Below are 230,686 nucleotides of genomic sequence, written 5' to 3'. Positions count from 1 at the left end.
TGGAGCTGATTAAAGCCGGCAAGGCATATGTGGATGATCTGGATGCGGAGGAAATGCGCCAGTATCGTGGCACGCTGACGGAGCCAGGTAAAAATAGCCCATATCGTGAGCGTACGATTGAGGAAAATCTGGATTTGTTTGCACGTATGCGTGATGGTGAGTTTCCGGATGGCAGTAAAACGCTGCGGCTGAAAATTGATATGGCTGCGGGCAATATTAATCTACGCGATCCGGTGATTTACCGTATTCGTCGTGTACATCATCATCGTACCGGCGATAAATGGGTTATTTATCCGATGTATGATTATACGCATGCAATTTCAGATGCGATTGAAAATATTACCCATTCACTGTGTACGCTGGAATTTGAATCACACCGGCCTTTATACGACTGGGTAGTGGAAAATATCGAAATTGCGCATCAGCCACATCAGTATGAATTTTCCCGGCTGGAATTGTTGTATTCGATTACGTCGAAACGCAAGCTCAATCAGCTGGTGGTGCAGGATCATGTGTCTGGCTGGGACGACCCGCGTATGCCTACGATTTCTGGTATGCGTCGCCGGGGCTATACGCCGGAGGGGCTGCGCCTGTTTGCTAAACGGGTAGGTATTTCCAAAAGTGAAAATGTGGTGGACATGAGTGTGCTGGAAGGCGCAATTCGTGAAGATCTGGAAAGTGTTGCACCACGGATGATTGCGGTGCTCAATCCGATTAAGGTGGAGCTGATTAATTTTGATGAGGCGTTAACGCAAAGCCGAGAAGCACCGTTTCATCCGCATCACCCGGAAATGGGCGAACGCCTGATGCCGCTGACTAAAACGATTTATATTGAAGCCGACGATTTTGCACTGGATCCGCCTAAAGGCTGGCAGCGCCTGACTCTGGGTGGGGAAGTGCGTCTGCGTTACAGTTATGTGATTAAGTGTGAGGAAGTGGTACAGGATGCATCTGGTCGGGTGGTGTCGCTGAAATGTTCGATAGACCACGACACACTTGCTTCTAAGCCACAAGGGCGCAAGGTGAAAGGGGTGATTCACTGGTTGTCTACTGAACATGCTGTATCGGCTACAGTACGTTTGTATGACCGCCTGTTTACGGTTGAACGCCCGGATGCGGTGCGCGGTGACGATGGACAGTATCGTGATTTTATTGAATTTCTGAATCCGGCATCGGTAACGGAAATTGATGCATTGGTGGAGCCGGTGGCGAATACGCTGGCACCGGAAACACGTTATCAGTTTGAACGTCTGGGCTATTTTGTAACTGATCGCTATGATCACAGTGCAGAAAATCCGGTATTTAACCGTACGGTAACTTTGCGGGATACGTGGCAGGCACAGGCTGAGAACAAGTAAAGGTACTTGTGTTTGTGCAGCAAGCCGGCCTGTTGTGGCCGGCTTTTTTGGTATGCTAAATCATCTGGCTGAACTGCCAGCTTGTTAAAATGAATTAAATGGTATTTTTTTAGTAAATAGAGGCGGTGTGATGCGAGTAATTCCGGTGCGTACGGGTTATCTGACTAATCTACCGATGCTGCTGAGCATGGTGCTGGCAGCATGGTGGGTGTGGTATACGGGTAACACTGCGGAAAGTACGGCACTGTTTCTGGGTATTATTGCTGGCGGGCTGGTGGATCTGGATGATGGCTTTACCGGCCGGTTGCGCAATCTGTTTATTACGTTGGTGCATTTTTCGCTTGCCGCTACGGCAGTGCAGTGGACATTCGGGCATCCGCTGATGTTTTCGTTGCTGCTGATATGGGCGTCATTCAGTATGACGATGATGGGTGCAATTGATGTGCGCTACCGGACAATTGCTTTTGGTACGCTGCTGGTAATGTTGTATACGGTGCTGACTTATTCGCCGCATTTGCCGTGGTATACCAATCCGCTGATGCTGGTTTGTGGCACTAGTCTGTTCAGTGTCTGTACGCTGATGCTGCATCTGTTGTTTCCAAATCGGCCGGTACAGGACAATCTGGCTGGTGCTTTTGCCAGACTGGCGGATTATATGCTGGTGAAAGCACAGTTTTTTGACCCAGATGAGGCGGATTTGCTTGCTGAGAAAGAGCTGGCACTGGCGATGAAGAATACGGCAGTGATTGATGATTTTAACCGGTGCCGCACGGCACTGTTTTACCGCTTGCGTCGGCAGCACCGCCAGCGCGGTATTGGTACGCTGCTGCAATATTATCTCACTGCCCAGAATATTCATGAGCGGATTAGTTCACGCCATGTGGATTATGCTGCATTGGCACACAGGCTGGCGCATTCAGATTTGATTTACCGCATTCAGCGCTTGATTGTGTTACAGGCGCAGGCTTGCCGGCAGATGAGTGAGTGTCTGCATGAGAATAAGCCCTATGTGTTTAATATGATGCTCCAGCGTGCCGGAACAGGAGTGCAGCAGGCGGTGGAGCGTTATTGTGCTGAATATGGTATGGATGAGGACATGCCGGGTTTGCAGCAGCTGATTGCCAATATTCTGACGATTAATGAGCAACTGCTGTGGCTGGAGCAGGTAAAGGTTGCAGGTATCAGTCAGGAGGCTGGCGATATGCAGATTGCAGGGCAGGATGTTGACCGAATACGTGATATTCTGCCTGCATTAAAAACACATTTTACTTTGCAGTCGAATGTGATGCGCCATGCAATCAGACTGGCGATTCTGACGGCCGTGACTTGTGCGGTAGTTGAAGGTGCCCAGTTAAAAATGGGCTACTGGATTTTACTCACTGGTGTGATTGTGTGCCAGCCGAATTATTCGGCAACCACTACCCGCTTGAAGCAGCGCATACTGGGTACGCTGCTTGGGGTAGTAGTGGGCTCGGTGTTACCGTATTTTGTGCCTACACTGGCTGGCCGGCTGATGATTGTGGTGGTGAGTACGGTGTTGTTTTTTGCGTTCAGAGTGCGCCGTTACAGTTTCTCCACGTTTTTTATTACGGTACAGGTACTGGTGGGTTTTGCGATTATTGGTATGGATACGCAATCTGCCATGTTGTCGCGGTTTGTGGATACGATTCTGGGTTCGGCGCTGGCATGGTGTGCAGTAGCTTATCTATGGCCGGACTGGCGTTATCTGACGTTAGGGCGGATTGCCATCCGTGCCTTGTGCTGTGACGCTGCTTATCTGCGGCAGGTAGCACAACAGTTACAGAATGGGCACTGTGATGATGTGGTTTATCGTATTGCACGACGCAATGCGCATGAACTGGCTGTTATGTTAAGTAATACTGTGGCAGATATGTCGATGGAACCAAAGCGCTACGGGCAGCATCTGGGTAAAGGTAAAATTTTGCTGCAACTGAATTATGTGCTGCTTAGCTGTATTTCAGCACTGGGTGCGATTCGTATGCAGGTAGACCGTGTGCGCCCGCTGCTAACGCCAAAGCAGGTACAGCATTGGTGTACGATTGCCATCAGTCTGGCGGAACTGATGACACAAAATTCTGATGACTCTGTGTTTCGGGCGCAGTGGAAAGCTACTGGCGATTTGTTGAAGCTGAGTAAGCCAAAGCCGGCTGATGATATGGTGGAGAAAGTGCTATGGCGGCAGTTACAGCAAATTCATGTGCAGCTGCCATTGTATAGACAGGCGCTACAGGCTGATAGTTGAGTAAGCTGCATCATGGTATGGTGAATCGTTAGTGAAATGGTTTAAAAATTTGGTGGAAATAAAATAATAGTAGCGCAGTAAGCCTTTATTCGATTATGCTGTTAGTAGATTTCTTTAAAATTCAAGCATAAAGCACCTTTTTGGTTGCGTGTTATAATGCTGAGGAATCATTTTAATATTAATAATGAGAGGGTTACCATGACAGCAACTAATGAACAGAATGAGGCTTCTTCTCATGTACCACCATTGATTCCTACCCAGAATGGTACGCTGGAATTACACGACATCACAATTGTTGATCAGACTAAGCTCAGAAAGGCGATTTCTGCCGCAGCACTGGGCAATGCTATGGAGTGGTTTGATTTTGGCGTGTATGGTTTTGTGGCTTATGCGCTGGGGCAGGTATTTTTTCCATCGGCGTCTCCCAGTGTGCAGATGATTGCTGCATTGGGTACGTTTTCTGTGCCGTTTCTGGTGCGCCCGCTGGGTGGTGTGTTTTTTGGAATTCTTGGTGACCGCTTTGGCCGGCAAAAAGTATTGTCGACTACAATTATTATTATGGCGCTCAGTACTTTTTGTATCGGGCTGATACCATCGTATAACAGTATTGGTATCTGGGCGCCACTATTGCTGCTGCTGTGCAAGCTGGCACAGGGATTTTCGGTTGGTGGTGAATATACTGGGGCAGCGATTTTCGTAGCAGAATATTCGCCTGACCGCCAGCGTGGCTTTCTCGGCAGTTTCTTGGATTTTGGATCCATATGTGGTTTTGTGCTGGGCGCCGGGATAGTAGTATTGCTGGAAAATATTATGGGTTCAGCGCATTTTCTCTCATGGGGTTGGCGCATTCCGTTTTTTCTGGCCGCACCTTTGGGTTTGTTAGGTTTATACCTGCGCCATGCTGCTGAGGAAACACCGGCATTCCAGAAACATCTGGATATGATGGAAAAAGAAGAACAGGAAGAAGTGAGCAGTCGTCCGCGGGTTTCGTTTATGGAAATTATGCGGCGTTTCTGGCGTACGCTGCTGGTAAGTGTAGGGCTGGTATTAACCACCAATATTACCTATTACATGTTGCTGACCTATATGCCCAGCTATTTGTCGCACAATCTGCATTATGGTGAAGACCGCGGTGTGCTGATTATTATTGCGATTATGATTGGCATGATGTTTATGCAGCCGATTATCGGTTTTGTTAGTGACAAAATCGGGCGCAAGCCGTTTGTTATCGGTGGTTCTGTTGCGCTGCTGGTTTTGGCCATTCCCTGTTTTCAGCTGATTACCAGTGGCAAGGTAGGACTGATTTTTCTTGGCCTGTTTATTCTGGCACTGATTCTGAATTGCTTTACTGGGGTGATGGCATCCACTTTACCGGCGCTGTTTCCTACGCGTATCCGCTACAGTGCACTGGCGAGTGCTTTTAATATTGCGATTATTGTTGCCGGTTTAACGCCGACTATCGCCGCGGCACTGGTGGATGCCACTGATAATTTGTTTATTCCGGCCTATTATCTGATGGTGGTGGGTGGTATCGGAATTGTTACCGGTATTTATCTGAAAGAAACAGCTAACCGTCCATTGCGTGGCGTCTCTCCTTCGGCTTCGAATAAAAAGGAAGCACGCGAGTTGCTGGCTGAAACGTATGAGCATATTGAGCAGAGTGTGGACGATATTGATGCTGCCATTGCCAACTTGCAGGAGCAGATACAGGAGCTGGAAAAACGCAAACAGCAGTATGTTGATTTGCATCCGAAAATGGAGTGATTAGTTCGTTATTCCTAGCTGAAATTTTAGCCACTAATGTTAGCCTGTTTGGGTTAATATTAGTGGCTTTTTTACATTCTGGTTTGCAATTTTATAAGGGAAGAAAATATGGATAAGTTGGAATCTAATTTAAGAGTTATCAAAAATACTCTTGGGGTATTTGGGATTATAGGTAATGTCATTGGTACAATTATTATAATATTCTATTGTTGTACAATAAGATTTTTTCCTGCTGGATTGTCTGTTGGTGATGTACTATTTTGTTTATGCATATTTGCCATATTTGGGATTTTATATATTGTTTTTATTGGTGTATTACATTTGGCTAGCAAGTTATTTTTAATTTTATTTGAAAAGCAAATATACAAAATTCTTATCAAGAAAAAAATTAATCCTGTTACTTTCTCTAAAGATCGACTTTTTATTCTTTGTTTAAGCGTAATTGCAAACATTCTGATTTTGTTTATCGCTTATAGAATATGGATTCAATCAAGTAGTTTACAAAGAGGTCTGGTTTTTGGGTTCACAGCCTATATGGCAATTTTTTGTGTTGGTTGTATGAATGTTTTTATTTCTCAATGGGAAGAGCTAAAGCTAAAAAATGAATCTGAGCCCAGTGAAGAAAACGATAGAAGGCTATATTTCTATATATGGAATATAAAGATTTCTTCAAAGTTCCTTTTCAGAGTAGGTATATTTATCATGCCACTAATTGCTGTTTCTGGTATCTATGTTGGTCTAACTAATATTACCCTTTCTTTAATTGGCGTAAGACAATCTGATGTTACGATCTATCTGGATAAAAATTATCAAGATATATTTGATAATAATGAAAAAAAAGACCATTTTGATAAGATGAATTGTTCATCTGTATATCAATTAGACCATATAAATATTCTGATGACCAATATTGGTACGAAAACTAAATTCCAAATTCCTGCTAAATCAATTCATAATGCAACTGATAGTCCGATAGAATTTGAAGTGCCTAATGAGGCAATTAAAGGCGTTAGAAGCAAATAGAATTTTTATAATAATCGATTTTAGGTAGCAAATTATAAAATTCATAATCTAAATTAAGGTAGGAAATGAAGCAGGCAGAACTGATGAAACTGTGAAAAGAAGATGCCAGATGGGGGGATTAGCAGGTGCAGCATGGGGTATGCTTTCGGTATTCGGTGGTTATGGTTTGTTTACGGAGCAAGGCCAGCATATTGATTAGATATGCCGATACTATCTATCTGCTAGGGCTGTGATTTGGGTTTGTGCTATATTTCATGCAAAATGTTTAATATTTTGGGAATAAATGAAAACGTTTTATCTGCTGTAATGCTACTTAAACATATGGGTTGTTTTCGGCTTGATAGCTGTTTCTGTATGATGGGTAAATCAGGCATTGCCGGTATGGTTACGATTTTTCCTTGCTGATGTGGATAGGCTGTCTGGTATGGGTATTTTTATCTGAATTTTTAAGAGTTGGTTGGTCTGGACGATGGTAGTGGTTTTATCGGCATCTATTCTGGCTGCATTGCCTCCTTTACCACAGGCGGATGCTGGTTGGGCGGTTTATTTGCTGTATTGTGCTAATGGTGCATTTTATTGCGGGATTACTAACCGGCCGGCACAACGCTGGCAGGCACACTGTTCGGGGAATGGTGCCCGGTATACGCGTATGTATCCGCCACTTCAGATGCGTCTGGTTTGTGTGGGTATAACTAAAGCCGCAGCAGCACGATGTGAATATCGGCTAAAGCGGCTCAAGGCTGCAGACAAGGCTGTTTTATGGCAATTGCTGGGAGATTTTTTACCCAATAGTTAATTTCTTGCAACCATTAAACAGCCTGATGGTATCCGCTTACATCAATGCATCAAATCCTGATTCAGATGAGGCAGGAATAGGCTGTTCAGGTATTGTTTGTTTATTGGCTGGTGTGGAAGCCGGATGCAGGGGAGTGATGTTCTGCTTTGGTGCTTCATCTGCGTCTTCATCAACCTCAATATTATTGCTTTCAGGTACAATTTCCTGTTTTGATTTGTTATCTGGTGCGTTGGTATATTTCAATTCAACGATTTCACCTTTACCGCTAGTCCATTGTAGTGAACTCAGATTACCGCTGACTTTGGTTTTACCGGCACTACAGGTCAGGCAGATTAACGTATTGCTCGGTTTACTCAGAACATTATTTAAACGCTTGTGATTTACTTGTAGCTGGTGTTGCTCTGCCCATGAGTTGATACTTTGGCTCAATAGCTTTTTGTTCAGATTGCGCTTGCTATAGGGGTCTCGGTAAACGGCAATCCAGATGTCGTTTTGTGCATCGGTGTTTACGGAAGCCTGCTGGTAAATTACGGCGGCATCGGCACCGCTTTGTACGGCAGCGGCAAAGTCCAGTGCATTTGGACTGCGTAAACGTACACAGCCGTGACTGCGTACGCCGGGTACGCTACTGGGTACGTTGGTGCCATGGATACCCAAACCCAGACGAGGAGCGCCTAGGCGCACAAATACAGGGCCAAGTGGGTTATTAGGGCCGGGCGGTACCGATTTTTGTACGGTTTTACCGCTTGCGGCCATTTCTTTCTGAATGCTGAGTGGTACGCTCCAAGTTGGATTATTGACTTTGGCTCCAATTTTGTATTCACCCAGCGGAGTTTGTGTACTGGCTTTGCCAACTGTTATCGGATAGGTTTTGATTAATTTTCCGTCCTGAAATAAAAATAACCGCAATTGGGGGATATTCAGGATGACCTGCTGCCCCTGACTAGGTACGGCATAGTCAGGCATAGGAATGGCTGCATAGGCACTTGTAGATATGATGGTGGTGGTTAATGCGCAAAGTATTGGTTTCAACATTATTCTAAAAATCCGGCATGAGAATATGAATATAATCATAACGTAATTCGTCAACAATGTGAGAAAATAAATACAGTTAAGTTTATTTACGACCATTTCTCTGGTTTGAGGGTACAGTTTGGAACAACGGTTTATAGCAAAGATTATTGACTGGAATCAGGAAGGGCGCGGTGTTGCCCGGGTAGATGGCAAGGCTGTTTTTATTGATGATGCTTTACCGGGTGAGGTGGTAGAGTGGCAGCCAGTACGGGTGAAAAAATCCTACACAGAGGGCAGAATCAGCCGGGTATTGATATCGGGTAACGCACGGCTACAACCACCTTGTGAATATTATGAGCGTTGTGGTGGCTGTAATAGCCAGCATATCGAATTTACTACGCAGGTGGCGTTGAAGCAGCGTGCGTGGCTGAATCAGATGCGCCGTTTGGGTAAGGTGCAGCCAGATGAGCTGATGCCACCAATTTATGGTTTGCCTTGGCGTTATCGTGAACGGGTGCGTTTAAGTGCTGTGTATGAGGATGGCCAGTTAAAGTTGGGATTTCAGACCGGACAGTCTCATGCGATTGTAGATGTTGATGGTTGTCTGGTGTTACCGGTGGTGCTGTCTGAGGCTTTGAAGCCAATTAAAACATTATTGCAAAGCTGGCCTGTAGGCAGTGTGGAAGGGTTGATGCTGCATCAGGGAAATGAGGTTATTGCGCTTACTTTGCAGGTTTGTGGCGGCATAAGTCAGAAAATGCGGACGCAGGTTGATTGTTTGCTGACACAGCTGCAACAACAAAGCGGTTGTTTGTGGCAATGGTGGTTGCAAACTGGTGGTACAACAGTTTTGCAATCGGCATCGCAGGATTCGGTACTGGCTTATCGTTTATCTGAATATGAGCTTGAGATTCGTTATCAGCCTGAAGATTTTACGCAGGTTAATCAGGCTACTAATGAGTTGATGGTACGGCGAGCCATGCAGTGGTTGCAGCCACAGGCCGGCGAGCGGATTATTGACTGGTTTTGTGGGCTGGGTAATTTTAGTTTGCCGATTGCACGGATGCAGGCAGAAGTAGTAGGTGTGGAAGGCATGGCGGCGATGTGCCGGCGTGCCGGCAGTAATGCGCAACATAATGGTTTGGCGCAGTTGACCCATTTTCAGCAGGCTGATCTTTTTGCTATGAATGGACAACGTCTGCGCCGGTTCGGTTATGCGCATAAATGGCTGCTTGACCCGCCACGAGCTGGTGCTCAGGCTTTAATACTGGCTTTAAATGAGCTGGAGGATCGGCAGCTTCCACGCAGAATTGTTTATATTTCCTGTGATCCAGCAACGCTGGCACGCGATGCTGGTTTGTTAGTGAAGCGTGGTTATCTTTATCGTGCCGGCGGTATTATGAATCTGTTTGCGCAAACTGCGCATGTCGAATCTATAGCGGTATTTGACTGGCGATAGATAATGACCATCTGTTTGCCACCTCAGGCGAGCTGAATCAGCTAATCATAATATATATAAATATCTGAAATTGTTTCTTTTAAAGAAATAATGCTTTTACTCTGTGGGATTTTACTGCTTAGGTATTCACGTTAATATTATAAATGTGAGGCAAATACTATAAAGGAGTTTACTCATGAACAGATTAGCAGGTATTTTAATGGCAGCTTTGCTGGGCATTGCTGTGTCAGCTGAGGCTGCCAATTATAAAATAGATCCATTACATACTAATGCGCGTTTTACGCTTGATCATTTTGCAACTTCTAGTAACGTGGGCGGTTTTTATAATCTAAATGGCGAGCTGCAATATGATGCAGGTGCGAAAACCGGTGCTGTAGATATTACTATTCCGCTCAGTACTCTGGATACGGGGCGTAGTGAGTTCAATAAACATCTGCAAGGTAAGGCTTTTTTTAATGCTACTCAATATCCGGTTTTGCGTTTTGTATCTCACAATTGGGATTTTGATAAGCAGGGTAAGGTTAAGATCTTGCATGGTCAGTTAACTATGGTTGGGCAAACACATCCGGTTACGTTACGGGCGACTAAATTTAATTGTTATCAAAGCCCGATGAGTCATACTCAGGTTTGTGGTGGTGATTTTGAGACTGTGATTGATCGTTCTCTATGGGGTATTAATGAATATCTGACAGTTATGCCAGCCAGTAGATATGTGAAGTTAAATATTCAGATTGAAGCGGCCAGACAGTAAAATTAGTTATTTCTGTATACGGATTATCTGTTTTGTTGGCAGATAATCTGTTTTTCTTTTTAGTTTGTATCACTTCTAATGGAATTTCAGTATGATACCGGTAGTTGATATACAGATGAGGCAAGCTTTGCCAAGTACCATGTTGTCAATTTAGTGGTTTTGATGCTAATTTGAGTGTTTTGCATTGGTATATTTCGCAGATTGAGATTAGCACGATGAATGTGAGTATTCAGTGTTGTGTTGTTAACAGGGAGTACGGGGGAGTTTATGTGGTGTATCAAGAATTTTAATGAACTTTCGTCTCATGATTTTTACTGCATTGCACGTTTGCGTATTGATACTTTTATGGTAGAGCAGCAGCGGATTTATCATGAGCTGGACGACTGGGACTTACAGGCCAAGCATGTTTATTACCAGCTTGATGGGCAGATACTGGCCTATGCACGTATGTTTCTGGCTGGGGCTCATTTTACGTTCAGCCGGTTTGTGATACATCCGAGTGTTCGTGGCACTGGCTTGGGGGATCAGCTGATTAAGTTAATTATGCATTATGCGCACAATCATTATGTAAAGTATCCAGTTAAAATAGAGGCGCAGCGGCAGGTGCTTAAATTTTATCAGCAGCATGGTTTTCAAATACAAGGAGCGCCCTATATTTCTGACGGGACGCCCTATGTGCAGATGGTACATCAGTCACAAAATTAAGCTATGCAGGATAGGTTAATGCAGGTTGCTTGTTTCATCAGTAGTTTGTTGATGGATTGATTGATGCATAAGTATAAATAAAAAAGCCGGTACATTTGTACCGGCTTTTTTGTACAGCAAATGTTATTCGTTCAGATTAATGCCGTTTTTTTGCAATATCTGATTGATTTGTTCCTGTACTTTTTGTTGCTTGGCCTGCTCACGCAATTGATCTTTAATCTGATCAAATGCGGGAGCATTTGATGCTAAACGCGTACCCGCCAGTTTCAGCAGAATGTAATGTCCGTCAATGGTGATAACATTGGGTGAAATCTGTCCGTTTTTCAATTGTGAAGCTAACTGGGCAAAATCAGGAGGCAACTGCTTCGGGCTCATCCAATTGCTGGCTGGTGCTTCAGGATTAACCTGTTTAAGCAATGTTTCATAAGCCAGACCTTTTTTCAGTTTGGTTAAACCTTCTTCAGCAGCTTCTTTGCTTGGAAAAACAATTGGCAGCAAATTGATTTCCTGACTAATTTGCTCATATTGTCGACGCAAATCACTGTCGTTAATTTCAATGCTATTAGCCAGATGTTCTACATACTGCGCAGCATAAAATTGTGCCTGTACGTTTTGCCATGCAGCCTGCGTATCAGGTTTTTTATCCAATCCAGCTTTAATGGCTTCGGCTTTTAATATTTCAGCCGACTGCAAGCGCAAGGTAATTTCTTTCTGAATCTCGGCTTTATTTGGCTCAGGCGCACCCGGCTGGGCTTGCATTTGATGTTCAAGCTGCTTGAGCATGACGTTAATGCGCTGGGTGTCAATTTTGGGAGCATCGGCAAAAGCGAGCCCGGCGGCCATGATGCTTAGACCAGCTAGCCGGGTAATGCTTTTTTTCATATTAGTATTCCTTATTTCTGTCCTGATTAATCATTGTCAGAATAAAGTTGTTATTTAATGCTGGCACTCTTGTAAAGCTGCTCAATAGCATTGGCCATTAAGGCGCTTTGTAGTCGACGTGACAGAATCGGTTCCATTTCTTTCTGGGTTGGTAGCTTAACATTACGCTTGTCGTTTACGTAAAATACTGCGTAAATATTGCCGTTGCCTTGTACCGGTGTGGTGGTGTACTGACCTTTTTTCAGGTCTTTAATGGCATTGAAAACCGGAGTAGCACTCGCTTGTAAGTCTTTGATGGCAACATAGCCTTTTGGAATGCCACCGTTGTCACGGCCAGCCGGATCAATGGTGTATTCTTTGGCTACTGTAGTAAAGCTTTTTTTCGCCTGTAATTGGGCAATGGCTTTATTGGCTGTATCTGCGTCGCGGGTGAGAATTTCACCTAATTGTACTTCCTGAGTACCGCTGTAGTAATTTACCAGATCATTATAGGCATTGCGTACATCTTCAGGTTTTACCGGATTGTTTTTAACTACGCTGGCCAGATAAGCCTGTGTCAGCAGATTGTCTTTAAAGAAAGCCCATTCTTCCTTGAATCCGGGTTTTTTATCATCACCAAGACGTTTGGCTTCTGCTTCTGCCTGACTCAATGCGCTCAGGTATTCAGGGTCTTTGTCCAGATTCTGTTTTTTAGCTGCCTGAATTAACAGGGTGCGGGTTACTAGGCGGTCGGTAATGTTTTTGCGTAACTCGGGTGAGTCCTGAATCTGATTCTGGCTTTCCTGAACCAGTATGGCTACCCGATTATCAATTTCTTTACTGTCAATTTTGGTTCCATTAACAGTAACTACAGTTTGAGCGGCGGCAATGCCGGTTAATCCGAGCATAATGGCAGCAGCAATTAATTGTTTTTTCATGGTTAACTCTCTTTAAGTGGATAAAATGAATTATTGCCTATTAAATATTCGCTGTTAGTAAACGCCTTAATGCTTAAGGCGTGAATGTTATTTGCCCTGAATAAATCTTCGAGTAACTGATAAACTTTCTGATGTCGAGCCAGACGCGATAAACCAGTAAAGGCATCACTGACAACCAGCAGGCGATAATGCCCGCCACCACGATGACCTTTATGTCCAATATGCAAATTGCTGTCATCAGTGAGTTCCAGTTGCTGTGGTACCAGCGGTTGTAAGCGTGTACGAATGGCAGTCTGAATATCAGTCATTGGGCAAGACTTTTTTAAAAGGACGAATCAGAATTTCTTCATAAACACCAGCATCAACATAGGGATCCTGTTCAGCCCATGCCTGTGCTTCGTCCAGTGAGTTGAAGTCAGCAACCACCAGACTGCCGGAGAAATGACTGTCATCATCCGGCAGCGGATTGGGGCCAGCCAGAACCAAACGGTTTTGTGCCTGTAATTCTTGTAAACGAGCCAAATGTTTTGGCCGAGCCTTGATACGTGCTTCATGACTGTTATCGGCATCGGTAGCCATTAACATAAACAGCATTACAACTCATCCTTTTTAATATTGGTTTTAATATACGGGCTAATGTAAATAGATTGTCCTATACTAAAAAGAACAATTATTGTAATACTGCCAAAGAGCTTGTAGTTCACCCAAATTTGTTCAGAAAAGTTTAAGAATACCCACAAATTAAGTGCACCCATACACAGCAGACAGATAACCCAAGCATAGGTAAGTTTACGCCAAATAGTTTCCGGTAGCGTAATTTCTTTGCCGATAGTGCTTTTCAGTACATTTTTATTACATATTTGCGATCCTAGCAGGCCAATAGCCATTAGCCAGAATAGGATCGTAGGTTTCCATTTAATAAAGCGCGGATCTTTAAAAATAATAGTTGCACCACCCATTACCACAACCAGTAACAGGCTTACCCACTGCATGGTTTGCAGGCGACGATATTTAAACAGGCACCATGCGGCCTGTATAATGCCGGCAATAATGGCTACTTCGGTCGCAAGGATAATATTTTTGGTTAAGGCGTAGGTAGCAAAGAAAAGAATAACTACCAAGAATTCGAATACTGCTTTCATTATTAGGATTTAAGATCTTTATTTCTGGTCTAGGTTAATAAGGAGGTAGGATATTCGCCATAATACCCTGAGTTTTTACACTTGGCATCTGTTAAAGCAAGATATTAAACAAAATTTTACTGTTGTTGTATACTGGTTTCAGGTCTTTTTTTTAAAAATACGTCTGAAAATGTCCACAAACAAGCACTCTTTCAACGAAAATATGTAAAGGTAACTTGGCATTAAAGTGTCGCAAAAGCTATTATAGCGTGAGATAATATAAAAACAGGTTTGGTGAACGTTAAATACCAGATGCATTGCAGTATTTGTAGAAATTATCATATTTGAATGGGCACGCGCCTGATGGCAATGGTGCTTTACCGGTGAGGGTACGGGATTGAAGAAAGCAAATAATTTAAAAATCATCGCACTGTCTTTATGTATGTTAGCCAGTGCACCTGCATGGGCAGGGCTGGGTAGCTTGCAAGTTAATTCGGCATTGGGAGAACCATTTTCAGGAAGTGTGGTTGTAACTGGTGATGAAGCCAGAGCTGCATTACGGGGTCGACCAGCAGTTTCAGGGGCTCCATTACAGGTACGTGTAACGGCACAGGGAAAGAATGCTGTGATTCATTTGCGTTCTAGTAAACCTGTTCGTGATCCCATGCTGTCTTTCAGTCTTACTGCCGGCAGTCAGGGGCGGCAATATACAGCCCTACTTGATCCGCCGGCATACCGTTATGATTCAGCAGATTCAGGTAAAGGAAAAGACTCAGGAAAGGCAACAGGTAAGCAACGCAAACTGGATAAGTCTGCGAAAAGCAAATCTGCTGCTCGGGCTACTACCGCACTGCAAAACGGGCTGGCATCTGAAAATGCAGTAGTGAAATATCATGTAGACAACAATGAGACATTGATGGATGTGGCACGCAAGGTACGGCCACAGGGATTGAGTGTGGAACAAACCATGCATGCTCTGATTGTTGCCAATCCGCATGCTTTCCGCAATGATAATCCGGATTTTATGTACCGTGATATCAGTTTGAATATTCCATCTACGTCACAGCTGCATAAATTATCCAAAATAAAAATTAAAACAGTTCAAAAAACTGCTGATACAGCACAGAATACTGCGGCACAAAAACCGGGTAAGGCAAATGCTGATGCGGGTAAGCCGGTAAATACTATGGCTTCTGTGGCTGGTGATGCAGCTCAAGCCAAGGTTGGAGAAGTTAAAGCAGATACTATCTCGGCATCTGCGCCAGTTCAGGCATCTGCGCCAGCTCAGGCATCTGCGCCAGTTCAGGCATCTGCGCCAGTTCAGGCATCTGCACCAGTTCAAGCATCTGCGCCTGCCGCATCAGCTGCATCAGTGGTTAAGGCCGCTCCAGTACAACCTAAAGTCAATCATGCGGAGCCATCAGTACAGCCTGTAGAAGAGTCTATGCTACCTGCATGGTGGCCATATGCATTGGCTGGTGTGGCAGGTATTCTGTTAATTGCTGCTTTACTTTGGCAGCGGCGTAAAAAACGTCATGACGCAGAAGAATATGAATATGAAGACGATTATTCTTCTGATGATGAAGATGATGATGTGGTATTTAATGCAGAACCGCCTAAACCTAAAGTAGAGCAATCTGTATCTGTTCCGGCTACACCGGCTAAAACTGTTGCGCCAACTGTAGCAGCAGCTACAGCAGCTGCTACTAGTACAGCAGCAGACGATGACGACTGGTCATGGTTAAATGGAGTGGCATCAGACGCTCCAGCAGAAACTGATGCACCGGCCGGCGGTAAGGTGAATCAAGCAGCCGCAGTATCACAGCTTTCTGATGCAGAAGCAGTTGCGGACAAGCAGAAAGAAGACGATACCGATTGGCTGAATTTTAATTTTGAGGATGATACTCCTGCTGCGCCGGCAGATACGGTAGTGCCTACAACTACAGAGCTGGATAATAATAATGACGATTTATCTTGGCTGGATCAGATTGATGAAACCGAGCAACCGGAAGTTTTAACTGCACACGAATCAACTGATATTGCACCTCAGGAGGAAGTAGATAATACAGATCTTGAGTGGGTGGTGGCTGATGAGCCTCAAATAAAAGCCCATCATGAGGGTGCTACAGCGGGACAGCAGTCTAATTCAGCTGCTTCAGAAATTGAGATGCTAAATGAGCTGGCTAATTTAGAGTGGGATGAAGACTTTAAGTTGGATGATGAAGCCAAACAGGATATTACACCTGCGGCTGAAGAAGTGCTTTCAACTTTAGAGCCGGCTCCGGTTTCGTCTGAGCAGCATGTACTTGCGACAGAAGATGATGCACTTTCAACAGATATTGACTGGGAAGCGTTGGATATAAGTGATGACGATTCAATGGTTCAATCTGCTTCTCCAGTTACTGATTCTACACCGGCAGCGAAAGTGGATACGCAGGATGTTTCGTCTATGGACTTTACATTGGATGATGATAAGTCTGAATCTTCTGCTACAGATAATGTTGCTACAGCCACCACTACTACTCCGGTCTCTTCATTTGCCACCGGAAATGGTGCGCAAGATTGGTTGGAACAAACTGCTGAATCTGAACCTGTTGATCAACCTCTGACGCCCGAGCAGCAGGCTGTGCCACTACAGGCTAAACTGGAACTGGCAAAAATGTATCTGGAAATGGATGATGCAGTTACTGCGCGCCAGACTCTGCGTGAGCTGGTTGATGAAGCAAATGGTTCAATACTGGCTGAAGCTCAGAATCTATTGCAGCAGTTGGGTGGCTAATTTGTATTGATTGCGTTTTAGTTACTAGGAGTAGTATTTTCTGCGCCTGATTAAGACTGAATCCTGTGTCTGGATTCAGTCTTTTTATTTGACCTAAGTGTGTATGTCTTATTGAAATTTAATTATCTGGTAAAACTGTTTGGTTTAATGTTTCTGTGACCATGACTAATTTTGATTTTGTGAACTCTATCAGGGTATGAATCAGTCTGATGAGCTTCGCTAATAGATTTTAATAGTTGGTCGCAACTGCAATAATCATTATAAATTGAATAAAGGAGTTGATAAAAACAGGATGACAGGAATTTTGTTGCAGCTATTTTGTGGTGACAGGCAAAACTGTTTGGTAATTTTAGCTTATTAGGATATTGTATATAACATAAATTTAATTCTGAATATTTAATTAATGTTCAGTTAACCTGTTGATTTTAATAAATCATTATACTATTTTGATTTGGTATTTAATCAGGCTTGGAACTTTCTTGTGTTATAATTATTCATATAAATTATAACTGTATGACATATTTACATTTAGTATTGAATATGGGTAAGGTGTATGCAAATGGCAATTGGTGAAAAAATGATGTGGCTGGCAATAGCTATGCTGCTGTCAGCCTGTAGTACCGTGAGTAATAAAGCGCCGGATGAACTGGTTAGGCAGGGAATACAGCGTAATTTGTTGCGCGATAATCAGTTTAATTTTAATGGTCAGATTCGATTGTTGGTTGATCGGGATAAGGTGGAAACTTCTTCGAATCAGGTAGCAAACGAAACTTTAGATGATAAGACAGAAGAAGTGGCTGCTTCTGCATTTTCATCTGAGCCTGTTCGAAAAAAACACGAAGTTGAAATGAGTACTAAAGCAAATGCACAATCACATTATGCGGATGGTACTCTTTCAGAAGATTGTGACGAATGCGAAGAATTATCGAATAAGACTTTAAGCCTTATTGTAGATCAAGTGTCTATTCCATTTAGCGGTGCGGTAGATATACCGCATGGAAAATTTGAATTAATTCCTGAAGTACGTTATGAGGCATCAAATATATTATTTTCGATTAAGATGCCTATGCAGGTAGATTTTCAAAAAAAAGTGCTGATTATGGATATAAGAGCAATTAGACCTTTTGTTAATGTTATCGGCAGTATATTAATAGGCAAACCGGTCGGAATTTTTGAAGAATCATATGTTGAAAAAACATTACCTGAATGGACAAATAGGTTGCCATTGAAGGAATTAATACATGCTATTCCAAAGGCAATTGACGATGGTTATGCCAGTTATGATAAAAAAGCTTTTGTTTATTTATCATTAGATGAGGCTGGTAAGAAATTAGGAGCTCGTTATCGAATTCGACTTAACTCTACTAGAGAGCAAGATCAGATAGCGGCTGTTGCTGCTTTTGATAGCCTAAATAAGCAGTTAAAACAATCAGAAAAACGTGATGCAGGTTTGAATGGTCAAGCTGATAAATCAGAGAACGAAGATTATGCTGTTTTGCAAGAATTATTGGATGAAATTCGTGAGGAAGTGCAAAGTGGTAAACTGGATAAAGTTAAATATGATTCTGCTATAACGGATTTTTACTTCGATGATCATGGTCGTTTACTTGCAATGCATGGAATAAATGGATTCATCATGGATGATCTGAAAATTCGTCGACTACTTGGGAATAAGAAAATGAATAATTCATTCTGGATTTATTTTGATTATAGGTCTCACCCTAAATTTACGATGGAATCCAGCAGAAAAAATGTTCTATTTCAAAAATAAATAATATCAATTTATTAAAATTTGGTTTTTGTTTATTTCTCAATTGAATAGATTCTTATTCTGGAAATGCCAGTGCTGCTATGTGCTGGCATTTTTTGATTGATATGGCTTTTAGCTTTACGGATGATTTTGTGGTATCACTTGCTTGTAGGCATGGGTTAGCAATATGAATATAAATTGAGATTATGCATTACAGGTGCGATTTTTAAGTAGATCTGGGCTGGATTAGTTGCCGTAATACTGCAACGAACCTATGGATTCTTCATCAATGGGTATTATTTTGTATGTTGTGCCCTTACCGATGATGCTTAGTGAGCTGCTTGGTAGGTCAAGTTATTTAAATAGTGCGGGTTTACCATATCGCTGATATGTAAGCCAGTTGCATGTATTACTTCAAATAGTGTTTTGTTACGTCATTTAGAATGATATTAATATCTGGAATACCAGTAGGCTATTTATTTGAATTTCGGAGTTGATGTCAGGCGGCGGAATGAGCCTTTTTGAGGTATTTGGAGTTGTTGTTCGGTATATCTGTGCTGCGATAGTATTTTTGCAGTCCGTGGAATGGTTTTTTACAAGCGGGAAATGCGCAGGCTTGCGAGAAGTTTTTTTGTATTCAATACAGTGCAAGTTAGGGTGAAGGGGCGACATTAAATCGGTATGGTGTCAGTTTAAGTTACAGACTGGTTGGTTATGGGTGTGAAAGCAGTTGATGGCTATGCGATAATAATGCATTTTGTTGGTGTGAATTAGTGTGGGTTAGGAAGAATAATGGCTGCTAATGTTGTAGAACACTCGGCGAACAAAGCTGATGGAAATCGACCTGTGCAGCGTTGGGCATTAACACTGGCGTATGATGGTGGTGCATTTCATGGTTGGCAAAAGCAGCCGGACGGTTTGTATACTATTCAGTCGGTACTGGAAGCAGCCTTAAGCGCTATTGCGGCAGAGCCGATTAATGTTGTGGTAGCTGGCCGCACGGATGCCGGCGTTCATGCCACAGGGCAAATTGTGCATTTTGATACCCATGCACCGCGCAGTGCTGAAGCTTGGCTGCGTGGGACAAATACGGCAATGGATAAGAATATCCGTATTGTGAAAGCGCAGCCAGTAGCTGCTGAATTTCATGCACGCTTTGATGCGTATGGACGTCGCTACCGCTATATGCTGGAGTCCAGTCGGGTACGTATGCCGCAGTTACGTGGCCGGATAGGCTGGACTCATTATCCTTTGAACATGGCATTGATGCGTGAAGCTGCGGCGATGCTGATTGGCGAACACGATTTTTCCAGTTTCCGTTCCAGTGACTGTCAGGCTAAATCACCGGTGAAAACCTTATATGGGCTAAGCCTTGCTGGTAGCCCTGAGTTGATGGCGATTGATTTTCATGGCAGTGCCTTTGTGCACAATATGGTACGTAATATTGTGGGGGCACTGGTGTATGTGGGCGCCGGTAAGCTGAGTGTGGCTGGGTTTGCACAATTGGTGGCGGCGAAAAGCCGGCGTCTGGCACCACCAACATTTATGCCGGATGGGCTGTACCTTACTGGCGTTGATTATCCACCACAATGGGGGGTGGCTACGGCAACGTTACCGGTATGGTTGTGGCCGCATCTGAATTAATACGGTTTGTGGTTGGTTGATTTAGAAAAAGGCTGGATATGAAAATTCGGAGCAAGATTTGCGGGATGACGCGAGTGGAAGATGCGCTGCTGGCCGCACAGCTGGGTGTGGATGCCATCGGGTTGATTTTTTTTGCCGGCAGCAAACGATATGTCAATCTGGAGCAGGCTCAGGCAATTGCGCGTGCTGTACCGCCGTTTGTCACGGTAGTCGGTTTGTTTGTTAATGCCAGTGCAGCCGAGGTGAAGGAAGTATTAGCGCAGGTGCCATTGAATGTATTGCAATTTCATGGCGATGAGGATGCTGAATTCTGTCGTCAGTTTCAACGTCCGTATATTAAGGCAATAAGGGTGCGCAATACGGTTGATATTGAAGCAGCCGCTGCGACATATACGGATGCATGTGCGTTGTTGTTTGACGCTGCTGTTGCTGGTCAGTATGGTGGTACGGGGCAGACATTTGACTGGCGGTTGTTGCCGCGGCAGCTAAATCAGCCATGGATTCTTTCTGGCGGGCTGAACCCGGAAAATATTGCTTCTGCGATTAGACAAAGTCATGCACAGGCTGTGGATGTGGCCAGTGGTGTGGAAATCACAGCCGGAATTAAGGATGGGGAAAAGATGCAGGCATTGATGGCTGCAATTAATGGTTTTGGGCTGTCTGTGGACTAATATTTATACTGTTGCTCCAGAAAATATTTATTATCTTATTGGGATTATTTATGCTGTTTCTTAACGCTCTTGTTCAGAATAAATTTAATTAATCGATTTAAAATGCACACCGATTTTATATTTTCTTGTTGGTAAATATTTTAATTATGCTGCTTGTTTTATCCTCTGCTCAGCTTGTTGCTGTACTGATATGAGTGTTATGCTATAAGAGTTATGTATTAATAACAGTTGTGTACATTTTAATTGTTAGTTAGTTAAATTTCACGGTTTTGTTATGGGTAGAATGTCAAAAAATAAGGGGAAGAATGAAGCTTTCAGAGCATAAAGTTTTTTTACAGATGAAAGCAGATGTGCAGTCAGAAAAGCCGATAATTGAGTGGCAATCTTGTCCGGTAAGATTTTCTAAATTATTTAAATGGACAGGCCAGTATTTTAGTATTTGGAATGTAATTATATTTAGTTTGTATTTTATCGCTGAGCTACTTTTTATTTATAGTCTTTCGATTGTAGTATTGTTTATTTCAATCATTATTTATGCGATATGGATGCATAATAATAAGAAAACCTGTGCTATAAAGGAATCACATTTAATCCGCTTAGATCGTGAAAATAGAACGATTACCGTAAGCAATGAGCAATATGAGATCAGGCAACACCAGCTTACCGATAATTATTTTATCCGTGTTGAGTGTGCTTTACCTTATGGGCGTAAAGTTTCATCATATAAACCACCACTTTGGCGCAGAGGCAGGCTAGTAATCAAGGATGAAAATCTGAAAACTGCTGAGATCCTGTTTGAATATTTCTTCTGTGACGTTGACGCTTTGAAGCAATTGATTGAGGTGGCAGATATTCTTGCTAAAGAATTGAATATTATCCGTGCACGGGATTATGTGATCAATAAAATATATTGAGTATTAGTGGTATTTGGCTACGCAGGCTTCGGACAAGGGAGATGATAATAATACGCAGAATACAACAAGTACTCAGAACTATCAGGGAAGAGCCGGAGCATGGACAAATAATACTGCAATGGCAAGGATACGCTGATTTACAAGGAAAAGATAATCTGTTTGAGGAGAATTAGGGTACGGCTGTTTGTTGGCTGCAATGCTTGTTATAGATTACCGTATTTAAGCAACTATTCTAAATTCAGTTTTTGTATTGTTTACCATTTTATTGATAAATTTCAATGTTTATCTAGCTTATTCGATGCGTAAAACGTAGCTGTTCAAAGTAATATTTTAACCTGAGAATCAGTTAATTTGCTGCTATCTGCAACTAGAATGCGAAAAAAGGTAGTGCGGTAGGTGTATTTGGGGATTTAGCGTCATGTTCCGGTAGCGCAAATGCAAGCTTTGGCTGGCGATTTGGGCATCAGGTGTGGCAAAATTATCAGCTAGGCTACTTATGCTGTTGCAACAATAGTTTTATATAAATAGTATAAGTAATTTATGTCTTTATTTTATGGAAATATCCAAATTCTAGTGTTCTTTTGAATTGTGGTAAATGTTATCCCAGTTAAAATAAGAAGATTTCAATAATCTTAATAGTATATTCTATTGGGATATTGATTAAAGGCGAATAATAGTTAGATTGCTTTGATACAGAAATTCAATTGTTTAAATTAATTAGTTTCAATACCAGTTAAAGGGAGTTTATTGGTGGATTGGAGTAATGTAAAGATAGGGCAGAACCGACAAAGGTTAAATTCGCGACAGATTCTTAAACAAATTCGGGAGGAGCTGGAAAATGATAAATCAATTCTACAATGGCCAGTATATCCTAAACTGAAAGGAAAAAAGGATGATCGGCATCTCAGGTATCAGTCATATATATGTTATTTGTTTATGATATTATTTGCTGGTTTTGGGCTTTTTTTAAATATGTTTCTGAAAAAGATTTCAGAAAGTGGGTTGACTGCTACAGATTGGATTTCTTGTTGGCTTGTTATTATTAGCTTGGGGTTTTATATATATCTGATGTTGTTAAGCATAAGGAATGAGCCAATTAAGCCAGCACAATATGTTGTTCTGGATCGGCATCGGAAATTGCTGACGATAGTCACTATCAATGGACATAAAGAACAATATCTGCTGCGAAGCAACTGGAATCTATATGCTTCACGGAATAATATGGATCTTAGATGTCCTCGGGCAATCAATCTGTTTTTATCCATACCAGAACGAAATAAACATATTCTTTTATTGGAGTACTACGGCTCCAATTCAAAAGACTTACAACAGAAGATGAATGCTGTAGCGGCGTTATTGGCAAAAGATTTAGGTATTCGATATTTTGACTGTAATGCTAAAGAGATTTTTAATACAATCAATAATGGTTTGAAGCATAATAAGAATATTATTGAGTGGTCTGTCTATCCTTTTTTAAAATATAGAATTACTGACAAAGTATTAAAAAGTGATAAAGAAAATTATATTTACTGGGGATCAGGTTGCGTAGCAGTTTGTGCAGGCAGTTATTTCAGAAACCATAATTCTATTGGAGATTTGATTTTTTTTCTGATTATTCTGGTATTTTCGCTATTATTTCTTTTCCATTGGTATCAATGTAATCAAAGTCAAGGCAGAGTAGCAAAATATATTATTCTTAACAGAGCAGAGAAAAACATAACTATCAGCGATGCTATCAAAGGTGAAACTCGCTATTGTTTATCATCCGATAGTATGCTGACGACAATTAAGAAAGGTAATATTTTAACGGGCAGGTCGGTTAATCTGGTTTTAACTGCAACAAAAGAAAGACAAAAAATTTTGTTGTTTGAGTATTTTTCAATATATGGCAATACCAAAGCTAAGAAGATGGATGATCTGGCCAAAACGCTGGCCAGAGATTTGGGTATCAAATATCGCAAAACCAGTAACTAAATTTTTTTTATTAAGCATGTTTACTATAGTGCGTGTATTCAGACTGGATAAATATTGTTTCAACTGTTGCTAATCTGAATTATTCGTTCATCTGAAGCAGATATGGATAAATCCCCGTTGTCAGTCAACTGTTAGGTTGGCGGTAACTGGGATTTTGTTGTTATTTGGCTGGGGGAAATGGTTTTATTTATTCGGAATTAAGTATGGATAACAGGATAATGTATTTAAAAAATGTTAATATGACTGGATAGTTTACTATGCGGGTAAGTTATCGCTCAATGGAAGGAAATATGGAAAATTATCACTATCCAGATGAACAGGGGTTTTTTGGTGAGCACGGTGGGTTGTTTGTGTCGGAGACGCTGATTACCGCTTTAACTGAATTAAAACAGGCTTATTATGCGGCAAAGGCTGATCCATCGTTCTGGGCGCAGTACCATGAGGATTTGAAATATTATGTGGGTCGTCCCAGCCCGGTTTACCATGCCCGCCGCCTGTCTGCCTATCTGGGAGGGGCGCAGATTTATCTGAAACGGGAAGATTTGAATCATACCGGTGCACATAAGATTAATAATACGATTGGTCAGGCCTTGCTGGCGCAGCGAATGGGTAAAAAGCGGGTAATTGCTGAAACCGGTGCCGGCCAGCATGGTGTGGCTTCGGCTACGGTAGCAGCGCGCTTTGGTATGGAATGCACGGTGTTTATGGGCACAGAGGATATTGAGCGTCAGGCACCGAATGTGTACCGGATGAAGCTGCTGGGTGCACAGGTGGTTGGGGTGGATTCCGGTTCGTGTACTCTGAAAGACGCTATGAATGAGGCTTTGCGTGAGTGGGTGGCGCGGGTAGATGATACCTATTATATTATTGGTACATCGGCAGGGCCGATGCCATACCCGGAAATGGTGCGCGATTTTCAGTGTGTTATTGGCAATGAAGCGAAAGAGCAGATGCAGGAAGCCATTGGTCGTCAGCCGGATGTGGCTGTGGCTTGTGTCGGTGGCGGTTCTAATGCCATAGGTCTGTTTTATCCTTATATTAATGTGTCCGAGACCCGTCTGGTTGGGGTTGAGGCTGGTGGTTTGGGCTTATCTGGACATCAGCATGCGGCTCCTATCAGTTCACACAGCCCTGTTGGGGTATTACATGGTTTTCGCAGTTATCTGATGCAGGATGAGTATGGACAGGTTGTTTCCACTCATTCTGTATCTGCTGGTCTGGACTATCCGGGCATCGGCCCAGAACATAGTTTGTTGCATGATATTGGCCGAGTTCAGTATGAGGCAATGGGTGATGAGGCAGCAATGGAAGCTTTTCATTTGCTATGTCATCAAGAGGGTATTATTCCGGCACTGGAATCCAGCCATGCGCTGGCCTGGGCGGTGGAAAATGCGCCGAAGATGAGCAAGGATGAGGTGATTCTGGTGAATCTGTCTGGACGCGGCGATAAGGATATCAATACGGTAGCCCGGCTAGATGGAATTAATGTGTGATTATTTGGATTACTGCGCTATGCTGGAAGCCGGATAATAATTATTTGTTGTGTGTATGAATAAGAGTATTAAGCTGTCTTCTGTGCAGATTTTTTTGATGGCTCTGGCCATTGGTCTGGCGGTGGCCAGTAATTATTTTGTGTTTCCGCTGATTGAGGTAATGGCACGCTATTTTGGTCTGGATGTGGCCAGTAGTGGGATGCTGATTACGCTGACGCAATTGGCCTATGCACTCGGGTTGATTTTTCTGGTGCCACTGGGTGATTTGCTGGATAACAAAAAGCTGATTGTGTCGCTGTATGCGGTGGTGAGTATCAGTGCTCTGCTGATTGCGCTGGCACCGAGCCTGTGGCTGTTTGTTGGTGGTTTGCTGCTGGTGGGCGCTTTTTGTACGGTGGCGCAGATACTGATGCCGCTGGCTGCCAGTCTGACGGCTCCGGAGCAGCGAGGTCGGGTGATTGGTACGCTAATGAGTGGGCTGCTGCTTGGCATTCTGCTGTCTCGTACTTTTTCTGGGCTGGTTGCTCATTGGTGGGGCTGGCGCATGGTATATGTGCTAGGTGCGGCGATGCTGTTGCTAATGACTTTGATTTTGCAATGGAAGTTGCCTCATGTGCAGCGCGAGCGCAGTGCGCTGGGCTACTGGCAGACGCTGGTATCGGTATGGTCGTTGCTGTGGCGTACGCCGTTACTGCGTCAGCGCGGTATGCTGGGCGCGCTGGATTTCTGCCTGTTTTCGGTATTGTGGACGCCGCTTACGCTGTTGCTAAGCCATGCTCCTTATTATTTCAGTTTAAGTACGATTGGCTTGTTTGGTTTGTTTGGTGCGCTAGGAATATTTGGTTCGAATGTGGGTGGCTGGGCAGCCGATAAAGGTCATACTTATGCAATGACGGTGGTGTGTGCACTGTTGTTTCTGCTTAGCTGGGCACTGTTGTATGCAGGAGGAATGTATTTGTGGGCGCTGATTGGTGGTGTGATACTGCTGGATTTTGCCATTCAGGCTTTGCATATTTGTAATCAGTCGCTGATTTATCGCTCAGATCCGGCACTGAAAGGCCGGATTGCTTCTGGCTATATGAGTATGTATTTTATTGGCGGGGTACTCGGTTCGCTTGCGTCTGCTATGGCTTATGCGCATTATGGCTGGGGTGGTGTGGCATTGCTTGGTGGCGCGATTGCGCTGCTGATTTTGCTGTGTGCGCTGCTGTTTAAATGTGAACATATGGCTTAGATCTGTACGACCATTTTATCTGCTGGATAAGTGGTTGGTGTGGTCTATTCTGGTTTGTAATTGTGATTGTAATTGTGAATGGGATTGTTTATGTCTAATCGTGCTGTGATGACAGTGATTGGTAAGGATCGTATTGGTATTGTTGCTGAGGTGGCCACACTGCTGGCGGATCATCAGGTGAGTATTATGAATATCAGCCAGCAGCTAATGGATGATTATTTTACGATGATTATTTTGCTGGATACGGAACGCTGTACTTTGCCGCGTTTGCAGTTCAGTGAGTTTCTGGATAGTGAGGGTGAAAAACGGGGTTTGCACATCCGTGTGCAGGATGAGGCTTTATTTAATGCTATGCACCGGATTTAGGAGTCGCTTATGTCATTTTCTATTCAGAATAATGAAATTCTGGAGACTGTACGTATGGTCTCTGACCAGCATTTTGATGTCCGTACGATAACTATCGGTATTGATTTACATGATTGTATTGATACGGATATTGATCGTCTGAATGAGAAGATTTTTGCCAAGATTACTCGGGTTGGTAAAAATCTGGTGCAGACAGCAACGGAGTTGTCTGCCAAATATGGTGTGCCGATTGTGAATCAGCGCATTGCGGTAACGCCGATTGCGCAGATTGGTGCGGCTACTGGTGCAGATTCTTATGTTTCGATTGCGCAGACGCTGGATAAGGCAGCAAAGGCTATTGGTATTTCGTTTATCGGTGGTTTTTCTGCATTGGTACATAAAGGTATGAGTGCAGCGGATGAGGTGTTAATTCGTTCGATTCCTGAGGCTATGGCCTGTACTGATGTGGTATGCAGCTCGGTGAATATCGGTTCTACCCGTGCTGGTATCAATATGGATGCAGTCCGGCTGATGGGTGAAACCATCCGGCAGACGGCAGCAATAACGCCGGAAGGCTTTGGCTGTGCCAAGCTGGTGGTGTTTTGTAATGCTGTAGAAGATAATCCGTTTATGGCCGGTGCTTTTCATGGTGCAGGTGAGGCAGATTGTGTGATTAATGTCGGGGTATCTGGTCCGGGTGTGGTGTGTGCTGCGTTGCAGAATACGCAAGGCCTGTCTTTGACTGAAGTTGCCGAGCTGGTGAAGAAAACTGCTTTCAAGATTACTCGTGTGGGTGAACTGATTGGGCATGAGGCCAGTAAGATGCTGGGTATCCCGTTTGGTATTCTGGATTTGTCATTGGCGCCAACTCCGGCTGTGGGTGACAGCGTTGCCCGAATTCTGGAGGCGATGGGGTTGAGTGTTTGCGGAACTCATGGAACAACTGCGGCACTGGCACTGCTGAACGATGCGGTAAAAAAAGGTGGCATGATGGCTTCCAGCGCAGTAGGAGGATTGAGTGGCGCATTTATTCCGGTATCGGAAGATGAAGGTATGATAGCAGCGGTAGAAGCCGGTGTGTTGACGCTGGACAAGCTGGAAGCGATGACTGCGGTGTGCTCGGTGGGACTGGATATGATTGCCGTGCCGGGGGATACTCCGGCCAGTACGTTGGCGGGCATTATTGCTGATGAAGCAGCTATTGGTCTGATTAATAGTAAAACCACGGCAGTACGGGTTATTCCGGTTACCGGTAAGGATGTAGGTGATCATGTTGAGTTTGGTGGTCTGCTTGGACGGGCTCCTGTTATGCCGGTGAAGTCTGGTTCCTGTGAGGTGTTTATTAATCGTGGCGGGCGTGTGCCTGCACCGGTGCAGGCAATGAAAAATTAAGGGTTGTAATGGTAGTGCATGTTATGATGCACGCTATGACAATCAGCACGGGTGGTGTTGCAGGCTATCAATATTCGGCCGCTCACAAAGGGAGACAGCATGGTAGTTGTCTAGCTACACCACTGATGTGTTCGGGAATAAGTAGAGAACGAAAATGAGTAGAATTCAACAGACGTTTGAGCAGTTGCATGGTCGCACTGCTCTGGTGTCATACATCACTTGTGGTGATCCGGATCTGGCGACAACACTGCAATTGATGCAGACGCTGGTTGCCAATGGTACAGATATTATTGAGCTGGGTGTGCCTTTTTCTGACCCGATGGCAGATGGGTCTGTTATTCAGGCTGCAACTGAACGTGCTTTGCGCCACCATGTGTCTTTAGCAGATGTATTGCAGGTGGTGGCTCAGTTCAGGCAGGAAAATCAGACTACGCCGGTGGTACTCATGGGTTATCTGAATCCAGTTTATCATATGGGCTATGAGCGTTTTGCACAGGCTGCTGTACAGGCTGGTGTGGATGGGGTGTTGACGGTAGATTGCCCGGCAGAGGCGATTGATGATTTGTATGTCCAGTTACAGAAGAATGGGCTGGACTGTATTTTTCTGATTGCACCAACCACCACAGATGAGCGGATTAAGCTGATTGGCAGCAGAGCCAGTGGTTTTGTTTATTATGTGTCCCTCAAGGGGGTAACTGGTTCATCACAGTTGGATACGACTGAAGTTTCGCGTAAAATTGATCATTTACGCCAGTTTATTCAGGTGCCTGTTGGTGTGGGTTTTGGTATTCGTGATGCCGACAGTGCCCGTCGTATCGGGGCGATAGCAGATGCGGTGATCGTTGGCAGTCGCTTTGTGCAGACGATAGCCGAGCATGCTGGTCGTGAGGCTGAGGCTCTGGCACCTGTTGTTGCCGAGCTCAAGCAGGCACTGGAATAATCTGTGCAGCGTCCTAATTCTGCATGGTAGCCTGTTACAGGCTGCTGGCAATAACCGGGAATGAAAACATGAGTTGGTTAGATAAAATCCTGCCACCGAAGATTAAAAAAGATCCTGTGGCTAAATCCGCAGGTATCCCTGAAGGATTATGGCAGAAATGCCCGTCGTGTGCGGCAACTTTATATGCCACTGATTTAAAGAAAAATATGGGAGTGTGTCCGAAATGTGGGCACCATAATCCGGTGTCTGCGCGTGAACGTATTCAGATGATGCTGGATGAAACTAAGCAGTATGAAATCGGTGCTGACATTAAGCCAATTGATATTCTGAAGTTCCGTGACAGTAAGAAATATACGGATCGCCTGAGTGCTGCGCGTAAGCTGACACAGGAAAATGATGCACTGGTGGTGGTACGTGGTACTATGAATGGTGTGCCGGTAGTTGTGGCGGCGTTTGAATTCAACTTTATTGGTGGTTCTATGGGTTCAGTTGTGGGTGAACGTTTTGTGCGCGGGGTGCGCGAGGCGGTGAAGCATAACTGTACCTTTATCTGTGTGGCTGCTTCTGGTGGTGCACGAATGCAGGAAGGTGTGAATTCGTTGATGCAAATGGCAAAAACCTGTGCTGCTTTACATCTGCTTACTGAAAAATCGCTGCCATTTATTTCTGTATTAACTAATCCGACCATGGGTGGGGTATCAGCTAGCTTTGCTTTTATTGGTGATGTGGTGCTGGCTGAACCGAATGCGTTGATTGGTTTTGCTGGTCCGCGAGTGATTGAGCAGACGGTACGTGAGACTTTGCCTGAGGGTTTCCAGCGTGCGGAATTTTTGCAGGATAAAGGTGCAGTCGATCAAATTGTTGACCGGCGTGAATTAAAAGAACGTATTGTACGTCTGATTGGTTTGTTACGCTCGCAAGCTGGTGCCGATGCAGCCTGATATGAGTACTTTCGTTTGTTGAACTGAACGATTAACCCTAGTTGCCCTGAAATATTGTTTCAGGGCACTTTTATTTGTCTGGCCGAAATGAAATCTGTGCACAGATGGCGAAACTGTAAACTCAGATGTGTTCGTCTGGGTTAATGTTGTCAGACATTTTTGAGCGAACGGCGGTAACTGGCTTTTTGTGGATTGGTCAGTGTAGTATTACTTTCCGATTTAAGTTTGTAATTGTGCCAGTAATACAGGTACATGGCTGTGGGCAATGTCTTTAGCCGCGGTTAGCAGACATAACTGCTGGTGTCGCTGATGCAGTTGCTGTAGTGTTTGCAATGCCTGCTGTTGTTGCGGCTGATATAACTCCTGCTGATAGAGCTGGCAGAATTCGTTGTAGCGGCTGGCCGGACTTTGATGCAGCCATTGTCGCAACTGGCTGGAGGGGGCAACAGTTTTGATCCAGTCTACACCGTTTAATCTGGCTTTACTAATTCCACGTGGCCACAGGCGGTCAATTAATACGGCTGGTTGCTGGTGCTGGTAGATATAAACACGTTGAACGCTATACATGGTTTTTGAGCTGAATTTTAGTAATGATTAATAATAATTTCTGAAATTTTTGGCAGCAACTGTATCGCGCCAATGGCAGTTGAAAATATGTTCGGATGCTGTGAACGCAGTGGTTGATGCCGGTTTCTATAAATGTTATCGCTGAAAGTATTGTGCTGGCCGTACTGGATTGTGGGCAGAATAAAAAAAGCAGCCACAACTGGCTGCTTTTAACTATGGATGCTGGTTATTTCTGGTTTTTGCCCAGTTCCTGCTCTAAATCGTTTTTACGCATCAGGCCGGAAATAGTTTTACCATTCGGGAATATTATGGTGGGAGTACCATTAAAGCCGAATTTTTCACCCAGTTTCATGGTTTCAGCTACTGGATTGTCACAATTGGCTACGCTGGCGGGTGCTTTGTTGTGACGCATCCATGCGGTCCAGGCTGCGGTGCGTTCTTTCTGACACCATATCTGTACCGCTTTTTTCTGTGCTGTGGGGTGCAGTTCAGGTACAGGCATTAGGAAAGTATAGACGGTAATGTTATCAATCTGAGCGATTTCTTCTTCAAGTTTTTTACAGAACGGGCAATCGGGATCAGAGAATATGGCTATGATACGCTGTCCGTTACCGCGAACTTCTTTGATGGCTTTATCCAGTGGCAGTTGGTTAAAGTCTACTCTGGTCACTTCGCTTAAACGCTGTTCGGTTAGGTTCTGATGGTGTTGCAGGTCAATGAGATTGCCCAACATGATGTAATCAGCATTTTCGTCAGTATAGATAATCTGATTACCGGTAATTACCACTTCATAAATGCCTTTAAACGGAGTGGTATAGATACTCTGTATGTTTAATTTCGACCCCTTGAATGCTTTCTGCATTTTTTTTATCAGATTTTCGCTAACTTTTTTACTGATACCGGCATCGACATTCTGGCTGAGTTCAGCTGCGCTATTACTGGATGCAGCTGCATTAACGCCGGAAGCGGCACTGGCTGCGGAACCGGTATTGTGTACTGGTGTACCGTCACAGGATGTGATTAAAGATATGGTGAGCAGGGGGGCAAGCCAATGCCATAAGCAGGATTTTTTCATATTGAAATGCTTTTACTCTAGTTAATGGTTAATGAATGATTTGAAATTATATGCTGCTATTATGCACAAGCTATCGGGCGCATGAAAGGATTTGTGTGCAAATGTCGTTATTTTATTGCCGTCCAGTCTTGAAACCAGACGGGCTGCAATCTGTTTCGCTATAGCTGCACTGAATCCAAGTTATGTATGGCCTGCTTGTCAGTTGTTTAGTATAAAGCAATCGTGATGGATATGTAATGGTATTTTGCTTGTGAAACGGCTGGCGTGGCTATCAGCTTCATGCCACAATACTTGTTCGATAATTGATGTGAACATATGTTATGAATCCGATTTTGGCTTTTGATATTGAAACCATTCCGGACGTGGCTGGTATTCGTGTGCTGAACCATTTGCCGGCAGATGTAGGTGATGCAGAGGTAGTGGAATTTGCTTTGCAGCAGCGACGTGCCAAAACTGGTGGTCATGATTTTATGCAGCTGCATTTACAACAGGTGGTCGCCATATCGTGCTGTATGCGCTGGGGTGCAGATAAAATCCATGTTGGCAGTATCGGGACACCTGAAGACAGTGAAGAAACACTGATTGCGCGTTTTTTTGAGCTGATAGAAACTCATACACCACAACTGGTAAGCTGGAATGGCGGTGGGTTTGATCTGCCGGTATTGCATTATCGTGCCCTGATTTATGGTATCAGTGCTGCGCGTTATTGGGATATGGGGGAAGGAGATTTTGGCGATAGCCGTGATTTTAAGTGGAATAATTATATCAGTCGCTATCATGCGCGCCATTGTGATTTGATGGATTTATTATCCTTATATCAGGCACGTGCCTGTGTACCGCTGGATGATATGGCCAAATTATGTGGTTTCCCGGGAAAACTGGGTATGGATGGTAGTAAGGTATGGGCGGCCTATCATCAGGGTGAACTGACACAAATTCGGCATTATTGTGAAACAGATGCAGCCAATACTTATTTAATGTATCTGCGCTTTAGTCTGTTGCGTGGATCCCTCAATGCTGATGAGTATGAGCAGGAAATCCGTTGTCTGAAAGCTTATCTGAATGGGATACAGGCACCACATTGGCAGGAATTTCTGGCTGCGTGGGGACGCTCAAGTTGATTATGAAGACAAATAGACAGGGTGTCGGGATGATGGTTTGTGTGGGGTATTTCCTGTTATGAGAATGCACAGGCTGGTGCTGATTGGGGTAGGTCTGATTGGCGGTTCGCTGGCACTGGATTTGAAACGTGCCGGATTGGTAGACAAGGTGGCTGGCATTGATATTGATGCAGATAACCTAACTCGGGCACTGGAGCGGCGTGTCATTGATTATGCCTATACTCAGATTGATGCACTGAGTGTGGCTGATGCTGATATGGTACTGATTGCTACACCGGTTAATACATTGCCGTTAATCTGTCGCCAGCTGGCGCCATACCTGCCTGAACGGTGTATTGTTACTGATGTGGGCAGCACCAAGCAGCTGGCATTACAGGCTTTTGCGTCTGAGCTGCCAAATCACTATCTGCGCTGTGTTGCCTCTCATCCGATTGCCGGTTCAGATCGGCATGGTGCACTGGCGGCGCAGTTTGGCTTGTTTGCACAAAAAAAATGTATCATCTGTGCACATGAACATCAGGATGAAACTGCATTGCAGGCAGTGGTGACGATGTGGCAGGCAGTGCAGGCACAAATATATTATCTGGATGCAGTCAGGCACGATGCGATATTTGCGGCAGTGAGTCATTTGCCACATATGCTGGCTTATGCGTATGTTCACCAGTTAGCAGAAGCAGCGAATGCAGATGAGTTGTTGCAGTTTGCCGGTAGTGGTTTCCGAGATTTCACGCGGATTGCTGCCAGTCATCCGCAGATATGGACAGATATTTGTCTGGCTAACCGCAAGGTGCTGGCTGATTTGCTACAGCAGCAACAGCAGGAGCTGGTATATTTGCAGCAATGTTTGCAACAGGGTGATGCCCAAAAGTTGACTGCTTTTTTTGTCAAAGCACAGAAAATACGCGAAGGCTGGCAGAATTAGAAAAAAAGTACTGCAAGAGGTGATTCGGGCAGATAAAGAGCATTACTCTGGCTAAGTTGTGGCTGAATAAAGTATTTTTTAGCGTTTTTGACTGCGCCAGATAAGTGCTGTTAATCAATTTTGCGGCATTTTTAATTAAAATAACTCTATTTTGTCGAATTAATACAAAATATGACTTGCCATGCGAGCGTATTTGATGCATAATTCGCTTCGTTAAATCAGCTCCTAGCTGGTTTAACAGTTTCTCCTCTATTTCTCCTTTGTAGACTTGGCGCACACTTAACCGTGTGCGCATTTTTTTATCTGTTTTTCTTTATGCTTATGGTATTTTTGTTTGGTCATGCATGATTGTAGTATTTCTAGGGTAAATACCCTATACAAGATTCAAGTAGAAAATTAGGCTGCTTGTTTTTGGGTTTTATATTCAATCGGCGTCATATTATTTAATGCTTCATGTGTAACTATCCTTAAAGAGTACAGTGGTCTTAAAGTAGAAAATTTTCGCCATTAACCCACGGTGGTTTTAAAGATGAAATGGATCACAGTGTATCAATTTGTATCTATTTTAAAACAAGCCGAAGCCGGTATCCTTGCCAACAAGCCTTGCTGTAAATAAGACATGGGGAACTCAATTTTTATAAACGGCGAGAAAAATACGGTGGTTTGGAATCCTCAGATAGATTACTGTAGCTGAAAATAGGGCAGTTATTATTGATGACTCTGCTGTTGAGACAGTTAGTCGGCGGGCAGGCTTACAGCTGGCTGCCCGGGGAGTAAATTCAGGTTTTGCTCTCAATACTTAATATAGCCGGTATTTATTCCAGATGTAACATCTGTTCTTCTTTTACTTCTTCCATAACAACATAACTGCGGCTTTCGGCTGCTGCTGGCAATTGCAACAGGATATTGCCGAGCAGGTTGCGGTATGCATGCATATTTGGCAGGCGTACTTTAATCAGGTAATCATATTCGCCGGAAATAAGATGACATTCCAGTACTTGCGGAATAGTCAGTACTTCACGCCGGAAATCTTCAAAAATATTGCCAGATTTGGAACGCAGTTTGATTTCCACAAATACCAGCAGACTCTGGTTTAAGGCACGCGGATTCAGGCGTGCATGATAACCGGTAATGATGTTTTCGCGCTCCAGTCGCCGTACCCTTTCGGTGACAGGGGTAGTGGATAATCCTACTTTGTCGGCCAGTTCGGTCATGGTGGTACGGGCGTTTTTTTGTAGTAAGGACAGTATTTTCATGTCCACTTTGTCAAGATGGTGCATGGTTTATCCGTTATATGAATGTGATTATTTGTCAAAATACTCCTTTTTTTTATTTAAATAAAGTGAAATTCACTATCATTCTTTGTTTACACTAGAAAAAGTAACTAAATGAACTGTTTGAGGATTTTGCAACTAAAACGGCTGATGTTATTTCATCTGATTGCTTGGGAGAGAAGGGAATGAAAGTACTGATTATGGGGGCAGGTATTGTCGGCGTGAGTACTGCCTGGTATCTGGCTAAGGCCGGACACGAGGTGACTGTGCTGGAACGTGCTGATCAGGCTGCAATGGAAACCAGTTTTGCCAATGCCGGCCAGTTATCCTATGGCTATACTACGCCGTGGGCTGCACCGAATATTCCGGCGAAAGTATGGAAATGGCTGTTCAAGGAGCACTCGCCTTTACTGATTCGTCCTGATGGTAGTCTTTCTCAGCTGCGATGGCTGTGGCAGATGTATCGCAATTGTAATGCACAGAGCTACGCCACTAATAAAGAACGCATGGTACGTATTTCTGAGTATAGTCGCGAGATGTTACAGCAGCTAGAAGCAGCAGAAAATATTCGCTATGAGGGGCGTAAGCGAGGTACTTTACAAATTTTCCGCACGGAAAAAGAGGTAATTGACTCGCGTTCTGATATAGCTGTTTTACAGGAATTCGGGGTGCCGTTACAGGTGCTCAATAGTGTTGCTGAATGTACGCAGTATGAGCCGGCACTGGCACATATGGCCGGGAAACTGGCCGGTGCTTTGTATCTGCCTCAGGATGGTACGGGTGACTGTCATTTATTCACTACTCAGCTGGCAGAAAAATGTGCGGCTTTGGGTGTGAAGTTTTTATACCAGCATGCTATTTCGGATATCCATCAGGATAAATGTTCGATTAAGGGTGTGCAGGCTAATGGCCAGTGGTTTACTGCTGATCATTATGTCTGTGCGCTAGGCAGTTTCAGTCGCAGTATGCTGGGCAAGCTGGGAATTGATCTGCCAGTTTATCCGGTGAAGGGATATTCACTCACTATCCCGATAATTGATGACGATAAAGCACCTGTTTCTACGGTTATTGATGAAACTTATAAGGTGGCGGTAACGCGTTTTGATGAGCGGATCCGTGCCGGTGGCATGGCAGAATTGTCAGGTTATCGTATTCAGCTGAATCCCAAACGCAAGGTTACGCTGGAGTTGGTGGTTAATGATCTGTTTCCGGGCAGTTGCCATACTTCTGAGGCATTTTTCTGGAGTGGTTTGCGCCCGATGACGCCGGACAGTACGCCGATTATTGGTGCCAGCCGTTTTGTGAACCTGTCGTTGAATACCGGCCATGGTACGCTGGGCTGGACGATGGGGTTGGGTTCGGGAAAGATTCTGGCTGATTTGATTAGTGGAGTTAAGCCGGAAATTGAAACCAGTGATTTATCGCTGGCGCGTTATGTTTAATTTAATGATATCGTTTGATTAAATGTATTCGCCTGTGTGGTGCGGTGCCAGAATATGTAGTTTGTAAGGACATACAGGAGCTGTAAAAGTTTTATTATGGTTAATGTTATTATTAATTTATCCTGTTTAGGGGTAAGGTCTGTATAGTGCTAATGATAAAATTCTGTTACTGGAAGTTGCTTCTGCCTGCTGGATTACAGAATCTGACCCGTAAATGGCTACACACTGGATATTGGTGGATGAGTTGCATGATTTTCCTGCTGGTGTTGCTATTGACTAGTAATACCAGTAGCTGTTTTATTCGGGTATGGGGCAGATAAAGAAATCGGAGACACTTGAATTTTTTCAGGCTGATGGCATGATTGCACAAGTTTGGCTGGATGCGCATCATTGACATGAGGTAGTAAACGGTAGAATAGAAGTACTGGCAACCGGTTTGCAGGAAAGGACTGGACTGGTAGATTTTGCTGATTTAGTTATCTATATGACAGATATGGGCGGTAATCGGTGGTGGTAAGATATACAGTAGCGCAGGTTATTGCGTAAACGGGCATAATTTGGTTTGCTTACAGGGATTGCTTTGCTTAAACAATAAAATTTGGTAACCATGATAACAGGGGAGTCATTATGCGTCCGTTAGTTGCGCATATTCGTTTAAATCACTTACGTGATAATTTTCTGGCTTTAAAACAGATGCATGGTGGTGGCAAAATGCTGGCCGTGGTGAAGGCTAATGCCTACGGACATGGTGCAGTGCGTTGTGCTCAGGCATTGGCTGATATAGCCGATGGATTTGCAGTTGCGTGTATCAATGAGGCAGTACAGCTGCGGGAAGCGGGTATACAGTTGCCGATTGTGATGCTGGAAGGCGTTTTTGCTGCTGAGGAGTATGCGCTGGCAGATCGTTACCAGTTGTGGCCGGTAGTAGGTAATTTGTGGCAGTTAGAAACGCTACTTGCTCATGACTGGCAAAAACCGGTAACAGTATGGCTGAAAATGGATTCGGGTATGCATCGTACTGGCTTTTTTCCACATGATTATGCACCAGCCTATCAGGCGCTGGCACAAAGTGATAAGGTCGCCGATGTGGTAAAAATAACTCATTTTGCCTGTGCCGATGAACCGATGAAAACGATGACGGCTGAACAGATTCACGCTTTTGAGATGGTGTGTGCCAATTTGCCCGGAGAAGTGAGTCTGGCCAATTCAGCAGCGATGATGGCCTATCCGCAAACTCAGTGTGGCTGGGGGCGAGCCGGACTGGCGCTGTATGGAATTTCACCCATGGGCGGTACAGATAGCCGCTTTAAGCCGGTGATGCGGCTGGTAAGCAAGGTATTTGGTGAGCGGGTATTGCAGATGGGGGAGCCGATTGGCTACGGTGCTAGTTTTGTTACCAACCGTTCAACTCGGGTAGGGCTGGTGGCCTGCGGCTATGCTGATGGCTATCCGCGCCGTGCTGCAACAGGTACGCCGGTAGCCATTAACGGGGTACGCAGTAATGTGCTGGGACGGGTTTCTATGGACATGATGACAGTACAGTTGGATGACCACCGGCAGTTACTGGGTAGTGAGGTGGAATTGTGGGGCGATGTTGTTAATGTGAATGAGGTGGCTGCGGCGGCCGGCACTATTGCCTATGAATTATTGTGTAATGTCAAACGGGCAGAAATGGTATATGAATAAGTTGCCATGGATTATTAATTGTAGGGTAAATATTTGGCAAGACAGAAAAATTGGTTTATAAAGATGTAATATGTTCTCAGGCAGCTTCTCAAGCTGCCTGAAGTTATTTTTTTTGAGTTTATGATAATGGAAATAGAAACACTGAAATTGGCCAAAGCTTTGATTGCACAGCCGTCTGTCACGCCAGATGATCATGGTTGCCAGTCATTGCTGATAAGTCGGCTAACAGCATTGGGTTTTCGCATTGAGTCCCTGCGGTTTGGGGAGACTGATAATTTTTATGCAGTTTATGGCGAAAAGGGGCCATTGGTATGCTTTGCCGGCCATACTGATGTGGTGCCAGCCGGAGATGAAAGTTGCTGGACTTCTCCACCATTTACGCCTACAGAGCGTGATGGTCGGCTATATGGTCGTGGTGCTGCCGATATGAAAAGCAGTATTGCTGCTTTTGTTACTGCATGTGAGCGCTTGCTGGTACTACAGCCGGATTTACCACTGCGTCTGGCTCTGCTGATTACTTCAGATGAAGAGGGCGACGGACACAATGGCACCAAACGCGTGGTCGAGCTTCTGCAACAACGTGGTGAACAAATTGATTATTGTATTGTAGGCGAGCCTACTGCTGTTGATACGCTGGGAGATATGATAAAAAATGGACGGCGTGGTTCGTTATCCGGCACGTTGCGGGTACACGGCCGTCAGGGACATGTGGCTTATCCGCATCTGGCTGCTAATCCTGTTCATTTAGCCACAGCGGCACTGGCTGAGCTAACCGCCACGCATTGGGATGACGGCAATGCTTATTTTCCGTCTACTGGATTCCAGATTTCTAATATTCATGCCGGTACTGGTGCAACTAATGTGATTCCAGCCGAGTTAACGGTGCAATTTAATTTCCGTTTTTCGACAGAATCCAGTGCGGAGAGTTTGCGCCAGCGTGTACATGCCATTCTGGATAAGCATGGTTTACGCTATGATTTGGACTGGGCATTGTCGGGACAACCATTTCTGACCGCAGCAGGGCGTTTAACCACTGTCGCCCAGACTGCCATTGACCGTGTATGTAAGGTGGCTGCACAGCTATCTACTACTGGTGGTACTTCTGATGGTCGCTTTATTAAAGCCATTGCCAGTGAGTTGATTGAATTGGGGCCAGTGAATGCAACTATCCATCAGATAGATGAATGTGTGGATATTGCTGCCATAGCACAGTTATCGGCGATTTATGAAGATATGCTGCAACAGCTTGCCCAGCCTGATTCCTGCCAATCTGCATGAGGAGATAATAATGAGTCTTGTAAGCCAGAAACATTTTTTAAAGCTGCTGGACTATACACCAACAGAAATTCAGGCATTGCTGGATTTAGCTGCCAGATTGAAAGTTGAGAAGCAAACCGGTACAGAGCAGCCGTGTCTGACCGGTAAGAATATTGCTCTTATTTTTGAAAAAACTTCCACCCGTACCCGTTGTGCCTTTGAAGTAGCTGCACATGATCAGGGTGCGCATGTGACCTATCTGGATAGCAGTGGCAGCCAGATTGGCCATAAGGAGAGTATTCGTGATAGTGCACGGGTTCTCGGACGCATGTATGATGCCATTGAGTATCGTGGTTATGCTCAGGAGACTGTTGAGCAGCTGGCTGAATATGCGGGGGTGCCAGTGATTAATGGTTTAACCAATGAATACCATCCTACGCAGATGCTGGCTGATTTGCTTACCATGAAAGAAAACAGCAAAAAACCTTTAAGCCGGATTGCCTATGCGTATGTGGGCGATGCCCGTTATAACATGGGCAATTCTTTGCTGGTAGCCGGTACCAAAATGGGTATGGATGTGCGCATTGGTGCTCCGCGTGCTTTCTGGCCGGATGACTGTTTGGTGGCACAATGTCGCGAGATCGCCGCGCAGACTGGTGCACGGATTACGTTAACTGAAGACGCCGCAGCAGCGGTTAATGAAGTTGATTTTATCCATACCGATGTGTGGGTATCAATGGGTGAGGCGACAGAAGTCTGGAGAGAACGCATTGAACAGCTTAAGCCATATCGGGTTGATGCTGGGATGCTTGCAGCCAGTCACAATCCTGCAGTGAAATTCATGCACTGTCTGCCGGCAATTCACAATCGTGATACTCAGCTTGGGCGGTGGCTGTTCGATGAATTTGCTCTGAATGGTGCTGAAGTGAGTGAAGATGTGTTTGAAAGTAGCGCTTCTATAGTATTTGAACAGGCAGAAAACCGGATGCATACCATTAAAGCTATACTGGTCGCATTACTGAATACTTGAACGCATTTAATCTGCTGTTAATGGAGAAAATGGTTATGCAAGCTTCCCAAAATCAGTTACTGATTAATCCGCGCTATCTGGCATTGCTGTTGGCGGTGATGGTGGCCATTATGCCATTTTCTACGGATATTTATCTGTCTTCTGTGCCAGAAATGGCTACTTCTTTACATGCGCCGATTTATCAGGTTGAACGCAGTCTGTCCAGTTTTATGTTTGGTGTGGCACTGGGACAATTGCTTGGGGGGGCGATATCCGATATTAAGGGGCGAAAAGTCATTGCCATGATTGGCTTGAGCGTTTATCTGCTCTCAGCGATTGCCATTGTCTTTATCAATTCTGCCAGTGAATTGCTTTTCTGGCGCTGGATTCAGGCTCTGGGTGGCGGCATGGCAACCGTTACTGTTGGTGCTACAGTACGTGATTTTTTTCAAGGTAATGAAGCTGCCAAAATGTTTGCCACTATAGGCATTATTACTCTGGCAGCACCGCTGGCAGCGCCGATGCTGGGTACGGCACTGGCTGCACTAGGTGGCTGGCGTATTATCTTTATTTTTCTGTTTGTGTACGCTTTAATGGTGTTGATGTGTGTGTGGCGGTTTATGCCACAGGTTAAAATAGATTTTCAGCCATTAGACAGTCGGGTTTTTCACAAGATAAAACAGAATTTTTCTGTGGTTTTTCATGAGCCCGAAGCGCTTGGCTTTATGTTTTTGCAGACTGCTGCTTTTGCGGCTATGTTTGTCTTTTTGACTGAATCATCATTTGTTTATATGAATATCTATGGTCTGAGCGCACATCAGTATTCTTGGGCTTTTGCCGCTAATATAATTACCATGATGCTGTTTAATCGGATAACGGCCTATCGTCTACGTACTACACCCGCGCGAAATATTTTACTCAGTGGTGTGTTCTTGCAGCTGAGCTGTAATTTATTATTAACTATGGTGGTGTGGAGTATGAACCGACCACCGTTTTTCCTGCTATTGACGTTAATTATGTTTTCTATTGGTTCACAGGGGCTGATTGGTTCCAATACGCAGGCGTGTTTCATGAGCTATTTTCGTAAAATAGGCGGCAGTGCCAACGCTGTGCTGGGTACTATGCAGTTTCTGATTGCCGCTATGGTGGGCTGGCTGACTACGCTGCTGCACAATGGTTCGTTACATGTGATGCCAACGATGATGCTGATTTCTACCAGTTGTGGTGCCATTCTGCTTTGGACTTTGTCACGCACTGCATGGCTGGAAAAGTATAGATAATTCCGGGCAGCCGCAGCAGGCTGCCTTTTTCATGTTTTTTTGAACAAATTATTAATAACACTACTGATTATGTCTGATAACGATAAACTTAAACCGCATCGCGATGCCATAGACCAGATTGATAGCGAAATTTTGCGTTTATTAAATCAGCGTGCCGGCCATGCTCAGGCCATTGGTACGTTAAAAGGAGAAGGAATAATATACCGTCCAGAACGTGAAGCGGCAGTTTTACGCCGAGTACAGGAACAGAATCCGGGGCCATTATCCGGACAGGCGGTTGCCCGTCTACAACGGGCGATTATGAGTGAATGTCTGGCATTAGAACGACCATTAACTGTGGCTTATCTTGGTCCGCAGGGCACGTTTACTGAGCAGGCTGTCATCAAGCACTTTGGTCAGGCAGCACAGACACATCCGTGTGCTTCAATAGAAGAAGGCTTTCGCCTGGTAGAGGCACAGCAGGCAGATTACGTGGTAGCACCCATTGAAAATTCTACTGAGGGTTCAGTGGGGCGCACGCTTGATTTGCTGGTAACCACACCATTAAAAGCCTGTGGTGAAGTTAATTTGCGCATTCATCATCAATTACTGCGTACCGTTGCTTCTGAACAAGGCATCAATAAAGTTTACGCCCATGCTCAGGCACTGGCACAGTGCCGTAACTGGCTGGATAAAAACCTGTCTGAGCAGGTGGCACGGATTGCTGTGGCCAGCAATGCTGAAGCAGCACGGCTGGCGACTGCTGACAGTGGTGCCGCAGCTATTGCCTCACTGATGGCAGCCGACCATTACCAACTCCAGATACTGGCACAGAATATTGAAGATGAACCCAATAATACTACCCGTTTTCTGGTGCTGGGACGTAATATCACCACTAGCAGCGGGCGGGATAAAACTTCGCTGATTGTGGCTGCACCCAATAAGGCTGGTGCTGTACATGATTTACTCCAGCCTTTTGCAGACTATCATGTTTCTATGACTAAACTCGAAAGTCGCCCTAGTCGTGGTGGTTTGTGGGAGTATGTATTTTTTATCGATATTGAAGGCCATCAACAGGATGCAGCAGTGGCCGCAGCACTGACTGCTTTACAGCAGCGGTCGGCATTCCTGAAATTGATTGGTTCTTATCCGCAGGCTGTGATTTAAACGTAAAACAAATATTGACCTGAAACTGGTACAAATTACCTCAGGCATGGAGACAAAATGAGTATGAAAAATATTGTTGTATATTGTGGTTCTAATTTGGGACAGAACAAAGCTTATTTCGATGCTGCACAGCAGTTGGGACAGGAAATGGCACAACAGGGATACCGTCTGGTTTATGGCGGTGGCAATATTGGTCTGATGGGTACAATTGCCACAGCCGTACTGCAACATGGCGGTGAGGCCATTGGTGTGATTCCGAGCTTTCTCAAAAATATGGAAGGCGCGCATCCGGGGCTGACTAAACTGTATGAAACGGCTAATATGACCGAGCGCAAAAACAAAATGATTGAACTGGCTGATGGTTTTATTGCCATGCCCGGTGGTCTGGGCACTTATGAAGAATTGTTTGAAGTGCTATCACAAGCACAGTTAAAGCTGCATCCCCATCCGGTAGGGATTTTGAATGTGGCCGGCTTTTTTGATCCGCTAATCCAGATGTTGCAAAATACTGTGACAGCCGGCTTCATGCCACCAGAAAACATGGATTTACTCTGCTGCGCCACCATTCCGGCAGAACTGTTAGAACAGATGCGTCACTGGCAGCCACGGGATGCTGTGAAATGGGTTACCCCGCAATGGGCACAGCAGATCAGAGAAACGCAATGTTAACTCTGGCACTGCTTAATCATCTTATTCAGCAGAATGTAGAGCTTAAAACACGCTGGCAGCAGCATCAGCAGCGAGTTATTGCACTGGTATTACCTATGCTGACGCTTAAAGGCCGGATTGATGCACAGGGTTTCTGGCAGGAGGATTGTGCCGAAGCTGACACCACAATTACGATTGCATCAAGCGCGCTGAGTAAAATGCTTAGTGGTATACAGCCAGGAGTTGGCGATGTGCACATTAGCGGAGATCATGCACTGGGTATGGCCATTCTGCCACTTATACAAGCATTACAATATGACTGGCGCAATGATCTTACTAGGCTGCTTGGTGATACTGTGGGCGGAAAAGTGGCACAGGAACTGGAAAATCTCTATCAGCATGGCCGTGCAATCAGTCATGGTGTTGCCGCACAGGTGGCTGACTATGCGCGGGAAAGCGATGCTGCGGTGGTGGGACAGCAGCAATTACAGCAGTTTACGGCACAAGTGGAAACATTACGTGACGACAGTGCACGTCTGGCTGCCCGCATTGCCCGCTTGCAGCAGAAGCTTAACTAAATTCCATTCTGCCGGAATAGCACACGAGCCGTTACTGTAGCAAAGAAACGGCTCTGGTATAATTTCAAGAATTTTTACTGAATATCAACGATACATCAATCATGACACAACAACGCAAAATACTGGTTACCTCTGCCTTGCCCTATGCAAATGGAAATATTCATCTGGGGCATATGGTTGAACATATTCAGACTGATATCTGGGTGCGTTTTCAGAAGTCCCGCGGCCATGAATGCTACTACGTCTGCGCGGATGACACGCATGGTACGCCGGTGATGCTGGCGGCACAAAAACAGGGTGTCACACCAGAAGAAATGATTACCAAAATACGGCAGGAGCATCTGGCAGATTTTACTGGTTTTGGTATCGGCTATGATAACTATTACAGTACTCATTCCCCTGAAAATGAAACCTTGTCCCGTAGTATTTATCTGGCTTTGAAAGCAAATGGCAAAATTGAAAGTCGTACCATCGAACAGTTATTTGATCCGGAAAAAAAACTGTTTCTGCCAGACCGTTTTGTTAAAGGTGAATGTCCGAAATGCCATGCGCAGGATCAGTATGGGGACAATTGTGAGGCATGTGGTACTACCTATAGCCCAACCGAACTGATTAATCCGTATTCTGCAATTTCCGGCGCTACTCCAGTGCTGAAAGAATCAGAACATTTCTTCTTCAAGCTCGGGGAATGTGCTGATTATTTGAAACAGTGGACTGCCGGCAGTACTCGGCTAGTTGATGGCCGCCAGCAACCGCATTTGCAGACAGAGGCGCTGAATAAAATGAATGAGTGGCTTCAGGATGGCAACCTGAGCGACTGGGACATTAGCCGCGATGCGCCATATTTCGGTTTTGAAATTCCGGATGCGCCCGGTAAATATTTTTATGTCTGGCTGGATGCACCTATCGGTTACATGGCTTCATTTAAAAATCTATGTGAGCGTATCGGCGTAGATTTTGACCAATGGTTCCGTGCAGATACCGATACCGAAATGTATCATTTTATTGGCAAAGATATTCTGTATTTTCATGCACTGTTCTGGCCGGCAACCCTGCAATATGCCAATCTGCGTGCCCCGACAGGTATATTTGCCCACGGTTTTCTCACCGTAGACGGACAGAAAATGTCCAAATCACGTGGTACTTTCATCACAGCACGCTCCTATCTGGAACAGCGTCTGAATCCGGAATGGTTGCGGTATTATTTTGCAGCCAAACTCAATAGCAAGATTGAAGATCTGGATTTAAATCTGAATGATTTCATCGCCCGCGTTAATAGTGATCTGGTTGGCAAATACGTGAATATTGCTGCCCGTGCTGCTGGGTTTATCAGCAAGCGTTTTCAGGGTAAATTAACCGATGTCAGCAATAGTGAGCTATTGCCACAGTTACAGGCACAAAGTGAAGCCATTGCAGCCAGCTTTGAAGCACGGGAATATGCGCGTGCTTTACGTGAAATCATGGCACTGGCCGATGTAGTGAATGAATATGTGGATGCCAACAAACCGTGGGAGCTGGCACGGCAGGAATGTCAGGAAGTACGTTTGCAACAAGTGTGCAGTGAGCTGATTAATGCTTTCCGTATTCTTACTGTTTATCTGTCGCCAGTATTACCGCAGCTGGCTACTAAAGTAGCCGCTTTTTTGAATGTGGCACCGCTAAGCTGGAATGACAGTATGACTTTACTGCCAGCGGATCACAGCATCAATACCTATCAACATCTGATGCAGCGGGTGGAACAAAAACAAATTGATGATTTGGTAGCAGCTAATCGCCAGAATATTCAGCCAGCGTCAACAGCCGCTACTGCTGCATATGAAGCTGTGGCTGCCACAGCCTCATTTGATGACTTCATGAAAATTGATATGCGTGTAGCCAGAGTGCTGACGTGTGAAAAAGTTGAAGGTAGCAGCAAGCTGCTTAAATTTCAGGTTGATCTTGGTTTTGAGCAGCGTACGATATTTTCTGGTATTGCAGCCAGCTACCCTGAGCCTGAAAAACTGGTTGGGCGCATGGTAATCGTAGTAGCCAATTTTGCGCCACGTAAAATGGCCAAATTTGGTATGTCTGAAGGTATGATAACTTCGGCTGCTGGTAATGGTAAACTGTTTTTGCTGGATGTGGATAGTGGAGCTGAACCGGGTATGAAAGTCGGCTGATTATTCATTCGAAAAAAACAGACCAGTTAATATTAACTGGTCTGTTTTTTTATTTTAAAAGTGATGAGATTGTTAATCTCAGCATCTGTGATATGGTCGCTAAATTTCTGTAATCAGAATCTTATACCTGAATGAAATGATTATTTCAATGCTTCATGCAGGCGCTCTGAATCCAGACCTTTTTCCCAGCGTGCGACAACAATAGTGGCGCAGGCATTGCCAACCAGATTGGTGAGGGCACGGCATTCAGACATAAAGCGGTCAATACCGAGGATCAATGCCATCCCTTCTACCGGTACAGACGGTACAACGGATAATGTGGCAGCTAGTGTGATAAAGCCGGCACCAGTTACCCCTGCTGCACCTTTTGAGCTGAGCATCGCGACCAGCAGCAACAATACCTGCTGTTGCAGTGTCAGATCAATGTTACAAGCCTGCGCAATAAACAGCGCGGCCAAGGTCATATAAATATTCGTACCATCCAGATTGAAAGAATAACCGGTGGGTACCACCAATCCAACAATTGATTTTTTGCAACCGGCATTTTCCATTTTCTGCATCAGCGTCGGCAGCGCAGCTTCAGATGAGCTTGTGCCCAGTACCAATAACAGCTCTTCCTTAATATACTTCACCAACTTGATGATAGAAAAGCCGTTATAACGGGCTACCGCACCCAGAACAATCAGAATAAACAGTACTGAGGATATATAGAAGGTTAAAATTAGATAAAGCAGATTGCCAATAGAGTCAATACCGTACTTACCAATAGTAAAGGCCATGGCGCCAAATGCCCCTACCGGTGCTGCGCGCATCAGAATGGATACCATTTTGAAAACCGGTGCAGACAAATCATGAAAGATATTGATCAGCGGACGGGCTTTTTCACCAATCATTGCCAGAGAAACGCCAAACAAAATAGCAATAAACAGGGTTTGCAGGATATTGCCATTGGTAAGCGGGCTCATTACAGTGGTTGGAATGATATCCATCAGAAAACCAGTTAGACTGGATTCATGCGATTTTTGCACATATTCATGAACTTTAGTACTTTGCAGGGTTGTCGGGTCAATATTCAGACCATGTCCCGGTTGGGCAATATTAGCCACAAGCAACCCTATCGCCAGAGCCAGAGTAGAAAAAGTCAGAAAATAAACCATAGCCTTGCCAGCGACGCGCCCCATGGTTTTCATATTATTCATCTCGGCGATACCAGTTACCACTGTGAGGAAAATAACCGGAGAGATGATCATTTTGACTAATTTGATGAAGGCATCGCCTAAAGGCTTCATGCTTTCGCCAATACTGGGGAAAAAATTACCAAGTAAAATGCCAATAATAATGGCGATAATTACCTGTATATACAGAATCTGATACCACCGCTGTTTCTTTGGTGGTGGATTCATTTCCTCAATTTCGAGTGGTAACATGTTAATCTTTCAAAAACTTGTGTTTAAAGACTACCGCGTTTCAAAGTTATTATGAATAATGTAAGACATTATTCGCAGATTATAAAGCCTACATAACTTTACGGAAAAGCATTATTAATAACTAAATAATAAACAGGCGGTCAAAAAGTGCATACTATAAAGGATTTTTTCATAAAAACATCAGTTTGGCAAAGATTTAATTCCATTTACAATAATTTGTTTTTATATGCAAAGAATCAATATTATCCTTTAGATTGTAACAAAATTTATTTGGCATAATTCGGTTTGATTGTAGAAAAACCGTCTGCTCATAATTGAACAAACGGTTTTAAAAATATGGTCGGAGTGAAAGGATTCGAACCTTCGACCCCCTCGTCCCGAACGAGGTGCGCTACCGGGCTGCGCTACACTCCGAAATAAGCTGTGCATTATAGGCAGTGATGTGCACCTTGACAAGAGTGAGGTACAAGTTATTTCTAAAAAATGTCAATCAGGTATCAACCAGCATACAGCACAAACAGGCATGGTCTTTTTTTTAGTTGCGGCAGTACTTTCATGCTTTTCCATGTTGCAATACTCTGACTAATAATGGTTTGAGTGGGCATAGTTAAATCAGCTGCAATACACAAACAGGTTTGCGGATGCAAGCTGGCAATGGCATCTGCCAGTAAAGCATCATTGCGGTAAGGCGTTTCAATGAAAAGCTGGGTTTCATTTTCCTGCCGTGAACGGTTTTCCAGCGCGCGCAGGCGTTCAATGCGCGCATTCTTCTCCGCAGGCAGATAGCCCTTAAAGGCAAAACACTGTCCGTTGGTGCCAGAGGCCATCAGTGCCAGCATAATGCTGGAAGGGCCAACCAGCGGCATAACAGTAAAACCAGCCTGATGTGCCAGTGCCACCAGTTGTGCACCAGGATCAGCTACTGCCGGGCAACCGGCTTCACTGAGTAAGCCCATACTGCGCCCAGCATGTAACGGTTGTAATAATGCAGCAATATCGCGCTCTGCCGTGTGTTCATTCAGCGTACGCAGATTCAGTTCGCGAATCGGCGTGTGTACACCAAATGCCTTTAAGTGGGCACGTGCCGTTTTTTCGGCTTCAACAACAAAATCGGTCAGCCTAACAATATTTTCCTGTTCATGCGCAAGTAGACAGGGCGTATCAGCCATTCCTAGCGGGGTAGGAATCAGATAGAGTATGGGACTGTTCATAAAATATTTATTCCTTCAGCCAGCAGAAAGTCCACCAGACGAAAAACCGGTAAACCAATCAGCGCATTCGGGTCTGAGCTTTCAATGCGTTCAATCAGCAGAGCACCCAGTCCTTCACTTTTGGCTGCACCAGCACAGTGCACCGCATCAGGCTCCAACGTCAGATAACAATTGATCTGCGCATCTGTTAACGTACGCATCACAACGCGCGTTTCATCAATATGCTGATGCAGACGGTTTTTAGCAGTATTCAGTACCGTTAGTGCACTGTAAAACCTCACCTCCTGACCACTCAAATAGTGTAACATCTGTTGTGCTTTTGCTACGGTGAGTGGTTTGCCCAGTTGCTGTTCGCGACACCAGGCAACCTGATCGCAGCCGATAATCAGTGCATCCGGATAAAGACTGGCCAGAGATTGAGCTTTACCGCTGGCTAGACGTAAGGCTGTCTGTGGAGCGGTTTCAGCAGGTAGAGGCGTTTCCTCAAAATCTGGCCTAACTGCGTCAAAAGGGATACGTAATTGCTGAAGTTGCTGCTGGCGAAAACGTGAACTGGAAGCCAGAATCAGCTTTTTATCACTCGGCATAGATGCGAACTCATTGACATTATAAAGCTTAAATTATATCATCCGCCGTTTATGTTAGACCCTATTTTGATTGATACGGCCACGTTCACACATGAACAGCAGCAACGCTGTGGTCAATTGCAGCTTCAGGCGCTTGACCGGCGAGTTTGGTCACATGAACTTTTGGCGCAACGCGACGGCAATATCCAGTATAAAATCAGCGGTGGAATTGATCGCTGGCAGCGTCCTTTTATTGATATCAGCATAGAAGGTGAGTTGCAGCTGGTGTGTCAGCGCTGTTTACAGGCAGTTTCCTGGGCGCTGAATGACCAGTCGCATATAGTGCTTTTTGCCAGCGAACAGTTGCTGGACGAGGCTATGGCCGCTGATGGATCACTTGAAGGCGCGGTATGGAGTGCAGAATATGATTTGGCTGCACTGGTGGAAGACCAAATTTTAATGGCGATTCCAGTTGCACCGCGACATGAAGATTGTGATCACACTCTGGCAATACAAACCAATCAAGACTCTGGCAATCCTTTTGCCAGACTGGCAGGACTGAAAAGCGGCCACTAACGAATTAACTTAAATTTCCCAGGAGCTTTAACATGGCAGTACAGCAAAACAAAAAATCCCCTTCAAAACGCGGTATGCACCGCTCACACGATGGTCTAACCGCCGTACAGGTTTCTACTGACACCACAACTGGTGAAGTACATCTGCGTCATCATATTTCTCCAAACGGTATGTACCGTGGACGCAAAGTAATCAAAGCCAAAGGTGAATAAATCACTTCTGTGATTATTCAATGCGTATGAAAGCCAGACATTGCAGTAGCAATCACTGGCTTTTTTGTATCCATTATTAGCAGGTAATTCAACCTGTTTAAGATAAAATACTTTCACTTTCCCAGCAGCCATCAGTGGCCTGCTCTTTATATTGACCCGGGTTTCCCATGAAAAAAATCTGGTATAACTACGAAGACATACATCGTGCCATCCAACAGCTGGCTGAAAAGATACAGAAATCAGGACATTCATTTGATGCAATGATTGCTATCGGTGGCGGTGGATTTATTCCGGCACGTATACTGCGTAGCTTTCTGAATATTCCTGTATACACCGTTACTTTATCTTATTATGATATCAACGATTGTCCGACCGATTGTCCGCAGAAAATTCAATGGACAAATGGTTTTGACGAGAAAATGAAAGACAAGAAACTACTGATTGTCGACGAAGTGGATGACAGTCGAGCCACGCTCGAATATTGCATTCGTGAATTACAGCATGAAGGTTTTCAGCAGCTGGGCGTTGCCGTACTGCACGAAAAACGTAAACCCAAAAAAGGGGTATTGCCAGCAGATTTACCTTTCTATAGTGCAATACAGGTAGATGACTGGTGGATTAATTATCCTTGGGATGCACTTGATATTGATGAGCACTATGAGAACGTTGCAGCCCAAACCACACCTGAGGCATAACATATGACCTTAAAAACCATCGCAGTTGATGCAATGGGCGGCGATTTTGGACTGGATGTTACCATTCCGGGAGCGCTGACTTTTTTACAGCAGCAAACAGATGCAGCACTGATTCTTGTTGGTGATGAAACTAAAATCAGAAACGCATTAACCAAAGCCAGCGCTTCTATGGAGCGAATTACCATCTGTCCTGCCAGTGAAGTAGTAGGCATGGATGAAGAACCAACGTCTGCGCTCAAGAATAAAAAAGATTCCTCCATGCGTGTGGCCATTAACCAGATTAAAGAAGGGCAGGCACAGGCTGCCGTCTCGGCCGGTAATACTGGTGCCCTAATGGCAACTGCACGCTTTGTATTGAAAACTATTGCCGGTATTGATCGTCCGGCTATTGCCAAGTTTTTACCCGGGCGCAATAATCACGTTACACTGGTACTTGATCTTGGTGCTAACGTTGATTGCAGTAGTACCCAGCTTTTGCAGTTTGCTATTGCGGGCAGCCAGCAGGTGGCAGCACTGTCGCCTGAAAATATCCGTCCGCGGGTAGGCTTGCTCAATGTTGGTACCGAAGACATCAAAGGTAATGCTGCCGTCAAAGAAACACATCAGCTTTTACAGCGCAGCAATCTGAATTTTGTTGGTAATGTTGAAGGTAATGCTATTTTTACGGCCGAAGTCGATGTACTTGTAGTCGATGGTTTTACCGGCAATGCCATGCTGAAAAGTATTGAAGGTGCAGTTAAGTTCATTGGTACGGTTGTTAAAGAGGAATTTACTCGTAGCTGGTTCAACAAACTGGCCGCTATAATTGCATTGCCGACATTGAAAAGCTTTAAGCGGCGTCTGGATCCGCGGCGCTTCAATGGTGCCATTTTCCTTGGCCTGCGAGGCGTAGTAGTCAAAAGCCATGGTGGCACCGATGCCACAGGCTTCTGTTTCGCACTGCAAGAGGCCTATAAGGCTATCAAGGCAGATTCAATTACGAAAATTCAGGCTGGCGTAGCACAGCAACTGACTGCGCTGGAAGAATAAATCACCCTGTTACAAAGGCAGACAAGTTAAATGACTTTGTTTAAAATGTGGCCTTTGTTGTAAATAAAGACTATGCCATGCTAAATGCTCATATTCTAGGCACAGGCAGTTATCTGCCTGCACGCCGTCTGTCCAATGATGACCTGAGCAAAATCGTTGATACCTCTGATGAGTGGATCGCCACACGCACAGGAATCAGAGCGCGCCATATTGCTGCTGAAAATGAACAGACCAGCGATCTGGCTGTTGCCGCAGCACAGGCCGCACTGGTCGATGCTGCCATAGCTGCAGAAGACATCGATCTGATTATTGTTGCTACATCAACGCCAGATATGACATTTCCGGCTACAGCCTGCATCGTACAGAACAAACTTGGTATTTCCGGTTGTCCGGCATTTGATGTTCAGGCAGTCTGTGCCGGTTTTATGTATGCAATGGCAACCGCCAACGCCTATATCAAAAGCGGTATGGCGAGCAAAGCACTGGTTATTGGCGCTGAAACTTTTAGCCGCCTACTAGACTGGAATGACCGGCGTACCTGTGTCCTGTTTGGGGATGGTGCTGGTGCCGTGGTTCTGGGTGCGTCTGAACAGGAGGGCGGTATCATCAAAACCAGATTGCAGGCAGATGGTGGTTATAGCCATATCTTGCAAACACCCGGAAAAATCGCTGCCGGCAATATTGAAGGATCACCCTATCTTTATATGGATGGGCAGGCTGTATATAAATTTGCAGTTAAGGCACTGGCCAATATTGCCAAAGAAGTTATTGAAGAATCCGGTTTGCAGCCAGCTGATATAGACTGGATTATTCCGCATCAGGCCAATCTGCGTATTATCGAATCCACTGCTCGCCATCTGGGCATACCGATGGACAAAGTCATTGTTACGCTGGCAGAGCAGGGTAATACCTCAGCTGCCTCTATTCCATTGGCACTGGATGAAGGGATTAAAAGCGGCCGCATCCAGCGTGGTCAGACATTATTGCTAGAAGGTATTGGCGGAGGCTTTGCCTGGGGTGCGATTACCCTGAAATACTAATACCGTTTTTATCAGAGTCGCATTATGCTACCACAATCAGCATTAGCCGGTATGTATCCGGTTATCATGTCTCCTAGCCATGATGGCCGTTACTTTGGTAATTATGTGCAGTCGTTGCTGGATTTAGTGGCTGCGCATACTCGTGCTGGGTTCCCGATACAGGTATTCATGCATCAGGGTGAAAGCCTGATTACCCGGGCACGCAATAATTGTGTAGCTAAATTTCTGGCACATCCAGAGTGGACACACCTATGCTGGATTGATACCGACATCGGTTTTTCACCGGAAGCATTTCAGCGACTGTTATTGGCAGATCGCGATATTGTTGCCGGCGTGTACCCGCTCAAGCGAGAATCATGGCCGGCAGATGGTATTGATGCACATATGAACCAGCAGCAGTTCAATGCCACCTATACACGCTATGCCATCAATATCAGCCGGGCAGATGCCAATAATGAAGTGCATGTGCAGATAGATGATGAAGGTTTTATTGAGCTTCCAGAGGCACCAACCGGATTCATGGTGATTAAGCGTGAGGTCTTTACCCGTTTAATGAAAGCTTATCCTGAACTGCAATATCAGCCTGATTGCCCCAGTGTTGATAATCAGGGTTATCATTATCGTTTTTATGACTGTCTGGTTGACCCAGTAACCAAACGTTATTTGTCTGAGGATTTCAGTTTCTGCCGTTTGTGGAATCTGCTGGGCGGTAAAGTTTATATTGATGCACGCTCCAATCTGACTCATATGGGTAATAAAATCTATCAGGGGCCGTTTGCTCAATCACTGGAAGCTAGCCTGAATTATGCAATAGGTGCACCAGCTGGTGCCAAAATGTTTCTGCACCACAATCAACCCTTACAGGCCAACCAGTCTCCATCAAAATAATTGTCTCAATATTAGTTCCATTCAAATCAAGGAAGACCATGAATATTGCTTTTTTCTTTCCCGGTCAGGGGTCACAAAGCCTCAATATGATGGCCGGTTTCAACGACATGGCCATTGTCAAAGAAACATTCCAACAGGCCTCGGCAGCACTTGATCAGGATTTATGGGCACTGATGAATGGTGAAGATAACACTGCCCTGAATGAAACCGTTAATACCCAGCCGCTGATGCTGACTGCTGGTATTGCAAGCTGGCATGTCTATCAACAACTGCACGGACTGAGACCAGTGATGCTGGCAGGCCATAGTCTGGGCGAATACACCGCTCTGGTTGCAGCAGGTAGTCTGGGCTTTAATGATGCTGTCAAACTGGTTCGCCTGCGTGCCCAGCTAATGCAGGAAGCTGTTCCAACTGGTCAAGGTGCAATGGCAGCAATACTGGGGTTAGATGATGATATCGTGCGTCAGGTTTGCTTACAGGCGCAAAATGAATTATCAGGTACCGTTGCCGAAGCAGTAAACTATAATTCGCCCGGTCAGGTGGTAATAGCCGGAAGTACTACGGCTATCTCCCGTGCCTGTGAGCTGGCTAAAGCGGCTGGTGCCAAACGTGCTCTGCCTTTACCAGTATCTGTACCTTCTCACTGTCGTCTGATGAAGCCGGCTGCCGACAAACTGGCTGTGGCTCTGGCACAGATTAAAATTGAGACACCACAGATTCCGGTATTACATAACGTGGATGTTGCCGCACATTCTGAGCCGGAAGCAATTAAACAGGCGCTGGTGCAGCAGTTGTATTCACCTGTGCGCTGGACAGAAACAGTGCGCAAACTGGTGGCAGAAGGTATTACTGAGTTTGCTGAATGTGGTCCGGGTAAAGTACTGGCCGGTCTGGCCAAGCGAATTGATAAAAGTGCCAGCTGTACAGCTTTAACTAGTGTAGAAAATATGGAAAGTTTCATTGCTGCGCATTCTGCCAGCTAAAGGAAAGAATAATGAATCAGGATTTAACAGGTAAAATCGCTCTGGTAACGGGTGCTACCCGAGGAATTGGTTCTGCCATTGCCCGGTCGCTGGCTGAAAAAGGTGCTAAGGTAATTGGCACAGCGACTTCTGCTAGTGGTGTAGACAGTATTAATCAGGCATTGGCTGATGTCGGCGGAGAAGGGCGGGAATTACGCATTGCTGAGGAAAACAGTATTGAAAATCTGATTGCGGATATCGAGAGTAATATTGGCAATATTGCGATACTGGTGAACAATGCTGGTATCACCCGCGATAACCTTCTGATGCGCATGAAAGAAGCAGAGTGGGATGAAATCATGCAAATCAACCTGAAATCAGCCTTTCGTGCCAGCAAAGCTGTAACGCGCAGTATGATGAAAGCACGCTGGGGTCGGATTATCAATGTGACTTCCGTGATTGGCTTTATGGGTAATGCCGGTCAGACAAATTATGCTGCTGCTAAGGCCGGACTGGTTGGATTTAGTAAATCCATGGCGCGCGAAGTTGGTTCGCGTGGTATTACCGTAAACTGTGTTGCACCCGGATTTATCGAAACTGATATGACAAAAGCTTTGCCGCAGGAGCAACGAGATTTTTATGCAGCACAAACTGCGCTGAATTGTTTGGGTACTGTGGAAGATGTGGCCGCAGCCGTATTGTTTCTGGCTAGTGAGGACGCACGCTACATCACAGGACAAACACTACATGTTAACGGCGGAATGCTTATGCCCTAACTGCTACAAAGCCATTTTGTACAATAAGTACAAAATGGCTTTGATGTAAAAAGAATGATTAAATTGAAAAATCTTCTTCGAAAGAAGAATGCAGTGCAGATTCAATTCGGGCACGGGTTAGCCCCGGAGCGAACAAGGCCAGAAATTCATAGCCAAAGCCACGCAGATATACATCCTGTCTGAGTATTATTTGCGAGAATGAAGGCTCAAATAAATGCTCAGCACTGATCAGCTGTAAACCCTGATCCAATCTGCTGTCAAAAGCCATACTGGCCAGTAGTCCAATACCTAAGCCTTGTGCTACATAAGTTTTTATGACATCCGTATCAGCTGAAGCCAGTACTACTCTGGGTAAGTTGCAATCTTCTTGAGCAAAGGCGCGGGCGATTTTGGATTCTTCACTGAAAGCAATATCATAGGTAATGAGCGGATAAGCAGCAATGTCCTCCAGTCTCAATGGCCGTTTCAGACTCAACAGGGGATGATTATCGGGGACAATAATACTACGGTTCCATGCCCCACAACTCAGTTTACGCAATTCAGGGTGTTCAATTTCTATTTCCATGCCAATAGCAAAATCTACCTCTCCATCAAGAACCATGTGGGTGATGATTTTCGGGCTGGCTGTCTGGATATTTAACTGAACCTGAGGATAGCGTTTAACAAAGGCGGATACCACTTCAGGTAAATCATAACGCGCTAGTGTATGAGTAGTGGCAATGGTTAGAGAACCAATATTCTGGTCGGCAAACTCTGTGCCAATTTGCTTAATATTTTGTACTTCACGTAAAATTCGTTCGGCAGTTTCCAGCACAATTTTGCCAGGTGCCGTTACTGCTACCATACGTTTGCCGTGACGGATAAAGAGTGGTACCCCAAGTTCTTCTTCCAACATGCGAATCTGTTTGGAAATACCCGGCTGCGAAGTGAACAGCACTTCAGCTGCCTCTGAGACATTCAGATTCTGACGATAAACTTCAACTGCATAACGTAACTGTTGCAGCTTCATATTGTTTCTGCCCCCTTTAAGTTTAGCGTTGTTTTAATTGTCGCTCAAATACAACAAAAAAGCTTCGTTATCTACATCATAACGCAATTTACCCATTCTGACATGAAACATCTTCACTTGCGACTGGACAAATTTACAAGTTAATCAGCTTGCTGCGAGCGATCAGGCCAATAGAAGCTTGCTTGTTGTTTTAATGCAACTTAATCTGAGTAAAGGCACGAATTTAGTTGTAAATAAGTGACACAAAGCTATTTTTTAGGCATGATGCAAAGTTAGGAAGCGGGTCGTCTAGCAGCTTCGCCTTGGTGGTTTGCGTATTGACAGTTTATGCTGTGGTTTTTATAGTATAGACCTGATTTACCAAGCTACCCGCCCGGTTTGAGCGGCCTGTAAATGGTATTTGTGTTTTGATCAGGCGAATTTAATGCTGAATCAACACATAACAAATTTTTTGATGAGGGAATAACATGACCAAACAGCTAAAATTGAGCGCATTGATCGTTGCTATGGCTGCTTCAACTGCCGCTTTTGCCAATGGTGTTGTACCGGGTGCCAACTGGACCGGTGAACCTGCTGGTACTTATAATGGCTATACTACTAGTTCTGCTCCTGAAAAAGGAACAGGTGAAATTCTTGTCACTCGCGAAAATGGTGCTGATGGTACACCTGAATGTGTGAAAAACCGTTTCAATAACGATAATGAACCTACATTGGGCAACAACTGTGGTCACCCAATGGTGGTTGCTCAGGCTGCACCACAAGCACCTAGATTTGTTGATGAAACTGTATCTTTGTCTGCTAACTTCCTGTTTGGCTTTGATAAAGATACTTTGCGTTCGGAAGCAATTGATACTCTGAATCAATTGGCTAGCCGTCTGGCTGACAGCAGCGTACAGGCTGTACGTGTTGAAGGTCACACCGACTTTAAAGGTTCTGAAGCTTATAATCAGGCTTTGTCTGAGCGTCGTGCTCATGCTGTTGCTCAGTATCTGGTTTCCAAAGGCGTTTCTGCTGAGAAAATCTCTGCAGTTGGCTTAGGTAAATCTGAAGCTCGCATGACCGAATCTTGTCAGGCTGAAGTTGCCAGACTGGGCAAAAAAGTTTCAGCAGCTAAGAAACGTGCTGCTTTGATCGAGTGTATCGCACCTGATCGCCGCGTAGACGTTAAAATCCGTACTATGGTAGCTAAAAAAGTTAGATAACTTTTTACCTTAGTAATAAAAAAACCCTGCTTTAAGCAGGGTTTTTTTATTACTGATAAATTGGATAACTTTAGAATGTTTTTTATTATAACTTAATGATTCTAATAAAAATGTTTAATTATTTCATTAGTTTAACTCTACTATATATACTATTAGATAGTGCTCTTTTTAAATTTTCTTAAAATAAATTATTAATATATGTTATTATGAGAAGATTAGATAACTTAATGTAAATAAAATATTGGTCAGTTTTAATCGTATTCCTGATGTTTCCAATAAATGCTTTAAGTATATGTAATTGTTACTTAGGCAAAACAGGGGAATGCTGATTGATTTGCAATCTATTGTATTCAAAAAAATTAAGCTCTGAATAATGATAAATTTATATAGAACCCAATTTAATATCGCTTCAATTATCAAACATTCGAGATTTCTGTTTTTAATTTTATGTTGTTACCTGTGTGTTGCCTGTACAGCCCAATTTCACCGTGTTCCAAGCACTTCCGGAGAGAAAAAACATATTGTCTTAAAGTTTCAACGGCAAAATACGGCACCACAAACGGGTGTACTATTGATTAATCCAATGGATCTGCAAAGCGGGGATATTTTATTTTCTGCTAATTCCGGCCTGAGATCACGCGCTTTACGTCTGTTTGGTAACACATCAATCAGCCATGCATTCCTGTATTTAGGAGATGGTGAAGTTGCCGAGGCCGTTGGCAGTGGTGTACATATCATGCCTCTGGCTGAGAGTGTTGATGAAAACCCGCTACTGGTGGTTTATCGCCATCCACATTTAAATAATTTACAGGCTGAGAAAATTCGTGAGTTTGCCAAGGCTGAGGCTGGGGGAAAATATAATTATTTCGGTATCATTAAACAGACTCCTTATACTGTTACTCGCAAAGTATGTGAATTACCAGTAATACCTCGCGCCTTTCGCCATCTGTGTCTTAATACCATGGCATTAGTGCAGGTAACACCTTTCTCTTCTGATCGCTATTTTTGTTCGCAGCTGGTAGTTGCTGCCTATAATTATGCTGGAATCCCCTTAACCAAAACACCGGCCGAATGGGTTGCACCGGGTGATTTGCTCCATATGCGTGCTGATGACGTTCCTTCTGTTGTGCCTACTTACCCGTTGCAATATGTTGGCCATTTACGATGTAAAACTTCCTTATGGCAACGTAATTGCACTTTAGCAGATATCTGAGTATATTAAAATTGTTGTATAAATTAGCTGTAGCAAAATGGTTACCAGTTGGCTTATATAGAATCATCAGATTGAAAACAATGCATTAGTCACCGCAGAATCATTATTTAGTCTGAAAATTATTCATTCACAGCATAAGTAATTAACTGTATCCAGTTTATAGATAAAGTCTGCGCGTTGATTAAATAATTAAATATCTTATTTATAGTTGCCAATTAGATTATATTTGCAATAAAAAACCGGGTAGCGCATAAATGCCATCCGGTTTTTTAGTTTTTTAAATTATAAATCTTACAGAATATCTTTTTTATCAGTTAATTGGGGTAGCAATGCATCCTGATTTACTGATAACAGCCCACTGCTGGTATAGATTGCCAGTTTATTACGGGTATCGGCAATATCCAGATTACGCATGGTGAGCTGGCCTATACGATCGGCTGGAGAAAAGGCAGTATTATCGACTTTTTCCATACTTAGCCGTTCCGGCTGGTAGGTCAGATTTGGTGATTCGGTATTAAGAATAGAGTAATCGTTACCACGACGTAATTCCACCGTTACCTCACCTGTAATGGCTTTGGCTACCCAGCGCTGTGCAGTTTCCCTTAGCATCAGTGCCTGCGAATCAAACCAGCGTCCCTGATACAGCAATCTGCCTAGGCGCAAACCATTGATACGATACTGTTCGATAGTATCTTCATTATGAATACCAGTAAGCAGACGCTCATAGGCAATATGCAGTAATGCCATAGCCGGTGCTTCATAAATACCACGTGATTTGGCTTCAATAATGCGATTTTCGATCTGGTCAGTCATACCTAAGCCATGACGGCCACCAATTCGATTAGCTTCCAGAATCAGTGCTACCGGATCATTGTATTCAGTTCCATTTAAAGCTACTGGTACGCCTTCTGCAAAACGTACACGTACTTCTTCTGTTTTAATGGTTACCTGCTCATCCCAGAAAGCAACTCCCATGATTGGCTGCACGATTTTCATGCTGCTATTGAGCATCTCCAGATCTTTGGCTTCATGGGTTGCCCCAAGCATGTTGGAATCGGTTGAGTAGGCTTTTTCTACAGACATTTTGTATTCGAAGCCCTGTGCAATCAGAAATTGCGACATCTCATGTCGTCCGCCCAGTTCATCAATAAACTGTTGATCCAACCATGGTTTGTAAATACGCAAAGCCGGATTGGTTAACAAGCCATAGCGGTAGAAACGTTCAATATCGTTGCCTTTATAGGTTGAACCGTCACCCCAGATATGTACATCGTCTTCTTTCATTGCCGCCACCAGCATCGTACCGGTAACAGCACGGCCTAATGGAGTGGTGTTGAAATACGGCATACCACCGGTATGCACATGAAAGGCGCCGCTTTGAATTGCGGCAATACCTTCACGTGCCAGTTGTGTGCGGCAATCAATCAGTCGCGCCTTTTCTGCACCATATCCCAGTGCTTTTTCTGGAATAGCCTCATAATTATCTTCATCTGGCTGTCCTAGGTTGGCCGTATAGGCGTAGGGTAATGCGCCTTTTAGTTTCATCCAGAGTAGCGCTGTTGAGGTATCCAGCCCGCCGGAAAAAGCAATGCCGACCTTTTCGCCCACGGGCAGGTGTTGCAGAATAGTACTGTGATTACTCATATTGACTCCCTTGAGTTGTGCATTTGTAGAATTTGAAAAAAATTATTGCCATACCAGTAAGGCATGGTTGCGTTTACCGCGACGTACTATGGTATATCGACCAAAACGTTTGTCGCTGTCGCTGAATACATAGTCAGAACTGTCAATTTTCTGCCCGTTAACCATTACTGCACCCTGACTGATAAAGCCGCGTGCTTCATTGTTGGATTTGGCCAGAGCTGCTGTGGTTAATGCCTGTACAATGTTAATGGAATCAGTAATAGAAAAGGCAGGCAGACCGTCCAAAGATAATTGCTGGAAATCGCTTTCAGTAAGCGCACTTTGGTCTTCAGCGAATAAGCTGGCAGAAATACGTTGGGCAGCTGCCAGTGCTTCTTCTCCATGAATCAGCCGGGTCATTTCTTCAGCCAGAATACGCTGCGCCTGCGGTTTGGTGCCACTGGTCTGGTCACGTGCCTCGATTGCGTCTATATCGGCAATGCTGAGGAAGGTAAAGTATTTAAGGAATTTATATACATCGGCATCAGCAACCTTTAACCAGAACTGATAGAACTGGTAAGGGGAAGTCTTTTCTGCACTTAACCAGACTGCGCCACCTTCGGTTTTACCAAATTTAGTACCGTCAGCTTTAGTTACCAGTGGTAGCGTTAAACCATATACGGTAGCCTGATGCAGGCGACGGGAGAGATCAATGCCTCCGGTAATATTGCCCCACTGATCCGAGCCACCAATTTGCAATACGGTACCGTGGCGACGGTATAGCTCAGCAAAATCGTAACCCTGTAGCAAAGCATAGGCGAATTCTGTAAAAGAAATACCTACATCATCACGGCTCAGACGCTGTTTTACAGATTCTTTATTCAGCATGGCGTTCACTGAAAAGTGCTTGCCGATGTCGCGCAAAAAATCAAGACAGTTCATATTGCCGAACCAATCATAATTATTAGCCATAATGGCTGCATTTTCACCGCTAAAGCTGAGAAATGGCTGCAACTGGGCACGAATTTTAGCTACCCATTGCTGTACGGTTTCTGGTGTATTGAGCGAGCGTTCCTGTGCTTTAAAACTGGGGTCGCCAATCATGCCGGTGGCTCCACCAACAAGGGCAATGGGTGTGTGTCCGGCCAGCTGAAAACGTCGCAATACCAGAATAGGTAACAGATGTCCAATATGCAGACTGTCAGCAGTAGGATCGAAACCACAGTAAAGTGTGATTTTCTGTTCGTTTAATAAGGTATCTAGAGCCTGAGCATCGGTAGTCTGGGCAATCAGGCCACGTTGCTGTAAATCGTTAACAACACTGGTCATGGTGAGATTTTATACTTTCAAATTAAATAAAAATGGCTAAAACCGATTTTGGTTTCTGGCTGCATGAAAAAACAAAATAGTAAATATCATAAATCGTTTTCGCTGATTCTGGCCAGTTAGCCTGTTTTTCAGTTAGACAATTAATAATCATGCATTATTTTACACGATTTGCTTATTACTGCATTTGTGCTTGCAATAAATTGATCAATCATTAATTGGACTATGGCAAGAAATGTTTTACCTGCTTTTAACGGTATTCGGGCTGCAAATATGTGTGTTTATATTTTTCAATGCATTAATTGTTATTAAAATCAATACTTAAAATAGTCTGTATAGTCGTTATATACTGATATCTTGTTATGTAGAAACAGAGTAGACCTTGTCGGCTGAATTTGGAATAACTCAAATTTTACTGACTGAAAGATATTCTCCAGTTTATACAATTAAGTGGTATGAATTCAAATATATAAAAAAGCAACAACCCTGATTGGGCTGTTGCTGGCTAATTGTTGTTAGCAGTTAAACATTAAACAAAAAGTGGATAACATCGCCATCATTTACCACATACTCCTTGCCTTCAGCTCGCATTTTGCCAGCTTCTTTAGCTTTGGCTTCACCGCCACAGGCAATAAAATCGGCGTAAGCAATTACCTGTGCACGGATAAATCCACGTTCAAAGTCGGTATGAATTACTCCGGCAGCCTGAGGAGCAGTATCGCCTTTATGAATAGTCCAAGCTCTGACTTCCTGTACACCAGCCGTAAAGTAGGTTTGTAAGCCTAACAGGTCATAACCGGCACGAATCAGCCGATTCAGCCCGGGCTCTTTTAAACCCATTTCTGCTAAAAATTCGGTTTTATCAGCTTCGTCCAGATCTGCAATTTCACTTTCCATGGCAGCGCACAAGGCAACAACAGGTGCGTTTTCCTGTGCGGCTAATTGTTGCAGGCGTTGCAGATGTGGGTTGTTATCAAAGCCATTTTCGGCTACGTTGGCTACATACATAGCCGGTTTTACTGTCAGCAGGCACAGTGGTTTAATCAGCGCCAGCTCATCCTGATCCAGCCCTGCTGCGCGAACCGGTTTACCTTCGAGCAGGTGCTGCTGTAAGCGTTCCAGAATAGTTACCAGTTTTTGTGCTTCCTTGTCACCGGATTTGGCTCGTTTACTTTCACGTACAATGGATTTTTCCACACTGGCTAAATCTGCCAGTGCCAGCTCAGTACCAATGACTTCAATATCGGAAATCGGGTCTACTTTGCCGGCAACATGGACGATATTGTCGTCATCAAAACAGCGTACAACATTAACGATGGCATCTGTTTCACGAATATTGGCGAGAAACTGGTTACCTAGACCTTCACCTTTACTAGCACCAGCTACCAGTCCGGCAATATCGACAAATTCAACGATGGCTGGCTGGGTGCGTTTGGGGTTAACAATTTTGGCCAGTTCAGCCATACGTTCATCAGGCACTTCAACAATGCCGACATTCGGTTCAATAGTGCAAAAGGGGTAGTTGGCCGCTTCAATGCCGGACTGGGTAAGAGCGTTAAACAGGGTAGATTTGCCCACATTAGGTAAACCCACAATACCACATTTCAAACTCATGATATTCCTTGGAAATTGGCTAGATTCAAAAATGGCTGAATTGTATCATAAAGCATAGTCATACTTATGCTTAACCAGCGAAGAATTGCATTGTTTGCTGGATGCATGAATTGATGCTAATTTAACAGCCATTGCTAGGCTAAATTAGGGAGAATAAAAAATAATTATATTTTAAAACAAAAATATAATTATTTTTTGTTTAATTTGTGCTTGCATGTTCGAAAAAATATCGTATAATTGCGTCTCTCTTGAAAACGAGATATGGCGAATTAGCTCAGTCGGTTAGAGCAGAGGAATCATAATCCTTGTGTCCGGGGTTCGAATCCCTGATTCGCCACCACCAATCTTATTGATCGCAAATTCTTATTGGAATTTGCGTTTTTTATTGTCTTTTTATTTTGTATTCTTTAAGTATTAACATCGTTTATCTGGTTTATTTATTAGGCATGATTGACTACATTTGAGCCATTTTGAATGGATTGATTGCATTAATCTGTAGGCAATATTTTGTGTGATTTATAAGATGTGTGCTACGCAGAAGACAGGTTTATACTGGAATTATCCGATAAATATTTAACGGTAGTTGTATTCTTAATGCATCAAGTGTTGAAAAATGCCGAGATATTTCCACCTAATGAATAAGACCATTTTTTAAAACTCTTAAGGTATTGTCTCAGGCAGTTTAACCTTATCCTGAAAACCTATTTTATTGTTCAATAGTGCTCATTTTTACTGGTTGAGATACAAATATTTGTAATTTGGTTTTTTAACACGGTATAAATGATCGGACGGCCAGCCATAGTACATTATGCCAAATCAGTGATGGTTATTTTTAAAGTATAGTCGTCCTATTTCTTACCGATGAATAAGCGTTAGTTTTGTCTCTGGTGCATATTGAATACCGCCGTTTTCAGCTTGCCGAAAATACACAAGTCATACCATACAATATATGGAATAAGTTGTAGCATGGTTCTTTGCATTAGAATCAAAAGATAGGTTTGGTAGATAATATTTTAATGTTACAAAGGCAATGGATGAAAAATTTTAGAACAACTGTAAACCAATTCAAAGCCAGTGATTTTTTAAATTTACGTGAACATGATATAAACCAAAAATTGGGCATAGATTATCCAGATGAGTTCTGGGGTTTTGATTTTGGATATCAGATAATTACATGGGTTGATGATAACAGCAAATTAGAATGCAGTTTTCGTGATTGTGTTTGCACGGATGTCGTAATCTGGTTAAAACAAGCAGATCAACTTACTAAGATTGATAGTGCAACAGTAGAAAAGGAAAAGAACAACTATTAAAAAACAAAATAATATTATTTAAATATATAGCAGGTTTAATTCAATAAAATTAAGATTTAAAGGATTACAATTTAACCTGACACGCTCGTGCAACCGAATATCCTTTTTCCAGAACAATAGAAACGAACTTTTATTAAAATTCTGCTGTGTAGATTTTTTGGAAATGTATATTCTGGGTTGTTTAAAATACCCTTTCTCATCCTCTTTTTGTTTGCTCAGTTTGTCATTATTACTATCCTGTTCAATTTGACTGCAACAGATAAAACATAGCTGCGTTAAACATTCCTGTAATGTATCTGAGCAAACTATACTTTTAAATACGCTGATCCATTTCCTGTGCCGGACTTTCATGTTTATTTGTTTTGCTAATAACCCGTGCAGGTACACCGACTACTGTTGAGTATTCAGGAACATCACTAACGACTACACTGCCGGCGCCTACCTTGGCACAGGTGTGTACCTTAATATTGCCCAGAACAGAGGCATTAGCACCAATCATAACCCCATCACTGATTTTCGGATGCCGGTCACCGCTTTGTTTACCAGAACCGCCCAGTGTAACCCCGTGTAGCAGGGAGATATTATTGCCCAGTACTGCTGTTTCTCCAATGACCACCCCAGTACCATGATCAATCATGATGCCATACCCCATCGAGGCAGCAGGATGAATATCAACACCTAATACTTCTGAAGCACGATGTTGCAGGAAATAGGCTAGAGTAGGGCGATTTTGCTGCCAGAGCCAATGGTTAATCCGATGGGTTTGTATGGCATGAAAACCTTTATAATACAGCAATGGTAAGGAATAGGTATCACAGGCCGGATCACGCTCATAGTAGGCCACAATATCGGCCAGTGCTGCATGAATAATTGCCGGATCCTGCTGGAATGCTTCCAAATAAATCTCAAATAATGCCCGTGCATCCATGACTGCGCTGGACATTTTGGTAGATAAATGAAAGGCAAGCATGCGGGTAAAGCTTTTATGGCGTAAAACGCTCAGATGCAAAAAGCTGGCTAATATAGGTTCGTTGCGTGCTGCATTTTCAGTTTCATGGCGAATGGTTTGCCACAGGCTTTCTGCTTGAGCTGCATCAGGTAAATTCATATGTCCGGTTTCTCTATTGCCGAAAAAATTATATAAGAACAATATCATATTGTTCTTGGTTGTAGGTGGCTTCTACTGTCAAAGCAATTGGTTTGCCAATAAATTGACTTAACATTTGTAGCGAGTTGGCTTCTTCATCCAGAAATAAATCAATCACACTTGGTGAAGCGAGTATGCGAAATTCTTGCGCATTCTTTTGGTGTGCTTCACGCACGATTTCGCGTTGAATTTCATAGCATACGGTTTGTGCGGTTTTCAGCCGTCCCCGTCCCTGACAAGTCGGGCAGGATTCGCACAGAATTTGGGATAGGTTTTCGCGCGTCCGTTTGCGTGTTAACTCAACCAGTCCCAGACTGGTGAAACCGTTAAGGGTCACACGAGTACGATCATAAGCCAGTGCCTGCGCCAGTTCCGTCAGAATTTCTTCTTGGTGCTCTGTGGTGGCCATATCAATAAAATCAATGATAATGATACCGCCCAGATTGCGTAAACGCAGTTCGCGTGCAATAACATGACATGCATCCAGATTGGTCTTAAAGATGGTTTCTTCAAAGTTGCGAGCACCGACGAATCCACCAGTATTGACATCAATAGTGGTCATGGCTTCAGTAGGTTCAATGATGATATAACCGCCGAAGTCAAGATTTACCCGTGGCTGTAGCGATTGGTTAATTCTGGTTTCGATATTGTGTTCTTCAAACAGCGGGCGATCATCATGGAATAATTGCAGTTTATCTAACGCGCCCTGAGAATAATTCATAGCAAATTCACGCATGCTTTCATAATTGGCCGATGAATCTACAATGATGTGATCAATATTGTCACTGTACATGTCGCGCAATACGCGCAGGCTCAAAGGTAAATCTTGATAAAGCAAGGTTTCCGGTGGGCTGATTTTGGATAATTGCTGAATATGTTGCCATCTTTTAGTTAAATAGTTGATATCAGATTGTAATTCTGCATCAGTAGCATTCTCTGCACTGGTACGAATAATATAGCCATGATTTGCATCGGCTGGTAACAGCTTTTGCAGCCGCTCACGTAAATAGTTACGTTCGTTTTCGTCTTCAATACGTTGTGAAATACCGATATGCTGATCCTGTGGCAGGTGTACCAGAAATCGCCCAGCCAGAGATATCTGCGTAGACAGGCGCGCTCCCTTGGTATTGATCGGGTCTTTGATTACCTGTACAACAATTGATTGTCCCTCATGTAACATGTGTTCGATACGCAGTGTTTGTTCTGGTTTCTGGCGTTGTTCCAGAATATCAACAATGTGTAGAAAGGCAGCACGCTCTAGGCCGATGTCAATAAAGGCACTTTGCATGCCGGGCAGTACGCGCCGGACAACACCTAGGTAAATATTCCCTACCAGACCATAACCGCTGTTACGTTCTATGTGAATTTCACACAGCCTGTTCTCTTCCATAACAGCTACTCTGGTTTCTTGCGGAGTAATATTCACCAAAACGGTTTCTGCTGGCCGCTGGATATCCTTTGGCAGCGGTATGTCGCTGTTATGCATGATGTGGCTTTCAATTTAATCAAATAACTTTGTGCAGTTTTTGCCTGTACAGATAAAAACTGCACAAAGTAATCTGAGCTGATATCTATATGAAAGCTGATATCATAGCGCAGGCGTGAGCTTACTGCCAAACACAGTCACGTTAAGTTATACGCCAGAAAATGGAAAGTAGATAGACGGTAGGATTAACTAATAGGTACAGAAAAAGTTGTTATTGGTATAATCTTGATTTAAAGAGTTTTAAATTAATAAATATCTATTTTGCGGAATGGCTTTCTTCTGCCAATTCTTAATTTTTAAATCTACCTTCTTCGAAGGTATCATTATTACTCCATTAAGGATATTTCTTTATAAAGAAAGAGATGTCAAAATAAGACTTTTCTTTAATATTTGTTATTATCACTCAATCCCAAGAAAAGAAAAATATTTATAGTATTAAATAATGAAGAACTTTGAGATATTCTTCATATAATCAATCTCCATTAAAATATATTAATTAATTCATATGATTATATGTTTTTTCAATGATATTATTGTCTTGAGGTATTCACGCTTTTGATAAATTTATTGATCAATCTTGATCACAAATTTTTTTCATCATAGAACCATTATATATTTTTTAGATGCTATTCCAATATCATGGTAGTAAGTTATATCCTTATTTGCAATGAATCCAGATAATATCTCATTAGTCAATATAATGATGATATAAAAGTTATTATAATTTCGGCTATTTGGACAAGACATTACTTTAGTTGATTGCAGGCATGGATACATTCATTAATTAGCTGCGGGCCGCGAAAGATCAGACCTGAATATAACTGAACTGCGGTGGCACCAAGGCGAATTTTTTCAGCTGCATCAGCACTGGAGGTAATTCCGCCAACGCCAATAAGAGGAATTTGCGAATCTAAGAGAGTGGATAGTTGGCGCAGTATATGATTACTTTGTATCTGTACTGGTGAACCAGACAATCCCCCGACTTCCTGTGCAAATTTATGTTGACCCAGAACGGTTTTATCAATAGTGGTATTAGTGGCGATAATACCGTCTATCTGTGTATTCAGGGCAACGTCAGCAATCGCTGCAATCTGTTCTTCGTTCAAATCAGGTGCAATTTTAATAGCAATAGGCACATAACGGTTATGCTGAGTTGCCAACTGTGCTTGTCGGTTTTTTAAATGATTTAATAGTCTGTCCAGTTCACTGGCATTTTGTAGGCTGCGTAAACTGTGCGTATTGGGTGAAGAAATATTGACCGTGATGTAGCTGGCATAAGGGTAGGCTTTTTCCAGACAAATCAGATAGTCATCGACTGCTTTTTCCATGGGTGTGGCTGCATTTTTGCCAATATTAATACCCAGTATCCCGCGATATTGGCTGTTTGCGAGATTGTTAATCATGGTATCGATACCGTAGTTATTAAATCCCATGCGATTAATGATTGCCCGTTGTGCCGGCAATCTGAATAAGCGTGGTTTGGGGTTGCCAGCCTGCGGTAGTGGGGTAACGGTTCCCACCTCTATAAAACCAAAGCCAAGCATGGCCAGTGCATCAATGTATTCACCGTTTTTATCCAGACCTGCCGCTAAACCTATTGGGTTGGGTAAGGTTAGACCCATCAATGTCGTTGTACAGCGATTATTGTTTCCGGATTGGTTATTATTGGCACAATTGTGTTTGCCTTTAAGTAAAAAACCACAATGATAGCGATGCAGAAATCGCAAACATTTTAATGATAGGTGATGAGTAGTTTCCGGATCCAGTTGGAACAGCAGTGGTTTGATAATTGGATACATGATATTGATGCTGGGTAAAGGAGGAAATATTATAACCAACAACGCTATCAAATTGAGTAGAAAAACGATTAAATTCAATATGTGTTGGTGAAATATGTCTTTTGGTTAAAGGTGGAGCGAATCTGATAAATTTGTGCAACTGAATAATAATAACAACAGAAAAGCATATTACATTTTTTGCCAGAAGTGATGTTAGCCTATATAACAATAAACCCATTTCTGTTGTCCAACAAATTGTAGAAACATAAATGGGTTTAATAGTCAGAAAAGTAGATTAGTTATAGTTGTCATTACCAGAAATTACCATGGTTTGTTGGTCATACCCTGAATATTTTGCTGCAATGTACTACCAATGCTTTTTCCTAAGCGTTTACTCCAGCCGGTTTCAGCGGTGTAATCGACCAGCTCCGGTGCCTTGATGACATTGCGTGCAACTGTATAGACATTGCCAAAGTCATCTATTAAACCAACTGCTTTAGCCTCTTCACCTGTATAGGCACGACCGCTAAAGATGTCTGGGTTGTCAGCAATTTTTAAACGGTTACCGCGTCCCTGCTGTACAGCCTGAATAAATTGCTGATGAATGCTGCTTAGCATTTGTTGCCAGATTGCTGCCTGTTCTGGTGTTTCTGGTACAAACGGATCACCCATGTCTTTATTGCTGCCGGCAATTTTAACCCGGCGCTTAATGCCCAATTTGTCTATCAGACCAGTAAAATCAAAGCTACTGCCAATAACCCCGATACTGCCAACAAGACTGGAGGGATCTGCATAAATTTTATCGGCGGCACTGGCAATGTAATAGCAGCCGGAAGCGCACATATCTTCAGTAACAACATATAAGGGTATGCGTGGATGCTCAGCTTTCAGGTGACGGATTTCTTCATAAGCAATACTGGAGATGACCGGTGATCCCCCAGGGCTGTTGGCACGAATAATAATACCCTTGACGTCACTGTTTTTATAAGCCTCTTTCAAGCTCTTACGCAATAAATCTGCCTGATTATTGTCGCTGCTAATCACACCATCCAAGTCTATAACAGCAGTGTGTGCGCCACTTGGTTTTGCGCTTCCTAAAGAAGTAATGACAATGATAATAATGAACAGCCAGAACAACCGCCAAAACCAGCGCCAGATTCGATTGCGCCGTTGTTCACGATAAACTTCAAGTAATAGTTTTTCCAGCATATTGCGTTCCCAGCTACTGTTTTCTTCTGGAATGCCATCTGCTAAGCCCGATCCTTTAATTTTCATCTTCATCTGCTTTATTCTCTGGTTTTAGTATTGATATCTGAGCATTAACGGATTTATCAAACAAATCTGCCAAGTTGCATTTAATCAGTAAATAAGAAATGTTTTCAATTATATCTGAATTTTATATTGATGCAGCTGCTGTTGTCGTGAAATTTTTGGTCAAACTTTATCCACTTTCGTGTCTACATTATAATAGCGTTGCTGCTCCTTGCTAGTACAAGTCAATTAATCTAGCCGGATGTGAACATACAGCTGAAAGTAAAATAACATATTGTTTGCAGGCGAACAATTTATTTTATCTGTGGTGCCGTTTGCATTCTGAGTTGACTATTGAAGAGCAGGCTGCCTGTGTCATGATATTCAGACAGCCTGAAGATTGGATCATTTACTCGGATTGAATACGTACATTATTTTCAGTACTAATTCTGCTCGTCAATTATTAATTATAACTTTGGGAAATTATGTCCAGATTCTTTTTTAATGAACGTAAACAATTGGTTAATGAAGCTGTTGAAGGTTTGGTGATTTCTGCGTGTCAGGGCAATCTTGTTAGGCTGGATACTGATCCGGCAATACGGATCGTTATGCGTAATGACTGGGATAAAAGCCGTGTAGCCGTTATTTCAGGTGGTGGTTCTGGGCATGAGCCTGCACACGTGGGGTTTGTTGGCAAAGGCATGTTAACTGCGGCTGTATGTGGAGATTTGTTTGCTTCTCCCAGCGTTGATGCAATATTTAATGCTATTGTTGCGGTGACTGGTGAGCAAGGCTGTCTGTTAATTGTTAAAAATTATACTGGAGATCGGCTAAATTTCGGGCTGGCAGCAGAAAAGGCAAAAAGCCATGGTCTGAATGTAGAAATGATTATTGTTGCGGACGATATTGCGCTGCCTGATAACAGACAACCGCGTGGTATTGCTGGCACGGTGCTGGTGCACAAAATAGCTGGCTATGCTGCTGAAGAAGGTAAATCATTAATTCAGGTGCGTAATCTGGCACAGCAGGCATGTGACAACCTATGGAGTCTGGGTGTAGCCATGCAAACTTGTAACTTGCCAGACTATTTGGAAGAAAAACGTATTAAGGAAGGGCAAGTAGAGCTGGGGCTGGGTATTCACGGCGAACCCGGAGCCTCTGTAGTGGATACGCAAAATAGCAAAATACTTATTGATACGCTGGTTAATACATTACAACAGTCGGCAGGAACAGGGCGTTTTGCTGTTTTAGTTAATAATCTTGGTGGTGTTTCGGCTCTGGAAATGGCCTTGCTGACTCGTGAATTGGCTCATTCAGCCTTAAGTAAGCAGATTGACTGGTTGATTGGTCCTGCACCGCTGGTAACCTCACTGGATATGAAAGGCTTTTCACTGTCTTTACTCAAACTGAATGATTATTTTGAGCAGGCACTTAATGCTCCGGTTGAAACACAAGGATGGCAGAAACCAGTAGCATTGAAGCCATTGAAAATACTTGCCTGTAAATCTGTATCCAAAGAGCCAGATTATACCCCGTCTGAAAACGCTCAAGTGGCCGCTTATGTTACTGCAATAACGGACACACTTATCGGGCTGGAAAGCCGTCTAAACGCGCTGGATGCTAAAGTCGGTGATGGTGATACAGGAAGCACTTTTGCGCATGGCGCACATGCTGTTGCGCAGCAACTGGCACAACAGCTGTTACCATTGAATGATTTACCGCAGTTGCTGCTGTGTGTTGGTGAACGGCTGGCAACTGTGATGGGTGGTTCAAGCGGTGTATTGATGTCAATTTTCTTTACCGCAGCAGGTCAGAAGTTGCAGACAGGCACTACCTTGGTGGAAGCTTTGTTAAACGGGCTGGCGCAAATGAAGCATTATGGTGGCGCAGAGATGGGAGATCGCACTTTAATTGATGCTTTGCAGCCAGCATTGCATACATGGCAGGAGCAGGGTATTCAGGCTATGGCACTGGCAGCCAGAGAAGGTGCAGAAAAAACAGCTACCATGCATAAGGCCGGAGCCGGGCGCTCATCGTATGTTAATCAACAGAATCTGGCCGGCGTGGCTGATCCGGGAGCGGTAGCTGTAGCAGAGGTATTGGCAGTGCTGGCCGGACTGGAAAATAAGCAGGCAAGTTAAATTTATGTGTTGATGTGAAACAAAAATTTTCATCATCAATAGATACACTGCCAAACGGAGTCTGGCAGTGTATCTATCTGAGTTGAGGCAAGATTTGTTATCGTATTGATATTTAAACCATAATAGTTGCTTGAATAAGCACTTAATCGGAACGGAAAAGAATTAAATGAAAGCAGTTATCCCTGTAGCCGGTTTCGGTACACGTATGTTGCCGGCAACAAAAGCTATTCCTAAAGAAATGCTGACGGTGGCGGATAAACCACTCATTCAGTATATCGTGCAAGAGTGTGCGGCAGCAGGTATTAAAGAAATTGTTCTGGTTAACCATGCTTCTAAAACGGCGATTGAAAACCATTTTGATACCTCATTTGAGCTGGAAACACAGTTGCAAAATAAAGGTAAAACAGCTTTGCTGGCTGAAATTCGTACTGTTTTACCCCCTGAAATGCAAATTATTCAGGTGCGTCAAAGCGAAGCTAAAGGTTTGGGTCATGCCATGCTGTGCGCACGTTCAGTGATTGGTGATGAACCTTTTGCTGTTTTGCTGCCAGATGTATTGATAGATGAAAATGCCTGTAATCTGGCTACGGATAATCTGGCGGCAATGTTGCAGCAGTTCCAGAGAACACACCATAGCCAGATTATGGTTGAACGCGTGCCGATGAGTGAAGTCAATAAATACGGTATTGTAGATTGTCATAATCAGCAGGCTGCTGCCGGAAGCAGTATTGCCATAAGTGCTATTGTTGAAAAACCAGCACTGGAACAGGCACCATCTGATATGGCAGTCGTTGGTCGTTATGTACTTTCAGCCAGTATCTGGCCTTTGCTGGAGAAAACATTGCCGGGTGCAGGTGGTGAGATTCAGCTAACAGATGCCATTGCAGCACTAATGCAACAGGAAGCTGTAGATGCTTTTTTAATTCAGGGCTATTCACATGATTGTGGCGACAAATTAGGCTATATGAAAACCTTTATTGAATATAGTCTGCGTCATGATAAATGTGGCGCGCAACTCAAACAATGGCTACAGCAACAATCATTTTAGGCATAATTAAATTCAGTTTTAACTTTGCTGTGATGATTGGCCAGAAACAACGGGCAGATTATGCAGAAACTGCTGCAATTCATCTGGTAAAGGCGCAGTAAGTTGTAGAATATCGCCACTAACCGGATGTGCCAGTGTTAATTCTGCTGCATGTAAAAACATTCTTTTTAAACCGATTTTATGCAAGCGTCTGTTTATCTGGTAATCACCATACCGTTCATCACCGGCAATCGGGCATAATTGTGATTGCATGTGCACACGTATCTGGTGGGTGCGACCTGTTTTCAGCGTAGTCTCCATCAGAGTTAATGCTTTTATACCTACCGCGTGTAACTGATCACCGGCATAGTGTTGTAATACCCGAAACTGCGTATGTGCTCGCTGCCCTTCCTGAGCATTACTGGCAATGCGTACCATTTTTTCTCCCTGAGCACCTGTGTATTTCAGCAGTGGGTATTTAACTTGACGTACTTTTTCTGGCCATGTACCGACAGCCAACGCCAGATATACCTTATGCGGATGATTCTGGCGAATTGACTCATGCAGTTTGACCAAAGCGCTGCGTTTTTTGGCAATCATAAGTAAACCGCTGGTGTCTTTATCCAGCCGGTGAACCAGTTCCAGATAACGTGCTTCAGGACGGGCGCGACGTAACTGTTCAATGACCCCAAAACTAATACCACTGCCGCCATGAACTGCGATACCAGATGGCTTGTTAATCACCAGTAATACATCATCTTCATACACAATAGCAAATTCATGCGCAGGAATGGCTAAGGTAGGCACAGATGTATGACTAGAGGCAACACGAATAGGTGGTAAACGAATCTGGTCATTGGCAGCAATACGGTCTGTTCCTTTACAGCGTTTTTTGTTCAGGCGCACTTCTCCACTACGGATGATGCGCTGAATATGACTTTTGGGCACACCTTTCAACTCCCGTATCAGATAATTATCCAGTCGTTGACCGGCACTTTCTGCGCAAACAGATAAAAACTGCACTGAATCTTTGCTTAAAACCGTCATATTGCTTATAATCCGTAAGCTTTTATAAATAAATAGAAGTCATCAGTTGTCTTGGCCAAAAGCAATAGTGGCAGACAATACTGAACTGAAAAGGGTGTATTTTGCCCAGAGCCGAAAAAAGCGCCTGAAAGCGCATTTTGGCTGCAAATAATGAAATGTTAACGTATTTACTGGAAAAACGCACTGTTGCAGGCGTATTTCCCCATGTTGTTGACCAGCCGTCAATAACAAGGGTTAGTGATTAAGTTTGACTCCATCAGGTGGCAAGCCACGGCTTCAGACGTGATCTGGCAAGACAAAACCAGATTACGCAGCCGCAATTGTGCCCAAGCACCTGACAGAATAACAGAAGAATGGCTACCCCAATTAAGTGCTGTGACCGTTTTTAGCGGCTATCGGGCACACGCTGTTTAGCATGCATTGTGATGCTGGATAGTGCAAATGATCTTTATACCTTCTTTATGATGAAAGCCTGCTTAATTTGCCGTGAACAATTCAATCTGGCAAGGCTGCGGGTGTCAAATACTAATTACAACGCCTCGTCAGTGCGCATAACGAGGTTTTCATGAAACGAATGTTATTCAATGCCACGCAGGCAGAAGAATTGCGCGTGGCAATTGTGGATGGACAAAGTCTGCTTGACTTGGACATCGAAACGCTGGGTAAAGAACAGCGTAAAGGCAATATCTACAAAGGTATTATTACCCGCATCGAACCTTCACTGGAAGCGTGTTTTGTTGACTATGGCACAGATCGCCATGGTTTTTTGCCATTTAAAGAAATATCACGCAGCTATTTTCAGAATTACGAAGGTGGTCGTGTCCGCATTCAGGATGTGCTGTCAGAAGGCGTAGAAGTCATCGTACAGGTAGAAAAGGATGAGCGTGGTAATAAGGGGGCAGCACTAACCACCTTTATCAGTCTGGCTGGGCGCTATTTGGTACTGATGCCAAACAATCCACGTGGTGGTGGTGTTTCCCGCCGTATTGAAGGCGAAGACCGGCAGGAACTCAAACAGGCAATGAGTGAGCTTGATACCCCGCGCGGCATGAGCTTGATTGCACGTACTGCGGGTATTGGACGCAGTACAGAAGAATTGCAATGGGATCTGAATTATCTGGTGCAGCTATGGCGTGCAATTGAGCAGGCAGCACAGCAGCATAATGAACCATATCTGCTGTTTATGGAAAGCTCACTGCTAATCCGGGCTATCCGTGACTATTTCCAGCCGGATATCGGAGAAATTCTGATCGATTCGCAGGAAGTTTATGATCAGATTCGAGAATTTATGTCTTATGTTATGCCGGCCTATCTCAATCGCTTACGGCATTATACTGACCATACCCCTCTTTTTTCCCGTTTTCAGATAGAGCAGCAGATTGAATCTGCCTTTTCTCGTGAAGTTGCCTTGCCATCTGGTGGTGCTATTGTTATCGATCATACCGAAGCACTGGTATCTATTGATGTTAACTCAGCTCGGGCAACACGCGGAGCAGATATCGAAGATACAGCGTTCAAAACCAACATGGAGGCTGCTGAAGAGGTCGCACGGCAGATGCGTGTACGAGATCTGGGTGGACTGGTGGTTATTGACTTCATTGATATGGAGAACAGCAAAAACCAGCGTGATGTTGAAACCACTTTGCGTGAGGCATTGAAAAAAGACCGCGCGCGGGTACAAATGGCTAAACTGTCCCGCTTCGGCTTAATGGAATTATCAAGGCAGCGCCTGAAACCATCTCTCGGAGAAAGCAGCCATACTATCTGTCCGCGCTGTGCGGGCACCGGCTTTATTCGCAGCATTGAGTCAACAGCATTACATATCCTGCGCATCATTCAGGAAGAATCGATGAAAGATAATACTGCTGAAGTGCGGGTGCAAGTGCCGGTAGATGTTGCTACTTTTCTACTGAATGAAAAACGTGCTGAGTTGTTTGGACTGGAGGAGCGGCTGGATGTATGTGTATTGCTGATTCCAAATATTCATCTGGAAAATCCACATTACAGCGTTACCCGAGTACGCACAGATAACGTAGAAGAAAAAACCATTCCTAGCTACCATCAGGTGCAGGAACCTGAAAATATGGGTGAGCTGCCATTTTCTATTGGCCAGAACAAGCCTGTCAGACCCGAAGCAGCAGTTAAAGGTATTCATCATACCCAACCAGCTCCTGTGATTGAGAAAACGTCTACAGATAAAACCGAAGCAGTGCCCAGTATGTGGAAAAAACTGTCTGGTTGGCTGGGTAAGCTGTTAAGTGGTAAAACTAACGAATCTGTTGTGCAAAGCAGTGCCATTCCGGAAAAAACAGTGAAAACTGCACAACAGAAAAAAAATCAGAAAAACCAGCCACACGAACGACGCCAGTCACGTACTAACCGCCCAGCTAAAAATACTGATTCTGTTAAAAAAGGCGACATTACTACCGAAAGTAAAACAGTAGCTGATACCACAGTGCCAATTCGGCCGGTAAATGAGCATCGTAACCGACGCGAAGAAAAACATGCCGATAAGTGTACAGCTGCACAAACGAGTACTGCAAACGATACCAGTAAGACACAGAATGACTTTAAGCAGGAGCAAAATACTACACGTCGTCGCCGTCAACGGGTATCAGGCAAAAATGAAGTACCAGCACAACAAGTAAACCTGACTGATTCGATTGATGAAGTTCAGGCTGATGATCCACTGATCATTACTCTGTCTGGTGGTGATGCTAAAAATGAGCGCCATCAAACACGACATGATAAGAACAGCCGTCGCCAGAATGGTAAGAAAAAGCGCAGCTACATCATAGCGGCCAGAAAAATCATTCGTAATATTGATATTCATGCAATCGTAATGCAAGTACAGCAGACTACTGAGCATGTGTTCAATCCTGTACAGCACAACAACAGCATTGATACTGCCCAGTTACATGAAGCTCCTAATGACGACATAGTTCCGCAAGCAGTAGTACAGGCACAGCAGACGATAACCCGTATTCTTGCCCAGTTGGCGTGCCATCAGCAGATATCGACTGATGACAAATCTATTGTTATTGGTGTCGAAACGACAGCACAAACTGAACCTGCGGTTGCCACTCAGCTAGAATCAGTAACGACGAATACAACAGTAGATACTAACTTATGCCATATAGCCGAACAAGGTGGGCTGATATTGGTTGAGACCAGCATGGATAAAGCTGTATCAATCAATGAAGATACAGCAGTTATGCCAAAGCAGCCTAAATTGCGGCGTAAAGATAAAGTATTTAACCAGCCAGATGATGCAATAGTGACACCAGCAGCACTACAACAAGTTGAAACCCGAATATAAATAGATATATTTTATTCAACGAAATGTTAATTCGTCGCCTAATTGCCTGTATGAGTAAAGTTTTTATCGCTGATACAGGCAAACTACTGCACAAACGAGGATATTTACAAATTACGCTGTAGCCTGCAAAATAGTATCGGCTTTGCAATAGGATACATAATTATGCATTGCACCTTGTATAATTGTAGTGTAGCTACCATTTTGCTGCGTAACTACTGAGCAAAATTATTTAATTCAGTTATTGTGTTGAAAAACTACAACACTTTTAAATATGGGAAATATTTTATTTTATTGTGATATTTGTAATATAAGATATTGAATTTATTGTTTAATTTTATATTTTAGCTATTATTTGCTGCAACGTGATTCGTCAAAAGTGTTGTGTGTTTGCAAATGAATTTGTTTTTTTGCAACTAAAGCATTATATTGACAGCCATGAAATCGCTAACGCGGCGATTAATGCAAAACTTTAAAAGCTCTTCATTAGGTTTTTGAAGTTTGTTTTTTCGACATAGAAAAGGAATACAGCAATGAAAAAAACCCTGATTGCTTTGGCTTTGACCACTTTGCCGGTTGCCGCTATGGCTGAGGTTGTTTTATATGGCCAAATGAAAGCAGGCTATGAAGTTAATTCATCAAAAGTTACTGGTGAAGATCGCAATCCATACGTAAACGGTATCGCTGATTACGGTTCTCGTATTGGTTTCAAAGGTTCTGAAGACTTAGGTAATGGTCTGAAAGCTATCTGGCAGGTAGAATCTCGCATTCATTTGGGTCACAGCAATGGTGGATCTGATGGCTGGGCTAACCGTGACTCATTCATCGGTCTGCAGCATGACAAATTTGGTACCGTACGTGCCGGTCGTATCAGCAATGCTATCAATGCTAATATGGACGTTGTTGATGCTTGGGAATATGGCGATGGCAGTGATGCATTGGGTCTGGGCAAATTCACCCGTACTGACGCTCGCTATGTAGGTATTGCTTACGATTCTCCAGAATGGGCTGGCTTCAATTTTAATGTGCTGTACTCTCCACGTGATAACGTAAACGGTGGTGATCGTACAGGTGAATATGATCGCGGTATCGGATCTGGTGACAAATACAGCCTTGGTCTGAACTATAAGAACTCTGGTTTCTATGCTAAATATGGTTTTGACTACCTGAAAAACTCTGGCGTAAAAATTCATGATGACCTCACTGCTGAGTTCAAAGATGGTCAGGTTCATCGTTTAGAAGGTGGTTATGATGCTAATAACTGGTTTGTTGGTTTAGGTTATCAGTTTACTAAAAATACCTCCTCTCACAATAAATTAGTAAATAACACTCGTGTTAGCATTAGTCTGCCTAATGGCAATGAAGTAAGTGCTAATGTTGGTGATCACAACGTGATTATTGATAATCAAAGCCAGGAAGCTGCTCTGACTGTTGGCTACCATTTCGGCAATGTTTTCCCGAAAATCTCCTATGCTCATGGCTGGGATGTAAAAGTTAACGGTACTAAAGAGAAAAACACCAAATACGATCAGATCGTGTTAGGTGCTGACTATGACTTCTCTAAACGCACTACTGCTAACGTACAAGCTGGTTGGTTGCGTGAAGGCTTAGGCGAAGACAATGGTAAAGTAAAAACTACTGCCTTTGGTGTTGGCCTGAAACACACTTTCTAATTAGTATTTAATCCTTACTAATTAGTAGTTGAACTTAATCCCTGATTGAGGAACAGTGTAATCTGTTCTTCATCAGGGATTAACTTATTTTATAAACATCAGTGAACTATATTAATAAAACCTTAATACAGATGAATTGCATATAGCAATATAAGCATAATTATTACTACTGATAAACATATCAGCTATTATAAAAATCAAGGGACAAATCTTACCCATGTGGACAATTATTTTAGTTACAATCATTGAAAAACAGTACCGGAAGTGCTAGGTAAGATAAGCTATCTACTTATCTAATAATTATATCTAATTGATATTGGATAATTAACGTATTATATTGATAGCTGAAAATCATATAGATAGGCAATTTGATAAACTGCATCTGTAATCATAGCCTGAACATGGTTTTAAAGAATACGGATTAATACTTTCACAAAAATTGCATAAAAAATTTTGTTTTCTGTATGCATCGTTGTTCTGGCGGTGTTGTATAAGACCTTTCTAAATAATATTTTGCCAATATATAAAAAAGTATTTCTAATAGTAAGTAATGTGAAAATGCTGTAGCAAAAAGTCAGCTTAACAATAGAACCGGTAGCGTTCATCGTGATTTGAATACATTTCTAATATATATTTAACCTATTCTTTAATCAAAGAAACTACGCCAATCTGATATGCAGAATCCGTAGTTTGCTTTTTTATAATCTCACCAGTATATTCCGCACACTCGTCATGATGGCGATTGATGTAAAACTTCAAAAGCTCTTCATTTGGTTTTTGAAGTTTGTATTTTTGACGTTAAAACTAGGAATACAGTAATGAAAAAAACCCTGATTGCTTTGGCTTTGACTACTTTGCCAGTTGCTGCTATGGCAGAGGTTGTATTGTACGGCCAAATGAAAGCAGGCTATGAAGTATCTTCTACTAAAACCAGTGGCGATAGCCGCGGCCCATACCAGAATGGGATTGCTGACTATGGTTCACGGATTGGCTTTAAAGGTTCTGAAGATTTGGGTAACGGTCTGAAAGCTATCTGGCAGGTAGAATCTGCCATTCATTTAGGTAATAGTAATGGTAAAGCTGATGGCTGGGCTAACCGTGACTCTTTTATCGGTTTACAAACTGATTTTGGTACAGTTCGTGCGGGTCGTATCAGCAATGCCATGAAAGCCAATATGGACGTTGTTGACCCATGGGAATACAACAATGAAGTTTTAGGTCTGGGCAAATTTACCCGCACTGGTGAGCGTTACGTAGGTATTGCCTATGATTCACCAGAATGGGCCGGTTTCAAATTCAATGCGCTGTACTCTCCACGTGATAATGTAAATGGTGGCAATCGTAACAGTGAGTATGATTACGGTATGGGCGCTGGCGATAAGTATAGCGTGGGTCTGAATTACCATAATGCCGGTTATTTTGCAAAATACGGCTTTAACTTCCTGAAAAATTCTGCTGCCATGATTTCTGAATCTGGTCACACCAAACTTAAAGATGGTCAGGTGCATCGTCTTGAAGGTGGCTATGATGCCAATGATCTGTTTGTAGGTGTGGGTTATCAATATAGTAAAAATACCAGCTCCTATTTCCGTGGATTGAAAGGCGTATCAATTCCCGTAGGCGGAGAGGGTAATTTAAACACTATGAATATTGGTGATCATAATGTGACTTGGGATAACCGGGGACAGGAAGCTGTTTTGACCCTTGGCTACCACTTCAATAATGTTTTCCCGAAAATCTCCTATGCTCATGGCTGGGATGTAAAAATTAACGGTAGCAAAGAGAAAAACACCAAATATGATCAGGTTGTATTAGGTGCAGATTACGACTTCTCTAAACATACTACTGCTAATATTCAGGCAGGCTGGCTGCGCGAAGGAAATGGCTACGATGAACTGAATCAAAGCAAAGGTAAAAACAAAACCACTGCCTTTGGTGTTGGTTTGAAACATACTTTCTGATCAGGTAGTGTTAGCTGATTTTAGAAAAACAATAAACCCCGCCACAGCGGGGTTTATTGTTTTTGGTTGGCTGGATAAAACAGATCAGGCTGTGATTAAGTTGTCTGTTTAGTGGAAAATATTTTCCTATTTACTCAAACATTGATATAGATAGGGGCAGTTTACTTATCGCTGATATGAATCAGAATCAGCTTTCTGCTTTATTTATTACGGCGTTGTTTGCTATACCAGTATATGGAAAGAACGATTACAGCGATCAGTAAAATAAGGGCAAAAAGCAATTTTGTATACTGTTGAAATTGTGTAAATAACCATTGTGCTGATTGACCGAACAAATAGCCAAAACTAACGATGATGGTTGCCCAGAATAACGCGCCCAGTGCATTCAGTAAGAGGAAACGGGAAAAGGATACTTTGCTCATACCGATAGCGATGGGGCCAGCAATGCGTAGACCATACATAAAGCGCACGCCAATAATAATAATTGAGCTGTGCTTGCTCAATAAACGATTGGTTTTTTCTACCAGCGGATCCAGTTTGGGAAAGTGTTGCAACAAACGCGTGCCATAATAACGGCCAAGTAAAAAGCACACTTGATCACCAATCATGCCGCCAGCAGTAGCACACAAAATGGAGGGTACAAACAACAGATAGCCTTTGTGTACAAAAAAACCAGCCAGCGTGAGAATGGTTTCGCCCTCCAGAATACTGCCAATAAAGATGGCCAGATAGCCATAATGATTGAGTAACTGTTCAACATTCATCTGGTAGATACGCAGTAAAGATAATCAATTTATAAACATAAGATTACATGAACCGTTAAAGCAATCTTTTTTGCCAGAACCAGACAAACTTTACACACCATATTGTTGGCGATAAGCTGCTACTGGTTGATGGTAGCTGGCCAGTGTGGGATCATTTTCCAGCAAGCGCAGTAAATCCTCCAGTGTGGCAATTGCTGTTACGGGTATATGATACTGCTGTTGTACTTCCTGTACGGCTGATTGTGTTCCCTGACCTTTTTCCATGCGATCAAGTGCAATAGCCACACCAGCAGTAAGTGCACCTTCACGCTGAATAATGGCTACTGATTCGCGTACTGAAGTACCGGCTGAAATGACGTCATCAATAATGAGTACGCGTCCCTGTAATGGCGCACCCACCAGTACACCACCTTCACCATGGTCTTTTGCTTCTTTACGGTTATAGGCATATGGCACATTGCGTCCTTCTTCTGCCAGCATCATTGCAGTGGCGGCGGCCAATATAATGCCTTTGTAGGCAGGTCCGAACAGCATATCAAATTTTATATTGCTAGCCAGAATGGAGCGGGCATAGAAGCGAGCCAGTTGCAGAATGCTGTAGCCATCGTTAAACAAACCGGCATTAAAGAAATAGGGCGACTGTCTGCCGGCCTTAGTGGTGAACTGACCAAACTTTAAAACATTCTGTTGCAGGGCAAAGTGGAGAAAGTCCTGACGGAAATCAGACATAATTATCCTTGGTGATAAAATGACGTATTAAACAAATTAAGCTTTAAATTTTAGCATTAAACGAAAGGACATGCGGATGCGCATTATCTCTGCCAATGTAAACGGTATACGTTCAGCCACCAGTAAGGGTTTTATTGATTATCTGGCACAGGCACAGGCTGATATTGTGTGTGTACAGGAGTTAAAAGCTCAGGAAGCTGATATGACCGAGGAGATGAAGCATCCATTGGGCATGTATGGTGTGTGGCATACCGCAGTTAAACGTGGTTACAGTGGTGTGGCCATATATAGTAAGCGAAAGCCCGATGCTATTCAGATTGGGCTAGGCTGGGAAGATTTTGACCATGAAGGGCGCTATGTACGCGCTGATTTTGGCAAGTTGACGGTTATTTCATTGTATTTGCCATCGGGCAGCAGTTCGGAGGAGCGGCAGCAGGCTAAGTTTAGTTTTCTGGATAAATTTCTACCGGTGCTACGTGAATTACAAGCATTGCAACGCGATATTGTAATTTGTGGTGACTGGAATATTGCGCATCAGAATATTGATTTAAAAAACTGGCGTGGTAATTTGAAAAATTCTGGTTTTCTGCCCGAAGAACGACAGTGGCTTAGTCGAGTAATTGACGAGCTGGGCTGGGTGGATATCTGGCGTACTCTGTATCCAGAAATACCCGGCTATACATGGTGGAGTAATCGTGGACAAGCTTATGCAAAAGATGTGGGCTGGCGTATTGATTACCAGCTGGCAACGCCAAATCTTGCCGCTTGTGCGCAAACCGCAGCTATCTATAAGGATGAAAAATTTTCCGATCATGCACCGTTAATCGTTGATTATGCTTATGAGTCATTTTAAATAAGTTACGAAGTGGTGTTTGTGACCCAGTTATGTTTTTTTAGCTGAATGCGTACATACAATACCAAGTTCGGATTTGGAGGCTTGGAAATTGTATGTGCGTCAACATGGTGAAGCTTGGGTTTATTTCTGGCTGCCGGAATAACTAGGCTGGAATGCTATATCTGTCATCCAGCATCAGATCGTTAAGAATGCCTCCATATCGTTGGTTTTATCACGTTTAATTAATGGTTTCTGCAATCTCGTATTCCTGCATTTTATATAGCAACGTTCTTTTACTAATGCCTAGTGAACGGGCGGTATTTTCCCGATGCCCACGGTTTAGTTTTAATTCATTGATAATGAGTTCCTTTTCATAAATCTTAACTTTTTCCTTTAAGGTGGCACTGGATTGCTCATCTTCACCAAAATCGGGATTAAAATCAGGCGTTTTTTTATGGGCAATAATATGCGCTGGAAGATCTTGCGGATAAATAAACAGACCATTAGACATCACTACCGCATGTTCAATGGCATTGGATAATTCGCGTACATTGCCCGGCCATGGATATTGGTTGAGTACCTCTACTGCACTGATGGTAAAGTCAAGTAATTCCTTATTGTTTTCATGACAAAACTGATTGGCAAAGTAGCGAGCCAGCAGCATGACATCATTTTTTCTGTCGCGTAAAGGTGGTAGGCTTAATTCCATTACATTAAGCCGGTAAAATAAATCTTCGCGGAATTCACCACTGCTGATCATATCCGGTAGGCTACGATTAGTGGCTGCAATTAGTCTAAAGTCAGTTTTGATTAATCTGGTACCACCGATTGGTTCAAATTCTCTTTCCTGAATTACCCGCAGAAGTTTTACCTGTAGGTTAGTCGACATTTCTGCTACTTCATCCAGAAAAAGTGTGCCCTGATGTGCACGTTCAAATAAGCCGATCTGGCGTTGGTAAGCACCTGTAAATGATCCTTTTTCATGTCCAAATAGTGTACTTTCCAGTAAAGTTTCCGGTAATGCACCACAATTGACTTTGATAAAAGGGCCGGTTGAACGCGTACTATAGTAATGAATGGTTTTTGCGACTAATTCCTTACCGGTACCGCTTTCGCCTGTGATTAATACGGTAGTTCTGGTTTGTGATATTTTCGCGATATTGCGGCACAGTTCCATCATATTCGGGCTGTTAGTGAGGATATGCCTTTTAGTATCAGAATTGGATAATTCGATTTTTGGAGATAAATCGATCCCTTGCTTTTTAGCCTTGCTTAATTCTAAGGTACGCTTTACCAATGCTTTAAGCTCATTGAGATCAAAGGGTTTAACAATGTAATCAATTGCTCCCAGTTTTAAAGCTTCAACAGCTGTATCAACACCAGCATAAGCCGTCATCAGTATGATAAATATTTCCGGATGAAGCTCTTTAATTATTTTCAGCGCTTCCAGTCCGGTCATTTGTGGTAAGCGGTTATCCATTAAAACTAAGTCAATAGGCTGCTGCGCTAATATTTTAATAGCATCTTCTGCATTATCAACAGTAATAACATGATACTGTTCCTGTGATAAAAAAATGGACAATAATTTGCGTAGATTCAGTTCATCTTCGACAATTAAGATTTTTTCCGACATAAATTACAGATTATCTTGTATCAGTTAATGGGAAGTGCTACTTCAACAGTAACACCACTGCTGTTCTCATTATTTTTAATGCTGATTTTTCCTTTATGAGAAGAAACTATTTTCTGTACCATAGCCAGCCCAAGGCCTGTACCAGAAATTTTGGTTGTAAAAAACGGCATAAAGATTTTATCCATCAATTCTTTTTTTATACCTTCACCGTTATCTTTTATCCGAATCAATTGATACTTCTGGTTTTCAGACAATAATGTAGATATTTCAATATCACCGTGATCTTTGATTGCCTGAATAGCATTAATTAATAAATTCAATAATGCCTGTTTGATTAATTCTTTATCCAGATACAGCGATGGTAACGGATTGGTTAAAGTAAGAGTTAGGTTGATGTTATTTGATCGGTGTGATGAGTTAATCAATACCAGTACTTCTTCAATCAAAGTATTTAACTGCACAGAAACATAATAGTTTTTAGAGGGCACTGAGAAATCCAGCAGTTGCTGGATGACCAGATTGATGGAATCAACTTCTTTCAGAATAATGTCAATATATTCATTTTGTTCCGTGCGTGAGACATCATTTTGCAGATACTGGACAAAACCGCGTACTGCTGCCAATGGATTGCGGATTTCATGAGCAATGCCTGCCATCAATTCACCCAGCGCAACCAGACGTTCTGTTTGCTGGATTAATTTTTCTACTTCTTTTCTCTCAGTGATATCTTTAAAAATAACCACTGCGCCAATTATTTGACCTTGATGATTTTTTAGGTGGCTGGTACTGGCAGAAATTCTGATGATTCGTCCGGCAACCGGAAAATCTACCTCGACCCCGATATGATCAATACCATTGTATAAGGTATCCAATAACGGGCTTTGAAAATTTTTATCATCGATTATGGTTGTATAAGGTTGCCCCAGTATTTGTTCAAGCTGATAACCGGTTATTTTTTCTGCTGCCGGATTTAACATGGTTATGGAACCATTATTATCTACAGTAATCACGCCATCCAGTGTGTTTTCCAGAATCAATTCGTTCATGGTTTTGGTTTTTCTGAGCTTTTCAGCCAGATTGTTGATTCCATTCACAATTTCATTTAATTCTCCGCGAATAACAGGCAGGCGCAAATCAAGTGAAAAGGGCAGTTTTTCCAAGCCTTGTCTGATTAAATTAACATCAGTATTCAGCTTTCTGGATAAAAAAGATGCAATACAGATACAGCTTAGCATACAAATTAAGCTGATGGTTATAACACTCTTGTCAAATACAAATGTTTGTTTTTCAATATCATCCAATGTTTCATTAGCCCAGATATAACCAAGGATCTGGTTATTGCGCACAATAGGAATCATGGCATTCATGATATTGCCTCTAACCTGTTCACCAATATCAATCATGTGCAGGCCACTTTGCATCACTTTGCGCCCTTTGTGTGTGGCAGCAATAGATTTTCCAACATTTACACCGTACGCAGATTGTGGCGCATAGACTATAATCGCATCCAGCTGTTTGTGATAATAACCGGCCGCAATACTCGGCATATCTTTCAGTAACGGCTCAACTCTGGGAGACAGATACTGATTAAGTTGTGCAATCTGCTGTGCCTTGGGTAAATTCTTATCAATGTGCTGATAGGCATCCCCTAAAAGCAAATCTAATGTTTTTGTAACAGCATAGAGTTTTTGGCTTTTTTCCTGCCTGAGTAGCTCACGTCCTTCTTTATCAATTAATACTGCACAAATAAAAATTGAAAAACAGGACAGAAATGTTACCAGCAAAAAAATACGGGCACTGATTCTGTCTGGATACAGGCGCTGAAGTAAAAAGGCATGCATAAGTGCTCAGATATCCATGATTATCAATAAACTAGTGTTGCAGTATCAGACCAGCTATCAGCTGAAATATTCATCTAAATTAATTTGAATTATCGGGTAAATTATTCAGTTTAACAAGTCAGGCAATATCAGATGAATTCCATATTGCCTGACTGCTTAACTTAATAACATACCCGATAACCAAATATAACCATTAGTATTATCGGGTTATTGTTAACAGCGTTCCAGAATGACTGTTGTACCTTGTCCGCCACCGATACACAATGTTGCCAGTCCCAGCTGTTTATCACGATGGAGCATGGAATAAAGCAGAGTAATCAGAATACGTGCGCCACTGGCGCCAATAGGGTGACCCAGTGCAATGGCACCACCATGTATATTGGTTTTGTCCATATCAAAATTCAGCTCACGTCCCACCCCGAGAAACTGGGCAGCGAAAGCTTCATTTGCCTCAATTAAATCGATGTCAGATAGCTCCAGTGAGGCTTTTTGTAAAGCCAGTCGGGTTGCCGGTACCGGGCCCAGACCCATTACGCTGGGATCTACACCACCAGATGCATAGCTGCGAATATACGCCAGTGGTTTTAATCCCAATTCTTTGGCTTTGGTTTCTGACATCAGAACTATGGCAGCCGCACCATCATTAATGCCTGAGGAATTGCCAGCTGTGACGGTGCCATCTTTTTTAAAGGCAGGTCGAAGTTTAGCCAGACCTTCCAAACTGGTGTCTGCTTTGGGATATTCATCCTGTTTAAAGATAATATCGCCCTTACGCGAACTGATGGTCACAGGCACAATTTCTTCTGCAAATTCACCATTATTAATGGCCTGAGTGGCTAGCTGCTGTGAACGCAATGCCAGTTCATCCTGTTCCTGTCGGCTGATAGCATATTGTTCGGCAATATTTTCCGCCGTAATTCCCATATGATAATGGTTGGTAGCGCAGGTTAAACCATCATTCACCATTGTGTCATACAGTTCCGCATTCCCCATTTTCAGCCCCCAGCGTGCTTTGCTGCCAAGCAGATAGGGAGCCTGAGACATGTTTTCCATTCCACCGGCCACAACAACATCATTGTCGCCTGCTAAAATACTTTGTGTTGCCAGTACGACTGACTTCAGGCCACTGCCACATACCTTATTAATGGTAAATGCTGGTACGGTGCTGGGAATACCTGCGCCCAGTGCGGCCTGTCGGGCAGGATTCTGTCCCAGCCCCGCCTGTAGCACATTACCCATAATAACTTCATTCACCAAACTGGCATCAAGTGCAGCACGTTTCAATGCTTCATCAATAACAGTTTTGCCCAAATCAATCGCATTTACTGTGGCCAGTGAACCATTAAAACTACCAATGGCCGTGCGAGCTGCACTAACTATTACGGTTTTTGTCATCGTAAACTCCTTTTTTATCTAGAAAAAGTACAATCCAATCAGGAATATGGGCGTAGTGAAAATTAATGCCGTCATACAGTAACCCATAATGTCCCGTACTCCGAGACCAGCAATGGCCAGTGCAGGTAATGCCCAGAATGGCTGCAACATATTCATCCATTGTTCACCATAGGCAATTGCCATAGTGGATTTACCTAAATCAGCGCCCAGAGCCTGCGCAGCCGGAATAACGAATGGACCTTGAATAACCCAATGACCGCCACCTGAAGGTACGGCAAAGTTGATAATGCCGGAGCTGAAGAATGTCCAGATAGGGAAAGTATCTTTGCTGGCAATATTGATAAAGAATTCAGTAATTAAGCCACCCAGACCGGAATGTTCCATCATTAACTGAATGCCCGCATAGAACGGAAATTGAATAATAATACCGGCTGTGCTTCTGGCTGCATTGGATACAGCACGCATATAGGCCATAGGCGTACGGTGCAATAACACACCAGCAGTCAGAAAAATCAGATTAACAGTATTAATCGTGATATTAAAACCACTGTGATAAAAATAAATCAGCAGATAACTAATACCCAGTGCCCCCACCAATAAAGAAAGCAATTTACTTTCTTCCAGTTTTTCAGCTATAGTGGCCGTTTCCCGGTCAAGTTTGCGCTGAAAATCAGGTTCTGGTGCCAGTAACTCAGGATTAACCACATTTACCTTACCGTCAGTTCTAACCATAAAACGCACGAGAAGAGGTAAGCAGATGATCAGCATGCCTGTAATAAAAATATTACTGGCGGAAAACATTGTCTGTGAAATCGGAATAATTCCCTGTGGATTGGAATCAGAAACCATCAGGTGTGCAACCGGATTGCCGGGAGTTGCAGCCATTAAAGGCATTGAACCGGACAAACCACCACCCCATGTCATGAAGGCAATATAAGCGCAGGCAATCAGCAATCCATAATCAACATTCTTAACTTGTCTGGCAACTTCCTTGGCCAGCATCGCACCCACAACCAGCCCGAATCCCCAGTTTAGAATACAGGCAATAGAACCCACAAAGGTAACCAGCATCGCTGCCTGAGTAGGAGTCTTGGCTAGTGAGGCAATAGAAACCAGAACAGATTTAACGGGTGGTGAACTGGCTAAAGCATGACCGGTAACCACAATCAGCGCCATTTGCATGCCAAAGGCCAACAAATTCCAGAATCCATCCCCCCACATTTTCACCAGACCTAGCGGTTGTGAATCCGTTAATCCCCAGGCCATAAAAAAAATGATAAAGGTAAGCAATAAGGCAAAAATCAAAGGATCAGGCAGGTATTTACTCACCAGATTAGTAGTATGTCTGGACAAACGTGAAATCATAAAGCCTGTTCTCCTGTAGTAATGGACATAGTTCGCAAATCATCGGCGACAATAAATTCTGCTGTGGTATGCGCTTTTACCGTATCAACATCCACTCCTTCAGCCGTTTCAATCAAATACAGCTGCCCATTTCTGAATTCAAATACTGCCAGCTCAGTAATAACCATACTTACCTTGCCTTTAGCTGTAAGCGGTAAACTACATTCAGGTAAGATCTTAGGTTCACCAGTTTTAGTACAATGTTCCATGGCAATAATCACCTTTTTTGCCCCAGTAACCAGATCCATTGCGCCACCCATACCCGGCACCATTTTGCCCGGTACCATCCAGTTTGCCAGATTGGCATGCTGATCAACTTCCAATCCCCCGAGTACACAAGCATCCACGTGTCCGCCACGAATCAGCGTAAAAGAAAATGCACTATCAAACATCGCTGCACCGGGAACAACACCACAGGGCTGTCCGCCCGCATTGACAATATTTGGTTCGTCAACTGTTTTCGGCCCCAAACCTAGAAAGCCATTTTCTGATTGCAGAGTAATATTGACACCTTCAGGTAAATAGTTAACTACCTGAGTTGGCAAACCAATCCCCAGATTAACAACATCACCATCGCGTAATTCCTGCGCAACACGGCGAGCAATTAATTCTTTTTTATCCATTGTCATTTCCCTTAATCGTTAGTGCTAACCATAAAATCAACTAATGCTGCTGGTGTCATCACAGCATCCGGATGAATCTGACCAACTTCTACCAGCTCATCAACCTGAGCAATCACCGTATCGGCAGCAGTAGCAATCAAAGGATTGAAATTACGCGCAGCATATTGATAAACCAGATTACCGTTATAATCAGCCTGATGAGCATGTATAATGGCCAAATCAGCCCGCAGTGGCAGCTCAAGCAAGTACTCGCGACCATTAACCAATAAGATTTCCTTGCCTTCAGCAACAATCGTACCGACACCAGTAGGTGTTAAAACACCACCTAATCCGGCACCACCGCAACGAATCCGTTCAGCCAGCGTACCCTGAGGCACTAGTTCAACCTCAATCTCGCCCGCAATCATTTTTCTGCCTGTTTCACGATTGGTGCCGATATGGGAAGTAATAACTTTTTTTACTTGATTATTACTAATCAGAGGACCTACGCCAGTATCTACAAAAGCTGTATCATTACCGATAAGCGTTATGTCCTTAATACCCGATTCCAGAATCGTATTAACAATCTTTGACGGCGTACCACACCCCATAAAACCGCCATACATAATCGTCATACCGTCTTTAAGAAAATCCCCGATTTTATCGGTAGTGATTAATTTTTTTTGCATCAACGACTCCTTGTTGCACGTTAAATATTCATCTATGCTTAAGCATAGCTACTTTGCTATTGCAATTCGTATACCATATTTGATTCATAAGAATAAAAATATAATATATTGATTATTAATAATAAATTAATAATGAATTCAATCAATTTATACTGGAGACGGTGCAGAAATTTGCACATGGACGCAAAAAAAATTGCACAAAGAAAATAAGAAATAACTCATCAATCATCTTAGAAAGAAGCACGGTAGCAATTGCTCTCTACCTTAAACAGCAAAACAAAATTTTTATTGTCTAAGTTGTCTTGACTATTACTCATTTTTATAGTTATCAAGAAGTATGCGGTAAGACCGAATAAATCTATACGCTATCCTCTTGATACGCATAAAACGGAGCAACATTACACTAGATTTGAGACAAAATAGAGGGGGGGTGGAATAGAAAATAAAACAAATGAAATATATTTAAAAATGCAATTAATAGAACCAAAGCAATCATTGCAATTAAATATATAAGATTACCAAAGGTTTGCATTATTTATAGCCTATTTTAGAGATAGGGTAGCTGAAAACGCTTGACGAACTGAATAACGGTCTCTATAATGCGCTCTTCCTTTCCCTGATAGCTCAGTCGGTAGAGCGACGGACTGTTAATCCGCAGGTCCCAGGTTCGAGCCCTGGTCGGGGAGCCAAAGGGTCGTTAGCTCAGTCGGTAGAGCAGCGGACTTTTAATCCGTTGGTCGAGCGTTCGAATCGCTCACGACCCACCAAAAATCCTTACTTTATGGTAAGGTGAATTAAACCTCACATTGGTGAGGTTTTTTTATATCTAAATAATCTGGCTGTTTGTTTATTATCATAATTTATGAACTAATCTGAATGATTGGATTATGCCGGTTTCTAAATTATTTTGAAAATGTTTTAAAACCCAGTAGTATCCTGTGGGATCAAAACGGGCAACGACATGTTGATAAATTACTATTTTATAATTAAAGTTATAAGCATCAACGGCTGTATGTAAATACAGATGTCGGTACATACACCTGTTAAATCTATTTCTGTGATGTTTCTTTCATGCAAACGTAAATCTAAATCAGTGCCATTGAGTGTTAGATAGGCTACACTAATTCATACAACTTTTTTAGGGGGTAAGGTAAACTTAACAACTAAAAAGAAAAAACGATGAATCAACTAAAACGCGCACGATGCACTTTTAGTACTGATTTCAAAGCATAAATGATTAAACTTGATTAGCAGAGAAAATCGAGCAGTGAGCTGGTCAGGCAGTACGATTTAATACTTTCCGCTTTAGACCGCTGGATAAGCCAATCTAGTCAAAGCGGTTCTTTTAAGACCAAAGATAATCGCACGCCAGAAGAAAATGAACTAATTGCTTTACGAAAAGAGCTTAAGCAGCTACGGATGGAAAACGATATCCTAAAGCAGGCTGCACTGATAATGGCACGAAAATCAAAATCCTGAAAGCAAACCAGCATCGTTATGCTGTAGCGGCATTATGTCGCTGCTTAGGGATATCCAGACATTATCCCTATTATCAGTGCAAAACCCCTAAACGGAAATTGATTGCCCATTACGCCGATAAAATATTGACTATTTTTAAACGCAGCTATCAATCCTATGGAACCAGACGCATTCGTTTTGCTTTACAACAAGCAGGTATCAGTGTTTCTCGTCGTTACATTGCCCGAGTAATGAAGTCGCTATCATTGGTATCAAAGTATACGATTAAACGTTATCGAGGGTATCAGATAGCAAGCAATAGTGCAGTCACAGCTAATCATTTACAGCGTCAATTTGATGTAGGTACCAAACAGTAGATTATAGCGGCAGACTTAAGCTATATTCGTGTTAACCATTGCTGGAATTATTTATGTGTACTACTGAATTTATCTAACCGACAGATTGCCGGTTATAGTGTAGGACAACATAAAACAGCAGATTTAGTGATGTCTGCACTAAGTTAGATTAAGCAACCGCTGTCATCATTACATCTGTTTCATTCAGATAGAGGAAAGGAGTTTGATAATTAGTTGCTAGATAAATGTTTCAACGCATATAGTATACAATGTGCACTGAGTAAAAAAGGATGTCCGTGTAACAATGCGGCGGCAGTATTTAAAAGCATTAAAACTGAATTTGTTAAAGGGAAAAAATTCATGATAACCGAAGAATGACAACAAGTCCTTATGGCTTATACTTATTGATACAATCATAAACGGTTACATTCATTGTTAGGCTATTTGCCCGAGGTAGAATTTAACAAACGGCTACCCCTTAGTTTTGTTGTTTGAATAGGTGTTGCCATTCCAAAATGATTATTGATTAAGTTGTCCTGTTGATGTTAGTTGGCAAGATAGATGTAGGAAATTCCTTAATCTAAACTATAAGAAAACAATGAAAATATTAGAAAATGAAGGATATTTATAATGGTAAAATCTTATACACAACTGTTATTTTTATATGGATTTTTTCTTTATGGATGTGATCTTTTGGATTCATCAAATGTAACATATTATGAAAAATATACAGATATTTTACCTGACGCTGGTGTGAATAGTTGGTTACCAGAAAACTTTCCAAAGGAGTCTAGAAATATTTATGTTAAAACTGATATTGAAACAAATGAACTTAAAGTTTATTTTACCTTAAATAATAAAATAGAAAACAAAGAACAATTATATCTAAATAGTGCTCAAATGGCACATTTAAAGAAAATGGATAAAAAAATAAATAGAGGATGGTGCATGTATTCAGAATATAATATTTGGAAAGAGCTACGCCAAAATTGGTATATTATAGGTGAATTATCTACAAAAAATAGATATATGCTCGTATATGCACAGAATATAGATCCTAATTTATGCAAAAAGTAAAATAGCATAAAATTTAATTAAACAAAGCCTTTTGTACAATTGATAAAATTATAAAATATGTAATAAATTTTATATGATAATAAATCGATTTTAAAATTATTTGTTTAAATCCTATATTAGATATTATTAAACATATTTAAGATATAGTTTTAAATAAATAGATTAATATTTATCTATAATAGATATTCTATTAAAATAATTAATAGCCAATTGATTATAAAGTTTTTTTGTTAAATTCTTTTCGTTTATAACTAGGGAAATAACTTGACCAAAGAAATCAAAACACTGGGCAATAATGTGGAATACAGCTACAACAATATCAATTAGCTCATAAAGCAGAAACAGACCAATGGAAATCGCGTACAGTATCAATACGATGCCGCTGGCAACATCAGCCAGCAAAACTACATCGTCGCAGAAGAAGACAATGCCGAACAGACAGTCAACTACCAATATAACGCCAACAACTAGCTGATAGACGTACAGCAGAGTGACCACACCAATAGCCACTTCAACTATCAGTGCGATGCATTAGGCCGAGTAGTGCAGGAAACAATCAGCTATGGCCACCCCAAACAAAACCTGAAATACAGCTATGATACCGATGGTAACCTGGCCAGCATCACGTATCCATAGGCAGAACAAACCAACTGCTATGATGCCTTACAGCGGCCAGTACAGATAAAACATTGAATGGCGAGTTAAATATTTATCTATATATTAGGGGAAAGCCTATAAAAAGATAGATCCAACAGGGTTAGACACTACTGGTATAGGTGCTATAGTAGGAGGATCAGTTGGAGAGCCTCTGGATGCTTTAATTGGTGCAATTGTGGGTAACGTTGTCGGGCTTGGTATGGGTGCGTACGGGATGGCTAAATCTGTTGAGTCTGAATGAGAAAACGTTGAACAAAAGGTAAATACTGATGCGGAATGCAAAGTTAAAAAAAGTGTCCTCCATGCAGGACTATATCAGGGAAAAATTCTTGTAGATACAATTTTTTATCAACTTGATATTTTTCCTCCTGCAAAACCACATTATTCTTTTAAGAAAGATCATTATCATCTCTTCAAAACAAATTAAAATCCAAACTGAAAATTCTTTTGGAATAAATATAAAGATATAGATGCTGCTAGTGGATAAATTAAAATAGGCGATAAAGTCACTTTTAGTGAAGGGCTTGAAGGAACTTTTATATGTTGTTTTGATAAAAAAATAATATTTTCTTGATTTTGAATACGAATCATTTGCCGATGTATGTAAAACAGGAATAGTGATAGCAACACACGGAGGTGGGTTAGTTAATTATTCATATCCCGATTGTGACTTAATTTTATTAAGTAGAGCTGATTCTGAGTCATAGGACTAGATAAAAGTAGTATTATATATAATAGTTGGTAGAAAATTCTAATATATGACACTTATCAAATTTAATAATTTGTTATTTTTATGAATTGAAAGGAATAAATCATGTATGAAAATTTAATAGGTCATTGTCACTGGGACATATTAGGATTGTGCCCAGGAAAGAATGAATTCTTTAAATCTTTTATTATTGATGTAGAGGATAGCAATCAAAAAAACAATCTGTATATCACTATTGTAGTTTTTAGGTTGGATACTTTTGAGGCTTATTCATATTTTTATATTGATGCTGTTAATAAAAATAAAAAAGACAAAGAAGAATGGTATATTAAAACACATGAATACCTTAAACAGTTAGGTAGACCAGTTGACTGGCAAAAACCGCATCGCTACTGCATTGCTCGACATGCATTTATAATTTTAAGAAATGAAAAATTTAAAATAGATTTAGAAAAAAATAAGCTAAATAGCAATGATATTTATCGTTATACGCTAATCTCCCAATTTAAAGAGGCTGCATTAATAAAAAAATTAAATAGGTTGTCTGATGAAGAAAAAATTCAATTATTTACTTTGAAAGATTGGGAAATAAAACTAAAAGATAAGGAATTAAATAATTACAGTAGAAAAGATATTTTATTTAATATTCATAGGCGAACATATTTATATAAAAGATTATTGGATAAAGAAAAATTTAAACAATACTATATAGAATACAATAAAAAAATAGATCAGCTTTATGGTGAAAATTAGATATGGTAATGATTTTGTCAGGGGGGGATGGTTATATTAGCTCATACACTTTTTAGTGGGTAGTAAGATTATAATTTGAATTTTGTTTAATTAAGGATATTAAAATTTGGGTATCGGTAATGAAAAAACTGTGGCCATCATTTTTTTAACAGTGATTATATTGGGGACTGTTACAGTTGTAGGTGGGTGATATGAATGATAATGGAACCATAGGGTGTAGTAGCCGGAGGTATTGTCAAAAAATAGATTTATATTGTGCTTATTTAAAGCAATGGTAGAGCCAACGCGAAATATGGATCAAAAAAGGCATCAGAATGCAGCAAAAGCAGCTTATTTCTGGTTAAGCCAAGGTTTAACTTTACGTGGGATATTTGAACCAGCAATAGAAACTGGTCAGTGCAAGTATAATATAAAGATATAATTAACCTTTAAACTTGGATTGTTTTTGCAATCTATGTTTTTTATGGAGATGAAATATGAAGAAAATAATGTATATTTTTTTTGAGAAACTAAAAATTTATACAATAAATTTTGTAATATTTTTTTACTGATAAAGATTTTTTTATATTTAATTTCATATTACGATATGAGATATGCGGATAAAGAAACTCTACATGGTGATTTTACTATAGTTGTATTTGATGATGAGACTTTTTATCCATTAAACTTAATTAAACTTAAGGATTTTCAAAAGGAAGATTTTTCTTTTATTTCTGAAAAGAAAGTTGATCGTAAGGAATGGGATGCTGGTGATGATACGCCGTCAAGCTTTTCATATAGTATAAAGAAAATCGAAAATGGTCATCAAATTGAAACTGAATTTAAAGATCCAGAGAGAACTGTCTGGTCTACTTATCAAGTTGTGAATAATAATATAATACCTATAAAATCCAGACTATATGCTTTTGATTATATACTGCTGGCGATGGTACTGGCTCTTCTGACAATCTATGGATTAAATTACATTTGGAAGTGTTTTAGGATTAAATTAAGAGTTAATTAAGATTTTATTTATGAAATTTAGTTATATGGGCTTTATTTGATTAGTAATATGATTTAATTAATCTTTTTTAATTATAAATAGCAGAACTTGGCGATGTCGTTATTTTGGAAGATTGTGCTTTTCAAAGATGCTGGTACTGGGCTGTTATACAACTGCTTTTGTGATTATGATGAGTAGAAAGGATGATATTTCCAAGGTGTTGGATAGGGTTGAATGACAGGGTGGTTACATACTCTTGCCATTTAGGTCAATATTTGATGGAGATATAGCTAATTAAGGAAAGTATATGAATTATGCTGCTGGTGGAAAAGTTGAATTAGGTGATGTAGTCACTTTTGGTGGAGGACTTGAAGGAATCATTATATGTTGTTTTGATACAAAAGAATATTTTCCTGATTTTAAGTACGAAACATTTACTGATGTATGTAAATCGGGGGTTATGATTAAGACATATGGTGGTGGGTTAGTCCATTATTCATATCCTGATTACGACTTGATTTTATTAAGCAGAGCTGATTCTAAGCCATAGGATTGAATAAGAATGATCGAATAGAAGTGATATATGGCTAGGTTTTATTATTTGATTAGAATGCTAGGTGATTAATATTAATTGAAATTTATTTAAGTATGGAGTTAAAATGAATTATCCAAATGGTGATGAAATAAGGGCGGGAGATAAACTTAGTTTAGAAGGAGGGATGACTGGTATAGTATTATGTTCTTTTGATTCAAAAGATTATCTTCCTGAATTTAATTATGAATCATGGATAGATATATGTAAAACTGGAATAATGGTAGATACTGATGTTGCCGGTTTAATTCATTATTCTGAACCAAAACTGGAGTTTAAATTATTAAAAAGAAAAAACTTTTACTAGATTAAAGAGATGTATATTTTAGTTGAAAATTAAGTATAATTATCTTGTAATTTACTATATTGTGGAATAATTTTTAAATGTTTAATTTAAAGTTGAAACCGTAACTATGACGCCACAGAGCGGCTAAGTAAAGTCAGCAACACCAGCGGAGAAATAGCCAGCTACCAGTACGACTCGTATGGCCGGAAAATCAGTATAACTGTAAACGGGGAGACCATCTACTATATCTATGGCAGCGATGACCTAATAGCTGAGCTGGATCAGTATGGCAAAATGTGGGGAATGTTTGATAGGAGGCCAGACAGTGGCTGAGTCTCCAGCCTCTTGTGGCAAGCTAATCTGGGCAAAAGCCAGATGGAATGGCAACACCTATTCAAACAACAAAATTAAGGGGTAGCCGTTTGTTAAATTCTACCGGAGGCAAATAGCCCAATGACGAATGTAACCGTTTATGATTGTACCAATAAGCATAAGCCGCAAAGGCTTGTTCTAATTCTTCAGTCGTCATGAATTTTTCCCCTTTAACAAATTCAGTTTTAATGCTTTTAAATGTTGCTTCTGCCACTGCATTGTCATACGGACATCCCTTTTTACTTAGTGAACGCTGTATATTAAATGTATTAAAACACTTATCTAGCAATTGATTATCAAATTCCTTTCCTCTATCTGAATGAAACAGATGTAATGATGACAGCGGTTGCTTAATTTGACTTAGTGCAGACATCACTAAATCTGCTGTTTTATGTTGTCCTACACTATAACCGGCAATCTGTCGGTTCGATAAATTAAGTAGTACACACAAATAATTCCAGCAATGGTTAACACGAATATAGGTTAAGTCTGCCACTATAATCTGCTGTTTGGTACCTACATCAAATTGACGCTGTAAATGATTAGCTGTGACTGCACTATTGCTTGCTATCTGATACCCTCGATAACGTTTAATCGTATACTTTGATACCAATGATAGCGACTTCATTACTCGGGCAATGTAACGACGAGAAACACTGATACCTGCTTGTTGTAAAGCAAAACGAATGCGTCTGGTTCCATAGGATTGATAGCTGCGTTTAAAAATAGTCAATATTTTATCGGCGTAATGGGCAACCAATTTCCGTTTAGTGGTTTTGCACTGATAATAGGCATAATGTCTGGATATCCCTAAGCAGCGACGTAATGCCGTTACAGCATAACGATGCTGGTTTGCTTTCAGGATTTTGATTTTCGTGCCATTATCAGTGCAGCCTGCTTTAGGATATCGTTTTCCATCCGCAGTTGCTTAAGCTCTTTTCGTAAAGCAATCAGTTCATTTTCTTCTGGAGTGCGATTATCTTTGGTCTTAAAAGAACCGCTTTTACTAGATTGGCTTATCCAGCGGTCTAAAGCGGAAGGTGTCAAATCGTATTGCTTGACCAATTCACTGCGCGATTTTCCTTGCTGATAAAGTTTAACCATTTGTGCTTTGAAATCAGCACTGAAAGAGTGTTGTACACGTTTTTGTTGATTCATCATTTTTTCCTTTTTAGAGTTAAGTTTATCTTACCCCCTAAAAAAGTTGTATGAATTAGTGTGGCCTATCCACGTGAAATATTTGAACCAGCAATAGAAACTTGTCAGTGCAAGTATAATATAAAGATATAATTAACCTTTAAACTTGGATTGTTTTTGCAATCCAAGTTTCTAATGGAGATGAAATATGAAGAAGATAATGTATATTTTTTTTGAGAAACTAAAAATTTATACAATAAATTTTGTAATATTTTTTTTACTGGTAGAGATTTTTTTATATTTAATTTCATATTACGATATGAGATATGCGGATAAAGAAACTCTACATGGTGATTTTACTATAGTTGTATTTGATGATGAGACTTTTTATCCATTAAACTTAAGTAAACTTAAGGATTTTCAAAAGGAAGATTTTTCTTTTATTTCTGCAAAGAAAGTTGATCGTAAGGAATGGGATGCTGGTGATGATACGCCGTCAAGCTTTTCATATAGTATAAAGAAAATTGAAAATGGTCATCAAATTGAAACTGAATTTAAAGATCCAGAGAGAACTGTCTGGTCTACTTATCAAGTTGTGGATAATAATATAATACCTATAAAATCCAGACTATATGCTTTTGATTATATACTGCTGGCGATGGTGCTGGCTTTTCTGACAACCTATGGATTAAATGATATTAGAAGGTATATTAAATTAAATAAGGATAATTAATATTTTATTTAATACAAATTAATTATATAGGATTAAAATTTACGAGCCGGTATATAGTTTTGATTATGATAAACAGTAATATATGATTAAAGTCTACAACCGCAGCAGGTACCGATTTAGTTATAGCTGTTCAGGTAAACAGCTAACTAAAGTTACCGATGTTATGTGTAATGTTTGAAAGTATGGTTACGATAAAAATGGCCAGTTCAATAGCAAAACCGATCACGATGGCGGCGTTATCAAGATTGATTACGTCCTATCCGTATCAATCCGCATAATGGCCATGCGTAGTGGCTAAATAGGTGGACATAAAACATGGATTGGAGACAAATTAGGCACACTGGTAGACCCTTTTCACCTTATTAGATAGGATATGGTTGATATTTATTTGGTGTGGAAATAGGTTGTAGTATCTCTGTAGCTTGGATAAATGTTCATATACAAAATAGTGCTCATATTATGATAACTTTTTTAATTATATCTTTGATTTTATATATTATAGTTTATGAGTCTATAAACTTAATCCATAAAAATAAATATTTAAATAAATTAAAAGACACAAGAAAGTATTTATCTGACCAAGAGATTTTAGCCTTTTATACAAATAGTAAGCTATCTGAAATAAGTATTTTAGAGTTATGGAATGAAGTTGCAACCAATTTTGATATCCCCTCTGGCTATCTCAGACCAGAAGATCATCTGGCTGAGATGGGAATATTACAAATTAGTGTGGATCACCCAAAACTAGAAGATTTAACAGAAATAGCTATAGAACGAAAAAAATCATTAAATAAACCGATTGATTTGGAAAGCATTTCAACACTTGATGATTATATCAAAGCCTTTGCACTTAAAGCATAAATAAAAATTAAATAATACTTTTATATAACTAATTCGATAAATATTCATTGTTAGCAAAGTTTCTCTAACAGAATTTATTTTATAAATAAAATAATTATCACGACTTTAATTGTAATGATAATTTTGAAAGCGGGGTAATTGCTATAGAGTATGTCGATACTTTAAGATGGATGCCTCTTGTATCATTTTATTATTATGTTTATGGGGTTGTTAACTATATAATCAATGAACATTATCAATGCATAGATTCTTATGATGCAGCCTATTCTTTTTTCGGTTTGATCAAAGAGGAGTTAGAAAAAAATTCTAATTTTTAATACGATTAAAGATAAAGTTTTAACGACAATTAATTTTATGATGATAATCAATCAGCATTTTGCATAGACACATATAATGGCTAAGACGAATTTGCGTTACTATATGGTTATATCCATGAAAATTTGGAAAGAATTTAATCTAAATTGCTTAACTCTGGTACCTGCTCTCCAGATGATGGATCAGATATCATTATTGAGCAGTTATGGCGCATATTTAGGAGCTAAGCCTTTCGGGCTATAGCTTATTTATAAATTCTCATACCATTGAAGCCCGTCTAGAGATATTCACCAGATATTTTAGGTTATACATGAGAACTGACGACACTAGCAGGTTAACTTGCTTTCATATGGGATGGTAATGGCAATAAGATCAGCCAGTGTGTAAATGGAGGTGCAGGCGTTCAATATGGCTATGATGCTATATTGCATTGAATGCATCAAGGCAGTTGTAGGGGGGAGTTACAATTGGTTTTTATAATGATGATTATCTAAAATATGAAATAGGCATTCTGATTGCTGTATTAATTATGGGAACGCTATAAAGTATTTATATAGTTAATATTTCCAGAAACTGGGTGGTATAGCACGGGCTGAGTTGTGCGCGGGTCATGTGCCAGTGGCTGGATTGCAGTTCGCTGCCTAGCTGGATGCTGTTGCGGCCGTAACGGCTGGTGATGCTATCCCATGCGCTCATGAGTTTGGTGCTGTGGTTGTGTTGGCTGGGATAAAGTAAGTCCTGTTGCTGGAATGTCTGTGCTGGTTCAATGCCACTTAGTTCGATGCCGCATTTTTTATATTTGTAGCCGGGGCGGTAGATGTTGCGCAGCAGATTCTGGGCGATATGGTTTAGGGTGAGGGTGTCAGCACTGGGCTGTGGCAGTTTGATAGACTGGTAGCCGTTGTATTGGGATTGGTCGTGGCGAAAGCGGTTGGTGTAGATAAAAATGCTGATGATGTGGGCGTAGCTGTTTTGTTGACGCAGTTTGGCCGCACCAGCACTGATGTGGTGGCTGATGGCTGCTTGCAGTCCGTCGAGGCTGGTAATTATGTTGCCAAAGCTGCGGCTGCGAACGATGTGCTGGCGACTGGCTTCGTTGATGATGAGTTCGCTACAGGGTAAACCCTGCATTTCGCGCTGGGTACGCTCGAGTACGACGCCGAATTGTTTTCTAAGGGTGGGGGTATGGGCGTTGATGAAGTCGAGGGCGGTATGGATGCCTTGAGCTGCGAGTTTCTGGCCGATTCTGCGGCCGATTCCCCAGATTTCGCTAACAGGGGTGCTGGCAAGGGCGCGTTGCTGGATGTTGGGATTCCAGTCTGTCCAGACGATGACGCCGTTGAAATGGTGGCGGTAGCGTTTGGCCAGATGGTTGCAGAATTTGGCCAGAGTGCGGGTGGGTGCGATGCCGACGCAGGTGGGTATGCCTACCCATTGCTGGATGCGGTTGCGGATGTTGTGGCCGAGCTGGTGCAGGTTATTCAGGTTGTGCAGGTCGGCAAAGCATTCGTCGATGGAGTAGATTTCAATCGCTGGCACGAGGGAGGCGATGGTGTTCATCATGCGCCGTGACAGGTCGGCATATAGTTCGTAATTGGAGGAAAAAACGGTGAGTTTTCTCTGCTGAATGAGGTGCTGAATCTGGAAATAGGGGACGCCCATTTTGATGCCGATGTCTTTGGCTTCGCTGGAGCGGGAGATGACGCAGCCATCATTGTTACTCAGGACGATGATGGGCTGTTGTTTGAGTTCAGGGCGATAAACTCTTTCGCAGGAGCAATAGAAGTTATTGCCGTCAATCAGGGCAAACATGAGTGGGATTCAGGGCTTGCAGGCGGTGTTTGTGCTGCTGGATGATTTGATAAATGTCTCGATCGAGCTGGCCTTGTGGCTGGCTGAGGATGGTGTGCAGTTGGTCGTTGTTACTGGCGCTACCCAGATAAATCCATTGATGGAAGATATGGTATTTTTGCTGTTCTTTGATGTAGGCATAGCTGGTAAATGGCCAATCGGCCAGTTTGATTTTTTGTAAGGCCAGTGCCAGTTTGAGGTTGTGGGTGGTGGCAGTAATTTTGTTGATGCAAGCGCCGCTGCATTGGTGTAGTTGGTGGCGGAAGCAGGGGCGGTTGCTGCTGCCTTTTTCGATACCAAGGGTTTGCAGACACAGGTCGGTGTTGCTGATGGTATTTTTGATGGCTTTCTGTGCATCGCTTTTGCTGTGAAACAGGCCGTAGTAGCGCTGTTGCTGGTTGAACTGGACGTGATGCATGGGCACGATGTTCAAGGTGTCGTAGCCGTGTGTGTTGGTACTGAGCTGGAAGCTGAACAGGTCTTTCTGACGGCGCAGGCGACGGTTGAGGATAGGCTGGCGCTGTTTGATTTGTGCAGATTCGGTGAGCAGGGCATCCAGTTCGCCACTGCAAGGGATTACGTCTATTTTTTTGGCCTGCTGTGACAGGCTCATTTCTTTGCTGTTGTGTACATCCTGACCGAAATGGCTCAGCAGGCGGGTTTTAACTTGTTTGCTTTTGCCGATATATAAGGGGAGGTCGTTATCGCCGTATATGAGGTACACGCCGTAATCGTCACTGATGTTTTTCAGGATATCGTTGTTAAGGTGGGCGGGCAGGCTGGGGCGTTGCATGATGGTTTTGCAAGCCTGATGCAGTATGTCGGCTGGAAAGTTGTGTTTGAGCTGCTGCCAGAAGTCGTAGATGGCGCGTGCATCGGCAAAGGCACGGTGGCGGTTGTGCATGTCGATGTTGTGACGGGCAATGATTTTGTCCAGCCCATGATGTTTGTGTTCAGGGTAAAGCTGACGTGACAGTTTGACGGTACATAGTTGTTGTGGGTTGAAGGTTCTGCCCAGACGTTTGAAGGCGGCTTTGATGAAGCCGTAATCAAAGCGTACGTTGTGGGCGGCGAAGATACGCCCTTTGAAAATGGCACTGAGCTGATCGGCAATTTCGTCGTTGAAATGTGGTGCCTGTTCTACCATTTGGTTGCTGATGCCGGTAAGAGCCTGAATGAAAGGTGGAATGCTGGTGTTGGGATTTAGCAGGGTGTGGAAAACCTGTGGCTGTTGCTGACCAGCTTCAGTGTAGACGACGGCGATTTCGGTAATGCGATCGCTGGTAGTACGGCCACCGGTAGTTTCGATATCGACAAAGGCAAGTTGTTGATCTGATAACATGATTTCTGGGTTAACGGGTGTGTTTGATAATGTAGGTGACTACGCCGACGATGGTGAGGGTATCGCCTTCTCTAAAGCTGAAGTTGGGATAGGACTGGCTGCTGTTTTCGGAATGCAGTTCGATGTGGTTGTTACTTAGTTTGTGCAGGCGTTTGATGGTGAATTCGTTACCCAAGTCGGCCATGACGATGTCGCGGTGTCTGGGGGTGAGGGAACGATCGATGATGAGCAGGTCGTTGCGGCTGATGCCGGCATCGTGCATGGAGTCTCCGCCACAGCGTACGGCAATGGTGGCAGCCTGGTTTTTTATTAGGTATTGGTTGAAATCCAGATAATCGCTGATATAAGGTTCTGCCGGGCTGGGAAAGCCGGCAGGAATGGTTTCTGTGGCTAATGGGATGTTTAATTGGCTGAGGTTGTCAGCTATTTTCCAGCAATTGGCAGGCAGATGTTGTGCTGGGCGCAGCGGGGTATCAGCCAGTTGGTTTATCAGGTGTTCTACTGTGGGTATCAGGCTTACAGGTATGCGTTTGACTATTTTGGGCTCAGCAATTTTGGCTTTACGTCCAGCTCCGGCTCTGGTGCCTCCATGTCCATTGGATTTTGTTGCGGTATCAACCATTAAGATGCTCATCTTGATTAAGTTATTTAATCAAGAATGGTAGGGTTTTGATTTTTGTACGTCAATTATGCTTGCTGTAGATGGCCGGTAATGTTTTGTTTTTTATGCTTTATGCTGTTGAATATTACTTGTGTTGATGCAAGTTAACTGATTTTGTAATTGATTGATTATTTTAAATAGTTGTTGTTGATTGCTATTGGATGGGTTGTATATGTTATGGATTTATTATGATTTAATGTTGATAAGTTAATATTCTAGATATTTGATTTATTGGTTTTGTAAGTGGGTGGAGGCAGGTTGTGCTGAATGGTGATGTGAGATTGGTGTGCTGCTGCCCGAAGCTGGTTCATTTGCTATTTGGTCGAGAGTAATGGTGGCTTCCAGATGGGCATTTTGTACATCTGAAGCGGTGATAGCCGCAGTTTCGCTGGCGCTGCGATGGTTTTCGTGGTGTGAACAGGCAGCTATGCAGGTAATGGTGACAATGAGCAGTAATGAAGAGCGTTTCATGATTCTATACTGGTACGGAACTGATTGATTGTGATTGGTTAAGTGGTGTACAGCCGTATTGGCTGAGTAACTGGGTGGTTTCATATACAGGCAAACCCATGATGCCGGTAAAGCTGCCACTGATGTATTCGACTAACATGCCACCTAACCCTTGAATACCATAGGCTCCTGCTTTATCCAGTGGTTCGCCGGTAGCAATGTAGGCAGTAATCTGCTCGTCCTGTAAGGAGGCGAAGTGGACGGTGCTGGTTTGCAGAACGTCGCTGGTGTGGTTGTGCCAGTAAATACAAACTGCGGTGTGAACTTGATGTTGACGTCCTGAAAGTAGTTTGAGTATGCGGAATGCATCGTCGGGGCTGGCTGGTTTGCCCAGAATCAGGTTATTTAAGCTGACGGTGGTATCGGCGCTGATAAGGGGAAATTCGGGTGGCTGTTGCTGGTTTTGTTGCCATGTGGTAAGCGCAGCACTATTTTTCATGCGTGCCATGCGCTGGACGTAATCTGTTGCGTTTTCGCTCGGATAAGGCGTTTCATCAATTTCTGCAGGTAGGCGCAGGACATGGTAGCCAAGGTTAGTGAGGATTTCACGCCGGCGCGGGCTGCCTGAAGCCAGATAGATGGTTGGCGGGTTCATTGTTTTGTGTGGTGCAGGTGGTTATGTACTGTATAGGTTTGCTGTGGTTATTTTAACATTACTTTAAGCTGAATTGTTTTCTATTCATGTTGGGGAGGGTAGGTGTTTTGTTAGTTGTCCGTTTAATGGTTTACGTCGACGATAAATCGCCCTTTGGTTGTACCATTAATGATGTCTTGTGCAATTTTGGGGCATTCATTCAGGGAGATGATTTGTCCGATGTGTTGCAATTGTTTGGTATTCAGATTTTTGGCTAGAAAATCCCATGCGGCAATGCGTTTTGGATAGGGTGCCATAACGCTGTCGATACCAGCCAGTGTAATGCCTCTGAGGATAAAGGGGGCAACTGTTGCTGGAAAATCCATGCTCTGTGCCAAGCCGCAGGCAGTGACGATACCTCCATATTGGATTTGGGCACAGATATTGGCTAAGCTGTGTGAACCCAATACGTCTATGGCTGCTGCCCATTGTTCTTTTTGTAATGGTTTACCAGCGCAGGCTAAGGTTTTGCTGTCGATGAAATGTTGCACGCCTAGTTGTTGTAGGTAATCTGTGTTGTTGATTTTGCTGGTGGCAGCAGTGATGGTGTAGCCCAGTTGGGTGAGCAACATGATGGCGACTGAACCCACGCCGCCAGTTGCGCCGGTGATCAGGATGTTGCCTTGTTCCGGGGTGATGCCATGTTCGATTATGCGTTGGACGCACAAGGCGGCTGTATAGCCGGCAGTGCCGATAATCATGGCCTGTTGGGCACTGATATTTGTGGGCAGAGGGATAAGCCAGTCTGATTTGAGATAAGCATACTGGCTCAGACAGCCCCAATGGGTTTCACCACAGCCCCAGCCATTTAAGATGACGCTGTCTCCTGACTGATATTGTTTGCTGTTGCTGTGAATAATGGTTCCAACGCCGTCTATGCCGGGTATCATCGGCCACTGTCGCACTACTGGGCCGGTATTGGTGATGGCCAGTGCATCTTTATAGTTTAAGCTGGAATACTGTATTTGAAGCAGGGTATCGCCTGTTTGCTGCAATAACGCTTCTTCGGTGATGTTCTGGATGTGACAGGAAAACGTGGTCTGATTTTTTTCTAATAGTATGGCTTTAGCTAACATGGTTGTATTCCTGTTGTTGATAATTAGACGGCTGGTCTAGTTTTTACTATAGACTGTTTGTCTAGTTGAAATCAATTTTGAAGAAGATTAATCGGCTTTCAGGATGAGCTTAGCTAAATTTCAGGAAAAATAAAAGTTTAGTTTTCTATTTCTCTTTAGGCTGTAGCAGGATTTGTTTAATTGAGTCTTATTAAGCTGAAGAATTGCTCGTAAATGTATCAAGTGGTGTTGTATTTTTAAGCAGTTTGGCGCCGCTTACGGCCGTTACCTGCCAAGCTAGATGAAGCAAGCAAGTTTGGTACTGTTTGATTGTGGGTTTATTTTATGCGGTTGTTGTGCCTCTTGCGGGATAATGGCGTGTACTGGATGGTTCTGTCATTACGGTAAGATTTTTTGTTTGCTGTAAAGATAAGAGGGATGGTTGATTCTGTTTTACTTTCCCTGTTTGCTGACGGCAATACGACACAGCCAGTCTAGCCAGCTAATGGGTAAGAGCTTTTTTAAATACCAGAATAGATGTGCCGGTACGGTAACTGGATAGCGTGCTTTGGGTTTGCGGGCATTCAGGGCACGCACGCAGACGCTGGCGCATTGTTCGGCAGTTAATGTAAATGGTGCTACAGCACCAGCAGTTTGCAGGCGGTTGAGCTGCGCCTGATAGGCAGCACGATGTACGCTGTTTTCAACATCTATATACTGTTTGAATTTGACTAGGGCATTGGGACGGAAGCGGGTGGCAATTGGCCCCGGTTCGAGCAGGCTGATATGGATACCGCTGGCATGGGTTTCCTGTCGCAGGGTGTCGCATAATCCTTCCAGTGCGAATTTGCTGCTGATGTAGGCACTGCGCCATGGCATGGCTGCATAACCCAGTATGCTGGAGTTAACCAAAATGCGGCCATGTTGCTGGCGGCGAAAGATTTTGATGGCGGCATTGATGCATTGCCAAGTACCAAATACGTTGGTGTTGAACTGCTCCTGCAGGGCTGCGCGGCTGATGTCTTCGGCAGCACCAGTCTGGCCATAGCCAGCATTGCAGAATAAGGCATCCAATCGGCCGAATTCGGTGATTACGGTTTCGATAGCAGTATGTATTTGTTCGTCACTGGTGATATCCAGTTGCAGACTATGAAAACCTTCGGCACGTAAGCGTTCTACATCTTCTGCGCGACGGCAGCTTGTATAGACGCGCCAGTTGTCCTGACGCAGTAATTGTGCTGTGGCATAGCCAATGCCACTGGAGCAACCGGTGATCAGGATGGTTTTTTGCATGTTTATACTTGGTTGAAATCCGTTTTAACGGTTCTAGTTTAACATGCTGGATGGCATGTGTTTTCTAAGGTTGTATGTTTGGTCTGTTTACATCCATAAATGGTAAAAATGTTGCCTTCTTTATCATAAGGGATACGCAGGCATTCAAGAGTTGCTCTGAATGCAGTGGTTTCATCAATTATTTTATCGGCAATTAATCTGCCTCTGTGCTGGCTTATTGTGGCCGAACTTTGAGCCACTTAATCATAAGGAGTGGTGGCATACTTCATAATAGTAATTATTCCAGTTATCTAGCCAGTTTGGTACTTTATTTAAGTAAGGTATAGCAGGTTTTATCTTTATCTGTGATACAGCGCAATATATAAGGCGGTTCAAAAGCTAAGCTGCTCACAGCATGCTGCAATTTAATCCATTTGAGGTCGTTCATCATGGGAATAAATTGTTTTGCTACTATGATTTCCACTACTTTCTGTTTTAGTTGCTGTATGTCTTTATGCACTGTTATGTAATGTTTATATTCATTATATAAGGAAGTTATACCATTTAAATCATTGAATTCCATTATTGTAGATTAAATATTCTAGTTATTTCGATAAACACCATTGTGGATTATTACTCCTTTTCGGCAGCAGCATCGTAGGCATCAACGATTTTTTGCACCAGAGGATGGCGTACTACATCTTCGCTGGTAAATACATGAAAATAGATGCCGTCAATGTTGTTGAGCTTTTCGCGTGCATCTTTCAGGCCGCTTTTGATGTTTTTGGGCAAGTCAATCTGGCTGGTATCACCGGTAATAACTGCTTTAGCACCAAAACCTATGCGGGTGAGGAACATTTTCATTTGCTCAGGTGTGGTATTTTGGGCTTCGTCCAGTATGATATACGCACCGTTAAGTGTACGTCCGCGCATATAGGCTAAGGGCGCGATTTCAATCAGTCCTTTTTCCAGCAGTTTGGTTACACGGTCAAAACCCATCAGGTCGTAGAGGGCATCATACAGGGGGCGCAGGTATGGGTCGACTTTCTGTGCCAGATCACCGGGCAGAAAGCCCAGTTTTTCACCAGCCTCTACGGCAGGGCGTACTAGTACGATGCGTTCTACCTGATGTTTTTCTATGGCATCTACGGCTGCGGCTACGGCCAGATAGGTCTTGCCGGTACCGGCAGGACCCAGACCGAATACTACATCATGTTTTAATAATGCCTGTATATAGCCATTCTGGCGTGGCGTACGGCCACCGATATTGCCGCGACGGGTACGCAATGTCCAGACTTTAGGTTCGTGATGTTCTGTATCTTGATGAATACTGGTTTTGGCTTCTATTGCAGCCAGCTGGACGTCGCTATCGTTGAGGTCGCGTTCCCGCGCGATGCTGGCCAGATTTTCCAGTGCTTTGATTCCTTGACTGATTTGTTTTCCAGTTAAGGTGAAATGGTCGAAACGGCGGGTAATTTCAAGATTTAAGGCTTTGCCCAGACTGGCAATATGCTGGTCTAATACTCCACACAGGCGTTGCAGAGCTGTGTTGTCTATTTGTTCTAACTGATAATGGCTGGTTTGGCTCATGGTTGTACTGAATAAGATTAGCTAAATATTAATATAATGTAGTCAAACTGGTCGAAAGCAAGGGTAAGTTGCCGGATAATGTTATGTTTAGTAGGGATGCTGCTTTAAGAATATACGATAAGAAATAATAGGGCAGTCTTGTCGGCAGACATGAGTTGGTATAGATTGTGGTTGTAAATAGAGGAATGCTGTTGGCAATTTACGCCAAATAAGCAGGTAAATGATTTTTGAATGGGAAATTGCATGCGGACTGCGAAAATTATACGTAATACCAGCGAAACTAAAATACAGATAAGCATTAATTTAGATGGCACTGGTGTGGGGAATTTTGATACTGGCGTGCCTTTTCTGGAGCATATGCTGGATCAGATTGCACGCCACGGGTTGATTGATTTGGATATCCGCTGTCGCGGAGATGTGCATATTGATGACCACCATACAGTTGAGGATATTGGTATTGCGCTGGGACAGGCATTGAAACAGGCTTGGGGAGATAAGTGCGGAATTACACGTTATGGTCACAGTTATGTGCCGCTGGATGAGTCGTTAAGCCGGGTGGTGCTGGATTTATCAGGTCGACCGGGGCTGGTGTATAACGTTGAGTTTACCCGTGCTTTAATCGGGCGCTTTGATGTTGATCTGTTCAGTGAGTTTTTTCATGGTTTGGTGAATCATGCAATGATTACGTTGCATATTGATAATTTGCGTGGTGTGAATGCGCATCATCAAGCAGAAACGATTTTCAAGGCATTTGGTCGCGCGTTGCGGATGGCTGTGGCTGCGGATGAGCGTATGGCAGGGGTGATGCCGTCAACCAAGGGTACGCTGACTGCTTAATGGTTCTAGATAGATTGATTATATGTTGAGGTGTATACATTTACGGATATTTTTTTCTGTACTGTCTTAAGTGTATTGTTAACACTACTTTTGATGTTTGTCTGTGTGACGATAGCGAATGCTTGACATGCTGCTAGATGGCTGCTTTAAGATTAAAATATATAAATAATTTTTTATTTATATATTTATTTGTTTATTTGTGATAATGTTCGATTGTAAAATCTGGTGGCTATAATGATGGTTTCCTTGCCGAATCCGGAGCCGTTACTAATAGACGGGTTGATGCTAAGTGCTTGGTAGCTATGAATGAACTGTCAGCTGGAAGATAAAACCAGTGTGATGGGATTAGTTCACCGGGATGATTGATGGTAAGAACAAGCTTTTTCACTTCAGAATGATAGCTAGGTATTGGACAAATCTATTTTTGCTGATTCTTAGCGATTCTCATTTCATGTAAGGTAACGGGTTACAATCAGCCCGTATAATGAGAGTCAGATTCTAGGAGAATCTGGTTCGAATATACTCATTTGATTTTAATAAAGATTTGAAGATGAAGGTAGCCATTGTTAATTATGGTATGGGCAACCTGCACTCGGTGCTGCATTCGGTACAGGCTGCAAATCAGTTACAGCAGATGCAGGCCGAAATTATTTTGACGGCAAGACCGGATGAGGTATATGCGGCAGATAAAATTATTTTTCCCGGGCAGGGAGCTATGCCGGACTGTATGGCAGCTTTGCAGCAAAGCGGGTTGGCCGAGGCACTAATGGATGGTTTACGGAGTAAACCCTTTTTTGGTATTTGTGTTGGTGCTCAATTATTGTTTGATTTCAGTGAGGAAGGTAATACTGCCGGGTTGGGCTGGTTTCAAGGAACTGTACAGCGTTTTCAGAATGCTTCAGATGCGGATGGAAGATTGCTGAAAATACCGCATATGGGCTGGAATCGCGTCCATCAGACTCAAAACCACCCTTTGTTTGCCTCGATTGAACAAGATGAATGGTTTTATTTTGTTCATAGTTATTATCTGTTGCCACAAGATTCGTCTATTGTTATGGGTAAGGCAGATTATGGCAGTGATTTTGCCTGTATGGTGGGTAAGGATAATGTTTTTGCTACCCAGTTTCATACTGAAAAAAGCCATGTGGCTGGTTTGCAGCTGCTGGGTAATTTTTTGCGGTGGGATGGTACATGTTAGTTTAATTTAATGGTGGTGGTGTTTAATCTATTGGTATATGCGAATTTGATATGTTATTGATTCCTGCGATTGACTTAAAAGGCGGACAGTGTGTGCGCCTGCAACAAGGCCTAATGGACAGAGCGACGGTATTTTCTGATGAACCGGCAAAGATGGCTTTGCACTGGTGTCAACAGGGAGCACGCCGTTTGCATTTGGTGGATTTGGATGGTGCTTTTGCCGGTAAGCCAGAAAATATGATTTCTATCAAAGCAATACTGGAGCAGGTGGCTGATAATGTACCGGTTCAGCTTGGCGGTGGTGTTCGTGATTTACATACTATTGAGCGATATTTACAGCTGGGACTAAGTTACGTCATTATCGGCACTGCTGCAGTCAATAATCCACAGTTTGTCCGGCAGGCATGCGCTGCTTTCCCCGGGCAGATTATTGTCGGACTGGATGCTAAAGATGGTCTGGTTGCGATTGATGGCTGGGCAAAAGTAACTGATTTGCATGTGACAGAGCTGGCCAAACGGTTTGCAGATGATGGTATTGACAGTATTATCTATACTGATATCGGACGTGATGGAATGATGGGCGGTGTCAATATAAATGCCACAGTGAAATTGGCTCAGGAGGTTGCTGTGCCTGTAATTGCATCCGGTGGTGTGACCAGTATGGCAGATGTAGAGGCACTATGCGCAGTAGCAGAACAAGGCGTTGCCGGTGCTATTGTCGGACGGGCAATTTATGAAGGTTCCCTTGATCTGGCAACTGCCCAGCGCATGGCTGACCAGAATAAATGCTAGATTCTGCTTTCATCTGTCCAGCAAAATATCTGAATTCTGACTAAAAATATTGAAAAATAATGATGTTTGATAACAGGGGTTATCGGGAAACCGGTGTAATTTATTTAACTGTAATGTTGTATGATTAGGGAGACAGTGTGATGGTTAATATATTTGGTTCGCTAATATTGGCGTTATGGCTATTCTTGACAATGAATCGCAAAAGGCAGAGTTTTTTTGAGGCCAGTATGTTTATTATCATAATGATGGGGGTAAACTGCATCATGCAACATGCTTGGCCAGATGTGAACAATGCTTGGTTATTGGGATGGATTGCGCAATGGATTTATGTGTTTATTGCCATATGGTTATTTGATATTGTTTGCCTCAGTAGTCTAAGTGCCGCGATTTATTCAATAATAGTAGGTGTTGTCTATTATTATTTACAGCTGAATATGCCTACTCTTGTTGAGCGCTGGCTGAACTGATTATTGCTATTGCATAGCTGAGAAAGATAGTATCATGGCTTTAGCCAAGCGTATTATTCCTTGTCTGGATGTTGATAACGGGCGTGTAGTCAAAGGTGTTAATTTTGTTTCCTTGCGCGATGCTGGTAATCCCGTGGAAATAGCCCAACGCTATAATGATGAAGGCGCTGATGAGCTTACTTTTCTGGATATCACCGCCAGTTCAGATAATCGTGATACGATTTTACATGTTATCGAGGCGGTAGCCAGCCGAGTGTTTATTCCGCTGACTGTAGGTGGCGGGGTACGCAGTGTTGAAGATATACGCCGGCTGCTTAATGCAGGCGCAGATAAAGTATCGATTAATACAGCTGCAGTCACAAATCCCGGGCTAGTAAACAAAGCTAGTGCATTTTTTGGCAATCAGGCGATTGTTGTGGCTGTAGATGCCAAGGCAATTGACGCTGAAAATACGTGCTGGGAGGTTTTTACTCATGGCGGGCGCAGACAGACGGGGCTGGATGCAGTAGCGTGGGCGCAGGATATGGCGCTGCGTGGAGCAGGTGAGATTCTGTTGACCAGTATGGATCGTGATGGTACCAAAGCCGGTTTCAATTTACCTCTTACTCGGGCTGTAAGTGATGCTGTTAACGTACCGGTAATTGCTTCCGGTGGTGTGGGTAATATTGAGCATCTAATTGAGGGCGTGCAGGTAGGTCATGCTGATGCAGTGCTGGCAGCCAGTATTTTCCATTTCGGCGAAGTACGTATTCAGGATGCTAAAATGGCAATGAAACATGCAGGTATTGAAATGCGTGTATAGTTCAGGTCTGATGGTGGTTGTATATTTACCTGAAAATGAGGACAATTGCTGTGGTGAATACGCTTCTGGATGCAGTAAAGTGGGATGAGCATGGTTTGGTTTGTGCAGTAGTGCAGGACAGACATACTTTGCGTGTGCTGATGGTAGCTTGGATGAATGCACAGGCTTTGCGCCAGACAGTAACAACGGGCTTTGCTCATTATTATAGCCGTTCGCGTCAACAGCAGTGGAAGAAAGGCGAACAGTCTGGCCATATGCAGAAGGTATATGAACTGCGGCTGGATTGTGATGGTGATGCTGTGGTGTTACTGATTGAACAGTATGGCGGTATTGCTTGTCATACTGGGCATACCAGTTGTTTTTTTCGGCTTTACCAGAATGGTAACTGGCAAAGTGTCGAACCGGTTATTAAAGCTGAAAATGAGATATATATGCGTTCTGCTCAGGAGCAGACGCATGATGATTAAAAGGGAACAGAATGACACAAACACCAGAAGCAGCAGATGTGTCCATGGTTTTAACTGAGCTGGCTGATATAATTGATGCCAGGCGACAGGCGTCACCTCAATCTTCTTATGTTTCGCAGTTATTGCATAGCGGTGAAGATAAAATCCTCAAAAAAGTTATTGAAGAGGCTGGTGAAGTGCTGATGGCATCCAAGGATGGTGACAGACAGCATTTGATTAAGGAAGTGGCTGATGTCTGGTTTCATACTATGGTGTTGCTAACGTATCATCAGATACGGGTTGAAGATGTGTTACAGGAATTGCAGCAGCGACAGCATATTTCTGGTTTGACAGAAAAAGCCAGCCGTAAATCACAGTAATTACAACGTATTTTTAAATGTGCGCTGCTGTGAACAAACAGCCGGCGCATGTTTTTTTTAGGCAGTTGAAGTAAAGGATAATATTATGGGTAGTTTTTCAATTTGGCATTGGGCAGTGGTTTTGCTGATTGTTGTGCTGATTTTCGGTACTAAAAAGTTACGCAATATTGGTAAGGATCTGGGTGGTGCGGTACATGACTTTAAGCAGGGACTGAATGAAAGTGATCGAGAGATCGCGAAAAAGGATGCTGTAATCGATCATAATAATGATGACAATAAAGCGTAGAAGACTTTTATGTTTGGCTTGGGCTTTGGTGAAATTTTACTGATTGCCGTTGTGGCACTGGTGGTACTTGGGCCGGAACGGTTGCCCAAGGTGGCGCGTAGCGCTGGTTTGTGGGTAGGTCGCATTCAGAATTTTATTAATAATGTTAAGACCGAATTGAGCCAACAGGCCGGAGTGGCGGAATTCAGACAGGCACGTGACAGTATAGAAGCAACCGCCCGAGCACTTGAGCACGATATCAACTCCAATGTGCGCAGTATCCGAGGCGAAGTAGATGCACTGAAACGCCAGCTGGGCAAAGATGAACCGCATGTGGAGGCAGATAGTATGTCAGTATTATCAGAACCCTTGCCTGATTGTTGCTCACCAGTAGCAGAAGCGCCATTGCTGCATCGGGTTTCATTACGCCGGCAGGCTTTACAACGCCGGCGGGATATGCGACCACGGCGTGGCATAAGCCCAAAATTGCGCGTACGCCGACATTAATGGATAGGTGCTTGTAATGCCGGTTGATGAAAATACTGAATTGACATTGATTGATCACTTGCTGGAATTGCGTCGCCGTCTGATGTGGATTCTGGGTATTATGTTGTTGTGTTTTGCGCTTATGGTGCCTTTTGCGCAGAAAATCTATACTTTTGTAGCCGAGCCGTTAATGGCAAATTTACCGGCCGGTCAGCATATGATTGCTACTGAAGTGATTGCGCCATTTTTTGTACCATTAAAAGTTACGTTGATGGCAGCATTTTTGCTAACGTTGCCACATACGTTATATCAAATCTGGGCTTTCGTTGCACCGGGTTTGTACCGACATGAAAAACGCTTGGTTTTGCCGCTGTTAATTGCCAGCATATTATTGTTTGCTCTGGGTATGGCATTTGCCTACTATCTGGTTTTTCCAGTTATATTCCGTTTTCTTACTGGTATTACGCCTGTCGGAGTCAGTATGGCGACCGATATTGATAAATATTTATCCTTTATTCTAGGTATGTTTGTGGCATTTGGCGTAACATTTGAAGTTCCGGTACTGGTGATTCTGCTAAACAGAATTGGGATGGTATCAGTTACACAGTTAACAAAAGCCCGTGCTTATATCGTAGTAGGGGCTTTTGTTGTGGCAGCAGTGGTAACGCCGCCGGATGTTTTGTCGCAAACCATGCTGGCTATTCCCTTGATTTTGCTTTATGAAGTTGGGATTCTGATATGTCGCTGTCTGGGTGGTGACAGGAAAGAGACAGCTTTATCCGTTCATTCGCGGAGACAATAAATTTTTTATTTTGTATACTGAAATAAACAGGCTGCCTGAAAATTTTCAGGCAGCCTGTTTATAAATACTAAGCCAGTTAACGGCATTGTTCGTTGGAGAATTATATGAATCAGCCACGAATTGATTCGTGTCCGAATATTTATCGTTCATCCCCCCTAATCTGGTGGCTGGGAATGCTAACCTTGTGCATCGTACCATTTATGTCGAGCTGGCGTGTTGGTACATTGTCAAGTTTTTATCTGGAATCAGGAACCTTGTTTTTTGTACTTTGTCTGGCCGGGTTAACCGTGCTGACACGCAAAACACAGTTTTCACTTCCAGCTACCACTATCGGGCTGCTATTGCTTGCTATTCTGTTAGTACTACAGGCACGCATAATGCAACTGCCTTATGCCAGCCAGTCTGACTTGACTGCGTTGGTTTTTATGGTGCTTGCTATACTGGCCTGGGCTGCACGCGACTGGGTGATTCGCATTGGCCAGACTCAGGCAGTGACTATTTTGGCTATGGCGCTGGTGCTGGGGGTATGGTTACAGTCGCTAGTCTGTGTGCTGCAGTTTACTGGTGTGACTGGCTGGTTTCCCGGTATATTGAATGGTCCGGGTAATTATTATATTTATGGGCAGTTGGCACAGCGTAATCATCTTGGGCATTACCTGATGTGGGGTGTGCTGGCTTTATGTTTTTTATGGCAGCAACGGCGTCTGCCTAATTGGCTGGTATGGTCACTATTAATCTGGTTTACCGGAGTAATGGGGCTGATTGGTTCACGTACGATTATTGTGTATGTGCTGGTTATTGGTCTGTCACTATTTTTCTGGCGCTGGCGCGCTGGTGCTGCGGCAAACCGTTTGCTGCTAATGCTAGCCACAGCTATCGGACTGGTATTGCTGTTTCAGTTAATACTAAGCCCTTTATTTGAAATGTTGATGCATATTAATTTTCAGTCTGGTACTGCTCGGCTGGAGCAGGGTGGATTTGCTCAGTCCGGACGCCAAATGGAATGGTATAAAGCATGGCTGATATTCAAAAGTGCTCCTTGGTTTGGTTATGGCTGGGGCAGCTATGCTTATCAGGGTTTTGCCATTACTGATATCTATCCGAGCGGATTTCGCCAGTATGAAAATACAGTGCTGTTTACTCATTGTCATAATCTTGTACTGCAATTACTAGCAGAAACAGGATTGATCGGATTCTTGATTGCTAGTATCTCTTTTATCTGGGCGATATGGCCACATTTACGTAAAGGATTTAACCCGGCATCTATTGTGCTGATGAGCATGATTCTGGTGTCTTTATGCCACAGTATGCTGGAATATCCGTTATGGTATAGCTATTTTCTTGCTGTATTTGTGCTATTCATCGCATTGACACCGTTATCACAGCATCAGCAGACCCAATTGGGTCTGCCAGCCTCTGTTCGGGCAAACCAGTTCTGGGCTATGTTGATATTGATATGTATGGGATTGTTGTTGCAGCAAATGTTGTCCTATCAACGTTTTTTAAAGGTGCGTGCTAATCGTGACATGCCACAGGTGGAACAAGTAAGCCGTATGCATGACTTGCGTAAACAGATGTATTTTCTGCGTTATTATGTTGATATGGCGGTTATTGAAAAACTTAATGTTACTAATTCTTCTTTACCTTTATGGGGTAAACAAGCTGCATTGCTCGCTGGCCAATATCGCCCTTACAGCAACACTTTCATGCGTGGACTTTACTTGCAACAGGAACATCAGAATGAGGCTGCACAGCTGTGGTTTAGTCAGGTAAGTCATTATTATCCGGGATTAGTTCCAATTTTCATAAACGGAATCAGGGAACGACCGCAAGCAGTGGCAGTGATACCACAGTTGCAGCAGGATTGTCTGAAATATCAGCAGCAAAGTGCTCAGAAAATGAATTGTTTATAGGGTTTAAACACATATTTAACATAGTGGTTTTTAATGAAAAAGTGAGCAAAAGCCCTGTTATTGTAAAGATAATTTCAACCCACATGTTAAGATACAAAGTGTAAATAAAGTATATGGGTTTGTAGTAAATACAAACTGTGCACTTCCATTTAGGAGGATGATATGAATCGTGTATTATTAATTGATGACGATAATTTGTTGACTGAACTACTCACTGAGTATCTAACAGCAGAAGGACTGGAAGTAAGTCGTGTCGCTGATGGCGAAGCTGGTGTTAAAGAAATTTTAAGTGGTCAGTATAACGTAGTGGTACTGGATTCCATGATGCCGAAAATGAACGGCCTGGATGTGTTGAAAACTGTACGCGTACAAAGCAAGGTGCCGATCATTATGCTGACAGCCAAAGGTGATGATATTGATCGCATTATTGGTCTGGAAATGGGTGCGGACGATTATGTCCCGAAACCATGTCAGCCACGTGAGTTATTAGCACGCATTAATGCGATTTTACGCCGTACGCACCAGAGTCAAGACAATGACCAAAATGGTATCCCAAACAGTATTGCAGCCAGTGGCGTGGTGCTGTATCCGGCCAAGCGTCAGGTTACTATTGAGGATGAACCTCTTGAGTTGACCAGTACGGAATTTAATTTGCTCGAAGTACTGATGCGTCATGCTGGGCAGGTGGTAAGCAAAGAAACCCTGTCACTTGAAGCATTGGAGCGCAAACTGGCCAAATTCGACCGTAGTATAGACGTTCATATTTCCAGTATCCGGCATAAGCTTGGCAATGCCAGTCTGATTCAGACCGTACGAGGTCTGGGTTATTTGTTTGTTAAAAACTGAACCAGAATACAGGCTGTTGATAAACGGCCTGTTCTACCATATGAAACTGTTTCCCCGTATATTTGCTACGTTTTGTGCAGTGATTGTTTGTGCCATTTTTGTAGCCAGTTCTTCTTTCTGGCTGGTACAAAACACGCTGGCTGAAACCCGGTTCAAACAGCAGCGTAACTTTGAAGAAAACCTGCTCAGCAGTACCATGAATGCATTTCAGGCTCGTGGTGATGCCGGTATACGGGAGCAGTTAAAGGAGTGGGGTAATAGTCCCGGTGGTGAAAATCTGTACGTTATCACTGGTGACAACAAGAACGATATTCTCGGGCGCCCTATTGACCCTGAAGATATTGATAAGGCTCATGAATTTGCCTTGTCACATCCAAATTCAAAACTGGTGCAGATTTCTTATAATTCACTTGGGGAAGAATATCTGTTTATGATTCGTGGTTGGAGTCATGAGCGCACACCTCGTCCGCCAAGTCCATTTTTTATACCCGGTCTGCCTATTGCACCAGTCTGGCATGAGTTTATTATTCTCAGTTTCATTATTGTTGTTGGTCTGCTTACAGCCTATATTCTGGCCAATAATATTACCCAGCCGATCCGTGTTCTGTGGCGAGGTATGGATCGTTTGGCACATGGAAATTTGCAGACTCGGGTATCGCATCAGCTTTCAGAAAGGCGTGATGAACTGTATTCTCTGGCTGTACAGTTCGACAATATGGCCGATAAATTACAAAAGCTGGTTGAAAAAGAACGCCACTTATTGCATCACGTCTCTCATGAAATGCGTTCGCCGCTGGCACGTATGCAGGCCATTATCGGTTTGATTCATGTGCAGCCGCAAAAGCAGGAACAGCACTTGCAGCGTCTAGAAAGTGAGCTTGGGCGCATGGATTTACTGGTAGGTGAACTGCTTACTTTGTCGCGACTGGAAACTTCTGACTTGCCAATTACACTTGAACCGCTACCACTGGTGCCACTAATTAAACAGATTGTCGAAGACAATCAGGCAGTGGCCATGCAACACCAGCAAACCTTATCATGGCAGAGTGATATACCAGAAACTGCAATGGTAAAAGCTAATGAAAGCTATTTGTATCGTGCTTTTGATAATGTGGTACGTAATGCAATTAATTACAGCCCTGAAGGCAGTGAAATCAAAATTCATGTGCATGAAGGAGGTAAATTGCAATGGCAGGTTGATGTCAGCGATGATGGCCCTGGTGTGGCAGAGAATCAGTTACCGCATATTTTTACTGCCTTTTATCGCGCAGACAGCAGTGCCAATAAACCGGGTACTGGTTTGGGACTGGCTTTAACCAAGCATATTATTGATCGCCACCATGGCAAGATTTATGCAGATAATCAGCAGCCCAAAGGTTTAAGTATGCATTTTTTGTTGCCTAAATTTACGCCGAGCAGAAACAGAAGTCGCCAGAAAGATAAAAGCTAAGTAATATTCAGCAGCCGGATAAAGTGATTGTCTTTATCCGGATTACCTGTTTAGGCATAAGATTAATGTATCCGTTATTGATATAAAATTGTCTGATTTAATTTACATCTTATCTGTAAATGATTCAGGCTGGCTATAAAAAAGCCCACTAATATAAACTAACACGAAAATACTACACGGCCAGTTAATCAATTTTATTGGTTTAACTAAAAGTGATCTTGTTAGAGGAACTTAAAACCACAAAATTACCTCTTTATATTTTATTTATGTCATATTTATTTCCTGATGATAATCAGTATGAACCTAGTTAATCTTTTTTAGCGCTAATATTTAAAGTGGGAAATCTATTGACTTAACGCGCCTACCTTGTAAAACCAGCAACAATAACGATAATCTTCCCCCGTTGCGATTAATTGACGCAATATCTATTGACGATTATTGCGAGCATATTCAACCTTATCTTTGGGGTACTAAATAAAATGGTGTAGGTTGCTCTCATCAATATCTTTCAAATGTGCCACCGCAGCGGCTTCAAAGCACCAATAGCCCACAAAAGAACAAGTGTCTTTAGCGTTCTCCTGCTGTTTTAAATGACTATCATCATAATTGTATCCAGTTTTACGCAGACCATCATACCAACGGCGTAAGTATTCATCTAAAAACTTTAACGTATCTTTGTCGGTTTGCGCATGAATAGCTTTATAAAGAAGATTACGAAAGTTTAGTTCTCGTGGTGTTTTTTCTACAGTAATTGGGTAGTTTGCAATTTTCATTGCAATTAGACTATCTAATGCTTTCTCTCGTTTTTCTTGAGCAGAATCGACAGCTTTAACAATGGTTTCAAACCAATCTTGGTGTCTAAATAAAATTGCTAACCACAACAAATTCGATAATGTTTCAGTTTTAAAATATTCCGTTAATATAATAATATTTATCTAATCATCTGAATGGACAAGATTATATTTATCTACATAATCAATAGAGCTATGAATATAGCTTAAAATACATCCTATTCTAGATAATAACCTATTGAATTATAATTATAATGTATAGGTTAAACAAAATTATTGATATTATAATTCTATCATAAATTCTGCATAACCATCTTTTTCCTTTTTCATAACGTTATCGACCATACCAATTAGCTTTGTAAGTCTTTCCTGAAAATAATAGTAAAAATCTTCATCTAATAGTTCTGACGGCATTGTTGTTCAAATCCAGTCATTTTAATTTTCTTAATAAATTTTCTATAGCAGGAAATTTAATTGTTTGCTTTCTGTACTGGTGTATCTGTCTCTGCTACAGGAAGAGAAGCGTGTTGGTTAAACCAATCAGCTACAATCTGATTCACCTCATCTATGCCGTGTTTTTTTAGACTGGAGAATAGTTGTACAGTGACTTGCTGGCGGGCAAAATATGGTTGGAGTGCTTTTTTAACACTGGCCAATGTTTTAATCTGCTCATTTTTAGATAATTTGTCTGCTTTGGATAACAAAATATGAACAGGGCGATTGGTTACCGCAAAAAAATCCAGCATCTGTTTGTCCAACTCTTTAAGTGGATGGCGTGCATCCATAATCAGAATCAGCCCGATTAGCTGCGCCCTTGTTTGCAGATAATCACCTAGTAAAGTTACCCAGTGACGGCGTATTGCTTCCGGTACCTGTGCATAACCATAACCGGGTAAATCAACCATGAACCCGCCATTGGTCAGTTCAAAAAAATTGATATGCTGGGTACGACCGGGCGTTTTGGACACATAGGCCAAACGGGTGTGGTTGGTCAGAGTGTTAATGGCGCTTGATTTACCTGCATTACTGCGACCTACAAAAGCAATTTCAGCGGTTGTTGTAGGCAGATCTTTCAGGTGATTAACGGTAGTATAAAACTGAGCGTGACGAAACAGATTCATGAGTAACTAAAAAAGATAACAAGGTAATAGCATACCATGTTTTTTGAGCATAATCCGAGTTTAGAAAGATAGATTAACAGTGGTTTTGATGTACGGCACTTGATTTTTTATATCATACTGCTAAACTAAACCAAGTTTATTTTAAGGAAACATTCAGATGGAAGACGGGGTCTCGGGCAGTAGTATTGTGCATGTAGACATGTTTTTCTCTGGTTTCAGGCAGCTTTGCTCGTGTAGCAGGCTGCCTGTTTTTGTTTAACGTATAGGAAAAGAAAATGGATTTTAGCTGGTTGGGAGAACCGGCCACATGGGTGGGGCTGATTACCCTAGTGATTCTGGAAATTGTTCTGGGTATAGACAATCTGGTATTTGTGGCGATTCTGGCGAATAAAACCAGTCCGAAGCAGCGCGACCATGCCCGCATAGCCGGCTTAACGTTGGCCGTGCTCATCCGTATTGTGATGCTGGCACTGATGTCTTTTATTATTACTCTAACCAAGCCGTTCGTGCATATTGGTGGTTTTGCCGTTTCGATTAAAGATCTGATTATGTTTGGCGGTGGACTATTTCTGCTTTATAAGGCAACCACTGAATTACATGAACGTCTGGAAGGCCATACGGCCATAGCCTCGATTACCAATGTGGCTGTATATGCCAGTTTCTGGAGTGTGGTATTGCAGATTGTGGTGCTGGATGCGGTATTCTCACTTGATTCGGTGATTACTGCTGTAGCCATGGTGCAACACATTACAGTAGCCATGCTGGCGGTAATTATTGCTATGGCAATCATGATTTGGGCTAGCGGGCCATTAACCGAGTTTGTAAACCGGCATCCTACAGTGGTGATGCTGTGTCTGGGTTTTTTGCTGATGATTGGGTTCAGCCTGATTGCTGAAGGGTTGCACTTTGCAATACCTAAGGGTTACCTATATGCCGCTATCGCCTTTTCTATCCTGATTGAAATTTTTAACCAGATTTCTACACGTAATAGCCGCCGTAATGACATGATTGGTCGTTCATGGCGGTATCGTACCGCAGACAGTGTATTGGGGATGATGGGATTGCGTGAAAAGGAGCTGGCTAAGAATGGCACCCAAGCAGAAGACGATGAGCATTTTGAAGAAAATGAAAAATCCATGATACGTAGTGTGTTGACTCTGGCAGAACGACCGATAATGGGCGTAATGACACCACGCAGCGATATTGAACGACTGGATTTATCGCAACCACGGCAACAACAGCACCAGCAATTACAAGATACGCCCTTTTCCCGACTGGTAGTAGTAGGCAAGGCAGGTATTGATGAACCCTTGGGATTTGTTAATAAAAAGGATTTGTTAAACCAACTTTTAAAGGGTGAATCGTTAAATATTCAGGCCGCTTTGCGGCAGCCACTAGTCTTACCTGATAGCAGTACCGTGCTTGATGCTATGGAGTTATTCCGTTCACGAAGTGCAGATATTGCTTTGGTCGTGGATGAGTTTGGTGCCGTTCTCGGGCTGGTAAGCATGAAAGATTTAATGGAAACCATTGCCGGTGATTTTCCGGAAGAGTATGAACGCGCAGATGCACCTAGTATTCAGCAAAATGCTGATCACAGTGTTACCGTAGATGGCAGTCTGGAATATGCCATTCTGGCTCAGCATCTGTCTTTGCCGACACTACCGGAAGATGCTGAATATCATACTGTAGCAGGGTTGATCATGGAAGAAATGCAGGATATCCCCGATGTCGGCGATACTATTGATTATGCCGGTTATCGTTTTGAAGTATTGAGCAAGGACGGCCATCGTCTGGAACGGGTACGTATCAGCAAAATTGAACTGCCAGAAGCTGAATAACTCGGTACAGACAGGTAGTCATAAAAAAAGCCTACTATTCATAGTAGGCTTTTTACATTTAACAATTTGATTATTTAATCTGGCTGCCAATAACGCCACCCAGTGCAGCGCCACCCAAGGTTGCACCGGTATCTTTTCCCAGCAGATTACCAGCCACACCGCCCACGACAACACCAGCAGCTGTATTGCGCTGAGCTGGTGTCATGTCTGCACAGGCAGAGAGAGATGCAGCTGTGGCGGCTAGTAATACCAATGTTTTCATATTCAGTTTCATGTTAATACCTTTTTCAAGAGTAATAGAATAATTTTGTATCAATTCATATTTGTATTGCTAGAAAACTGTTAATAGCAGACAAAGTATTATTTCCTGATTGATTATATACCTGTAGTGAACCAGTTTAGCAGAAAATTGCATTCAGAACTGCAAAGGTATTCATATCGGTATAATTTTAAGGTAGCTAACAAGTTATTCAGATTCTGTGGCAATATCGGTTATTATCTCGGGTGTCTGATGTGAAGGCTGCTTTTTTTCCTTGTATTTAATGACTGCCCGATCCAGCTTATCCATCAAACAATCAATGGCTGCATACATATCATTATCAACACAATCAATATGGATGTCTTTACCAGAAAGATGTAAGTCAATTTCCGCTTTTTTCTGAACTTTTAATACCGAAAAAGTAACAGTTGCACTGATTACCTGATCCGCATGTCGAATAATACGTTCCAGCTTACTCACGGTGTAATCTTTCAAGGCAGCGGTAACGTCTAGGTTTTGCCCGACAAATTTCAGGTTCATAGCTTAACTCCTTTTTAAGGGTTTTGGGAAAGACAAAATAAATTTTATATAAGCTAACTGAAAATTAATGATTGTTGTATTGTACTTTACGTTGGTGCGCCGGTGGAATTTTCAAGGCCTCACGATATTTTGCTACTGTGCGCCGTGCCAGATTGATGCCCTGTTTCGCCAACTGGCTGACCAGATACGAATCAGAGTAGGGATGTTGCGGGTCTTCTTCGTTAATCATACTTTGCAGTAATGATTTAATAGCTGTCTGGCTGTTACCTGTGCCATCATCTGTGGTGGCTACAGACTGGCTGAAAAAGTAACGCAGAGGAAAAACACCTTGTGAACAAGTCAGGTATTTTTGATTAATCGCGCGTGAAATGGTGCTTTCTGCCAGTTGCAGTGCCTGAGCTGTTTCCTTGATTGTTAATGGAGTTAAGGCCAGTGAGCCAAAATTGAAAAAATCCTGTTGCTGCTGCAAAATCCATTCCCCCAGACGCTGTAAAGTGGTTTTTCGCATTTGCAAACTATTAATACAGGTTTGTGCTTCCTGCCATTTGCTTTTGCACATCGCATCCATTTCCGTGTTTTCTTGCTGTAACCACTCCTCTACACCAGCTTCTATTTTCAATTGTGGAAAAGCATCGCGCAGAATACGGATTTGCCAGCAACCGTTGTTATCGGTATACACTTCCAGATCAGGACGTATAGCCAGAATACCATTGCGATCAGGTAAGCCATAACAAGGAAAAGGATTCAGAGTGCCAATCAGTTTGCAGGCTGCTTCAAGAGTAGTGGCAGAAAACTGTGGCAATTTACGGCACAGTTGCTTGAACTGGTGAGTGCTGAGCCACTGACCAAAGTATTCACTAATCAACAGGTGCGCACAGGTATGAATGGCATCACTATTCACGCTTGGTGCAAGTGACAGATTATCCAGTTGCAGTAGCAGCGATTCCTGTAAATCACGTGCACCAACACCCGTTGGTTCGAACTGTTGCAGGATAGCCAGCGCACGAGCCAGCTCCTTTTCATCCAGTCGCCACTCCAGAGGTGCATTTTCTACCAGATCGGTTAAACTACCGTCCAGATAACCCTGTTCATTTAAATTATCAATCAAAAAATAAACCAGAGCTGCCGTAGCATCGTCCAAGTCGTATTCACACACCTGCCGGCGCAGTAATGCATACATATCAGGCTCATCGGCCAGCGTTTCCCAGATATCGCTTTCGCCTTCCATCATGCCATGTTGTGGCGGCTGAACATACTGAGAAAAAATTGTAGCATCCTCAGGCGTATTTTCAACTTCTTCGAGGAAAGGATTATCGGCCAGCCAGCCAGAAACCAGTTCCTGTAGTTCCAGTGTGGATAGCTGCAATACCTGTAATGATTGTTGCAGCTTGGGACTAAGACGTGTAGTAAGATTGAGTTTAAGATGAGTAGAGGTCTTTTGCATACGCACTTAATACTCGAAATGCTCACCCAGATAAACAGCGCGCACCTGGTCATTATTAACCAGTTCTTCTGGTATACCGGAAGCCAGTACACTACCCTGATTAATAATATAAGCGCGATCACAGATACGCAGGGTTTCACGCACATTATGGTCTGTAATCAGTGTGCCGATACCACGCTGTTTCAGGAATGAAATCAGATTTTGAATGTCAATCAGCGCAATCGGATCAACCCCGGCAAAAGGTTCATCCAGCAGAATAAAGCGCGGATTCATTGCCAGTACCCGCGCAATTTCGGCGCGGCGACGTTCACCACCAGACAGAGAAATCGCAGTATTATTGCGTATATGCTCAATATGCAGATCTGCAAGCAGCAGCTCCAGCTGTTCAGCGCGTTTTTCCGGCGGATAACTGATTTCCAGAATAGCATTGATGTTCTGGGCTACCGTCATTTTGCGGAAAATCGATGCCTCTTGTGGCAGATAGCCCAAACCCAAACGGGCACGTTCATAAATCGGACGATGAGTGATGTCCTGACCATCTAATGTTATACGACCACCATCGGCAGCAATCAGCCCCACAATCATATAGAAGCTAGTGGTTTTACCGGCACCATTCGGGCCAAGTAAACCGATTACCTCACCACTATTTACTTCCAAAGCAACATCATTGACTACCTGACGCTGTTTAAAACTTTTTTGCAGGCCGCTGACACATAGCTGGCTTTGCGGCACAGTAGACGTTACATTCATGAGCCTAGCCTATTTCTTTTTCTGTTGTGGTTGGATAATGACATGTACCCGCCCTTTGGGTGAACTTTTAACCGTATAAACTTCAGTATTGGTGTTGTAAACAATTACAGCGCCGCGCGCCATATCGCCGCCGCGGTTTACCTGAGCATTACCAGTAATGGTAACAATGCCACTCTGGCTTTCATAATGCACATTATCGCCCTGACCAAATACCATGCCGTCTTTTTCCAGTTGCTGGCCAAATGTAGCCGGTTTGCCATCAGCAATAATAGTCTGGTTACCGGTATTATCCTTATGCGCAGTCACACGGGCAGCATTCATATACATAGAACCCTGTCGCATTTTAACATTACCAGTAAACACCGTTGTCTGATTCTGTTTGTCCAGAGAGCCCTGATCAGCCTCAATCTGAATTGGTTGCTGCCGGTCACTTTCCAGTGCCCAGACATCCATGCTGCCTGCGAGTAGCAGCATAGCTGCTAAAACTTTACCACTAGTGCGAATGCGGATCATAAATAATAGCCTTTACACGCGCGGGTAAATTCAGAAAACCGCGCTGTTTGTCATATTCAAAACCTTGCGATGTACCATGCGACATCCCATACTGGTATGTGACCGGCGCATCGGTTTTAATTACCTGAGTTTGTGTATCTACATGTAAAACACTGGTTTGCAGCTGGCCTTCCGGTTCATCGCCTACCGATTTCTTGTGCCACACTACCTGCCCAAGCAAATCCACCTGCCGGCTGTCAGTATAATACTGGCCGGTACTGGCCTTAATACGATACAGTTCAGCGCCGTTTTTATACAAACTCATATCAGGATTATCAATATAAATAACAGTCTGCTGCGGAAACTGCCGTGCAGCAGTTGCATGGATCGTTTCACTTAACTGCCCATGCTCATCAAAGCGTTCGCCGTTAATCGTACTAATCTCATACTTTGGTTCTTTCGGATTCAGCGGAATTTCCACCATTTTCACTTCAGTAATGCGATCAAGCCAGAAGCTGATACCACCAAGTGCCACCGCCAGAATCAGCGGGAAAACCCAGTTACTGCGGCTGCGTAACACACTCATGCCAGATACTCCGCCATTTCAGCAGCCAGAAATCCTTGTGCATCCAGTAACAAATCACATACTTCACGTACCGCACCGGCACCACCTTGCGCCCGAGTAACATAATCAGCATACTGTAATACCAGTGCATGCGCATTCGGTACGGCTATCGCCAGCCCGCAATGTCTCATCACCGGTAAATCCACCACATCATCACCGATATAAGCACATTGCTGTTCACCTAATTCCAGTTGCTGGAGCAGTTGCTGATAACAACTGCGCTTATCCGTAATACCTTTAAAGTAATGCTGAATACCGAGCTGCTGAACACGAATCCCAACAGAGGGCGCATCACGTCCGGTGATAATTGCCGTCTGGATACCGTGCCGGTGTAGCATTTTCAGCCCATGCCCGTCCAGCGTATGGAATGCCTTGATTTCCTCGCCATTATCACGGATAAAAATACGGCCATCAGTCAGCACACCGTCTACATCCATAATAAACAGCTTGATTTGCTGTGCAGCCTGCAAGAGTGCAGTAGCAGACATCATTGCATTCATCAATATACCCTTAAAATAACTTGCCAGACCGCCTAAACAATGCGCGCCTGTAATAAATCATGCATATTCAGCGCACCAACCGGACGGTTATCCTCATCAATAACCACCAGACCATTTACCTTATTGGTTTGCATGGTTTTTAACGCTTCCGTAGCCAGCCGATCTGGCCTAATGGTTTTAGGCGCATGTCCCATCACATCTGCCATTGTCCAGTCTTTCAATTGCTGGTTATTCTGGAACAGACGGCGTAAATCGCCATCTGTAAATAAACCACTTAACTGCCCGTTGCAATCTACCACTATCAGCATACCCAGACCTTTTTCGCTCATAGTCACAATGGCCTGATGCAATAGCGTATCTTCCTGTACCAGCGGCATTTCCTGACCACCATGCATCACATCTGCCACTGTTAACAACAAACGCTTACCCAAACTGCCGGCCGGATGGCTCAGTGCAAAATCTTCCGGCGTAAACTGACGCGCCCGCAATAACGCAACCGTCAGCGCATCGCCCAGTACCAACACCGCAGTGGTACTGGATGTAGGCGCCAGCCCCAGCGGACAAGCCTCATGTGATACATGAGCGCACAAATGAATATCGGCATGTTTCGCCATACTGGAACTGGCTTTGCCGGTAATACAGATTAACTGCACATGTTTGCGCTTGATGGCCGGTATCAGCGCCAGAATTTCTTCACTTTCACCAGAATTGGACAGCGCAATCAACACATCGCCATCCACAATCATACCCAGATCGCCATGTCCTGCTTCAGCCGGATGGACAAAATAAGCTGGCGTACCAGTAGAAGCCATAGAAGCAGCAATTTTGCGCCCGATATGGCCACTTTTACCCATACCGGTAATAATCACCCGCCCGCGACAATCCAGAATAGTAGCCACAGCCGCGGCAAAATGCTCATCCAGACTGGACGCAACTTCCCGTACAGCCTGTTCTTCAATAGCAAAAACTTCCTTGCCCCAGTCCAAATATTTATCCTGAACGTTCATAGCACCATCAGCAGCAATAATAAGCAAACAAAACAAATTTAACCTGATTATAACCTGATAACAGTCATTATGTTTGCTTAAGGAACTTGTCAAAATACCCAAGCCTCGTTAGAGTAAGCCATAACCCATTAACAACCGGTTCAATCAATTGATTAACCTAAACAAATCATATCTAACAGATATTTACCACAAGGAAACAAAATGACCGTATTATCACAAGTCAACACACTGGGACAGCAAATCTGGCTAGACAACCTTTCCAGAAGCCTGATTCAGTCAGGAGAGCTGGTCCAAATGCTGGAGGCGGGCATCAGTGGCGTGACTTCCAATCCGGCCATTTTTCAGAAAGCCTTTGCCGGCGACAGCCTGTACCAAAACGATATTGCCCGCCTCAAACAGCAGGCACTAACCCCGAAACAACGTTACGAACAGCTAGCCGTGGCGGATGTACAGGCTGCTTGTGATATTTGCCTGCCTTTATATGAAAGCAGTCAGGGAAAAGCCGGTTTTGTCAGTCTGGAAGTCGCTCCTGATCTGGCCGATGACGCACAGGCCACCGTTACCGAAGCCGTACGCTTATGGCAGCTGCTCGACCGCTCCAACGTCATGATAAAAATACCTGCTACCGATAGCGGCATACAGGCTTTAACCACACTCGTGGCACAAGGCATCAACGTCAACCTTACCCTGCTGTTTTCCAAAGCTCAGCTGCAAAAATCATGGCAGGCACATGCAGCCGGCATTCGCCAGCGTCTGGCCAACAACCTGCCCGTTAACCGCATACAGGTAGTAGCCAGCTTCTTCCTGTCGCGGATTGACAGCGCACTGGACATCACCCTGCCAGCTTCTTTACAGGGCAAAACCGCCATAGCACTGGCCAAAACCGCCTATGCCGAATGGCAGCAATTTATCCAAAGCCGCGAGTTTACCGATCTGGCTGCACAGCAGGCTGCACCACTGCGTTTGCTCTGGGCCTCTACCGGCACCAAAAATCCGGCTTATTCCGACGTCTGCTACATAGAAAACATCATTGGTGCAGACACCATCAATACCGTACCGGCCAATACCCTCAACGCCTTTATCGACCATGGTAAAGCTGCGGCTACCCTGACTCAGGACGTACAACACGCCAAAAGCGTACTGATTGAAATCGAGCAACTAGGTATCAACCTTGAAATACTGGCCAGCCGCCTGCAACAGGAAGGATTACAACAATTTATAGATGCCTTCGATGCCTTATTGCAACCTTTGAATTAAAGGTTTAAGTTAAAAAATAACAGGTATAAATTATATTATGTTTAATTTATACCTGTTATTTTAATTTTAAATTATAAAATTGTTAAATATAATTGTGCAATAAATTAAATATAAACAAAGATGATAATATTTGCCAAATTACTTTATATAGCTCAAAAACACCATCTATCTAAGCCGTACCAGCATAACCCGCCACAATAGACCGCAAGAAAAAAGCCACAACAGCATACAAACCATCGTGGCCTTTCCTGAGATAATTAACACCTATCCGTATTAATTAAGCTCAAACAACACTAATGCAAGCCGACAATATTGCCCGCAGCATCAACATCAATCTGGCGGTAAGCAGGTAAAGTACCCAGCCCCGGCATCGTCATCACATTACCCGCATACACCCGAATAAAACCGGCACCGGCTGATAGCTGCAAACGTGTAATTTCAACATCAAAATCAGTAGGCACATTTTTCAGATTAGGGTCGGCACTGATAGATAACGGCGTTTTCACCATACACAAAGGCAGATGGTCGAGCTTAAGCCGCTGGATTTCCGCCAGATTCTGCTCAGCCTGTGCCGACAAATTAGCCTGACGCGCGCCATATTTTTTCGCCATCGTCTGAATCTTTTCTGCCAGCGGCATATTGTCCGCATAGGGCAGAGTAACCGCATTATCCTGTGCACACGCAGCCACCACATGCCGCGCCAGCGCTTGCGTACCTGCACCGCCCTGAGTAAACGCATTACTGATTTCACAAGCACAGGCTCCGTGTTCCAAAGCATATTGTTTAACAAAATCCAGTTCTTCATCATGATCGTATGGGAAGCGGTTAATCGCCACAATCACCGGCAAACCATAACTTTTCGCATTCTGAATATGCCAGCCCAGATTGGCACTGCCTTCTGCCAGCAGTTCCACATTACATTGCGTTACCTCCGTCGGTAACGCCTGCCCGGGCTTAATATTGAAGCGGCCACTGTTGGATTTCAAACTGCGCACCGTAGCCACCAGCACCACACACGACGGCGCCACACCAGTCTGGCGATATTTGATATTAAAGAACTTCTCCATACCCATATCCGAACCAAAACCAGCTTCAGTAACCACATAATCAGCGAGCTGCAATCCCACCTTATCTGCCAGCACTGAAGAATTCCCATGCGCAATATTGGCAAACGGACCGGCATGAATCAGCACCGGCGTCTGCTCCGCCGTCTGCATCAGATTGGGATTAATCGCCTCTTTCAGTAATACCGTCATCGCACCGGCTACCTCCAGTTGTTCTGCCGTAACCGGATTACCCTGAGTATCATAAGCCAGAATAATCCGCCCGATACGCTGGCGCATATCCTGTAAATCAGTAGCCAGAGCCAGAATCGCCATCAGCTCCGAAGCTGCCGAAATCTCAAACCCGTCTTCCCGTTCTACCCCATTAACACCACCACCCACGCCCACCTTAATCCGGCGCAGCGCACGGTCGTTATGGTCAATAACCCTTTTCCACACAATCCGGTTTTTATCAATATTCAGCCGTGGCAACTGCGTTTGCGCCGTAAACTCCTCACCCAGATGCTCCTCATGATATAAGCGTGCATCCAGTGCCGCAGAGGCCAGATCATGCGCCGCCGTAATCGCATGAATATCACCGGTTAAATGCAGATTAAGCTTCTCCATCGGCAACACCTGCGCCTTACCGCCTCCGGCAGCACCACCTTTCACCCCAAACACCGGCCCCAGACTGGGCTGGCGGATACAGGCAATCGCTTTCTGCCCGATAAAATTCAGCCCCTGACTCAGCCCGATTGTCGTAACCGTTTTACCTTCACCCAGCGGCGTAGGCGTAATCGCCGACACCAGTACCAGCTTGCCTTGTTTTGCATCTGGCTGAATCATCTGCAAATCCACCTTGGCTACTTCATGACCATAAGGAATAAGATATTGCTCTGGGATGCCACAGTTGTGGGCGATTTCTGTAATGGAAGAAAGGGTAAAGGCCATGTTTATTTAATTCCTGATAGTGAGTTTAATAAAATTCAATAATTAAGCAACATTTACGTAAAAAATAGTAATAATATTAACCTATTTTATATTTTAGAGCTTGTATTAAGTTTTATGTAATAAAAAACAGCCAAATTAATTAACATAAAATTACATTTGTGGTATAAATATGGTGTAATCAGAATAATTTCTAAGACTACAAATGCTAAATATTTCATTTATATTTTAATTTAATAGAAGAGTGTATAAATTTTATTAATAATTTTAGCTTTTTTGCTACAAATAGTCCTTGTATAGAAAATTTATGTAAAATATAAGTAGTACTAGGTTTATCTGTGATTTGTATCTAAATATAATTAAATACTGTTAATTCAAAAGCCTTTATTATGGACCAATTGACAAAACAAGAAGTTAAGCGTTCTGCTGCTGCATCTGTTACAGGATATGATTATCAATTTCTTTACTTTCTTTTTTTAGCATTGGAATTAAGAAAAGGTCAGAAAATTGGTTTTGAAATTAAAGATGATATTCATATAGAAAAAGAAGATGGGTCAATTATTTTACTTCAGTTGAAGCATTCCATTAATAAAGCAAATGGGAAAGTAAAAAATATGGCCACTTTAAATGATGGTTTTTGGGATACATTATCTTCTTGGCTAAATTTAATTTCTTTTGGGCTTAATTTAGAGAAATATTCTTTTGTACTAGTTACAAATATGAATGAAAATGGAAATGAGTTTATTAAGCAGCTTAGTAATTTTCAAAAAACTAAAAATATAGATGTATTTAAAGAATATATTTTAAATATAAAAACTAAAAATCAGACAATCCTAGATTGTATAGATAAAATTAAAAATCTTGATATAATAAAACTGAAATTATTTTTCTTAAATTTGTCAATTGATTTAGGTGTTGATAATCTTATAAAAAAAATTGAAGATCAAATTCTTTACATGTGTAGAAAAGAGAATTTTGTAGAGGCAATTTTCGATAAGTATTACTCTAATATATCTAAAGCTAGATATTTTGATATTAAAAATAGAAAAGAATTCATAATAACCTTTGATGATTTTACGACTAGATTCGGTAATTGCATGGATTATGCATTTAATCCTAATCAGTTACCAATACGAGAACCAGTTTGTGTTATTCCAGATAATTTGGAAAATCAAATATTTATAAGGCAATTACTTGATATAGAGTATATTCAACCACAATCCGAAGAAATTCTTGACTTGACTTTCAAGAAGTTAAAAATGATTGATAATGTTTTTTATTGGGTTAGAAAGGGGATGGTTAGCCAGTCTGATATAGAACAGTATGATAATAATTGTATAGATCTTTGCAATACAAAATCAAAGCGTTTATATCGAGAGATAACTAAAAAGTTAAATCAGGGTATTTCAATTGATGAGTTAGACAATGAAATCAAACACCAAGCTATCACACTTGTCGATGAATTACATGAAGAATATATTGGCATTCCAGGTCATGATAAATTCTATAATTTAGTTATACATCAAGGTCATCTTTATGCATTATCTGACGAATTAAGGATAGGCTGGCATTATGACTGGCAGAATAGGTATAAAAAATCATGAAACCAATATATTATCTTTATAATAACGAAGCTATTGCTACAACTGCTTTATTGTCCATGATAAATAAATTAAAACAGATTGATATTGCATTAGCTCCCTTAATTTTGCCTTTCTTATTTGATAACCGTACAGTTAATCATCTATTAAGAAAAGAAGTTAATTATTTAAATATAGAGCAGTTTGTTCAGGATAAACGTCTATATTTTACTGCATTTAATAACAGATTTCTTTCATTGTTGCCTGTTACTATTAATGCACTGATGATTTTGCGCAAAAGTGGTGTGATAAAAATTACAGATATGATATCTATAAAAAAAGAACTTGAATTTGATATCAATAAACTAGGGATAAGATTTATAAAAATAGAAAAAGTCATACCTATATTTGTAGAATTGATTAAAGATTATTCACTTACTGATTTGTACATCATATTTAAGATACAGTTATGAAATTTATATTACTCGAAATTAAACTTTGGTTTAAAAACGAATCCATATCTCCTAAAAGTTATTTGTTTAAACCCAATAAAATTAATGTTATTACAGGAAGTTCAAGTACTGGTAAAACCACTATCTGGCGTATTGTTGATTATTGTTTACTTTCTGGTAAAACACAAATTGCAGATAAAATTGCTAATGCTGTATCGTGGTTTGGAATCCGTTTAATTCTTGATGGGCAAGAAATCTCCATAGCTCGAAGCTCCCCAGAAAACGGTATTGTATCTCAAGATATATATTTTAGTTTAGGCCCTTTACCTGAAAAACCCGTAAGTAACCAAACTATCTTAAAGACTAAACAACATCTAAATAAATATTTTAACTTTTCTAATGAATTGAAACAGGCTTACAATAATTTATTATCTTATCGACATTTTTTGATTTTCTGTACATTAACAGAAAAAATTATTGCTCAACCTGATATATATTTTGACCAAAAATTTTTTAGCGACGATTTCAAATATAGCGGCACTGGTAAAATGCTCAATCATATATTTGAATTAATTATTGGCGCTAATAATGTTGAAATAAAAGCTACAAATAAAGCTACAAAAGGAATTACTAGAGAAATTAATCAAATTATAGGTAATATTAAAAAAAATGAAAAAATAATCGAAGAATATAAAAATAAAGTAAAATCATTAATTGATGATTCTAAAAAATACAATTTTATTGATTCATCGCAAACATTTAAAAATGAAAACGAAGCAATAACATTGATTGAGCAAATCATTATCATCGCTAAAAGTATGGCAGTAGGTAATTCTGGTCTTGATGAAGATGATGAAAGACTCAATCAAAAAAGAAATGATATTATTCTAGAAATACAGAAGTTAAAAAAATACAAACGAGAATATGAAAATTACAGAGAAAATTTAAGGAAGTTGGCAGATAGCCTACAACCAATTGAATTTTTAAATGAGAATTTGTCAAATCAACTGGCCAACTCTTATGAAACACAATTATTTTTACAGTCGCTGGCAGATTCTTTTTCCAAGATTAAGAAAAGTATTAATCAACAAATTTCACCATTAGATGTTTCTGAAGATTTGAAAGTATTTGAAGAACAACTAAATAATATTAATAGGCAAATTAAAGAAAAAAATAAATCATCAAATAATTTTTTGCACGACAATGCAAGTTTTATCAATATTGGAAATATAGAAGGTAGATTAAAATCTCTTTTGAATGCTGAAGAGATTAATAAAATTGAATGTGATTTAGCGACTAACTTAAAAGAATTACAGCGTTTAAATGACAAAAAAGATGAATTTTCTAAGGAATCTGCTGAATGCCAATATGAGATTATAAAATTACAAAAAATACGCTTATTAAATGAATGTATACAGAAAGTCTATACTCAACTTAACTGGTTCACAGAGTATAGTGAATATAGTGTGGCTTTGAATATAAAAAATTTAACATTAGATATCTGCCCACCAAATATGGCGTCATTCTTTCCTATTAGTGAGATAGGGAGTCAGGCTAATTATGTGTTTTTGCATTTATGCATGTACTTGGCGTTGCATATACATATGTTTAATATGAATATTCATTATGTGCCACAAATTATTTTTATTGACCAGCCTAGCATTCCCTTTTTGCGCTATGAAAAAGATCAAGAAATGCTGCAAACAATTTTTCATGTGCTTAATTCTTTTATTGATACAATGGTTATTAAAAATAAAACCCCGTTTCAAATAATTTTGACAGAACATGCATTACCAAGTGATTGGGAAAAATTGCCAAATTTTATTTTGATTGATGAATTTATTGATGGGAATGCCCTTATACCAAATGAACTTATATAAGAATGTTTGAATTTATGCCGAAATTTGTTCTTGGAAATATTAGTAGATTAATTATACACAGTATTGGTAATAAAAGTACTGCGGATGGTGTACGCCTGTGTGATGAGTTAAGCGATTATACGAATGTGGAAGATACTTTTAATAAGTTAATCACTTCTAATTTCAAATTTGATGAATTGTATCAGTTTCATTTTTTTCCCGATTTGGAGCTTAATCCAGTTTATACCATTATCAATGCCATGTTTGAGAACACTGATATTGATAGTTTTATCAATCAGTCTAAAAATATGGGGCGTTATCTGTATGAGAAAAGTAACCACCCGCAAATCAAAGCTGGTGAGTTAGGGGTATTTTATCTTGCTGATTGTACAGTTGATGATGAATTAGTGGATTGTATTGGTATCTTTAAATCTGAAAATAAGCAGAAAATTCTTAAAGTTGAAGACAAGCAAACTGGTTACGATTTGGCGGATATTGAAGGCTTAAGTATTCAGAAGCTGGATAAAGGTTGCCTAATTTTTAATCTGCATCGGGAACAGGGCTATCTGATTGCCATTGTGGATAACACTAACAGACGTGCAGAAGCCAAGTACTGGACAGAAGATTTTCTAAGTATTAAACCAATCAATAACGAATTTCATCAGACGACATATATTATGGAAACGGCCAAGCAATTTATAGCTCAAACCATGGATGCTGATGATGAAGCCAGTAAGTCGGAAAAAATAGATTTACTTAATCGTTCTGTGGACTATTTTAAAAATAATGAACAGTTTGATTTACAGGAATTTGAGCAGCAGGTGTTTGCAAAAGATGATTTAATTAAGAAATATCAAGATTTTAGTCAGAATTATGCGCAGGAAACGCAATTAGAACCGGTTAAGAACTTTGATATTTCTCCGAAAGCAGTAAAAAAACAGGAGAGGTATTTTAAGAGTGTAGTGAAGCTGGATAAAAATTTTCATATCTATATTCACGGTGGCAAAGATATGATTGAAAAAGGTAGAGATGGTGATGGGCGTAAGTTTTATAAGATTTATTATCAGGAAGAAAACTGATTATTTAGCGTGTAGTAACCGGGTCTGGGGAAATGGTCCCGCCGACAGGAATCGAACCTGTATCACACGCTTAGGAGGCATGTGTTCTATCCGTTGAACTACGGCGAGACTGAAAAACAGGGCTATGGTTGGAATCAGCCATAGCCCGCTATTTTAAGAGATTCGGGCTAAAGATGCCAATGCTAAATCACGCATGGCCTGTGTGGTATCGTTATTTGGTAAATCATTCAGGCAGTTAATGGCGGCATCTACTGCTTTTTTGGCCTGTTCGGTGCAATAGGCCAATGCATCTGAATGAATAACATGATGGTGAATTTTGTCGAAATAGCTGCGGTCGGCATGCTCCAGTGCGTGGCGCACATCAGCAGCGGCGGCAGGGCTGCCCTGATTGAGCAGGTAAATCAGCGGTAGGGTGGGCTTACCTTCGGCCAGATCGTCACCAACGTTTTTACCAATGGTATCTACATCGCCGGCGTAATCCAGCACATCATCGATAATCTGGAATGCTGTGCCCAGATAAGTGCCGTAGTTTTTCAGTGCCAGTTCCTGTTTTTCGGTAGCCTTGGCCAGTATGGCGCCCACCTGTGCTGCGGCCTGAAATAATTTGGCGGTTTTGTATTTGATTACCTGTAGATACTGTTCTTCGGTTATGTCGATATTGCCAATATTCATCAGCTGCATCACTTCACCCTCAGCGATGATATTGGTGGCTTCGGCCATTACTTCCAGAATACGCAGGCTGCCGGAACCTACCATTAGCTGAAAGGCGCGGGTATAGAGGAAGTCACCTACCAGTACGGCTGCGGCATTACCAAACAGGTTGTTTGCGGTTTCACGGCCACGGCGCAGGTCGCTTTCATCTACTACATCATCGTGCAGCAGGGTAGAGGTGTGGATGAATTCCACCATGGCTGCCAGTGAAAACAGTGGATCCTCATTGTAGCCCAGTGCCTTACCGGCAAGAATGGTGATTATCGGGCGCAGACGTTTTCCGCCGGCGCTGATAATGTACTGGCCGATTTGAGAAATCAGGACAACTTCAGATTCGACAGCTCGGTTGATTACTGCATCAACTCGGTTTAGGTCTTCTGGCAGGTGTTTTTGGAAATAAGGCAGGTTTTCAAGCATGTGTTTAAGGTTTCTGCAACTGGTACTGGTGATGTGATTTAATCCATATGTGCTCGTAACTGCTGGGCACTATTGTCTATTATTATACTTGAAATCAATTTAGGAAAGAGAAAAGTTAGATTGGGTTAATTCAGATGGATTCTGTGGCCGCAGTAAGGTGCTGAAGATTGAATGCGCAGTAGGCTTTTATGTCTGTAGATATATGTGAGTCAGTTGGTTGATCAAATTGCAGTTGTTCTAGGTGAGTATGTTGCTTGCTTTGGTAACGTATGGCTGCTGGATTGATGCTAGTTAGGTAGCTGATTTTGTCCGGTACAGACAGTGCGTGTATTTTTGCTAATGGATTAGGGCGTGTGAATAATGTTTTTGGTATCAATATAAGTTTATGGCTACAGATATTGGTTTTTCTAGTATTACGCTGGATATTGTGCTGTTTGCTGTGCTTTTGGCGATGGCTTCAATATTGCTGTAAGGGGATGCAGAGACGAAATCGGTCAAGATTATATTTGGTGTGGTTATTTTTCTGTATGCAATTAATGGCGGCTTTTGTCTACCGGTATATATAAAGATTAATGTATTGGCAGGTGAGGTTGGTAAGGTAAAAATGTTGCTGTGCGCTTACTGTAGCTAAGTTTGTGCGGATAAGTTCACTATCAGATTTGTATGTATATAGCTATGTAAATGTTTTTGGGTAATCAAAGTATGTTGCTGTTTGGTGTTCTTCAATGATTGAGACCAGATAATCTGGCTGGATTGTGCAAATCGGGTGTAGCCAGTCTGAAATGCTACGGTCAATAAAAAACTCCTTACGAATAAGGAGTTTGATATGGGTATTTAAATGCCGTTTAGTTTTTGGGCATGGTGTGTATACAGCTGCCAAGACCAAGATGTGTTTGTTTCTCTATTTTGGTGGTGCCATTAATGTTGATGGTAGCACGCTGCCAAGTACAAATGTACAGAATATGCAAAATGGGTTTTGATTCAACTAATAACCAAGGAGAAGTGATCTCAATCGGTTTGGCAATAGGTAAATTAACATCACCGATAGGGTGAACTATGCCTACATTGGAATTACCGGCAAAGCTGCTGGCGGGAAGGGCTAAAAGCAAAGATGTAAAAAGTACGGCTAATTTTTTCATTTTATTTCCTAAATTGATTTATTAAGGAAAATTTATGTTAACACAAATAAAGTCTAATTTTTTTCAATAGGTTGTGTAAATGACATTAGTTTAGGAGAGGAAATTTTGCTGAACTGGAGATTAAATATTTTCGATTGGCCTTTTTTTATGCTTTTGATTTTAATATTTATGTCGATTGATTGTTATGAAATTAGAGATGAAATTTATTTCAGCCTTGTATCTAGCTGGTTTTCAGCTTGTCTGCTATTGATACTATTTTAAATTTGCTAATCAATGTTAATTCAAGCACTAAGTTATAGTTAGTATTAGTTTATAGATAAATGCTGAATGGGTTTGGTGTGTGTAATTCTTGGTTTTGAATGATTTGTTTGTTATTTTATTGCTTAAATATGTCATAATTAATAATAAAATAGGTTTTTATTGACTTTTTTTGGCATTAAATTGCTTTTTGCAAATTTCTGTGTTCGTAAAGAAATTTTTTGTGGTTTTTTTGTGTATTGGCTGTATTTTAGGATAAGGTTTTCAGATTAATAAAGTTAGTTATTTATAGTGTGGAGCCGGTTGTTGGATGTTCGATTAATCAGCAAGAATTTGTGGCCATGATTTTTGCTTGAACAGTACGCTAAGCTTAGCCAGTGTTGCAGATAGGAAGTCTTATGCAGATGCCTATAGTGCTGAGTGTTATTGATGAAGTCATTGCTACAGGTTTGATTACTGCTTCTTAACTGGCTGTTAGTAAGGCGGTTTACTGGCAGGTGTGATGCTGATAGTGGAAAGATAGATATATTCGGATTGCAGTCTTTATATGTATATATATTGTTTCAGTTCTATACAGACAGAAAGATATTTTATTTACTGTTTTGACAGTAAAATCAGTGATTGTTATAATTGCCAATTCCGTTTTTGTGCGGAAATTTAGTTTTTGTTTTTTTAATTGAATTCCTATTGGAGTTGAGTATGTACGCGGTCGTAAAAACCGGCGGTAAACAGTATAAAGTTACCGTTGGCGAAAAATTAAAAGTAGAACAGATACCAGCAGAACTCGACAGCCAGATCGAACTGAATGAAGTTTTGATGATTGCTGACGGTGAAGCGGTGAAGGTGGGTACGCCTTTTATTGAAGGTGCGAAAGTAACCGCTAAAGTGGTTGCCCATGGCCGTCACGATAAGGTACGCATTTTCAAAATGCGTCGTCGTAAACATTACCAGAAACGTCAAGGTCACCGCCAGAATTTTACCCAGATTGAAATCGTGGCGATTGCCTAATTGAGTGAAGGAATAACAGAATGGCACACAAAAAAGCAGGCGGTAGCTCCCGCAACGGTCGTGATTCAGAAGCCAAACGCTTAGGCGTTAAAGCTTTTGGTAATGAGTTGATTCCGGCTGGTTCAATTATTGTTCGTCAACGCGGTACCCGTTTTCACGCTGGTGAAAATGTAGGTATGGGTAAAGACCACACTTTATTCGCTAAAGTGGATGGTTATGTGGAATTTGCCGTAAAAGGTGCGTTGAACCGTAAAACGGTAAGTGTGCGTCCGTATACTGGCGCAGACGAGTAAGTTTTTACTGATACTAAGCCCTGCCTGTCTGGCAGGGCTTTTTTGTTGTAAAGCCGGTTGTGGTGAATAGTCAGCACTATTGTGCTGTAGTTTAGCTATAATCACGCTATGACGCTTTCACATGGGCAGTACGCTTTTTGTCTGCCCGGGCATAAATATTGCAGACTGAGAATGATATGAAGTTTATTGATGAAGCAAAAATCGAGGTAGTTGCCGGCCGTGGCGGCAATGGTGCGGCCAGCTTCCGCCGCGAAAAATTTGTGCCCAAGGGCGGTCCGGATGGTGGTGATGGTGGCAGAGGTGGCAGTATCTGGGCGGTGGCTGATGAAAACATCAATACTTTGGTGGAATATCGTTTTGTTAAACGTTATCAGGCTAAAAATGGTGAAAAAGGTCACGGTTCTGACCGCTATGGACGTGGTGCTGATGATATTGAGCTGAAGATGCCGGTAGGCACGCTGATTCGTGATGTGGATACGGAGCAGGTGGTAGCCGATTTAACGCATCATGGCCAACGGATATGTCTGGCTAAAGGTGGTAAGGGCGGTTTAGGTAATATTCACTTCAAGTCATCGGTTAATCGCGCGCCAAAACAGGCAACACCCGGTGAAGAGGGTGAGGCACGCTGTTTGCTGCTGGAATTAAAAGTACTGGCTGATGTGGGCTTGCTGGGTATGCCAAATGCCGGTAAGTCTACGCTGATTAGTGCGGTTTCAGCAGCGCGGCCTAAGGTGGCTGATTATCCGTTTACGACTTTGCATCCGAATCTGGGGGTGGTGCGTAGTGATGATAATCATAGTTTTGTGATGGCTGATATTCCCGGATTGATTGAAGGTGCAGCCGAAGGTGCCGGTTTGGGGCATCGTTTTCTGAAACATTTGTCGCGTACGGGATTGTTGTTACATGTGGTGGATTTGGCACCTTTTGATGAGGATGTAAATCCGGCGGCTGAGGCGCTGGCGATTATTGAGGAGCTGCGCCGTTTTGATGAGGCATTACACGATAAGCCACGCTGGCTGGTGTTGAATAAAATAGACATGCTGGCTGAGGATGAGCGCGCTGCCCGTGTGGCTCAGTTTCTGACCGATATCGGCTGGGATTATCCGCAGCCAAATGATGAGTTTGAATTTGATCTGACAACGCCACGTGTTTTTGAAATCAGTGCTTTGGCACATCAGGGTACGCAGGAGCTGATGCAGACTATTCAGCGTTATCTGGATGCACGGCATAAATTACAGGCACAACAGCAGGCAGTAGAGCCAGTTGCAGCAGTGACGTCAACTGCAAACGGATTGATTCAGCCTGAATAATTCAATCAATTGGTATGGTTTGTTTGGCCACCTGTTACAGGTGGCTTTTTTGTGTTTGAATAAGGCAGGAGATATGTGAAAGGAAAAGTTTAATTTGCTTACTGGTGAGAAATGCGACGGCGTAAAAGCCGGTATAAAAACTGTAAGATTAATACGCTGATTAAGGCCAATACTGCAGCTATGGATATCTGTTCTACGGTATAGGCAGTGGATTTGATGGGTGTAACAGTGCTGGCTGTTGCTTGATAGGTGGCAACAGTTATGCTGCGGGATGTCCGCAAGCTGGTTTGGATCAGTTGTTGTTGCGCTGTTTGCTGTACAACTTTGTAGCTAAAGGTATCGTTGTCATTCTTTTGTTTGCTGCCGTCTGGTTTTTTGGCCAGAAAGGTAGTTTTAGCCAGTGAATGCTGCTGGACATAGGAATAGGGTAAGGCCAGAAAGGAGCCATTTGGTTCAAATGCGGCAATGGTGAAATCTGAGTGCCAAGGTTTGCGGTTTTCGGCTGTTCTGCTGTCCAGATTGGCTTGCAGGAAGATAAACAGAATCAGAAAACCGCAGAATAATACCAGTTTGAGCAGTCGCTGCTTAAATGGTCGAGGATGTTTCTGGGGTTGTTTTGTTGTTTGATTATGCTGTTTAGTCATGATGCTGTACCACTGCTGGTTGGTTAAGTCGATTTGAAAGGGTTAGTGGAGGCCGGCTGGTGATTTTACCTAAATTTTGGGTTGTTGATATTTAATATGTTTTTATTGCCGCTGTAAAATGGGCTGACGGATGGCAGATATGTTGATTTAGATCAGTTGTTTATGTTTATAATTGATTCAGAATTATTTTTTTATCTGTATTGTTGGGTATGGATGTTTTTGCGGGCAATGATGGGTGGTGCAGAGTATATAAATGGTGTTTGAGTTTTCAGATGGAAATTATTATCATTAATATTTGATATGGTTAATCCGATTTAGGAATAGATATATGAGCGAGCAACATGATATAGCTGAACTTCAGGCAGCCGTAACACGGCTACAGCAGTTAGATTCTCTGGTTCTGGCTACAGTAGGACAGGATGGGGTGCCACTAGCGAGCTATGCGCCATTTGCCGAGCATGATGGTTGTCTGTATGTGTTGTTGTCGGGATTGTCGTTACATACGCAGAATTTACAGCGGCAGCAGCAGGCGAATGTGATGCTGATTGAAGATGAAGCTTCTGCTCGCAATATATTTGCCCGTGCGCGGCTAAATTACACGGTGTCGGTAACCACTATTGAAAAAGATACTACTGATGGTATTGCGGCTTTGCAGACGATGAAAGCTAAGCTAGGCAAAACGGTAGATGTGCTGGGCGAGTTGCCGGATTTTATGCTGTTTCGCCTGCAACTGGAAAAAGCGCGTCTGGTAACCGGTTTCGGGCGTGCTTATGTGTTTATGCCGGGAGATGTGGCCGGTGCGGTACAGTTAACGGAAAAGAATGCTAAAACAGAGTGATACCGGCAGGTGCGGCTATTGCTCGGTAAAGGGGAATAAAATCCCGTACAATAGTCGTTTTATTTGGATAAACCGGAGCGGCATTCATGTGGTGTTGGCCTAAACGAATTTGGGTAATTATCCAGACGATTTATATATATGGTTTGCTAGATCTGGTGCAAGTGCATATAAGGTCGTTATGGTTACAAAGGCTTGTATCCATGATGCCTCGTGGTCGCAAATACCGGCAGTTATCGGCGGCGGTGCGCTTGCGTCTGGCGCTGGAGAGTCTGGGGCCGATTTTTGTAAAGTTTGGGCAGGTATTATCTACGCGGCCAGATTTGATACCGCCTGATTATGCTCATGAGCTGGCTCTGTTGCAAGACCGTGTGCCACCGTTTGACAGCGATGTGGCAATTAAGGTTATTGAAAGTGAGCTGGGTAAGCCACTGGAGGCGATTTATGCCCGTTTTAATCCGCAGCCGGTAGCCAGTGCTTCTATTGCGCAGGTACATGAAGCTTATCTGTTTAATGCAGATGGTGGTGTTGGTCAGAAGGTAGCAGTTAAGGTGTTGCGTCCGAATATTGCTCCAGTGATTGATCAGGATCTGGCGCTGATGGCTATGGGTGCGCGCTGGGTGGAATGGCTGTTTGCTGATGGCAAGCGGCTGAAGCCGCGCGAGGTGGTGGCTGAATTTAAGAATTATCTGCATGATGAGCTGGATTTAATGAGAGAGGCCGCCAACGCCAGTTTGCTCGGACGCCAGTTCAGTAATAGTTCGATGCTGATTATTCCAGCAGTTTATTATGATTTTTGTGCCCGCCAAGTACTGACTATTGAGTGGATGGATGGTATTCCTGTTACCAGTCTGGGCAGGCTGCGTGAGAAAAATATTGATTTACGCCAGCTGGCTCGCTATGGGGTAGAAATTTTCTTTACTCAGGTGTTTGATAATGGATTTTTCCATGCGGATATGCACCCGGGAAATATTATGGTGGCGGATGACGGTCGTTATATTGCGCTGGACTTTGGTATTGTTGGCACTTTGACTGATTACGATAAACGTTATCTGGCGATTAATTTTCTGGCGTTTTTTAATCGCGATTATCATCGGGTGGCAGTGGCGCATGTGGAATCTGGCTGGGTACCGGCAGACACAAGGGTGGAGGAGCTGGAGGCAGCGGTACGTGCAGTATGTGAACCGGTTTTTAATAAGCCGCTGGCTGAGATTTCCTTTGGTATGGTGCTGATGCGGTTATTTGAAACCAGTCGCCGTTTTAATGTTGAAATTCAGCCGCAGCTGGTGTTATTGCAGAAGACGTTATTGAATATTGAGGGACTGGGGCGACAGCTTGATCCCGAGCTGGATTTATGGGCGACAGCCAAACCGTTTTTAACCCGCTGGATGCATAACCAGATTGGTTTGAAAGCTCTGTGGAAAGCGATACGGCAGGAAGCTCCGGACTGGGCTCAGATGCTGCCAGTTCTGCCACGCAAGCTGAATGCTTTGGTAGATGAAAGGCAGCATCTGCAATGGCGTGATGCCTATGTTCATTTACTGCGTACCCAGCGACAGCAGAATTTCTGGCTGGCGGTAATTGCGCTGGTGATGCTGGCCATTTTTCTGTTTAAATGATAGTTGCTGCCTGCGTAACCCAAAGTTGTGGTGTGTATTCATGACCATATTGCTGGTATTGTGAAATCTGCTTAAAGTTATAGGCAGTATTTCAAAAGACAGATTTCAGGTTATAATTTTGTCATTGTTTCTATGTGGCGGCCTGTCCGCAGTATCTCATCTGTAAAGGAGTAGTCTTGTGTCGCGTGTGTATCCTTACCCTCTGATTGCAAAGGAAGGCTGGCCGTTTATTATCGGCAGTCTGGTGCTGAGCATATTAACGGCTATCTGGTGTGGATGGTGGTCGCTGCCGTTATGGGCACTGACAGTATTTGTGGTGCAGTTTTTCCGTGACCCGGCACGTGATATTCCCACGGGGCCGGAAGATGTATTAAGCCCGGCAGACGGAAGGATTGTTGTGCTGGAAAAAACTACTGACCCATATCGTGGTGTTAATGCGCTGAAAATCAGTGTGTTCATGAATGTGTTTAATGTTCACTCCAATCGCTGTCCAATTGATGGTAAGGTGGAGCGGGTAGATTATTTTAAGGGTAGTTTTCTGAATGCTTCAATGGATAAGGCTAGTGTGCAAAATGAGCGTAATGCGGTGCTGGCGGTAACAAAGACTGGCCGGCCGGTAACTTTTGTACAGGTTGCCGGTCTGGTGGCACGGCGTATCCTGTGTTATGTTAATGCACACGATATATTGCATCGCGGTAATCGTTATGGTCTTATCCGCTTTGGTTCGCGTGTGGATGTTTATCTGCCTGAAGATGCCACTGCGCTGGTAGCAATTGGTGATAAGGTAAGAGCCAGTAGTACAGTTCTGGCTACTTTGCCCTTACATGCGCCGCCGGCTGCCACTTCTGCGCCAGAAAATGGTGCCAATTCTGTGGACAACACAACAGAACAGGCTGATATGGTGAAAGAAGCCACCGACCGGGCAGCGCTAGCTGCACAGCATGTCCTGTCACAGGAATAAATATTATTTATTGTTATACAGGCTGTTTGCTCCTTTTCGGGATCAGGCAGCCTGTTGTTATTTAATCAGATAGCTTATGAGTGAAATTGCTAAAGCCAGTTTGACTGCCCAACAGGCAGCTGAACGGGTGTTGCTGGTAGGTGTCATGCTGGATAAGGATTTTCCGGTTGTGGCTGAGCGCCGTACAACGCTGTTTCAGTCGGCACTGGCTGAAGCACAGGAACTGGTGCGTGCCAGTGGGGCTGAACTGGTGGGCGTGATGACTTGTAAACGCCAGCAGCCGGATAGTGCATTGTTTGTGGGCAAGGGCAAGGCTGAAGAGCTGGCGCAGCAGGTAGCTGAGACTAAGATTGATCTGGTGGTATTCAATCATGCGCTGACGCCAACGCAAGAACGTAATCTGGAACGGTTGCTGCAATGCCGGGTATTGGATCGGGTGGGCTTGATTCTGGCTATTTTTGCACGGCGTGCGCGTAGTCAGGAGGGACGTTTGCAGGTAGAGCTGGCACAGCTGGTGCATTTGTCCAGCCGGCTGATACGGGGTTATGGGCATTTGCAAAGCCAGCGCGGGGGGATAGGGTTACGCGGGCCGGGTGAAACACGTCTGGAAACCGATCGCCGCCTTATCAGGCAGAAAATCACCCGTTTACGCCAGCAGTTGCAGCAAGTACGGCGGCAGCGGGCAACACAACGTAAAAGCCGTAATCAGGGTATGCTGCCTGCTTTTGCACTGGTAGGCTATACTAATGTGGGTAAGTCCAGTTTGTTTAACCGCCTGACTAAGGCACAGGTAGTGGCGGAAGACCAGCTGTTTGCTACGCTGGATAATACGGTGCGTCGCCTGTATCTGAATGATCAGACAAGTGTATTGTTGTCTGATACAGTAGGTTTTGTGCGTGATTTGCCGCATGGTCTAGTGGCTGCTTTTGCAGCTACGCTGGAAGAAACTGCGCTGGCTGATGTGCTGTTACATGTGGTTGATGTTACTCATCCGGAATTTGAACGGCAAATCGATGATGTGAATGCGGTGCTGAAAGAAATTAATGCAGCAAACATACCACAATTGATTATTTATAATAAAATTGACAAACTGGCTGCTGCGCAACGGCCACAGGGTATCGTATGTGATGCACGAGGCCGTCCACAGGCAGTTTATATTTCAGTACAAGATGGTAGTGGACTGGCTGATTTGCGTACGGCCATGATTGAACTGGCTAACTTTAAGCATGTAAGACATGATGAACAGGTTGGTAGTTAATGCTGCCTACCGAGGATTTGATTAAAGATGACACAAGAACAAGCTAATATGATTAAACATAATCGTCCTAATCGTCCGAGCCGGCGCCGGCGGCTACGTGACAACAGTATTTATTTGTTGCCGAATGCATTTACGCTGGCTGCGCTGTTTGCGGCTTTTTATGCGATTACTCAGTCTATGCATGGTCATTATGAAATTGCAGCGATAGCAGTGTTTATTTCTATGCTGCTGGACGGAATGGATGGGCGGGTTGCACGCCTAACCAATAGCCAAAGTGCGTTTGGTGAGCAGCTGGACAGTTTGGCAGATATGGTGAGTTTCGGCGTAGCACCAGCGCTGGTTGCGTATAAGTGGCAGTTATTTCATTTCGGTAAAATTGGCTATTCAGTAGCCTTTATTTACTGTGCCTGTGCGGCTTTGCGGCTGGCACTCTTCAATACTCTGATTGGCAAGGTAAGCAAAAAATGGTTTATCGGGATTCCCAGCCCGACAGCTGCTGCTCTGGTGATTGGTCTGATCTGGGTAAGTCATACGTTTCACGGCTTACCTCATTTAAACTGGCTTTGCCTGATTATTACCCTGTTTGGTGGTTTGTCTATGGTAGTGCAGATACCTTTCTGGTCGTTTAAAGAAATTAATGTTTACCGCAAAGTACCTTTTTTTGTGATGATTTTGGCTGTAATCTTCCTGCTGGTGGTGACATGGGAACCATCGGTGGTGTTGTTTACATTTTTCCTACTCTATAGTTTATCTGGCTATGTGATGTTTATCTGGCGCGTGCTAACCAAACGTAAATTTCAGCCAGAATCGTGATGAGGACTTATTTAGCGTTGTAAAAAAATAAGCTGATGCATTCAATATAAAGGAGAATATTTATGGCAGTTAATTTATCTGTACCGAGTGATAAACAGATTCTGGCTATTGATGGTGTGCAGGTTTTCATTGGTCAGGCTGGAATCAAAAAGCCAAAACACGATGATTTAACTTTGGTGGTACTTAATAGTGTAAACAGCATTGGCGCTGTATTCACACAAAACCGTTTTTGTGCGGCACCTGTGCAGATTGCCAAGCAGCATTTGGCGGCCGGTACAGGAGTACGTGCACTGGTGATTAATACCGGTAATGCCAATGCCGGTACCGGCCAGCAGGGGCTGGCAGATGCAGAGTTTATTTGTGAAAAGGTAGCACAACAGATTGGCTGCCAAGCTTCAGAAGTACTGCCATTCTCTACTGGGGTGATTCTTGAACCATTGCCAGTAGATAAAATTGTAGCAGCATTACCAAAAGTTAAAGTTGGGCACTGGCCGCAGGCTGCGGCCGCAATCATGACTACCGATACTGTGCCCAAAATGGCCAGCCGTACCGTATATATTGATGGGCATAAGGTACACTTTACCGGAATTGCCAAAGGTTCGGGTATGATTCATCCGAATATGGCCACTATGCTCGGATTTGTGTTTACTGATGTATCTATAGCCCAGCCACTGTTACAACAAATGGTAGCAGAGGTGGCGGCCACAACATTTAATGCGATTACTGTGGATGGCGATACATCTACGAATGACAGTTTTGTGGTTGTGGCTACGGGTAAGTCTTCATTAAGTCGAATCGTTTCTATGTCCAGCAAGAATTATGCTGCGGTGAAAATTGTACTGGCTGATCTGGCACTGGAGCTGGCGCAGGCTATCGTGCGCGATGGTGAAGGTGCAACTAAATTTATTACTATTGATGTACGTCATGCGCTGACAGAAGCTGAGGCGCGGCAAGTGGGTTATGCAGTTGCTCGTTCACCACTGGTAAAAACCGCTTTTTATGCCAGTGATCCCAATCTGGGGCGTATTTTGTGTGCTATTGGCTATGCAGGAATCGCTGATCTTGATGTAGCAGCAATTAAAGTATATCTGGGTGATGTTTTGGTGGCAGAAAAAGGTGGGCGTGCCAGCAGCTATACAGAAGAGGCTGGTCAGCAAATAATGGCACAGGATGAAATAACCGTGACAATTGATTTGGCACGAGCTGAAGCGCAGGCGAAAATTTATACCTGTGATTTATCCAAAGAGTATGTGGCGATTAATGCTGATTACCGTAGCTAATTAGTTAGCTTACTCAAAAATAAACCCGCTGTTATGGCGGGTTTATTGTTTCAGCTGGATTATTTCTGTACCGCAGTCAGTTTGATTTCCACTTTCCATTTTGGATTAGCCAGAACAGCCTGAACACAGGCTCTTGCCGGTGCTTTACCAGAAGTAACCCAGTTGTCCCATACCTGATTCATGCCCGCATATTCCTGCATATCGCTCAGGTATATAACTGCTTCGCAGATATGCTGTTTGTCACTGCCACAGGCAGCTAGAATAGTATCTATCTGTGCCAGAACATTGGCAGTTTGTGCGGTGATGTCGGCATCCTCATTAGTGGGTACCTGTCCGGCGAGAAATATCAGACCATTGGCAATGGTGGCTTCTGCAAGGCGGTTACCGCTCTGGTAAAATTCGATACTCATGTACAGGCTCTTATAGTAGTAAAACAATGATGTTAGCACAGTTGTCCTTGCCTGAATTGATGAGGTGAAGTGATGAGTAAAAGTAAATTTCCAGTAACTCCTGCTATCCGTTTTTTGCGTGCGCACCAGATACCGTTTGAACCTCGTGAATATACTTACGTTGAGCATGGAGGAACGGCACAATCGGCGTTAGCACTGGGCGTGGACGAACATGCAGTGATTAAAACCATTGTGCTGCAAAATGAACACAAGCAAGGTTTGATTGTACTGATGCACGGTGACCGGCATATTTCTACACGACAGCTGGCAAGAAAGCTGGGTATGAAGCATATAGAACCGGCCAGCCCGCAGCAGGCCAATAAATGGACGGGTTATCTGGTAGGTGGTACCAGCCCGTTTGGTAATAAGGCCGGGCTGCCGGTATATGTGGAGGAAAGTATTTATGCTTTGCCACTGATTTATATTAATGGCGGTAAGCGCGGTTTTCTGGTACAGATGCAGCCACAGTATCTGTCTTGTTTGCAACCGCAATCCGTGCAGGTGGCAACAGAAATAGAATAATAAAGAGAATTTATTATTACTGAACAGACCGGATAATCTTATTTCATTTGCCCGCGCTGGTAAGAATCATTGAAAGGCTGATAATGATGGTCGTGCAACTGCCGTGCAGCATCAGCTAGCCAGTTGACGTTGCGTAATAATACCCGTCCTTCCAGAATCAGGTCTGCCTGCTTGGTTTGCAGGATATATTCAGCCAGATCCGGACTATCCAGTAAGCCTACTGTCGCTACCGGAATATTCACGGCCTGTTTCATGGCAGTAGCAAACGGTGTCTGATAACCGCCATGTAGTGGCAAATCGGGGGCATAATCCATAACACCACCGGTGGATACATCAATACCATCTCGTTCAAGCCACTGGCATACTTGCTGCCAGTCGGCAATACTGTTTTGCTGACCACTTTGGTCGTAATCGGATAAAGACAGACGTACCCACAATGAACCGGAGAACTGTGCGCGCATATCAGTGGCAATTTCGTGCAGCAAACGATATCGATTCGCTAACGAACCGCCATATTCATCCCCGCGCTGATTACTCAGTGGTGACAGAAATTCATTGATCAGATATCCATGAGCACCATGAATTTCAATAACATCTACACCAGCCTGTTGCGCACGCCTGCTTGCAGCCACAAAATCTGTCCGGATCTGTTTGATTTCATCTAGGCTAAGTTCTTTGGGTGTTATTGAATTGGTATTGAAAGCGATGGCACTCGGTGCTACCGGCTGTTGTGCATCAACTGCCTTACGTCCGGCATGAGCCAGTTGGACACCAACCTTACTGCCCAGATAATGTAATGAATCTACCAGCTGGCTAAATTTTTCTGTCTGCTTATCGTCCCACAGACCTAAATCATACTTAGTAATGCGCCCATCTGGCTGTACAGCAGTCGCTTCAATAATAATCAGACCAACATTGGCAATGGCTCGCGCGCCATAATGAGCAAAATGAAACGGCGTAACTATTCCATCTTCCTTTTTTACTTCATACATACACATCGGCGACATAACTACGCGGTTTTTCAGCGACAGATTGCCAATGGTGACTGGAGATAATAATAATGACATGGCTTTTTCCTTTTTTATGTATTCAGTAACCTCGAAAATTTACTTAATTATCAGCATATTTTAAGGATTAGTCACGCCAAATGGAATGTGTACCGAAGGTAGTATTTGTGCTACTTTTTCTAAATGGTTCATCTGGTCATCGAAAAAAATGTGTGGTCGTATAATTTCTAATACTTTATATTTTTCTACTCCGCCAAGAAAAAAAGCTTCATTAATTTCTATTCCTAGTTCTCTTAAAGTGTTAATAGCTCTTGTATGTGACGGTGCGTTTCTGGCTGTGACGAGCGCTGTTTTAAGAATTGGTTGATATTTAGGATTTTGAGATAGTTCTAAATGCTCGATTTTCTGAATATGCGCTAGTCTGCAAATAAATTCATTTAATGGCCCTGGATTATGAAGAATATTTCGTTTTATGTTCTCATTCTCATGAAAACTTTTTAAATCCCCATTTTGCTGGTAGATTGCTTCAGCTTCATCATCAATAATTACACCATCGAAATCAAAGGCGATTCTTAGCTCATGGTCGTTAATATCGTCTTTTATGTTTCCTTTCATTACCATACCAGCAGGATAACCAGCTACTGTCGCTTGACGCACATCAACTTTGTTAGCTGATAGAAATAACTCAATATCGAAAGCGGGTATGTAAGGCAAAGGTGACTTTCCCTGCAAAAAAACAGCTCTGGTAATGTTTAAATTGTAATACTCTATTGAGTTCATCACTCTCAAGCCAGTATCTGGATCATTCCTTGATAATAATATTACTTCTACAAGAGCTCCATTTTCATCATTTAATGAATTTAATGACAAAAGTCTTTTTATAAAAGGGAATGCAACTCCTTTTTCGAGTGGTTTATTTTCATTTTTTCTCTGGTACTTTCGGTAACTCTGCTCTCCCTCGGTTCTGAAAATCTGATCTGATTCTTCTAAATCAAATAATGCACTTGAAGCCAATCCTATTACTAGTCTTTTGGTTAGATCATAAGCCATTATTTTCTATATGCTCCTGCTGTTAGAATTAATTGTAGTTTGTAGATAATAAGGGTTTATATGCTTGCAAGTAAGATTTTTCTGTAATTGGTTTGTTTATAATTTATGACACAAATCTCCATGTATAAATCCTTGCCAGTCAATATCAATATCTTTGCCAAATGCGATAACTTTAAATAATTCGCCCATTTCATGTGCGTTGAGCAGGGTATGGCAGGCTGAGGCTGCCTGGATGTAGGCTGTATCTTCTGGCTTGCCGGTTTGTGCCAGTAATTCGGTTATGCCCAGATTGAGCAGGAATGTTGCCTGATTGGTGTAACCAATTAAGTCTAGATGGTTATCGATTGCGGCGTCGGCAATGCGGGTGAAGTTGATATGGGCGGTTAGGTCGGTTAGGCCGGGGTAGTAAAAGGGGTTATGAATGGTGTGATGGCGGTAATGTCCGATCAGGGTACCTTGCCGGCGCTGCGGGTGATAATACTGTGCTGCATCAAAGCCATAATCAATCCAGATCATGGCTCCGCGTTGCAGTTTTTGCGCCAGTGTGGCGATGAATGCATATTGTTGTGGATGCAGTTCGGATTGATAGGGTTCTGCTGTTGCGGGGAAGGTTTGCAGTATCTGCTGTTGTGCAGCCGGATTGTTAAGGGGACGGGGTTGCCATTTTAATTGGCCGTCCAGCCAGCTGACGCCCATTTCTGCTATCTGATTTCCATGACGTTGATAAACCGGTACTGGTATGGCATCCAGAACTTCATTACCGAGCAGTATGCCATCAAATTGTGCTGGTAACTGGGTTAAATGGGTAACTTTATCTGCCTGCGCAGGGGCATGGGTATGAATGTATTCACGCTGGCGCTGCGCCAGTTCTGCTGATAGTTCGATGATGTAGTAGTGTTGAAGCTGGCTGTGGTGCAGTGCTGGCAGGATAGATGCGGCCAGCTGGCCGGTGCCGGCACCAAATTCGTAAATGTTACCTGCGGTTTGGGGTAATAGTGCATTCAGTTGTTGTGCCAGTGTGTGGCCGAATAGTGGTGTCAATACTGGTGCGGTAATAAAGTCACCATCCCTGCCAAATTTTTGTGCACCGCCGGTGTAATAACCATACTCGGGTGTGTAAAGCGCCATTTGCATATAGTCTGTAAAAGACAGCCAGTTATTCTGTTGCTGGATTTTTTGCTGAATAAGTGCTGTCAATGTCTGAGAGCTGGCTAGGGCAGATTTTTCAGGGCTGGGTAAGTGATCCATGGGATAGACGGTGAAAATTGTAAAGAGGAAGTCATTATAAACGTTGATTTTAATCTGTGTCTGCCCGGATAAAGTATCGCAAAAGGCACAGATAATCTGGTTTGGATGAATGGTAATTTAATGTGTTGAAATAATTGTGTTTTATGCTTTCAGTTGCTTTTCTATATAGGTAAAGTTTGACTGGATTACGTTGACCCTGTATGCAAAATTGCCTTATAGTGTGAATAAGTGTGTAAAGGTGTGGCAAAGTGGGGGATAATCCCGTTACGGTGAACTGGAGCTGAATGATGTTTGGCGGCGCGTACGAGTTGAGTATAGACAGTAAAGGGCGACTAGCCATTCCGGCTAAATTTCGCGATTTGCTGGCGCGTCATTTCACTCCGGTTCTGGTGGCTACACTGGAAAAGCGCACACATTTGCTGTTGTATCCTGAGTCATCATGGCGCAGTGTGGAAGCGCAGTTATTGCAGCTGCCTGTGGCGGGTAACAGGGTATTGCAGGCTTATCAGAATTTGCTGTTGCATAATGCGGATACGATGGAGCTGGATAGTGCCGGCAGGGTATTGTTGCCGGCGCATTTGCGCCGTTTGGTGAATTTTGAACGTGAGGTTTATGTGGTGGGTCGTGCCAATCGCATTGAGGTATGGGGTAGGGCTCTGTGGGAAGAACAGAATAATGCCGCACTGGATATGGATGAAGACATGCTGGCAGCAGAGTTGGGCAAGACTCAACTGCAATTATGAGTGAACTGATGAGTAATGGCGGCCATGTAACTGTTCTTTTGAATGAGGCAGTTGCTGGTTTACAGGTGCAGCCCGCTGGGGTGTATGTTGATGGAACTTTTGGCCGTGGCGGTCATTCGCGCCTGATTCTGTCGCAGCTGGGCGTTGATGGCCGGCTGGTTGTTTTTGATAAGGATCCGCAGGCGATAGCTGTGGCGAAGCAACTGGCACAGCAAGATGGGCGGGTGCTGGTAGTGCACGAGGGTTTTTGTGCACTGACTCGCTCATTGGCGCAGCTGGGTATCAGGCAGATAAATGGTGCGTTGTTCGATCTGGGTATTTCATCCCCGCAGATTGATGAGGCTGGCCGTGGTTTCAGTTTTCGCTTTGATGCGCCACTGGATATGCGTATGGATACTACGCGTGGACAGTCGGCAGCCCAATGGTTGGCAGTTGCTGAAGAGCAGGCTATACATGAGGTGATTAGAAATTATGGTGAAGAGCGGTTTAGTCGCCAGATTGCACGCGCAATCGTGGAACAGCGGGAAGAAATGCCGATTACCACAACCGGCCAGCTGGCGCGCCTCGTGGCGCAAGTCGTCCGTACTCGTGAGCGCGGCCAGGATCCGGCCACACGTACCTTCCAGGCCATTCGTATCTTTATTAACGGTGAACTGGAAGAAATAACGGCTGTGCTGCCACAGGCGATGGATTGTTTGGTGGCTGGTGGCAGGCTGGCAGTGATTTCGTTTCATTCGCTTGAGGATCGTATTGTTAAACGTTTTATGCAGCAATACAGTCGGCCGGCGCCTTTACCGCGCTGGGCTGTAGTTAAGGAGGCTGATCGTGAGCAGCCGCCGCTGCGTTTGATAGGCAAGGCGCAAAAGCCCACTTCGGCTGAGATTGAAGCCAATCCGCGTGCTCGTTCAGCAGTATTGCGTGTGGCAGAACGCTGTTGTTAGATAAAAATTTATGGTTGGTTGATTATGAATAAAATCAACATTATTTTGCTTTTGTTGGTGCTGGCTTCAGCTTTTGCTGTGGTAACAGTACAGGATCGTTCGCGCCAGTTTTTTATTGCATTGGATAAGGCGCAAAAAGGAGAAAATCTTCTGAATGAGGATTTCAGTCGTTTAAAGTTAGCGCAGGCAAGGTTATCTAATCATCAGTTGATTCTGGATGCTTCAGCACGGCAGGGTTTGCATTCGCCAGCACTGGCCGAAACGCAGATGCTGGCTGCACCGCAGACAGTTAAATGATGATATGCGCGGGCAGAGAATAATGGAATGCTGCTTTTGGGCAGTTATATCCGGCAGTGGAACAAACTACTATGTTAATTAAAAACGATTATAAGCCGCGTATGCTCCCCTGTGAGGTGAAACAGGCTAAGCCTGTGACAAGCAACGGGCGAATTGTGTTGGTGCTGGGTACGCTGGCTATGGCATTTGCTATGTTAATCGGACGTGGTATTTATTTGCAGACTGAAAAGCATGAATTTCTGAAAGAGCAGGGTGATCAGCGCTTTGTTCGTACTCTGCCTCTGGTGGCTACCCGTGGCACGATTACTGACCGTAATGGGGCTGCTCTGGCTATCAGTGCACCAGCAGATTCTTTATATGCAGTGCCTTCGGCTATGGAGCAGATGCCCGCTGATTCTGAGCTGCAACAGTTGTCTGCTTTGATTGATGTACCGGTGTCTACGATTAAAAGCCGTCTCAGTCGCAATAAGGATTTTATTTATCTGAAACGGCAATTGTCGCCAGAGATTGCAGAAAAGGTGGCTGCGCTGAATATTAAAGGTTTGGCCTTTCAACATGAAAGTAAACGTCATTACCCGATGGGATCGGTTTTTTCTCATATTATTGGTTTTACCAATATTGATGGTAAGGGGCAGGAGGGGCTGGAACTGTCGCGTGAAAGTATACTGCATGGGGTTGACGGAGCTAAGGTTGTACTGCGCGATAATAAAGGTAATATTGTTGATAGTCTGGATTCACCGCGTAATCAGGCACCGAAGAATGGTGCCGATATGGTGCTGTCAATAGATCAGCGTATTCAGTCTATTGCCTATGAATCTTTAAATAAGGCAATGCAGTATCACACTGCTTCGGCTGGTTCGGTAGTTGTGCTGGATGGTAAAACCGGTGAGATTCTCGCACTGGTTAATTCACCGGGTTATGATCCTAATAATCCGGGTGCGGCTGAAAGCGATGCACGGCGTAACCGTGCTGTTACTGATATGATTGAGCCGGGTAGTGCAATGAAGCCGTTTACTATTGCTAAGGGGCTGGATAGCGGCAAAATCAGGCCGGGCACGGGTTTCAATACTATGCCGTATAAAATCGGGCCGGCTACGGTGCGGGATACGCATAATTATCCTTATCTGGATGTGCGTGGCATTATTCAGAAGTCGTCTAATGTGGGAACAAGTAAGATTTCTGCGATGTTTACGCCGGAAGAAATGTACAATTTGTATACTTCTATTGGTTTTGGCCACCGGATGCATTCGGGTTTTCCGGGGGAAACACCGGGGGTGGTGCGTGACTGGCATAACTGGCGCCCGATTGAGCAGGCTACTATGTCTTTTGGTTATGGTATTCAGATGAGTTTACTACAGCTGGCGCGGGCATATACTATTTTCACCAATGATGGGGAGTTATTGCCGGTGAGCTTTCTTAAGCTGGACAAGGTACCACAAGGTGAACGCATTATTCAGTCCAAAACAGCGCGGGAAGTGCGCCATATGATGATTGCTGTTACTCAGCCTGGTGGTACTGGTTTGCAGGGTGCTATAGATGGGTATGATGTTGCAGCTAAAACTGGTACGGCAAGAATGCTGGTAAACGGGCGTTATTCTGATTCTAAGCATATGGCTACATTTATTGGTTTTGCACCGGCGGATAATCCGCGTGTGATTGTGGCTGTCAATATTCAGAATCCTACTACTAATGGTTATTATGGTGGTCCGGTTTCTGGCCCGGTATTTCATGATGTTATGGCGGGTACGCTGAATGTACTGGGTGTCTCGCCTACAAAGCCGGTAAAGACTGGTTTGCATTCTGAAAGGCATTAATCTTCTGACAATCTGTGCTTGCACAGATTGTCTGTCTGTTTGTATCTGATAGAAATGTTCGAAACGGCTGTGTTATGTTTTCCCTGAAAAATCCTTTAGCAGAATATCATTTAAGTGCTCAAACTCGTGCACTGGTTGCGGGTCGTACTCTTCGGGTTGACAGCAGACAGGTACAGCCGGGCGATGTATTTGTGGCCTGTCAGGGTGAATACGCTGATGGACGCGATTTTATTCAGGCTGCTATTGATAAGGGTGCTGTATTTGTATTCTGGGATGATGATGGTCGGTTCAGGTGGCAGGCTAGCTGGAAGGTAGCAAATGAGGCTGTAGTGGATTTGCGTCAGCGTGCCGGATTGGTGGCTGCTGCCTGTTATGACTATCCGGGCAGGGATCTATCCATCTGGGGTGTAACTGGAACCAATGGTAAAACTTCGGTGTCACAATGGCTGGCACAGGCTGCTGATATTCTTGGGAAAAAATGTGCCATTATGGGTACGGTAGGCAATGGCTACTGGCAACAGTTACATGACAGTGTTAATACGACTATGGATGCGGTTGCCAATCAGACATGGCTGCGCCGGTTTGTGCAAGAGGATGCGACAGCTGTGGCCATGGAGGTGTCTAGTCATGGCTTGGATCAAAGTCGTGTGGTTGGTGTGCCTTTTGCCAGTGCGGTATTTACTAATCTGACCCGTGATCATTTGGATTATCATCATAGTATGCGGAACTATGGGGCATGTAAAGCTTCATTGTTTTACTGGTCTGGCCTGCAACATGCTGTTATTAATATCGATGATGAATTTGGCTATGAGTTGTGGCAGGATTTGCGCCGTGCTCGTTCACATTTAACTATATTGGCTTATGGCTTTCATGCACAGGCCGATATTCATATATATCAGTTTCAGGCCTCTGCCAATGGTATGCAGATACATTTACGTACACCGTGGGGTGAAGGTGTTGTGCATACGCGTTTGCTCGGGCGCTTCAATGCTCAGAATCTGGCTGCCTGTGTTGGTGTATTGTGTGCCAATGGCTTTGCTTTTGATGATGTGCTTGCTGTCTGGCCGCAGATTCATCCGGCTACCGGACGTATGGATTGTCTGATGGGGGATAAACAGCCATTGGTGGTTGTTGATTATGCCCACACGCCAGATGCGCTGGAAAAGGCGTTGGCTACTTTACAGGAAATCAAACCAGCCGGTGCACATTTGTGGTGTGTTTTTGGTTGTGGCGGGGATCGTGATGCGGGTAAGCGACCATTAATGGGGGCAGCAGCTGATGCCGGAGCCGATTGTGTGGTGGTAACTAGTGATAATCCACGTACGGAGAATCCGCAGGCAATTATTGCTGATATTTTACCGGCAATTAAGGCGCCGGTGCTGGTTGAGGCAGACCGTGGCAGTGCGATTCACTATGCTGTGCAACATGCAGCAATTGGTGACATTGTGCTGATTGCGGGTAAAGGTCATGAAACCTATCAGGATATCGGTGGTCAAAAGCAGCATTTTTCTGATTTTGAAGTGGCTCAGGCTGCTTTGCGTCAACGCACCTGATGTCTATGTAACTGTTGGTAGAACATGCTCAATTTAGATCTGGATTTTATTTATCAAGCTTTTGGACAGGTGTTGTCTGTCGCTAATCAGCAGGTAACGCGGGTGGTTATTGACAGCCGTCAGATTCAGCCGGGCGATGTGTTTGTCGCGATTCAGGGTGAACGCTTTGATGGTCATGATTTCATTGATGAGGTATTGGCTCAAGGTGCTCGGTTATGTATTGTCAGTCGGGATGACTGTCAAAATAAGGCGCATTGTCTGGTAGTAGCAGATACTGAGAAGGCATTAGGGCAGCTGGCTCACGCTTGGCGAATGGCGGTTAATCCGGCATTGCAGGTTTTTGGTATTACTGGTTCGGCCGGTAAAACCACTGTAAAGGAAATGCTGGCGGCTATTTTGCGTCATTATGCCGGCAACGAAGCTGTTCTGGCCACTACAGGCAATTTCAATAATCATATTGGTTTGCCATTAACGTTGTTGCAGCTACAGCCACAACACCGCTATGCGGTAATTGAAATGGGTATGAATCATGCCGGTGAACTGGGTTATTTAACCAGTCTGGCCTGTCCGGACTATGCGCTGGTTAATAATGCTTTGCGTGCTCATATCGGCTGTGGTTTTGCAGATGTGGCTGATATTGCCCGTGCTAAAAGTGAAATTTATGAGGGTTTGGGTGCGGATGGAATTGGCTTTGTTCCTGCTGATGATAGTCAGTCTGCTATTTGCATTGCTGCTTTACGTGATAAGCGTTATATCTGTTTTGGTACGGAGCAGGGTGATGTACATGCTGAAAATATTGTCTTGCAGCCTTTAGGTATCTGTTTTGATTTGCATAGCCCGCAAGGGGTAATTAATTTACAGGTGCCGGTGCCGGGATTGCATATGGTGCACAATGCTGTGGCTGCCTGTGCACTGGCGCTGGCAGCCGGTTTGCCTTTGACGGCTTTGCGCGGACTCAATGAGTTTGAAAATGCTAAGGGTCGATTGCAACAGAAACGCGGTGTTCATGGTGCTCTTGTGATTGATGATACTTATAATGCCAATCCGGATGCGTTCAAGGCTGCTATTGATGTTCTGGCTGCATTTGCGGCGCCAAGGATTATTGTTATGGGTGCTATTGGTGAACTGGGCAGTAATGCTCCTGCTTTACATGCTGAAGTCGGTGCTTATATCAGAAAGCGTGGCATAGAGGCTGCTTTTTTTATCGGTGACAATTGTCAGTATGCGGCAGAAGCTTATGGCGTTGCAGAAGCGTTTTATCAGGACAGAAGCAGGCTGATTGACGATTTACGTGCATGGGATCAGCAGACGGCTACTATTCTGGTGAAAGGTTCGCGTTTTATGCATATGGAAGATGTGGTACAGGCATTGACGCAAGAATAAGCTGTAGATAGTTATCGTCAAGCTGGATTGAACAACTTAGAATACCGTTTTGTGCGGTTCAGGCTGCCTTGAATGACTGTTTTCATTCGGGCAGCAGTGATTATCAGATTAACCGTCATGGCTTTGTCCGTGGCAAGGGAAAACAACCATGCTGTTGTGGTTAGCAGAACTTTTTCATTACTGGATAAATGGTTTTCATTTATTTCAATATACTACTTTTCGTGCTGTGATGGCGGCACTCACTTCTATGGGCTTGAGTCTGGCATTCGGGCCATGGATGATTCGTAAATTAACCCAGCTCAAGGTGGGGCAGGCCGTACGCGATGATGGTCCTAAAACTCATCTGATCAAAACGGGTACGCCGACTATGGGCGGTACGCTGATTTTAATGGCCATTACTGTAACAACTTTATTATGGGGCAATTTGGCTAATCCTTATATCTGGGTACTTTTGCTGGTGATGCTGAGTACTGGTGCTTTGGGCTTTTATGATGACTGGAAAAAAGTAGTCTATAAGGATCCGCACGGTGTTTCGGCTAAATTTAAAATGGTATGGCAGTCCGCGGTGGCGCTGATTGCCGGTCTGGTGCTGTTTTATGCTGCACACTTAAGCTCAACAACTACTTTTATTGTGCCATTTTTCAAGGAAATTACTTATCCGCTGGGTGGTATTGGCTTTGTGGTTCTGACTTATTTTGTGATTGTTGGTACTTCTAATGCAGTCAATCTGACTGATGGTTTGGATGGACTGGCTGCTTTTCCAATAGTGTTGGTGGCTGCCGGTTTATCTATTTTCGCCTATGTTAGCGGCCATGCTGAATTTGCCCATTATTTGCAGCTGCCGCATGTGCCCGGTGCCAATGAAGTGATGATTTTCTGTGCTGCCGTTTGTGGTTCCTGTCTGGGATTTCTATGGTTTAACGCCTATCCGGCGCAAGTATTTATGGGCGATGTCGGTGCGTTGGCACTGGGTGCAGCACTGGGTACAATTGCGGTGATTGTGCGTCAGGAAATTGTGCTGGTGATTATGGGTGGCTTATTTGTGGTTGAAGCTTTGTCTGTCATGTTACAGGTAGGGTCATACAAGTTACGGCGCAAGCGTATTTTTTTGATGGCGCCGATTCACCATCATTTTGAGCAGAAAGGCTGGAAAGAAACGCAAGTTGTTGTACGTTTCTGGATTATTACTATGATTCTGGTATTGGTAGGATTGTCTTCGCTGAAAATTCGTTAGTGGTAACAGGAATATAATAGATAGTATCTTGATTGATATTGTAATTGAAAATGAGTCTAGGACTGAGCCATGATTGACTGGCGTAATAAAAAGGTTTTGGTTGCAGGGCTGGGACGTACAGGCGTTTCAATGCTGGCATTTTTGACACAGGCGGGTGCTGATGTGGCCGCTTATGATGCTCAGCCAGACGAAAAGACACGACAGTCAGTCTCAGGATGCTATCAGGTTGATATTCATACAGGTGAATTGGCTGCTGTGCTCGGGCAGTATCAGTATGATGTTCTGGCCTTAAGTCCCGGAATCAGTCAGCGTGATGAAGCTATCGTTACTTTTAAACGTGCCGGCGGTGTGGTGCTGGGTGATGTGGCGATTCTTGCTGATTTGCTTACTGATAGTGATAGTAAAATTATTGCTATTACTGGTTCTAATGGTAAAACTACTACTACTAGTCTGGTGGGTTTTCTGTGCGCACAGTGTGGGCTGGATACGGTAGTGGCTGGCAATATCGGTACGCCGGTACTTGAAGCCTATATGGAGCGTGCTGGTAAGGCTGCCGATGTCTGGGTGCTGGAGTTATCTAGCTTTCAGCTGGAAACCACGCCCTGTCTGAATGCGTCTGCTGCTACGGTACTGAATGTGTCAGAAGATCATCTGGATCGTTATGATGATTTGCTGGATTATGCCCATAGTAAGGATCGGGTTTTCCGTGGTCAGGCCATTCAGGTATTAAATGCTGATGATGTATTCTGTCGTGCGATGCTGCGACATGATCGTCCGGTGAAGTGGTTTTCTTTACAACAGGTTACTGATTTCTGGCTTAATAAAGGTGTGTTATGTGCGGGTAATGAGCCATTACTGGATTATGATGTATTGTCTTTACAGGGTACGCATAATGCAGCCAATGTATTGGCTGCATTCGCCTTATGCGAAGCTATTGGTTTACCACGGTTGCAATTACTCCAGCATGTACATGCATTTAAGGGTTTGCCGCATCGGGTAGAAAAAGTGGCTGAAGTCAATGGTGTGGTATTTATTGATGATTCCAAGGGGACAAATGTTGGTGCTACGTGTGCCGCTTTGCAGGGGCTGGATAAGCCGATTGTATTGATTGCAGGCGGACAGGGAAAAGGACAGGATTTTACTCCTTTACGGCTTGCATTGCGCGATAAGGCACGTGCTGTTTTGCTGATTGGGGTGGATGCTCATCAACTGGGCACTACTCTGGCAGAGACTACTTATCCAGTAGAATATTGTGATGATTTGCCTCAGGCCACTAAACGAGCTTTTGCGTTGGCGCACCCGGGAGATATTGTTCTGCTGAGCCCTGCCTGTGCCAGTTATGATATGTTTAAGGGTTATGTACACCGCAGTGAAGTATTTATTGCCAGTGTTCAACAGTTGCAGGACGGCGCAGTATGATTACTGAATCACGTCTGCTGGATCGTAATTTGCTGCGGCGCGGCGATACTTTTGACCAGTCACTGCTGTGGATGGTGGTGTTGATGGCGAGTTTTAGCCTGATTATGGTGTACTCGGCTTCAATTGCCTATGCACAGCATGATGGTGGCAGTAGCTATTTTTATCTGATTCGTCAGGCTGTTTTTCTATTGAGTGGGGGTGTCTTCGGCTGTATAGCGGCTCGTATTCCTTTGCGTACTTGGAAAAAATTAACTCCACTGGTGTTGCTATTCAGTATTATGCTGCTGATTGTGGTGCTGGTAATGGGGCGGGAAATTAATGGTGCCAAACGCTGGATTAATATGGGAATGATCAATATTCAGCCCACAGAGGTTTTCAAACTGGCCATTATTTTATATTTATCGAGTTTTTTTACTCGGCGCGCTGAGATACTGAAAGAATTCAAAAAGGTTTGGTTTGCCGGTATTCCAATAGGGCTTGGGCTGGGGTTGATTATGCTGGAACCGGATTTTGGTTCGTTTGTAGTTGTTTCTGTTATTGCTATTGGTTTGCTGTTTTTGGCCGGTTTGCCGTTTCGTTGGTTTATGGCTGTAGTAGGATTTGGTTTACTGGCCATGATTATGTTGGTTTTGTTCGAACCTTACCGTATGGCTCGTATTGCCGGTTTTCTTGATCCATGGGCAGACCCGCTAGGGAAAGGCTATCAGCTGACGCATTCGTTAATGGCAATCGGGCGTGGTGGCTGGTTTGGTGTAGGATTAGGCGCCAGTCTGGAAAAACGTTTTTATTTACCTGAGGCGCATACGGATTTTATTCTGGCGGTTATCGGGGAAGAATTTGGCTTTGTGGGTATTCTGGTATTAATGTTCTGTTACATTTGGCTGATGATTCGTGCTTTTTCTATTGGTAAACAGGCGCGTGATCTGGAACTGTTTTATGGTTCTTTCGTGGCAAAAGGCATTGGTATTTGGATTGGTATACAAAGTTTTTTTAATATTGGTGTGAATATTGGCCTTTTGCCGACTAAGGGCCTTACTCTGCCTTTGTTGTCTTATGGTGGTTCGGCCGTCATGATTGTTTTAATTTGTGTGGGTTTGCTGTTACGGGTTGATTATGAGAATCGGCGCGTCATGCGTGGGTTTAAAGTTTAAATAATCACAGAATATTTTTGGCTTGGCGAAAAAACAATGAGTGTAAAAACCTTTATGGTCATGGCAGGCGGAACAGGCGGGCATATTTTTCCAGCGCTCGCTGTTGCTCAGGCATTGCAGGCGCAGGGGCATCGTATTGTCTGGCTGGGTAGTGCTGGTGCGATGGAAACACGTCTGGTACCACAGTACGACATACCGCTGGAAACGCTGGCCATAAAAGGTATTCGTGGTAATGGGCTGAAACGTAAGTTGCTATTACCGTTTACGCTGCTAAGGACTATTACAGCAGCACGGCAGATCATTCGCAAACATGGTGTAGACGCGGTAATTGGTTTTGGTGGTTTTGTTACTTTCCCGGGGGGGATAGCAGCCAAGTTATGTGGTTTGCCACTGCTTGTGCATGAACAGAATGCTATTGCCGGTTTATCCAATAAGATGCTGTCGCATTTTGCTAATCAGGTAATGTATGCATTCCCACAGGTATTTGCTAATAAGAACGGGCTGGTTGGTAATCCGGTACGGGCTGATATCGCTGCATTGCCACCGCCACAACAACGCTTTGCCGGCAGGCAGGGTGTGTTGAATATTCTGGTGGTTGGTGGCAGTCTGGGTGCGGATGTTTTGAATCAGGTTATACCGCAGGCAGTGGCTTTATTGCCAGTATCACAGCGTCCGCGGCTGATGCATCAGTCTGGACGCAATAAGCTGGCACAATTGCAGCATAATTATGCTGAGTGTGGCGTCAATGCTGAATGTGTTGAATTTATCACGGATATGGTTTCTGCCTATCGTGATGCTGATTTGGTGATTTGCCGTGCCGGAGCTTTGACTATTGCCGAGTTAACAGCGGCCGGAGTAGGGGCAATTCTGGTACCTTATCCCCATGCTGTTGATGATCATCAAACTGCTAATGCGCAGTTTATGGTTAAGGATGGTGCTGCTGTGTTATTGCCGCAAAGTGGTTTGAATGCGCAGGCGTTAATGACTGTACTGAAAGATTTATCGCGCGAACGATGTTTGCAGATGGCGGCTAAGGCACGTGCACTGGCACAGCCAGATAGTGCAGCTAAGGTGGCAGCGGCAGCCGTGGCTAGTATCCATTAAATTATGATTGAGTCGGCTTGCAGGATGTTTGGCCGAGTATCCAGCCGGAAGTCTGGATTAGCAGGAAAAGTTATACAGTATGAAAGAAAATATGAAAGACCGTATCCGCCATATCCATTTTGTGGGTATTGGGGGTACTGGTATGTGTGGTATTGCTGAAGTTTTGCATAATGAGGGTTATCAGATCAGTGGTTCTGATTTGGCTGATAATGCAGCAACCCGGCATTTACAGGCAATCGGTGTACGTATCTGCTCTGGTCACCGTGCAGAAAATGTTACTGGGGCTGATGTTGTAGTTACTTCAACGGCTGTTAAAAAAGATAATCCGGAAGTTGTGGCTGCACTGGCACAGAAAATTCCAGTGATCCCGCGTGCTATGATGCTTGCAGAAGTCATGCGTTTTGGCCGTGGCATTGCGATTGCCGGTACGCACGGGAAAACCACTACTACCAGTTTGACGGCTTCTGTGCTGGCGGCTGCCGGACTGGATCCGACTTTTGTAATCGGTGGCCGGTTAACTGCTGCCGGCACAAATGCCAAGCTGGGCAAAGGTGAATATATTGTTGCTGAAGCAGATGAATCGGATGCGTCATTTCTCTATTTAACGCCTTTATTTACAGTAGTTACCAATATCGATACCGATCACATGGATACTTATGACCACGATGTAGAAAAGCTGCATCAGGCGTTTGTGGATTTTGTGCATCGGATGCCGTTTTATGGCAAGGCTTTTCTGTGCATTGACAGTGAACATGTGCGCCAGATATTACCGCAGATCCAGAAACCTTTTGTGACTTATGGACTTGATGACAGTGCTGATTTGTATGCAACTAATATTGTTGCTTGTGGTGCGCAGATGCATTTTGATGTGTATACCCGCAAAAAGGGCATTGAACCGTTTAATGTAACGGTTAATATGCCGGGACAGCACAATGTGCTCAATGCACTGGCAGTGATTGGTGTGGCGCTGGAAATTGGCGTGCCGGTGCCGGCTATTCAGCTTGGATTGGCAAGTTTTGCTGGTGTAGGACGCCGCTTTCAGCAATGCGGTGATATTTCATTGCCGGAAGGAGGCAAGGCATTGCTGATTGATGACTATGGTCATCATCCGGTAGAGATGTCTGCAACCATAGCAGCAGCACGTGGTGCTTATCCTGAGCGTCGTCTGGTGGTTGCATTCCAACCTCATCGCTATACACGTACACGAGACCTTTTTGAGGATTTTGTGCAGGTATTAAGTAAAGCTGATGGTGTAGTATTAACTGAGGTATATGCTGCTGGTGAAGATCCGATTGTGGCGGCAGACAGTAAAGCATTAATGCGCGCAATTAGAGTATTGGGTAAAGTTGAACCGATTTATGTGGCAAACGTAGATGAAATGGCGTCTACTTTATTAAATGTGTTGCAAGATGGTGATGTTTTGCTCAATATGGGTGCCGGCAGTATTAATAAGGTACCGGCTATGCTTACGGGTATTGCCGCGGTATAGTGCGGACAGCCTATTTTTATCTAGGCTGAAGACGCAAAAAGAAAAACAGGATTAATTACAATAATGAATGATTTTGGTAAAGTCGCTGTGCTGATGGGTGGCTTCTCCAGTGAACGCGAGGTTTCACTGGCAAGTGGAGCGGCAATTCTGACAGCATTGCAAAGTCGCGGTATCGATGCGCAGGCTTTCGATCCATCTGAGCGCCCACTATCTGAGCTGGTCAGTTCTGGGTTTACCCGAGCCTTTAATATCCTGCATGGTTCTTATGGTGAAGATGGAATAGTACAGGGTGCGCTCGAAGCTTTAGGTATTCCTTATACTGGCTGTGGCGTGGCGGCCAGTGCTTTGGGTATGGACAAGTTTCGTAGCCGTCTGGTCTGGCAAGGTGTTGGTTTGCCTTGTGTACCGTTTATCGTATTGCGGGATGACAGTGATTTTGCGGCAGTAGAAAAAGAACTGGGTTTGCCATTGTTTGTCAAACCAGCGGCAGAGGGTAGTAGTGTTGGTGTGATTAAAATCAGACAGACTGGTGAACTGGCACAGGTTTATCAGCAGCTGAAACAGTATCACGGTGAAATTCTGGCTGAGCGGGCAATTGAAGGTGGTGAATATACCTGCGGGATTCTTGGTGAGCAGGTTTTACCGAGTATTCGTATTGTACCGGCAACAGAATTTTATGATTATGAAGCTAAATATCACCGCGATGATACTAAATATTTATGCCCAGCCGATCTGACCGCGCCAGATGAACAGTATATGCGTGATTTAACAGCCCGTGCCTTTAAAGCACTGGGCGGACGTGGCTGGGGGCGGGTAGATTTCTTGCGTGATGTTGATGGCACTATCTATATTCTGGAAGTAAATACTGTGCCCGGTATGACTGCGCACAGTCTGGTGCCCAAAGCTGCTCGTGAAATTGGCTTGAGTTTTGAAGATTTGTGTGTTGAAATTTTAAGTCATGCGACTTTGGGATAATGCGCAAGCCTTAAAACGGCTTTATCGCTGGTTATATGTGTGTGTATTATTCTGCCTGCTGGCAGCAGGTGGAACATGGGTGGTACATTCACCTTATTTTCCGGTGCGACAGATTCAGGTTTTACAACCGCTGAAGCATTTGCAGTCAACTGAAATTGAAAAAATCAGCCGTCAGTATTTGCGGGGTAATATTTTTACGGTGAATGTAAATGCTGCGCAGGCGGAGCTGGCTAAGCTGCCATGGGTTGCCAAGGTTCAGGTAAAACGAATATGGCCGGATACGGTGCAATTGGATATTAAAGAGCGGGTACCGGTAGCGCGCTGGAATACACAGCAACTGGTCGATATGGACGGGCGGATATTTAATGCAGCAGCTCAGGTACAGTTGCCTTTGCTTGTTGGAACCACCGGTTCTGCTCGCTATATGACTGTACATTTGTTAACATTTGAAAATCTATTGCAACCGACCGGTCTGCATGTTCAAGAATTGCAATTAAGTGACCGTTCTGCTTGGCAGCTGATATTAACTAACGGTATTACCCTGCGACTTGGACGGGAAAAAGTAGAGCAGCGTCTGGCTAGCTTTGTTTGGGCGTGGCAGCAGGTTTTGCAGAATCAGGCCAGTAATATTGATTATGTGGATTTGCGTTATCCGGATGGTTTTGCGCTAAGGTACAAAAATAGAACTGTTTCAGAACCAGCTGGTGTTAATATAACAGATGCTGCAGCAGCAATGGATCAGCATGGAGCATAACTGGACTGATACGGACCGACCGATTGATTATTTGAATTTAAAGTGATGACCATGGTTAAAGGTAAAAAATACATCAGTGCATTGGATATCGGCACGTCAAAAGTAATCGCCCTTATTGGTGAAGTACAGGACGACAGCGAAATTCACATTGTTGGTTTGGGACAGGCACCATCGCGTGGCTTGAAAGCTGGTATGGTGACTAATATCGAAACCACGGCACAGGCAATCAAACAGGCTATGGAAGAAGCGCAGATGATGGCCGATGTACCGGTAGACTGTATTACAACTGGTATTGCTGGTAATCATATTCGCAGTTTCAATTCACAGGGTGTGGTGAAAATCAAGGATGGTGAAGTCAGTCAAGCTGATATAGACCGTGCAATTGAAACGGCTAAGGCTGTGAATATTCCGCCTGATCATGATATTCTGCACACGGTGGTGCAGGAATTTATCATTGATAATCAGCCTGGGGTGCGAGAACCAATTGGTATGAGTGGTGTGCGTTTGGATACGCGTATCCACATTATCACTGGTGCAGTAACTGCCATGCAGAACATCCAGAAATGTGTCAATCGTTGCGGTTTGCAAATCAGTAAAATGATTTTACAGCCTCTGGCCAGTGGTCAGGCTGTGTTGACTGAAGATGAAAAAGACCTTGGTGTGTGTGTGATTGACATTGGTGGTGGTACAACAGATATTGCCGTGTATACCAATGGTGCTATCCGGCATACCGCCGTTATTCCGGTGGCCGGTGATTTAATTACTAAAGATTTGGCTCAGGCGTTACGTACACCGCATAGTGCTGCCGAATACATCAAAATCAATCACGGTGTGGCACTGGCTACCATGGATGGTCTGGATGATATGATTGAGGTGCCCAGCGTGGGCGACCGTAATCCGCGCCAAATTTCCCGTCGCACACTGGCCAGTGTGATTGGTCCGCGTGTGGAAGAAATTCTGGAATTGACATTAAATGAATTGCGTCGTTCTGGTTTCCCGGAAGACGTTTTGACTTCCGGTGTGGTTCTAACCGGAGGCGCATCACTATTGCCCGGTATGGTGGAACTGGCTGAGGACGTATTTAATTTGCCGGCACGTATAGGCGTACCGCAGGAAATGGGTGGTGTATCAGAACGGATCCGCAATCCTCGTTATGCCACTGCAATTGGTCTGTTGCAGGCCGCCTACGAAGATGAAAATAAAACAAATATGCCAGTAGCTGCTGCTACCGAGCCGAAAGAGTCATGGATTGGGAAATTACAAGCTTGGTTCAAGAACAATTTTTAACTTAACTCAAATATTAAATGACAGAATTTTTGCGCATTGTGTATAAATGTCTATATAATGATAGTTATACAAAGGTCGATGACGTTTATGCACAGGTTTGTCAGGAGACATGAATGCAATTGGTATATGATGTTGTAGAGACAGTGGTTGGATCTGCTGTTATTAAAGTAATTGGTATTGGTGGCGGTGGCTGTAATGCGATTAACAATATGGTTGATAATGCGGTTGCTGGTATTGAATTTATCAGTGCCAATACTGACGCACAGTCTTTACAAAACAGTAAGGCCTCAAAACGTATTCAGCTGGGTAATAATTTGACCCGTGGTCTCGGCGCTGGTGCGGATCCGGAAATTGGCCGTAATGCCGCGATGGAAGATCGTGAGTCACTGTCGGATGCCATTCGTGGCGCTAATATGCTATTTATCACTACAGGTATGGGTGGTGGTACCGGTACGGGTGCTGCGCCAGTAGTGGCAGAGTTGGCCAAGGAAATGGGTATTCTGACTGTTGCTGTAGTCACCCGTCCTTTTGAATATGAAGGTAAACGTATTCAGGTGGCTAATAACGGGATTGAAATTCTGAAAAATACCGTTGATTCTCTGATTGTTATTCCAAATGACAAGCTGATGTCAGCACTGGGCGAAGACGTGAGTATGCGCGAAGCTTTCCGTGCGGCAGATAATGTATTGCGCAATGCAGTAGCGGGCATCGCCGAAGTCATCACTAATCCGGGTATTATCAATCTGGATTTTGCCGATGTGAAAAACGTGATGAGCATCATGGGCATGGCAATGATGGGTTCAGGTAGTGCACATGGTGTTGACCGTGCTCGTATTGCAACCGAACAGGCTATTGCTAGTCCTCTGCTGGACGATGTGACTTTAGATGGCGCACAAGGTGTACTGGTTAACATTACTACTGCTCCGGGTTGCCTGAAAATGTCTGAATACAAGGAAGTTATGTGCATGATCGATGAGTATGCGCATGATGATGCAGCCTTGAAATACGGCACATCTGAAGATCCAAGTATGGAAGAGGGCGAAATCCGGGTAACCATTATTGCTACTGGTTTACAGGAGCAGAAAGTTTTACATCATCAGCAGTCAAGCAATCTACGTGTATTGCAAACTGTACAGTCTACTGGTACAGACGATGTCTATCCGGATATTGGTAGCGTAGTGCGCTCTGGTCGCAGTGCGCGAAGCATGAATCTGGCTGCTGCAGATTTTTCTAATCAGTCTGTGCTGGATGATTTTGAAATTCCGGCGGTCATCCGTCGACAGGCTGATTAATATTTCAGCAATATCAGAGCTGTCCAGAATAAATTCTGGACAGCTTTTTTCATTGTTTGAATATAAATAGTATTTATTCAGGAAATATACTGTTAAAACAGAAATTGTATTTAACGCCGGAAATTTGTGTCTCTTGTACAAATATACGACAAGTTGTGCGGCAGAATCTGGATAGCAATGAATATTGCCAATCGGTTTAATGTATCAATATCTATTTTTGTGCTGCTGAAGCCATTACCTTGTAAGCAAACCAGAATCTGACAATTTTGGGTATAAGACAGAAATCCTTTACAATACATAGCCTGAGTAATCTGTTTCAGATAAAAATTTAGTGAAGTCAGAATGATATGAGTGAAGTAATCCAACAGCCAGACCGCGGTGACGATTATCTGTTATTGGGACAGTACGCTGAACGTGCTTATCTTGCCTATGCTATGAGTGTGGTAAAAGGGCGAGCTTTGCCTGATGTCGCGGATGGCCAAAAACCAGTACAACGACGCATTTTGTATGCGATGAAAGATATGGGACTGGTACATGGAGCCAAGCCAGTGAAATCAGCACGTGTGGTGGGTGAGATTCTGGGTAAATACCACCCGCATGGTGATGCATCTGCTTATGATGCTATGGTGCGGATGGCTCAGGACTTTACTTTGCGCTACCCTCTGATTGATGGGATTGGTAATTTTGGCTCCCGCGATGGTGACAGTGCTGCGGCAATGCGCTATACCGAAGCACGATTAACTCCGATTGCTGAATTACTGTTGTCAGAAATCGACATGGGTACAGTGGATTTTATTCCCAATTATGATGGTGCCTTTGTTGAACCTACAGTACTGCCGGCGCGGTTACCAATGATATTACTCAATGGTGCTTCTGGTATTGCAGTAGGAATGGCAACTGAAATTCCTTCTCATAATTTGCGTGAAGTCAGTGCTGCTGCTGTGGCACTATTGAAACAGCCAGAATTGGATACAATGGCATTAATGCAATATTTGCCTGGCCCTGACTTTGCCGGTGGTGGACAGATTATTACGGCGCCGGAAGATATTCAGGCAATATATGCACAAGGTAAGGGCAGTATTCGGGTGCGTGCACGTTATGAAATTGAAAGACTGGCACGCGGACACTGGCGTGCTATAGTTACCGAATTGCCGCCAGGTACATCTGCGCAAAAAATTCTGGCAGAAATAGAAGAACAGACTAATCCAAGACCCAAGGCTGGTAAAAAAAATCTGACGCAGGAGCAGCAAAATACGCGTACTCTGATGCTACCACTATTGGAAAAGGTACGTGATGAGTCAGACGGGCAGGATCCTGTGCGCTTAGTGTTTGAGCCTAAATCCAGTCGTCTGAAACCAGAAGAGTTTATGAATACCTTGCTGGCACAAACTAGCCTCGAAGGTAATGTGCCGGTTAATCTGGTTATGATGGGGCAGAATAATAAGCCGGCACAAAAAAATTTATCTCAGATTTTGCGCGAATGGCTAGATTTTCGTATCCTGACTGTAACCCGACGTTTGCAATACCGATTGGAGCAGGTGGAAAAACGCATTCATATATTGCAAGGCAGGCAGACGGTTTTCTTGCACATTGATGAAGTTATTCGTGTTATCCGTGAATCAGATGAACCAAAACATGAACTGATGTCTAGGTTTGGCTTAAGCGAAATACAGGCAGATGATATTCTGGAAATACGTTTGCGCCAGTTGGCCAGACTGGAATGGCTTAAGCTGGCAACTGAACTGAACAAATTGCAACAAGAGCGGGAACAGTTAACTACCTTATTAGAGGATGAAAAAGCTAAAAAACGTCTGATTATTAAGGAAATTGAGGCTGATACCAAAATTTATGGGGATGAGCGTCGCACGCTAATTCAACCTGCTGAACGAGCTACACTTACTAAGAAAACGGCTGATGAGCCGGTAACGTTGATATTGTCCCAGAAAGGCTGGCTGAAAACACGGGTTGGGCATAATCTGGATTTGAGTCAGACTACTTTCAAAGAAGGCGATGGCCTGTTGCAGGCTGTAGAAGGACGTACGGTATGGCCGGTTATATTACTTGACTCACATGGGCGTGCCTATAGTGTGGATGCGGCTAGCATTCCCGGCGGACGCGGTGATGGTGTACCGGCTAGCTCACTGATTGAACTGGATAAAGGCGCAAGAATAGTGGCTATGCTCAGTGCCTTACCTGATCAGCATTATGTGCTTGCCAACAGTGGTGGATATGGTTTTGTGGTTGCCTTCAAGGATTTGGTTAGCCGTACTAAAAACGGTAAGGTAGTAATGACTGTTAATGGCGATGAAACATTGTTGCCACCACAGCCAGTTAAGGCTGATAGTCTGGCTGTGACCAGTAACACTCAGCTTATTGCCGTTTCTAGTGCCAATCGTCTGCTGGCTTTCCCGCTGCATGAACTGAAGATTATGACCAAAGGTCGTGGCCTGCAGATTATGAGTTTGCCGACAGATGAGAATCTACATTATCTTGTTCTATCGGATAGCACAGAATTTATGCTGGAAACACAGGGTAAACGTGGCGGACGTCATCAGGAGGTATTACGCGTGCAGGATATCAGTAACAAACGTGGACATAAAGGCAAAGAATTAAGTGTTACGGGTAATATTGTTGCTGTACATGGTGATTTAAATAACTGAAATTAAGCCGGTATGAAAAATCGTATAAATAGCTGGCCGCAGTATCTGGACAGGCTTTCAGCCTTGCTCAATATTGCCCGCATGAGTCTGCTGTTTTCGATTATGACGTTTTACGTACTGACTCGGAGCATGGACGAGCCGGATCTGACCGGGCCTATATTCAATACAATTGAACTTTATAGCTGGGCGATACTGTATGGATTTCTGATATTGTTTTCTATGCTGGTACCGCGCTGGCAGAATCAGACGGATGCGTTACCGAATGTTAATGCGGCTGTAGACATTACCATGATTGCTTGGCTGATGAGCATGGGTGGGGGTGTGGATAGTGGTTTCGGTATTTTGCTGCTGCCATTTGTTGGTTCAGCTTGTCTGTTTAGCCGTGGTCGCTATCCGATGATTTATGCAGGCTATGTCACCTTACTGATCGTTATCATCGCCGGTTTGCAGATAAGTCACAGTGGTTTTGAAAATATCGGTATGCGGGTTTGTACTATAGCCATTATGCTGATAGCTGCTGCTTATTTCGTGGCCGGGTTGACCTCCTATGCCGCTACTTCACTGGTGCGTTCGCAAAGCTTGCAATATCAGCAATCGCAAATGCTGGATAGTTACCGTCATTTACTTGATCGTGCTTTCAATTATGTACAGGAAGGTGTGGTTGTACTGGATGAGAGTGGTCTGGTGTGGTTAGTTAATCGTAAGGCACAAAGTTATTTTCCGATATTGATGACAGATACACGCACAACAATATTCAGCCGGATAATGCACCATTGGCATACGGAACAGAAAGATATTTTTGAGATGAACTGTACGCTGAATGGTTGGCCGATGCGAGTGCATGCACGACTATTACAGGAGGCCAATATCCCTCTATTGATGCTGTCAATGCGCTCTCGTACCGAAATTGATCAGGAAGCTATGGCAATCAAACTTGCGTCATTAGGACAGTTAACGGCCAATCTGGCGCATGAAATCCGTAACCCGATGTCGGCTGTACGTCAGGCTAATGAGTTATTACAGGAAGAAGAGCACGATTTGGCACGGCTTAGACTGTTTCAAATTGTGGATAAGAATATCAGTCGTATTGATAAAATGCTTGAAGATATCAGTATGCTGAATAAGCGAGATAAAAAAAATAAGCAGGCAATTGATTTGCGCGTTTTCTGGTCTGCATTTATGCAGGAGTTTTTGTTGATTAAGCCGCAGGCAGCAAATTGTATTCAGCTGGAAATCGATATTGATCATTTAATTGTCTGGTGCGATTCAGTACATCTGCAACAGATTTTATGGAATCTGATGAATAATGCATGGCGCCATAGCTTGCAAAATAAGCAGGCAATTCGTGTAATTATCCATAGACAGGCGCAGCAGAAAATTTCGATTACAGTAATAGATAATGGTGCCGGAGTGAGTGCTGAAAACCAGCTACACTTGTTTGAACCATTTTTTACCACTGAAGCCAGCGGGACGGGGCTGGGGCTGTATGTCGCACGTGAACTTGCTCAGGCCAATCATGGCCAGTTAAGCTATTGCCCGCAGTTGAATGGATTTGAACTGACGTTGCCAAGGATGGTTGATGAATAATCAAATAGATTTAAAGAAGCCGGTACTGGTGATAGATGATGAAGCCGATATTCGTGATTTGATGGAATTAACCCTGATTAAAATGGGTTTATCTGTACAAACAGCTGCAGGTGTGGCTGAAGCTAAAAAGGCTTTACGTAACCATACTTTTTCACTGGTGCTCACAGATATGCGGATGCCGGATGGATCCGGTCTGGAGATTGTTGATTATATTACTGCCCATAATCTGGATATTCCGATTGCTGTGATTACAGCTTACGGCAATGCCGTACAGGCTGTAGAGGCGCTGAAAAATGGTGCTTTCGACTATCTGCAAAAACCAATTACCTTAGCACAACTGCGTACTCTGGTTAAGTCTGTGCTAACCATTAATAATACAGTGGAAATCGAACCAATCAGCAAACAAGCATCAGCACCAAAACAATCTGATAAAAAAATGAAAAATGAACCAACTTCTGACAAAGCCAGCGAAACACCTGTATGTGAGCGCTTACTGGGTAGTTCACCGCTAATCGCAGAAGTGCGACAACTTATTGGTAAACTGGCCAAAAGTAATGTACCGGTATATATCGCAGGGGAATCGGGTAGTGGTAAAGAACAGGCAGCACGCAGTATTCATGAGCTATCGGCACGCAGAGATAAAGCGTTTGTCGCTGTAAATTGCGGAGCCATACCAGAAGCACTGATGGAGAGTGAATTTTTTGGTTATAAAAAAGGCAGCTTTACAGGTGCTGATGCCGATCGGGCAGGTTTTTTCCAACATGCGGATGGCGGGACATTATTTCTGGATGAAGTAGCAGATTTGCCATTATCAATGCAGGTTAAACTGTTGCGCGCCATTCAGGAACGTGCTGTACGCCGGATTGGTGAGATGGAAGAAAAACAGGTTGATGTGCGTATTATCTGTGCAACACATAAAGATCTGAATACTTTGGTTGAGTCGGGACAATTTCGTCAGGATTTGTTTTACCGTCTGAATGTGGTATCCATTACCATGCCACCTTTGCGTGAGTTACGTGATGATTTGCCGCAATTGATTCAGGTTTTGTTGCAACGAATTTTGCACGGTGAAACCATGACTTTAACTGTCGCTGCTGAAAAAGCCTTATTGCAATACAGCTACCCGGGCAATTTCCGGGAATTGGAAAATATTTTGGAACGAGCGATTGCTTTATCCAAAAATCAGGTTATAGAGGTTGATGATCTACAGATTCATAGTCACCAACTGGAGGCACAGCATACGGCGTTTTCCGACAGTAGCAGCAACTTATCGTCAGATAGTCATGCATCGCCTCAGGATTTTCAGTTTGGACACACTCAGATACAGGATTATCTGGACGATATAGAACGACACATCTTGCAGCAGGCATTGGTACAAACCCGCTACAACCGCACACAGGCGGCCAAATTACTGGGTATCAGCTTTCGATCGATGCGTTACCGGATGGAACGATTGGGTATTGTCTGATGATGCAACCACTGGTTTTAACTGGTCAGGTAGTAGACATAACGAATCTGCCTATTCACTTAAAGAATTTGTTCACTGTTGAAAAGCTACATTATCAGCCGCAGCCACCTGCGCAAGGGTTGTATTTACTTTACGAAGAAAGTGGTCTTGCTCTGGCTAAAGCAGGGTATAAGGGAGTAGTGCGTGTGGATTTTGTACAGGGTACGGCTCGGCACCGGCGTCTGTTTGGTGGGGGTGAATTACTGTCACGCGCAGTTCAGGCTAAAAATCAGCCACTTGTATGGGATGCTACCGGAGGCTTAGGCCGTGATGCGTTTGTAATGGCATCATTGGGTTTAGATGTGGTGGTGTTTGAACACAATCCCTATGTTCATGCCTTGTTGGCAGATGGTTTGCAGCGTGCACGGGCAGATGAGCAGACTGCACCGATAGCACAGCGGATTAATCTGCATTATGGCAGTATTAATTTGTTGGAACCAACGCAAAAACAGATACCCTTACCAGATGTGGTGTATCTGGATCCAATGTACCCACAAAAGCAGAAATCAGCAGCGGTAAAAAAAGAAATGGCGTATTTTCATGAATTACTGGGTACTGCTGATGCGCATAATGATCAGGCTCTACTGCTGGCCGCACAAAAGTTTGCCCGAAAGCGGGTTGTGGTAAAACGGCCGGCTAATGGTGTGGTTTTGGCAGAAAAAACACCAGCGTTTCAATATTTAGGCAAAACTACGCGATTTGACGGGTATATGCCTTTATAATTTAAGTAAGAAAAGTTTTTATTGATCAGGATTATTTAGCAAACAATATATTTTGTATACTGGAGAATGACGAATGGCTAGAAAAGTCTGGGCATATGCCAAAGATAAAAATCATCAGTTTATCTATGAAAAGCAATCAGAACAATTGAAAATTTTTTATATTTGGGATGTTCTCAGATTAAAAGCACAAAATCCGGACGAATATAAAGAACTCAAGTTTTATTCTACTGAGTTTGATGAAATTAATCGCTTAGAATTAACTGCATCCGAACATGGTTTTTTTAAGTACAAATCTGAGCAAATTGATAAAGAGACAAGAGAATCCATTTATCATTCTACAGCGATGTTGATATTGATGGAAATGTCTGAAATCAATTTCGTCATTGATAATGATAATTATCTTTTCACTTTTTCAAAATTTTTAGTTGAGCCCTGCCTGCGTTTCAAACATTTTGACAAGAATGAAGAGAAATACTATCCAGACCTTGTTGGTTATTTTGATAAGGATTGTGAGCTATATGATAAATGGCATGGGTGTGTAGCTATTGAAGTTGTTTTTACTAATAATTGTTACTTTCAAAAAGTAAATTCATTTGAAAAAAATCATATTCCTATTATTGAAGTAAGTATCTCTAAAAAATTAAAGCTTGGAACAGAATTTTGTGGTGAAATAAAGTTTACCGTGGCCGATGTTGAAAAATATTATTATGCACTGAAAAAAATGTTTGCTAATAAGGTGTTTGGAAAAATCCGTTCTGATCCAGTGTCTAAAAAATTTTATCAAAGTGAAATAGATAAGCTGCAAAATTCACACCGGCAGAATTTAATTGCACTAGAGAATAAAGAACAGTTACATCACGCAGAGAAGCTAACATTAGAAAGAGAGTTCAATCTGTTAAATATTGAACATGAAAAATTGAAAGCTGAAATGTCTGACTTAGCATGTCTAATGGCAAAAATGAAACAAAGAGAATGGAATTTGAATAGCAGACTAAATTACTATACAACAATGGGATTCTGGCAAAAACTTAAACTGTTATTTCAAAGTCCTGTTGATTAGTTTAAAAAAGCTGCTTACAGTTAAAGCAGCTTGGATATTTTTATTTTTCAGATGTGGTTGATTATTTCAGAAAGTGTAACCGGTCTGAACTTCTTCCGCTCCTATCAGCTCGGTGATTAATTGCAGTAATGGGCGCAATTCATGATAACGGCGGCTGGTCTTACGCAAGTATTTCAGGAAACGATGGATTTCACCACGATATTTGTCTTTACCATCACGATAATACAGGCGGGCAAAGATACCGGCTACTTTCAGATGGCGTTGCACGCCCATCCATTCAAAATCACGATAAAACTGATCAAAATCAGTACGTACTGGCAGCCCGGCAGCCCGTGCTTTTTCCCAGTAACGAATGGCAATATCAAGGATAAATTCTTCATCCCATTCAATAAAGGCATCACGTAATAACGATACCAAATCATAAGTAATTGGGCCATATAATGCATCCTGAAAATCCAGAATACCGGGGCGGTTATGGGTGAGCATGATATTGCGTACTATGTAATCGCGATGCACATAAACCTGTGGCTGTGCGAGAATAACAGGTAGAATGGCAGCTAGGCTCTGCTGCCACAGTTGTTGCTGCTTTTCTGTCAAAGACAAACCCAGCTCTTTTTGTACGTACCATTCAGGAAAAAGTTGCATTTCACGCTTTAATACAGCTTCATCATAGACCGGAAGCTGATCAGGAAGACTGGCTGTTTGCAGTTTGATGAGTTCATCAATCGCTTCTAGCAATAATACTTTGTGTACTTCAATACGTTTATCCTGTTGCAGTGCAGCCAGATAGGGCGTATTGCCAAAGTCTTGCAGAGTCATGAATCCCAGTTGTTCATCTGCGTGATAAATTTCTGGAACATTGATGGCTTGAAAAAGCTTCTGTACTTTCATATAAGGCTGGATGCTCATTTTATCTGGAGGCGCGTCCATACAGATTACTGTCTGTCCATCATGAAACTCAGCCCGGAAATAACGCCGGAAATCAGCATCGGCAGCAGCGAAGCTTAAAACAAAATCCTGTTGTGGATAGCAGGTATGTAACCATTTTTTTAGTGCGGATTCTCGTTGCATGACATTTTTCAGGTTAAAATAAACGCTATTTTAACTGGCAAAGCCGTTAAGGTGATACATTGTCCTACTTATTCTCTCCCAAACCATTGGTTTTGGCATTAACTACGGTTTTTTGTACCTTACCCGGGCTAGCTATTGCTGCCTCTCCTCTGTCTATGGGAGAAGGCAATGTCTGTACGGCACCACAGCGTCCGCAACATTTTGTCAAACCAGTGCAGAGCAGTGGTGAAACTAACCTCGGTACCGATGTTACACGGCTTGTGGCTGATGATGTTAACGGGCAGTCACAGGTTCAGGTTCATGCCAAAGGCAATGTCATTATTGAACGTAATGACGTTACTCTGAATTCAGACTGGGCTGATTATGATCAGCAGACCCAGATTATTAAAGCTGGTGATCACTTTACGCTGGATAATGGTCAGGGACGTGTTACCGGTGAACATGTGACCTATGACATGGCTAAAAGTACTGGTGTAGGTGATGCCGGACGTTTTGAGATGGAAAAGGATAACCGGCGCCTACAGGGAGTTGGTGATGAGATACAGATGGGCGGTAAAAATCGCTACCGTCTGCAAAGTGCCAAATTCAATACCTGTAATCCGGGGGACGACAGCTGGTATATCCGTTCCGGCAGTATTGATCTGGATTATGATAAAAATGTTGGTGTAGCGCGTAATGCAACGCTGGTGTTTGGCGGGGTACCACTGTTTTATACTCCATGGATTGATTTCCCGTTAAACGGCAGCCGTAAAAGCGGTTTTCTGGCGCCTACAATCAAGGGAGGGTCTGATGGTTTTGAGTTAATGACTCCTTACTATCTGAATCTGGCGCCCAACTATGATGCGACTATTCGCCCACATTTTATCAGCAGCCGTGGTATACAGCTGGGGGGTGATTTTCGCTATCTTCAACCTAAATATCAGGGACAGCTCAGTGCCGACTGGGTACCTAATGATCAGAAAAGCAGTCACAAGAATCGTGCAGAAATCGATTTTACCCATACCCAGCAACTGGCAAAGGGATTAACGGGAGGTATTGATTACCATCAGGTTTCAGATGATGACTATCGCCGTGATTTCTGGAATGGAGACAGTGGCAGTGTCAACCTTAACCGGCAGGCATGGCTGAATTACCATCAGGATTTATGGGGTGGAACCTTTGATAGTAATTTAATGGTACAGAAGTATCAGACTCTGGCTTCTACCAGCGGCTATAAAGATCAGCCTTATTCACGGTTACCACGCTTGTCTGCTACCTGGAATCGTTATTTTGGTAATCATTATGCGGTTAATGTGTATGCAGAGGCAACCCGCTTTGAAGGTCGACAAACTGGACATAAAGATTGGATGTATAAATATCCTAATGGCACCCGTTTGTTATTATTACCAACCTTTACGGCAGATTATGCCAATAACTGGGGCTATATTCGGCCGAAACTGAGTTTTCATGCCACTCATTATGATATAAGTAAGCAGAATAATCAGAATAGCCGCAATATGGATCGGGTAGTGCCATTATTCAGCGTAGACTCAGGTATCACGTTTGAACGTTTGTGGGAAACTCGCCATTTGCATAAAGGTTTTATCCAGACGCTAGAACCACGCTTGTTTTATACCTACATTCCGAGACGGAACCAGGATGATATACCGCTGTTTGATACCGCAGAAAACAGCTTTACTTACGATCAGCTCTTTCGTGAAAATCGTTATTCCGGTCAGGATAGAATCAATGCAGCCAACTTTCTGACTACTGCACTGCAATCACGCATTTATGATAGTACTAGTGGTATAGAGCGCTTTGCGGCCGGTATTGGCCAGCGTTTTTATTTCCGTGATGATAATGTTAAATTGAATGACAACACCCCAAAAAATAAAGAACGTAAACGCTCAGATATAGTTGCTTTTGGTCGTGCAGCCTTGAGTAATCACATTACTGCTGAATCTAAATGGCATTATAATCAGGATTTGAAGACATCTGAAAGTTATAACTTTGGTATCCGCTACACGCCAAAGCCGGGTAAGACAGTAAGCGTACGCTATAAATATGGCCGTGACGAAAATTTATATGACGATGTTTATGGCAAAATGCGTGCAATTGATGTAGGTGTGCAGTGGCCTCTAACGCGCAATTACTATCTGGTTGCGCGGCAAAATTATGATTTTACGCACAGTACTACACTAAGTCAGACAGTAGGTTTTGAATATCAGAGCCCATGTCACTGCTGGAGCGCTGGTCTAGTAGGAACACGTTATACTGATGACTACAAAAATCGCAAAACTGCCGTATTATTTCAATTACAGCTGCGTGACTTGACTGGAGTAGGTAACGGACCACTCAATCAGCTCAGTTCTCAAATCCCCGGTTACAGCAATACTTATGAGGTAAAACACTAATGAAGCGCACACATTTCTGGCTGACAGCAAGCCTGCTGGCTCTCGCCTTACCTTCAGCACAGGCTCTGGATATTAAACCAGTGGATAACATTGTCGCTGTTGTCAACGATGATGTGATTACACGGCAGGAGCTGGATCTGGTTACTGCCCAGATGCGTTCACAGTTGCCAAAAGGCCAAAACATTAATACTGCAGATTTGCAGCAGCAGGCACTGGCACAGCTGATACGTAAAGATTTACTGATACAAGCGGCCAAACGTGCCAATATCCGTCTGAGTAATGCTGATATAAATGAAGCTATTGAACAGTTTGCAGCACAACGACACATGAGTGTTAAAGAGCTGATTCAGCGCATTGCAAAAGAAGGTATTAACGAAAACCAGTTACGTCGTACTATGACTGAAAACCTGCTGGCACAGAAAATCGAACAAAGTGAAGTCATGGGTAAGAGTCAGGTAAGTGATGCCGAAGTTGACGATGCCATTGCCCGGGCACAGCAGGAAGGCCGGCAATTGCCGCCACCAGTGACAGCCTATTCTTATCATGTACAACATATTCTGTTGAAAAATGATAATGATATCACGCGTAAGCTGATTGAGCAGATTGCCCAGCAGGCGCGTTCCGGTGCTTCATTTGAACAACTGGCACGACAGTATTCACAGGATGGCAGTGCACAAAATGGTGGTGATCTGGGCTGGATTATTGACGGTGAAACCGTACCGCCATTTGAAGCAGCTGTAAAAACATTGCGACCCGGGCAGATATCCTTGCCAGTGCGTACCCAGTTTGGCTGGCATGTAATACGTCTGGTAGACGTGAGAAGCAATGATAGCCCTTCAGAACGTCAGCGTAATGGTATGCGTGCAGTGCTGGTACAGGAAAAACGTGGAATTTTATTACAGAATTTCCTGAAACAGCTGCATGATCAGGCTTATATCAATATTCGTCCTCTGGATTAATATTTCTGATGCAGGCTAATCCACCCAGTTTGCAGCCATCAGCAACTGTCTTTTGACATGCTGGCTGTAAACTCTACTTCTATTGATGCGTCAGTATTTAATGCAATCAGAATGTTAATATGAGTCACATGAATAACCAGCCGGTTATTGCTGTTACCAGTGGTGAACCAGCTGGTATTGGTCCCGATATTTGCTTGGATCTGGCTGCCGGTGATTTACCGGGACGCATAGTCGTACTTGGGGATATGCAGCTATTGCAGCAGCGGGCAGCATTACTGGGAAAGAATATAATCATCCAGCCGTATCGGCCAGATGGTAAATCTGCACCCGGAATACTGGAAGTGTGCCACACTCCGCTGCAGGTACCGGCACAAGCAGGAATATTAAACGTGCACAATGCTGCTTATGTATTGCAACTTCTGGACAGAGCCCACATTGGCATTCAGCAAAATGAGTTTGCAGCTATGGTGACAGCTCCGGTACATAAAGGAATTATCAACGATAGTGGTATCCAGTTTAGTGGTCATACAGAATATCTGGCGGCCAAAAGTGCAACGCCACGGGTAGTGATGATGCTTGCTGGTGGTGGCCTGAAAGTGGCTTTGGCTACTACTCATTTACCGCTGCGAAATGTAGCCGATACTCTGACAGCAGAACTACTAACAGAAATATTAACTATTCTGCATCTTGATTTACAGCAAAAATTTGGCTTGCTACAGCCACGTATTGTGGTTGCGGGACTTAATCCTCATGCTGGTGAGGGTGGCCATCTGGGGCATGAGGAAAACAATATTATTATGCCGGTAATTGGCCAGTTACAGCAGCAAGGTATGAAAATCACCGGGCCATTTCCGGCAGATACGTTATTTCAGCCTTTTATGCTTGAACAGGCTGATGCAGTTCTGGCGATGTATCATGATCAAGGTTTACCAGTATTAAAATATGCAAGTTTTGGTGAGGGAGTAAATATTACTCTCGGACTGCCTTTTATCCGTACTTCAGTGGATCATGGTACGGCACTGGATCTTGCAGCTACAGGCAAAGCTACCAGTAGCAGCCTGTTTGCTGCCATTAATACCGCGGTTGAAATGAGCCAGTACTGGAAGCCTAATTAGTGCATACACCTGTATTTGATAAATACCAGCAGACATCATAAAATCTAAATTGCTATACGGCATGGGAAATCTGAATATGGCTACGCCGTTTATTGAAATGAAAGATGTGGCTTTCGCCTATGGCGATCGCACCATTTTGAAAAACATTAATTTTAAACTGGAACAAGGTAGCTTCACCGCTATTATGGGTAGTTCCGGTAGTGGTAAAACCACACTGTTGCGCTTAATTACTGGCCAGGTTACCGCACAGCAGGGACAAGTGTTGATTAATGGCCGCGATATTGCCAAATTTAATCGTGAAGAACTGTATCACCACCGCCGCAACATGGGCGTGCTGTTTCAGTTTGGTGCTCTATTTACGGATCTGTCTGTTTTCGATAATGTAGCCTATCCGATGCGTGAGCACACCGATTTGCCGGAAACTATGATTCATGATCTGGTGATCATGAAGCTGAATGCAGTAGGCTTGCGCGGAGTAGAACATTTAATGCCATCCGAGCTTTCCGGCGGCATGTCTCGCCGGGTGGCATTGGCGCGCACAATCGCATTGGATCCGGCACTATTGTTATATGATGAACCATTTACAGGGCTGGATCCGATTTCACTTGGCGTAATAGCCAGTTTGGTAAGTAAAATCAATAAGGCTTTGCAAACCACTAGTGTCATGGTGACACACGATATTCAGCAATCACTGGATATTGCCAGTCATGTAGTATTTCTGGCACATGGAGAAATAATTTTTTCAGGTTCTCCGCATGCAATGAGTAAGCTGGATTCACCATGGGTAAATCAGTTTATTCATGGACTGGCTGACGGGCCTGTAGCATTTCGCTATCCGGCAACCACAACCTTACAACAGGATTTAGATATCGCGTGATGAAAGCAATCGAGCAACTGGGTGCAAAAACCCTGAGTTTTGTCCAGCATCTGGGGCGTGCCGTACTGTTCCTGTTTGCCGTCCTGATGCGTAGTGGAACAGTATTACGCCGTCCGAGCCTCATGATTCGGCAAATGTATTTTTCCGGTGTTCTCTCCATCATAATTATTGCCGTATCAGGGTTATTTGTCGGTATGGTACTGGGCTTACAGGCTTATACGCAGCTGGCTAAATTCAAGTCGGCTGATATCCTTGGTTATATGGTGGCAGCAGCCATGCTGCGGGAACTGGGTCCAGTGCTTGCAGCAATCCTGTTTGCCAGTAGTGCCGGTGGTGCAATGACCAGTGAAATTGGTCTGATGAAAACCACAGAGCAGCTGGAAGCAATGAATGTTATGGCTATTGATCCGGTGGCACGGGTAGTGGCACCGCGCTTCTGGGCCGGTGTGCTTTCCATGCCTTTGCTGGCTTCAATATTCAATGTAGCTGGTGTATATGGCGCTTATCAGATTGGCGTAAACTATTTTGGTATGGACAACGGTGTGTTCTGGGGGCAAATGCAGAACAATCTGGATTTTTATTACGATGTAGTGAACGGCCTGATCAAGTCACTTGTGTTTGGTGTAGTTGTCACACTAATCGCGGTTTATCAGGGTTTTTATGCAAAGCCTACTTCAGAAGGTATCTTGCGCGCTAATACACGTACCGTAGTATCCAGTTCTCTGACCATTCTGGCAGTGGATTTTATGCTGACAGCTCTGATGTTTACCAAATAAGATACAGATTAACAGGGTAATGATATGAAAAAAAACAGTCTGGAAATGCTGGTTGGTCTATTCGTTCTAATAGGCATAGTGGCGATCCTATTTTTGTCTTTTCGCGTGGCTGGTGGTAATGGTATCGGTTCTGCACAACCTAGCTATACTGTAACTGCATCATTTAATGATATTGGCGGGCTGAAAGCTCAGGCTCCTGTCAAAATAGCCGGTGTGGTTATAGGAAGAGTGGATAAAATTGTGCTTGATACCAAAGATTATCAGGCAAAAGTTACTTTAAAAATTGATAAGAAATATCAATTAAGCACGGATACTTCTGCACAAATTCTGACTTCTGGATTGTTGGGTGATCAATATATCGGATTGTCTCCGGGCGGTGATCCGGATAATCTTACTGATGGAAGTGAAATTTATCTTACTGGTTCAGCTTTAGTACTGGAACAACTAATCGGTAAATTCATGACTAATTTTGCTGAAGGTAACGCCAAGAGTGATAATAAAACAAATAGTACTGCTGCGAGTAATTAAGCAGTAATATTTAGAGAAAAATAAGTATTCTTAATTTGAAGGATAAAATTATGAAATTAAATAAATCAGCTCTATTAGGAGCATTAAGTATTGGTATTATGAGTATCAGCATTGCATGTGCGACACCACAGCAGGCTGTGACTCAGCTTAAAAATAATGCCGATCAGGTATTGAATATTCTCAGGGCTGCTAATGGCGGTAATGATAACCAAGTGCGCAGACAAGCAGAAAATTATGCAACACCATATTTCGATTTCGAACGTATGACCGCTTTGGCTGTAGGCGCTCCATGGCGGGGAGCAACACCTGCGCAGAAGCAGGCCTTGACACAAGAATTTAAGACATTATTGATTCGAACCTATTCCGGCACAATGCTAAAATTTAAAAATGCACAGGCCAACGTAAACAATAACCCGATAGTGACAAAAAACGGGCGTGAAGTAACTATACGTGTCGATGTTACTGCACCAGGCAGTAAACCAGTACGTATGGATTATGCTACCTATCAATCAGGAAATATTTACCGTATTTATAATGTCACGGTAGAAGGTGCTAGCTTAGTGACTGTTTACCGTAACCAATTCAACCAGACTATTAGCCAAAAAGGGATTGATGGACTGATAGCTGATCTGCATGCGAAAAACGGTAATTAACCGTGCAGACCACTGTGCAGGGTAAAACCCTGATGCTTCATGACAAGATAACCATGAGTACAGTAGGGGAGAGCGATTACAAGCGATTCTGCAATTGTATTCAGAATGAAGGCATTGAAAAAATAGATGTTAGTGGCGTCACTGAAGCTGATTCAGCATGTGTGGCTTTACTAATTGCCGCAAAGCGATTGGCACACAGACAGAAATTTATGTTGCACATCACTGGCGTGCCATCAGGACTGATTACCCTAATGGCACTCTATGGTGTAGAGGAATCTTTACAATGAGTAAGAAAAAGTTGCTGGCAGCCACACTGCTATTATTTCTGAGTCAGGCGGGTTGGGCTGAAGAGCAGGCCTATAAAGACCCCTATGAAGGATATAACCGGGTAATGTTTAATATTAATGATCATTTGGATCGTTACATCATGACACCGGTAGCTCGTGGTTATCGTAAAGTAACACCGTCACCTGTACGTACCGGAGTAAACAACTTTTTCAATAATCTACGCGATGTAGTCAGTTTCGGCAGTAATCTGTTGCGGCTGGATATTGAGAAGGCTAGTACAGATTTTGTACGCGTAGGCATCAATACCACCTTTGGTTTGGGCGGTTTACTGAATATTGCTGATGCGGGCCAGATTCCGAATAATAAAAATACACTTGGTGACACCTTTGCCTCATGGGGCTGGAAAAACAGTCATTACTTTGTTTATCCGATTTTGGGTCCATCAACCGTACGTGACAGTATTGGTAGCACCATCACTGATGCATTTCCAGTAGAAAATGCTATTTTCAAGGATAACACTGTACGCTGGAGTGTTACCGGCTTAAATGGAGTTGCTACTCGTGAGGCTTTGCTGGATGTAACCGATAGCTTGAATGATGCAGCGCTGGATCGCTATACTTATATGCGTGATATGTATATGAGACTGCGTAATCAACAGGTTGGAGGTACATTATTTCCTGCTGAAGATGAGGACGATGACGACGATATCGACAATCTGGTGACACCAGATGGTGGTAATAGCACCCATACACAGCCAGCATCAGCTACAGCAGATAAACCTGCTGATGCAGCAATCAAGACCTCTGTACCATCTACCAACAGCAAGCATGTAAAAACTGAGCCAGTATCTTCTGCTGAATATGTTGCCGGTACTACTACAGCACCTGCTGATACAGCCTCAGTCAACCAGCCTTACTGGAATGTGCACTAAGCACAAATATGGGCATTGCCAGAATTTAAACTTGTAACTGAAAATCTGGTCGTATTACCACAGGGATGCAATTATGTATGAAGTAAACCGCAGTGTATTTTTGCTCGTTCCGCTTGAACCATTCTGGGCATGGTTACAAAACCTGCCAGATATTGATCTGGAAGAGTTATCATTGGAGGTTTTACAGCAGGATGCCAATGCCTATCTGACTTCTGCTCATGAGGATGCTAATGATTTATGGACTGAAGTTGAGCAGCGTTATCAGGATATTTTTGCTGCTGAACTGGCTGACTGGTGCGAGGATGAAAGCTTATGGCCAACTTTAAGCTTTGATAATTTTAAGGATTGGTTTGGGGTACAGATTTCAACAGTAGTAACCGATCTGGCGCAGGAGGAACTGGCACGCGAAACATTCGTACCTATTGCTCTGAATTAAATCAGTATTATTGCTTATGTAAAAAAGCCAATGTTAAACATCGGCTTTTTTATATTAAAAGCTATTCTGTGACATTTATTATTCTGTATTAAAATCACCCTGTTAAACTATAAATTAATTGCAAAATCTTTAATCTTGCTAACCTGATTTAAAATAATCCATTACAATTGTATACAATCAATCAACTTTTAACTTAGTTTATATGTTGTACACAACTGGAATTAACTCATATGCAGTACAGAAGTAAGACTGTATCGCGACGTCGGTTATTATTGGCAGGCAGCGCGGCCATGCTTGGTGTAGCCATGCCACGGATGGCACTGGCTGGAGCACAACGTGAAGAAACGCTTTCTGATGACGTGACTTCCATTATGCGCAATGCTGTCAATAATGCCAATCCACCACGGTTGATTTTTGCTTCACCTGCAGAAGCCAGCCGCTGGTTAAATGCCATGTCAACACGGCTTACGCCATATGTTCCAGATGAGTATGCGCGTAAACGGCTACTTACCAATATCCAGTATGAAGCGATGCGTGCCGGTCTGGATACACAGGTGATACTTGGTTTAATTGAAGTAGAAAGCCGTTTTCGCCAGTATGCTATTTCTGGTGTAGGTGCTCGCGGGCTGATGCAGGTAATGCCTTTCTGGGTAAAGCAGATAGGTCGTCCAGAACATAACTTATTCGATATTCGCACTAACTTACGCTATGGTTGCACCATTCTGCGTTATTATCGAAATCGAGAGAATGGTAATATGGCAAGAGCACTGGCGCGTTATAATGGCAGTTTGGGTCGTACTACTTATTCAAATGCTGTTATTGGTGCCTGGCAGCGGCACTGGCAATGGGCATAACAAGCATTCTGTAACAAAAAATCTTATCAACATGGGTTGTCTGCGAAGATTACCTGTATTCATTATTAGGAAACCACCATGTCTGTTAATAAAGTCATCCTGGTTGGGCGTTTGGGGCGAGATCCGGAAACGCGATATATGCCTAGCGGCGATGCAGTAACCAATTTTTCTATCGCTACTGATGAACAATGGCGTGACCGCAATGGCGAACGCCAGACCCGTACTGAATGGCACAACATTACACTGTTTGGCAAGCTGGGTGAAATAGCCAGCCAGTATCTGCGTAAAGGTAGTCAGGTGTATATTGAAGGCCGTATTCAAAGCCGTAAATACAGTGGCAAAGATGGTATTGAACGAACAGCTTACGACATCATCGGCAATGAAATGAAAATGCTGGGCAGCCGTAATGATGGCGCCAGCGCTGGTGGTGGCTATGATCAGGCCGGTGGCGGTGCTGATTATGCTCAGGGCGGCAATAACTATAGCCAGGGCGGTTATGATGCTGCGCCTGCTGCTTCCAGTCCACCACCGGCAGCACCACGTCGGCAGGCACCACGACCAGCACCAACTCCGGCGCCGGTGGATGATATTGATGACGATATTCCTTTTTAATCATCCAAAATTGATTAAAAACCAATTCATGACTGAATTAGCTGGATAAATTGATTTTTGGTAATTTTCGCCTTTCAGATGTATATTTGAAGGGCGTTTTATTTAATGAGGGAAGACACTAATACTCAAACAACCTATTTAGTGCAGATTGAGTAAACCGAATTGTGATTAATCAGCATAATAGTTGGTTTTAATCTCATTTACTGGTAACTATGCCATATTTTTATACGTTAAAACCTGCATCTTGATTAGGCTAATTGTGTCTAATATGTAACTACTTTCTAAAATAGTACAGCCACCTATAGGAGAAATATTTGATTGCTAAAGTAAACATTAAAACTCAGCATTTTTATCCCAGATTAAATGTTCAACAGGAATCCATTTGTGGTCTTTTTCTTCAAACCAAACAGTGAGGTTTTCTTCATCACTGCTAGCCCAAGTTACTTCCCTAATTTTTATATCTCTGCTCCTTATTTCCTTTTGTGTAAATTGTTTGAATAGTCCTACTCTAAATTCGGTAATAAAACCGTCTTTTTTACCCAGAATAAAAGTTTTATCCCACAAGGGCGGGTATTTTTTTATCAGACTATCTACAGGTGTTTGTTCTATCTGATTAAAGTTCATAAATTTTTTCATAGTATCTCTATCAGATCTATTTAACTCTATTATGTGATTATCCTGATTATTCTCTTCTATTACTTCAATTTTATTGCACGAGGCTAGAAGCAGAATAAATAATATGATAAATACGTTTTTATTCATAACTTTATATTAGATAAAAAGTTGTATTAAGGAGCATGGTATTTAGCTGATTTAGAATATCATCTAAATGACGCTTATGTAATTCATTTCCTATATTCATTACGCTGATTTGAATCGCTTGTCGCCAATATTAACGCAAATAAAAGCGCACGATCGTTGTATGCTGGAACTTTTTGAAAAAGATTCAACAATCAGCTTTATAGAATCGCCTGAACAAAGTGCGCTTTACTGAATGGATATTTAACAATAAGTAGGGTTAATATTGCTTACGTGATAAGAACAATTAAACTGTATTATTTAATCATATTTGATAAGGCAATTCAGTTTGTATACAAAAGGATTAAATTAAAAGGTTATTGCATTACATCGTGCTTAATGGTTTATCGATTTGGGCGATAGAAACTAAAATTTACTTCTGTTTGAGAATGGAATAAAACACAATAATGTGGCAAATGTCAGCATAGCTACCGCGCCCCATACAGCACTCCATCCGTAGCCATCGGCAATACGGGCAATGATAATAGGTGTTAGAAACGAAGTGATAAATACAGTAGTACCAACCATACCTAGGGCTGTTCCTGCCCGTTCAATGCCAGCTTTCACCGCCACCTCGGTATAAGCGATACCATGCCACGCATGACCAAATAAACCAGTTAGTACAACAAATACAACACCCATATATGTATTATTCACCATTACACAGAGCAGCAAAGAGGCAATTCCACCAAGTATGGCGTAATATTTTAGTAAGGAAATGCGATTCTTTTTTTTGTCAGTATAGTAACCGGACCAAATCCTGAGCATTCCGCCGCCAATCTGCACACCAATAAGAATAATGGAGATTGATGCCAAACCTATATGTAGGATGTCGCGCATGTAAATGCTGCCAAATGTAAGTATGGCCATTTGAGGTACTGTTAGAAAACCAGCCGCTATAACAATCTTCCATACTTCAACACTTTTCAGTGGTGAAGGAATAGTGAGCATTGATTTAGATGTATATTCTGATTCGGCGTGTTTGGTATTAATGAACAATACAACTACTAGCCCCACGCTGAAACCTGCGATGGCTAGCACAATAAACATTAGTTCAAAACCATATGAATAGGCCAGCCAAGGCAGTAGCCCTGTACCAATTGCCCCGCCAACCGGAATTGCAGTCTGGCGAACACTCATGGCAAATCCACGCTCATTATCATCAAACCATGACATCACTGTTCTGCCAGATGATGAGTTAATACTGCCACTGAGCGCTCCTGTGACTGCTAGTGCCGCTCCCAAGTGTAAATACTTAACGCCGCCAAGTGAAGCCTCTGGCGTAAGTGATATGGCGATTAAGGCATATACTATGGCTGATGACCATAAGCCGAGAATCAGAACTTTTTTATCACCTAATTTGTCTGTCAGAATCCCCCAAATTATTTCGGAAGCTGCAACTCCTAATCCCATTGAACCTAAAACAAAACTAAGCTCGTATAATGAAAAATGGTAAGCATCTCGCATTAAAATTCCAGTGATGGGAATACCAGCAAAACCCATTGCAAATGTTGCTTGTGCCAGAACACCAATTGCAAGTACAAACCAACGATAATTATTTTTTTTATCCATTTTTGTCTTGCTTTCTTTTAAATATCATACGAAATTGTATGCGTTTTTTGATGCTATGCTGTTTCGGTATGTGAGTAAACAAAATAATTAATATGTAAACATATAATAAATAATCGGTATAATTTTATTATCATATGAATAATGTTTATGTTACTGTATCAGTTTGTCTATTTTTTAATATTATGCGCAATAATAGTGGATGATGCAGCTATTTATGGTTTTAGGTATAGCTTATGCATACATTACAGGAGAACTAGATATATTATTGGCATAATGTAATCATAGACCAAACAATGAGCCGATGTTGTGCTGGAATCTGCAAATGTATCGAATGATGGCAAAAATCATCAGCCAATCTTAAAGCAGGAGCTAAGAACTTATTTCTACACCTGCGAAATAAGCTTTGCTATTTTATACTGGTCTGCTAAAATAGCATCTATGGAACAGCGCAAGCCGCCAGAATCGGGCGGCTTGCTTTTTGTTATTAATGCGAAATACCGTTGGAGCATTCGACTTCGGTATCTTGGAGAAATATGATGCAAAAAATTCCATTGACCGTAAATGGTGCCGATTTGCTGAAGCAGGAACTGCAAGAACTCAAGAGTGTGGCTCGTCCGGCTGTGATTGAGGCTATTGCTGAGGCACGTTCACATGGCGATTTGTCGGAAAATGCAGAATACGAAGCTGCTAAGGAAAAACAGGGCTTTATTGAAGGCCGGATTGCTGAAATTGAGCATAAACTTTCTCTGGCACACATTATTGACCCGAAAGAAACCAATGCTGATGGTAAAGTGGTATTTGGGGCAACAGTGAAAATGCAGGATCTGGAAACTGAAGAAGTGGTTAGTTATCAGATCGTTGGTGAAGATGAGGCCGATATTAAACAGGCAAAGATTTTTGTTGGCTCACCGATAGCGCGCGCGCTGATAGGCAAGGAAGAAGGCGATGTGGCTGAGGTTCAGGCACCCAGTGGTGTGCGTGAATATGAAATTCTTGAGGTTTTTTATATTTAGGCAGGTGGTTTTAATCAGTTGCCTGTTGTCTTGGGTTAAACCACTAGGGGTAAATAACTAAGCGATTCATGGAATGAATCGCTTTTGTTTATTCAGTTGTTTCGGATTTCTGGCGGTATAACACCAGTTGTTTGCCGATATGCTGTATCAGTTCTGCGCCAGTTGCTGTGCACAGTGCTTCAGCAATGGCAATACGCTGTGCACGGTCGTCGCCAGCTACCTGTACTTTTATCAGCTCGTGTGCATCAAGATTGCGGTTAGTTTCGGCGATTACTTCGGTAGTTAGTCCGTGTTGCCCAATTAGTACAACGGCATGAAGTTGATGTGCACGTGCTTTTAATGCCATTTTATTTTTACTGTTTAGTTTATCAGTTGCCATTTTAGTTTCCGTATGGTTAAAACCTGCTTATCTGGTTAGCAGATACGCTGGTTAGATTGAAATTGGGCTATTTTAAATGAGACATATAAATTTTTATAGTTAATATCAATCTTATTTTATTCAATATGCGTAATATTAGGTATTTCGCAGGATAATTGAATCTGAGCTCATATATCGTGTTTATGGGGTAGGTTGTGATGATGGGCGTGAATTGGTTGGCAGAAGTATGCTGATCAGGCATAACTGATTCGTTGTTTGGGATTTCTATTTGATATATCAATCTTTGATAATATGTCGCTTAATTGGTGAATTGATTTCAGGTTGATGGCATTTGCTGGGTTGCTTATTTGGATTTGAGCATTTAAATTTTGCTTGAAGCTATTTAAGATCAATATATTAGCGTGTATGTAGCGGTATTGTGGCGCAGGATATCATATTTTTTAGCATATACTTCTGGTTGTGCTCAGGGATATTATTTATGCGCTTTTTTCTATACAGAAGTTTGGGACAATGTATAAAGAATCATTGTTCTGTTTTGTTGTTTCAGGCTAATGTTTAACTTGTCTCGTATAAATGATTTTTGTATTTTCGGCGAAAGATTACATAATACAAGTATGTTGATGCATTAACATTTATAATAACAGGACAAAAATTATTGTAGCTTTAGTAAAGTGAGCTACTTAGTCAGGAATAAATATCTTCATGAATAGGAATAGCCAGTTTAATCATATCGGTATAGTGACGCGGCCACAAACGCCGATGATGAGTGCAGTATTGAATGAACTTATTGCTTTTTTATGCAATGAAGGTCTTTCGGTATATCTGGATAGTGAGGCGCAAGCAGATAACCAGATTAATCCGCAGCAGCTTCAATATTGTCATGTCATCAGGAAATCTGATATGGGGCGGCGTTGTGATCTGGTTATTGTATTGGGTGGTGATGGTACATTGCTGTCTGTTGCTCGTAAATTGGCGCCATACCGAGTACCGTTGATTGGTATACATCAGGGACATCTGGGCTTTTTGACACAAGTGCCTCGAGCACAAATGATAACTGAGCTGTCCGGTATGCTTACTGGAAAATATTTGCCTGAAGAACGTATTTTGCTGGAAGCCACGGTAGTACGCGCCGGTGAGGACGTTTATCATTCGCTGGCGTTGAACGATGTGGTGCTTAGCCGTGGTGCGCTGGGGCAGATGATTGAATTTGAGGTTTTTATTAATAAAGAATTTGTCTACACTCAGCGTTCGGATGGTTTAATTGTGTCTACGCCGACAGGCTCAACAGCATATGCACTGGCTGCAGGTGGCCCGATTCTGCAACCGACTTTGCGTGCTTTTAGTCTGGTACCTATTTGCCCGCAATCAATGTCAAACCGACCAATTGCTGTTAATGATACCAGTGAAATTGAAGTGCTGGTTACTAAAGGCAGTGACGCACGTGCTCATTTCGATGGTCAGGTATTTTTTGATTTGAAGAGTATGGATAAGGTATGTATCAATCGTTATCGCAATTCTCTCAGAATTCTGCATCCGATTAATTACCAGTATTACAAAACTTTGCGCCAGAAACTGCATTGGGGTGATCAATTGGTATAAGGAGGAAGTAATGGATATAAATCATATTTACTCAATCAGAAATTAATCCTGCTTTGATGAATTTTTGAGGCCAGCTCTAGTTGTAAGGCAAAAGTATCATCTCGACGATAATCAGAAAAATGTGGTAATAATTAATAAAATCGAAATTTATTACAGGTAATTTTAGTTTTTTCTAAAAAAGTGTTTCCTGTTCTTCTAAAAAATACTAAAATCAGGTCTAAATTATTAATGCTTTCTTTCAGAAAGGCTGTTTATGCTTTTGGCGTTATCTTTGCGGGACTTTGTGATTGTTGATGAGCTGAATCTGAGTTTTCAAGGCGGGTTTACTGTTCTGACAGGGGAAACCGGTGCGGGCAAATCGATTACACTGGATGCTTTAGGTCTGTTGCTGGGTGATAAGGCTGATTACGGACAGATTCGCCATGGCGCTAAAGAGGCACAGTTATCTGCGCTATTTGATGTTGGTGATGTACCGCAGGCGTGTGTGCTATTACAGGAACAAGGATTGCTGGCTGAACACGAAACGCAGTTGAGTATCCGTCGCATAATTGACGTGAAAGGAAAAAGCCGCAGCTTTATCAATAATCAGGCAGTAACGCTTGGTCAGTTACGCCAGATTGGCGAATTGCTGATTGATATTCATGGTCAGAATGCCCATCACTCTTTAAATAGTGAAGCCGCACAACGTGTATTATTGGATGCTTTTGCAGGTGCAGATAAGGAAGTTGCGCAGGTACGCGAAGCTTATCAGCGCTGGCATGATGCAGAACGTGAGCTGGAAAAAGCACAAACTCAGGCGGACAGCCTGAATATTGAACGTGAGCGTTTGCAATGGCGCTTTGATGAACTCAATGCATTAAATCTGCAAGAAAATGAATGGGATGCTCTTAGCCAGAGCCATGATGCACTGGTGCATGCAGCTGATATCCTGCATACAGCAGCCAGCGTGGAGGAAATAATTAATGGTGATGATGGCTTGCAAAGCCGTTTATATCACTGCCGACAGCAACTGGCTGTACTGGCCAATGCTGCGCCTGCTTTTGCCGATAGTGTGACATTATTGGAGTCGGTAGAAGCAGAATTGGGAGAAGTCAGTGCTTATCTGCGCGAAGCCAGTGCCAGTGTTGAAACAGATGAAAATCTGCTTGCACAGCAGGGACAGCGAATGCAGGAATTAATGAGTGTGGCGCGTAAATACCGGTTGGAGCCACCGCAGCTGCCTGAAGAACTGGCTAAGGTTGCAGCTGCCTTGAACGAGTTGGAAGCATCCGCAGATATTGAAGCATTACATGCACGGGTAGCTGAGCGCAAAAATGAATATATGCAGGCAGCTCAGCAGTTATCGGCAAAGCGTCATCAGGCAGCCAAAAAGCTGGCGAAGCAAACCACTGCCCACATGCAGAATCTGGCGATGCAGGGCGCACGCTTTAACATTGAACTTCTAAGTGCCTCACCTTCTTTGCATGGTCTGGAGCAGGTACAGTATCAGGTAGCGGCCAATCAGGGCACACCTTTACGTGCCATGAGTAAAGTGGCTTCCGGCGGTGAACTGGCACGTATCAGTTTGGCGTTGCAGATGGTGACAAGTCAATACAATGCTGTACCTACGCTGATTTTTGATGAAGTAGATACCGGTATTGGGGGGGCTGTGGCCGATGTTGTTGGCCATGCTTTGCGCAGTCTGGGACAAAACCGTCAGATACTGGCTGTCACCCATTTACCACAAGTGGCTGCCTGTGGACAGCAGCATTGGCAGGTACGCAAACACAGCAGTAAAGGGCAGACATTCAGCGAAATAAAGGTTTTAACATCTGCTGAACGTGTTGATGAGATTGCGCGTATGCTTGGTGGTGAAACTATTACCGATACTACGCGTAATCATGCCAAGGAGATGCTGGAGCTGGCGCAAGATTGAAGCTGTTATGCTGGTTTTATCGGGTAAAGCTAAGGATTATCTTTGTTGCTAAATTCTGCTCAGTTCTCACGCTTAGTATGCTGTGATTTATAAAGCTGTGTGAAGTGAACTATGGCAAAACTGGTTTAAGAAAAAATTGTATTTTTAGTTAATGTAATATACGAAATAGATAGTAATATGCTGAATCAGTATAAAATACTAAAATCATCAGGAAATTTTTCTAACAAAATTATTAAGTAGGATGATTGGATTCTGATCTTGAATCTCAAAAGTCAATTTTTACTGTTAGATTATGGAAAATTAGATAGAAGTAGAGAAATTTGAAGAAATTATTTGCCCATTGAAAATGATAATTACATTGTTATATTGGTAAGGGCTATGGTATGTGAGAGGGGCTTATTAATTAAGATTAGATTTCTCTAAGGAGGCCAAGACAAATTTTAAATAAAGCTTTAAGCTATAATAAAGCAGCTGATGAGGTTTTAGGAAATACATTTGATAGAACAATCGAATGATTATCGCGGAGTTAAAAAATCGAAAGATTGAGAATTTTAGTGTGTCTGCCTGTGGGTTTTAAGGTCATCTGTCCAACAGGCAAGCTATTCAATCCGAGCGATAGCTATAATAGAACTTAATTCTGCTATGATATGGTACATATCATTGCTGTATTATAACTTTTTGGTTAATCGTTCTGGCAAGTTTTGTTAACAGACAATAATACTTTGGAAAATATGCTGTCCGTCTATAATGCATTGACTACCAGCCTGAATTAGCCAGATTAATGAAAAATAAAGCGGTAACAAGGGGGTAAAATGACGACATATAATTTACTGCAAACGGAACATGCCAGACCAATTAAGATGTGGACCCAAGGGGTGCCGGTAGATGAGAAAGCCAAAGCGCAACTGATTAAAACTGCTCAATTACCGTTTATTTTCCAGCACATCGCGGTTATGCCAGATGTGCATGTGGGGAAAGGTTCTACTATTGGCAGTGTTATACCTACATCTGGTGCAATAATTCCGGCCGCCGTGGGCGTGGATATTGGTTGTGGCATGATGGCGGTGCAGACTTCACTGATGGCGGCTGATTTACCGGATAATCTGCAAGGGTTGCGGCGGGAGATCGAAAAAGCGGTATCATACGGGCTGTCGCCCAGACATCGGGGTCGCGATCAGGGCAGCTGGCAGAGTCCGCCCTCAGTGGTTGACCAGTACTGGCAGCAACTGCTGCCGGGATTTGAACAGCTCACCGCCAAATATCCGCGATTTCTCAATACTAATAACTACCACCATCTGGGTACGCTTGGCACTGGCAATCATTTTATTGAAATCTGTCTGGATGAGGCTGAGCGGGTGTGGATAATGTTGCATAGTGGTTCACGCGGTATTGGCAATGCCATTGGTACTTTTTTTATTGAACTGGCGAAAAAGGATATGCAGGTGCATATTCAGAATCTGCCTGATGAAAATCTGGCTTATTTGCGTGAAGGCACTGAACATTTTGAGGATTATGTTTCAGCCGTACACTGGGCACAGGAATTTGCGCGCTTAAACCGTGAAACGATGATGCACAATGTGATTATGGCGTTGCGTCAGGTAATCAGCAAACCCTTTAATACTCATCTGGCCGCAGTAAACTGTCATCATAATTATGTGCAGAAAGAGCAGCATTTTGGTGCTGAAGTTTATATTACCCGTAAGGGTGCGGTTTCAGCCCGTGCAGGGGAACTGGGCATTATTCCCGGTTCAATGGGGGCGCAGAGTTATATTGTCAAAGGTTTAGGTAATGCAGACAGTTTCTGCTCCTGCTCGCATGGTGCCGGAAGAGTGATGAGCCGTACCGAAGCCAAAAAACGATTCAGTATTGCTGACCAGATTCAGGCTACTGCTCATGTGGAGTGCCGCAAGGATGCCAATGTGATTGATGAAATTCCGATGGCCTACAAGGATATTGATGCTGTGATGACGGCACAGAATGAGTTGGTAGAAATTGTGCATCGCTTACGGCAGGTGGTATGTGTGAAAGGCTGAAGTAATGTTATGCAGCCAGAATGTATCTGGTGGGTGCTGTATTGTAATTAATATTGCTGTGATTGTGGCTGTTTACCGCTGAGAATGTTTGGTCTCTTGCATGCACGTTGTATAATTGTGTTTTACAATAATCTGTGATGGGTTGTTTATGAGCGAACCACATAGTGATGCTATTTTGGATGTTACCGGTCTGAATTGCCCGATGCCGATTCTGCGTGCCAAAAAAGCGCTGGCGGCACTGGATGGTGGGCAGGTATTACAGGTATTGGCAACGGATAAAAGTGCACCAGATGATTTTGCTGCTTTTTGCCGCCAGACCGGACATGAATTGTTGCATCAGCAAAATAGGGATGATGGTGTAATGATCATGTGGATAAAACACCGTTAGAATCAGTCTGGCTATGATTTAATACCCTTATTCTCGGCATTTTTTAGGGGATATGCCAGTACCGGATGCCGGAGCAGCGGCAGAGTAGTACATTAATCAATTGTCTTTTTGAGCAGTGTAACAGCCTGTTAATGAAACGGATGCAGATGCAGACTCTCACCATAACCCGACCCGATGACTGGCATCTTCATGTACGTGATGGTGCAGCTTTAAAAGCGGTGGTGCCATTCAGTGCACGTCAGATGGGGCGCGCTGTGATTATGCCTAATCTGAAACCACCGGTAACCACAGTGGCGGCAGCTATGGCCTATCGTGAGCGTATTCTGGCCGCAGTGCCGGCTGATAGCCATTTTCAGCCACTGATGACCCTATACCTGACCAATCAGACTACGCCGACACTTATCCGCGCAGCCAAAGCCGCCGGTATCATTGCGTGCAAGCTGTATCCGGCTGGTGCTACCACCAATTCTGCTGCTGGTGTCAATGATTTATGGGCTTTATTACCCGTACTGGAAACCATGGCCGAAGTAGGCTTGCCACTACTGATTCATGGGGAAGTAACCAAAAGCGAGATCGATATTTTTGACCGTGAGGCTGTATTTATTGATGAGCTGTTACAACCACTACTACAGCGTTTGCCCAGCCTGAAGCTGGTACTTGAGCATATTACCACCGCAGAAGCAGCACAGCTGGTAGCTGAAGCGGGTGATAATGTGGCAGCCACGGTAACACCACAACACTTACTTTATAACCGCAATGCCTTGCTGGCGGGCGGAATACAACCACATCATTATTGCCTGCCGGTATTGAAGCGTGAAACCCATCGACAGGCATTATTACAGGCTGTCTGTGGTGCACAGGCACATAAATTTTTTCTGGGCACGGATAGTGCTCCTCATGCACAGGCCAGTAAAGAATGTACTTGTGGCTGTGCGGGCATCTTTAGTGCTTTTGCGGCTATTGAGTTGTATGCTGAGGCATTCGAAGAGGTCGCAGCACTGGATAAATTACAGGCTTTCGCCGCTGAAAACGGCCCACGTTTTTATGGTCTGGATCCGAATACGGATACAATCACACTGGTTAAATGTACTCAAACTGTCCCGCCACACTTTCCATATGGTCAGGAGCGCCTGATTCCGCTGCGTGCAAATGGAACCATTGGCTGGACAGTAGTGGAATAATTCAGACGATGCAGGATTTACATACAAAAATGATTCAGTTGCCGCTACCGGGACATCAGACTGAAATTCGGGTGCGCGGCTTTCATCTGGATGTATACCGACATGTTAACAATGCGCGTTATCTTGAATTTCTGGAAGAGGCACGTTGGCACTATTTTGATGAAGCTGGTTTAACGCCGTTATTGACTACTGCTGGCTGTGGTATGGCGGTGATTAATATTGATATCAGTTACCGGCGCAGTGCTGGTTTTGGTGATGATTTGCTGATTACTACGGCTTTTAGTAAAGTTCAGGCGCGTAAAGTGGAAGTTAGTCAGACTATCACACTGAAAAATACAGGCCAGACAGTGGTTCAGGCACAGGTTGTATTTGTGGCTTTTGATGTGGACAGTAATAGGGCTATTTCTTTTCCGGCTGTTATACAGCAGCGTTTTGCTGCTTTGTTGCAAAGTGAAGTAAGCGGAAAATAAAAGGCATGAGTATCTGTGGAGTGATCAGTTACAGAAATAGAGATTATGTCTAATTAGGGCATTAAGGAAAGATATATTTACCCTGAAAAATTGTTGCTAACGCAGCAACTTAAGTTTTGGATGGCAATGGTTTGGCATTAAGCATCGCAGTAGATGCTTGTGTTAAGACCTACTCATGAATCTGCTACCAATTGTAACGCTGAACTTGAACCTGATTGATATATTTCAAGCCAGTAAAAACCCTGCTTTAGGCAGGGTTTTACACATCAGGCTTTGCCATCTGCTTCCCGTAGCATGGCATAAATTTCGTCTTTCAGACGCAACTTCTCCCGTTTTAGCTCATCTAGATTATCCAGACCACTGGTAACAGGATTATTGGTCAGACCGGTAATTTTATCATCCAGCCGGTTGTGTTCTTCAAATAGGTTGGCAAAATGATTATTTTCCGCCTTCAATTTACTAATCAGCTCGCGATATTCTGGGAACATATAAAATCCTTTACAGTTTGGTTAAAATGATTTTTATTATTTTGCATTAATTATAGCTTAAGGTATATAAGATTGCGCTAATTATGGCGTAAAAAGTCACGATAACATGTTAAAATGTAACAATAATACATATGGGAGTTTACAATGTATAAACGGTTGATGGGCTGGCTAAGTGTATTTATTTTGGCCTTGAGCCTCAGTGGCTGCGGCTATAATACTATGCAATCGCAGGATGAAGCCGCTAATGCGGCCTGGTCGGAAGTTCTGAATCAGTACCAGCGTCGTGCTGATCTGGTGCCCAATCTGGTGAATACGGTGAAGGGCTATGCCAAGCATGAACAGCAGGTTCTAACTGATGTTACGAATGCTCGTTCACGTGTTGGCAGTCTGAATATGACTGGCAGCGATGCAGCTGATCCGGCAAAAATGCAGCAGTTCTCGCAAGCTCAGGGTAATCTGAGCAGTGCATTGAGCCGTTTGCTGGTAGTAAGTGAAAATTATCCTGATTTGAAAGCCGACCAAAGTTTCCGCGATTTACAGGCGCAGCTGGAAGGTACGGAAAACCGCATTGCGCTGGCGCGTAACCGTTATATTCAGACGGTGCAGGTTTATAACACTACATTGCGCTCTTTCCCGAATAATCTCACCGCCAAAATTTTTGGTATGCATGTACGACCAAATTTTGTACCGGAAAATGAGGCCGCTGTGAAGCAGGCTCCGCATGTAGAATTCTAGTTTAGTTGCCTGCCTGATTGTTCATTTCAATCCTAAACAGCCAGTTTGTATAAACTGGCTGTTTCTCTGTCAAATCATTACAAAACCGGCTTTTCGGGTGCAGTAAAGCAGACTTGTACCAGCTCGATAGCATCCAATCTTGCATATTCAGGCAAAATTTTGGTTGTTGCTGAATATAATTCAGTTGCGCTGTTAGCTGTCTGAACATGGTGTCATTAATTTTCTGGCTATGCATATGGTGAGGTATTTATAATGATGCCTGCCGGTTTGATAACAGCCAGTTGTTTAAATATTAATCCACATATTTTTAAAATAAATAAAAGTGAAAAACAATGTATATATATAAATTGGATGGATTTTATTTCGACAGGAAACGAAAAGGTTGGTTGGATTTTTTCAGACAAATGGATAAAGTTTATCTCCCCCGAATTGAAAACCCTACTGTGGAGCAGATGCAACAGTACCTTGAAGTTTTGAGAACCAATAATGGCTTTCTGAGTCTGTGGAAGCAGTCGAAAAGTAAACCAACTTCACCTGGTATGCAAATAACTTTGTATTCAGATAATCATGAAACTGATATTCAGACTTATATGGTATTACTGGGTGAAGAAACTGAAGAAGATTATGAAGTCAGAACATTTTACAATCCTGCGGCACCTAGTAACCCTGAGGCACCCCGGGGAATGACTTATATGCTGGGGGAATGTTTTGCAGCCTGCTCGACTGTCCGCAATTTTGCGCTGGTTGTCTATGCATTTACACAGTTTTTAACCACTGGCAATGTGAGTGATGAATTACTCAGCTAAAATTGAGTTTTTCCAGTACACCAGAAATGCCGTTTAGTCAGTATCTGTTGGTTTATCCAGCCAATGCCATCACTGATATATGCTAAACAATCAAAATCGTGCCTGATGGGTTAATTGGGATGCTGTAGCTTAGTCTTAAAAGAAGTAATGGCGGCAGTATTAATGTCTAGATCATAATTAGTATTTGTGCCTATATTATTGTATTGCTAAATGGTTTTTATCCAATAAAGCTGTTTAAAATTGAATTAAATTTTGTATTTTTCATTATTTTGTTGCAAATACCACTATTCTGTTTTTATGGCAAAATTGTTCTGATATTTAAGATATATTAGTTACCTGAGTATAAACCGGCCATGCATGAATGTAAGCAGAAAATTTGAATATTCAGTACGGTTTGCTGATTTTCTGTTTATCTTGTGCTATTGCTGTTTTAGTGGCCACAATATGGCACAGTTATTTGTTACAGCTAGGAGCTGTCTAGCCGGTATGAACTCGGTACGTACAGCAACAAGGTGAAAATCATGAATATAATCCGTTTATCAGCCCGCAATTTATTGTTATTGCTTCTGGGTTGTTGCTTTGCCTTGCTGGCACCAGCTGCTGAAAATCTGGTACCAGTTCCGGCTTTGACTGCTCCGGTAATGGATACGGCTAATATGTTACAGCCAGACACCCGTGATGATTTAAACAAGCAATTGCGGGCATTCAGTCGCGAGCACGGCAGCCAGATTGTGGTATTAACTGTACCTACTATTGCACCGGAAACGCCATTTGATTACGCCACTCGAGTGATGAATGTCTGGAAACCCGGGCGTAAGGGAGTGGATGATGGAGTGTTGCTATTACTGGTGCGTGATGAGCACAAAATATTTCTGGCTCCAGGACGTGGGCTGGAGGGTGCCATTCCTGATATTTATGCTAAAAGAATATTGGATAATGTGTTGCAGCCACAATTGCGTGCAAATAATGCAGATGGTGGTGTGCGACAGGCAGTAGATATGCTGGAAAAACTGATTAAAGGTGAAAATCTACCAGCAGCACAGCAACCAGATCAGCAGCAAACAAACAGTTTTACCGCTATGTTAGTAGAAGCGATGTTTCTAATATTTATAGCAGGTGCATTTTTAAAGAATATATTTGGCAATACGCTGGGCAGTGCAATTGTAGCTTTTCTGGTGTTAACGCTAGGCTGGTACATTGGCTGGAATCTGTTTGTGGCGATAATTATTGCTATTTTGTCATTTATCGTGACCTTTATTTTTGCCGGTAATGTGTTGATCGGTGGCTACAATAGCAACAGAGACGATGACTTTTTTGGCGGGGGAGGATCTGGTGGCGGCTTTAGTGGCGGAGGCGGTGGCTATGGTGGCGGTGGTGCTTCTGGTCGCTGGTAATTTTCGGGCATGTTGAAACAAAGCAGTATGAGGTACAAAGTATAGTTATTTATTTTGTTGCATGGATTATGTGATTTCTTTTCTGGTAGGCATACATGTCTAAAATCGGATTTGGTATTTGTTTTCTGGTGCTGTGGTATTTACCCAAGCGTTTTGGTGTTAGCGGCATGTTGCTTGATATTGTGCTGATAATACTGATTCTGTTTTATCTTTATGCAGTGCACATTGTTAATGATGGTGCTGAAGCGTCTATTGCTACAGACAGAAATCTGTATATTGCGGTGCTGTTTGAGGTGGCAGGGCAAGTTTGCGCTGCTAAGGGGCATGTTTCAGAGGCAGACCGGTCGCGTGTTTATGCAATGACTAAAGCATTGAAGCTGGATGCAGAAACGGAAGTGCTGACACGCTATGCTTTCAATACCGGACAAATGCAAAATTATCCGCTCAGAGCACGGCTTAGCCGGCTGTATGGTGCCTACAGTCATGATAAGCACGTTTTGATGCTGTTTTGCAAACATATACTCGAATTTGCGCTGATAGATGGCCGGCTGCATAACAATGAGCGGCACATTTTGAAAATTATGGCGGATGAATTCCATATTCCCTATGCGCAAATGCTGATTTTTGCCAGCCAGACAGTACATAGGCAGAATAATGAATACCACCACCATTACTGGCAGACAAATGAGCAATGGAAACAGCAGCAACGCCAACAACAGCAGCGTCAACAACAGCAGCAATACCGTCAACAATGGCAGAGTAACACACAGTCGCCACCAGTTGAAGAATCATATGAGGATGCTTATCAGGTACTGGGTATCTCGGCAAATGCCAGTGTGCAGGAAATCAAACAGGCATACCGCCGTCTGATGAATAAATATCATCCGGACAAGCTGGTCAAACAGAAATTATCGGCTGCTGAAACACAGCAAGCAACCGAGCATACTCAGCGTATACAGGCTGCATATGCCTGTATAAAAAAGTTGCGTGGATTTGTTTAGCTGCTTGGGAGCTACTTGATTGGTGCTAAGTTTAATATGCCATAGATAGTTTATAAGGATTTTTAAAGGATTATTCCTTTTCAGACAGGTAAATCTGATAAATACCTATACCTTTTGCATAAAATTCACTCTTTTCATTAATCTGCTCAGTACTAAAAATATTCAAAGCAGTCACAGACAAAACAGTGGAATCAGTCTTGTTGATTGGAAAAAACCGTATCTGTTTAAATATGAGTATAATTTTTATAGTGTTGATTTATAAAATCAAACTCCATACACTCTTAAATTAATCAGTAGTGCTACCAAATTGAATCAATATACAGGAAAGAATGGGCTGTATGAGTACAAATAAACTGAGTATGAGGTTGTGGCCACGGCTCTGGCGCCACTGGACACATCCACGCCAGCGGGTAAGTATGTATTTTCCGATACTGGCGCGGCAACAGCTTACTGAGCAGATTGCGCGCTCGGAACAGCGCCATACCGGGCAACTGCGGTTTGTGATCGAATCCAGTCTTAATACAGCCTGTCTTTGCCATCATGTAACGGCACGCCAGCGTGCTCAGTACTGGTTCGGGCAACTGGGGGTGTGGGATACGGCGGAAAAGAGTGGCATTCTGGTTTATGTGCTGTTTGCTGACCGCGCGGTGGAAATCATTGCAGACCGGGGTATTAATGCCTGTGTTGACATGACGCTGTGGCAACAGATATGCAATCACATCATACAAGCATTTCAGCAGCAGAATTATATGGCTGGTTTAAGTGGTGGACTGGATGAACTGACAGAATTACTGGCGCAGCATTTTCCACGTATACATGCGGGAGTCAATGAACTGGAAGATGAGGTGATTTTGAAATAATGCTGAAGGTATTATATGTCTGGTATTTTCTGATTCAGGTCTGGGTAAGATATAAAATAATATTTTCAGTCTTGTGATTAAACAGCAGAATGGAAATGATCAATATACATATTGATCTTAATTATCAATATATTGTGATGAAATGATATAAATAGTTTTTTTGAATAAATTTTGCTAAATATTATTAAAATACATATATATAGGGTTTACAATCTGCCTGCGGCGTAAATGACAGACTTAAACAAAGAGAAAATATGCACTGGCCGTAAATAGCTTAGCTATTGTGCATTAGTATAAGCCAGAATAATTTGATACTGATTAGTAGGGTTATTCTGGCTTCAGTGTATGAGGCTGTGGAGTAAGGCAGGGCAGGCTGCTGTTCGCTTGTATAAGTGTATGGGATGACAAATGCCAATATATGCTAGCTTAGCGCAGACGCCCGAGAATGATACTTGATGCTTTGATTAACAGTATAATTTCATCGTCGCTATCCAACTGCATATTTTCTACGCTGTTGCGGGTAACGCTAGCAGTCAGGCTAAGCGCTGCACCTAAGTCTACAGTAATAACACTATTAACTGCGCCGGTATCGATATGGCGTATTTTTCCGTTAAGCTGATTGCGTGCAGATATAAGTAAATTGGCTTCAGGACGGGCAAGCATAATGGCTGATGCCTGAATCAGGGCAAGTGCGTCGATGTCAACAGCTAGTTCCATCTGTTCACAGCTGTGACGGGTAAGCATTGCTACCAGTTCCTGCCCACTGCTTAAGCGCAGATGAACTTCATTATTTACTGTCCCCTCAACGATGCGGCTTACAATTCCGGCCAGCTGATTATCGGCACTTAAATCCAGATTCATTTTCTGCCATAAACCATAGTGGTTATAGTCGGCATTGCTTTGCAGTTGCCGGAGTAACTGCTGGTGGCGTTGCTGCATGGTATGGTAATAATTTAAAAAAGCTTCACCAAAGGCGGTTAAAACGCTGTTGCCACCGCCCTGGCCGCCAGTCTGGCGTAATACTAAAGGTTGCGGTGCGAGATTATTCAGCGCGTCTATGGCATCCCATGCTGCTTTATAGCTCATGGGTACAGCTTTGGCTGCCTGAGTAATCGAACCAAAACGCTGAATATTTTCGAGTAGGGCGATCCTTTTGCTGTTACCAATTCGCTGGCCGTTAATGGTAGGAATCAGTTCGGTATCGAGATTGAATTCATTCATAATGGCTGCTATGGGGAGCTGAATATAAATGTCCATTATCCATGTGCCAGATTTGAGCGTCAAAAGCAGCAGCATCTTCAGGGTCATGCGTAATCAGTAGCATAGGTAAATTTAGCTGGTATTGCCAATTGGCCAGTTCTGTACGCATTTGTGCGCGTAGCTGAGTATCGAGTGCGGAAAATGGCTCATCCAGCAGAATAGCACTTGGTCTTGCAATTAGTGCCCGAGCAAGTGCCACGCGCTGGCGCTGGCCACCAGACAGGTGTGCCGGATATTGTTCGGCTACAGCATTAAGCTGCATAGCTGTCAGCCAGTGTTCGACTTCTGGATCACGGCTGGATTTACGCGGATTAAATAAACCATGCTGAATACCACAGGCAATGTTCTGGCGCACATTCAAATGTGGAAAAAGAGCATAATCCTGAAAAACATAGGCCAGTTTGCGTTGCTGCGGGCTGAGATTGAGGTCTGGTGCCTGAAACAGCGGTACTCCGTTAACAATAATATGACCCTGTGTTGGAGTTAACAAGCCTGCAATGGCTTTCAACATCAGGCTTTTACCACTACCAGATGCGCCCATAATTACCGTACGTGGAGCCTGAGTGCACAGGCGAATATCCAGTGTAAACTGGCTGCCATCAGTACGCTGGAGGTTTTTTTGGAAATTAAAATCTAACATAAAACCACTGGCTGAATTAAAAACAAGCACAAACAAGGCAATGCAAAAGCAGTATCGTTATATTCCGGTACTGGCATTGGGTTATTTAAGATTGTGCATGGGTACTTTGCCGGATAAAAGTTTGCTGGTAAACAGTAATATCAGAATACATACCACAGAAATGATCAGTACCAGTGTATTGGCCAGAAAGTCATCACCGGCCTGTACTGCTTCATATACGGCAATTGAAAGTGTTTGTGTTTGCCCGGGAATGCTGCCAGCCACCATCAGCGTAGCACCGAATTCGCCCATACTGCGGGCAAACGCCAGTAATACACCGGCCAGAATACCGCGCCATGCCAGAGGCAGGGTGATGCGCAGGAAAACACCGGCATTACTGATACCCAAAACACGGGCGGCCTGTTCCAGTTGTGGATCCAGACTCTCAAATGCAGCGCGCGCTGGTTTAAATACCAGCGGAAACGATACCACTGTGGCTGCTATTACAGCACCTTGCCAAGTAAAAATCAGATTAATGTTTAGATAATGCTGTAGCCATTGGCCAATAAAACCATTTTTACCAATCAGTACCAGCAGATAATAACCCAGTACCGTTGGCGGCATCACCATTGGCAGGGTGAGGACAGTATCAATCAGTTCCCGCCCCCATACAGCCTTGCGTGCGAGTATATAGCCAGTGCCAATACCGAGAACAAGATTGATAGCTGTTGCCCACAGGGCAATTTTTAGCGATAAGGCAAGGGCAATCCACGCCGCAGCCATTGCTTCTCCTTAAAATGAAAAATTCAGGCAATCAATGGTAATAACTACCAGTAGAAATTATGTTCAGCTGGCGCTCTGAAAACCGTAATTCTTAAGTATCTGCTGACCTTTTGCTGAGCGGATAAAGCCAATGAAACGATATGCCGCCGCTGGTTCCTTACTGGCTACGGTTTTGGCGATAGGATAGCTGACGGGTTTACGGGTGGGAATGGTAATGGCTACACTTACCTTATCCGGCATAATAGCGGCATCCGTACCAAAAACAAAACCAGCTTCCGCAGATTGGTTGGCCACATAATCCAGTGCTTGCCGTACATTATTCACATTAACGATTTTAGGCTGAACCTTATTCCATAGATGCGCCTGCTCCATTGCTGCCTGTGCATAGCGACCCGCTGGTGTGTAAGCAGGATTCCCCAGTGCAATATGCTTAATACCATTTTGTTGCAGATCTTTCAGACTACGTACAGTTACGCCACCTTTCTTGGGTGTAATCAGCACCAGCGTATTATTCACAAAATTAATTCGGTCTTTTGCCTGCACCAGATTTCTGGCTTGTGCCTGATCCATGGTCTGCTGGTCTGCCGACGCAAATACGTCTACCGGCGCACCATTTTGCATCTGCTGTAGCAGGGCTCCGGATGCACCAAAATTGAGCTTAACTTGGTCTTCCGGATATTGCCGCATGTATGCCTTGGCGATGTCTTGGAATGCATTATAAAGACTGGTTGCAGCAGACACAGAGATGCTGGCGGCAAAAGAAGAATTGCTGATAACGCATAGACCTATTGTGGTGATAATGGCATTCAAACGGGTATACATATGACTCATGTTTTGTCCTTGGTTAAAATGTATTGTTATCTTTGGTGAGGTTAAGCTGAGCTGATTATAAAAGAAAATTGTTTCGAAATATACCTTGCTATATAACGAAAGGCAATGAGGCCTGTATCTGAGCCTAATATGTGATTGTGAATAAAAATATTTATAAATCAGAATATATGCAAATATTTATTTGCAGATGAAATAATTTGTTGAATGACTAATATAAATTTCACCAGCAGGTTAAGCATATTATTTAATTAAAAAAATTGTATGTATTAGATAAATCAGGGTTTTAAATGAAACTATATTTATTTATAAATATTAAAATTAGAGATAAAATTGTAATATAAAGAGTCCAAATAAAGTATTATAATGGAGTGTAATGTTAGTATTAATAAAATTACTAGCATATTTAGTAAACTGTAAGAGATTAAATTCTCTGCAATAAATAAAAATAATTTCATTAGGAACCATCAAACATGAACCTGACAAGACGCCAGTTTTTCAAGGTTACCGCAGCTGGTGCCGGCGCGACAGGATTAGCAGTCATGGGCATGGCACCAGCCACTGCTTTTGCTGAAGTCCGCCAGTACAAATTATTACGGGCAACTGAAACACGCAATAATTGCACATATTGTTCAGTGGGTTGTGGTACGTTGTTGTACAGCCTCGGTGACGGCGCGAAAAATGCCAAAAAGAAAATCTTTCATATTGAAGGAGATCCGGATCATCCGGTTAGCCGCGGCAGCCTTTGTCCCAAAGGCGCTTCTCTGATTGACTTTGTGAACAGCCCGAACCGGGTGCTGCATCCGCAGGTGCGTGAAGCAGGCAGCAGTGAATGGAAAGACATTAGCTGGGATGAGGCTCTGGATCGCATTGCCCGTCTGATTAAAGACGAACGGGATGCCAACCTGATTGAAAAAAATGCAGATGGTGTTACCGTAAATCGGCTGGAAAGTCTGGGGATGCTGTGTGCTTCTGCCAGCTCCAATGAAACTGGTATTCTGACGCAGAAATTCATGCGTTCGCTCGGGCTGGTAGGCACCGATTCGCAGGCACGAGTTTGTCATGGTCCAACAGTATCGGCGCTGGCTGCAACATTCGGCCGTGGTGCCATGACCAACACTTGGACGGATATTCAGAATGCAGATTTTATTCTGGTCATGGGCGGTAATGCCGCCGAAGCGCATCCGGTTGGTTTTAAATGGGTTATTGAAGCCAAAAAACAGAAGGGCACCAAGCTGATTGTGTGTGACCCGCGTTTTAACCGTACTGCCTCCGTGGCCGACCATTATCTGCCGATTCGTTCCGGTACAGATATTGCTTTTCTTGGTGCGGTAATTAACTGGCTGATTAAAAACAATAAAGTTCAATGGGATTATGTTAAAAACTATACCAATGCTGCTTTTATTGTGGCCGAGGGTTATGGATTTCATGAAGGTCTGTTTTCAGGGCATGCTGATTACACCACTGAAGACGGCAGCATGGCTCCGGAAGCCGCGCCAAAAGGTGCTAAAGGTGGTGCTGTCTACAATAATGCCAGCTGGACATATGAGCTGGATGAAAACGGCTATGCCAAAGTAGATCCTACTCTGGAAGATCCGCGTTGTGTCTGGCAGGTAATGAAACGACATTATGCTCAGTACACACCGGAAATGATGCATAAAATTACCGGCACACCGATTAAGGATTTTCTGCTGGTATGTGAGGCACTGGGAGCTACTTCAGCAAAAAACAAAGCTGGCACGATTCTGTATGCACTTGGCTGGACACAGCATACCTATGGTTCGCAGAATATCCGTACCATGGCGATGATACAGCTGATTCTTGGCAATATCGGCATGGCCGGAGGTGGTGTCAATGCTCTGCGTGGCCATTCCAATATTCAGGGGCTGTCTGATCTGGGGTTGCTTTCCACCAATTTACCGGGCTATCTGAGCCTGCCCAATGAAAAGAAAAACCCTACTTTTGCCGATTATTTAAACGTACAGACGCCGGCTGCCTTGCGCCCGGGACAGCTTAATTACTGGAACAACACGCCCAAATTTATGGTAAGCCTGCTCAAATGGTTCTTTGGTGATAACGCTACCAAAGAAAATGATTGGGGCTATGATTGGCTGCCAAAGTGGGACAAAATGTACGATGTGCTGCAAATGGCAGAAATGATGTATCAGGGACAGATGCATGGTCTGCTGGTACAGGGCTTTAATGCCATGGGTTCTTTCCCTGATTCTAATCGTATTGTTGAAGCATTCTCACGCCTCAAGTGGATGGTAGTGATGGATCCGCTGAATACAGAAACAGCTACTTTCTGGGAAAATCATGGTGATGCGCATAATGTAGACCCATCTGCTATCCAAACTACTGTATTCCGTCTGCCAGTGCCCTGTTTTGCGGAAGAAAACGGTTCTATTGTCAATTCTTCACGCTGGTTACAATGGCACTATGCCGGCGCCGAAGCACCGGAAGAGGCCAAAGCCGACCTTGAGATTCTGGCTGAGCTGCATTTGCGTATCAAGGCATTGTATGAAAAAGAGGGCGGTAAAGCACCCGAACCGATTCTTAATCTGAGCTGGCCGTATAAAGTACCGCATTCACCTACACCGGAAGAAATGGCACAGGAGTCCAATGGCTGGGCTTTGGCAGATATCAAGGACGAACAGGGCAATATTATCGTGCCCAAAGGCGGCCAACTGGATGGCTTTGCTCAGTTACGCGATGATGGTACTACTGCCTGTGCCTGCTGGATTTTTGCTGGTTCATGGACTAAAAACGGCAATCAGATGGCACGGCGCGATAACAGCAATGCCGGACTGGGCAATACCCCGGGTTGGGCATGGTCATGGCCAGCAAATCGCCGCATTCTCTATAACCGAGCTTCTTGCGACCCGGCAGGTAAAGCCTGGGATCCGGAAAGGATACTGATTCACTGGGATGGCCGTAAATGGATTGGCGCTGATGTTGCCGACTATAAGGCCGATCAGGCACCTGACACCAATATGAATCCGTTTATCATGAACGAGGAGGGCGTTGGTCGTCTGTTCTGTACTAAAAAACTGGTAGATGGTCCATTCCCGACATTTTATGAACCGACAGAATCTCCGGTGGGTAAAAATCTGCTCTACCCGAAAGTGCTGAATACACCCGCAGTGCGTCTGTTTGACAGTGTTAAAGAACGCATCGGTGACAAAAATGAATTTCCTTGCGTCGGCACCACCTATCGCCTGACTGAGCATTTCCAGTTCTGGACTAAATCAGTGAAATTACTGATGATTGCCCAGCCGGAACAATTTGTTGAAATCAGCGAGGAGCTGGCTGCACAAAAAAATATTGCCAAAGGCGATACCGTTAAAATCAGTACCAAGCGCGGCTGGGTGGAAGCCAAAGCCGTAGTCACTAAACGTCTGCGTCCTTTGGATATCAACGGACAGACAGTACATCAGATTGGTATTCCCCTGCATGGTGGCTGGGTAAATGTTGGCGAGAAAAAACAATTTCTCATCAATACACTCACACCATTTGTTGGTGACTGCAATACGCAGACACCAGAATACAAAACCTTTTTGTGTAATATCGAAAAAGCGTGAGGGGAATAAATTATGGCTTTACAATCTTTAGATATCAAACGTCGTTCCGCCACTAATCAGCTCACGCCGCTGCCACAGGCACGCAAGCCGATTGAAATTGCCAAACTGATTGACGTTTCTACCTGTATAGGCTGCAAGGCTTGTCAGGCTGCGTGTTCTGAATGGAATGATATTCGTGACGAAGTCGGTACCAATCATGGCGTATACGATAACCCGATTGACCTGAGTGCTGATAGCTGGACAGTCATGCGCTTTTCCGAGACCGAAGAATACGGCAAACTGGAGTGGCTGATTCGCAAGGATGGCTGTATGCACTGTGCCGATCCTGGCTGTCTGAAAGCCTGTCCATCACCGGGAGCAATTATCCAATATGAAAACGGTATTGTTGATTTCCATCAGGAAAATTGCATTGGTTGCGGCTACTGTGTTTCTGGCTGCCCGTTCAATATCCCGCGCATCTCGAAAAAAGACAACCGTGCCTATAAATGTACCTTATGCTCCGACCGCGTCGCTGTCGGGCAGGAACCGGCCTGTGTGAAAACTTGTCCTACCGGTGCTATCCACTTTGGCAGCAAGGAAGACATGAAAAGTCTGGCGGGTGAACGCATTAAGGATTTGAAACAGCGTGGCTTTGAACAAGCAGGGCTGTACGACCCGCAGGGGGTAGGGGGAACCCATGTCATGTATGTATTACATCATGCCGACAAACCCAGCCTATACCACGGCTTACCAGATAATCCGCGTATCAGCACCACTGTCAAACTGTGGAAAAGTATGCTCAAACCAATAGCTGCTTTTGGTATTGCTACTGCTGCTTTTGCAGGCTGGCTGCACTACATTACCATTGGCCCGAATCGCCCCGATGATGACGAAGAACAGGTTCTTAATCGCGACGGTGAAATCCTTAAGGACAAAGGGGACGCATAATGAAAAAATTGTTACTTCAGCGCTATAAAAAATCCGAACGTTTTAATCACTGGGTAGTGGCAGGCTGTTTTGTACTGCTGGCCATTTCAGGACTGGGATTTTTCTATCCATCTTTCTTCTGGTTAACCGAAGTGTTCGGTTCTCCGCAACTGGCGCGTATACTGCACCCGTTTATCGGTGTCGTGATGTTCCTAGGCTTTTTTATCCAGTTTTTCCGCTACGTTAAATTTAACTTTTTTGAACGTGACGACCTAAAATGGCTATTAGGCATCAGGCATATACTGGTAGGCAGAGAAATTGGCGATACCGGCAAATACAATGCTGGTCAGAAAATCATGTTCTGGGTGATGACGATCAGCATGGCGTTGTTATTACTCAGCGGCCTGATAGCATGGCGGCAATATTTCTCCGGTTATTTCCCTATCTGGGTAGTGCGTATCGCCTTGCTGGTACATTCTGCTTCTGCTATTCTGCTGATTGTTGGCATCATCATTCATGTTTATGCCGCATTGTGGATTAAAGGTACCATTCCGGCTATGGTAGAAGGGGTAGTCACTCAGGAATGGGCGAAAAAACACCATCCGCGCTGGTATCGGGAAATGATGGCCAAAAAAGAAGCCAGAACTCAACAGAATTCTGGTTCACAGACCAACGAGTAATCCTGCCGGTAATATCTGGTAATCCTGTCTGTATGGCTATTGTCGCCATACAGACAGTAAAACTAATATCTTTCTTTTAGTCCTGATTTCTGTTCAGGATTGTCTATCCCCCCGTTACTGCCTGTATACAGGCAAAGAAATCTCATGAATCATACACCCGCACAAAGCCGTACAGTCTGGGTGGCACAAGCCGGACAGTGCAGCAGTACCAGTGACAATATCAGTGCCGAAATCCCAGTAGCTCTCGTTTATAATGGTATATCCCATGTTGTACTCATGGCTACCCCTGCAAATATTACTGAACTGGCGCTGGGTTTTAGCCTGAGTGAGGGTATTATTGAAAATGCAGAGCAGATTTATGCCATTGAAGTCAGTGAACATCAGCATGGCATTATGGTTGAGATTGAACTGGCCAGCGCTGCTTTCAGCCGTCTTAAAAGCCGTCGTCGCCAGATGAGCGGGCGCACCGGCTGCGGTTTGTGTGGCATTGATAGTCTGGCAGCAGTACAACCAGAATTAAAACCAGTATTACGTACAGATCATATAAATTTTAGTATAATCGGGCAAGTTTTGACTGATTTTAACCAATGTCAGCAGTTGCGGGCGCAAACCGGTTCCGTTCACGGTGTGGTGTGGGCAGACATGTTTGGCAGGATTGTAACCGTACGTGAAGACATCGGCCGGCACAATGCTTTAGACAAACTTATTGGCTGGGGATTGCGTACAAAAGTGGATTGGAAGCAGGGTTTTGTGGTATTGTCCAGTCGCGCTAGTTTTGAAATGGTAATGAAATCAGCAATAACCGGTATTGGGTGTATCGTGGCCGTATCTGCGCCTACTACCTATGCCATTGATTTAGCTCACAAGGCTAATATCACGCTGGTGGGTTTTGCGCGCTATAATCGCCAAGTAATTTATACCCATCCTCAATATTTTCATCCTTAACGCATATATAAAACAAGAAATAGTAGGGTATACTCTATTGTTTTTGTTTTGCTTGTTAGCTTGAATAAGAACTAAATTACCAATTAAAGTAAGGACGACTATGTTATCGATAATCAAACGATATAGCCGTAATTTGGCCTGGCAAATTCTCTTTGCATTGATCATGGGTGTAGTAGTAGGATTGTATCTGCATACCTTTGCAGATCCGTCACATCCGTACTACAAAACCTATCAATCATGGGTAGTTAATGTATTACAGCCAATGGGCGATATTTTTATCCGCCTGATTAAAATGATAGTACTGCCTATTATCCTCAGTACCCTGACACTGGGGATTGCTGGGCTGGGCAATTCCAAAAGTCTGGGCAGACTGGGTGGTAAAACCATTCTGTACTTTGAGATTATTACTACCGTTGCCATAGGTGTGGGTCTGCTCTTTGGTAACCTGTTCCATCCCGGTAGCGGCATTGATATTTCCAATCTGCAACACAGCAGCGTTGCCCAGTATGTACAGAAAAGCGAGACACTGGCCGAGAAACCGCATGGTCTGGTTGTGATGATTCTGGATATGATTCCACATAACATCTTTGACTCGCTCAGCTCAGGTGAAATCCTGCCGGTAATCTTTTTCTGTGTATTCTTTGGTCTGGGTTTAACCAAACTGCCTGATAACCAGCGCCTGTTCTTTTCAGATTTTCTGAAAGTCATCTCCGATGTGATGTTTAAAATCACCAATATGATTATGCGCTATGCGCCGATCGGGGTGTTTGGTCTGATGACCGTAACCATCAGCAAATTTGGTTTTGGCTCACTGATTCCGCTGATGAAACTCATACTCATCGTTTATCTGGCGATGGTGGTGTTTACACTGGTGATTCTGGGTGGCGTGGCCTATATCTGCCGCTTCAACATTTTTACCATCATCAAGATTCTCAAAGACGAGCTGATTGTTGCTTTCTCAACTTCCAGTTCTGAAACCGCACTGCCAAAAATGATTGAGAAAATGGAAGCATATGGTGCGCCGAAATCCATTACCAGCTTTGTGATTCCTACTGGCTACTCATTCAATCTGGATGGTTCTACCCTGTATCAGAGTATTGCCGTTATCTTTCTGGCACAGCTATACGGTATTCCCTTGTCTGTTACAGATCAGGTAATGATTGTAATTACCCTGATGGTGGCATCCAAAGGTATTGCCGGCGTGCCCGGAGTATCATTTCTGGTATTGTCTGCTACATTGGCTACCACATCCATCCCGCTGGAAGGCTTGGGCTTTATTCTAGGTATCGACCGTATTCTGGATATGGGACGTACCGTAGTGAATGTAATCGGTAATGCACTGGCTTCACTGGTGATCTCACGCTGGGAACATGATTTTGACGATGAAAAAGCGCGAGAATACGAGAAATCCCTTGGTATCAAATAAATGATTGATGCTGATAAAAAGGTTCAGAAAAATCTGAACCTTTTTTATTGCCCGCAGTTAACTTATTCGTTTGTATAAAGTGCTTGGCTGCAGATATCACCGTCATCTCTTGCAGCAGCACAGCAAAAATAACCGCCAGCAAATCCAGACAGAATGCATAATTTTAGTTAAACTCAGTTATTTTAATCATTGATAATGGTATCAGCACAATCGCATCATCATGAGTAACCACTATCAGATAGCATAGATACATGAAAACACAAGCAACACCAGAAGCCATACAGGCACAGGAATTTTTTCATATCCCATTCTGGCAGCAGCCTCAGACCGATATCTTCAGCCAGCGTGCATTGCGCCTGAGTGAACTGGCCGCAGAAGACAGCAGCGACTGGCAGCCATATTTACAGCTTCTTGCTGCTATATGTCATGCCCAGCAAACCTTGCTGGAGCGCTGTGCACAAGCTGCATGGGTGCTGCCGTCAGACGATACGGCTGAATTTCCGCTTACTCCGGCTTTATTAACAGCTAATCACGATTTAACTGGCCGCCTGTTTACGAATTTACACGCTCTACTGCAACAGCAATTGACACCAACAGCCGCACAGGTATGGAAAGAATTATTGCAGCTTGACAGCGAAGAACGCAGCCAGTTGTGCCAGCAAGCATTAAACCAGCAGCTCGGCGTGGCGCAGCAGGATTATCAGATTTGGGTAAACGCTGTAGTGCAGATTATCTATACCCATGCTGCGCTGAATTTAGCAGCTACAGCAGTAAAACCATTGTCTGAACTCGGATTCTGCCCATGCTGTGGTACTGATGCCGTAGGTGCGGTGATAATCGGACATGGTGAACTTGAAGGGCTGCGCTATCTGTGCTGTGGTGTGTGTAACAGCCGCTGGCATAGCGTACGCGCGCGGTGCAGCTTCTGTGATAACAGCCGCGATTTAGGTGTACATCGCATCGAACAGGCCAGTGATGGCGTCTTGTCTGGTGCCGAAGCTGAATGCTGTCCGAGCTGCCATGCCTATCGCAAGCGCTTTCGTCTGGCCAAACAGCAGTATGCCGACCCGATTGCCGATGATTTAGCCTCTTTATCATTGGATATACTGCTAAGCGAAGACGGTTGGCATCGCGGTGGTGCCAATCCGTTTTTACTCATGGGTAAAGTACCCAGACATTAAAATTAACCGGAAGCTGTTTGGCTTAGATTAAAAATCAGCAGCTAAACAGCTTTAATGCATAAATAACCTTGAGACTGAGTAAATGGGTAGCTGCAATGACAAGGCTGGAGAAATCTTTTTAGCGCAATCAACTCTTTTCCTATTATGCTTGGAATAAAAGTATTGTTAACAGTACCCATAGCAAACAAAAATATTATATCTCCTTGCAGATAAGCCCAAATATCTGTTATCCCTGAATTGTGCTCAAAAGGAGTGTGTTACCGCAGTACAGATAAGATATGCTTATGCAGGAAACGCATACAATCAATTATTTATGATTAATGCCATATATCATTTCCACTACTATTTTCAGGAGGTAGATAAATCCTGTAACAATAAATGATTTACCGGTTTTTAGCGTGGGTGTGGGTCTCAATAAGGGGAAAATGCGCTATGACTGAGTAGTTTTCATCTTGGACTAGGGATATTAAACAACAATTTAGCTCATCAATTTAAAATAAAACGGAACAATCAGAAATAAGGTTAATTCAAAGCGGATTACTATTTATGGCTTACTATACCAACATCTTTTCACCGGAAACATACCAAGCTTTTACCCATTCAGATAAAACGGTAGCCGGTTTCCGCGTGCGGCAAAAATCATTAGCCGAAAAAATCAAAGCCGGCGATATTTTTGTTTGTTATCTTACTCGACTATCTCGCTGGTGTGGTCTGCTTGAGGTGGTTGATGGTCCTTATGAAGATAGTACGCCACTTTTTTTACCTGCGGATGATCCGTTTATGATTCGCTTTCATGTTCGGGTTAAGGTGTGGTTACCATTAACCCAAGCCATTCCTATTTATACTGATCAAATATGGCAACATCTTTCTTTTACCCAAGGCATTGAGAAAAACAGTAAGGGTTGGACTGGATTGCTGCGTAATAGTTTAAATAAAATCAATGAAAAAGATGGCAAGTTATTAATGCACTGTCTATTACAGCAACATGACATCGCCACTGATTATCCCCTAAATGAGCAGGATCAAAAGAAATTAAAAAACCATACGGTAAACCGAACCGATAAAGTAGTTAAGGTATCAGTGCCCACTGATGGCGAGCTGGTCGATGATGATGTGCCAACCCAAAACCCAGAGGTGCGCGAATCGTTCAAAATGCAGGCGTTACTTGCCCAGATTGGTGCCTGTATGGGAATGAAGATCTGGCTACCGAAAGCGGATCGTAGCCGTGTATTAAAAGAGTGGAAAAAAGGCACTGAAGCATTATTAGAAAAATTACCGCTTAATTATGATGAAACCACTTTAAGCACTATTGAACAAATCGATGTGATTTGGTTAAAAGGGCGTGCTATTACGCGCGCGTTTGAAGTCGAACATACTACTTCGGTGTATTCTGGTATTTTACGCATGGCGGATTTACTTGCCTTACAACCCAATATGAATATTAAACTACATATTGTTGCGCCAGATAGCCGGCAGGAAAAGGTGTTTCAAGAAATCCGCCGCCCGGTATTTTCGTTACTGGAAAGCGGGCCATTATCGGAGCGTTGCAGCTATATTCCCTACCGCAATTTAAAAGCACTGAGCAAAGTTAAACATTTAGACCGTATGACCGATGCGGTATTAGAGGATTATACGGAGCATGAAGAATAAAATTTATTTTTAACTGATTTTACTTTTTTATCATCATTAGGCAAATAAATCTAATCAATAATATTTTAAATGGTTAATTTTTATTTGCTTTTATCCTGTAATTTAAAAAGATTTATTAAAATTACATAGTGGACTATAATAATTGATACCAGATAGCCTATGGAGTATCTCTTTTGTTTAATGACAATGAAATACCAATCAAAACGCTAGTTCCTATAAAAATTATTGCAACTGGCGTGGCATTACCACCGGATAAGCTTGAGGCCACAGAATTAGATAAAAAACTGAATAAACCGATAGGTTATTCGCTTAAGCGTTCAGGTATCCTCTATCGTTATCATGCTGATCATCAGTTACAGCAAGCTGATTTGGCCGCCAAAGCGATTGATGATGCGCTGAATCGCTGTGATATTGCTGCACAATCCATTGATTTATTAATTTCAGCGTGCGCACTCCCTGTTCAAGCTTTGCCTTATACGGCAGCGCATATTTTAAAGGCCAGCTCACTGCCCAAAACCATTGCTAGCTTGGATGTGAATGTTAGTTGCGTCAGTTTTATCAGTGCGTTACAGGTGGCTGCCGGGCTATTGAATACCGGAGCTTATCGACGCATTGCCATTGTTTCGGCGGATTTGGCTTCACGGGGTTTAAACTGGCAAGACGAAGAATCCTCATTAATCTTTGGGGATGGCGCCGCTTGTGCGATTGTCGAACAGGGAGATGGACGCAGCGGTATTCTTTCTTGTTTATTAGAAACGCATACTGATGGTATCGATCTGTGCGAAATCCGCGGTGGCGGTAGCCGTCGCAATCTGAGAACTGGCATGGATGAAAGCGATTGTCTTTTCCATATGCAAGGCAAGCCACTATTCAGATTGGCATCGTCATTAATTGAGCCTTATTTAGCCCGTTTATTAAATCAAGCCGGTTTAACGCTTGCTGATATTGCTACGGTTATTCCTCATCAAGCCAGTCATTTATCGCTGGAACATATGCGTAAACGGCTTAATGTGGCAAGTGACGCCTTGATTGATATTTATCGCTTTCGCGGTAATCAAGTGGCGGCTTCGATTCCTAGTGCATTGCATGAAGCGGTAATCACTCAACGCTTTAATCCGGGTAAACCGGTCATGTTAATTGGTACCGCCGCGGGGCTAACCCTAGGTGGAATGATTTTATTGCCATGAGGTTTTTAGTAACTGGTGCGACCAGTGGCCTGGGTCGTAATGCGGTAGAGTGGTTACTGACACAAGGTTATCAGGTACATGCCACAGGTCGCAATGGTGAGGTAGGGCAGCAGCTTATTGCGCTGGGAGCAAGATTTACTGAACTTGATTTAGTCACGGCAACAGATAGCGAATACCGCCAATTACTTAATGATTGTGATGTGGTTTGGCATTGTGCGGCATTATCATCCCCTTGGGGTAAGTATGAATGGTTTTATCAGGCCAATGTTGCGGTGACTTCACGTTTAGCCGATATGGCAGGTCAGCTTGGGATTGAGCGCTTTATCCATGTCTCAACTCCGTCGATCTATTTTGATTTTAAATCCCATCACGATATTCCTGAAGATTACTGCGCTCAACGGTTTGCTAATCATTATGCTGATAGTAAATATCAGGCTGAACAGCGCATTCAGGGATGTGTGACACGCTATCCGGGCACGGTTTACCTGCTATTAAGACCGCGTGGCATTTTTGGGCCACATGATCGGGTGATTATGCCGCGTATGCTGACGTTATTAAAGCGCACTGGTGGCGTGTTATATTTACCGGCAGGGGGTAAAGCCTATCTTGATCTCACTTTTGTGCTAAATGTGGTGTATGCGTTATTTTTGGCCTCAACCAAGCAAACGCTCCAATCGGGCGAGGTCTTTAATATAACTAATCAACAACCGTGCCAGCTTAATCAGTTATTAAAGGCGTTGTTAAGTGATCAGCTGCATATCGATTATAAAGTGCGTGCGCTACCTTATCGCTTGCTTTATGGTATTGCGACCACGCTTGAAAGCGTAGCCACTTTAACTCATCAAGAACCTGCTTTAACCCGTTATAGCGTTGGTAGTTTGTATTTTGATATGACCTTAAGCCAGAAACAAGCGATAGAACGTTTGGGTTACCAACCGCTTTATCATCTCAGTGAAAGCATTGAGCTGACGGCACGCTGGTTACAACAAAATGGGTTAGTCTGAGATGGCGAAAATTATTCCTTTTAAAGCCGGATATTGTACTCATATTGCTTGTATGGCTATGCGCGGTGCCGGATTTCATGTCTGTCAGTTTCCGGCACGGGCATGGCTGATTGAGGTTGATGGCTATCGCTGGCTATGGGATACCGGTTATGCCGAATATTTTCAACGCTATACTCAATCGGGCATCTTTAAACTTTATCAAAAAACCACACCGGTTTATCTGAAACAGGGTGAATCATTAAAAGCGCAATTTGCCGCGTTGGGGATTGAGCTGGCCAGTATACAGCATGTGATTATTTCGCATTTTCATGGGGACCATATTGCTGGATTAAAAGATTTTATCCATAGCCGCTTTATCTGCTCACAGCAAGGTTGGCAAACGGTTAAACCTTTGCGAGGATTTTTTGCCCTTAAGCAAGGTTTTGTGCAGGATCTTATTCCGGTTGATTTTGAACAGCGAGTCAGTTTTTTAGAGCAGTTCGAGCGATGCACGCTGGCACCTGAATTATCGCCTTTTACTCATGGCTATATTTTACCCAATAGCAAGAAACAGGTGATTTTAGTCCCGCTGCCAGGTCATGCTGCCGGTCATATTGGCGCGTTTATTTTGACAGATGAAGGTTGGACGCTGTTAGCCAGTGATGCTGCATGGGTTAAAGATAATTATCAAGAGTTAAAACAACCCTCGCGCTTGACGCAGCTGATTATGGCCGATCCGCGTGCCTATAAGCAAACTCTTATGCAGCTGCACCAACTTTCGTATCAGCCAAACGTTACCATTTATTTAAGCCATGAGGGTGAATAATGAGGTTACTAAAAATACTTTGGTATTATTGGCGTACGAAACGCTTAACATTTAAACAACGCGCTGATCTTGAAGCATATCAGTTGAAACAATTAGAAAAATTTAAACAGCGTGTATTAACCAAAAGCCCGTATTTTAGGCAGTTTATTAATCGGCCATTTGAAACATGGCCTTTAATGAACAAACAGCTAATGATGGCGCATTTTGATCAAATGAATACCGCGCACCTGAATTGCCATTCCTTATTGGCACTCGCCCAACAAAGCGAACAACGGCGCGATTTTAGCGCCAAAATGGGCAAATTTAGTGTGGGGTTATCCTCGGGTACCTCAGGGCAACGCGGGCTATTTGTGGTTAGCCCGAAAGAGCAACAGATATGGGCAGGCGGCATACTGGCGAAAATGTTACCGCGGGGTCTATGGACAAAAGAACGCGTTGCCCTGTTTTTAAGAGCCGATAATCACCTTTATCATAGCACCAATAGTAACAGACTGACCTTTCGTTTTTATGGTTTGTTTGATAATTTTAAGAATCAAATTCAATCACTTAATGAATATCAACCCACCATTATTGTGGCGCCTGCGCAGGTACTGCGCGCCTTGGCCACAGAAAAGCTTAACGGCCAGTTAGCTGCCGATCCGGTTTTAGTGATATCAGCCGCAGAAGTGCTTGAGGAGCAAGATAAAAAGCTGCTGAAACAGGCATTTAAGCAGGTGGCGGAAGTTTATCAAGCCACAGAAGGTTTTCTTGCTGCCACCTGTCCACTGGGAACGCTACATTTAAATGAAGAGTTTATTTATATCGAACCACAGTGGATAGATGAGAATCGATTTACGCCGCTTATTACCGATTTTACCCGTGAAACGCAGCCTATCGTCCGTTATCAATTGGATGATATTTTAGTTCGCCGTTCTACTCCTTGCCAATGTGGGCGGCAAGGGATGGCGATTTCTCATATTGAAGGGCGATGCGATGATCAGCTACTGCTAACCGATCAATATGGCAATCCATTAACTATTTTTGCTGATTATTGCAGTCGGGTGATTGCCAATACTTTGCCATTAACCAGCGATTACCGCCTGATTCAGCATACCGATCATTGCATTGAGCTGGTGGGATGCTGTAGCAAGGCGCAGTTAAGCCAGTGTCAACAAGCATTAAATGATCATTTCATTCAACAAGGTGCAGATGTTGAACAGTTAACATGGAAGCTGACACCTGTTACGGCATTACCAAATGAATTTGCGCAAAAAAGACGGCGAATTATTCGTCAGCGAGGTAGCTAATGCAACCTTTTTTTATGCGATTGTTCTATTTGCTGGTGGGTTGGATCAGTGTAGGGATCTGTTACCGTAGCGCAGCTGAGTTACAAGGTAAACCAACCCTCCTTGCACCTTCGATGATTGACCAGTGGATTGACTTTACTCCTCATGCAATTTGGTTTTATCTATCGTTTTTTTTGATTATTCCAATTTGTTTTTGGGTTGCCCCGTATAGCCGTCTGCGCTGGATGTCTGCCTGTTTTATGCTCAGTGGATTAATGGCTGCGCTATGTTACCTTTTTTTTCCAACCACTATGGATTTTCCTGTTGATACGGGCAACTCAGCCAGCTCTTGGTTACTGGCAAGACTAATTGATATTGATGTACCGGTTAACTGCTTTCCCTCACTCCATGTGACCTTAACTATGCTTGCTATTTGGGGCAGCTTCGATCGCCATCATCCGCTGCGCAATATCATCTTGGTATTGTGGGGCATGGCCATTGCCTTTTCGATTATTCAACTTCGGCGCCATCTTTTTATTGATTTTATGGGAGGCATGGTATTAGCGCTGATGGTTGGATATGGCGTGCGTTACGGGTTTACTCGTTTAGCGCAACAACAGTCAGGTTAGTAGGAATTATTATTATGCTGGAATTAGTTTTACCTTTTGTGGTTATGATAATCTTAATAATAACTGAAGCCATGATTTTACAATATGTAAAAAAAGTGTCCATTAACTGGCCGGATATCATTTTTAATTTAAATTCTGGGCATTTAATGCTGTGGTTATTTCGTGGACTGGAATTAGTTTGCTATCATTTTATTTATACGCATTTTAGTTTTAATCTGTTTGTTCATGTACCGATTATATTAACTTGGTTATTTACCTTGGTAGCTTGGGATTTTGGTTTTTACTGGGAGCATCGGCTGCACCATAAAATACCGCTGTTATGGGCGATTCATATGGTTCATCATCAGGGTGAACATTTTAATTTATCCTTGGCTATTCGTAATTCTTGGTATTCATCGCTCACTTCTATCCCGTTTTTTGGTTTATTAGCTATTGCCGGGGTGCCTACACCAATTTTTATTGCCGTATCTATTTTTCATTATTCAATCCAGTTCTTTAATCATAATGCCATTACACCTAAATTAGGACTATTGGAACAGATATTAGTTACCCCAACTCACCATAAAGTCCATCACCTGAAAGATCAGTATTACGCAAATAGTAATTTTTCAGGTTCATTTATTATCTGGGATAAGCTTTTTGGTACCTTTGAAACAACGCCGACAGACAGAACCATTGCCTATGGCAGTCATGGCATTATGTCGCAAAATCCTTTTTGGGCGAGCATGTTACCGTTTATGAAAATGTTCAACATTCTCTATACACCGAGTTTAGGGCATTATCGTTTACCCAATGCATTATTAGTGAGTGGCGGCTTATTTCTATTTGGGCTAGTACTAAGTTATGTTTACGATTATGGTTATGGCTATCATAATGTTAATGCTACCCAGTATCTGTTATTTAGCAGTTTGGTCTTAGGCAGTATTGCCTTGGGTGGCATGGCGGAAGGTAAACGCTGGGGAATGATCAGTTGGTTTGGGCTTTGCTGGTTGATACCGCTGTTTTTTATTATCTTATTGCAATGGTCTGCCTTTTATTGGCAGCTATTTATGGGATTAATGCTCATCCACGGTACCATCACTTTTGCTATGTGGCTTAGAGGGCAATATTATGTCAACTAAGCCATTAGCTAAATTACATTACGCACATCATGATGAGCAATTTCACCAAATATTAATGGCAGAAGCCAAAGCTTATTTAGCCCAAAAAGGCGATCATCGCTTTGCCAATAGCGCGTTACTGCTCAAAAACCTATTATTATTACTGTTTTGTGCTGTGTGTTATCTCTTGAGCTTACATCAAGTGACTATTGGGTTATTTGCCCTCTGTTATTTTGGTTTTGTCATGTCAGCCATGCTGGCTAATATCAATGCTCAACATGATGCATGTCATAATGTGCTTTTTCGATCACGATTAGCTAACCGTATTTTCGGGCGTTTGGTAACCTTGCCGTTAGGGCTTGATCCGCATTATTGGCAAGTCAGGCATGTCGACTATCATCATATTTATCCCAATATTCAAGGCTATGATCTGGATATGGAGGAAAATGGTGTCTTTCGTCAAACACCGTTTCAAAAATGGTATCCGCATATGCGGTTTCAGCCGTATTATTGGCCTTTTATCGCCGGATTGTCGCTACCTTATATTGCTTGGGTATTTGATTGGTCTGATCAGCTAGGTAAAACACCGCTAGCCGCCGATAAAAAAACCTTAACGGGCATTAAAGGCTGGGCGCTATTTTTAGGTAGTAAAATTTTACACTTTATTATTGCCTTAATTGTGCCAATACTTATTTTATCTTCTGTTGGCATCAGTTGGTATAGTGTGTTATGGGTCTATCTGATTACGCAGATGGTTTCATCTTTTATTGTCGTCTGTTTACTTTTAGGTACGCATTGGGCGGATCCGGCTTTCTACACTGCGCCTGCGGATAATCACATGGAGCACGGTTGGTATCATCAACAATTTACCACCTGTTGTGACTGGTATCCTTCGCCGAAGATATTTAACGAATTATTAGGTGGACTAAATTTACATTTAACCCATCATCTGTTTCCGGGGTGGAGCCATCGTCATTATCCTGCGTTAATGCTGATTATTGAACGATTAGCCCAACAATATCAATTACCTTACCGAAGATTGAGTTATGTTGAACTGCTCGTTCAGCAACAACAATTTATCCGCAGATTGGCGCAAAAACCGGATAAACAATCTTCCGATTAAGGGCTAAATTAATGCCAAGTACGAACAAGTCAATATTACTTTTCAGTAATACACAAGATGCAGCATTACGTGAAGCGTTAAATACCGCGGCTAAAAATTATTTACTTACGGCAAAAGATCACCGTTATGCAGATGGCGGTATGTTTTTTAAGCTAGGCTTACTATCCATATTGTGTCTTGGGTTTTATATCAGTGCGCTTTATCAGCACTCAGCTTATTTATTTTTTTTCTGTTATGTTATATTTATTTCGCTAGGCTTGCTATTAGCCATTAATGTTGTGCATGACGCATCGCATAATGTGTTTTTTAAATCCAGCAAAGCCAACACTTGGCTTAATCGCCTTGTGACTATTCCGCTTGGTATTGATCCGGAATGTTGGCGCATACGCCATGTCGTACAGCACCATCCTTTTACCAATATTGAGAATTACGATCTGGATATTGATTATAATGGTGTACTCCGGCAGACACCTTTCCAAGTGCATCACTGGTTTATGCGTTATCAACATTATTACTGGCCATTGGTTGCTGCCATGACCTTTCCCGCTATTATCTGGTGTTTCGACTGGCAAGACCGGTTGGGACTAAAATTTGATAAAAATAAATTTACCCATCATGGTGTCGTT

Annotated in this window: 212 protein-coding genes and 5 tRNA genes (2 of these 217 running past the window's edge); 147 read left to right on the top strand and 70 right to left on the bottom strand. The window is 43.1% G+C overall.

Annotated features, from left to right (window positions below; all coding sequences use genetic code 11):
* From MJ761_RS01805 to MJ761_RS01785, 5 genes are all read left to right on the top strand, one after another.
* On the top strand, nucleotides 1–1,358 hold the 3' portion of the coding sequence (locus tag MJ761_RS01805) for a glutamine--tRNA ligase/YqeY domain fusion protein (RefSeq protein WP_093092970.1). It extends 334 nt beyond the left edge of the window; only the last 1,358 of its 1,692 coding nucleotides appear in the window; its start codon lies off the left edge, out of view; the stop codon is at nucleotides 1,356–1,358.
* Between the two features lie 130 nt (nucleotides 1,359–1,488).
* The gene (yccS, locus tag MJ761_RS01800) at nucleotides 1,489–3,621 is read left to right on the top strand and encodes a YccS family putative transporter (protein ID WP_093092973.1); all 2,133 of its coding nucleotides are present in this window, start codon (nucleotides 1,489–1,491) and stop codon (nucleotides 3,619–3,621) included.
* A gap of 198 nt (nucleotides 3,622–3,819) precedes the next feature.
* Nucleotides 3,820–5,385: a glycine betaine/L-proline transporter ProP gene (proP, locus tag MJ761_RS01795; protein WP_093092975.1), complete on the top strand. Its 1,566-nt coding sequence runs from the start codon at nucleotides 3,820–3,822 to the stop codon at nucleotides 5,383–5,385.
* A gap of 108 nt (nucleotides 5,386–5,493) precedes the next feature.
* On the top strand, nucleotides 5,494–6,408 hold the full coding sequence (locus MJ761_RS01790) for a hypothetical protein (protein WP_093092977.1): 915 nt from the start codon (nucleotides 5,494–5,496) through the stop codon (nucleotides 6,406–6,408).
* Nucleotides 6,409–6,877: 469 nt separating this feature from the next.
* A complete protein-coding gene (locus MJ761_RS01785) occupies nucleotides 6,878–7,204 on the top strand; it encodes a GIY-YIG nuclease family protein (protein WP_093092978.1) in 327 nt (108 codons plus the stop codon).
* A gap of 36 nt (nucleotides 7,205–7,240) precedes the next feature.
* Here the strand turns inward: MJ761_RS01785 and MJ761_RS01780 are convergent, their stop codons facing one another.
* Entirely contained in the window at nucleotides 7,241–8,239 is a 999-nt protein-coding gene (locus MJ761_RS01780) for a L,D-transpeptidase (protein ID WP_093092980.1), read from the bottom strand.
* A 118-nt stretch (nucleotides 8,240–8,357) separates the two neighbouring features.
* Here MJ761_RS01780 and rlmD point away from each other — a divergent pair, with 118 nt between their 5' ends.
* The 3 genes from rlmD (at nucleotide 8,358) to MJ761_RS01765 (ending at nucleotide 11,133) form a co-directional block, all read left to right on the top strand.
* Nucleotides 8,358–9,677 (top strand): 23S rRNA (uracil(1939)-C(5))-methyltransferase RlmD, encoded by a 1,320-nt coding sequence (gene rlmD / locus MJ761_RS01775; protein WP_239392835.1) that lies wholly within the window; start codon nucleotides 8,358–8,360, stop codon nucleotides 9,675–9,677.
* A 175-nt stretch (nucleotides 9,678–9,852) separates the two neighbouring features.
* Nucleotides 9,853–10,428, top strand: coding sequence for a YceI family protein (locus MJ761_RS01770; protein WP_093092982.1), 576 nt, complete (start codon nucleotides 9,853–9,855; stop codon nucleotides 10,426–10,428).
* A 267-nt stretch (nucleotides 10,429–10,695) separates the two neighbouring features.
* Nucleotides 10,696–11,133, top strand: coding sequence for a GNAT family N-acetyltransferase (locus MJ761_RS01765; RefSeq protein WP_093092984.1), 438 nt, complete (start codon nucleotides 10,696–10,698; stop codon nucleotides 11,131–11,133).
* Between the two features lie 123 nt (nucleotides 11,134–11,256).
* Here the strand turns inward: MJ761_RS01765 and MJ761_RS01760 are convergent, their stop codons facing one another.
* Genes MJ761_RS01760 through MJ761_RS01740 form a run of 5 tightly spaced genes read right to left on the bottom strand, consistent with a single transcriptional unit; the run spans nucleotide 11,257 to nucleotide 14,074 of the window.
* Nucleotides 11,257–12,015, bottom strand: coding sequence for a foldase protein PrsA (locus MJ761_RS01760; RefSeq protein WP_093092986.1), 759 nt, complete (start codon nucleotides 12,013–12,015; stop codon nucleotides 11,257–11,259).
* Nucleotides 12,016–12,065: 50 nt separating this feature from the next.
* Nucleotides 12,066–12,932, bottom strand: coding sequence for a peptidylprolyl isomerase (locus tag MJ761_RS01755; protein WP_093092988.1), 867 nt, complete (start codon nucleotides 12,930–12,932; stop codon nucleotides 12,066–12,068).
* Nucleotides 12,933–12,934: 2 nt separating this feature from the next.
* Nucleotides 12,935–13,240, bottom strand: coding sequence for a BolA family protein (locus tag MJ761_RS01750; RefSeq protein ID WP_093092990.1), 306 nt, complete (start codon nucleotides 13,238–13,240; stop codon nucleotides 12,935–12,937).
* The gene (locus MJ761_RS01745) at nucleotides 13,233–13,526 is read right to left on the bottom strand and encodes a YciI family protein (RefSeq protein WP_093092992.1); all 294 of its coding nucleotides are present in this window, start codon (nucleotides 13,524–13,526) and stop codon (nucleotides 13,233–13,235) included. Before MJ761_RS01745 ends, MJ761_RS01750 begins: the two co-directional genes overlap by 8 nt.
* A complete protein-coding gene (locus tag MJ761_RS01740; protein ID WP_093092994.1) occupies nucleotides 13,526–14,074 on the bottom strand; it encodes a septation protein A in 549 nt (182 codons plus the stop codon). Before MJ761_RS01740 ends, MJ761_RS01745 begins: the two co-directional genes overlap by 1 nt.
* A gap of 376 nt (nucleotides 14,075–14,450) precedes the next feature.
* Here MJ761_RS01740 and MJ761_RS01735 point away from each other — a divergent pair, with 376 nt between their 5' ends.
* The 12 genes from MJ761_RS01735 to accD all read left to right on the top strand — a co-directional run bounded on the left by MJ761_RS01735 (nucleotide 14,451) and on the right by accD (nucleotide 30,130).
* Nucleotides 14,451–16,832, top strand: coding sequence for a motility hub landmark protein FimV (locus MJ761_RS01735; RefSeq protein WP_141683439.1), 2,382 nt, complete (start codon nucleotides 14,451–14,453; stop codon nucleotides 16,830–16,832).
* Between the two features lie 559 nt (nucleotides 16,833–17,391).
* Complete coding sequence (locus MJ761_RS01730) at nucleotides 17,392–18,603, top strand: hypothetical protein (RefSeq protein WP_093092998.1); 1,212 nt, start codon at nucleotides 17,392–17,394, stop codon at nucleotides 18,601–18,603.
* 771 nt (nucleotides 18,604–19,374) lie between these two features.
* Complete coding sequence (gene truA, locus MJ761_RS01725) at nucleotides 19,375–20,226, top strand: tRNA pseudouridine(38-40) synthase TruA (protein WP_093093000.1); 852 nt, start codon at nucleotides 19,375–19,377, stop codon at nucleotides 20,224–20,226.
* A gap of 38 nt (nucleotides 20,227–20,264) precedes the next feature.
* Entirely contained in the window at nucleotides 20,265–20,897 is a 633-nt protein-coding gene (locus MJ761_RS01720) for a phosphoribosylanthranilate isomerase (protein ID WP_093093002.1), read from the top strand.
* A gap of 305 nt (nucleotides 20,898–21,202) precedes the next feature.
* Entirely contained in the window at nucleotides 21,203–21,811 is a 609-nt protein-coding gene (locus MJ761_RS01715; RefSeq protein ID WP_093093004.1) for a hypothetical protein, read from the top strand.
* A gap of 750 nt (nucleotides 21,812–22,561) precedes the next feature.
* On the top strand, nucleotides 22,562–23,785 hold the full coding sequence (locus tag MJ761_RS01710; RefSeq protein ID WP_093093006.1) for a hypothetical protein: 1,224 nt from the start codon (nucleotides 22,562–22,564) through the stop codon (nucleotides 23,783–23,785).
* A 290-nt stretch (nucleotides 23,786–24,075) separates the two neighbouring features.
* Nucleotides 24,076–25,278: a tryptophan synthase subunit beta gene (gene trpB, locus MJ761_RS01705; RefSeq protein WP_093093008.1), complete on the top strand. Its 1,203-nt coding sequence runs from the start codon at nucleotides 24,076–24,078 to the stop codon at nucleotides 25,276–25,278.
* A gap of 55 nt (nucleotides 25,279–25,333) precedes the next feature.
* The gene (locus MJ761_RS01700; RefSeq protein WP_093093010.1) at nucleotides 25,334–26,512 is read left to right on the top strand and encodes an MFS transporter; all 1,179 of its coding nucleotides are present in this window, start codon (nucleotides 25,334–25,336) and stop codon (nucleotides 26,510–26,512) included.
* Between the two features lie 90 nt (nucleotides 26,513–26,602).
* Nucleotides 26,603–26,878, top strand: coding sequence for an ACT domain-containing protein (locus tag MJ761_RS01695; RefSeq protein WP_037491390.1), 276 nt, complete (start codon nucleotides 26,603–26,605; stop codon nucleotides 26,876–26,878).
* 9 nt (nucleotides 26,879–26,887) lie between these two features.
* Nucleotides 26,888–28,249, top strand: a complete 1,362-nt coding sequence (locus MJ761_RS01690; protein WP_093093012.1) for a PFL family protein — start codon at nucleotides 26,888–26,890, stop codon at nucleotides 28,247–28,249.
* Nucleotides 28,250–28,403: 154 nt separating this feature from the next.
* The gene (gene trpA, locus MJ761_RS01685) at nucleotides 28,404–29,189 is read left to right on the top strand and encodes a tryptophan synthase subunit alpha (RefSeq protein WP_093093014.1); all 786 of its coding nucleotides are present in this window, start codon (nucleotides 28,404–28,406) and stop codon (nucleotides 29,187–29,189) included.
* 68 nt (nucleotides 29,190–29,257) lie between these two features.
* A complete protein-coding gene (gene accD, locus MJ761_RS01680) occupies nucleotides 29,258–30,130 on the top strand; it encodes an acetyl-CoA carboxylase, carboxyltransferase subunit beta (RefSeq protein ID WP_093093117.1) in 873 nt (290 codons plus the stop codon).
* A 219-nt stretch (nucleotides 30,131–30,349) separates the two neighbouring features.
* Here accD and MJ761_RS01675 read toward each other — a convergent pair whose 3' ends face one another.
* Both MJ761_RS01675 and MJ761_RS01670 read right to left on the bottom strand, forming a co-directional pair.
* Nucleotides 30,350–30,697 carry a DUF488 domain-containing protein gene (locus MJ761_RS01675; protein WP_093093016.1) on the bottom strand — a complete coding sequence of 116 codons (348 nt, stop codon included), beginning with the start codon at nucleotides 30,695–30,697 and terminating at the stop codon, nucleotides 30,350–30,352.
* Between the two features lie 226 nt (nucleotides 30,698–30,923).
* Nucleotides 30,924–31,772, bottom strand: coding sequence for a DsbC family protein (locus tag MJ761_RS01670; protein WP_093093020.1), 849 nt, complete (start codon nucleotides 31,770–31,772; stop codon nucleotides 30,924–30,926).
* 320 nt (nucleotides 31,773–32,092) lie between these two features.
* Between MJ761_RS01670 and MJ761_RS01665 the strand changes: the two genes are divergently transcribed.
* Together MJ761_RS01665 and MJ761_RS01660 are read left to right on the top strand one after the other, a co-directional pair.
* A complete protein-coding gene (locus MJ761_RS01665) occupies nucleotides 32,093–32,893 on the top strand; it encodes a 3'-5' exonuclease (protein WP_093093022.1) in 801 nt (266 codons plus the stop codon).
* 58 nt (nucleotides 32,894–32,951) lie between these two features.
* A complete protein-coding gene (locus MJ761_RS01660; RefSeq protein WP_093093024.1) occupies nucleotides 32,952–33,815 on the top strand; it encodes a prephenate dehydrogenase in 864 nt (287 codons plus the stop codon).
* Nucleotides 33,816–34,630: 815 nt separating this feature from the next.
* On the opposite strand, the gene MJ761_RS01655 is transcribed toward MJ761_RS01660, so the two are convergent.
* Nucleotides 34,631–35,095 (bottom strand): Lrp/AsnC ligand binding domain-containing protein, encoded by a 465-nt coding sequence (locus MJ761_RS01655; protein ID WP_037491402.1) that lies wholly within the window; start codon nucleotides 35,093–35,095, stop codon nucleotides 34,631–34,633.
* Between the two features lie 179 nt (nucleotides 35,096–35,274).
* Between MJ761_RS01655 and MJ761_RS01650 the strand changes: the two genes are divergently transcribed.
* The 9 genes from MJ761_RS01650 (at nucleotide 35,275) to metG (ending at nucleotide 46,294) form a co-directional block, all read left to right on the top strand.
* Nucleotides 35,275–36,531, top strand: a complete 1,257-nt coding sequence (locus MJ761_RS01650; RefSeq protein WP_093093026.1) for a D-amino acid dehydrogenase — start codon at nucleotides 35,275–35,277, stop codon at nucleotides 36,529–36,531.
* A gap of 627 nt (nucleotides 36,532–37,158) precedes the next feature.
* On the top strand, nucleotides 37,159–38,217 hold the full coding sequence (gene alr / locus MJ761_RS01645; RefSeq protein ID WP_093093028.1) for an alanine racemase: 1,059 nt from the start codon (nucleotides 37,159–37,161) through the stop codon (nucleotides 38,215–38,217).
* A gap of 120 nt (nucleotides 38,218–38,337) precedes the next feature.
* Nucleotides 38,338–39,495, top strand: coding sequence for a succinyl-diaminopimelate desuccinylase (gene dapE / locus MJ761_RS01640; protein WP_093093030.1), 1,158 nt, complete (start codon nucleotides 38,338–38,340; stop codon nucleotides 39,493–39,495).
* Nucleotides 39,496–39,505: 10 nt separating this feature from the next.
* Nucleotides 39,506–40,504: an ornithine carbamoyltransferase gene (argF, locus tag MJ761_RS01635; RefSeq protein ID WP_093093032.1), complete on the top strand. Its 999-nt coding sequence runs from the start codon at nucleotides 39,506–39,508 to the stop codon at nucleotides 40,502–40,504.
* Nucleotides 40,505–40,539: 35 nt separating this feature from the next.
* Nucleotides 40,540–41,763 (top strand): multidrug effflux MFS transporter, encoded by a 1,224-nt coding sequence (locus MJ761_RS01630; protein ID WP_176715089.1) that lies wholly within the window; start codon nucleotides 40,540–40,542, stop codon nucleotides 41,761–41,763.
* Nucleotides 41,764–41,832: 69 nt separating this feature from the next.
* Complete coding sequence (gene pheA, locus MJ761_RS01625) at nucleotides 41,833–42,909, top strand: prephenate dehydratase (protein WP_093093121.1); 1,077 nt, start codon at nucleotides 41,833–41,835, stop codon at nucleotides 42,907–42,909.
* A 57-nt stretch (nucleotides 42,910–42,966) separates the two neighbouring features.
* The gene (locus tag MJ761_RS01620) at nucleotides 42,967–43,578 is read left to right on the top strand and encodes an LOG family protein (protein WP_306807125.1); all 612 of its coding nucleotides are present in this window, start codon (nucleotides 42,967–42,969) and stop codon (nucleotides 43,576–43,578) included.
* Complete coding sequence (locus MJ761_RS01615) at nucleotides 43,572–44,135, top strand: ubiquinone biosynthesis accessory factor UbiJ (protein ID WP_093093034.1); 564 nt, start codon at nucleotides 43,572–43,574, stop codon at nucleotides 44,133–44,135. Before MJ761_RS01620 ends, MJ761_RS01615 begins: the two co-directional genes overlap by 7 nt.
* A 101-nt stretch (nucleotides 44,136–44,236) precedes the next feature.
* A complete protein-coding gene (gene metG / locus MJ761_RS01610; RefSeq protein ID WP_093093036.1) occupies nucleotides 44,237–46,294 on the top strand; it encodes a methionine--tRNA ligase in 2,058 nt (685 codons plus the stop codon).
* Nucleotides 46,295–46,434: 140 nt separating this feature from the next.
* On the opposite strand, the gene MJ761_RS01605 is transcribed toward metG, so the two are convergent.
* The 4 genes from MJ761_RS01605 to MJ761_RS01590 all read right to left on the bottom strand — a co-directional run bounded on the left by MJ761_RS01605 (nucleotide 46,435) and on the right by MJ761_RS01590 (nucleotide 49,519).
* Entirely contained in the window at nucleotides 46,435–47,721 is a 1,287-nt protein-coding gene (locus MJ761_RS01605; protein ID WP_037404778.1) for a dicarboxylate/amino acid:cation symporter, read from the bottom strand.
* A 337-nt stretch (nucleotides 47,722–48,058) separates the two neighbouring features.
* A tRNA-Pro gene (locus MJ761_RS01600) sits at nucleotides 48,059–48,135 on the bottom strand.
* An 83-nt stretch (nucleotides 48,136–48,218) separates the two neighbouring features.
* A complete protein-coding gene (locus MJ761_RS01595; protein WP_093093038.1) occupies nucleotides 48,219–48,932 on the bottom strand; it encodes an SAM-dependent methyltransferase in 714 nt (237 codons plus the stop codon).
* Nucleotides 48,929–49,519 (bottom strand): Maf family protein, encoded by a 591-nt coding sequence (locus tag MJ761_RS01590; RefSeq protein ID WP_093093040.1) that lies wholly within the window; start codon nucleotides 49,517–49,519, stop codon nucleotides 48,929–48,931. The genes MJ761_RS01595 and MJ761_RS01590 overlap by 4 nt, the downstream gene beginning before the upstream one ends.
* A gap of 51 nt (nucleotides 49,520–49,570) precedes the next feature.
* On the opposite strand from MJ761_RS01590, the gene MJ761_RS01585 reads away from it, so the two are divergent.
* The 8 genes from MJ761_RS01585 (at nucleotide 49,571) to fabG (ending at nucleotide 55,676) form a co-directional block, all read left to right on the top strand.
* Nucleotides 49,571–50,074 carry a YceD family protein gene (locus MJ761_RS01585; protein WP_093093042.1) on the top strand — a complete coding sequence of 168 codons (504 nt, stop codon included), beginning with the start codon at nucleotides 49,571–49,573 and terminating at the stop codon, nucleotides 50,072–50,074.
* A 32-nt stretch (nucleotides 50,075–50,106) separates the two neighbouring features.
* Nucleotides 50,107–50,286 (top strand): 50S ribosomal protein L32, encoded by a 180-nt coding sequence (gene rpmF, locus MJ761_RS01580; protein WP_037404788.1) that lies wholly within the window; start codon nucleotides 50,107–50,109, stop codon nucleotides 50,284–50,286.
* 167 nt (nucleotides 50,287–50,453) lie between these two features.
* Entirely contained in the window at nucleotides 50,454–50,981 is a 528-nt protein-coding gene (locus MJ761_RS01575) for a phosphoribosyltransferase (protein ID WP_093093044.1), read from the top strand.
* Nucleotides 50,982–50,984: 3 nt separating this feature from the next.
* The gene (gene plsX / locus MJ761_RS01570) at nucleotides 50,985–52,010 is read left to right on the top strand and encodes a phosphate acyltransferase PlsX (protein ID WP_093093046.1); all 1,026 of its coding nucleotides are present in this window, start codon (nucleotides 50,985–50,987) and stop codon (nucleotides 52,008–52,010) included.
* 77 nt (nucleotides 52,011–52,087) lie between these two features.
* On the top strand, nucleotides 52,088–53,050 hold the full coding sequence (locus MJ761_RS01565; RefSeq protein ID WP_093093123.1) for a beta-ketoacyl-ACP synthase III: 963 nt from the start codon (nucleotides 52,088–52,090) through the stop codon (nucleotides 53,048–53,050).
* A gap of 24 nt (nucleotides 53,051–53,074) precedes the next feature.
* Nucleotides 53,075–53,938, top strand: coding sequence for a hypothetical protein (locus MJ761_RS01560; RefSeq protein ID WP_093093048.1), 864 nt, complete (start codon nucleotides 53,075–53,077; stop codon nucleotides 53,936–53,938).
* Between the two features lie 38 nt (nucleotides 53,939–53,976).
* Nucleotides 53,977–54,921, top strand: a complete 945-nt coding sequence (fabD, locus tag MJ761_RS01555) for an ACP S-malonyltransferase (RefSeq protein WP_093093050.1) — start codon at nucleotides 53,977–53,979, stop codon at nucleotides 54,919–54,921.
* An 8-nt stretch (nucleotides 54,922–54,929) separates the two neighbouring features.
* Nucleotides 54,930–55,676, top strand: coding sequence for a 3-oxoacyl-ACP reductase FabG (gene fabG / locus MJ761_RS01550; protein WP_093093052.1), 747 nt, complete (start codon nucleotides 54,930–54,932; stop codon nucleotides 55,674–55,676).
* 58 nt (nucleotides 55,677–55,734) lie between these two features.
* Here the strand turns inward: fabG and MJ761_RS01545 are convergent, their stop codons facing one another.
* Complete coding sequence (locus tag MJ761_RS01545; protein WP_093093054.1) at nucleotides 55,735–56,685, bottom strand: CysB family HTH-type transcriptional regulator; 951 nt, start codon at nucleotides 56,683–56,685, stop codon at nucleotides 55,735–55,737.
* Nucleotides 56,686–57,152: 467 nt separating this feature from the next.
* On the opposite strand from MJ761_RS01545, the gene MJ761_RS01540 reads away from it, so the two are divergent.
* Together MJ761_RS01540 and MJ761_RS01535 are read left to right on the top strand one after the other, a co-directional pair.
* Entirely contained in the window at nucleotides 57,153–57,887 is a 735-nt protein-coding gene (locus MJ761_RS01540; RefSeq protein WP_093093056.1) for an OmpA family protein, read from the top strand.
* A 583-nt stretch (nucleotides 57,888–58,470) separates the two neighbouring features.
* Nucleotides 58,471–59,100: a C40 family peptidase gene (locus tag MJ761_RS01535; protein WP_093093058.1), complete on the top strand. Its 630-nt coding sequence runs from the start codon at nucleotides 58,471–58,473 to the stop codon at nucleotides 59,098–59,100.
* 291 nt (nucleotides 59,101–59,391) lie between these two features.
* On the opposite strand, the gene argG is transcribed toward MJ761_RS01535, so the two are convergent.
* From argG to ychF, 3 genes are all read right to left on the bottom strand, one after another.
* Complete coding sequence (argG, locus tag MJ761_RS01530; protein ID WP_037404805.1) at nucleotides 59,392–60,744, bottom strand: argininosuccinate synthase; 1,353 nt, start codon at nucleotides 60,742–60,744, stop codon at nucleotides 59,392–59,394.
* 42 nt (nucleotides 60,745–60,786) lie between these two features.
* Entirely contained in the window at nucleotides 60,787–62,052 is a 1,266-nt protein-coding gene (gene tyrS / locus MJ761_RS01525) for a tyrosine--tRNA ligase (protein ID WP_093093060.1), read from the bottom strand.
* Between the two features lie 519 nt (nucleotides 62,053–62,571).
* The gene (gene ychF / locus MJ761_RS01520; RefSeq protein ID WP_093093062.1) at nucleotides 62,572–63,663 is read right to left on the bottom strand and encodes a redox-regulated ATPase YchF; all 1,092 of its coding nucleotides are present in this window, start codon (nucleotides 63,661–63,663) and stop codon (nucleotides 62,572–62,574) included.
* A 263-nt stretch (nucleotides 63,664–63,926) separates the two neighbouring features.
* On the opposite strand from ychF, the gene MJ761_RS01515 reads away from it, so the two are divergent.
* Nucleotides 63,927–64,003: transfer RNA gene (locus MJ761_RS01515), tRNA-Met, on the top strand.
* A 694-nt stretch (nucleotides 64,004–64,697) separates the two neighbouring features.
* Nucleotides 64,698–64,976 carry a hypothetical protein gene (locus tag MJ761_RS01510; protein ID WP_093093063.1) on the top strand — a complete coding sequence of 93 codons (279 nt, stop codon included), beginning with the start codon at nucleotides 64,698–64,700 and terminating at the stop codon, nucleotides 64,974–64,976.
* Between the two features lie 313 nt (nucleotides 64,977–65,289).
* Here MJ761_RS01510 and cysE read toward each other — a convergent pair whose 3' ends face one another.
* The 4 genes from cysE to MJ761_RS01490 all read right to left on the bottom strand — a co-directional run bounded on the left by cysE (nucleotide 65,290) and on the right by MJ761_RS01490 (nucleotide 70,668).
* Entirely contained in the window at nucleotides 65,290–66,084 is a 795-nt protein-coding gene (gene cysE, locus MJ761_RS01505) for a serine O-acetyltransferase (RefSeq protein ID WP_093093125.1), read from the bottom strand.
* A 28-nt stretch (nucleotides 66,085–66,112) separates the two neighbouring features.
* Nucleotides 66,113–67,609, bottom strand: coding sequence for a ribonuclease G (rng, locus tag MJ761_RS01500; protein WP_093093065.1), 1,497 nt, complete (start codon nucleotides 67,607–67,609; stop codon nucleotides 66,113–66,115).
* A gap of 746 nt (nucleotides 67,610–68,355) precedes the next feature.
* Nucleotides 68,356–69,408 (bottom strand): quinone-dependent dihydroorotate dehydrogenase, encoded by a 1,053-nt coding sequence (locus tag MJ761_RS01495; protein ID WP_093093067.1) that lies wholly within the window; start codon nucleotides 69,406–69,408, stop codon nucleotides 68,356–68,358.
* 300 nt (nucleotides 69,409–69,708) lie between these two features.
* Nucleotides 69,709–70,668, bottom strand: a complete 960-nt coding sequence (locus tag MJ761_RS01490; protein ID WP_093093069.1) for a S49 family peptidase — start codon at nucleotides 70,666–70,668, stop codon at nucleotides 69,709–69,711.
* Nucleotides 70,669–71,123: 455 nt separating this feature from the next.
* On the opposite strand from MJ761_RS01490, the gene MJ761_RS01485 reads away from it, so the two are divergent.
* Both MJ761_RS01485 and galU read left to right on the top strand, forming a co-directional pair.
* Nucleotides 71,124–72,779 carry a dihydroxyacetone kinase subunit DhaK gene (locus MJ761_RS01485; protein ID WP_093093071.1) on the top strand — a complete coding sequence of 552 codons (1,656 nt, stop codon included), beginning with the start codon at nucleotides 71,124–71,126 and terminating at the stop codon, nucleotides 72,777–72,779.
* Between the two features lie 166 nt (nucleotides 72,780–72,945).
* Nucleotides 72,946–73,827 (top strand): UTP--glucose-1-phosphate uridylyltransferase GalU, encoded by an 882-nt coding sequence (gene galU, locus MJ761_RS01480; protein ID WP_093093073.1) that lies wholly within the window; start codon nucleotides 72,946–72,948, stop codon nucleotides 73,825–73,827.
* 18 nt (nucleotides 73,828–73,845) lie between these two features.
* On the opposite strand, the gene MJ761_RS01475 is transcribed toward galU, so the two are convergent.
* Complete coding sequence (locus tag MJ761_RS01475; protein WP_093093075.1) at nucleotides 73,846–74,853, bottom strand: RluA family pseudouridine synthase; 1,008 nt, start codon at nucleotides 74,851–74,853, stop codon at nucleotides 73,846–73,848.
* A 565-nt stretch (nucleotides 74,854–75,418) separates the two neighbouring features.
* On the opposite strand from MJ761_RS01475, the gene MJ761_RS01470 reads away from it, so the two are divergent.
* From MJ761_RS01470 to MJ761_RS01460, 3 genes are all read left to right on the top strand, one after another.
* Nucleotides 75,419–78,172: an Rne/Rng family ribonuclease gene (locus MJ761_RS01470; RefSeq protein ID WP_176715090.1), complete on the top strand. Its 2,754-nt coding sequence runs from the start codon at nucleotides 75,419–75,421 to the stop codon at nucleotides 78,170–78,172.
* 530 nt (nucleotides 78,173–78,702) lie between these two features.
* Nucleotides 78,703–79,842 carry a porin gene (locus tag MJ761_RS01465; RefSeq protein ID WP_093093079.1) on the top strand — a complete coding sequence of 380 codons (1,140 nt, stop codon included), beginning with the start codon at nucleotides 78,703–78,705 and terminating at the stop codon, nucleotides 79,840–79,842.
* A gap of 818 nt (nucleotides 79,843–80,660) precedes the next feature.
* Nucleotides 80,661–81,803: a porin gene (locus MJ761_RS01460; protein WP_093093081.1), complete on the top strand. Its 1,143-nt coding sequence runs from the start codon at nucleotides 80,661–80,663 to the stop codon at nucleotides 81,801–81,803.
* Between the two features lie 200 nt (nucleotides 81,804–82,003).
* Here MJ761_RS01460 and MJ761_RS01455 read toward each other — a convergent pair whose 3' ends face one another.
* Together MJ761_RS01455 and pyrE are read right to left on the bottom strand one after the other, a co-directional pair.
* On the bottom strand, nucleotides 82,004–82,567 hold the full coding sequence (locus MJ761_RS01455; protein WP_093093083.1) for a DedA family protein: 564 nt from the start codon (nucleotides 82,565–82,567) through the stop codon (nucleotides 82,004–82,006).
* Nucleotides 82,568–82,657: 90 nt separating this feature from the next.
* Nucleotides 82,658–83,296 carry an orotate phosphoribosyltransferase gene (gene pyrE / locus MJ761_RS01450; protein WP_093093085.1) on the bottom strand — a complete coding sequence of 213 codons (639 nt, stop codon included), beginning with the start codon at nucleotides 83,294–83,296 and terminating at the stop codon, nucleotides 82,658–82,660.
* Nucleotides 83,297–83,372: 76 nt separating this feature from the next.
* On the opposite strand from pyrE, the gene MJ761_RS01445 reads away from it, so the two are divergent.
* The gene (locus MJ761_RS01445) at nucleotides 83,373–84,149 is read left to right on the top strand and encodes an exodeoxyribonuclease III (protein WP_093093087.1); all 777 of its coding nucleotides are present in this window, start codon (nucleotides 83,373–83,375) and stop codon (nucleotides 84,147–84,149) included.
* Between the two features lie 220 nt (nucleotides 84,150–84,369).
* Here MJ761_RS01445 and MJ761_RS01440 read toward each other — a convergent pair whose 3' ends face one another.
* The 6 genes from MJ761_RS01440 to atoD form a co-directional block, all read right to left on the bottom strand.
* Complete coding sequence (locus MJ761_RS01440) at nucleotides 84,370–85,764, bottom strand: sigma 54-interacting transcriptional regulator (RefSeq protein WP_093093089.1); 1,395 nt, start codon at nucleotides 85,762–85,764, stop codon at nucleotides 84,370–84,372.
* A gap of 20 nt (nucleotides 85,765–85,784) precedes the next feature.
* The gene (gene atoS, locus MJ761_RS01435) at nucleotides 85,785–87,605 is read right to left on the bottom strand and encodes a two-component system sensor histidine kinase AtoS (RefSeq protein WP_093093091.1); all 1,821 of its coding nucleotides are present in this window, start codon (nucleotides 87,603–87,605) and stop codon (nucleotides 85,785–85,787) included.
* A 213-nt stretch (nucleotides 87,606–87,818) separates the two neighbouring features.
* Entirely contained in the window at nucleotides 87,819–89,000 is a 1,182-nt protein-coding gene (locus MJ761_RS01430) for an acetyl-CoA C-acetyltransferase (protein WP_093093093.1), read from the bottom strand.
* A gap of 18 nt (nucleotides 89,001–89,018) precedes the next feature.
* Nucleotides 89,019–90,365: a TIGR00366 family protein gene (locus MJ761_RS01425; protein WP_093093095.1), complete on the bottom strand. Its 1,347-nt coding sequence runs from the start codon at nucleotides 90,363–90,365 to the stop codon at nucleotides 89,019–89,021.
* A complete protein-coding gene (locus MJ761_RS01420) occupies nucleotides 90,362–91,027 on the bottom strand; it encodes a 3-oxoacid CoA-transferase subunit B (protein ID WP_093093097.1) in 666 nt (221 codons plus the stop codon). The genes MJ761_RS01425 and MJ761_RS01420 overlap by 4 nt, the downstream gene beginning before the upstream one ends.
* A gap of 11 nt (nucleotides 91,028–91,038) precedes the next feature.
* Nucleotides 91,039–91,695 (bottom strand): acetate CoA-transferase subunit alpha, encoded by a 657-nt coding sequence (atoD, locus tag MJ761_RS01415; protein ID WP_093093099.1) that lies wholly within the window; start codon nucleotides 91,693–91,695, stop codon nucleotides 91,039–91,041.
* 613 nt (nucleotides 91,696–92,308) lie between these two features.
* On the opposite strand from atoD, the gene MJ761_RS01410 reads away from it, so the two are divergent.
* The 8 genes from MJ761_RS01410 (at nucleotide 92,309) to MJ761_RS01370 (ending at nucleotide 98,586) form a co-directional block, all read left to right on the top strand.
* A tRNA-Asn gene (locus MJ761_RS01410) sits at nucleotides 92,309–92,384 on the top strand.
* Nucleotides 92,385–92,386: 2 nt separating this feature from the next.
* A tRNA-Lys gene (locus tag MJ761_RS01405) sits at nucleotides 92,387–92,462 on the top strand.
* Nucleotides 92,463–93,299: 837 nt separating this feature from the next.
* Complete coding sequence (locus MJ761_RS01395) at nucleotides 93,300–93,530, top strand: IS3 family transposase (RefSeq protein WP_239392834.1); 231 nt, start codon at nucleotides 93,300–93,302, stop codon at nucleotides 93,528–93,530.
* A 609-nt stretch (nucleotides 93,531–94,139) separates the two neighbouring features.
* Nucleotides 94,140–94,586: a YbbD-related protein gene (locus MJ761_RS01390; protein WP_093093103.1), complete on the top strand. Its 447-nt coding sequence runs from the start codon at nucleotides 94,140–94,142 to the stop codon at nucleotides 94,584–94,586.
* Between the two features lie 1,471 nt (nucleotides 94,587–96,057).
* The gene (locus MJ761_RS01385) at nucleotides 96,058–96,705 is read left to right on the top strand and encodes a hypothetical protein (RefSeq protein ID WP_093093107.1); all 648 of its coding nucleotides are present in this window, start codon (nucleotides 96,058–96,060) and stop codon (nucleotides 96,703–96,705) included.
* 586 nt (nucleotides 96,706–97,291) lie between these two features.
* On the top strand, nucleotides 97,292–97,708 hold the full coding sequence (locus tag MJ761_RS01380; RefSeq protein WP_093093109.1) for a hypothetical protein: 417 nt from the start codon (nucleotides 97,292–97,294) through the stop codon (nucleotides 97,706–97,708).
* A gap of 286 nt (nucleotides 97,709–97,994) precedes the next feature.
* Entirely contained in the window at nucleotides 97,995–98,237 is a 243-nt protein-coding gene (locus MJ761_RS01375; RefSeq protein ID WP_093093111.1) for a hypothetical protein, read from the top strand.
* A 109-nt stretch (nucleotides 98,238–98,346) separates the two neighbouring features.
* Nucleotides 98,347–98,586, top strand: a complete 240-nt coding sequence (locus MJ761_RS01370; protein WP_093093113.1) for a hypothetical protein — start codon at nucleotides 98,347–98,349, stop codon at nucleotides 98,584–98,586.
* Nucleotides 98,587–98,959: 373 nt separating this feature from the next.
* Here MJ761_RS01370 and MJ761_RS01365 read toward each other — a convergent pair whose 3' ends face one another.
* Nucleotides 98,960–99,799, bottom strand: coding sequence for an IS3 family transposase (locus MJ761_RS01365; RefSeq protein ID WP_239392844.1), 840 nt, complete (start codon nucleotides 99,797–99,799; stop codon nucleotides 98,960–98,962).
* Entirely contained in the window at nucleotides 99,796–100,095 is a 300-nt protein-coding gene (locus MJ761_RS01360) for a transposase (RefSeq protein WP_239450457.1), read from the bottom strand. Before MJ761_RS01360 ends, MJ761_RS01365 begins: the two co-directional genes overlap by 4 nt.
* Nucleotides 100,096–100,282: 187 nt before the next feature.
* Here MJ761_RS01360 and MJ761_RS01355 point away from each other — a divergent pair, with 187 nt between their 5' ends.
* Together MJ761_RS01355 and MJ761_RS01350 are read left to right on the top strand one after the other, a co-directional pair.
* Complete coding sequence (locus tag MJ761_RS01355; protein ID WP_093091296.1) at nucleotides 100,283–100,807, top strand: hypothetical protein; 525 nt, start codon at nucleotides 100,283–100,285, stop codon at nucleotides 100,805–100,807.
* A gap of 459 nt (nucleotides 100,808–101,266) precedes the next feature.
* A complete protein-coding gene (locus MJ761_RS01350) occupies nucleotides 101,267–101,668 on the top strand; it encodes a hypothetical protein (protein ID WP_093091294.1) in 402 nt (133 codons plus the stop codon).
* Between the two features lie 864 nt (nucleotides 101,669–102,532).
* On the opposite strand, the gene MJ761_RS01345 is transcribed toward MJ761_RS01350, so the two are convergent.
* The 10 genes from MJ761_RS01345 to MJ761_RS01310 form a co-directional block, all read right to left on the bottom strand.
* On the bottom strand, nucleotides 102,533–103,795 hold the full coding sequence (locus MJ761_RS01345; protein ID WP_093091292.1) for a Y-family DNA polymerase: 1,263 nt from the start codon (nucleotides 103,793–103,795) through the stop codon (nucleotides 102,533–102,535).
* Nucleotides 103,779–105,176 (bottom strand): 3'-5' exonuclease family protein, encoded by a 1,398-nt coding sequence (locus MJ761_RS01340; RefSeq protein WP_093091290.1) that lies wholly within the window; start codon nucleotides 105,174–105,176, stop codon nucleotides 103,779–103,781. Before MJ761_RS01340 ends, MJ761_RS01345 begins: the two co-directional genes overlap by 17 nt.
* Before the next feature lie 10 nt (nucleotides 105,177–105,186).
* Nucleotides 105,187–105,798, bottom strand: a complete 612-nt coding sequence (locus tag MJ761_RS01335; RefSeq protein WP_176715041.1) for a LexA family protein — start codon at nucleotides 105,796–105,798, stop codon at nucleotides 105,187–105,189.
* Between the two features lie 267 nt (nucleotides 105,799–106,065).
* A complete protein-coding gene (locus tag MJ761_RS01330; protein WP_093091285.1) occupies nucleotides 106,066–106,308 on the bottom strand; it encodes a hypothetical protein in 243 nt (80 codons plus the stop codon).
* 4 nt (nucleotides 106,309–106,312) lie between these two features.
* Nucleotides 106,313–106,942, bottom strand: a complete 630-nt coding sequence (locus MJ761_RS01325) for a Maf family protein (protein ID WP_093091283.1) — start codon at nucleotides 106,940–106,942, stop codon at nucleotides 106,313–106,315.
* Between the two features lie 122 nt (nucleotides 106,943–107,064).
* Entirely contained in the window at nucleotides 107,065–108,057 is a 993-nt protein-coding gene (gene acuI / locus MJ761_RS01320; protein ID WP_093091281.1) for an acrylyl-CoA reductase (NADPH), read from the bottom strand.
* 432 nt (nucleotides 108,058–108,489) lie between these two features.
* Nucleotides 108,490–109,329, bottom strand: coding sequence for an SDR family NAD(P)-dependent oxidoreductase (locus tag MJ761_RS01315; protein WP_093091279.1), 840 nt, complete (start codon nucleotides 109,327–109,329; stop codon nucleotides 108,490–108,492).
* Between the two features lie 38 nt (nucleotides 109,330–109,367).
* Nucleotides 109,368–109,568: a DUF6678 family protein gene (locus MJ761_RS10910; RefSeq protein ID WP_369796832.1), complete on the bottom strand. Its 201-nt coding sequence runs from the start codon at nucleotides 109,566–109,568 to the stop codon at nucleotides 109,368–109,370.
* A gap of 68 nt (nucleotides 109,569–109,636) precedes the next feature.
* The gene (locus tag MJ761_RS10905; RefSeq protein WP_093091277.1) at nucleotides 109,637–109,891 is read right to left on the bottom strand and encodes a DUF6678 family protein; all 255 of its coding nucleotides are present in this window, start codon (nucleotides 109,889–109,891) and stop codon (nucleotides 109,637–109,639) included.
* A 50-nt stretch (nucleotides 109,892–109,941) separates the two neighbouring features.
* Nucleotides 109,942–110,898: a PhoH family protein gene (locus MJ761_RS01310; RefSeq protein WP_093091275.1), complete on the bottom strand. Its 957-nt coding sequence runs from the start codon at nucleotides 110,896–110,898 to the stop codon at nucleotides 109,942–109,944.
* 231 nt (nucleotides 110,899–111,129) lie between these two features.
* Here MJ761_RS01310 and hisB point away from each other — a divergent pair, with 231 nt between their 5' ends.
* The 13 genes from hisB to MJ761_RS01245 all read left to right on the top strand — a co-directional run bounded on the left by hisB (nucleotide 111,130) and on the right by MJ761_RS01245 (nucleotide 121,581).
* Entirely contained in the window at nucleotides 111,130–111,735 is a 606-nt protein-coding gene (hisB, locus tag MJ761_RS01305; protein ID WP_369796831.1) for an imidazoleglycerol-phosphate dehydratase HisB, read from the top strand.
* A gap of 550 nt (nucleotides 111,736–112,285) precedes the next feature.
* The gene (gene hisH, locus MJ761_RS01300) at nucleotides 112,286–112,933 is read left to right on the top strand and encodes an imidazole glycerol phosphate synthase subunit HisH (protein ID WP_093091271.1); all 648 of its coding nucleotides are present in this window, start codon (nucleotides 112,286–112,288) and stop codon (nucleotides 112,931–112,933) included.
* 50 nt (nucleotides 112,934–112,983) lie between these two features.
* A complete protein-coding gene (gene hisA, locus MJ761_RS01295; protein WP_093091269.1) occupies nucleotides 112,984–113,724 on the top strand; it encodes a 1-(5-phosphoribosyl)-5-[(5-phosphoribosylamino)methylideneamino]imidazole-4-carboxamide isomerase in 741 nt (246 codons plus the stop codon).
* A gap of 227 nt (nucleotides 113,725–113,951) precedes the next feature.
* Nucleotides 113,952–114,191, top strand: coding sequence for a hypothetical protein (locus MJ761_RS01290; RefSeq protein ID WP_239392833.1), 240 nt, complete (start codon nucleotides 113,952–113,954; stop codon nucleotides 114,189–114,191).
* Between the two features lie 34 nt (nucleotides 114,192–114,225).
* Nucleotides 114,226–114,993: an imidazole glycerol phosphate synthase subunit HisF gene (hisF, locus tag MJ761_RS01285; RefSeq protein WP_093091265.1), complete on the top strand. Its 768-nt coding sequence runs from the start codon at nucleotides 114,226–114,228 to the stop codon at nucleotides 114,991–114,993.
* A gap of 35 nt (nucleotides 114,994–115,028) precedes the next feature.
* A complete protein-coding gene (hisI, locus tag MJ761_RS01280) occupies nucleotides 115,029–115,460 on the top strand; it encodes a phosphoribosyl-AMP cyclohydrolase (protein WP_239450456.1) in 432 nt (143 codons plus the stop codon).
* A gap of 44 nt (nucleotides 115,461–115,504) precedes the next feature.
* On the top strand, nucleotides 115,505–115,819 hold the full coding sequence (locus MJ761_RS01275; protein ID WP_093091360.1) for a phosphoribosyl-ATP diphosphatase: 315 nt from the start codon (nucleotides 115,505–115,507) through the stop codon (nucleotides 115,817–115,819).
* A gap of 85 nt (nucleotides 115,820–115,904) precedes the next feature.
* Entirely contained in the window at nucleotides 115,905–116,105 is a 201-nt protein-coding gene (gene tatA, locus MJ761_RS01270; protein WP_093091263.1) for a Sec-independent protein translocase subunit TatA, read from the top strand.
* 9 nt (nucleotides 116,106–116,114) lie between these two features.
* Nucleotides 116,115–116,591, top strand: a complete 477-nt coding sequence (gene tatB / locus MJ761_RS01265; protein ID WP_093091261.1) for a Sec-independent protein translocase protein TatB — start codon at nucleotides 116,115–116,117, stop codon at nucleotides 116,589–116,591.
* Between the two features lie 16 nt (nucleotides 116,592–116,607).
* The gene (gene tatC / locus MJ761_RS01260; RefSeq protein ID WP_093091259.1) at nucleotides 116,608–117,372 is read left to right on the top strand and encodes a twin-arginine translocase subunit TatC; all 765 of its coding nucleotides are present in this window, start codon (nucleotides 116,608–116,610) and stop codon (nucleotides 117,370–117,372) included.
* Nucleotides 117,373–117,476: 104 nt separating this feature from the next.
* Entirely contained in the window at nucleotides 117,477–119,285 is a 1,809-nt protein-coding gene (locus tag MJ761_RS01255; protein ID WP_093091257.1) for a PglL family O-oligosaccharyltransferase, read from the top strand.
* Nucleotides 119,286–119,447: 162 nt separating this feature from the next.
* Nucleotides 119,448–120,131 carry a response regulator transcription factor gene (locus tag MJ761_RS01250; protein ID WP_037404941.1) on the top strand — a complete coding sequence of 228 codons (684 nt, stop codon included), beginning with the start codon at nucleotides 119,448–119,450 and terminating at the stop codon, nucleotides 120,129–120,131.
* 40 nt (nucleotides 120,132–120,171) lie between these two features.
* Nucleotides 120,172–121,581, top strand: coding sequence for a sensor histidine kinase (locus MJ761_RS01245; protein WP_093091255.1), 1,410 nt, complete (start codon nucleotides 120,172–120,174; stop codon nucleotides 121,579–121,581).
* Nucleotides 121,582–122,051: 470 nt separating this feature from the next.
* Here the strand turns inward: MJ761_RS01245 and MJ761_RS01240 are convergent, their stop codons facing one another.
* Together MJ761_RS01240 and yihA are read right to left on the bottom strand one after the other, a co-directional pair.
* A complete protein-coding gene (locus tag MJ761_RS01240) occupies nucleotides 122,052–122,465 on the bottom strand; it encodes a PoNe immunity protein domain-containing protein (RefSeq protein ID WP_141683402.1) in 414 nt (137 codons plus the stop codon).
* A gap of 377 nt (nucleotides 122,466–122,842) precedes the next feature.
* Nucleotides 122,843–123,493: a ribosome biogenesis GTP-binding protein YihA/YsxC gene (gene yihA, locus MJ761_RS01235; protein WP_093091251.1), complete on the bottom strand. Its 651-nt coding sequence runs from the start codon at nucleotides 123,491–123,493 to the stop codon at nucleotides 122,843–122,845.
* 275 nt (nucleotides 123,494–123,768) lie between these two features.
* On the opposite strand from yihA, the gene MJ761_RS01230 reads away from it, so the two are divergent.
* Entirely contained in the window at nucleotides 123,769–125,334 is a 1,566-nt protein-coding gene (locus MJ761_RS01230; RefSeq protein ID WP_093091249.1) for a TerC family protein, read from the top strand.
* Nucleotides 125,335–125,404: 70 nt separating this feature from the next.
* Here the strand turns inward: MJ761_RS01230 and MJ761_RS01225 are convergent, their stop codons facing one another.
* From MJ761_RS01225 to MJ761_RS01190, 8 genes are all read right to left on the bottom strand, one after another.
* Nucleotides 125,405–125,608 (bottom strand): glycine zipper 2TM domain-containing protein, encoded by a 204-nt coding sequence (locus tag MJ761_RS01225; RefSeq protein ID WP_093091247.1) that lies wholly within the window; start codon nucleotides 125,606–125,608, stop codon nucleotides 125,405–125,407.
* Nucleotides 125,609–125,800: 192 nt separating this feature from the next.
* Nucleotides 125,801–126,133, bottom strand: coding sequence for a ribosome hibernation-promoting factor, HPF/YfiA family (hpf, locus tag MJ761_RS01220; RefSeq protein ID WP_093091245.1), 333 nt, complete (start codon nucleotides 126,131–126,133; stop codon nucleotides 125,801–125,803).
* A gap of 64 nt (nucleotides 126,134–126,197) precedes the next feature.
* Nucleotides 126,198–127,577 carry an RNA polymerase factor sigma-54 gene (gene rpoN / locus MJ761_RS01215; protein WP_093091243.1) on the bottom strand — a complete coding sequence of 460 codons (1,380 nt, stop codon included), beginning with the start codon at nucleotides 127,575–127,577 and terminating at the stop codon, nucleotides 126,198–126,200.
* A gap of 6 nt (nucleotides 127,578–127,583) precedes the next feature.
* The gene (gene lptB, locus MJ761_RS01210) at nucleotides 127,584–128,327 is read right to left on the bottom strand and encodes an LPS export ABC transporter ATP-binding protein (RefSeq protein WP_093091241.1); all 744 of its coding nucleotides are present in this window, start codon (nucleotides 128,325–128,327) and stop codon (nucleotides 127,584–127,586) included.
* Nucleotides 128,328–128,336: 9 nt separating this feature from the next.
* Nucleotides 128,337–128,840, bottom strand: a complete 504-nt coding sequence (gene lptA / locus MJ761_RS01205; protein WP_093091239.1) for a lipopolysaccharide transport periplasmic protein LptA — start codon at nucleotides 128,838–128,840, stop codon at nucleotides 128,337–128,339.
* The gene (gene lptC / locus MJ761_RS01200; RefSeq protein WP_037404951.1) at nucleotides 128,821–129,405 is read right to left on the bottom strand and encodes an LPS export ABC transporter periplasmic protein LptC; all 585 of its coding nucleotides are present in this window, start codon (nucleotides 129,403–129,405) and stop codon (nucleotides 128,821–128,823) included. The genes lptA and lptC overlap by 20 nt, the downstream gene beginning before the upstream one ends.
* Nucleotides 129,402–129,935 carry a 3-deoxy-manno-octulosonate-8-phosphatase KdsC gene (kdsC, locus tag MJ761_RS01195; RefSeq protein ID WP_093091358.1) on the bottom strand — a complete coding sequence of 178 codons (534 nt, stop codon included), beginning with the start codon at nucleotides 129,933–129,935 and terminating at the stop codon, nucleotides 129,402–129,404. The genes lptC and kdsC overlap by 4 nt, the downstream gene beginning before the upstream one ends.
* A gap of 41 nt (nucleotides 129,936–129,976) precedes the next feature.
* Nucleotides 129,977–130,951 carry a KpsF/GutQ family sugar-phosphate isomerase gene (locus tag MJ761_RS01190; RefSeq protein WP_093091356.1) on the bottom strand — a complete coding sequence of 325 codons (975 nt, stop codon included), beginning with the start codon at nucleotides 130,949–130,951 and terminating at the stop codon, nucleotides 129,977–129,979.
* 201 nt (nucleotides 130,952–131,152) lie between these two features.
* On the opposite strand from MJ761_RS01190, the gene tal reads away from it, so the two are divergent.
* Nucleotides 131,153–132,208, top strand: a complete 1,056-nt coding sequence (gene tal, locus MJ761_RS01185; protein WP_093091237.1) for a transaldolase — start codon at nucleotides 131,153–131,155, stop codon at nucleotides 132,206–132,208.
* 293 nt (nucleotides 132,209–132,501) lie between these two features.
* Here tal and MJ761_RS01180 read toward each other — a convergent pair whose 3' ends face one another.
* Nucleotides 132,502–134,202 carry a formate--tetrahydrofolate ligase gene (locus MJ761_RS01180; RefSeq protein ID WP_093091235.1) on the bottom strand — a complete coding sequence of 567 codons (1,701 nt, stop codon included), beginning with the start codon at nucleotides 134,200–134,202 and terminating at the stop codon, nucleotides 132,502–132,504.
* A gap of 386 nt (nucleotides 134,203–134,588) precedes the next feature.
* On the opposite strand from MJ761_RS01180, the gene MJ761_RS01175 reads away from it, so the two are divergent.
* Genes MJ761_RS01175 through MJ761_RS01160 form a run of 4 tightly spaced genes read left to right on the top strand, consistent with a single transcriptional unit; the run spans nucleotide 134,589 to nucleotide 139,169 of the window.
* Nucleotides 134,589–135,803 carry an ABC-three component system protein gene (locus tag MJ761_RS01175; RefSeq protein ID WP_093091233.1) on the top strand — a complete coding sequence of 405 codons (1,215 nt, stop codon included), beginning with the start codon at nucleotides 134,589–134,591 and terminating at the stop codon, nucleotides 135,801–135,803.
* Nucleotides 135,800–136,252 (top strand): three component ABC system middle component, encoded by a 453-nt coding sequence (locus MJ761_RS01170; protein WP_093091231.1) that lies wholly within the window; start codon nucleotides 135,800–135,802, stop codon nucleotides 136,250–136,252. Before MJ761_RS01175 ends, MJ761_RS01170 begins: the two co-directional genes overlap by 4 nt.
* Nucleotides 136,249–138,111 carry a DUF3732 domain-containing protein gene (locus MJ761_RS01165; protein WP_093091229.1) on the top strand — a complete coding sequence of 621 codons (1,863 nt, stop codon included), beginning with the start codon at nucleotides 136,249–136,251 and terminating at the stop codon, nucleotides 138,109–138,111. Before MJ761_RS01170 ends, MJ761_RS01165 begins: the two co-directional genes overlap by 4 nt.
* Before the next feature lie 2 nt (nucleotides 138,112–138,113).
* Nucleotides 138,114–139,169 carry a nucleoid-associated protein gene (locus MJ761_RS01160; protein WP_218060192.1) on the top strand — a complete coding sequence of 352 codons (1,056 nt, stop codon included), beginning with the start codon at nucleotides 138,114–138,116 and terminating at the stop codon, nucleotides 139,167–139,169.
* Between the two features lie 33 nt (nucleotides 139,170–139,202).
* On the opposite strand, the gene MJ761_RS01155 is transcribed toward MJ761_RS01160, so the two are convergent.
* The 3 genes from MJ761_RS01155 to MJ761_RS01145 all read right to left on the bottom strand — a co-directional run bounded on the left by MJ761_RS01155 (nucleotide 139,203) and on the right by MJ761_RS01145 (nucleotide 141,436).
* Nucleotides 139,203–139,277 (bottom strand) — tRNA-Arg (locus MJ761_RS01155).
* A 45-nt stretch (nucleotides 139,278–139,322) separates the two neighbouring features.
* Nucleotides 139,323–140,297: a polyprenyl synthetase family protein gene (locus tag MJ761_RS01150; RefSeq protein WP_093091227.1), complete on the bottom strand. Its 975-nt coding sequence runs from the start codon at nucleotides 140,295–140,297 to the stop codon at nucleotides 139,323–139,325.
* Between the two features lie 845 nt (nucleotides 140,298–141,142).
* A complete protein-coding gene (locus MJ761_RS01145) occupies nucleotides 141,143–141,436 on the bottom strand; it encodes a hypothetical protein (protein WP_093091225.1) in 294 nt (97 codons plus the stop codon).
* A gap of 957 nt (nucleotides 141,437–142,393) precedes the next feature.
* Here MJ761_RS01145 and rplU point away from each other — a divergent pair.
* The 3 genes from rplU to obgE all read left to right on the top strand — a co-directional run bounded on the left by rplU (nucleotide 142,394) and on the right by obgE (nucleotide 144,305).
* Nucleotides 142,394–142,702: a 50S ribosomal protein L21 gene (gene rplU / locus MJ761_RS01140; RefSeq protein ID WP_093091223.1), complete on the top strand. Its 309-nt coding sequence runs from the start codon at nucleotides 142,394–142,396 to the stop codon at nucleotides 142,700–142,702.
* Between the two features lie 20 nt (nucleotides 142,703–142,722).
* Nucleotides 142,723–142,995 carry a 50S ribosomal protein L27 gene (gene rpmA / locus MJ761_RS01135; RefSeq protein ID WP_025331257.1) on the top strand — a complete coding sequence of 91 codons (273 nt, stop codon included), beginning with the start codon at nucleotides 142,723–142,725 and terminating at the stop codon, nucleotides 142,993–142,995.
* Nucleotides 142,996–143,171: 176 nt separating this feature from the next.
* Nucleotides 143,172–144,305, top strand: coding sequence for a GTPase ObgE (gene obgE / locus MJ761_RS01130; RefSeq protein WP_093091221.1), 1,134 nt, complete (start codon nucleotides 143,172–143,174; stop codon nucleotides 144,303–144,305).
* Between the two features lie 98 nt (nucleotides 144,306–144,403).
* Here obgE and MJ761_RS01125 read toward each other — a convergent pair whose 3' ends face one another.
* Entirely contained in the window at nucleotides 144,404–144,949 is a 546-nt protein-coding gene (locus MJ761_RS01125; RefSeq protein ID WP_093091219.1) for a hypothetical protein, read from the bottom strand.
* 328 nt (nucleotides 144,950–145,277) lie between these two features.
* Between MJ761_RS01125 and MJ761_RS01120 the strand changes: the two genes are divergently transcribed.
* The 6 genes from MJ761_RS01120 (at nucleotide 145,278) to argJ (ending at nucleotide 151,715) form a co-directional block, all read left to right on the top strand.
* Nucleotides 145,278–145,787 (top strand): HugZ family pyridoxamine 5'-phosphate oxidase, encoded by a 510-nt coding sequence (locus tag MJ761_RS01120; protein WP_093091217.1) that lies wholly within the window; start codon nucleotides 145,278–145,280, stop codon nucleotides 145,785–145,787.
* Nucleotides 145,788–145,873: 86 nt separating this feature from the next.
* Nucleotides 145,874–147,403: a ubiquinone biosynthesis regulatory protein kinase UbiB gene (gene ubiB / locus MJ761_RS01115; protein WP_093091215.1), complete on the top strand. Its 1,530-nt coding sequence runs from the start codon at nucleotides 145,874–145,876 to the stop codon at nucleotides 147,401–147,403.
* A 178-nt stretch (nucleotides 147,404–147,581) separates the two neighbouring features.
* Nucleotides 147,582–148,364 (top strand): phosphatidylserine decarboxylase, encoded by a 783-nt coding sequence (locus tag MJ761_RS01110; RefSeq protein ID WP_093091213.1) that lies wholly within the window; start codon nucleotides 147,582–147,584, stop codon nucleotides 148,362–148,364.
* Nucleotides 148,365–148,440: 76 nt separating this feature from the next.
* Complete coding sequence (gene hflX / locus MJ761_RS01105; protein ID WP_093091211.1) at nucleotides 148,441–149,622, top strand: GTPase HflX; 1,182 nt, start codon at nucleotides 148,441–148,443, stop codon at nucleotides 149,620–149,622.
* A gap of 48 nt (nucleotides 149,623–149,670) precedes the next feature.
* Nucleotides 149,671–150,435 (top strand): CDP-diacylglycerol--serine O-phosphatidyltransferase, encoded by a 765-nt coding sequence (gene pssA / locus MJ761_RS01100; protein ID WP_037405315.1) that lies wholly within the window; start codon nucleotides 149,671–149,673, stop codon nucleotides 150,433–150,435.
* A gap of 62 nt (nucleotides 150,436–150,497) precedes the next feature.
* A complete protein-coding gene (gene argJ, locus MJ761_RS01095; protein WP_093091209.1) occupies nucleotides 150,498–151,715 on the top strand; it encodes a bifunctional glutamate N-acetyltransferase/amino-acid acetyltransferase ArgJ in 1,218 nt (405 codons plus the stop codon).
* 59 nt (nucleotides 151,716–151,774) lie between these two features.
* On the opposite strand, the gene MJ761_RS01090 is transcribed toward argJ, so the two are convergent.
* Nucleotides 151,775–152,125 (bottom strand): RidA family protein, encoded by a 351-nt coding sequence (locus tag MJ761_RS01090; RefSeq protein WP_093091207.1) that lies wholly within the window; start codon nucleotides 152,123–152,125, stop codon nucleotides 151,775–151,777.
* Nucleotides 152,126–152,197: 72 nt separating this feature from the next.
* On the opposite strand from MJ761_RS01090, the gene ybaK reads away from it, so the two are divergent.
* Complete coding sequence (ybaK, locus tag MJ761_RS01085; protein ID WP_093091205.1) at nucleotides 152,198–152,686, top strand: Cys-tRNA(Pro) deacylase; 489 nt, start codon at nucleotides 152,198–152,200, stop codon at nucleotides 152,684–152,686.
* Nucleotides 152,687–152,724: 38 nt separating this feature from the next.
* Here ybaK and MJ761_RS01080 read toward each other — a convergent pair whose 3' ends face one another.
* The 3 genes from MJ761_RS01080 to MJ761_RS01070 form a co-directional block, all read right to left on the bottom strand.
* The gene (locus tag MJ761_RS01080; RefSeq protein ID WP_093091203.1) at nucleotides 152,725–153,753 is read right to left on the bottom strand and encodes an oxidoreductase; all 1,029 of its coding nucleotides are present in this window, start codon (nucleotides 153,751–153,753) and stop codon (nucleotides 152,725–152,727) included.
* Nucleotides 153,754–153,813: 60 nt separating this feature from the next.
* A complete protein-coding gene (locus MJ761_RS01075; RefSeq protein ID WP_093091201.1) occupies nucleotides 153,814–154,743 on the bottom strand; it encodes a 5'-nucleotidase in 930 nt (309 codons plus the stop codon).
* A 96-nt stretch (nucleotides 154,744–154,839) separates the two neighbouring features.
* Nucleotides 154,840–155,991 carry a class I SAM-dependent methyltransferase gene (locus MJ761_RS01070; protein ID WP_093091199.1) on the bottom strand — a complete coding sequence of 384 codons (1,152 nt, stop codon included), beginning with the start codon at nucleotides 155,989–155,991 and terminating at the stop codon, nucleotides 154,840–154,842.
* 287 nt (nucleotides 155,992–156,278) lie between these two features.
* Between MJ761_RS01070 and mraZ the strand changes: the two genes are divergently transcribed.
* From mraZ to MJ761_RS00970, 20 genes are all read left to right on the top strand, one after another.
* Nucleotides 156,279–156,734 carry a division/cell wall cluster transcriptional repressor MraZ gene (mraZ, locus tag MJ761_RS01065; RefSeq protein ID WP_037404983.1) on the top strand — a complete coding sequence of 152 codons (456 nt, stop codon included), beginning with the start codon at nucleotides 156,279–156,281 and terminating at the stop codon, nucleotides 156,732–156,734.
* Nucleotides 156,731–157,675 carry a 16S rRNA (cytosine(1402)-N(4))-methyltransferase RsmH gene (rsmH, locus tag MJ761_RS01060; RefSeq protein WP_093091197.1) on the top strand — a complete coding sequence of 315 codons (945 nt, stop codon included), beginning with the start codon at nucleotides 156,731–156,733 and terminating at the stop codon, nucleotides 157,673–157,675. The genes mraZ and rsmH overlap by 4 nt, the downstream gene beginning before the upstream one ends.
* A gap of 24 nt (nucleotides 157,676–157,699) precedes the next feature.
* Nucleotides 157,700–157,972, top strand: a complete 273-nt coding sequence (gene ftsL / locus MJ761_RS01055; RefSeq protein ID WP_093091195.1) for a cell division protein FtsL — start codon at nucleotides 157,700–157,702, stop codon at nucleotides 157,970–157,972.
* 71 nt (nucleotides 157,973–158,043) lie between these two features.
* A complete protein-coding gene (locus MJ761_RS01050; RefSeq protein WP_093091193.1) occupies nucleotides 158,044–159,786 on the top strand; it encodes a peptidoglycan D,D-transpeptidase FtsI family protein in 1,743 nt (580 codons plus the stop codon).
* A gap of 74 nt (nucleotides 159,787–159,860) precedes the next feature.
* Nucleotides 159,861–161,339, top strand: a complete 1,479-nt coding sequence (locus tag MJ761_RS01045) for a UDP-N-acetylmuramoyl-L-alanyl-D-glutamate--2,6-diaminopimelate ligase (RefSeq protein ID WP_093091191.1) — start codon at nucleotides 159,861–159,863, stop codon at nucleotides 161,337–161,339.
* Nucleotides 161,340–161,363: 24 nt separating this feature from the next.
* On the top strand, nucleotides 161,364–162,722 hold the full coding sequence (locus MJ761_RS01040; protein ID WP_093091189.1) for a UDP-N-acetylmuramoyl-tripeptide--D-alanyl-D-alanine ligase: 1,359 nt from the start codon (nucleotides 161,364–161,366) through the stop codon (nucleotides 162,720–162,722).
* A gap of 148 nt (nucleotides 162,723–162,870) precedes the next feature.
* On the top strand, nucleotides 162,871–163,956 hold the full coding sequence (gene mraY, locus MJ761_RS01035; protein WP_093091187.1) for a phospho-N-acetylmuramoyl-pentapeptide-transferase: 1,086 nt from the start codon (nucleotides 162,871–162,873) through the stop codon (nucleotides 163,954–163,956).
* A 72-nt stretch (nucleotides 163,957–164,028) separates the two neighbouring features.
* Nucleotides 164,029–165,375 (top strand): UDP-N-acetylmuramoyl-L-alanine--D-glutamate ligase, encoded by a 1,347-nt coding sequence (murD, locus tag MJ761_RS01030; protein ID WP_093091352.1) that lies wholly within the window; start codon nucleotides 164,029–164,031, stop codon nucleotides 165,373–165,375.
* Complete coding sequence (gene ftsW / locus MJ761_RS01025) at nucleotides 165,372–166,526, top strand: putative lipid II flippase FtsW (protein ID WP_093091185.1); 1,155 nt, start codon at nucleotides 165,372–165,374, stop codon at nucleotides 166,524–166,526. Before murD ends, ftsW begins: the two co-directional genes overlap by 4 nt.
* 36 nt (nucleotides 166,527–166,562) lie before the next feature.
* Nucleotides 166,563–167,630 carry an undecaprenyldiphospho-muramoylpentapeptide beta-N-acetylglucosaminyltransferase gene (gene murG, locus MJ761_RS01020; RefSeq protein WP_093091183.1) on the top strand — a complete coding sequence of 356 codons (1,068 nt, stop codon included), beginning with the start codon at nucleotides 166,563–166,565 and terminating at the stop codon, nucleotides 167,628–167,630.
* 79 nt (nucleotides 167,631–167,709) lie between these two features.
* On the top strand, nucleotides 167,710–169,119 hold the full coding sequence (gene murC / locus MJ761_RS01015; RefSeq protein WP_239392832.1) for a UDP-N-acetylmuramate--L-alanine ligase: 1,410 nt from the start codon (nucleotides 167,710–167,712) through the stop codon (nucleotides 169,117–169,119).
* A 63-nt stretch (nucleotides 169,120–169,182) separates the two neighbouring features.
* A complete protein-coding gene (locus MJ761_RS01010; protein WP_093091181.1) occupies nucleotides 169,183–170,094 on the top strand; it encodes a D-alanine--D-alanine ligase in 912 nt (303 codons plus the stop codon).
* Complete coding sequence (locus tag MJ761_RS01005) at nucleotides 170,078–170,848, top strand: cell division protein FtsQ/DivIB (protein WP_093091179.1); 771 nt, start codon at nucleotides 170,078–170,080, stop codon at nucleotides 170,846–170,848. Before MJ761_RS01010 ends, MJ761_RS01005 begins: the two co-directional genes overlap by 17 nt.
* Nucleotides 170,849–170,899: 51 nt before the next feature.
* A complete protein-coding gene (gene ftsA / locus MJ761_RS01000) occupies nucleotides 170,900–172,135 on the top strand; it encodes a cell division protein FtsA (RefSeq protein ID WP_093091348.1) in 1,236 nt (411 codons plus the stop codon).
* Nucleotides 172,136–172,248: 113 nt separating this feature from the next.
* The gene (ftsZ, locus tag MJ761_RS00995) at nucleotides 172,249–173,427 is read left to right on the top strand and encodes a cell division protein FtsZ (protein WP_093091177.1); all 1,179 of its coding nucleotides are present in this window, start codon (nucleotides 172,249–172,251) and stop codon (nucleotides 173,425–173,427) included.
* A gap of 347 nt (nucleotides 173,428–173,774) precedes the next feature.
* On the top strand, nucleotides 173,775–176,087 hold the full coding sequence (gene parC / locus MJ761_RS00990) for a DNA topoisomerase IV subunit A (RefSeq protein ID WP_093091175.1): 2,313 nt from the start codon (nucleotides 173,775–173,777) through the stop codon (nucleotides 176,085–176,087).
* Between the two features lie 12 nt (nucleotides 176,088–176,099).
* On the top strand, nucleotides 176,100–177,674 hold the full coding sequence (locus MJ761_RS00985) for a two-component system sensor histidine kinase NtrB (protein WP_093091173.1): 1,575 nt from the start codon (nucleotides 176,100–176,102) through the stop codon (nucleotides 177,672–177,674).
* A complete protein-coding gene (locus MJ761_RS00980) occupies nucleotides 177,667–179,142 on the top strand; it encodes a sigma-54-dependent transcriptional regulator (protein ID WP_093091171.1) in 1,476 nt (491 codons plus the stop codon). Before MJ761_RS00985 ends, MJ761_RS00980 begins: the two co-directional genes overlap by 8 nt.
* Nucleotides 179,142–179,903, top strand: a complete 762-nt coding sequence (locus MJ761_RS00975) for a class I SAM-dependent methyltransferase (protein WP_239392831.1) — start codon at nucleotides 179,142–179,144, stop codon at nucleotides 179,901–179,903. The genes MJ761_RS00980 and MJ761_RS00975 overlap by 1 nt, the downstream gene beginning before the upstream one ends.
* Nucleotides 179,904–179,976: 73 nt before the next feature.
* Nucleotides 179,977–180,963 carry a hypothetical protein gene (locus MJ761_RS00970; protein ID WP_093091169.1) on the top strand — a complete coding sequence of 329 codons (987 nt, stop codon included), beginning with the start codon at nucleotides 179,977–179,979 and terminating at the stop codon, nucleotides 180,961–180,963.
* Nucleotides 180,964–181,029: 66 nt separating this feature from the next.
* On the opposite strand, the gene amgK is transcribed toward MJ761_RS00970, so the two are convergent.
* Nucleotides 181,030–182,034 (bottom strand): N-acetylmuramate/N-acetylglucosamine kinase AmgK, encoded by a 1,005-nt coding sequence (gene amgK / locus MJ761_RS00965; protein WP_093091167.1) that lies wholly within the window; start codon nucleotides 182,032–182,034, stop codon nucleotides 181,030–181,032.
* A 59-nt stretch (nucleotides 182,035–182,093) separates the two neighbouring features.
* Between amgK and MJ761_RS00960 the strand changes: the two genes are divergently transcribed.
* The 12 genes from MJ761_RS00960 to MJ761_RS00905 all read left to right on the top strand — a co-directional run bounded on the left by MJ761_RS00960 (nucleotide 182,094) and on the right by MJ761_RS00905 (nucleotide 192,456).
* Nucleotides 182,094–184,427, top strand: a complete 2,334-nt coding sequence (locus MJ761_RS00960; RefSeq protein ID WP_093091165.1) for an LPS-assembly protein LptD — start codon at nucleotides 182,094–182,096, stop codon at nucleotides 184,425–184,427.
* Nucleotides 184,427–185,386 carry a peptidylprolyl isomerase gene (locus MJ761_RS00955; protein ID WP_093091163.1) on the top strand — a complete coding sequence of 320 codons (960 nt, stop codon included), beginning with the start codon at nucleotides 184,427–184,429 and terminating at the stop codon, nucleotides 185,384–185,386. The genes MJ761_RS00960 and MJ761_RS00955 overlap by 1 nt, the downstream gene beginning before the upstream one ends.
* A 128-nt stretch (nucleotides 185,387–185,514) precedes the next feature.
* A complete protein-coding gene (gene pdxA, locus MJ761_RS00950; RefSeq protein WP_093091344.1) occupies nucleotides 185,515–186,501 on the top strand; it encodes a 4-hydroxythreonine-4-phosphate dehydrogenase PdxA in 987 nt (328 codons plus the stop codon).
* A 76-nt stretch (nucleotides 186,502–186,577) separates the two neighbouring features.
* Nucleotides 186,578–187,378, top strand: a complete 801-nt coding sequence (locus MJ761_RS00945) for an ABC transporter ATP-binding protein (RefSeq protein WP_093091342.1) — start codon at nucleotides 186,578–186,580, stop codon at nucleotides 187,376–187,378.
* A complete protein-coding gene (gene mlaE / locus MJ761_RS00940) occupies nucleotides 187,378–188,154 on the top strand; it encodes a lipid asymmetry maintenance ABC transporter permease subunit MlaE (RefSeq protein ID WP_037405015.1) in 777 nt (258 codons plus the stop codon). The genes MJ761_RS00945 and mlaE overlap by 1 nt, the downstream gene beginning before the upstream one ends.
* Before the next feature lie 24 nt (nucleotides 188,155–188,178).
* Nucleotides 188,179–188,682: an outer membrane lipid asymmetry maintenance protein MlaD gene (gene mlaD, locus MJ761_RS00935; RefSeq protein ID WP_093091161.1), complete on the top strand. Its 504-nt coding sequence runs from the start codon at nucleotides 188,179–188,181 to the stop codon at nucleotides 188,680–188,682.
* Between the two features lie 50 nt (nucleotides 188,683–188,732).
* Complete coding sequence (locus MJ761_RS00930) at nucleotides 188,733–189,335, top strand: MlaC/ttg2D family ABC transporter substrate-binding protein (protein WP_093091159.1); 603 nt, start codon at nucleotides 188,733–188,735, stop codon at nucleotides 189,333–189,335.
* A 2-nt stretch (nucleotides 189,336–189,337) separates the two neighbouring features.
* Nucleotides 189,338–189,622: an STAS domain-containing protein gene (locus MJ761_RS00925; RefSeq protein WP_093091157.1), complete on the top strand. Its 285-nt coding sequence runs from the start codon at nucleotides 189,338–189,340 to the stop codon at nucleotides 189,620–189,622.
* Nucleotides 189,619–190,554: an MlaA family lipoprotein gene (locus MJ761_RS00920; RefSeq protein ID WP_093091155.1), complete on the top strand. Its 936-nt coding sequence runs from the start codon at nucleotides 189,619–189,621 to the stop codon at nucleotides 190,552–190,554. Before MJ761_RS00925 ends, MJ761_RS00920 begins: the two co-directional genes overlap by 4 nt.
* Nucleotides 190,555–190,627: 73 nt before the next feature.
* Entirely contained in the window at nucleotides 190,628–190,990 is a 363-nt protein-coding gene (locus MJ761_RS00915; protein WP_093091153.1) for a VacJ, read from the top strand.
* A 230-nt stretch (nucleotides 190,991–191,220) separates the two neighbouring features.
* Entirely contained in the window at nucleotides 191,221–191,844 is a 624-nt protein-coding gene (locus MJ761_RS00910) for a lytic transglycosylase domain-containing protein (RefSeq protein ID WP_093091151.1), read from the top strand.
* Between the two features lie 78 nt (nucleotides 191,845–191,922).
* Nucleotides 191,923–192,456: a single-stranded DNA-binding protein gene (locus tag MJ761_RS00905; RefSeq protein ID WP_093091149.1), complete on the top strand. Its 534-nt coding sequence runs from the start codon at nucleotides 191,923–191,925 to the stop codon at nucleotides 192,454–192,456.
* A 333-nt stretch (nucleotides 192,457–192,789) separates the two neighbouring features.
* Here MJ761_RS00905 and MJ761_RS00900 read toward each other — a convergent pair whose 3' ends face one another.
* Both MJ761_RS00900 and MJ761_RS00895 read right to left on the bottom strand, forming a co-directional pair.
* Nucleotides 192,790–193,218 (bottom strand): hypothetical protein, encoded by a 429-nt coding sequence (locus MJ761_RS00900; protein WP_093091147.1) that lies wholly within the window; start codon nucleotides 193,216–193,218, stop codon nucleotides 192,790–192,792.
* Between the two features lie 402 nt (nucleotides 193,219–193,620).
* A complete protein-coding gene (locus tag MJ761_RS00895) occupies nucleotides 193,621–194,826 on the bottom strand; it encodes an MFS transporter (protein ID WP_093091145.1) in 1,206 nt (401 codons plus the stop codon).
* 536 nt (nucleotides 194,827–195,362) lie between these two features.
* On the opposite strand from MJ761_RS00895, the gene greA reads away from it, so the two are divergent.
* On the top strand, nucleotides 195,363–195,839 hold the full coding sequence (gene greA / locus MJ761_RS00890; protein WP_037406146.1) for a transcription elongation factor GreA: 477 nt from the start codon (nucleotides 195,363–195,365) through the stop codon (nucleotides 195,837–195,839).
* A gap of 88 nt (nucleotides 195,840–195,927) precedes the next feature.
* Here greA and yhbY read toward each other — a convergent pair whose 3' ends face one another.
* Nucleotides 195,928–196,218, bottom strand: coding sequence for a ribosome assembly RNA-binding protein YhbY (gene yhbY, locus MJ761_RS00885; protein ID WP_093091143.1), 291 nt, complete (start codon nucleotides 196,216–196,218; stop codon nucleotides 195,928–195,930).
* Between the two features lie 702 nt (nucleotides 196,219–196,920).
* Between yhbY and MJ761_RS00880 the strand changes: the two genes are divergently transcribed.
* From MJ761_RS00880 to MJ761_RS00855, 6 genes are all read left to right on the top strand, one after another.
* Nucleotides 196,921–197,817 (top strand): NAD(+) kinase, encoded by an 897-nt coding sequence (locus tag MJ761_RS00880; protein WP_093091141.1) that lies wholly within the window; start codon nucleotides 196,921–196,923, stop codon nucleotides 197,815–197,817.
* Between the two features lie 253 nt (nucleotides 197,818–198,070).
* Nucleotides 198,071–199,732 carry a DNA repair protein RecN gene (recN, locus tag MJ761_RS00875; protein ID WP_093091139.1) on the top strand — a complete coding sequence of 554 codons (1,662 nt, stop codon included), beginning with the start codon at nucleotides 198,071–198,073 and terminating at the stop codon, nucleotides 199,730–199,732.
* A gap of 812 nt (nucleotides 199,733–200,544) precedes the next feature.
* A complete protein-coding gene (locus tag MJ761_RS00870) occupies nucleotides 200,545–201,765 on the top strand; it encodes an RtcB family protein (RefSeq protein WP_093091137.1) in 1,221 nt (406 codons plus the stop codon).
* Nucleotides 201,766–201,913: 148 nt separating this feature from the next.
* Nucleotides 201,914–202,153, top strand: coding sequence for a sulfurtransferase TusA family protein (locus MJ761_RS00865; protein ID WP_037406159.1), 240 nt, complete (start codon nucleotides 201,914–201,916; stop codon nucleotides 202,151–202,153).
* 146 nt (nucleotides 202,154–202,299) lie between these two features.
* Complete coding sequence (pyrC, locus tag MJ761_RS00860) at nucleotides 202,300–203,334, top strand: dihydroorotase (RefSeq protein ID WP_093091340.1); 1,035 nt, start codon at nucleotides 202,300–202,302, stop codon at nucleotides 203,332–203,334.
* Nucleotides 203,335–203,342: 8 nt separating this feature from the next.
* A complete protein-coding gene (locus tag MJ761_RS00855; protein ID WP_239392830.1) occupies nucleotides 203,343–203,804 on the top strand; it encodes an acyl-CoA thioesterase in 462 nt (153 codons plus the stop codon).
* A 266-nt stretch (nucleotides 203,805–204,070) separates the two neighbouring features.
* Here MJ761_RS00855 and MJ761_RS00850 read toward each other — a convergent pair whose 3' ends face one another.
* Complete coding sequence (locus tag MJ761_RS00850) at nucleotides 204,071–204,292, bottom strand: HP1242/YdcH family protein (RefSeq protein ID WP_037406160.1); 222 nt, start codon at nucleotides 204,290–204,292, stop codon at nucleotides 204,071–204,073.
* Between the two features lie 144 nt (nucleotides 204,293–204,436).
* Here MJ761_RS00850 and MJ761_RS00845 point away from each other — a divergent pair, with 144 nt between their 5' ends.
* The 5 genes from MJ761_RS00845 to MJ761_RS00825 all read left to right on the top strand — a co-directional run bounded on the left by MJ761_RS00845 (nucleotide 204,437) and on the right by MJ761_RS00825 (nucleotide 209,088).
* Entirely contained in the window at nucleotides 204,437–205,027 is a 591-nt protein-coding gene (locus MJ761_RS00845) for a LemA family protein (RefSeq protein WP_093091135.1), read from the top strand.
* A 404-nt stretch (nucleotides 205,028–205,431) separates the two neighbouring features.
* A complete protein-coding gene (locus tag MJ761_RS00840) occupies nucleotides 205,432–205,833 on the top strand; it encodes a DUF6911 family protein (RefSeq protein WP_093091131.1) in 402 nt (133 codons plus the stop codon).
* A gap of 521 nt (nucleotides 205,834–206,354) precedes the next feature.
* On the top strand, nucleotides 206,355–207,227 hold the full coding sequence (locus MJ761_RS00835; protein ID WP_093091129.1) for a TPM domain-containing protein: 873 nt from the start codon (nucleotides 206,355–206,357) through the stop codon (nucleotides 207,225–207,227).
* A gap of 95 nt (nucleotides 207,228–207,322) precedes the next feature.
* Complete coding sequence (locus MJ761_RS10840; RefSeq protein ID WP_093091127.1) at nucleotides 207,323–208,228, top strand: DnaJ domain-containing protein; 906 nt, start codon at nucleotides 207,323–207,325, stop codon at nucleotides 208,226–208,228.
* A gap of 338 nt (nucleotides 208,229–208,566) precedes the next feature.
* Nucleotides 208,567–209,088 carry a TPM domain-containing protein gene (locus MJ761_RS00825; RefSeq protein ID WP_239392829.1) on the top strand — a complete coding sequence of 174 codons (522 nt, stop codon included), beginning with the start codon at nucleotides 208,567–208,569 and terminating at the stop codon, nucleotides 209,086–209,088.
* Between the two features lie 426 nt (nucleotides 209,089–209,514).
* Here the strand turns inward: MJ761_RS00825 and MJ761_RS00820 are convergent, their stop codons facing one another.
* The 4 genes from MJ761_RS00820 to modA form a co-directional block, all read right to left on the bottom strand.
* A complete protein-coding gene (locus tag MJ761_RS00820) occupies nucleotides 209,515–210,309 on the bottom strand; it encodes a TOBE domain-containing protein (RefSeq protein WP_176715040.1) in 795 nt (264 codons plus the stop codon).
* Nucleotides 210,302–210,988 (bottom strand): ATP-binding cassette domain-containing protein, encoded by a 687-nt coding sequence (locus tag MJ761_RS00815; RefSeq protein WP_093091123.1) that lies wholly within the window; start codon nucleotides 210,986–210,988, stop codon nucleotides 210,302–210,304. The genes MJ761_RS00820 and MJ761_RS00815 overlap by 8 nt, the downstream gene beginning before the upstream one ends.
* Nucleotides 210,989–211,069: 81 nt before the next feature.
* Nucleotides 211,070–211,750 (bottom strand): molybdate ABC transporter permease subunit, encoded by a 681-nt coding sequence (gene modB / locus MJ761_RS00810; RefSeq protein ID WP_093091121.1) that lies wholly within the window; start codon nucleotides 211,748–211,750, stop codon nucleotides 211,070–211,072.
* A gap of 63 nt (nucleotides 211,751–211,813) precedes the next feature.
* Nucleotides 211,814–212,581, bottom strand: a complete 768-nt coding sequence (modA, locus tag MJ761_RS00805; protein ID WP_218060191.1) for a molybdate ABC transporter substrate-binding protein — start codon at nucleotides 212,579–212,581, stop codon at nucleotides 211,814–211,816.
* A gap of 470 nt (nucleotides 212,582–213,051) precedes the next feature.
* Here modA and fdnG point away from each other — a divergent pair, with 470 nt between their 5' ends.
* The 15 genes from fdnG to MJ761_RS00730 form a co-directional block, all read left to right on the top strand.
* Entirely contained in the window at nucleotides 213,052–216,159 is a 3,108-nt protein-coding gene (fdnG, locus tag MJ761_RS00800; RefSeq protein ID WP_093091119.1) for a formate dehydrogenase-N subunit alpha, read from the top strand.
* 12 nt (nucleotides 216,160–216,171) lie between these two features.
* Complete coding sequence (fdxH, locus tag MJ761_RS00795; RefSeq protein WP_093091117.1) at nucleotides 216,172–217,086, top strand: formate dehydrogenase subunit beta; 915 nt, start codon at nucleotides 216,172–216,174, stop codon at nucleotides 217,084–217,086.
* The gene (locus tag MJ761_RS00790; RefSeq protein ID WP_037490658.1) at nucleotides 217,086–217,745 is read left to right on the top strand and encodes a formate dehydrogenase subunit gamma; all 660 of its coding nucleotides are present in this window, start codon (nucleotides 217,086–217,088) and stop codon (nucleotides 217,743–217,745) included. The genes fdxH and MJ761_RS00790 overlap by 1 nt, the downstream gene beginning before the upstream one ends.
* 144 nt (nucleotides 217,746–217,889) lie before the next feature.
* Nucleotides 217,890–218,690, top strand: coding sequence for a formate dehydrogenase accessory sulfurtransferase FdhD (gene fdhD, locus MJ761_RS00785; protein WP_093091115.1), 801 nt, complete (start codon nucleotides 217,890–217,892; stop codon nucleotides 218,688–218,690).
* 100 nt (nucleotides 218,691–218,790) lie between these two features.
* Nucleotides 218,791–220,116, top strand: coding sequence for a cation:dicarboxylate symporter family transporter (locus MJ761_RS00780; RefSeq protein WP_093091113.1), 1,326 nt, complete (start codon nucleotides 218,791–218,793; stop codon nucleotides 220,114–220,116).
* Nucleotides 220,117–220,367: 251 nt separating this feature from the next.
* Nucleotides 220,368–221,297 (top strand): formate dehydrogenase accessory protein FdhE, encoded by a 930-nt coding sequence (locus MJ761_RS00775; RefSeq protein WP_093091111.1) that lies wholly within the window; start codon nucleotides 220,368–220,370, stop codon nucleotides 221,295–221,297.
* A 546-nt stretch (nucleotides 221,298–221,843) separates the two neighbouring features.
* Entirely contained in the window at nucleotides 221,844–222,947 is a 1,104-nt protein-coding gene (locus tag MJ761_RS00770) for an EVE domain-containing protein (RefSeq protein WP_093091109.1), read from the top strand.
* A gap of 173 nt (nucleotides 222,948–223,120) precedes the next feature.
* Nucleotides 223,121–224,134: a 3-oxoacyl-[acyl-carrier-protein] synthase III C-terminal domain-containing protein gene (locus MJ761_RS00765; protein ID WP_239392828.1), complete on the top strand. Its 1,014-nt coding sequence runs from the start codon at nucleotides 223,121–223,123 to the stop codon at nucleotides 224,132–224,134.
* Nucleotides 224,131–225,138, top strand: a complete 1,008-nt coding sequence (locus MJ761_RS00760; RefSeq protein ID WP_093091107.1) for an NAD-dependent epimerase/dehydratase family protein — start codon at nucleotides 224,131–224,133, stop codon at nucleotides 225,136–225,138. Before MJ761_RS00765 ends, MJ761_RS00760 begins: the two co-directional genes overlap by 4 nt.
* A 1-nt stretch (nucleotide 225,139) precedes the next feature.
* The gene (locus MJ761_RS00755; RefSeq protein ID WP_093091105.1) at nucleotides 225,140–225,943 is read left to right on the top strand and encodes an MBL fold metallo-hydrolase; all 804 of its coding nucleotides are present in this window, start codon (nucleotides 225,140–225,142) and stop codon (nucleotides 225,941–225,943) included.
* The gene (locus MJ761_RS00750; RefSeq protein WP_093091103.1) at nucleotides 225,943–227,229 is read left to right on the top strand and encodes a F390 synthetase-related protein; all 1,287 of its coding nucleotides are present in this window, start codon (nucleotides 225,943–225,945) and stop codon (nucleotides 227,227–227,229) included. Before MJ761_RS00755 ends, MJ761_RS00750 begins: the two co-directional genes overlap by 1 nt.
* A gap of 14 nt (nucleotides 227,230–227,243) precedes the next feature.
* Nucleotides 227,244–227,837 carry a phosphatase PAP2 family protein gene (locus MJ761_RS00745; protein WP_218060190.1) on the top strand — a complete coding sequence of 198 codons (594 nt, stop codon included), beginning with the start codon at nucleotides 227,244–227,246 and terminating at the stop codon, nucleotides 227,835–227,837.
* 14 nt (nucleotides 227,838–227,851) lie between these two features.
* Nucleotides 227,852–228,958, top strand: a complete 1,107-nt coding sequence (locus tag MJ761_RS00740) for a sterol desaturase family protein (RefSeq protein WP_093091099.1) — start codon at nucleotides 227,852–227,854, stop codon at nucleotides 228,956–228,958.
* The gene (locus MJ761_RS00735) at nucleotides 228,948–230,060 is read left to right on the top strand and encodes a fatty acid desaturase family protein (protein ID WP_093091097.1); all 1,113 of its coding nucleotides are present in this window, start codon (nucleotides 228,948–228,950) and stop codon (nucleotides 230,058–230,060) included. Before MJ761_RS00740 ends, MJ761_RS00735 begins: the two co-directional genes overlap by 11 nt.
* Nucleotides 230,061–230,071: 11 nt before the next feature.
* Nucleotides 230,072–230,686, top strand: partial view of a fatty acid desaturase family protein gene (locus tag MJ761_RS00730; protein ID WP_093091095.1) — the 5' portion only. The gene runs 474 nt beyond the window's last position; only the first 615 of its 1,089 coding nucleotides appear in the window; the start codon lies at nucleotides 230,072–230,074; its stop codon lies beyond the right edge, outside the window.

This window comes from Snodgrassella communis, assembly GCF_914768045.1.
Taxonomy (GTDB): domain Bacteria; phylum Pseudomonadota; class Gammaproteobacteria; order Burkholderiales; family Neisseriaceae; genus Snodgrassella; species Snodgrassella communis.
The sequence above is the reverse complement of the archived record's forward strand: the minus strand, read 5'-3'. Positions and strand labels throughout refer to the sequence as shown.

Excerpts from the sequence above, each read along its gene's own strand:
- yccS (WP_093092973.1), top strand. The coding sequence starts at position 1,489 with ATGCGAGTAATTCCGGTGCGTACGGGTTATCTGACTAATCTACCGATG.
- proP (WP_093092975.1), top strand. The coding sequence starts at position 3,820 with ATGACAGCAACTAATGAACAGAATGAGGCTTCTTCTCATGTACCACCA.
- MJ761_RS01790 (WP_093092977.1), top strand. The coding sequence starts at position 5,494 with ATGGATAAGTTGGAATCTAATTTAAGAGTTATCAAAAATACTCTTGGG.
- MJ761_RS01785 (WP_093092978.1), top strand. The coding sequence starts at position 6,878 with ATGGTAGTGGTTTTATCGGCATCTATTCTGGCTGCATTGCCTCCTTTA.
- MJ761_RS01780 (WP_093092980.1), bottom strand. The coding sequence starts at position 8,239 with ATGTTGAAACCAATACTTTGCGCATTAACCACCACCATCATATCTACA.
- MJ761_RS01770 (WP_093092982.1), top strand. The coding sequence starts at position 9,853 with ATGAACAGATTAGCAGGTATTTTAATGGCAGCTTTGCTGGGCATTGCT.
- MJ761_RS01765 (WP_093092984.1), top strand. The coding sequence starts at position 10,696 with ATGTGGTGTATCAAGAATTTTAATGAACTTTCGTCTCATGATTTTTAC.
- MJ761_RS01760 (WP_093092986.1), bottom strand. The coding sequence starts at position 12,015 with ATGAAAAAAAGCATTACCCGGCTAGCTGGTCTAAGCATCATGGCCGCC.
- MJ761_RS01755 (WP_093092988.1), bottom strand. The coding sequence starts at position 12,932 with ATGAAAAAACAATTAATTGCTGCTGCCATTATGCTCGGATTAACCGGC.
- MJ761_RS01750 (WP_093092990.1), bottom strand. The coding sequence starts at position 13,240 with ATGACTGATATTCAGACTGCCATTCGTACACGCTTACAACCGCTGGTA.
- MJ761_RS01745 (WP_093092992.1), bottom strand. The coding sequence starts at position 13,526 with ATGCTGTTTATGTTAATGGCTACCGATGCCGATAACAGTCATGAAGCA.
- MJ761_RS01740 (WP_093092994.1), bottom strand. The coding sequence starts at position 14,074 with ATGAAAGCAGTATTCGAATTCTTGGTAGTTATTCTTTTCTTTGCTACC.
- MJ761_RS01730 (WP_093092998.1), top strand. The coding sequence starts at position 17,392 with ATGGCAATTGGTGAAAAAATGATGTGGCTGGCAATAGCTATGCTGCTG.
- truA (WP_093093000.1), top strand. The coding sequence starts at position 19,375 with ATGGCTGCTAATGTTGTAGAACACTCGGCGAACAAAGCTGATGGAAAT.
- MJ761_RS01720 (WP_093093002.1), top strand. The coding sequence starts at position 20,265 with ATGAAAATTCGGAGCAAGATTTGCGGGATGACGCGAGTGGAAGATGCG.
- MJ761_RS01715 (WP_093093004.1), top strand. The coding sequence starts at position 21,203 with ATGAAGCTTTCAGAGCATAAAGTTTTTTTACAGATGAAAGCAGATGTG.
- trpB (WP_093093008.1), top strand. The coding sequence starts at position 24,076 with ATGGAAAATTATCACTATCCAGATGAACAGGGGTTTTTTGGTGAGCAC.
- MJ761_RS01700 (WP_093093010.1), top strand. The coding sequence starts at position 25,334 with ATGAATAAGAGTATTAAGCTGTCTTCTGTGCAGATTTTTTTGATGGCT.
- MJ761_RS01695 (WP_037491390.1), top strand. The coding sequence starts at position 26,603 with ATGTCTAATCGTGCTGTGATGACAGTGATTGGTAAGGATCGTATTGGT.
- MJ761_RS01690 (WP_093093012.1), top strand. The coding sequence starts at position 26,888 with ATGTCATTTTCTATTCAGAATAATGAAATTCTGGAGACTGTACGTATG.
- trpA (WP_093093014.1), top strand. The coding sequence starts at position 28,404 with ATGAGTAGAATTCAACAGACGTTTGAGCAGTTGCATGGTCGCACTGCT.
- accD (WP_093093117.1), top strand. The coding sequence starts at position 29,258 with ATGAGTTGGTTAGATAAAATCCTGCCACCGAAGATTAAAAAAGATCCT.
- MJ761_RS01675 (WP_093093016.1), bottom strand. The coding sequence starts at position 30,697 with ATGTATAGCGTTCAACGTGTTTATATCTACCAGCACCAGCAACCAGCC.
- MJ761_RS01670 (WP_093093020.1), bottom strand. The coding sequence starts at position 31,772 with ATGAAAAAATCCTGCTTATGGCATTGGCTTGCCCCCCTGCTCACCATA.
- MJ761_RS01665 (WP_093093022.1), top strand. The coding sequence starts at position 32,093 with ATGAATCCGATTTTGGCTTTTGATATTGAAACCATTCCGGACGTGGCT.
- MJ761_RS01660 (WP_093093024.1), top strand. The coding sequence starts at position 32,952 with ATGAGAATGCACAGGCTGGTGCTGATTGGGGTAGGTCTGATTGGCGGT.
- MJ761_RS01655 (WP_037491402.1), bottom strand. The coding sequence starts at position 35,095 with ATGCACCATCTTGACAAAGTGGACATGAAAATACTGTCCTTACTACAA.
- MJ761_RS01650 (WP_093093026.1), top strand. The coding sequence starts at position 35,275 with ATGAAAGTACTGATTATGGGGGCAGGTATTGTCGGCGTGAGTACTGCC.
- alr (WP_093093028.1), top strand. The coding sequence starts at position 37,159 with ATGCGTCCGTTAGTTGCGCATATTCGTTTAAATCACTTACGTGATAAT.
- dapE (WP_093093030.1), top strand. The coding sequence starts at position 38,338 with ATGATAATGGAAATAGAAACACTGAAATTGGCCAAAGCTTTGATTGCA.
- argF (WP_093093032.1), top strand. The coding sequence starts at position 39,506 with ATGAGTCTTGTAAGCCAGAAACATTTTTTAAAGCTGCTGGACTATACA.
- MJ761_RS01630 (WP_176715089.1), top strand. The coding sequence starts at position 40,540 with ATGCAAGCTTCCCAAAATCAGTTACTGATTAATCCGCGCTATCTGGCA.
- pheA (WP_093093121.1), top strand. The coding sequence starts at position 41,833 with ATGTCTGATAACGATAAACTTAAACCGCATCGCGATGCCATAGACCAG.
- MJ761_RS01620 (WP_306807125.1), top strand. The coding sequence starts at position 42,967 with ATGAGTATGAAAAATATTGTTGTATATTGTGGTTCTAATTTGGGACAG.
- MJ761_RS01615 (WP_093093034.1), top strand. The coding sequence starts at position 43,572 with ATGTTAACTCTGGCACTGCTTAATCATCTTATTCAGCAGAATGTAGAG.
- metG (WP_093093036.1), top strand. The coding sequence starts at position 44,237 with ATGACACAACAACGCAAAATACTGGTTACCTCTGCCTTGCCCTATGCA.
- MJ761_RS01605 (WP_037404778.1), bottom strand. The coding sequence starts at position 47,721 with ATGTTACCACTCGAAATTGAGGAAATGAATCCACCACCAAAGAAACAG.
- MJ761_RS01595 (WP_093093038.1), bottom strand. The coding sequence starts at position 48,932 with ATGAACAGTCCCATACTCTATCTGATTCCTACCCCGCTAGGAATGGCT.
- MJ761_RS01590 (WP_093093040.1), bottom strand. The coding sequence starts at position 49,519 with ATGCCGAGTGATAAAAAGCTGATTCTGGCTTCCAGTTCACGTTTTCGC.
- MJ761_RS01585 (WP_093093042.1), top strand. The coding sequence starts at position 49,571 with ATGTTAGACCCTATTTTGATTGATACGGCCACGTTCACACATGAACAG.
- rpmF (WP_037404788.1), top strand. The coding sequence starts at position 50,107 with ATGGCAGTACAGCAAAACAAAAAATCCCCTTCAAAACGCGGTATGCAC.
- MJ761_RS01575 (WP_093093044.1), top strand. The coding sequence starts at position 50,454 with ATGAAAAAAATCTGGTATAACTACGAAGACATACATCGTGCCATCCAA.
- plsX (WP_093093046.1), top strand. The coding sequence starts at position 50,985 with ATGACCTTAAAAACCATCGCAGTTGATGCAATGGGCGGCGATTTTGGA.
- MJ761_RS01565 (WP_093093123.1), top strand. The coding sequence starts at position 52,088 with ATGCTAAATGCTCATATTCTAGGCACAGGCAGTTATCTGCCTGCACGC.
- MJ761_RS01560 (WP_093093048.1), top strand. The coding sequence starts at position 53,075 with ATGCTACCACAATCAGCATTAGCCGGTATGTATCCGGTTATCATGTCT.
- fabD (WP_093093050.1), top strand. The coding sequence starts at position 53,977 with ATGAATATTGCTTTTTTCTTTCCCGGTCAGGGGTCACAAAGCCTCAAT.
- MJ761_RS01545 (WP_093093054.1), bottom strand. The coding sequence starts at position 56,685 with ATGAAGCTGCAACAGTTACGTTATGCAGTTGAAGTTTATCGTCAGAAT.
- MJ761_RS01540 (WP_093093056.1), top strand. The coding sequence starts at position 57,153 with ATGACCAAACAGCTAAAATTGAGCGCATTGATCGTTGCTATGGCTGCT.
- MJ761_RS01535 (WP_093093058.1), top strand. The coding sequence starts at position 58,471 with ATGGATCTGCAAAGCGGGGATATTTTATTTTCTGCTAATTCCGGCCTG.
- argG (WP_037404805.1), bottom strand. The coding sequence starts at position 60,744 with ATGAGTAATCACAGTACTATTCTGCAACACCTGCCCGTGGGCGAAAAG.
- tyrS (WP_093093060.1), bottom strand. The coding sequence starts at position 62,052 with ATGACCAGTGTTGTTAACGATTTACAGCAACGTGGCCTGATTGCCCAG.
- ychF (WP_093093062.1), bottom strand. The coding sequence starts at position 63,663 with ATGAGTTTGAAATGTGGTATTGTGGGTTTACCTAATGTGGGCAAATCT.
- MJ761_RS01510 (WP_093093063.1), top strand. The coding sequence starts at position 64,698 with ATGAAAAATTTTAGAACAACTGTAAACCAATTCAAAGCCAGTGATTTT.
- cysE (WP_093093125.1), bottom strand. The coding sequence starts at position 66,084 with ATGAATTTACCTGATGCAGCTCAAGCAGAAAGCCTGTGGCAAACCATT.
- rng (WP_093093065.1), bottom strand. The coding sequence starts at position 67,609 with ATGCATAACAGCGACATACCGCTGCCAAAGGATATCCAGCGGCCAGCA.
- MJ761_RS01495 (WP_093093067.1), bottom strand. The coding sequence starts at position 69,408 with ATGTATCCAATTATCAAACCACTGCTGTTCCAACTGGATCCGGAAACT.
- MJ761_RS01490 (WP_093093069.1), bottom strand. The coding sequence starts at position 70,668 with ATGAAGATGAAAATTAAAGGATCGGGCTTAGCAGATGGCATTCCAGAA.
- MJ761_RS01485 (WP_093093071.1), top strand. The coding sequence starts at position 71,124 with ATGTCCAGATTCTTTTTTAATGAACGTAAACAATTGGTTAATGAAGCT.
- galU (WP_093093073.1), top strand. The coding sequence starts at position 72,946 with ATGAAAGCAGTTATCCCTGTAGCCGGTTTCGGTACACGTATGTTGCCG.
- MJ761_RS01475 (WP_093093075.1), bottom strand. The coding sequence starts at position 74,853 with ATGACGGTTTTAAGCAAAGATTCAGTGCAGTTTTTATCTGTTTGCGCA.
- MJ761_RS01470 (WP_176715090.1), top strand. The coding sequence starts at position 75,419 with ATGAAACGAATGTTATTCAATGCCACGCAGGCAGAAGAATTGCGCGTG.
- MJ761_RS01465 (WP_093093079.1), top strand. The coding sequence starts at position 78,703 with ATGAAAAAAACCCTGATTGCTTTGGCTTTGACCACTTTGCCGGTTGCC.
- MJ761_RS01460 (WP_093093081.1), top strand. The coding sequence starts at position 80,661 with ATGAAAAAAACCCTGATTGCTTTGGCTTTGACTACTTTGCCAGTTGCT.
- MJ761_RS01455 (WP_093093083.1), bottom strand. The coding sequence starts at position 82,567 with ATGAATGTTGAACAGTTACTCAATCATTATGGCTATCTGGCCATCTTT.
- pyrE (WP_093093085.1), bottom strand. The coding sequence starts at position 83,296 with ATGTCTGATTTCCGTCAGGACTTTCTCCACTTTGCCCTGCAACAGAAT.
- MJ761_RS01445 (WP_093093087.1), top strand. The coding sequence starts at position 83,373 with ATGCGCATTATCTCTGCCAATGTAAACGGTATACGTTCAGCCACCAGT.
- MJ761_RS01440 (WP_093093089.1), bottom strand. The coding sequence starts at position 85,764 with ATGTCGGAAAAAATCTTAATTGTCGAAGATGAACTGAATCTACGCAAA.
- atoS (WP_093093091.1), bottom strand. The coding sequence starts at position 87,605 with ATGCATGCCTTTTTACTTCAGCGCCTGTATCCAGACAGAATCAGTGCC.
- MJ761_RS01430 (WP_093093093.1), bottom strand. The coding sequence starts at position 89,000 with ATGACAAAAACCGTAATAGTTAGTGCAGCTCGCACGGCCATTGGTAGT.
- MJ761_RS01425 (WP_093093095.1), bottom strand. The coding sequence starts at position 90,365 with ATGATTTCACGTTTGTCCAGACATACTACTAATCTGGTGAGTAAATAC.
- MJ761_RS01420 (WP_093093097.1), bottom strand. The coding sequence starts at position 91,027 with ATGGATAAAAAAGAATTAATTGCTCGCCGTGTTGCGCAGGAATTACGC.
- atoD (WP_093093099.1), bottom strand. The coding sequence starts at position 91,695 with ATGCAAAAAAAATTAATCACTACCGATAAAATCGGGGATTTTCTTAAA.
- MJ761_RS01390 (WP_093093103.1), top strand. The coding sequence starts at position 94,140 with ATGGTAAAATCTTATACACAACTGTTATTTTTATATGGATTTTTTCTT.
- MJ761_RS01385 (WP_093093107.1), top strand. The coding sequence starts at position 96,058 with ATGTATGAAAATTTAATAGGTCATTGTCACTGGGACATATTAGGATTG.
- MJ761_RS01380 (WP_093093109.1), top strand. The coding sequence starts at position 97,292 with ATGAGATATGCGGATAAAGAAACTCTACATGGTGATTTTACTATAGTT.
- MJ761_RS01375 (WP_093093111.1), top strand. The coding sequence starts at position 97,995 with ATGAATTATGCTGCTGGTGGAAAAGTTGAATTAGGTGATGTAGTCACT.
- MJ761_RS01370 (WP_093093113.1), top strand. The coding sequence starts at position 98,347 with ATGAATTATCCAAATGGTGATGAAATAAGGGCGGGAGATAAACTTAGT.
- MJ761_RS01360 (WP_239450457.1), bottom strand. The coding sequence starts at position 100,095 with ATGAATCAACAAAAACGTGTACAACACTCTTTCAGTGCTGATTTCAAA.
- MJ761_RS01355 (WP_093091296.1), top strand. The coding sequence starts at position 100,283 with ATGAAGAAGATAATGTATATTTTTTTTGAGAAACTAAAAATTTATACA.
- MJ761_RS01350 (WP_093091294.1), top strand. The coding sequence starts at position 101,267 with ATGATAACTTTTTTAATTATATCTTTGATTTTATATATTATAGTTTAT.
- MJ761_RS01345 (WP_093091292.1), bottom strand. The coding sequence starts at position 103,795 with ATGTTTGCCCTGATTGACGGCAATAACTTCTATTGCTCCTGCGAAAGA.
- MJ761_RS01340 (WP_093091290.1), bottom strand. The coding sequence starts at position 105,176 with ATGTTATCAGATCAACAACTTGCCTTTGTCGATATCGAAACTACCGGT.
- MJ761_RS01335 (WP_176715041.1), bottom strand. The coding sequence starts at position 105,798 with ATGGTTGATACCGCAACAAAATCCAATGGACATGGAGGCACCAGAGCC.
- MJ761_RS01330 (WP_093091285.1), bottom strand. The coding sequence starts at position 106,308 with ATGAAACGCTCTTCATTACTGCTCATTGTCACCATTACCTGCATAGCT.
- MJ761_RS01325 (WP_093091283.1), bottom strand. The coding sequence starts at position 106,942 with ATGAACCCGCCAACCATCTATCTGGCTTCAGGCAGCCCGCGCCGGCGT.
- acuI (WP_093091281.1), bottom strand. The coding sequence starts at position 108,057 with ATGTTAGCTAAAGCCATACTATTAGAAAAAAATCAGACCACGTTTTCC.
- MJ761_RS01315 (WP_093091279.1), bottom strand. The coding sequence starts at position 109,329 with ATGCAAAAAACCATCCTGATCACCGGTTGCTCCAGTGGCATTGGCTAT.
- MJ761_RS10905 (WP_093091277.1), bottom strand. The coding sequence starts at position 109,891 with ATGGAATTCAATGATTTAAATGGTATAACTTCCTTATATAATGAATAT.
- MJ761_RS01310 (WP_093091275.1), bottom strand. The coding sequence starts at position 110,898 with ATGAGCCAAACCAGCCATTATCAGTTAGAACAAATAGACAACACAGCT.
- hisB (WP_369796831.1), top strand. The coding sequence starts at position 111,130 with ATGGGAAATTGCATGCGGACTGCGAAAATTATACGTAATACCAGCGAA.
- hisH (WP_093091271.1), top strand. The coding sequence starts at position 112,286 with ATGAAGGTAGCCATTGTTAATTATGGTATGGGCAACCTGCACTCGGTG.
- hisA (WP_093091269.1), top strand. The coding sequence starts at position 112,984 with ATGTTATTGATTCCTGCGATTGACTTAAAAGGCGGACAGTGTGTGCGC.
- MJ761_RS01290 (WP_239392833.1), top strand. The coding sequence starts at position 113,952 with ATGTTTATTATCATAATGATGGGGGTAAACTGCATCATGCAACATGCT.
- hisF (WP_093091265.1), top strand. The coding sequence starts at position 114,226 with ATGGCTTTAGCCAAGCGTATTATTCCTTGTCTGGATGTTGATAACGGG.
- hisI (WP_239450456.1), top strand. The coding sequence starts at position 115,029 with ATGAGGACAATTGCTGTGGTGAATACGCTTCTGGATGCAGTAAAGTGG.
- MJ761_RS01275 (WP_093091360.1), top strand. The coding sequence starts at position 115,505 with ATGGTTTTAACTGAGCTGGCTGATATAATTGATGCCAGGCGACAGGCG.
- tatA (WP_093091263.1), top strand. The coding sequence starts at position 115,905 with ATGGGTAGTTTTTCAATTTGGCATTGGGCAGTGGTTTTGCTGATTGTT.
- tatB (WP_093091261.1), top strand. The coding sequence starts at position 116,115 with ATGTTTGGCTTGGGCTTTGGTGAAATTTTACTGATTGCCGTTGTGGCA.
- tatC (WP_093091259.1), top strand. The coding sequence starts at position 116,608 with ATGCCGGTTGATGAAAATACTGAATTGACATTGATTGATCACTTGCTG.
- MJ761_RS01255 (WP_093091257.1), top strand. The coding sequence starts at position 117,477 with ATGAATCAGCCACGAATTGATTCGTGTCCGAATATTTATCGTTCATCC.
- MJ761_RS01250 (WP_037404941.1), top strand. The coding sequence starts at position 119,448 with ATGAATCGTGTATTATTAATTGATGACGATAATTTGTTGACTGAACTA.
- MJ761_RS01245 (WP_093091255.1), top strand. The coding sequence starts at position 120,172 with ATGAAACTGTTTCCCCGTATATTTGCTACGTTTTGTGCAGTGATTGTT.
- yihA (WP_093091251.1), bottom strand. The coding sequence starts at position 123,493 with ATGAATCTGTTTCGTCACGCTCAGTTTTATACTACCGTTAATCACCTG.
- MJ761_RS01230 (WP_093091249.1), top strand. The coding sequence starts at position 123,769 with ATGGATTTTAGCTGGTTGGGAGAACCGGCCACATGGGTGGGGCTGATT.
- MJ761_RS01225 (WP_093091247.1), bottom strand. The coding sequence starts at position 125,608 with ATGAAACTGAATATGAAAACATTGGTATTACTAGCCGCCACAGCTGCA.
- hpf (WP_093091245.1), bottom strand. The coding sequence starts at position 126,133 with ATGAACCTGAAATTTGTCGGGCAAAACCTAGACGTTACCGCTGCCTTG.
- rpoN (WP_093091243.1), bottom strand. The coding sequence starts at position 127,577 with ATGCAAAAGACCTCTACTCATCTTAAACTCAATCTTACTACACGTCTT.
- lptB (WP_093091241.1), bottom strand. The coding sequence starts at position 128,327 with ATGAATGTAACGTCTACTGTGCCGCAAAGCCAGCTATGTGTCAGCGGC.
- lptA (WP_093091239.1), bottom strand. The coding sequence starts at position 128,840 with ATGATCCGCATTCGCACTAGTGGTAAAGTTTTAGCAGCTATGCTGCTA.
- lptC (WP_037404951.1), bottom strand. The coding sequence starts at position 129,405 with ATGAGTGTGTTACGCAGCCGCAGTAACTGGGTTTTCCCGCTGATTCTG.
- kdsC (WP_093091358.1), bottom strand. The coding sequence starts at position 129,935 with ATGATGTCTGCTACTGCACTCTTGCAGGCTGCACAGCAAATCAAGCTG.
- MJ761_RS01190 (WP_093091356.1), bottom strand. The coding sequence starts at position 130,951 with ATGAACGTTCAGGATAAATATTTGGACTGGGGCAAGGAAGTTTTTGCT.
- tal (WP_093091237.1), top strand. The coding sequence starts at position 131,153 with ATGACCGTATTATCACAAGTCAACACACTGGGACAGCAAATCTGGCTA.
- MJ761_RS01180 (WP_093091235.1), bottom strand. The coding sequence starts at position 134,202 with ATGGCCTTTACCCTTTCTTCCATTACAGAAATCGCCCACAACTGTGGC.
- MJ761_RS01175 (WP_093091233.1), top strand. The coding sequence starts at position 134,589 with ATGGACCAATTGACAAAACAAGAAGTTAAGCGTTCTGCTGCTGCATCT.
- MJ761_RS01170 (WP_093091231.1), top strand. The coding sequence starts at position 135,800 with ATGAAACCAATATATTATCTTTATAATAACGAAGCTATTGCTACAACT.
- MJ761_RS01165 (WP_093091229.1), top strand. The coding sequence starts at position 136,249 with ATGAAATTTATATTACTCGAAATTAAACTTTGGTTTAAAAACGAATCC.
- MJ761_RS01160 (WP_218060192.1), top strand. The coding sequence starts at position 138,114 with ATGTTTGAATTTATGCCGAAATTTGTTCTTGGAAATATTAGTAGATTA.
- MJ761_RS01150 (WP_093091227.1), bottom strand. The coding sequence starts at position 140,297 with ATGCTTGAAAACCTGCCTTATTTCCAAAAACACCTGCCAGAAGACCTA.
- MJ761_RS01145 (WP_093091225.1), bottom strand. The coding sequence starts at position 141,436 with ATGAAAAAATTAGCCGTACTTTTTACATCTTTGCTTTTAGCCCTTCCC.
- rplU (WP_093091223.1), top strand. The coding sequence starts at position 142,394 with ATGTACGCGGTCGTAAAAACCGGCGGTAAACAGTATAAAGTTACCGTT.
- rpmA (WP_025331257.1), top strand. The coding sequence starts at position 142,723 with ATGGCACACAAAAAAGCAGGCGGTAGCTCCCGCAACGGTCGTGATTCA.
- obgE (WP_093091221.1), top strand. The coding sequence starts at position 143,172 with ATGAAGTTTATTGATGAAGCAAAAATCGAGGTAGTTGCCGGCCGTGGC.
- MJ761_RS01125 (WP_093091219.1), bottom strand. The coding sequence starts at position 144,949 with ATGACTAAACAGCATAATCAAACAACAAAACAACCCCAGAAACATCCT.
- MJ761_RS01120 (WP_093091217.1), top strand. The coding sequence starts at position 145,278 with ATGAGCGAGCAACATGATATAGCTGAACTTCAGGCAGCCGTAACACGG.
- ubiB (WP_093091215.1), top strand. The coding sequence starts at position 145,874 with ATGTGGTGTTGGCCTAAACGAATTTGGGTAATTATCCAGACGATTTAT.
- hflX (WP_093091211.1), top strand. The coding sequence starts at position 148,441 with ATGAGTGAAATTGCTAAAGCCAGTTTGACTGCCCAACAGGCAGCTGAA.
- pssA (WP_037405315.1), top strand. The coding sequence starts at position 149,671 with ATGATTAAACATAATCGTCCTAATCGTCCGAGCCGGCGCCGGCGGCTA.
- argJ (WP_093091209.1), top strand. The coding sequence starts at position 150,498 with ATGGCAGTTAATTTATCTGTACCGAGTGATAAACAGATTCTGGCTATT.
- MJ761_RS01090 (WP_093091207.1), bottom strand. The coding sequence starts at position 152,125 with ATGAGTATCGAATTTTACCAGAGCGGTAACCGCCTTGCAGAAGCCACC.
- ybaK (WP_093091205.1), top strand. The coding sequence starts at position 152,198 with ATGAGTAAAAGTAAATTTCCAGTAACTCCTGCTATCCGTTTTTTGCGT.
- MJ761_RS01080 (WP_093091203.1), bottom strand. The coding sequence starts at position 153,753 with ATGTCATTATTATTATCTCCAGTCACCATTGGCAATCTGTCGCTGAAA.
- MJ761_RS01075 (WP_093091201.1), bottom strand. The coding sequence starts at position 154,743 with ATGGCTTATGATCTAACCAAAAGACTAGTAATAGGATTGGCTTCAAGT.
- MJ761_RS01070 (WP_093091199.1), bottom strand. The coding sequence starts at position 155,991 with ATGGATCACTTACCCAGCCCTGAAAAATCTGCCCTAGCCAGCTCTCAG.
- mraZ (WP_037404983.1), top strand. The coding sequence starts at position 156,279 with ATGTTTGGCGGCGCGTACGAGTTGAGTATAGACAGTAAAGGGCGACTA.
- rsmH (WP_093091197.1), top strand. The coding sequence starts at position 156,731 with ATGAGTGAACTGATGAGTAATGGCGGCCATGTAACTGTTCTTTTGAAT.
- ftsL (WP_093091195.1), top strand. The coding sequence starts at position 157,700 with ATGAATAAAATCAACATTATTTTGCTTTTGTTGGTGCTGGCTTCAGCT.
- MJ761_RS01050 (WP_093091193.1), top strand. The coding sequence starts at position 158,044 with ATGTTAATTAAAAACGATTATAAGCCGCGTATGCTCCCCTGTGAGGTG.
- MJ761_RS01045 (WP_093091191.1), top strand. The coding sequence starts at position 159,861 with ATGTTTTCCCTGAAAAATCCTTTAGCAGAATATCATTTAAGTGCTCAA.
- MJ761_RS01040 (WP_093091189.1), top strand. The coding sequence starts at position 161,364 with ATGCTCAATTTAGATCTGGATTTTATTTATCAAGCTTTTGGACAGGTG.
- mraY (WP_093091187.1), top strand. The coding sequence starts at position 162,871 with ATGCTGTTGTGGTTAGCAGAACTTTTTCATTACTGGATAAATGGTTTT.
- ftsW (WP_093091185.1), top strand. The coding sequence starts at position 165,372 with ATGATTACTGAATCACGTCTGCTGGATCGTAATTTGCTGCGGCGCGGC.
- murG (WP_093091183.1), top strand. The coding sequence starts at position 166,563 with ATGAGTGTAAAAACCTTTATGGTCATGGCAGGCGGAACAGGCGGGCAT.
- murC (WP_239392832.1), top strand. The coding sequence starts at position 167,710 with ATGAAAGAAAATATGAAAGACCGTATCCGCCATATCCATTTTGTGGGT.
- MJ761_RS01010 (WP_093091181.1), top strand. The coding sequence starts at position 169,183 with ATGAATGATTTTGGTAAAGTCGCTGTGCTGATGGGTGGCTTCTCCAGT.
- MJ761_RS01005 (WP_093091179.1), top strand. The coding sequence starts at position 170,078 with ATGCGACTTTGGGATAATGCGCAAGCCTTAAAACGGCTTTATCGCTGG.
- ftsA (WP_093091348.1), top strand. The coding sequence starts at position 170,900 with ATGGTTAAAGGTAAAAAATACATCAGTGCATTGGATATCGGCACGTCA.
- ftsZ (WP_093091177.1), top strand. The coding sequence starts at position 172,249 with ATGCAATTGGTATATGATGTTGTAGAGACAGTGGTTGGATCTGCTGTT.
- parC (WP_093091175.1), top strand. The coding sequence starts at position 173,775 with ATGAGTGAAGTAATCCAACAGCCAGACCGCGGTGACGATTATCTGTTA.
- MJ761_RS00985 (WP_093091173.1), top strand. The coding sequence starts at position 176,100 with ATGAAAAATCGTATAAATAGCTGGCCGCAGTATCTGGACAGGCTTTCA.
- MJ761_RS00980 (WP_093091171.1), top strand. The coding sequence starts at position 177,667 with ATGAATAATCAAATAGATTTAAAGAAGCCGGTACTGGTGATAGATGAT.
- MJ761_RS00975 (WP_239392831.1), top strand. The coding sequence starts at position 179,142 with ATGATGCAACCACTGGTTTTAACTGGTCAGGTAGTAGACATAACGAAT.
- MJ761_RS00970 (WP_093091169.1), top strand. The coding sequence starts at position 179,977 with ATGGCTAGAAAAGTCTGGGCATATGCCAAAGATAAAAATCATCAGTTT.
- amgK (WP_093091167.1), bottom strand. The coding sequence starts at position 182,034 with ATGCAACGAGAATCCGCACTAAAAAAATGGTTACATACCTGCTATCCA.
- MJ761_RS00955 (WP_093091163.1), top strand. The coding sequence starts at position 184,427 with ATGAAGCGCACACATTTCTGGCTGACAGCAAGCCTGCTGGCTCTCGCC.
- pdxA (WP_093091344.1), top strand. The coding sequence starts at position 185,515 with ATGAATAACCAGCCGGTTATTGCTGTTACCAGTGGTGAACCAGCTGGT.
- MJ761_RS00945 (WP_093091342.1), top strand. The coding sequence starts at position 186,578 with ATGGCTACGCCGTTTATTGAAATGAAAGATGTGGCTTTCGCCTATGGC.
- mlaE (WP_037405015.1), top strand. The coding sequence starts at position 187,378 with ATGAAAGCAATCGAGCAACTGGGTGCAAAAACCCTGAGTTTTGTCCAG.
- mlaD (WP_093091161.1), top strand. The coding sequence starts at position 188,179 with ATGAAAAAAAACAGTCTGGAAATGCTGGTTGGTCTATTCGTTCTAATA.
- MJ761_RS00930 (WP_093091159.1), top strand. The coding sequence starts at position 188,733 with ATGAAATTAAATAAATCAGCTCTATTAGGAGCATTAAGTATTGGTATT.
- MJ761_RS00920 (WP_093091155.1), top strand. The coding sequence starts at position 189,619 with ATGAGTAAGAAAAAGTTGCTGGCAGCCACACTGCTATTATTTCTGAGT.
- MJ761_RS00915 (WP_093091153.1), top strand. The coding sequence starts at position 190,628 with ATGTATGAAGTAAACCGCAGTGTATTTTTGCTCGTTCCGCTTGAACCA.
- MJ761_RS00910 (WP_093091151.1), top strand. The coding sequence starts at position 191,221 with ATGCAGTACAGAAGTAAGACTGTATCGCGACGTCGGTTATTATTGGCA.
- MJ761_RS00905 (WP_093091149.1), top strand. The coding sequence starts at position 191,923 with ATGTCTGTTAATAAAGTCATCCTGGTTGGGCGTTTGGGGCGAGATCCG.
- MJ761_RS00900 (WP_093091147.1), bottom strand. The coding sequence starts at position 193,218 with ATGAATAAAAACGTATTTATCATATTATTTATTCTGCTTCTAGCCTCG.
- MJ761_RS00895 (WP_093091145.1), bottom strand. The coding sequence starts at position 194,826 with ATGGATAAAAAAAATAATTATCGTTGGTTTGTACTTGCAATTGGTGTT.
- greA (WP_037406146.1), top strand. The coding sequence starts at position 195,363 with ATGCAAAAAATTCCATTGACCGTAAATGGTGCCGATTTGCTGAAGCAG.
- yhbY (WP_093091143.1), bottom strand. The coding sequence starts at position 196,218 with ATGGCAACTGATAAACTAAACAGTAAAAATAAAATGGCATTAAAAGCA.
- MJ761_RS00880 (WP_093091141.1), top strand. The coding sequence starts at position 196,921 with ATGAATAGGAATAGCCAGTTTAATCATATCGGTATAGTGACGCGGCCA.
- recN (WP_093091139.1), top strand. The coding sequence starts at position 198,071 with ATGCTTTTGGCGTTATCTTTGCGGGACTTTGTGATTGTTGATGAGCTG.
- MJ761_RS00870 (WP_093091137.1), top strand. The coding sequence starts at position 200,545 with ATGACGACATATAATTTACTGCAAACGGAACATGCCAGACCAATTAAG.
- MJ761_RS00865 (WP_037406159.1), top strand. The coding sequence starts at position 201,914 with ATGAGCGAACCACATAGTGATGCTATTTTGGATGTTACCGGTCTGAAT.
- pyrC (WP_093091340.1), top strand. The coding sequence starts at position 202,300 with ATGCAGACTCTCACCATAACCCGACCCGATGACTGGCATCTTCATGTA.
- MJ761_RS00855 (WP_239392830.1), top strand. The coding sequence starts at position 203,343 with ATGCAGGATTTACATACAAAAATGATTCAGTTGCCGCTACCGGGACAT.
- MJ761_RS00850 (WP_037406160.1), bottom strand. The coding sequence starts at position 204,292 with ATGTTCCCAGAATATCGCGAGCTGATTAGTAAATTGAAGGCGGAAAAT.
- MJ761_RS00845 (WP_093091135.1), top strand. The coding sequence starts at position 204,437 with ATGTATAAACGGTTGATGGGCTGGCTAAGTGTATTTATTTTGGCCTTG.
- MJ761_RS00840 (WP_093091131.1), top strand. The coding sequence starts at position 205,432 with ATGGATAAAGTTTATCTCCCCCGAATTGAAAACCCTACTGTGGAGCAG.
- MJ761_RS00835 (WP_093091129.1), top strand. The coding sequence starts at position 206,355 with ATGAATATAATCCGTTTATCAGCCCGCAATTTATTGTTATTGCTTCTG.
- MJ761_RS10840 (WP_093091127.1), top strand. The coding sequence starts at position 207,323 with ATGTCTAAAATCGGATTTGGTATTTGTTTTCTGGTGCTGTGGTATTTA.
- MJ761_RS00825 (WP_239392829.1), top strand. The coding sequence starts at position 208,567 with ATGAGTACAAATAAACTGAGTATGAGGTTGTGGCCACGGCTCTGGCGC.
- MJ761_RS00820 (WP_176715040.1), bottom strand. The coding sequence starts at position 210,309 with ATGAATGAATTCAATCTCGATACCGAACTGATTCCTACCATTAACGGC.
- MJ761_RS00815 (WP_093091123.1), bottom strand. The coding sequence starts at position 210,988 with ATGTTAGATTTTAATTTCCAAAAAAACCTCCAGCGTACTGATGGCAGC.
- modB (WP_093091121.1), bottom strand. The coding sequence starts at position 211,750 with ATGGCTGCGGCGTGGATTGCCCTTGCCTTATCGCTAAAAATTGCCCTG.
- modA (WP_218060191.1), bottom strand. The coding sequence starts at position 212,581 with ATGAGTCATATGTATACCCGTTTGAATGCCATTATCACCACAATAGGT.
- fdnG (WP_093091119.1), top strand. The coding sequence starts at position 213,052 with ATGAACCTGACAAGACGCCAGTTTTTCAAGGTTACCGCAGCTGGTGCC.
- fdxH (WP_093091117.1), top strand. The coding sequence starts at position 216,172 with ATGGCTTTACAATCTTTAGATATCAAACGTCGTTCCGCCACTAATCAG.
- MJ761_RS00790 (WP_037490658.1), top strand. The coding sequence starts at position 217,086 with ATGAAAAAATTGTTACTTCAGCGCTATAAAAAATCCGAACGTTTTAAT.
- fdhD (WP_093091115.1), top strand. The coding sequence starts at position 217,890 with ATGAATCATACACCCGCACAAAGCCGTACAGTCTGGGTGGCACAAGCC.
- MJ761_RS00780 (WP_093091113.1), top strand. The coding sequence starts at position 218,791 with ATGTTATCGATAATCAAACGATATAGCCGTAATTTGGCCTGGCAAATT.
- MJ761_RS00775 (WP_093091111.1), top strand. The coding sequence starts at position 220,368 with ATGAAAACACAAGCAACACCAGAAGCCATACAGGCACAGGAATTTTTT.
- MJ761_RS00770 (WP_093091109.1), top strand. The coding sequence starts at position 221,844 with ATGGCTTACTATACCAACATCTTTTCACCGGAAACATACCAAGCTTTT.
- MJ761_RS00760 (WP_093091107.1), top strand. The coding sequence starts at position 224,131 with ATGAGGTTTTTAGTAACTGGTGCGACCAGTGGCCTGGGTCGTAATGCG.
- MJ761_RS00755 (WP_093091105.1), top strand. The coding sequence starts at position 225,140 with ATGGCGAAAATTATTCCTTTTAAAGCCGGATATTGTACTCATATTGCT.
- MJ761_RS00750 (WP_093091103.1), top strand. The coding sequence starts at position 225,943 with ATGAGGTTACTAAAAATACTTTGGTATTATTGGCGTACGAAACGCTTA.
- MJ761_RS00745 (WP_218060190.1), top strand. The coding sequence starts at position 227,244 with ATGCGATTGTTCTATTTGCTGGTGGGTTGGATCAGTGTAGGGATCTGT.
- MJ761_RS00740 (WP_093091099.1), top strand. The coding sequence starts at position 227,852 with ATGCTGGAATTAGTTTTACCTTTTGTGGTTATGATAATCTTAATAATA.
- MJ761_RS00735 (WP_093091097.1), top strand. The coding sequence starts at position 228,948 with ATGTCAACTAAGCCATTAGCTAAATTACATTACGCACATCATGATGAG.